The sequence below is a fragment of the Polyangium mundeleinium genome (genome assembly GCF_028369105.1).
GTDB lineage: Bacteria > Myxococcota_A > Polyangia > Polyangiales > Polyangiaceae > Polyangium > Polyangium mundeleinium.
This window is the reverse complement of the sequence record NZ_JAQNDO010000001.1, coordinates 3,812,501-4,043,186: the sequence shown is the minus strand read 5'-3', so window position 1 is coordinate 4,043,186 and position 230,686 is coordinate 3,812,501. Positions and strand designations below refer to the sequence as shown.

The 230,686-nt window shown below is 68.7% G+C and carries 175 protein-coding genes, 2 rRNA genes and 2 pseudogenes (2 of these 179 cut by a window edge); 86 read left to right on the top strand and 93 right to left on the bottom strand.

Annotated elements, in window-relative coordinates:
- Positions 1–1,263: the 5' portion of a flavin-containing monooxygenase gene (locus POL67_RS16210; protein WP_271918263.1), read on the bottom strand. Its footprint begins 219 nt before the window's first position; the window shows 1,263 of its 1,482 coding nt (coding positions 1–1,263); the start codon lies at positions 1,261–1,263; its stop codon lies beyond the left edge, outside the window.
- A 111-nt stretch (positions 1,264–1,374) separates the two neighbouring features.
- Between POL67_RS16210 and POL67_RS16205 the strand changes: the two genes are divergently transcribed.
- Positions 1,375–2,073, top strand: a complete 699-nt coding sequence (locus POL67_RS16205; protein ID WP_271918262.1) for a TetR/AcrR family transcriptional regulator — start codon at positions 1,375–1,377, stop codon at positions 2,071–2,073.
- Here the strand turns inward: POL67_RS16205 and POL67_RS16200 are convergent, their stop codons facing one another.
- The 4 genes from POL67_RS16200 to POL67_RS16185 all read right to left on the bottom strand — a co-directional run bounded on the left by POL67_RS16200 (position 2,074) and on the right by POL67_RS16185 (position 8,883).
- Entirely contained in the window at positions 2,074–5,916 is a 3,843-nt protein-coding gene (locus tag POL67_RS16200) for a serine/threonine-protein kinase (protein ID WP_271918261.1), read from the bottom strand. It abuts the gene before it with no gap.
- A 120-nt stretch (positions 5,917–6,036) separates the two neighbouring features.
- Positions 6,037–6,948 carry a hypothetical protein gene (locus POL67_RS16195; RefSeq protein ID WP_271918260.1) on the bottom strand — a complete coding sequence of 304 codons (912 nt, stop codon included), beginning with the start codon at positions 6,946–6,948 and terminating at the stop codon, positions 6,037–6,039.
- Positions 6,949–7,094: 146 nt separating this feature from the next.
- Positions 7,095–8,093, bottom strand: coding sequence for a lysylphosphatidylglycerol synthase domain-containing protein (locus POL67_RS16190; protein WP_271918259.1), 999 nt, complete (start codon positions 8,091–8,093; stop codon positions 7,095–7,097).
- A gap of 190 nt (positions 8,094–8,283) precedes the next feature.
- Positions 8,284–8,883 (bottom strand): hypothetical protein, encoded by a 600-nt coding sequence (locus tag POL67_RS16185; protein WP_271918258.1) that lies wholly within the window; start codon positions 8,881–8,883, stop codon positions 8,284–8,286.
- Between the two features lie 182 nt (positions 8,884–9,065).
- On the opposite strand from POL67_RS16185, the gene POL67_RS16180 reads away from it, so the two are divergent.
- Both POL67_RS16180 and POL67_RS16175 read left to right on the top strand, forming a co-directional pair.
- Positions 9,066–9,842 carry a YgaP-like transmembrane domain gene (locus tag POL67_RS16180; RefSeq protein WP_271918257.1) on the top strand — a complete coding sequence of 259 codons (777 nt, stop codon included), beginning with the start codon at positions 9,066–9,068 and terminating at the stop codon, positions 9,840–9,842.
- Positions 9,843–9,871: 29 nt separating this feature from the next.
- Entirely contained in the window at positions 9,872–11,053 is a 1,182-nt protein-coding gene (locus POL67_RS16175) for a zinc-dependent alcohol dehydrogenase (protein ID WP_276075708.1), read from the top strand.
- A gap of 13 nt (positions 11,054–11,066) precedes the next feature.
- On the opposite strand, the gene POL67_RS16170 is transcribed toward POL67_RS16175, so the two are convergent.
- Complete coding sequence (locus POL67_RS16170) at positions 11,067–11,645, bottom strand: hypothetical protein (RefSeq protein ID WP_271918256.1); 579 nt, start codon at positions 11,643–11,645, stop codon at positions 11,067–11,069.
- Between the two features lie 249 nt (positions 11,646–11,894).
- Between POL67_RS16170 and POL67_RS16165 the strand changes: the two genes are divergently transcribed.
- Positions 11,895–12,356: a SpoIIAA family protein gene (locus POL67_RS16165; RefSeq protein WP_271918255.1), complete on the top strand. Its 462-nt coding sequence runs from the start codon at positions 11,895–11,897 to the stop codon at positions 12,354–12,356.
- A gap of 36 nt (positions 12,357–12,392) precedes the next feature.
- Here POL67_RS16165 and POL67_RS16160 read toward each other — a convergent pair whose 3' ends face one another.
- Positions 12,393–14,087, bottom strand: a complete 1,695-nt coding sequence (locus POL67_RS16160; RefSeq protein WP_271918254.1) for a mechanosensitive ion channel family protein — start codon at positions 14,085–14,087, stop codon at positions 12,393–12,395.
- A gap of 107 nt (positions 14,088–14,194) precedes the next feature.
- Between POL67_RS16160 and POL67_RS16155 the strand changes: the two genes are divergently transcribed.
- Positions 14,195–14,881: a thioredoxin family protein gene (locus POL67_RS16155; protein ID WP_271918253.1), complete on the top strand. Its 687-nt coding sequence runs from the start codon at positions 14,195–14,197 to the stop codon at positions 14,879–14,881.
- A 77-nt stretch (positions 14,882–14,958) separates the two neighbouring features.
- A complete protein-coding gene (locus POL67_RS16150) occupies positions 14,959–16,836 on the top strand; it encodes a serine/threonine-protein kinase (protein WP_271918252.1) in 1,878 nt (625 codons plus the stop codon).
- 9 nt (positions 16,837–16,845) lie between these two features.
- On the opposite strand, the gene POL67_RS16145 is transcribed toward POL67_RS16150, so the two are convergent.
- Positions 16,846–18,489 (bottom strand): AMP-binding protein, encoded by a 1,644-nt coding sequence (locus tag POL67_RS16145; protein WP_271918251.1) that lies wholly within the window; start codon positions 18,487–18,489, stop codon positions 16,846–16,848.
- A 144-nt stretch (positions 18,490–18,633) separates the two neighbouring features.
- On the opposite strand from POL67_RS16145, the gene POL67_RS16140 reads away from it, so the two are divergent.
- Complete coding sequence (locus POL67_RS16140; protein ID WP_271918250.1) at positions 18,634–19,413, top strand: SDR family NAD(P)-dependent oxidoreductase; 780 nt, start codon at positions 18,634–18,636, stop codon at positions 19,411–19,413.
- Positions 19,414–19,429: 16 nt separating this feature from the next.
- Here the strand turns inward: POL67_RS16140 and POL67_RS16135 are convergent, their stop codons facing one another.
- Positions 19,430–20,875, bottom strand: coding sequence for a hypothetical protein (locus POL67_RS16135; RefSeq protein WP_271918249.1), 1,446 nt, complete (start codon positions 20,873–20,875; stop codon positions 19,430–19,432).
- A 77-nt stretch (positions 20,876–20,952) separates the two neighbouring features.
- Positions 20,953–21,555 carry an NUDIX hydrolase gene (locus POL67_RS16130; RefSeq protein WP_271918248.1) on the bottom strand — a complete coding sequence of 201 codons (603 nt, stop codon included), beginning with the start codon at positions 21,553–21,555 and terminating at the stop codon, positions 20,953–20,955.
- A gap of 88 nt (positions 21,556–21,643) precedes the next feature.
- On the opposite strand from POL67_RS16130, the gene POL67_RS16125 reads away from it, so the two are divergent.
- Complete coding sequence (locus POL67_RS16125; protein ID WP_271918247.1) at positions 21,644–23,134, top strand: DUF7305 domain-containing protein; 1,491 nt, start codon at positions 21,644–21,646, stop codon at positions 23,132–23,134.
- Between the two features lie 10 nt (positions 23,135–23,144).
- Here the strand turns inward: POL67_RS16125 and POL67_RS16120 are convergent, their stop codons facing one another.
- Complete coding sequence (locus POL67_RS16120) at positions 23,145–24,365, bottom strand: methyltransferase (protein WP_271918246.1); 1,221 nt, start codon at positions 24,363–24,365, stop codon at positions 23,145–23,147.
- A gap of 107 nt (positions 24,366–24,472) precedes the next feature.
- Here POL67_RS16120 and POL67_RS16115 point away from each other — a divergent pair, with 107 nt between their 5' ends.
- The 3 genes from POL67_RS16115 to POL67_RS16105 are packed head-to-tail and all read left to right on the top strand — an operon-like array spanning position 24,473 to position 30,202.
- Complete coding sequence (locus tag POL67_RS16115) at positions 24,473–26,122, top strand: serine/threonine-protein kinase (RefSeq protein ID WP_271918245.1); 1,650 nt, start codon at positions 24,473–24,475, stop codon at positions 26,120–26,122.
- 49 nt (positions 26,123–26,171) lie between these two features.
- Positions 26,172–28,970 carry an FG-GAP repeat domain-containing protein gene (locus POL67_RS16110; protein WP_271918244.1) on the top strand — a complete coding sequence of 933 codons (2,799 nt, stop codon included), beginning with the start codon at positions 26,172–26,174 and terminating at the stop codon, positions 28,968–28,970.
- Positions 28,967–30,202, top strand: coding sequence for a PEGA domain-containing protein (locus POL67_RS16105; RefSeq protein ID WP_271918243.1), 1,236 nt, complete (start codon positions 28,967–28,969; stop codon positions 30,200–30,202). The genes POL67_RS16110 and POL67_RS16105 overlap by 4 nt, the downstream gene beginning before the upstream one ends.
- Positions 30,203–30,211: 9 nt before the next feature.
- Here POL67_RS16105 and POL67_RS16100 read toward each other — a convergent pair whose 3' ends face one another.
- Together POL67_RS16100 and POL67_RS16095 are read right to left on the bottom strand one after the other, a co-directional pair.
- Positions 30,212–30,682 (bottom strand): hypothetical protein, encoded by a 471-nt coding sequence (locus POL67_RS16100; RefSeq protein WP_271918242.1) that lies wholly within the window; start codon positions 30,680–30,682, stop codon positions 30,212–30,214.
- Positions 30,664–30,888: a hypothetical protein gene (locus tag POL67_RS16095; protein ID WP_271918241.1), complete on the bottom strand. Its 225-nt coding sequence runs from the start codon at positions 30,886–30,888 to the stop codon at positions 30,664–30,666. Before POL67_RS16095 ends, POL67_RS16100 begins: the two co-directional genes overlap by 19 nt.
- 85 nt (positions 30,889–30,973) lie before the next feature.
- Here POL67_RS16095 and POL67_RS16090 point away from each other — a divergent pair, with 85 nt between their 5' ends.
- Positions 30,974–32,236, top strand: a complete 1,263-nt coding sequence (locus POL67_RS16090) for a hypothetical protein (RefSeq protein ID WP_271918240.1) — start codon at positions 30,974–30,976, stop codon at positions 32,234–32,236.
- Here the strand turns inward: POL67_RS16090 and POL67_RS16085 are convergent, their stop codons facing one another.
- Complete coding sequence (locus POL67_RS16085) at positions 32,237–32,866, bottom strand: phenylalanine--tRNA ligase beta subunit-related protein (protein ID WP_271918239.1); 630 nt, start codon at positions 32,864–32,866, stop codon at positions 32,237–32,239.
- An 89-nt stretch (positions 32,867–32,955) separates the two neighbouring features.
- Here POL67_RS16085 and POL67_RS16080 point away from each other — a divergent pair, with 89 nt between their 5' ends.
- The 3 genes from POL67_RS16080 to POL67_RS16070 all read left to right on the top strand — a co-directional run bounded on the left by POL67_RS16080 (position 32,956) and on the right by POL67_RS16070 (position 36,248).
- Entirely contained in the window at positions 32,956–34,419 is a 1,464-nt protein-coding gene (locus POL67_RS16080; protein ID WP_271918238.1) for a pyridoxal phosphate-dependent decarboxylase family protein, read from the top strand.
- A 96-nt stretch (positions 34,420–34,515) separates the two neighbouring features.
- Positions 34,516–35,265: an alpha/beta hydrolase gene (locus tag POL67_RS16075; RefSeq protein ID WP_271918237.1), complete on the top strand. Its 750-nt coding sequence runs from the start codon at positions 34,516–34,518 to the stop codon at positions 35,263–35,265.
- A 200-nt stretch (positions 35,266–35,465) separates the two neighbouring features.
- Complete coding sequence (locus tag POL67_RS16070) at positions 35,466–36,248, top strand: hypothetical protein (protein ID WP_271918236.1); 783 nt, start codon at positions 35,466–35,468, stop codon at positions 36,246–36,248.
- 6 nt (positions 36,249–36,254) lie between these two features.
- On the opposite strand, the gene POL67_RS16065 is transcribed toward POL67_RS16070, so the two are convergent.
- Positions 36,255–37,160 (bottom strand): hypothetical protein, encoded by a 906-nt coding sequence (locus POL67_RS16065; RefSeq protein WP_271918235.1) that lies wholly within the window; start codon positions 37,158–37,160, stop codon positions 36,255–36,257.
- Positions 37,161–37,774: 614 nt separating this feature from the next.
- On the opposite strand from POL67_RS16065, the gene POL67_RS16060 reads away from it, so the two are divergent.
- The gene (locus POL67_RS16060; protein WP_271918234.1) at positions 37,775–39,157 is read left to right on the top strand and encodes a hypothetical protein; all 1,383 of its coding nucleotides are present in this window, start codon (positions 37,775–37,777) and stop codon (positions 39,155–39,157) included.
- Between the two features lie 209 nt (positions 39,158–39,366).
- Positions 39,367–40,266, top strand: a complete 900-nt coding sequence (locus tag POL67_RS16055; RefSeq protein WP_271918233.1) for a hypothetical protein — start codon at positions 39,367–39,369, stop codon at positions 40,264–40,266.
- A 56-nt stretch (positions 40,267–40,322) separates the two neighbouring features.
- On the opposite strand, the gene POL67_RS16050 is transcribed toward POL67_RS16055, so the two are convergent.
- Together POL67_RS16050 and POL67_RS16045 are read right to left on the bottom strand one after the other, a co-directional pair.
- Positions 40,323–41,810, bottom strand: coding sequence for a serine protease (locus tag POL67_RS16050; RefSeq protein WP_271918232.1), 1,488 nt, complete (start codon positions 41,808–41,810; stop codon positions 40,323–40,325).
- A 273-nt stretch (positions 41,811–42,083) separates the two neighbouring features.
- Positions 42,084–43,046, bottom strand: a complete 963-nt coding sequence (locus POL67_RS16045; RefSeq protein WP_271918231.1) for an AraC family transcriptional regulator — start codon at positions 43,044–43,046, stop codon at positions 42,084–42,086.
- A gap of 34 nt (positions 43,047–43,080) precedes the next feature.
- Here POL67_RS16045 and POL67_RS16040 point away from each other — a divergent pair, with 34 nt between their 5' ends.
- Positions 43,081–44,061 carry an NmrA/HSCARG family protein gene (locus tag POL67_RS16040; protein WP_271918230.1) on the top strand — a complete coding sequence of 327 codons (981 nt, stop codon included), beginning with the start codon at positions 43,081–43,083 and terminating at the stop codon, positions 44,059–44,061.
- A gap of 24 nt (positions 44,062–44,085) precedes the next feature.
- On the opposite strand, the gene POL67_RS16035 is transcribed toward POL67_RS16040, so the two are convergent.
- From POL67_RS16035 to POL67_RS15955, 17 genes are all read right to left on the bottom strand, one after another.
- Entirely contained in the window at positions 44,086–45,123 is a 1,038-nt protein-coding gene (locus tag POL67_RS16035; protein WP_271918229.1) for a trypsin-like serine peptidase, read from the bottom strand.
- A gap of 263 nt (positions 45,124–45,386) precedes the next feature.
- Entirely contained in the window at positions 45,387–47,384 is a 1,998-nt protein-coding gene (locus tag POL67_RS16030; RefSeq protein ID WP_271918228.1) for a hypothetical protein, read from the bottom strand.
- 117 nt (positions 47,385–47,501) lie between these two features.
- On the bottom strand, positions 47,502–47,915 hold the full coding sequence (locus tag POL67_RS16025; protein ID WP_271918227.1) for a hypothetical protein: 414 nt from the start codon (positions 47,913–47,915) through the stop codon (positions 47,502–47,504).
- Positions 47,916–48,025: 110 nt separating this feature from the next.
- Complete coding sequence (locus POL67_RS16020) at positions 48,026–52,777, bottom strand: Lhr family helicase (RefSeq protein ID WP_271918226.1); 4,752 nt, start codon at positions 52,775–52,777, stop codon at positions 48,026–48,028.
- On the bottom strand, positions 52,774–53,625 hold the full coding sequence (locus POL67_RS16015; RefSeq protein WP_271918225.1) for an Fpg/Nei family DNA glycosylase: 852 nt from the start codon (positions 53,623–53,625) through the stop codon (positions 52,774–52,776). Before POL67_RS16015 ends, POL67_RS16020 begins: the two co-directional genes overlap by 4 nt.
- Positions 53,626–54,410: 785 nt before the next feature.
- Positions 54,411–56,261, bottom strand: a complete 1,851-nt coding sequence (locus POL67_RS53625; RefSeq protein WP_271918224.1) for a bifunctional acetyl-CoA hydrolase/transferase family protein/GNAT family N-acetyltransferase — start codon at positions 56,259–56,261, stop codon at positions 54,411–54,413.
- A gap of 18 nt (positions 56,262–56,279) precedes the next feature.
- Positions 56,280–57,341, bottom strand: coding sequence for a hydrogenase expression/formation protein HypE (gene hypE, locus POL67_RS16005; RefSeq protein WP_271918223.1), 1,062 nt, complete (start codon positions 57,339–57,341; stop codon positions 56,280–56,282).
- On the bottom strand, positions 57,338–58,429 hold the full coding sequence (hypD, locus tag POL67_RS16000; protein WP_271918222.1) for a hydrogenase formation protein HypD: 1,092 nt from the start codon (positions 58,427–58,429) through the stop codon (positions 57,338–57,340). The genes hypE and hypD overlap by 4 nt, the downstream gene beginning before the upstream one ends.
- A complete protein-coding gene (locus POL67_RS15995) occupies positions 58,426–58,686 on the bottom strand; it encodes a HypC/HybG/HupF family hydrogenase formation chaperone (protein WP_276076511.1) in 261 nt (86 codons plus the stop codon). Before POL67_RS15995 ends, hypD begins: the two co-directional genes overlap by 4 nt.
- A complete protein-coding gene (gene hypF / locus POL67_RS15990) occupies positions 58,686–60,983 on the bottom strand; it encodes a carbamoyltransferase HypF (protein ID WP_271918220.1) in 2,298 nt (765 codons plus the stop codon). The genes POL67_RS15995 and hypF overlap by 1 nt, the downstream gene beginning before the upstream one ends.
- Before the next feature lie 9 nt (positions 60,984–60,992).
- Positions 60,993–61,334 (bottom strand): hydrogenase maturation nickel metallochaperone HypA/HybF, encoded by a 342-nt coding sequence (locus POL67_RS15985; protein WP_271918219.1) that lies wholly within the window; start codon positions 61,332–61,334, stop codon positions 60,993–60,995.
- A gap of 16 nt (positions 61,335–61,350) precedes the next feature.
- The gene (locus POL67_RS15980; RefSeq protein WP_271918218.1) at positions 61,351–61,803 is read right to left on the bottom strand and encodes a hydrogenase maturation protease; all 453 of its coding nucleotides are present in this window, start codon (positions 61,801–61,803) and stop codon (positions 61,351–61,353) included.
- Between the two features lie 13 nt (positions 61,804–61,816).
- Complete coding sequence (locus POL67_RS15975; RefSeq protein WP_271918217.1) at positions 61,817–63,106, bottom strand: Ni/Fe hydrogenase subunit alpha; 1,290 nt, start codon at positions 63,104–63,106, stop codon at positions 61,817–61,819.
- Positions 63,099–63,911, bottom strand: a complete 813-nt coding sequence (locus POL67_RS15970; protein ID WP_271918216.1) for an NADH-quinone oxidoreductase subunit B family protein — start codon at positions 63,909–63,911, stop codon at positions 63,099–63,101. Before POL67_RS15970 ends, POL67_RS15975 begins: the two co-directional genes overlap by 8 nt.
- 1 nt (position 63,912) lies before the next feature.
- Positions 63,913–64,752, bottom strand: a complete 840-nt coding sequence (locus POL67_RS15965; protein WP_271918215.1) for an FAD/NAD(P)-binding protein — start codon at positions 64,750–64,752, stop codon at positions 63,913–63,915.
- Positions 64,749–65,216, bottom strand: a complete 468-nt coding sequence (locus POL67_RS15960; protein WP_271918214.1) for a cyclic nucleotide-binding domain-containing protein — start codon at positions 65,214–65,216, stop codon at positions 64,749–64,751. The genes POL67_RS15965 and POL67_RS15960 overlap by 4 nt, the downstream gene beginning before the upstream one ends.
- 9 nt (positions 65,217–65,225) lie before the next feature.
- Complete coding sequence (locus tag POL67_RS15955) at positions 65,226–66,338, bottom strand: 4Fe-4S dicluster domain-containing protein (protein WP_271918213.1); 1,113 nt, start codon at positions 66,336–66,338, stop codon at positions 65,226–65,228.
- A gap of 142 nt (positions 66,339–66,480) precedes the next feature.
- Between POL67_RS15955 and ppsA the strand changes: the two genes are divergently transcribed.
- Positions 66,481–68,793: a phosphoenolpyruvate synthase gene (ppsA, locus tag POL67_RS15950; protein WP_308789533.1), complete on the top strand. Its 2,313-nt coding sequence runs from the start codon at positions 66,481–66,483 to the stop codon at positions 68,791–68,793.
- Between the two features lie 13 nt (positions 68,794–68,806).
- On the opposite strand, the gene POL67_RS15945 is transcribed toward ppsA, so the two are convergent.
- From POL67_RS15945 to POL67_RS15930, 4 genes are all read right to left on the bottom strand, one after another.
- Positions 68,807–69,172 carry a hypothetical protein gene (locus tag POL67_RS15945; protein ID WP_271918212.1) on the bottom strand — a complete coding sequence of 122 codons (366 nt, stop codon included), beginning with the start codon at positions 69,170–69,172 and terminating at the stop codon, positions 68,807–68,809.
- A gap of 47 nt (positions 69,173–69,219) precedes the next feature.
- Positions 69,220–70,002, bottom strand: coding sequence for an amino acid ABC transporter ATP-binding protein (locus POL67_RS15940; protein WP_271918211.1), 783 nt, complete (start codon positions 70,000–70,002; stop codon positions 69,220–69,222).
- A complete protein-coding gene (locus POL67_RS15935) occupies positions 69,999–70,997 on the bottom strand; it encodes an amino acid ABC transporter permease (protein ID WP_271918210.1) in 999 nt (332 codons plus the stop codon). Before POL67_RS15935 ends, POL67_RS15940 begins: the two co-directional genes overlap by 4 nt.
- Positions 70,998–71,078: 81 nt before the next feature.
- Positions 71,079–71,957: a transporter substrate-binding domain-containing protein gene (locus POL67_RS15930; RefSeq protein WP_271918209.1), complete on the bottom strand. Its 879-nt coding sequence runs from the start codon at positions 71,955–71,957 to the stop codon at positions 71,079–71,081.
- A gap of 346 nt (positions 71,958–72,303) precedes the next feature.
- Between POL67_RS15930 and POL67_RS15925 the strand changes: the two genes are divergently transcribed.
- Positions 72,304–73,656: an APC family permease gene (locus tag POL67_RS15925; protein ID WP_271930823.1), complete on the top strand. Its 1,353-nt coding sequence runs from the start codon at positions 72,304–72,306 to the stop codon at positions 73,654–73,656.
- A 202-nt stretch (positions 73,657–73,858) separates the two neighbouring features.
- Positions 73,859–75,109, top strand: a complete 1,251-nt coding sequence (locus tag POL67_RS15920) for a cysteine desulfurase (protein WP_271918208.1) — start codon at positions 73,859–73,861, stop codon at positions 75,107–75,109.
- Between the two features lie 29 nt (positions 75,110–75,138).
- On the opposite strand, the gene POL67_RS15915 is transcribed toward POL67_RS15920, so the two are convergent.
- A complete protein-coding gene (locus tag POL67_RS15915) occupies positions 75,139–75,618 on the bottom strand; it encodes a hypothetical protein (protein WP_271918207.1) in 480 nt (159 codons plus the stop codon).
- A 4-nt stretch (positions 75,619–75,622) separates the two neighbouring features.
- Entirely contained in the window at positions 75,623–77,140 is a 1,518-nt protein-coding gene (locus POL67_RS15910; protein ID WP_506333367.1) for a sigma-54-dependent transcriptional regulator family protein, read from the bottom strand.
- Positions 77,141–77,358: 218 nt separating this feature from the next.
- On the opposite strand from POL67_RS15910, the gene POL67_RS15905 reads away from it, so the two are divergent.
- Positions 77,359–79,023 (top strand): sensor histidine kinase, encoded by a 1,665-nt coding sequence (locus POL67_RS15905; RefSeq protein WP_308789532.1) that lies wholly within the window; start codon positions 77,359–77,361, stop codon positions 79,021–79,023.
- A gap of 89 nt (positions 79,024–79,112) precedes the next feature.
- Here POL67_RS15905 and POL67_RS15900 read toward each other — a convergent pair whose 3' ends face one another.
- Positions 79,113–79,619, bottom strand: coding sequence for a hypothetical protein (locus POL67_RS15900; protein WP_271918205.1), 507 nt, complete (start codon positions 79,617–79,619; stop codon positions 79,113–79,115).
- A 43-nt stretch (positions 79,620–79,662) separates the two neighbouring features.
- Between POL67_RS15900 and POL67_RS53620 the strand changes: the two genes are divergently transcribed.
- Together POL67_RS53620 and POL67_RS15890 are read left to right on the top strand one after the other, a co-directional pair.
- Complete coding sequence (locus tag POL67_RS53620) at positions 79,663–81,192, top strand: multicopper oxidase family protein (protein ID WP_271918204.1); 1,530 nt, start codon at positions 79,663–79,665, stop codon at positions 81,190–81,192.
- A gap of 71 nt (positions 81,193–81,263) precedes the next feature.
- The gene (locus POL67_RS15890) at positions 81,264–83,363 is read left to right on the top strand and encodes a sensor histidine kinase (protein WP_271918203.1); all 2,100 of its coding nucleotides are present in this window, start codon (positions 81,264–81,266) and stop codon (positions 83,361–83,363) included.
- Between the two features lie 136 nt (positions 83,364–83,499).
- On the opposite strand, the gene POL67_RS15885 is transcribed toward POL67_RS15890, so the two are convergent.
- A complete protein-coding gene (locus tag POL67_RS15885; RefSeq protein WP_271930818.1) occupies positions 83,500–85,767 on the bottom strand; it encodes a heavy metal translocating P-type ATPase in 2,268 nt (755 codons plus the stop codon).
- A 69-nt stretch (positions 85,768–85,836) separates the two neighbouring features.
- Positions 85,837–87,681, bottom strand: coding sequence for a DUF885 domain-containing protein (locus POL67_RS15880; protein ID WP_271918202.1), 1,845 nt, complete (start codon positions 87,679–87,681; stop codon positions 85,837–85,839).
- A 354-nt stretch (positions 87,682–88,035) separates the two neighbouring features.
- On the opposite strand from POL67_RS15880, the gene POL67_RS15875 reads away from it, so the two are divergent.
- A complete protein-coding gene (locus POL67_RS15875) occupies positions 88,036–88,470 on the top strand; it encodes a hypothetical protein (protein WP_271918201.1) in 435 nt (144 codons plus the stop codon).
- 201 nt (positions 88,471–88,671) lie between these two features.
- Complete coding sequence (locus POL67_RS15870; RefSeq protein WP_271918200.1) at positions 88,672–89,703, top strand: hypothetical protein; 1,032 nt, start codon at positions 88,672–88,674, stop codon at positions 89,701–89,703.
- A 1-nt stretch (position 89,704) separates the two neighbouring features.
- Here the strand turns inward: POL67_RS15870 and POL67_RS15865 are convergent, their stop codons facing one another.
- A complete protein-coding gene (locus POL67_RS15865) occupies positions 89,705–90,478 on the bottom strand; it encodes a class I SAM-dependent methyltransferase (RefSeq protein WP_271918199.1) in 774 nt (257 codons plus the stop codon).
- Between the two features lie 98 nt (positions 90,479–90,576).
- Between POL67_RS15865 and POL67_RS15860 the strand changes: the two genes are divergently transcribed.
- Positions 90,577–91,452 carry a hypothetical protein gene (locus tag POL67_RS15860; protein ID WP_271918198.1) on the top strand — a complete coding sequence of 292 codons (876 nt, stop codon included), beginning with the start codon at positions 90,577–90,579 and terminating at the stop codon, positions 91,450–91,452.
- A gap of 64 nt (positions 91,453–91,516) precedes the next feature.
- Here the strand turns inward: POL67_RS15860 and POL67_RS15855 are convergent, their stop codons facing one another.
- Positions 91,517–91,813: a CsbD family protein gene (locus tag POL67_RS15855; protein ID WP_271918197.1), complete on the bottom strand. Its 297-nt coding sequence runs from the start codon at positions 91,811–91,813 to the stop codon at positions 91,517–91,519.
- Positions 91,814–91,971: 158 nt separating this feature from the next.
- Between POL67_RS15855 and POL67_RS15850 the strand changes: the two genes are divergently transcribed.
- Positions 91,972–92,943, top strand: coding sequence for a hypothetical protein (locus POL67_RS15850; RefSeq protein ID WP_271918196.1), 972 nt, complete (start codon positions 91,972–91,974; stop codon positions 92,941–92,943).
- Here the strand turns inward: POL67_RS15850 and POL67_RS15845 are convergent.
- Complete coding sequence (locus tag POL67_RS15845; protein ID WP_271918195.1) at positions 92,920–93,291, bottom strand: hypothetical protein; 372 nt, start codon at positions 93,289–93,291, stop codon at positions 92,920–92,922. The two genes, POL67_RS15850 and POL67_RS15845, sit on opposite strands and share 24 nt — an antisense overlap.
- Before the next feature lie 134 nt (positions 93,292–93,425).
- Here POL67_RS15845 and POL67_RS15840 point away from each other — a divergent pair, with 134 nt between their 5' ends.
- Positions 93,426–93,989, top strand: coding sequence for an RNA polymerase sigma factor (locus POL67_RS15840; RefSeq protein ID WP_271918194.1), 564 nt, complete (start codon positions 93,426–93,428; stop codon positions 93,987–93,989).
- Positions 93,990–93,997: 8 nt separating this feature from the next.
- Positions 93,998–94,258, top strand: coding sequence for a hypothetical protein (locus tag POL67_RS15835; RefSeq protein WP_271918193.1), 261 nt, complete (start codon positions 93,998–94,000; stop codon positions 94,256–94,258).
- Between the two features lie 3 nt (positions 94,259–94,261).
- Here POL67_RS15835 and POL67_RS15830 read toward each other — a convergent pair whose 3' ends face one another.
- On the bottom strand, positions 94,262–94,810 hold the full coding sequence (locus POL67_RS15830) for a DUF2452 domain-containing protein (RefSeq protein WP_271918192.1): 549 nt from the start codon (positions 94,808–94,810) through the stop codon (positions 94,262–94,264).
- A gap of 272 nt (positions 94,811–95,082) precedes the next feature.
- Here POL67_RS15830 and POL67_RS15825 point away from each other — a divergent pair, with 272 nt between their 5' ends.
- Together POL67_RS15825 and POL67_RS15820 are read left to right on the top strand one after the other, a co-directional pair.
- A complete protein-coding gene (locus POL67_RS15825; protein WP_271918191.1) occupies positions 95,083–95,229 on the top strand; it encodes a hypothetical protein in 147 nt (48 codons plus the stop codon).
- Positions 95,230–95,302: 73 nt separating this feature from the next.
- Positions 95,303–95,848 (top strand): EF-hand domain-containing protein, encoded by a 546-nt coding sequence (locus POL67_RS15820; RefSeq protein ID WP_271918190.1) that lies wholly within the window; start codon positions 95,303–95,305, stop codon positions 95,846–95,848.
- 106 nt (positions 95,849–95,954) lie between these two features.
- On the opposite strand, the gene POL67_RS15815 is transcribed toward POL67_RS15820, so the two are convergent.
- The 6 genes and pseudogenes from POL67_RS15815 to POL67_RS15795 form a co-directional block, all read right to left on the bottom strand.
- On the bottom strand, positions 95,955–96,500 hold the full coding sequence (locus POL67_RS15815; protein ID WP_271918189.1) for a hypothetical protein: 546 nt from the start codon (positions 96,498–96,500) through the stop codon (positions 95,955–95,957).
- A 47-nt stretch (positions 96,501–96,547) separates the two neighbouring features.
- Positions 96,548–96,856: a hypothetical protein gene (locus POL67_RS15810; protein ID WP_271918188.1), complete on the bottom strand. Its 309-nt coding sequence runs from the start codon at positions 96,854–96,856 to the stop codon at positions 96,548–96,550.
- Positions 96,840–97,193 (bottom strand): HNH endonuclease, encoded by a 354-nt coding sequence (locus POL67_RS54220; protein WP_373372409.1) that lies wholly within the window; start codon positions 97,191–97,193, stop codon positions 96,840–96,842. Before POL67_RS54220 ends, POL67_RS15810 begins: the two co-directional genes overlap by 17 nt.
- Complete coding sequence (locus tag POL67_RS15805; protein WP_271918187.1) at positions 97,190–97,828, bottom strand: hypothetical protein; 639 nt, start codon at positions 97,826–97,828, stop codon at positions 97,190–97,192. The genes POL67_RS54220 and POL67_RS15805 overlap by 4 nt, the downstream gene beginning before the upstream one ends.
- 776 nt (positions 97,829–98,604) lie before the next feature.
- A pseudogene (locus POL67_RS15800) lies at positions 98,605–98,796 on the bottom strand (IS1182-like element ISStau7 family transposase); the annotation flags it as partial.
- Between the two features lie 667 nt (positions 98,797–99,463).
- Complete coding sequence (locus POL67_RS15795; protein WP_271918186.1) at positions 99,464–100,135, bottom strand: hypothetical protein; 672 nt, start codon at positions 100,133–100,135, stop codon at positions 99,464–99,466.
- Between the two features lie 416 nt (positions 100,136–100,551).
- Between POL67_RS15795 and POL67_RS15790 the strand changes: the two genes are divergently transcribed.
- The 3 genes from POL67_RS15790 to POL67_RS53615 all read left to right on the top strand — a co-directional run bounded on the left by POL67_RS15790 (position 100,552) and on the right by POL67_RS53615 (position 104,079).
- Positions 100,552–100,710, top strand: a complete 159-nt coding sequence (locus POL67_RS15790; protein WP_271918185.1) for a hypothetical protein — start codon at positions 100,552–100,554, stop codon at positions 100,708–100,710.
- A gap of 76 nt (positions 100,711–100,786) precedes the next feature.
- Positions 100,787–102,565, top strand: a complete 1,779-nt coding sequence (locus POL67_RS15785; RefSeq protein ID WP_271918184.1) for a protein kinase domain-containing protein — start codon at positions 100,787–100,789, stop codon at positions 102,563–102,565.
- 71 nt (positions 102,566–102,636) lie between these two features.
- A complete protein-coding gene (locus POL67_RS53615) occupies positions 102,637–104,079 on the top strand; it encodes a sigma 54-interacting transcriptional regulator (RefSeq protein WP_308789590.1) in 1,443 nt (480 codons plus the stop codon).
- A gap of 330 nt (positions 104,080–104,409) precedes the next feature.
- Here the strand turns inward: POL67_RS53615 and POL67_RS15775 are convergent.
- The 4 genes and pseudogenes from POL67_RS15775 to POL67_RS15760 all read right to left on the bottom strand — a co-directional run.
- Positions 104,410–105,369 (bottom strand): annotated as a pseudogene (locus tag POL67_RS15775) (serine hydrolase domain-containing protein); the annotation flags it as partial.
- A gap of 470 nt (positions 105,370–105,839) precedes the next feature.
- Positions 105,840–106,889 carry a hypothetical protein gene (locus tag POL67_RS15770; protein ID WP_271918183.1) on the bottom strand — a complete coding sequence of 350 codons (1,050 nt, stop codon included), beginning with the start codon at positions 106,887–106,889 and terminating at the stop codon, positions 105,840–105,842.
- A 333-nt stretch (positions 106,890–107,222) separates the two neighbouring features.
- Positions 107,223–108,107, bottom strand: coding sequence for a hypothetical protein (locus POL67_RS15765; RefSeq protein ID WP_271918182.1), 885 nt, complete (start codon positions 108,105–108,107; stop codon positions 107,223–107,225).
- 248 nt (positions 108,108–108,355) lie between these two features.
- Positions 108,356–109,009, bottom strand: a complete 654-nt coding sequence (locus POL67_RS15760; RefSeq protein ID WP_271930813.1) for an AraC family transcriptional regulator — start codon at positions 109,007–109,009, stop codon at positions 108,356–108,358.
- Here POL67_RS15760 and POL67_RS15755 point away from each other — a divergent pair.
- A complete protein-coding gene (locus POL67_RS15755) occupies positions 109,000–109,329 on the top strand; it encodes an NmrA family NAD(P)-binding protein (RefSeq protein ID WP_271918181.1) in 330 nt (109 codons plus the stop codon). The two genes, POL67_RS15760 and POL67_RS15755, sit on opposite strands and share 10 nt — an antisense overlap.
- A gap of 39 nt (positions 109,330–109,368) precedes the next feature.
- Here the strand turns inward: POL67_RS15755 and POL67_RS15750 are convergent, their stop codons facing one another.
- From POL67_RS15750 to POL67_RS15735, 4 genes are read right to left on the bottom strand one after another with little or no spacing between them, the layout of a single operon-like run.
- Positions 109,369–110,844, bottom strand: coding sequence for a hypothetical protein (locus tag POL67_RS15750; protein WP_271918180.1), 1,476 nt, complete (start codon positions 110,842–110,844; stop codon positions 109,369–109,371).
- A gap of 19 nt (positions 110,845–110,863) precedes the next feature.
- Positions 110,864–113,449, bottom strand: coding sequence for an Hsp70 family protein (locus POL67_RS15745; RefSeq protein ID WP_271918179.1), 2,586 nt, complete (start codon positions 113,447–113,449; stop codon positions 110,864–110,866).
- A 3-nt stretch (positions 113,450–113,452) separates the two neighbouring features.
- Complete coding sequence (locus POL67_RS15740; RefSeq protein ID WP_271918178.1) at positions 113,453–113,968, bottom strand: hypothetical protein; 516 nt, start codon at positions 113,966–113,968, stop codon at positions 113,453–113,455.
- Positions 113,965–115,182, bottom strand: a complete 1,218-nt coding sequence (locus POL67_RS15735) for a hypothetical protein (protein WP_271918177.1) — start codon at positions 115,180–115,182, stop codon at positions 113,965–113,967. The genes POL67_RS15740 and POL67_RS15735 overlap by 4 nt, the downstream gene beginning before the upstream one ends.
- Before the next feature lie 209 nt (positions 115,183–115,391).
- On the opposite strand from POL67_RS15735, the gene POL67_RS15730 reads away from it, so the two are divergent.
- Positions 115,392–116,573 (top strand): RCC1 domain-containing protein, encoded by a 1,182-nt coding sequence (locus tag POL67_RS15730; protein WP_271918176.1) that lies wholly within the window; start codon positions 115,392–115,394, stop codon positions 116,571–116,573.
- 86 nt (positions 116,574–116,659) lie between these two features.
- On the opposite strand, the gene POL67_RS15725 is transcribed toward POL67_RS15730, so the two are convergent.
- The 3 genes from POL67_RS15725 to POL67_RS15715 form a co-directional block, all read right to left on the bottom strand.
- On the bottom strand, positions 116,660–118,246 hold the full coding sequence (locus POL67_RS15725; RefSeq protein WP_271918175.1) for a hypothetical protein: 1,587 nt from the start codon (positions 118,244–118,246) through the stop codon (positions 116,660–116,662).
- 135 nt (positions 118,247–118,381) lie between these two features.
- The gene (locus POL67_RS15720; RefSeq protein WP_271918174.1) at positions 118,382–118,987 is read right to left on the bottom strand and encodes a hypothetical protein; all 606 of its coding nucleotides are present in this window, start codon (positions 118,985–118,987) and stop codon (positions 118,382–118,384) included.
- Positions 118,988–119,027: 40 nt separating this feature from the next.
- Complete coding sequence (locus tag POL67_RS15715; RefSeq protein ID WP_271918173.1) at positions 119,028–120,788, bottom strand: TlpA family protein disulfide reductase; 1,761 nt, start codon at positions 120,786–120,788, stop codon at positions 119,028–119,030.
- Between the two features lie 217 nt (positions 120,789–121,005).
- Between POL67_RS15715 and POL67_RS15710 the strand changes: the two genes are divergently transcribed.
- A complete protein-coding gene (locus tag POL67_RS15710) occupies positions 121,006–121,749 on the top strand; it encodes an ABC transporter substrate-binding protein (protein WP_271918172.1) in 744 nt (247 codons plus the stop codon).
- A 52-nt stretch (positions 121,750–121,801) separates the two neighbouring features.
- On the opposite strand, the gene POL67_RS15705 is transcribed toward POL67_RS15710, so the two are convergent.
- The 5 genes from POL67_RS15705 to POL67_RS53610 all read right to left on the bottom strand — a co-directional run bounded on the left by POL67_RS15705 (position 121,802) and on the right by POL67_RS53610 (position 140,478).
- Positions 121,802–124,573, bottom strand: a complete 2,772-nt coding sequence (locus POL67_RS15705) for an AAA family ATPase (protein ID WP_271918171.1) — start codon at positions 124,571–124,573, stop codon at positions 121,802–121,804.
- 707 nt (positions 124,574–125,280) lie between these two features.
- A complete protein-coding gene (locus tag POL67_RS15700; RefSeq protein WP_271918170.1) occupies positions 125,281–133,245 on the bottom strand; it encodes an RHS repeat-associated core domain-containing protein in 7,965 nt (2,654 codons plus the stop codon).
- Positions 133,246–133,972: 727 nt separating this feature from the next.
- Positions 133,973–134,107, bottom strand: a complete 135-nt coding sequence (locus tag POL67_RS15695) for a tellurite resistance TerB family protein (protein ID WP_271918169.1) — start codon at positions 134,105–134,107, stop codon at positions 133,973–133,975.
- Positions 134,108–134,405: 298 nt separating this feature from the next.
- Positions 134,406–134,906, bottom strand: a complete 501-nt coding sequence (locus POL67_RS15690; protein WP_271918168.1) for a hypothetical protein — start codon at positions 134,904–134,906, stop codon at positions 134,406–134,408.
- A 106-nt stretch (positions 134,907–135,012) separates the two neighbouring features.
- Positions 135,013–140,478 carry an AAA family ATPase gene (locus POL67_RS53610; protein ID WP_271918167.1) on the bottom strand — a complete coding sequence of 1,822 codons (5,466 nt, stop codon included), beginning with the start codon at positions 140,476–140,478 and terminating at the stop codon, positions 135,013–135,015.
- A 554-nt stretch (positions 140,479–141,032) separates the two neighbouring features.
- Between POL67_RS53610 and POL67_RS15680 the strand changes: the two genes are divergently transcribed.
- The 5 genes from POL67_RS15680 to POL67_RS15660 all read left to right on the top strand — a co-directional run bounded on the left by POL67_RS15680 (position 141,033) and on the right by POL67_RS15660 (position 143,584).
- The gene (locus POL67_RS15680) at positions 141,033–141,425 is read left to right on the top strand and encodes a hypothetical protein (RefSeq protein WP_271918166.1); all 393 of its coding nucleotides are present in this window, start codon (positions 141,033–141,035) and stop codon (positions 141,423–141,425) included.
- 389 nt (positions 141,426–141,814) lie between these two features.
- Positions 141,815–142,153: a hypothetical protein gene (locus POL67_RS15675; RefSeq protein ID WP_271918165.1), complete on the top strand. Its 339-nt coding sequence runs from the start codon at positions 141,815–141,817 to the stop codon at positions 142,151–142,153.
- A 99-nt stretch (positions 142,154–142,252) separates the two neighbouring features.
- Entirely contained in the window at positions 142,253–142,627 is a 375-nt protein-coding gene (locus POL67_RS15670; protein ID WP_271918164.1) for a hypothetical protein, read from the top strand.
- Between the two features lie 231 nt (positions 142,628–142,858).
- Complete coding sequence (locus POL67_RS15665) at positions 142,859–143,194, top strand: hypothetical protein (protein ID WP_271918163.1); 336 nt, start codon at positions 142,859–142,861, stop codon at positions 143,192–143,194.
- A 24-nt stretch (positions 143,195–143,218) separates the two neighbouring features.
- Positions 143,219–143,584, top strand: a complete 366-nt coding sequence (locus POL67_RS15660; RefSeq protein WP_271918162.1) for a hypothetical protein — start codon at positions 143,219–143,221, stop codon at positions 143,582–143,584.
- Positions 143,585–143,611: 27 nt separating this feature from the next.
- Here POL67_RS15660 and POL67_RS15655 read toward each other — a convergent pair whose 3' ends face one another.
- Entirely contained in the window at positions 143,612–144,862 is a 1,251-nt protein-coding gene (locus POL67_RS15655; RefSeq protein ID WP_271918161.1) for a S1 family peptidase, read from the bottom strand.
- Between the two features lie 11 nt (positions 144,863–144,873).
- Positions 144,874–145,254, bottom strand: coding sequence for a hypothetical protein (locus POL67_RS15650; protein WP_271918160.1), 381 nt, complete (start codon positions 145,252–145,254; stop codon positions 144,874–144,876).
- 231 nt (positions 145,255–145,485) lie between these two features.
- On the opposite strand from POL67_RS15650, the gene POL67_RS15645 reads away from it, so the two are divergent.
- A complete protein-coding gene (locus tag POL67_RS15645; RefSeq protein ID WP_271918159.1) occupies positions 145,486–146,208 on the top strand; it encodes a class I SAM-dependent methyltransferase in 723 nt (240 codons plus the stop codon).
- 120 nt (positions 146,209–146,328) lie between these two features.
- Positions 146,329–146,697 (top strand): hypothetical protein, encoded by a 369-nt coding sequence (locus POL67_RS15640; protein WP_271918158.1) that lies wholly within the window; start codon positions 146,329–146,331, stop codon positions 146,695–146,697.
- A gap of 303 nt (positions 146,698–147,000) precedes the next feature.
- Here POL67_RS15640 and POL67_RS15635 read toward each other — a convergent pair whose 3' ends face one another.
- Entirely contained in the window at positions 147,001–148,197 is a 1,197-nt protein-coding gene (locus POL67_RS15635) for a hypothetical protein (RefSeq protein WP_271918157.1), read from the bottom strand.
- Between the two features lie 104 nt (positions 148,198–148,301).
- On the opposite strand from POL67_RS15635, the gene POL67_RS15630 reads away from it, so the two are divergent.
- Positions 148,302–149,012, top strand: coding sequence for a hypothetical protein (locus POL67_RS15630; protein ID WP_271918156.1), 711 nt, complete (start codon positions 148,302–148,304; stop codon positions 149,010–149,012).
- 7 nt (positions 149,013–149,019) lie between these two features.
- Here the strand turns inward: POL67_RS15630 and POL67_RS15625 are convergent, their stop codons facing one another.
- Complete coding sequence (locus POL67_RS15625) at positions 149,020–149,556, bottom strand: hypothetical protein (RefSeq protein ID WP_271918155.1); 537 nt, start codon at positions 149,554–149,556, stop codon at positions 149,020–149,022.
- Positions 149,557–149,620: 64 nt separating this feature from the next.
- On the opposite strand from POL67_RS15625, the gene POL67_RS15620 reads away from it, so the two are divergent.
- Positions 149,621–150,910, top strand: coding sequence for an ADP-ribosylglycohydrolase family protein (locus tag POL67_RS15620; RefSeq protein ID WP_271918154.1), 1,290 nt, complete (start codon positions 149,621–149,623; stop codon positions 150,908–150,910).
- A 3-nt stretch (positions 150,911–150,913) separates the two neighbouring features.
- Here POL67_RS15620 and POL67_RS15615 read toward each other — a convergent pair whose 3' ends face one another.
- On the bottom strand, positions 150,914–152,020 hold the full coding sequence (locus tag POL67_RS15615) for a DUF3089 domain-containing protein (RefSeq protein WP_271918153.1): 1,107 nt from the start codon (positions 152,018–152,020) through the stop codon (positions 150,914–150,916).
- 50 nt (positions 152,021–152,070) lie between these two features.
- Positions 152,071–152,847 carry an SAM-dependent methyltransferase gene (locus tag POL67_RS15610; protein ID WP_271918152.1) on the bottom strand — a complete coding sequence of 259 codons (777 nt, stop codon included), beginning with the start codon at positions 152,845–152,847 and terminating at the stop codon, positions 152,071–152,073.
- Positions 152,848–152,991: 144 nt separating this feature from the next.
- Between POL67_RS15610 and POL67_RS15605 the strand changes: the two genes are divergently transcribed.
- The 5 genes from POL67_RS15605 (at position 152,992) to POL67_RS15585 (ending at position 160,001) form a co-directional block, all read left to right on the top strand.
- On the top strand, positions 152,992–153,483 hold the full coding sequence (locus POL67_RS15605) for a cupin domain-containing protein (RefSeq protein WP_271918151.1): 492 nt from the start codon (positions 152,992–152,994) through the stop codon (positions 153,481–153,483).
- Positions 153,484–153,522: 39 nt separating this feature from the next.
- Positions 153,523–154,338 carry a YceI family protein gene (locus tag POL67_RS15600; protein ID WP_271918150.1) on the top strand — a complete coding sequence of 272 codons (816 nt, stop codon included), beginning with the start codon at positions 153,523–153,525 and terminating at the stop codon, positions 154,336–154,338.
- 133 nt (positions 154,339–154,471) lie between these two features.
- Positions 154,472–155,530: an N-acetylmuramidase domain-containing protein gene (locus POL67_RS15595; protein WP_271918149.1), complete on the top strand. Its 1,059-nt coding sequence runs from the start codon at positions 154,472–154,474 to the stop codon at positions 155,528–155,530.
- A 21-nt stretch (positions 155,531–155,551) separates the two neighbouring features.
- On the top strand, positions 155,552–157,837 hold the full coding sequence (locus POL67_RS15590; protein WP_271918148.1) for a DUF2169 family type VI secretion system accessory protein: 2,286 nt from the start codon (positions 155,552–155,554) through the stop codon (positions 157,835–157,837).
- Positions 157,838–157,949: 112 nt separating this feature from the next.
- The gene (locus POL67_RS15585; RefSeq protein WP_271918147.1) at positions 157,950–160,001 is read left to right on the top strand and encodes a serine/threonine-protein kinase; all 2,052 of its coding nucleotides are present in this window, start codon (positions 157,950–157,952) and stop codon (positions 159,999–160,001) included.
- Between the two features lie 73 nt (positions 160,002–160,074).
- Here POL67_RS15585 and POL67_RS15580 read toward each other — a convergent pair whose 3' ends face one another.
- Entirely contained in the window at positions 160,075–162,126 is a 2,052-nt protein-coding gene (locus POL67_RS15580) for a type VI secretion system Vgr family protein (RefSeq protein ID WP_271918146.1), read from the bottom strand.
- Between the two features lie 139 nt (positions 162,127–162,265).
- On the opposite strand from POL67_RS15580, the gene POL67_RS15575 reads away from it, so the two are divergent.
- The 7 genes from POL67_RS15575 (at position 162,266) to POL67_RS15545 (ending at position 171,683) form a co-directional block, all read left to right on the top strand.
- On the top strand, positions 162,266–163,738 hold the full coding sequence (locus POL67_RS15575) for a type VI secretion system Vgr family protein (RefSeq protein WP_271918145.1): 1,473 nt from the start codon (positions 162,266–162,268) through the stop codon (positions 163,736–163,738).
- Positions 163,735–164,346: a COMM domain-containing protein gene (locus POL67_RS15570; protein ID WP_271918144.1), complete on the top strand. Its 612-nt coding sequence runs from the start codon at positions 163,735–163,737 to the stop codon at positions 164,344–164,346. Before POL67_RS15575 ends, POL67_RS15570 begins: the two co-directional genes overlap by 4 nt.
- A 71-nt stretch (positions 164,347–164,417) precedes the next feature.
- On the top strand, positions 164,418–165,935 hold the full coding sequence (locus tag POL67_RS15565) for a hypothetical protein (protein WP_271918143.1): 1,518 nt from the start codon (positions 164,418–164,420) through the stop codon (positions 165,933–165,935).
- A 10-nt stretch (positions 165,936–165,945) separates the two neighbouring features.
- On the top strand, positions 165,946–168,378 hold the full coding sequence (locus POL67_RS15560; protein WP_271918142.1) for a DUF2169 family type VI secretion system accessory protein: 2,433 nt from the start codon (positions 165,946–165,948) through the stop codon (positions 168,376–168,378).
- Positions 168,375–170,054: a pentapeptide repeat-containing protein gene (locus POL67_RS15555; RefSeq protein WP_271918141.1), complete on the top strand. Its 1,680-nt coding sequence runs from the start codon at positions 168,375–168,377 to the stop codon at positions 170,052–170,054. Before POL67_RS15560 ends, POL67_RS15555 begins: the two co-directional genes overlap by 4 nt.
- A gap of 11 nt (positions 170,055–170,065) precedes the next feature.
- Positions 170,066–170,611 (top strand): DUF3540 domain-containing protein, encoded by a 546-nt coding sequence (locus POL67_RS15550; protein WP_271918140.1) that lies wholly within the window; start codon positions 170,066–170,068, stop codon positions 170,609–170,611.
- 13 nt (positions 170,612–170,624) lie between these two features.
- Positions 170,625–171,683, top strand: a complete 1,059-nt coding sequence (locus POL67_RS15545; RefSeq protein ID WP_271918139.1) for a S41 family peptidase — start codon at positions 170,625–170,627, stop codon at positions 171,681–171,683.
- On the opposite strand, the gene POL67_RS15540 is transcribed toward POL67_RS15545, so the two are convergent.
- The 3 genes from POL67_RS15540 to POL67_RS15530 are packed head-to-tail and all read right to left on the bottom strand — an operon-like array spanning position 171,684 to position 176,068.
- A complete protein-coding gene (locus POL67_RS15540; RefSeq protein ID WP_271918138.1) occupies positions 171,684–173,354 on the bottom strand; it encodes a DUF2169 family type VI secretion system accessory protein in 1,671 nt (556 codons plus the stop codon).
- Positions 173,355–173,405: 51 nt separating this feature from the next.
- Entirely contained in the window at positions 173,406–174,797 is a 1,392-nt protein-coding gene (locus POL67_RS15535) for an SGNH/GDSL hydrolase family protein (protein WP_271918137.1), read from the bottom strand.
- An 11-nt stretch (positions 174,798–174,808) separates the two neighbouring features.
- Positions 174,809–176,068, bottom strand: a complete 1,260-nt coding sequence (locus POL67_RS15530; protein WP_271918136.1) for a hypothetical protein — start codon at positions 176,066–176,068, stop codon at positions 174,809–174,811.
- A gap of 218 nt (positions 176,069–176,286) precedes the next feature.
- On the opposite strand from POL67_RS15530, the gene POL67_RS15525 reads away from it, so the two are divergent.
- Complete coding sequence (locus POL67_RS15525; RefSeq protein WP_271918135.1) at positions 176,287–177,486, top strand: hypothetical protein; 1,200 nt, start codon at positions 176,287–176,289, stop codon at positions 177,484–177,486.
- Here the strand turns inward: POL67_RS15525 and POL67_RS15520 are convergent.
- Complete coding sequence (locus tag POL67_RS15520; protein ID WP_271918134.1) at positions 177,479–178,813, bottom strand: ATP-binding protein; 1,335 nt, start codon at positions 178,811–178,813, stop codon at positions 177,479–177,481. The two genes, POL67_RS15525 and POL67_RS15520, sit on opposite strands and share 8 nt — an antisense overlap.
- A gap of 100 nt (positions 178,814–178,913) precedes the next feature.
- Here POL67_RS15520 and POL67_RS15515 point away from each other — a divergent pair, with 100 nt between their 5' ends.
- On the top strand, positions 178,914–179,465 hold the full coding sequence (locus POL67_RS15515; RefSeq protein WP_271918133.1) for a hypothetical protein: 552 nt from the start codon (positions 178,914–178,916) through the stop codon (positions 179,463–179,465).
- On the opposite strand, the gene POL67_RS15510 is transcribed toward POL67_RS15515, so the two are convergent.
- Entirely contained in the window at positions 179,456–179,764 is a 309-nt protein-coding gene (locus POL67_RS15510; protein ID WP_271918132.1) for a hypothetical protein, read from the bottom strand. The genes POL67_RS15515 and POL67_RS15510 overlap by 10 nt on opposite strands.
- A 282-nt stretch (positions 179,765–180,046) precedes the next feature.
- On the opposite strand from POL67_RS15510, the gene POL67_RS15505 reads away from it, so the two are divergent.
- From POL67_RS15505 to POL67_RS15475, 7 genes are all read left to right on the top strand, one after another.
- Positions 180,047–180,628 carry a hypothetical protein gene (locus tag POL67_RS15505; protein ID WP_271918131.1) on the top strand — a complete coding sequence of 194 codons (582 nt, stop codon included), beginning with the start codon at positions 180,047–180,049 and terminating at the stop codon, positions 180,626–180,628.
- Between the two features lie 992 nt (positions 180,629–181,620).
- Complete coding sequence (cysK, locus tag POL67_RS15500; RefSeq protein ID WP_271918130.1) at positions 181,621–182,604, top strand: cysteine synthase A; 984 nt, start codon at positions 181,621–181,623, stop codon at positions 182,602–182,604.
- A 55-nt stretch (positions 182,605–182,659) separates the two neighbouring features.
- The gene (locus POL67_RS15495; RefSeq protein ID WP_271918129.1) at positions 182,660–183,628 is read left to right on the top strand and encodes a serine O-acetyltransferase; all 969 of its coding nucleotides are present in this window, start codon (positions 182,660–182,662) and stop codon (positions 183,626–183,628) included.
- 73 nt (positions 183,629–183,701) lie between these two features.
- Positions 183,702–185,924 carry a molybdopterin-containing oxidoreductase family protein gene (locus POL67_RS15490; protein ID WP_271918128.1) on the top strand — a complete coding sequence of 741 codons (2,223 nt, stop codon included), beginning with the start codon at positions 183,702–183,704 and terminating at the stop codon, positions 185,922–185,924.
- Positions 185,921–186,817 (top strand): DUF1295 domain-containing protein, encoded by an 897-nt coding sequence (locus tag POL67_RS15485; RefSeq protein ID WP_271918127.1) that lies wholly within the window; start codon positions 185,921–185,923, stop codon positions 186,815–186,817. Before POL67_RS15490 ends, POL67_RS15485 begins: the two co-directional genes overlap by 4 nt.
- 8 nt (positions 186,818–186,825) lie before the next feature.
- Complete coding sequence (locus tag POL67_RS15480; protein WP_271918126.1) at positions 186,826–187,626, top strand: glucose 1-dehydrogenase; 801 nt, start codon at positions 186,826–186,828, stop codon at positions 187,624–187,626.
- Positions 187,627–187,808: 182 nt separating this feature from the next.
- Positions 187,809–188,975 carry a PAS domain S-box protein gene (locus tag POL67_RS15475; protein ID WP_271918125.1) on the top strand — a complete coding sequence of 389 codons (1,167 nt, stop codon included), beginning with the start codon at positions 187,809–187,811 and terminating at the stop codon, positions 188,973–188,975.
- Between the two features lie 4 nt (positions 188,976–188,979).
- On the opposite strand, the gene POL67_RS15470 is transcribed toward POL67_RS15475, so the two are convergent.
- The 3 genes from POL67_RS15470 to POL67_RS15460 all read right to left on the bottom strand — a co-directional run bounded on the left by POL67_RS15470 (position 188,980) and on the right by POL67_RS15460 (position 197,182).
- A complete protein-coding gene (locus POL67_RS15470) occupies positions 188,980–194,670 on the bottom strand; it encodes an ATP-binding sensor histidine kinase (protein WP_271918124.1) in 5,691 nt (1,896 codons plus the stop codon).
- Positions 194,671–194,945: 275 nt separating this feature from the next.
- Positions 194,946–196,538, bottom strand: a complete 1,593-nt coding sequence (locus POL67_RS15465; protein WP_271918123.1) for an SDR family oxidoreductase — start codon at positions 196,536–196,538, stop codon at positions 194,946–194,948.
- Positions 196,538–197,182 carry a hypothetical protein gene (locus POL67_RS15460; protein WP_271918122.1) on the bottom strand — a complete coding sequence of 215 codons (645 nt, stop codon included), beginning with the start codon at positions 197,180–197,182 and terminating at the stop codon, positions 196,538–196,540. The genes POL67_RS15465 and POL67_RS15460 overlap by 1 nt, the downstream gene beginning before the upstream one ends.
- Positions 197,183–197,342: 160 nt before the next feature.
- Here POL67_RS15460 and POL67_RS15455 point away from each other — a divergent pair, with 160 nt between their 5' ends.
- The 5 genes from POL67_RS15455 to ybaK are packed head-to-tail and all read left to right on the top strand — an operon-like array spanning position 197,343 to position 199,539.
- Positions 197,343–197,702, top strand: a complete 360-nt coding sequence (locus POL67_RS15455; RefSeq protein ID WP_271918121.1) for a DnaJ family domain-containing protein — start codon at positions 197,343–197,345, stop codon at positions 197,700–197,702.
- A gap of 53 nt (positions 197,703–197,755) precedes the next feature.
- Complete coding sequence (locus POL67_RS15450; protein ID WP_271918120.1) at positions 197,756–197,974, top strand: addiction module protein; 219 nt, start codon at positions 197,756–197,758, stop codon at positions 197,972–197,974.
- Positions 197,971–198,093, top strand: coding sequence for a hypothetical protein (locus POL67_RS15445; protein WP_271918119.1), 123 nt, complete (start codon positions 197,971–197,973; stop codon positions 198,091–198,093). The genes POL67_RS15450 and POL67_RS15445 overlap by 4 nt, the downstream gene beginning before the upstream one ends.
- 19 nt (positions 198,094–198,112) lie before the next feature.
- Positions 198,113–199,069 (top strand): PLP-dependent cysteine synthase family protein, encoded by a 957-nt coding sequence (locus POL67_RS15440; RefSeq protein WP_271918118.1) that lies wholly within the window; start codon positions 198,113–198,115, stop codon positions 199,067–199,069.
- Positions 199,066–199,539, top strand: a complete 474-nt coding sequence (gene ybaK, locus POL67_RS15435) for a Cys-tRNA(Pro) deacylase (protein WP_271918117.1) — start codon at positions 199,066–199,068, stop codon at positions 199,537–199,539. The genes POL67_RS15440 and ybaK overlap by 4 nt, the downstream gene beginning before the upstream one ends.
- 89 nt (positions 199,540–199,628) lie before the next feature.
- Here the strand turns inward: ybaK and POL67_RS15430 are convergent, their stop codons facing one another.
- Positions 199,629–201,236 carry a serine/threonine-protein kinase gene (locus POL67_RS15430; protein ID WP_271918116.1) on the bottom strand — a complete coding sequence of 536 codons (1,608 nt, stop codon included), beginning with the start codon at positions 201,234–201,236 and terminating at the stop codon, positions 199,629–199,631.
- A gap of 137 nt (positions 201,237–201,373) precedes the next feature.
- On the opposite strand from POL67_RS15430, the gene POL67_RS15425 reads away from it, so the two are divergent.
- The 6 genes from POL67_RS15425 (at position 201,374) to POL67_RS15400 (ending at position 207,963) form a co-directional block, all read left to right on the top strand.
- The gene (locus tag POL67_RS15425; RefSeq protein WP_271918115.1) at positions 201,374–202,174 is read left to right on the top strand and encodes a crotonase/enoyl-CoA hydratase family protein; all 801 of its coding nucleotides are present in this window, start codon (positions 201,374–201,376) and stop codon (positions 202,172–202,174) included.
- 139 nt (positions 202,175–202,313) lie between these two features.
- Complete coding sequence (locus POL67_RS15420) at positions 202,314–203,741, top strand: PAS domain-containing protein (RefSeq protein ID WP_271918114.1); 1,428 nt, start codon at positions 202,314–202,316, stop codon at positions 203,739–203,741.
- A gap of 69 nt (positions 203,742–203,810) precedes the next feature.
- The gene (locus POL67_RS15415) at positions 203,811–204,674 is read left to right on the top strand and encodes a Crp/Fnr family transcriptional regulator (RefSeq protein ID WP_271918113.1); all 864 of its coding nucleotides are present in this window, start codon (positions 203,811–203,813) and stop codon (positions 204,672–204,674) included.
- A 38-nt stretch (positions 204,675–204,712) separates the two neighbouring features.
- Positions 204,713–205,552: a 2-oxo acid dehydrogenase subunit E2 gene (locus tag POL67_RS15410; RefSeq protein ID WP_271918112.1), complete on the top strand. Its 840-nt coding sequence runs from the start codon at positions 204,713–204,715 to the stop codon at positions 205,550–205,552.
- 240 nt (positions 205,553–205,792) lie between these two features.
- A complete protein-coding gene (locus POL67_RS15405) occupies positions 205,793–207,823 on the top strand; it encodes an alpha-amylase family glycosyl hydrolase (protein ID WP_271918111.1) in 2,031 nt (676 codons plus the stop codon).
- Positions 207,820–207,963, top strand: coding sequence for a hypothetical protein (locus tag POL67_RS15400; RefSeq protein ID WP_271918110.1), 144 nt, complete (start codon positions 207,820–207,822; stop codon positions 207,961–207,963). The genes POL67_RS15405 and POL67_RS15400 overlap by 4 nt, the downstream gene beginning before the upstream one ends.
- 3 nt (positions 207,964–207,966) lie before the next feature.
- Here POL67_RS15400 and POL67_RS15395 read toward each other — a convergent pair whose 3' ends face one another.
- On the bottom strand, positions 207,967–208,917 hold the full coding sequence (locus tag POL67_RS15395) for a DUF72 domain-containing protein (RefSeq protein WP_271918109.1): 951 nt from the start codon (positions 208,915–208,917) through the stop codon (positions 207,967–207,969).
- A 64-nt stretch (positions 208,918–208,981) separates the two neighbouring features.
- On the opposite strand from POL67_RS15395, the gene POL67_RS15390 reads away from it, so the two are divergent.
- From POL67_RS15390 to POL67_RS15365, 6 genes are read left to right on the top strand one after another with little or no spacing between them, the layout of a single operon-like run.
- A complete protein-coding gene (locus tag POL67_RS15390; protein ID WP_271918108.1) occupies positions 208,982–211,189 on the top strand; it encodes a type VI secretion system Vgr family protein in 2,208 nt (735 codons plus the stop codon).
- Positions 211,186–213,306 carry a type VI secretion system Vgr family protein gene (locus POL67_RS15385; protein ID WP_271918107.1) on the top strand — a complete coding sequence of 707 codons (2,121 nt, stop codon included), beginning with the start codon at positions 211,186–211,188 and terminating at the stop codon, positions 213,304–213,306. Before POL67_RS15390 ends, POL67_RS15385 begins: the two co-directional genes overlap by 4 nt.
- Positions 213,299–213,784 carry a hypothetical protein gene (locus POL67_RS15380; RefSeq protein WP_271918106.1) on the top strand — a complete coding sequence of 162 codons (486 nt, stop codon included), beginning with the start codon at positions 213,299–213,301 and terminating at the stop codon, positions 213,782–213,784. The genes POL67_RS15385 and POL67_RS15380 overlap by 8 nt, the downstream gene beginning before the upstream one ends.
- Positions 213,781–216,321, top strand: a complete 2,541-nt coding sequence (locus tag POL67_RS15375) for a type VI secretion system Vgr family protein (RefSeq protein WP_271918105.1) — start codon at positions 213,781–213,783, stop codon at positions 216,319–216,321. The genes POL67_RS15380 and POL67_RS15375 overlap by 4 nt, the downstream gene beginning before the upstream one ends.
- Positions 216,318–218,711, top strand: coding sequence for a hypothetical protein (locus tag POL67_RS15370; protein WP_271918104.1), 2,394 nt, complete (start codon positions 216,318–216,320; stop codon positions 218,709–218,711). Before POL67_RS15375 ends, POL67_RS15370 begins: the two co-directional genes overlap by 4 nt.
- A 3-nt stretch (positions 218,712–218,714) precedes the next feature.
- On the top strand, positions 218,715–222,734 hold the full coding sequence (locus POL67_RS15365; protein WP_271918103.1) for a DUF6531 domain-containing protein: 4,020 nt from the start codon (positions 218,715–218,717) through the stop codon (positions 222,732–222,734).
- A 9-nt stretch (positions 222,735–222,743) separates the two neighbouring features.
- Here POL67_RS15365 and POL67_RS15360 read toward each other — a convergent pair whose 3' ends face one another.
- The 3 genes from POL67_RS15360 to POL67_RS15350 all read right to left on the bottom strand — a co-directional run bounded on the left by POL67_RS15360 (position 222,744) and on the right by POL67_RS15350 (position 225,302).
- Complete coding sequence (locus tag POL67_RS15360) at positions 222,744–223,868, bottom strand: hypothetical protein (protein ID WP_271918102.1); 1,125 nt, start codon at positions 223,866–223,868, stop codon at positions 222,744–222,746.
- Entirely contained in the window at positions 223,861–224,850 is a 990-nt protein-coding gene (locus tag POL67_RS15355; protein WP_271918101.1) for a DUF2169 family type VI secretion system accessory protein, read from the bottom strand. Before POL67_RS15355 ends, POL67_RS15360 begins: the two co-directional genes overlap by 8 nt.
- A 110-nt stretch (positions 224,851–224,960) precedes the next feature.
- Complete coding sequence (locus POL67_RS15350; protein ID WP_271918100.1) at positions 224,961–225,302, bottom strand: hypothetical protein; 342 nt, start codon at positions 225,300–225,302, stop codon at positions 224,961–224,963.
- 448 nt (positions 225,303–225,750) lie between these two features.
- Between POL67_RS15350 and POL67_RS15345 the strand changes: the two genes are divergently transcribed.
- A complete protein-coding gene (locus tag POL67_RS15345) occupies positions 225,751–225,939 on the top strand; it encodes a hypothetical protein (RefSeq protein ID WP_271918099.1) in 189 nt (62 codons plus the stop codon).
- Between the two features lie 25 nt (positions 225,940–225,964).
- On the opposite strand, the gene POL67_RS15340 is transcribed toward POL67_RS15345, so the two are convergent.
- From POL67_RS15340 to POL67_RS15325, 4 genes are all read right to left on the bottom strand, one after another.
- On the bottom strand, positions 225,965–226,732 hold the full coding sequence (locus POL67_RS15340; protein WP_271918098.1) for a peptidylprolyl isomerase: 768 nt from the start codon (positions 226,730–226,732) through the stop codon (positions 225,965–225,967).
- Between the two features lie 54 nt (positions 226,733–226,786).
- The gene (locus POL67_RS15335; protein ID WP_271918097.1) at positions 226,787–228,472 is read right to left on the bottom strand and encodes a DUF885 domain-containing protein; all 1,686 of its coding nucleotides are present in this window, start codon (positions 228,470–228,472) and stop codon (positions 226,787–226,789) included.
- Between the two features lie 67 nt (positions 228,473–228,539).
- A 5S ribosomal RNA gene (gene rrf, locus POL67_RS15330) occupies positions 228,540–228,656 on the bottom strand.
- 129 nt (positions 228,657–228,785) lie between these two features.
- Positions 228,786–230,686, bottom strand: a 23S ribosomal RNA gene (locus POL67_RS15325); it runs 1,105 nt beyond the window's last position.

Sequence of the window (230,686 nt, the reverse complement as noted above, 5' to 3'; positions counted from 1 at the left end):
ACGCGCCCGCATCGCCTCGATGCAGCTCATCACATAGGCCGCCTGCGACTCGATCATGAAGACCATCGAGCTGTGGCCGAGGCCGACGTTCGGCCCGACGATCAGGAAGAAATTGGGAAACCCCGCGATCGTCGTCCCGAGGTAGGCCTCGGGCCCGTCGCGCCACGCGTCGTTCAAATCACGCCCGCCCCGCCCGCGAATCTCGAACGGCGCGACGGCCTCCGCCGCCTGGAACCCGGTCGCGAGGATCAGCGTATCGACCTCTCGGACAACCCCGTCGCTCGTCCGCACGCCCTCCGCCTCGATCGCCTCGATGGAATCGGTGACGAGCTCGACGTTCGATCGGAGGAGCGCCGGGTAATAATCGTTCGAGAGCAGGACTCGCTTGCAGCCCATCGTATAACGCGGCGTGAGTTTTTCCCGCAATACCGGATCGGGCACGCTCTTCGCGAGGTACATCCGCGCGAGCCGCTCGGCGATCTTCATGATGCGCGGCTCGGCGACGAACCCGAGGGCGAAGAGCTCGTGCCACCAGTATTGCCGGAGGCGGGCCATCCGCTGGAGGAGCGGCACGCGGGCGAACCGGGCGCGCTCGTTCGGCGAGATCGCCCGGTCTTGTTTTGGCACGATCCACGGCGGCGTGCGCTGAAAGAGGTGGAGGCGCCCGACCTTCGGCGCGATGGCCGGCACGATCTGGATCGCGCTCGCCCCGGTGCCGATGACCGCCACCGTCTTGCCTTCGAGATCCGCGTGCTGGTCCCAGCGCGCCGAATGAAAGGTTTTCCCGCCGAACACGCCGAGGCCGGGGATGTCGGGGAGCGCGGGGCGGTTGAGGCCGCCGCAGGCCGAGACGAGCACGCGCGCCGTCGTCGTGCAGCCGTCGCTCGTCTCGACCCGCCAAACCCCTGACCGCTCGTCGAACGTGGCGCGTCGGACCTCGGTGTTCAGGCGAATGTGGGGGAGCAAGCCGTACTTGCGGGCGCAGGACTCGAGGTAGTCCAGGATCTCGGCCTGCGGCGCAAAGCTGCGCGTCCAGCGCGGGTTCGGCTCGAACGAGAACGAGTAGAGGTGCGATTCGACGTCGCACGCCGCGCCGGGGTAATGGTTGTCGCGCCAGGTGCCGCCGACACGCCCCGCCTGCTCGAAGAGGGTGAAGTCGTGGATGCCGGCCTGCTTGAGCCGGATCGCCATGGCCAGGCCCGCGAAGCCGCTGCCGACGATGACGATGGGGGCGACCGAGCCCGAAACGCGCGCGCGCTGCATGGCTGTTGACTCCGGTTCAGTAGTGCATCCGAGGATACCGCCTGTTGAACTGAAGTCAACAAGAAACCCGACGATTGAACATCCGAGGCGCCGGAGGTATAGGCTCGCCTCATGAAAAGCCGAGCAAGGCCGAGGCCGGCGGCGCGGCCCGCAGCGGATGCCGCACGAGGGCCCGCCCCGCGCGCGCGGCTCGAGGTCGACGAGCGCCGCGCCCAGCTCCTCGCGCTCGGCCTGTCGATCTTCAGCGAGCGCTCCTACGACGAGATCTCGATCGACGACATCGCGCGCGCCGCCGGCATCTCGAAGGGGCTGCTTTATCATTACTTCCCGACGAAGCGCGATTTTTACGTGGCAGCCCTGCGCGCGGCGTCGAAGGAGCTGCTCGACGAGACCCTCGGCACGGCGCCGGACGCGTCGCCCGAGGAGAAAGTCGAAGAGGGCGTCCGGACGTACCTCGCGTACGTGGAGCGCCGCGGCGCCGCGTACGTCGCCCTCATGCGGGGCGGAATCGGCTCGGATCCGGAGGTCGCCGCGGTGCTGGAGGAGACCCGCGCGACGTTCCTCGGCCGCATCGTCGCGGGTCTGCCCCCCGAAGCCACGGGCCCGCTCATCCACACGACGATGCGCGGGTGGATCGGCTTCGTGGAGGCCGCTTCGATCGACTGGGTGGCGCGGAGAGCCGTGCCGATCGAGCAGATCGTCGCGCTCGCGAAGGTGCTGCTCTTCGACGCGCTCCGCGCCGCGACGGCGTTTTCCCTGCCAAGCGAGCCCGCCCTGCCCAAGAAAAAGCGGCCTGCGAAGGCGCGCTGATCAGAGCCACGCGGTCGCGAGCGAGCGGGCGCGGACGTTCTCGGGCACGGCCTGGAGGTAATGCGAGCGCAGCGCCTCGTCCGGGATCTCCGCGGCGCGCGCCTCGATCCGGTGCACCACGTCGCGCAGGGCCCGCGAGGCTTCTTCCATCTCGCCCTCCTCGGCGCACGCCTCGGCCATGACGAGCCGCGCCTCGATCTCGACGTAACCACCGCCGTCCTTGCCGAGCGCCGCGCCGATCTCCCGGGCGAGCGCGCGCGCCTCGTCCGCCTTTCGCAAAAGGACGAGGCAACGCACGAGGAGCGTGGTGATCCAGAGCTTGCGCAGCGGGACCCGCTGGCAAAGGGCGAGGGCCACGCGCGCCTCGCGGGCAGCGTCCTCGTAAACGCCGCGGTGGAGCAGGATCTGCGCCCGGAGGCCACGCGCCCAGCCGCGATACCCGTCGCTCACACCCGCGGCCCCGAGCACACGCTCGGCGATGCTCTCCGCCTCGGCCCATTTCGCTGACTCGCCGAAGCCGACGAGCAGCGCCGCGAGGTGGAGCTCCGATTGCAGGAGCGCAAACGGTCCACGGATGCGGCGCGCATGCTCGACGGCGGCCCGCAGCGCGCGCTCGCCGGCCTCGCGCTCGCCGATCTCGCCGAGGGCCTGGCCGAGCCGGTTCAGCGCGGTGATGTGGTTGCGCGCGTCGCCGATGGCTTCAAACGCGGAGACGGCCCGACGCGTGAGCTCGAGCTGGCGGAACGGGGCGCGCTCGAAGGCGCGGAGCTCGTCGCTCTGCCCGATCGCCAAGGAGCCGGCGAGGTCGAGGTCGAGCGCGGGCATCGACGCGGCGAGCCGCTCGGCCCGGTCGAGCAAGGCGCGGCAGAGCTCGCGACGCCCGTACGACGTGAGCAAGGAGGCGGCGAGCGGGGCCCATAACAGGTAATCGCGGCGCGCGTCGGGCTCGGGATCGAAGTGGACGAAACGGCCGGCCATGCGGAGAAAATCCTCCTCCGCGCCGACGACGAGCGAGGCCCAGGTGCCGTGGAAGAGGAGCAAACACGCCCAGCGGCCGCCGCGCGCGACGAGCGGCAGCGCCGAGACGCTCGCCCGGTGCGCGGCGTCGAGCTCCGACCGCCAGCAATGCGCCATCGCGCAGAGCGTCTGCAAGTTGCCGAGGACCTCGCCCGAGGCGCCACACGCGATCCCGCGCTGCGCGCAGAGGAGCGCGCCGGAAAAATCGTCGCGGTCGAACGACTGGCCGCCGGCGCGGAGGTAATGGGCTGCGGCGTTCTCGGGGTCGCGGCCGCGCTGGAAATGCTCGGCGAGGACGAGCGCGTCGGGCTCGCCGGCGCGCTTCAACCACGCCCCGGCGAGCCTGTGGCCGAGGTGCCGGTCCTGATCGGTGAGCATGGCGTACGCGCCCTCGCGGATGATCGCGTGGCGGAACGTGTACTCCTCCTGTCCGGCGAACCTCGAATGCAGCCGCCGCGTGACGAGCTCGCGCGCGCAAAGCTCCGAGAGCGAACCGGCGAGCGGCTCGCCGTCGCCGAGCAGCTCGCGGAGGCCGTTCTCCCAGAACACCTCCCCAAAAATGCTCGCGGCCCGGAGCAGCCGCCGCGACTCGGGCGCGAGCGCGGAGAGGCGCGCCTCCACCATGCCGAGCACGGTGTCCGGCAGCTCTCCGCCCCGACCGTCCGCGACCGCGCGGATGAGCTCCTCCAGGAAAAACGCATTCCCTTCCGCGCGCTCCACGAGCGCCGCGCCGCGCTCCGCCGCGACGTCGCCGCCGAGCACGGCCGACACGAGCTCCGTCGCGGCGCGCCGCGGCAGCGGCCCGAGCCGGATCTCCTGCACGTTCCGGCCCGCCCACAGGCGCGGGAAGACCTCGTGCACCGCGGGCCGCGCGAACGCGAGCACGACGAACGGCACATCGGAGAGATCACGCAGCGCGGCGTCGAGGATCTTGAGCGACGGCGCGTCTCCCCAGTGCAGATCCTCGAGCACCACGAGGATCGGCCGCGTGGCCCCGACCGCCGCCGTGAGCGCGCGGTAGGCCGCCTCGATCTGGTCGGCCATGAGCTGCGGGTTCTGACGCGCCGCGCGCAGGCGCGGCCTGCCCTCGTCGGGGAACGGCGCGCCCGCGAGCTCGCCGAGGAACTCCATGATCGTGCGTCGCTCCGCCTCGTCGGCAAAGACCGACGTGAGGAGCTCGATCTTGCGACGCTGCGCCTCGATCGGTTCGCCCGCCGAGATCTGCAGGATGTCGCGCAGCGCGCCCGAGAGCAGCGAGAAGGCCGAGCCGGCGCCGATCGCATCCGGCCGCGCGATGGTGCAGGCGACGTTCGTGTGGCGCTCCTTGACCACCCGCAAGAGCTCCTGCCGGAGGCGCGATTTGCCCATCCCCGGCGGCGCCGTCACCAGCACGGCCGAGGGGCGCCGCTCGTCGAAGCTCTCGTCCACGAGGTCGACGACGTTCCGGAGCTCGCGGTCGCGGCCCACGAAGGGGCTCGGCCGGCCGAGCAACGTGCGGCTCTCCTGCCCCGTCCGGCGCTCGCCGCGCAGCGCGATCCGCCCCTCCTGCTCGACCAGATCGAAATGCGCGTCGAGCAGCGCGCGCGTGTTGTCGTCGATCCGGACGGGCGCGCCCTCCTGCTGCTCCGAGAGCGCCTCGTCGAGCAGCGCCGCTGCGCGTTCGAGCGCCTCGCCCACGGGCAGGCGGTTCGTCGACTCGCCGCGCCCCGTCACCAGGACGACGGCCGCCTCGGGCGCCGCGAGCTTCGTCCACGTCGCGCAACGCGCCGCGTTCGCCGCCTGATCCACGACGCTTCCCTCACCGAGCAGCACGGCCACGACCGCGCCGGAGGAAAGCTCCTCGACCCGCGCGCCGAGCGGGATCGCCACGCGCCGCACCGCCGCCACGAGGTCCCGCGGCGCTTCGCGATCGAGCGGCGGCGAGACCGCCACGATCGAGACGAGCCGCCGCTCCGTGCCCGTGAGGGATGCCCGCGAAGGCTCGCCGGTCGAGACGGGCAGCCTCGCGGTCGCGTCGATGCGGTCGAGGATCTCACGCACCGCCGCGCCGTCCTCGGGGCGCACCTCCGGATCCTTGGACAGCAAACGATGAACGAGCGCCGCGAGCGGCTCGGGCGCGTCGGGGCGCAGATCCCGGAGGCGCGGCGGCTCTTCGAGCAGGAGCTTCGCGAGCAGGGCCATCGGGTGCGCGCCCTGGAACGCGGGTTTCCCCGACAAACACTCGAACAGGACACACCCGAGGGCGAACACGTCGGCCCGCGCGTCGGCTTCGCGGTCGCCGCGCGCCTGCTCCGGGGCCATGTATCCCGGCGTCCCCAGGATCGAGCCCGTCCGGGTGAGCGCGTCCGTCCCGCCGCTCTGCGCGATGCCGAAATCGAGGATCTTCACGCGATCGGGCGCGCCGCCCACGAGGAACAGGTTGCTCGGCTTGACGTCCCGGTGGACGATCCGCCGCGCATGCGCCGCGCCGAGCGCATCGGCGACGTGGCGGGCGAGGGACAAACTCTCCTCGATGCCGAGCGCGCCCCGCTCGAGGCGCGCGAGCAGGCTCTCGCCTTCGAGCCATTCCATCGCGAGGTAAGGTTCGCCCGACGCGGCAATGCCATGGGCCACGTAACGCACGACGTGCGGGTGCTCGAACGTCGAGAGAATACGTGCCTCCTTCAGGAAACGCGGGCCCGACTCCCCCTCGGGGTCACGCAGGAGCTTGAGCGCCACGGGCTCGCCCGTGATCCGGTCGACGGCGCGCCACACCGTCCCCATCCCTCCAGATCCGGCCCGCCTCCCGAGCACGAACCGATCGTCCAGCACCTCACCGGATCGCATTGGGATTCAGGATACCCTGGAGAACCGGCGTATACAAGTTCGCTCGCGGAGCGGACGAACAAAGTATCGTTCACATTCGATTTGTTTTCCCGTCGGGAGGCGGCCGCGCGACCGGGACGTTTACAGCAGGCTTGCCATTTCAATCGGCTTGCGGCACGTGGCGAATCCGCCCGCGCAATGCCCCGACTGAAACATGGGGCCCCGCGGCGCGCTCGTGCCCGGCCAAAAACCTGCCGCGCCCCATCGTCCGTCGAAACGGAACGCCCGCCCCGCGAGCGCGCTCTCGGGCACGTCGTCGAGCCGTGAGAGCCCGCCGCCTTCCCACGTCCGCCACGGCCGATCGGCGCACGCAGCGAGATCATCGCACGACGAGGCGGCGGATTCGAACCACGCGAGGTCCGAGCGATCGGCATACGTCGCGTGGGTCCCGCGCGCGGACAGGACGACGGGATGCTCCCCTTCCTTGCGGAGCCGGGACCATGCGAAATAAGGCCCGGGATTGTTGTCCTCGTGCCGGGCGAGGTACGCGCCGAGCGGGCGGCCCGCCTCGTCGAGGCGCACGGTCATGTGCTCCCAGTCGCTCTCATGCTGGAAAATCAGCGGTCCTTCGTTGTAGGGGTAATAAAACCAGTATTCGACGTGAATCCCGCCGCTCGCCCGCGGGTAGACGTCGACGTAGGTCACCCAGTCCTCGGGGCGCTCGCTCCCTTTGCGCACGTCGTCGTCGAACGCCCTGCGCGCGCGGCGCACGCGCGCGGCGCCCTCCACGAAATCGGACCTTTCCATGACCCACGGCACCGACGCCGGGCGCGCGTGATCCTCGCGATCGAGGAGGACAATCGGGGCAAACGTACGGGCGAGCTCAGCCTCCCGCTCGTCCGAGAGCCCATCACCGTCACGATCGCCCGACGCGAGCGGCGCGGGCGGCGTGCCGACGGCCGCGTAGACCGGATCCATCCACGTCTCGCGCAAATCACGCGCGCGCCCGCTGCCGAGCTCGCAGCCGGCGAGGGCGAGAAAAAGGACGGACACGGCCGCGAGCCGGGGATGGCGGCGCGCCCTCCGGGGCGAGAAAACGAGCGGGACGAACGGCATGAGGCGGGCAACCTTTGCACGCACCTCCCCCTCGTCGCAAGACCGGCCTGGACGTTATCGCGAATGGATTGCACGTTTTGATTTCAATGCTCGGGCCGCTCGTCCGGCGGCGCGGGTGCTCTCCATAGAAGTGGCACGAGCGCGCCCACCGCCACGAAAAAGGCCTCGAGCGCGTGCCCGAGCAGCGCGATGGCGAGGGCCTGGGGCACCGTCGCTCCGAGCACGTCGGCGCTCCACGCGAACGCCCCCTCGCTCACGCCCACCTGCGCCGGGACGAACGCGCCCACGGCGAGCGCGACCATGCTCGCCCCCTCGGCCACGAGCGCGCGCGAAACGCCCGTCGCCGCGCCCACCGCGCGGGCCAGGATTGCATATTGCGCGACCTGGATCGCCCGTCCGAGGAGCGTCGCGGCGATCGGCCCGGGCGGCAGGAGGCTCGTCTCGCGAGACCGCGCCTGCATGGCATGGACATGCGCGCCCGCTCGCCGCGACAAACGCCCGGCGAGCGCGCCGAGCCACGGCGCGCGCATCGCCACCCGGATTCCCGTCCCAGCCGTCACGAGCAGCGCGGCGTGGAGGACGAGCGCCATCGTGATCGGCGAGGCCCCCGAAATCACGTAGGCCGCGGCCGCACAAGGCACCGAGAGGATCCCGCCGCTCACGAGGGTCACGGCTTGCCCCGTCGCGGCCGCTGCCGTCGCCGCCGCCGCGCCTGCCCACGGCGCGAGGAATGCCGCCTTCGTGGCCTCGGCCGCCGTCCGCCCAGCGGGCGCGATCGACGAGACGGCCCGCGCCACGAGCGCCGCGCGCGCGAGGACCCGAATGGGCAGGAGTTTCCCTGCGTCCGGGCCATAGGCCGCGTACGTCGCGAGCGCGTCCGTCCCGACGCGCGCCGCTTCGAGCACCACGACGAGCGGCAGCCACGGCGCCGCGTCGCGCAGAATCAGGCAGAGCGTCTCCGCGCCCACCTGCCGCACGAGCGCGACCACGATCCCGATCCCGAGGGCCGCGAACGCGAGGCGCACGCCCCAGCGGAGCGCGGAGAGCACCGCCGTCCGCTCCAGCCTTTCGTGTCGCTCCACGTTTCCCCCGCGAAACCAGGCGAGGCGCTCGCGCGGTCTCGTCCTTGGCTCTCGCCACGGACGTGCCAGCGCCGCGTGCGCTCGTCATCGCGGGGAAATGGGAAATGGCGCGACAAACGAAAACGGCGCGCAACGTGGAGTTCCGGGAGGCCCCACGCTGCGCGTCCATGGGATTCGATCCGCGACGGTCTCAGCGGCCCTGGCCGCCCTGCGTACCCTGCGGCTGGCCGCTCTTCGGTCCTGGCTGCTCGCCAATGAGGATCCGATTCGCGAGCAGATAGACCTGCCCGCCGCTCAGCTCATTGGCTTCCTGGGAGGACAACGCCCACTGCTGCTGCAAGAGCTGCACGTTCGGCGCCTGCCGGAGTTCGCCCACCAGCGCCACCTGATCCCCCTTTTGCAGCTTGTGCTGGCCCTGCTGCAGCGCGCTCCGGGCCTGGTCGTCCAGGTAGACCGGCACGATCCGCTCGGCGTTCGGGCCGATCCAGAAGACCCGATCGTTCGAAACGCGCTGCACCTGCGCCCCGACGAGGTCGAACTGCCGATTGAAGAGCGTCGGGCGGTCGGGCGTCACGAGCACGATCGTCAAATCACGAATGGGCTCCGGCGTGGGCTGCGCGAGCTGCTGCCCCCCGGGGGGAGGCGCCGCCGGCTGCTGGACCGCCGCGCCTTCGCCGCCCTTCCGTACCTCGGCCCCGGCCTGCCCGCCGCGGTCGCGCTCCTGGCATCCCGCCACGGCGAGCGCCGCGAAGAGGCCGGCCACGCTCACCAAACGAAAAGATCTGCGCATCGCGCTCCTCCCGTCGTTCATTGCAGAGCTCCTCTCGCCCTCGATTTTCCGCCGAGGACGCCGCCCCCATTTCGCTGCAAGTCCCGATCCCGAGGGTCCTCCGTTCGCCGAACACGCTCGACTGCGGGGAGGTCTCTTCCTTGCATTCTCCATCTTGGTCCCGACGCCCCAAAGGAGACCACATGCCCTCGAAAACACCCAGGCTCGACGACATCCACGGCATTCCCGCGCGCGCGCGCAGGATGAACCCGCTGAACGTGGGCCCGAGCGAGCGCGTCCTCTCCGCGGCGCTCGGCGGTGGCCTCGTCGCCTGGGGCCTCTGGCGCAGGGGCGCGCTCGGCCTCCTCGCGGGCGCGGTCGGCGGCGCGCTCGCCCATCGCGGCGTCCGTGGCCATTGCCCAGCCTATGCGGCCCTCGACATGAGCTCCCGCAACGCGCCAAAGCCCACGCCCATGCCCTTGCTCCAGGAAAAACTCACGCGCATCGAGCGCACCGTCACCGTCGCCCGCCCTGCAAACGAGGTCTACGCCTTTTTGCGGGATCCGTCCCACGTCCCCCATTTCGCGCCGCACGTCGAGCGCGTGGAGGACCTCGGCGAGGGACAGATCCGGGTATGGACGTCCGTCGATGGCGAGCGCTCTTCGTGGGAGGCCCATATCGATCTCGACCACGAGGCCCGTGCCATCGTGCTCGGCCACACGGAGGGGCCGCCGGAGCGGCTCGCCATTCTCCTCGGCAACGCCCCCGGCGGTCGCGGGACGGAGATCCGGCTCGTGCTCGAGCTCTCGAAGACGCGCGGCCTCTTGCTCCGTGCCCTCGCCGCCGTGGCGGGCGCGGATCCGGACGCATGGGCCCGCGCCGGCCTGCGCCGCCTCAAGATGCTGCTCGAAGCCGACGAAATCGTCACGACCGAGGGACAACCCTCCGGGCGGCTCATCCCCGGGATCCACGCGGCCTAGCGCCGGGACCCACGGACGACGAAGGAGACATGATCATGCAGGCGCTCTGTTATCAAGGCGTGAACCGCGTCGGGGTCGAGACCGTCCCCGATCCCGAGATCCTCGGCCCGCACGACGCCCTCCTGCGCGTCACCATGTCGAGCGTATGCGGCTCGGATCTGCACCTGCTCGATGGATACGTGCCCACGATGCGGCAAGGCGACATCATCGGCCACGAGTTCATCGGCGAGGTCGTCGAGGTCGCGACCGAAGTGAAAAAACTCCGCCCCGGCATGCGCGTCGTCGTCGACTCGATCATCGGCTGCGGCCATTGCTACTTCTGCCAGACCGAGCAGTACTCGCTCTGCGACAACACGAACCCGAAGCCCGAGTTCCTCGACAAACTCTATGGCTACCCGACCGCGGGCATCTATGGCTACTCGCACGCCTTCGGCGGCTTCGCAGGCAGCCACGCGACCTACGTGCGCGTGCCGTTCGCCGACACGAATGCATTCGAGGTGCCCGAGGGCCTGCCCGACGAGCGCGTCCTCTTCGCCTCGGACGCCCTGCCCACGGGGTACATGGGCGCCGACCTCTGCAACATCCAGCGCGGTGACGTCGTGGCCGTATGGGGCTGCGGCGGCGTCGGGCAAATGGCCATCCTCAGCGCCTACCTGCTCGGCGCCGAGCGCGTCATCGCGATCGACCGCTTCCCCGAGCGGCTGGCCATGGCCCGGGACCGTGCGGGCGCGGAGATCCTCGATTACGAGCAGGTCGACGTGCGCGAGGCCCTCCGCGAGATGACCGGCGGCCGCGGCCCCGACGCGTGCATCGATTGCGTCGGCATGGAGGCGCACGGGACGGGGATTGACTACGCCTACGACCGGGTCAAGCAGGCCGTTCGCCTGGAGACCGACCGGCCGACGGTCCTGCGCCAGGCCATCCTCGCGTGCCGCAAGGGCGGCACCGTCTCGATCATGGGCGTCTACGGCGGATTCGTGGACAAATTCCCCATGGGCGCCGCGATGAACAAGGGGCTCACGCTGAAGATGGGCCAGCAGCACGGCCAGCGGTACATCCCGCGCCTGCTCGAGCACATCCGAAAAGGCGAGATCGACCCGAGTTACCTCATCACCCACCGCGCCCGCCTCGCGGATGGGCAAGAGGCGTACGACACGTTCAAGAAAAAACGGGACGGTTGCATGCGCGTCGTCTTCACACCGGAAGCGTGAGCGCGCGCCGGGATCAGATATCGTTCGCGCATGCGGAGAACTCGTTGCCACAGCCGTTCACGTCGGTCGCGCAATTGAGGCACGACTGCCCGGGCTCGCTACCGACGCAGAGGTTTGCGCTGCAGGAGACGGCGCAGTTCCCGGCGCAGAGGCACCCAAAGAGCTCCTTGTACAAGAGCTGGGAATTGGGGCAAAGGACGAGGGAGGGAGCCGAGATGTACTCGGCGCAGCCCACGCAATTGCCATTGCAGAGCGCAGGGTCGTCCACGACGCCGTTGCAATCCTCGTCGAGGCCATTGCCGCAGAGCTCGGTGGACGGGAGCGTCTCACCCTGGCATGCGCCGAACGTGCCGGTCGCCGAGCAGATACGGATGCCGCTCTGGCAGACCCCCACGTCGATCACGCCCGCGGGACCCGAATAACACGACTCCACCTCGCCGGACGTGCACGTCGAGGGCCCCGAGCTCGACGAACTCCCGCCGCCGACGCCGCTGCCCCCGCCCTCGCCGGGTGTATCCACGACGACCTTCGCCCCACAGGCTGATCCGGCGAGACACAAAAAGATGACGCTCAACCCAAAGACCGTTCGCATGGAACGCATGTCTAAGCCGCCGCCCCCGCGCCTGTCATCCGATTTCCACCGTCCAGGACAACGCATCGCGTCATACCGAGAATTGCATCCTCGCAAGAGCGGCGGGGCCCCCTTTCCCCGGTGCAACGGCGCCCACGCGAAGGCCGACACCACAACTCCATGAAAGGATTCGATTCATCGCGGCTGAAGGGGGCTGGATCGGTCGTTGCAAAGGGGATCGCGGAGTCGGTCGAACCGGGGAGGCGCGTCATGAGCACATCGTCGTCATTCGAAGAGCGGTTCGGGCTGCACCGCTTGCGTTTCGAGGCCCCGAACCAGATCTGCACCGTGCTCGATGGCTCCCTCTCCGTCGAAGAGGCCCAGAGGATCATCGACCGGATCTACGACATCGGCCGCAGGCACGGCCCCCTGCTCTCGATGCTCGACGTCTCGCGGTACGCCACCTCGGGCGAGCGCGTGCGCCAGGTCTTCTTGCGGGGCTCCACCGAGCGTATTCCGGTCGTCGCCGGCGCCATTTTCGGCGCGTCGTTCCCGATCCGCATTGCGATGTCGATGGTCCTCACCGCCGGCACCCACATCCTGCCGAGCCGCTTCTCCTTCCCCGTGACGTTCGTCGCGACCGAGGCGGAGGCCCGCGCGTGGCTCGCCTCCCACCGCCCGGCGGACTCCGAGCGCACCGGCCCCGGCGAGCTCTTGCCCACCGGGACCTGAAACGGCGAGGCGCACGTGCTCGGCGCGGCCCGTTCGTCAGGGCGCGGGCGGCAGTGCCTCGAATTCGATCCCCGCGCGGCGCGGCTTTCCGGGCGCTCGACCGGCCTCGGCGGCGTCGTTCGTCAGCACGACGGCGATCTGCGCCGCGTTCGCGAGGTGGATTTGGCGCTCGTCAAACACCTCCTTGATGAACTTGCGCAGGATCCGGGGCATCGGATCCGGATCCCCGGGCGTGAGCTTGACGGCGACGCGAACCACGATGCCGTTCTGCGCGATCTGCGTCACGCCACGAACGACCAGCTTGTCGAGGACGCGATCGGGATGCGCCTCCCCGAGGCGCCTGCCGGCCTCCACCAGCGCTTCGAACACCTGGTTCAAATTCACGTGGAGATCCACGACCACGTCCACGACCGCGTGCACGTAGTCACGTGAAAAGTTGATGATCGTTCCGATGTCACCATTCCGGAACGTGAACATCCGGCCGAAGCCATCGCGGATCATCGTGACCCGGAGCTGAACCGAGTCGACCGTCCCCTCGCAGTCCCCGATGCGCACGTAATCGTCCTTGAGCAGGTGCCCCTCGAACAGAATGAAGAAGCCGCTCACCATGTCGTTGACGAGCTTCTGCGCGCCGAGCCCCACCGCCAGCCCCACGATGCCCGCGCCGGCCAGGAATGGCTTCGTGTCGATGCCGAGCTGATCCAGCATGATCAGCGCCGCGCCGAAATGAATGACGTACGTGACGATGCTTTGGAGGAGATAGACCAGCGTCACGCGGTGCTTCGAGGTCTCGTCCTCCGCGCGCTTCTCGCCGACGAATGCCTCGACCAGGACCACGCGCGCGAGCTCGACGAAGACGCGGGCCGCGAGGAAGGTCCCGAGGAGCCGGATGATGCGCGGACCATAAGGCGCGAAGGCCTCGAGCGTCTGGAACTGCCGCACGACGAGCGTCGCCGCCGCGAGGTGGGTGATCGCCTCCAGGATACGCTTGGCGAGCGGGAGCAGCTTGCGGATGCCGGTGTAGTAGATGTGCAGCGCCGATTTCTCGAGGCGGGCCGCGCCCACGTTGTCGATTCCTTCGAGGCTCAGGACGCCGATCCCCGAGACCGTCCGCGCCGCGCACACCACGAGGAGCACGTAGAGAATCGTGTCGAGCAGCCAGTGGACGCTCTGCGGCAGTCCCAGCGATTCGCTGCCGAGGCGGTGCAGCCCGTAGAGGAACGCGACGTTCCCCAGGCTCGCGGCCCGCTGCCGCAGGACCGGGATTTCCTCTTTCTGGCCCTCGAGCGCCGCGACGGAGAGCAGCTTCGCTTGGATGCGGTCGAGCAGCGACTTGAAGAAAATCCGCAGCGCGAGCCAGCCGACCGCGACCGCGACCACGATCGTCACGCCGTGGAGGAGATCCTGGCCCGTGCGGACGCTCGCGTACGCGACGAACCGGTTCGCCCACGGGTGAAGATCGATGTCCCGAATGATGGCAATGGCGAGCGTCGCGCAGCCTCCCACCACGACGAGCAGCGAAAGGACCGTCGCCACGAGGCGAAGCGACTTCTGGACCTGCTCGGCAGCACTCTCGACAGACTTCGAGCGAACCGACTGCGTCGCCTGGCGCACGACCCACCGCAAGAACGCGGTCAGGGCGAGCGGCGCGAGGAGCAGGATGGCAGTGGCCGCAGCGGTCAGCGCTACGTTGTTCGGTACTGGATCGGGAAAAAACCGGGGCAAGGGCATGTTGTCATCGTCACTGTACACCAGACCCCTGAAGAAATGGCGCTCTGCGGGAGCGAGATCGCCCGGACATCCTTGCCCCCCCGTCCGGGCGTGGAAAGATGGCCCGCATGACCCTACGTCACGTCCTGCTCCTTCCGCTCCTCCTCCTCGCCTGCAACAAGGAAGCCCCTGCCCCGGCGCCGGAGGCGAAGGCCCCCGAAGGAAAAACCTCCGCGGCGGCGGCGGCTGCCTCGGACAAACCGGCTGCGGCCGCCGAGATCGGCAAGCCCGCCCCCGATTTCACGCTCACCGACTACGAGGGCAAGACGCACCACCTCGCCGACTACCGCGGCAAGATCGTGGTCCTCGAGTGGTTCAACCCCGAGTGCCCGTTCGTCAAGGCCTCTCACACGAAGGGCTCGCTCAAGGGGTATTCAAAGCGCGCCGTCGAGAAGGGCGTCGTCTGGCTCGGGATCAACTCGGGCGCGCCCGGCAAGCAGGGGCACGGAGCGGAGCGCGTCGCCGAGGGGCGAAAGGCGTTTGGCATGGAAAACCCCGTGCTCGCCGACGAGACGGGCAAGGTCGGGCACCTGTATGGCGCGACGAACACCCCCCACATGTTCGTGATCGACGCGAAGGGCACGCTCGTCTACCGCGGCGCCATCGACAACTCGCCCGACGGCGAGGGTGAGTCGCCGAAGGACGGCAAGCTCGTGAACCACGTCGACGCGGCCCTCGAAGACCTCGCCGCCGGCAAGCCCGTGGCCACGCCCGACACCCGCGCCTACGGCTGCAGCGTCAAGTACGGATCCTGAAATCACTCCGGCGCCGTACGAATCCCGACCGCTTGCGTCCATTGTCCGGACCGCTCGACCTCGGGTAGTCTCGGCGCATGTCGAAATCCACGCCGCCGGACGGGCCGTCCCCTTCGGTCATCGACGACGCCGTCACCGTACCGCGCGCGCAGCCGGCGGCGGCCGCGGACGGCGAGCCGAGCGCCCTGCTGATCTCGAGCTCGGTGCTTGAGGAGCGGGGGCCAGGCTCGCTGCTCCAGGACGAGCTCGCGTCGCTCGTGGGAAAGCTCATCTCGGATCGGTACGTCGTGCACGAGCTCATCGGGCATGGCGGCATGGGGGCGGTCTACCGCGGCGAGCAGGTCCATCTGCGCAAGCGCGTGGCCATCAAGGTCCTCCGGCCGGACATGGCCCGCATGGTCGAGCTCTCGGTGCGGTTCGAGCGCGAGGCCATCGCGGGCGCGCACGTGAGCCACCCGAACGTCGTCGCCGCCACCGATTTCGGCAAGCTCGACGACGGCTCGCAGTTTCTGATCCTGGAGTTCGTCGAGGGGACGGCGCTGAAAGACATCATCGACGAGGGTCCGCTCGCCTTCGATCGTGCCCTCTCCATCAGCCGGCAGCTCGCCATGGCCCTCGGGGCCGTGCACGAAAAGAGCATCGTGCACCGCGACGTCAAGCCGCAGAACATCCTCGTCGACGCAAAAGGCACCGTCAAACTCCTCGATTTTGGCCTCGCCAAGGTGCGCGTCGAGCTGCTCTCGGATCAGGGGCGGAACGCGAAGCCGAGCCCGGCGCTGACGGGCGTGGGCATGGTCATGGGGACGTTCGCGTACATGGCGCCCGAGGCGGCGCGCGGCATGGAAGGCGTCGACGCGCGCTCGGATCTGTATGCGCTCGGCGTCGTGATGTACGAGATGTTCACGGGCAAACGCCCGTTCGAGGAGCACGATCCGGGGCTCCACCTGAAGAAGATCCGCAGCGAGGATCCGCCGCCGATGCGGGCGCGCGTGCCGGAGATCCAGGTGCCGCCGCGGATCGAGGCTGTCGTGATGCGGCTCCTCGCGCGGCAGCCGGATCAAAGGTTCGCCTCGGCGAACGAGGTGCTCGCGGCGCTCGACGAGGCGGCCGTGGCGCCCGAGAAGGCCCCGGAAAAGGCGCTCGGGAGCGAGCTCGACAAGGCGCCCGAGAAGGCCCCCGAGGCCACGCCCGCAAACGCCGCCGCCTCGCCTGCGCCCAAGCTCCCGAAGCGCTCGCTCATCTTGATCGCCTCGGGCCTCTCGGCGCTCGCGGTACTCCTGCTCGCCGTGGTCCTCCTCCGCGGGGGATCGTCCGAAACCAAAGAAACCCCGGGGCCCACGGCGAGCGCCGAGCCGACGTCGACCGCAGCAGCCCCGGCGAACGTGCCGACCGACATCGAAGGCGCGGACGCCACGGAATGGACCGAGCGGCTCCGGCGGGCGGCTTCCCGCAAGGAATGGCGGCCGGGGGCCAAGGCTTTTCTCGCGCTCGCGAAGCTCGATCCCTCGCGCCTCACCGGAAGCGAGCTCCGCGGCGACGTCGGCGCGGTCGTCGCCGGCATCGGCTTCGAGACGAGCTTCACCGAGTCGGATCAGGTCTTCGACGCGCTCGAAAATGAGCTTGGCAGCGGCGGCCTCGACGTCCTCTTCCACGTGGTGCGCACCCGCGGCGGCACGAAGGCGAGCCGCCGCGCCCAGGACATCCTCGGAAAGCCGGGCATCCTGGACCGCGCCACACCCGCGCTGCGCGTCGCGTACGAGCTGCGCAAGGCCGCTTGTCCCGACAAGCGCGCGCTCTTCGCCCGCGCGGTCGAGGAGGGCGACGGGCTTGCCCTCGATGAGCTCTTGATCGTGAAGGACGCCCCCTGCTCGGCCAAACGTGATCCGTGTTGTTATCGTGAGGACACGGAGCTCAAGGACGCGATCAGCAAGCTCCGGGCGAAGCTCGGCGGCTGATTCCGCGGCTCAGGCGGTCTCCATCCGCGACGCGAGTTCGAGCCCGAGCTCACCCACCGCCACCTCGCGCATCCGGAACTTTTGCACCTTCCCCGTCACCGTCATGGGGAATTCGTCCACGATCTTCCAGTAACGGGGGATCTTGAAGGTCGCGATCTTTCCTTTGCAAAACTCGACGAGCTCGGCCTCGGTCACCGCCTCACCCGGCTTCGGCCGGACCCAGGCCATGATCTCCTCGCCGTATTTCGCGCTCGGCACCCCGATCACCTGGGCCTCGCTCACGCGCGGGTGGAGGTGCAAATACTCCTCGATCTCGCGCGGATACACGTTCTCGCCGCCGCGGATGATCATGTCCTTGATGCGGCCGACGATGTTCACGTATCCCGCCGCGTCGATCGTCGCGAGATCCCCGGTATGCATCCACCGGCCCGCGTCGATCGACACGCGCGTGGCCTCCTCGTCGCCCCAGTAGCCGAGCATCACGCTGTAGCCGCGCGTGCAGAGTTCGCCGGCGGCGCCACGCGGCAGCACCGTGCCCGTCTTCGGGTCGACGATCTTGACCTCCACGTGCGGGTGCACGCGGCCCACAGTGCCGACGCGTTTGTCCTCGGGATCGACCATCGCGCTTTGCGTGGAGACGGGCGAGGTCTCGGTCATCCCGTAACAGATCGTCACCTCGCGCATGTGCATCTGCGAGACCACACGCCGCATGACCTCCACCGGGCACGGCGATCCCGCCATGATCCCGGTGCGGAGCGAGCGCAGGTCGAACTCCTTGAACCGCGGGTGATCGAGCTCCGCGATGAACATCGTCGGCACGCCGTAGAGCGACGTGCACTTCTCGGCCTCGACCGCCTCCAGTACGGCGAGCGGATCAAACGCCTCGCCCGGGATCACCATCGTCGACCCGTGCGACGTACACGCGAGGTTTCCCATCACCATGCCAAAGCAATGGTAAAACGGCACGGGAATGCAGACCCGATCGTCCGGGCCGTAGCCGAGGGCCTCGCCCACGAAAAACCCGTTGTTCAGCACGTTGTGGTGCGAGAGCGTCGCGCCCTTGGGAAAACCCGTCGTGCCCGACGTGTACTGGATGTTGATCGGGTCGTCGAACGAGAGCTCCGCCTCGCGCTCGGCGAGCGCGTCGTCGCTCACGTGCCCGCCTGCCTCCACGATCATCTTCCAGTCGTCGTCGAGGATCAGCACGAGCCTGAGCTCCGCGAGGCGCGGGCGGACCTCGGCGATCATCTCCACGTAACTCGTCGTCCGGAACCTGCGCGCTGCGAACAGCACCGACACGCCCGATTTCCGCAATGCGTATTCGAGCTCCGCCGTCTTGTATGCGGGATTGACGTTCACGAGAATGGCGCCGACGCGCGCCGCGGCGTACTGGAGGACCACCCATTCGAATCGGTTCGGCGACCAGAGCCCCACACGATCGCCCCGCTTCACGCCGAACGCGACGAGGCCCCGCGCGACCCGCGTCGTCGCCTCCCACAGCTCGGCGTACGTCCACCGCACGCCCTGCGAGCGGACGACGAGGGCCTCTCGGTCCGGGTACCGCGACGCCGTGCGGCGCAGGTTTTCCCCGATGGTCTCGCCGAGCAGCGGCGTCGCGCTCGTGCCGTGCGTGTAGGAGAGAACGGCGGTCATGACGCGGCATGGTGGCACGAGGCGGGCGCGCCCGGGAGATGAAACGCACGCACGAAACGTGCGTCCTGGGCGTCTCGCGAGGGTGCCCGGGGTGCTCGGCGGTTGACGAGACGCGCCCGGCCGCGGATGATGGCTCGGGGCACCATGGCAGGACGCATCGCAGGCAAGGTGGCGCTCGTGACGGGCGCGGGGTCGGGCATCGGGCAGGCGACGGCGGAGCTCTTCGCGGAGGAGGGCGCGCGGGTGGTCGTCACCGATATCGACGTCGCCGCGGCGGAGGCGGCGGCCACGCGCATCGCGACGCGCGGCGGCCAGGCGCTCGCGCTGGAGCTCGACGCGACAGACGAGGCGGATTGGGAGTCGGTCACGGACCGCGTGCTCGCGGGCTGGGGCAGGATCGATATCCTGGTGAACAACGCGGGCGTCGCGTCGAGCAGCACGCTCGCCGAGAGCACGCTCGCCGATTTCCGGCGCGTCGTCTCGGTGAACCTCGACAGCGTTTTCCTTGGCACGCAGCGGGGGATCCGCGTGATGCGCGGCGGCGGCGGCAGCATCGTCAATGTGGCGAGCGCCTCCGGCAAGAAGGCGAGCGCGGGCGCGGGCGCGTATTGCGCGAGCAAGGCCGCCGTGGTGATGCTGACGAAGGTGGCGGCGCTCGAAGGCGCGCCGCACCGGATCCGGGTGAACGCCGTGCTGCCCGCGGGCGTGGAGACGCCGATGTGGGAGAAGCAGCCGTTTTTCCAGGCGCTCGTGAAGGAGCTCGGCGACGTGCGGGACGCCTACGCGGCGCTCGCGAAGACCTCGCCGTTCGAGCGCTTCGCCACGGCGCGGGAGGTCGCGGCGGCCATTTTGATGTGCGCTTCGGACGAGAGCTCGTATGTGACGGGCGCCGAGATCGTGGTCGACGGCGGGTATACGGCCTGAGCGCCCAGCACTGGATTCAGGGCGTGTTCAGGATGCGCAGCACGCGCACCTTGATTCCTTTTTCGTCTTCGAGCCGCACGCCCACGGCGACGTCGGCCCCGAACGCGCGGATGTCGAGGAGCCGCACGTCCGTCCACAGGTCGGAGAAGAGGTCATAGGCCGCCGGCGCGTCGATCGGGAGCGTGAGCAAGGGATCAACGACAAGGTTTCCGGGCTCGTATCGCGCGATCACGAGCTCGTTTTTCGTCTTCACGTCCTCGGCCACACCGCTGCAGATGCACATGAATTCGCTGTCGAAGCATTGCTTCTGGTAGACGCGCATGTAATCGAGGTGACTCACGATCCAGGCGAGCCAGACCTTGCCATCCGCGGTCCGCGTGATCGCGAAGGCTCCGTTCTCGATGCCGGTCGCGGTCTCGTGGCAAGGAACCGGGCATGTCCCGTTTTGCGAATCGTACTCGGTCGTGGCGGGACAAACGTAAGGCGGGACGTTCGTGTCGGGAATCTCGATCTCGTCGGACGCCTGGCCCTCCGGCCACACCACGTGCAGGCCGACGTCGTGCTGGAGGACGGCGACGAACGGCTCGACGCTCGCGCCGAGCACGCTCGCCGGGGCCTGTGTCACGCGGTATTTCGTGATCCCCGAGGGCACGGAGACGCCGGTCAGGACCTCCGGCGGATCGCCGTACGCGAGGTCGTAAAAGGAGCCGTTGGGAATGAACCCGAGCGAGACGGGCGCGCCCGAGGCATCAATCGTGAATCGACTCCCCTCGCCGACGGTCTGCACGGGCGACGACGAAAAGCTCCCGTCCACCGTGCGCTTGGCGACCGAAACGCCGTTCGGCGGCTCGCTCGAATACCACACGTGCGCGACGCCCGCCGGATCGATCTCGAAATCGTGGACGGGCACGTATCGGTCGTCCCGGTCGGCGACCGTCTCTTTCACGAACCCGCTCCCCTCCGGGCGCACGAGCACGAGGCCGTTCGGGTATCCGACCGGTGAGGTGCTGCCGTCGATCGTCGTCTCGTCGCCGACCGCGTACACCTCGCCGGTCGGCCCCTGCGCGAGCACCATCGTGGTCGCGTCGAGCCGCATCGGGAATGCGTCGAACCGGCTGCCGCCCGTGGGCGTGATCTCGAAGAGATAGGTCCCGTCGTGGCTCGACGTGCCGAGGAACGTCCCCGTGGGCCCCGGCGCGACGCGCACCCCAGCCGCGCCGAATTCGCGTTCGGTGCAGCGCACCTCCACGTCGGCCGTGATGGGGCAGTTCGCGGCGGGGCAGCCCACGTCGTGCGAGGCCACCTCGAACGAACACGTGATGGGATCGCCGCCGGATCCGCCGCCTCCGCCCGCCCCTCCCCCGCCCGTGCCCGGCAGCTCGTCGGACCCGCCGCAGCCCGCCGCGACGTGCACGATCCCGACGAACATGGCCCCGACAAACGATCCCCGGAATGCCCTCATGACGCCTCCACCTCGCGCAAAAAGGAAGGCGAAGACACCATCAGAATGGCAGCCGCCTGTCAAGCCCCGTCGGGGGTTCAACGCTGGTGGAGGACCTCGAACAGCATTTCGAGCATGCGGTACGTCAATCCCCACACGATTCGTTGCTCGACGGCGAACGCCGGCATATCGAGCACGTTTCCCTCGTGGTCGTAAGCATACTTCGATGCGCTCTGGCCACGCGCCATCGGGCCGATCGGCGCCCATACCACCTCGGCCACCTCGGCGCTCAACGTGAACGGCGGCGGATCGGGATCGTCGAGGGCGAAGACGAACGGCGTGATGCTCATTCCGACGCGCCGCGCCCGGGCCACGGCGGGAAGATCCGCGAGCCGCGCCAGAAAGCGGCCGTGCTGGGCGAGATCGAGCCCGATCTCCTCCTCCGTCTCGCGCAAGGCCGTGTAATAGAGGCTCGGATCCGCGGGCTCCCGCCGCCCGCCCGGGAACGCCATCTGCCCGGACCACGGATCTCCCTGGCGCTCGGAGCGCCGGATCAAAAGAACCTCGGCCTCGTTCCCCTCCCGTGGTGTGCGCAGGATCGCGGCGACGGCCGCTTGTCGCTCCGTCGTGGCGGCCTCGGACACGAGATCGAGAATGGCGAGCCGGGCGGCGATGGCGGCGAGATCATACGATGTGGACACGGCGTTTCCCCCACAGGGCTAGCGGCGCGCGCGAGAAACGTCAAGGGAAGGGGCTTGACGTGCCGCGACCCCATCGTGGTATCCGGTCATGATGGGACACAAGCATCTTTTTTCTCTCCTCGTCCTGGTGGCATTGCCTACGGCCCTCGCTGCCGCTTGCGGATCGGGCGGATCGGAAGGCACGGGCGCGGGATCCGCGTCGGGCCCCGGAGGCTCGGGTGGGCAGGCCGGCGCGGGCGGCGTAGGCGGGCAGGCCGGCGCGGGCGTGGGCGGCGAATTCGTGGGCTCCGGCGGATCCGGCGGCGCGGGTGGGATGGGCGGCGCGGGCGGCGCGCCGTCATCGTCCTCCTCGGGCACGGGCGGAAACCCGCTCGACGCGGGGCTCGAGGATTTCTGCATGAGCAAGGGCGCGATCCCGATCCCGGGATCCGGGGAATGCACGGGCGACATCGGCAAGAAGACGTTCCTCTTCGCCGCCTGCTCCTGCACGGGCTTCGACGCGAACAACACCATCCTGACCGACTCGTTCTCCTCGATCGACCCGAACAAACCGCTCGCGGGCGGCTCGATCGGCGTCAATGGCAATTACAGCGCGCAGGCAGCGACGAGCATCAAGGGCGCGCTGCTCGTGAAAGGCTCGATGAGCACGACGAACCAGCACGACGTCGTGCAGGACATGCAATGCGGCGGCAATGCCACGATCTCGCATGTGGCCTCCGCCCAGAGCAATACGACGATCGGCGGCGTCGTGAACAGCAACAACAAGGAGCTCACGATCCAGGGCAAGCTCTTCACCCCGATCGCCGAGAACACGGCGAAGGTGAACGCGCTCGGCGGCTCCGTCGTCGGCCCGGTCGACATCGAGACGCCCTGCAACTGCGACGATCCCGTCGACATCGCCGGCATCGTCCAGGCGTTCGGCGGGACGAACGACAACGACGAGAATGGCGTCGCCCCGGACGTGCTCGTGTCGACCCCCAGCATGCCCACCGAAATCACCCTGCCCTGCGGCCGGTATTTCCTCACGGGCATCAAGTCCGACAGCACCGTCACCGTGCACCTCACGGGTCGCACGGTGCTCGCGATCGACGGCGACATCGCGGTCGCCGGCAAGCTCACGATCGACCTCGCCGACGCGGCCGAGCTCGATCTCTTCGTGAAAGGCAACGTGGCCCTGACGAACCAGGCGGCAATCGGCGCGATCACGCGCCCCGCGGCCACGCGTGTCTACATCGGCGGCACGCAGGTGGCGCTCGCCGGCTCGTTCGTGCTCGGGGCGAACCTCTACATGCCGAACGCGGCGCTCCAGGCGAGCAACGCGCTCGAGATCTTCGGCGCCGTCTTCGCGAAGAGCATCGCCACGGCCCACCAGTTCAAGGTCCATTACGACGAGACGATCATCACGATCGACGGCTGCCAGCCGCCGGGCAGCACATGCACCGATTGCCACGATTGCGCGAACCCGACCCCCGCCTGCGGGCCCGGCGGCCAATGCGGCCTGTGCAGCACGGACAAGGATTGTTGCCCGCCGCTCGTCTGCACCCCGAACGGGACGTGCGTGCTGCCTCCGCCCAAGTAAAACGTTTGTCCTACGGCCGCGGCGCCTCACCAAGAATGGCGAGGTTTCGCGGCGTCGCATCCGCCTCGAACACCTCCGCGACGCGCGCCGTATACCCTCGCTCTTCGAGCGCCGCCGCACGGTCCAGCACGACCGTGATCTCCAGCGGCCGCGCGAGCATCGCGCGCGGCAGCGTCCAGCGTCGAATCCGGGCAAACTCGATCGCCCCTTCCGCCTCGTGCTCCCGGATCTCCGCCGCGGTCGCCGGCGCGAGCCCGCGGAGCGCGAGCGCACGCGCCGCGAGCTCGCCGAGCCCTTCACGCGCCCGCCGCCGGTTGATGCCGCGCATCTCCTCGCCCGGCGCGATCGCAACACCCCGCGCCCGCAAGAGCCGCGCGAGCGCGTGCCGGTGTTTCCGCGCCGAAAGCATCTCCGCGAGGCTCGCCTCCACGCCCACGAGCCGCGACGTCAGGTTCGAAAGCCCGAGCGCCTCGCGCGGAAGCACGAGCCCCGCCGCCCGCGCCGCGGCCGAGAGCGGCTCGCGCAGCGGTCCGTCGATCTTCTGCAGGCAACACGAAACGAGCGCCACGTCGCACGGCGCCCTCGATGCTTCGAGCACCAACCGATCGCCGAGCGAGCCACACGCGTGCAGCCCGACCGCGAGATCGTCGGGCGAGAGCACGATCGGATCGCGGAACGCGTCGAGCACGACGAACCGCGCGCGCGTGCCCCGCCCGAGGATCGAAGCCGCCTCCACGCGCCGCGGCTCGCGCTCGATCCCCACTGCGTCGCGATCGAACATCTCGGCCGCGAGGCGCGTGAAGTGCCCTCGCCCCGCGCCCACGTCCACGATCTGCCGCGCCTTCCGCGCCATGGGCTCGACCGCGTCGAGCAGCGCTTCGAGCTGCCGCGTCTTGCGCTCCGAGACCGATCGCGGCCGATCGAGCCGCGTCCCCGGCGTCGCCGCGAGCCGCTCGGGCAGCGCCGACACCTCGCGCGCCACGCGCCCGAGCTCCACGAGCGACGGCGGCGCGCCCGCGAGCATCGGCAAACGCGAAGCGAGCCCCTCGGCCTCGCAACGAGCGAGCTCGTCGTCGGGAAGCGCGCGCAGGAAGGCCGCATAGCCGCGCGCCTCGCAAAAGTCGGGCGCCTCCTTGGAATCCGGCCGCTCGCGCAAGATGTCGAGCGCCGGCACGACGAGCGCGAGCGCCCGCGCGAGCCTCTCCGAGACGAACCGGGACGCGGCTTCCATCGCCGGCGAAGCGAACGACCCCACATGCCTCCTGTCAAGGTGTACGTTTCGTGCCTTCGGGCTTCTACTCGCGCCCCTGCGTGGTGTAGGCTGCCGCCGAGCGCCGCATGGCCACCTGTCCTACTTGCCTTGCCACCTACTCGGGCGACGTCGCCACCTGCCCCAGCGACGGCACGTCTCTCGTCCCGGACGACGCGATCCCGGCTGCAGCGCTCCAGCTCGAGCCCGGCCGGATCGTCGGGGAATACCGCATCGAACGCAAGATCGGCGAGGGCGGGTTCGGCGCGGTGTACGCCGCGGTCCACCCCGTCATCGGCAAATCCGCGGCGATCAAGATCCTGAACCCGCAATACTCGCACAACCCGGTGATGGTCTCGCGGTTCATCGCCGAGGCCCGCGCGGTCAATCAGATCCGCCACCGCGGCATCATCGACATCTTCTCGTTCGGCAAGCTCGACGACGGGCGGCAGTATTACATCATGGAGCTGCTCGAGGGCATGACCCTCGAAGCATACCTGCGCGAACGCGGCCGGCTCCGCCCCTCCGAGGCATTGCCCATCCTGCGGCAGATCGCCCGCGCCCTCGACGCGGCGCACGCCGCCGGCATCGCGCACCGTGATCTCAAGCCGGAAAACGTCTACCTGGTCTTCGACGAGGACCGCACGGTCTTCCCGAAGCTCCTCGATTTCGGCATCGCGAAGCTCCTCGGCGACTCGCAGAGCCACAAGACGCGCACCGGCACGCCCATGGGCACGCCGCTCTACATGTCGCCCGAGCAATGCCGCGGCAAGCAGGTCGATCACCGGACGGACATTTATTCGTTCGGCGTGATGACCCACGCGGTCCTCACGGGCCAGCCGCCGTTCCTGGGCGACGACGTGATGGACGTGCTCATGCAGCAGGTCCAGTCCCCCGCGCCGCCCTTGTCGTCGGTTTGTCCGGACCTCGGGACGATCCTCGACGCGCCCGTGCTCCGGATGCTCGCGAAGGATCCGGCCGAACGACCGGCCTCGGTGACGGGCGCGATCGACGCGGTCGTGGATGCTGCGCGCGCGGCGGGGATCGAAGTGCCCGCCGTCGCCACGCGCTCGAGCGAAAAACTCCCGCGCCTCGACGTACCGGCGGGCCTCACGCCCGCCGAGCAAGCCGTCTTCGGGCAAGCGACGACGATGATGCAGCCGGACGCGGCGCCGGCGACCACGAGCTCTTCCTCGTCCTCGGGGGAGCAGCCGAAGTCCACGCTGATGTCCACGCCGGACGCCACGCCGAGCCGCCGCTCCAATGTTCTCTTTGTGGCCCTCGGCGCGGCCCTCTTCGTCGCGGGGATCGTCGTGGCGACGCTTTATGCTTCGCGAGGCGGGCCGGACGCCGTGGCCGCGCACCCGCCGCCGCCTCCCCCGCCGCCGCCCACGCTCCCCGCGCTCCCCCCGGAGAAAACGGCCACGCCGGAGCCTACAGTCGTGCCGGACGTGCCGCTCGAAATCGAGCTCCGCGTGCAGGCGACCCCGGAGAACGTCGAAATCCACCTCGGCGAGCGCAAGCTCGGCGTCGCGCCCGGCCCCATCAAGATCCCGCGCGGCGATGCGCCGGTCGAGCTCACCTTCTCGGCGAAGGGCCATCAATCAAAAGCGGTCACCGTCGAGCCCAACCACAACCTCCTGATCCCGATCACGCTGGAGAAGGAGAAGGCGACCTCCCAGCCGCGGACGAGCGGAACGGCGAAGACGGTGAAGAATCGTGGGGACCTCGAGTACTAGCTTCCGGCGTCGCGCGGCGCTGAGCGGCCTCGCTGCATTCCTTGGGGCTGTGGCGGTCGCGAGCTGCGAGCCCCTCGACAACGTCGACAAGAACGTCTGTGGCAACCGCGTCTTCGAACCCGACACGGGCGAAGATTGTGATGGCAACCCGGAAACCGATCCCGTCGACACGGTTGACGCGGGGGACGCGGGGGACGCGGGGGACGCGGGGGACGCGGGGGCCACGGGCGCGAAGCGCAAGACCCGCTGCGGCTCGGCCTGCCGCTACGTCTGCAACCTCGCCGACGATCCGACCGTGGCGTGCCCGGCCGAGTTCGGCTGCGGGATTGACGGCACATGCCGCAAGCCCGGCGGGCTCTCCGCCTCTCCGCTTTCCATCGCAGGCGGCGGCGTGCGGCGCTTGCTTTCCGGCGATTTCGACGGCGACGGCCGGCAGGACGCCGTGGCGCTCGGCAACAGCTCGCTCGACATCCTGTTTTTTGAGACGAACGGCCTCATCGACCAATCGCTCAATGTGCCAAACGATCGACGTTTGCCTGGAATCGGCGATATCGACGGGGACGGCACCTCCGATCTCATCCTGAACCTCGGCGACGCGCTCGGCGTCCTGACGGGGCAGGACAACCGCACGCTCCTGCCGAGGAGTTATCCTTCGGGAGACGTGGACCTCGGCACGGTGCGGCTCTTGCCCCTCGGCCGGCTCGATAAGGACAATATGCTGCTCGCATTCATCACGAATGCGGGACAAACCACGCTCGAAGTGCGGGTCATCCGAGAAAGCGACGAAGCAGATTCCACGCCTCCCCCCAAGAAGGTCGGCTCCGCGATCTCGGGGACGCTCGCCGGCGACGTCGCCTTCGCCCCGGCGAAGACCCCCACCGCGTGCCCCCTCATCGCCTTCGCGCTCGCGGCCCCGACACCTGCGATGTACGTTCTCACGTGCCAGGCTCCGGAAAAGCTCGCCGAGGAGCCGACGTTCATCCCCATTTCGCTCCCCGCAGGCGCCTCCCTGTGGACCGGCGTCTTCTTCGCGGACGCCGACGGCGACGGCGACGACGATCTGCTCGTCGGGCTCGTGGATTCGACGAAGACCGAGGGCCTGCATCTCTACCGGAACGAGGGCAATGGTACGTTCCTCGCGCCCATGCCCGCGCCGACGTACCTCGAGCCGCTCAGCGTCTTCGATCCCGAGAGTTGCCTCGGGCGTACCCTCGGCGGCCCGCCCCTCGCCGTGGGTGACTTTGATGGCAATGGGGCGCTCGACGTGGTCGATGCTCGTGGAGTCCTCTACAACCCGTTCCAGCCCATTCCCGATGACACGTACACGCGGGATTGCATGAAGATCCCGGCAGGCGTGAAGTGGGGGCGCGCCGTGTTCGGAGACTTCAATGGCGACAAGCTTCCGGATCTCCTCGCGGCGCGCGAAAAGCAGACGCTCCTCGACGTGTGGAGTCGCGTCGAAGGGGGCGAACTCAAGACGTTCACGATTCCGGTGGAGGAGATCGTCGGCGAGTTCGCCGTTGGTGATTTCGACGGCGACTCCGTGGACGACGCCGTCCTCCGGCTCGTGCCGCCCGCCGCGCCGAATGGCCAGATGTTCTCGGGCCCGAGCGAACTCCTCATGCTCTTCGGCCGCCCGCTGGCCGTGCCCGAGGCCCCCCTCTCCCTCGGCGTCTTCGAGGGCCTCGAGCACATCGCCGCGGGCCGCGTGAAAGGGAAAAACGCCGTCGGTGCCCCCGATCAGCTCGACGATCTCGTGGTCCTCTCCGTGCGCACGTCGGACATGCCAGGCATGCCGGGCATGTCCTCGCCCACCAAGCATTTCACCATCGTCGAAGGAAACGTCGGCCGAAGGCTCCTCGCGCCGCTCACGATCAAGGGCACGTCGGTGCAGGAAATGGGGGATCCGGACATCGTCGATGCCGAGAAAGGACCGACGCAGATCGTGGTGTCGCGCTTCGGCGTCGAGGAATGCAAGGCGCCTACGCCGCCGGACGAGACCGAGGAGACCGTGACCCCATCGACGATCGTGGCGCGGACGGGAGACGAGGTCTGGATCGCGGGTTGCCGTCCGGATGGCTCGTCCCTGCGGATCCTCGAAGGCTTCAATACGGTGGACGACAGCATGCTGATCGCACCCCTGAATTACCACGAGGTCTACGACGCGGAGCACGACGCGCTCGCGCTCTTCATGCACGCCTCGGACGAAAGCCTGGGCCTCTGGGTCAACGATTACCGGGCCGGTCAGTTCGATAAGCTCCCGAACCCCATCCCCCCCGTAAAGCTCGACCTCGTCTTGCCGGACCCCGAGCCGTTCGACGTGCCGTCGCTCGTCGTCGACGTCGACGGCAATGGCCAGCGCGACGTTGTCGTCCTCGTGCAGAAGCGCGTGGCCCAGCCAAGCGGGAATCCGATCACGGTCCGGTCCACCGTCGCGATCTTCTGGAACGATGGCTCGGGCGCGGATCCCGTCAACGCGAATACAATGACCCTCGCCGCCGATCTGTCGGACGATTATTTCGGCCCCGACATGACGGCGAGCAACGAAGACACCGAGGGGCTGCGGGGGATCATCGACATCGCATTGCTGAACACCAATGCGACAGCGGACAGGGAGCTCGCGGTGCTCACGCGGAATGGACTCTACGTGTTCTCGTTCGACGCGAAGACCCGCAAGTTCGTCGTCCCCGCGAGATTGCCTGGACAACTGCCGCCGGCGCCGTTCTCCCGGCTCCTCGGCGGCCAAGCGCTGCTCGCGATCGACGCGAACAGCGACGGCGTCGACGATCTGCTGGTCGCCGAGGGCCAGAAGCTGCTCCTCTTCCTCGGCAAGGAGATCGCCCGATGAGGCGCCTCTTCGCGGCGCTCGTGGCGCTCGCGCTCGCGACCGGGGCGGGGCCTTCGCTCGCGGGCCCTGCGGACGTCGATTCCCCCGAGGCACGCGCCTACTTCGAAACCGGCGCGCGTGAATACGAGAAGGGCAATTACGCGAACGCCGTCCGCGCCTTCGAGCAGGCCTACGCGCTCACGACGCGCCCCGGCCTCCTCTTCTCCATCGCGCAGGCGTACCGCAAGCAATACGGCAACGACGGCAAGCCGCAGAACCTGCGCCAGGCCGTGGATTATTATCGCCGGTACCTGGCCACGGACACGACGGGCAAGCGCCGCGGCGAGGCCGACGCGGGCATCAAGGACATCGAGGAGATCCTCTCGCGTTTGCCCCCCGAGGTGCAGAGCACGCCCGCGCCCGAGGAGGCGCCCTCGACCCAGATCTCCATCACGACGCAGGTCGAGGACGCGACCATTTCGATCGACGGCGGCACGCCGCGGCCGCTCGAGGCGATCGACGTCACGCCGGGCAAACACAAGGTCCTGGTGCAGGCGCCCGGGTATTTCCCCGAGGAGCGCGAAGTGCCGGCCAAACAAGGCCAGATGACGGCGCTCGACGTGCCGCTGCGCGAGATGCCCGCGTTCGTCTCGGTCACGGGCCCGGCGGGCGCCTCGGTGACGGTGGACGGTTTGCCCAAGGGCGCCTTGCCGCTCCTCGCGCCGCTCCAGATCGAGGCGGGCGTCCGCACCCTCAGCGTGAGCCTGAACGGCTTCAACACGTTCACCACGGAGCTCGATCTCGGGCGCGGCAAATCGGAGGACGTGAAGGCCACGCTCGACCGCACGCGACAAAGGATTACCTCGTTCGTCCTCATCGGCGGTGCGGCGACCTCCGTCGCCGGGGGCATCGTCATGGCGTTCTTCGCGGCCGATGCGGGCTACGAGGCGAAGCTGCTCAACGACAAGCGCATCAAAGACACGATCTCCGATACGGAGCTCGACGAGTACCTGACCTATCGGGACGGGCAGACCGCACTTCGCAACGGCGCGACGGCGGCGCTGAACGTGGCCGCGGGCTTGGGGGCCCTCGCGTTCTTGTTGTATTACTTCGACGAACCCCGGCTCACCCCGCCGCGCAAAAAAGACGACAAGAAGCCCCAAGGCCCGAATCCCTCGCGTCTGCGCGAGATCGCGGTCGTGCCCGCCGTCGGCCCCGGCGTCGTGGGCCTCTCGTTCGGCGCGCGCTTCTGATTCGCCCGCCTACCGCCGTTTCCGCCGCATCACCGCCACCGCGACGAGCATCCCGATCACCGCGCCCATTCCTCCGAGGCTCCGGGCCGATCCCGGCGCCGCGGCGCACGTTCCGGGCTGGGTCACGTTTCCGTCCCCGCCCAGGTCCGGCACCGAGCCGGGCGGCTCGCTGCATTGCGAAAAGTCGAGCTTGCAATCCTCCGTGCAGGCGAGCTGCCCTTCCCCCGCGCCTGCCTCGGCGCAATCGTTCACCAGGAAAAGATCACCGTCGCACGTCTCGCCGGCTTCGAGCTTCCCGCTGCCGCAGACGGGCGGCGGATGGATGTCGGAGTCTCCCGGGTTGTACACGAACCCCTTCGGATTCGCGTCACCCTTCGTCCAGGTGCAATTCGGGTCGCCGAGCTCCTGCCCGTTCGTCCAGCCGTCCCGATCCGAATCGAGCGGGCAGAGCGCCGCCCAGTTCACGTTTTGCTCTTGCACGGGTACGGCGCCGACGAGATAAAGGCGTGCGTCACCGCCGAAATCCGTGTTGTAGTGGCCTTCGTGTCGCCGTGGCAGTTCAGGCAGCCGTATTTGGTGCCGTTCGGAATGTCGTTCACCCGGAATGGACGTGCCGATGCGGCCATGGCCGAGGTGAGCGAGGCGAGACCGAGGAGCAGACCCAAAGATCGCGAAGAGAACGTCATTCGCCGAGCCTAAGGACCGCAGCCCCGAGGCGTCAAGCACGCGGAGGTACGCAAGCTACGCCCGGAACGTGTTATAGCTACGCCCATGGTTCCCTGCCCTCGCCGCCCCGGTCTCGCGCGCTCGTCGGTCACCGCCGCCGTCCTCGCTGCGGCCTGCGTCACGCTCGGCCTTGCCGCCGCCTGCACCCCGACCGAGCCGCGAACGGGGCAATGGCAGCCAACCGATGGAACCTTCGGAGACACGCGGCCGGAGGGCACCACGAAGGCCACGTCGGAGCCCACGACGAAGCCGACCGCGAACAAGCCGCCGCCGCCTCCGCCTCCGCCCCCGCCGCCCCCGCCTCCGCCGCCTCCGCCGCCTCCGCCCCCGCCTCCGCCTCCGCCTCCGCCCCCGCCCCCGCCGCCCACCGCGACGATTGGCGTGACCGGTCCGAACTGCATCATCAAAGGCACGTCCCCGCTCGCGAAGGGCACGTTGCTTTACGACGCACCCGTGGGCGGCCGGATCCTTGCGAGCTTCCAGGGCGGCTACGTCCCCCTGTCGATGAGCGACATCCCGCCAGATCCGGCCATTCAGCGCTCGAAGATCACCACGCGCACGAACGAGCCTTCCTTCCGGCTCGAAGGGTACGTCGCGACGAATGTCATTCCGGTCTGGAGCGGCCGCGACATCCCGATCGTCTCGGGCAACGTGTGGATCGCGACCGCGCAGAAGCTCAAGATCACCGGGGCGAAGCTCGGGTTCGTCACGGTCGAGATGCCCATTGCCGGTACGAATGGCCAGAACGCCACCGTCAGCGCGCCTTGCGACGCGCTCGCCTTGCAACGCGGCACGCCCGTGCCCGTGGAGGTGCCCGGCAATGGCCGCGGCTACCTCGCCAAGGGCCAGGACATCGACATCCTCGACGGCCCCGCCGGCAACGTCGTCTACACGCTCCGCATGAACGTCGCCGACATCAAGCTCTTCTGGAGCACCGAGACGAGCGGAGCGTTCGTCCACGGAAAGCTCCGCTCCGATCTCGCGATCGACGGGTGGATGCGCGGATCGGATCTCACGGCCTTACCGAAGGGTGAGATGATGGATCAATACATTCCCCCCGAGACGAGCGTCGCGGGCGCGCAGCTCGTCATGGATCCGCCGCCCCGCGTCGCCCGGGCCTCGAAGGACATCCCGATTCGCTTCCGGCGCGACGAAAAAGAAAGGCCGATCGGCGTCATCGAGGCCGGCGCCGAGCTCCTCGTGCTGGAGACCATCGCCGGCTGGACGAACGTGCTGCCGAAATCGGTGTTTGCCCTGCCCGACGAGAGCGGCGGCTTCTGGATCCCGGCCAGCGAGACGCCGCGCTGATCACTCCGCCACGACCTCCACCGTCGCCCCGGCCTCCTCCAGCAATCGCCGATACCACGCCGCGGCCTCTCGTGCGCGGCCAGGCAACGCGCGCGTGCCCCACAGCACGCTCAACGTGCGCCGCGTCCCCGCGTGGGTCTTCGTGCGCTGCGCGTCCTTCACCCCGTTCGCCGACGGCCCCTCCGCGTCGAACAGGCAAAGCAGCCCGCCGAGATCGATCTCCTGCCCCGAGGCATTAAAAACATATTTCTCGCCCGGCTTCGCGATCCCGAGCCGGAACGGCGGCGTCGCGCGGTCGAGGTCGATCACGCTGATGGGCAGGCCGCTGTGCAGTGAGACCGCGTTGCACGTATCCACGGCCGTGTTGATCGATCCGAGCGTGCCCTCGGTCACCGCGCGGACGAGGTACTCGGACGAGGGCTTGCCCCGCCCCGTCGGCTTGTACCCGCCATGCCGCAAGAGATCCCGCACGGCCGCGCGGACCGCCTCGTCGGCCGCGAACGGCGCCGCGGCGCCCGGCATGAGCAGCGCGCGGACGCTCGCGGGGACGGCGATTTCGCCGAGCGGCGCGGGAAACGTGGTCGTGAAAGCGGCGGCCTCGAGCAGCGGGTGGGGATCGATCGTCAACATGGGAGGCGCATCCTAGCCCGGCGCGGCCCGCTTGACACGGGGGGGCCGCCGCGTGCCTCATGGCCCCTGAAAACGACCGAGGAGGCACGATGAAGATCCCCGCGAAGGGTCTCGGAACGGACGAGCTGTTCGGAAAACTCACCGCGTTCCGCGCCCACGACATGCCCTGGCGCGACGGACGCACCTTCGCGTACGTCTACGATGCCGGGCCCGAGGCCGAGGCCGTCATTCACCGTGCGTACACCCTGTACCTCGGGGAAAACGCGCTCGATCCGACGGTCTTTCCGAGCACGCTCGTGCTCGAAAACGACGTCGTCTCCATGGCCGCCGCGCACCTCGGCGGCGACGACGAGGTCGCGGGCTCGTTCACGAGCGGCGGCACCGAGAGCATCCTGCTCGCGGTGAAGACCGCGCGTGACCACGCCCGCGAGGCGCGCGGCATTCGCGAGCCCGAGATCATCGTCCCCGAGACGGCGCACGCCGCGTTTCACAAGGCCGCCCATTACCTCGACGTGAAGCTCGTCTCCGTGCCCGTCGATCGCTCGACCTTCAAGGCCGACGTCGCGGCCATGCGCGAGGCCATCGGCCCGAGCACGATCCTGCTCGTTGGATCGGCCGTCTCCTACGCCCACGGCGTCGTCGATCCGATAAACGAGCTCGGCGCGCTCGCGCTCGAAAAGAACCTCCTCCTCCACGTCGACGCGTGCATCGGCGGGTTTCTCCTGCCCTACTTCCGGCGGCTCGGCGCCCCTGTCGCCGATTTCGACTTCCGGGTCCCGGGCGTCACCAGCATCTCCATGGACTTCCACAAGTATGCCTTCGCCGCGAAGGGCGCGTCCGTGATCCTCCACAAGACGAAGGATCTCCGGCGCCACCAGTTTTATGCCTGCGCGGGCTGGTCGGGTTACACCGTGATCAACTCGACCGTGCAGAGCACGAAATCGGCCGGGCCGCTCGCCGCCTGCTGGGCCGTGCTCCACCACTTCGGCGACGCCGGCTACCTCGAAATCGCACACCGCATGCTGGCCGCGACGCGCAAGATCGTCGACGGGATCGCGGAGATCCCGGGCCTCCGGCTCCTCGCGCGGCCCGAGATGAACCTCGTCGCCTTCACGTCCGACGAGGTCAGCGTCTTTCACGTCATCGACGAGATGAAGGCCCGCGGCTGGTTCGTCCAGCCGCAGCTCGGCTTTGGTTCGTCGAAAGAGAACATTCACCTCTCGCTCAACCCGAAGGCGCTCGGGCTCGCCGACGAGCTGCTCCGGGATCTGCGCGCCTGCGTGGCGACCGCCCGGACGCTCCCGCCGCCCGGCGGGGATCTCTCGGCGCTCCGCGGCGCACTCGCCTCGCTCGACCTCACGAAGCTCGATCCGGCGGTGCTCGGCGGCATCCTGCGCGAGGCGATGGCGGCCACGGGCGTGGCCGGCGCGAACCTGCCCGATCGCATGGCCGCGGTGAGCGAGGTCCTGAACCACCTGCCGCCCCCGCTGCGCGAGCGGCTGCTCGTCGAATACATGAACGGCCTCTTCCAGACCCGCGTGGACGGCCCCTGATCCTTCGCCGCGCCTGGAAATCCCGAACAACGCCCCGCCGGTGAACCCCGTCGTTCCCCGATTGCGACGACCGAGCGCCTCCCCCACGAAGCGGGCATGCAGCAGATGCTCCGCCGCCTCGGCCTCCTCGCAGGGCTCGCCGCTGCCGCCTCGGGGTGCGGCCGGGACGAACAGGCCCTCGCCGCCCTCCGTCCCGTCGCCACGCAGAGGCGCCTCGCGCTCCCGATCGAAGTCTACACGCTGAACATCCCGGACGATTTGCCCGGATTCGCCGTGCCCGGCCCGAACGGCGCGAAGCCGAAAATGCTCTTTTTGCACGGAATGTGCTCGGCCGGCGTCGGGGACGTACAGGCCTTCCAGTTCGCGGCGAGCGAGCACGGGGGCATCCTCGCGGTCCGCGGCGACACGCCCTGCGACGGCGGCGGCCTCCTGCGCAAACATTCGCTCGACCTCGACAAACTCGACGCCCGCATCCGGGCCGCGTTCGAGGTGAGCGGCGGCGTGGCGAAGGATCTCGTGCTGGTCGGCCACTCGCAGGGCGCATTCCTCGGCGAGCGGCTCGCCGAGCAATGGCCCGAGCGGTATTCGCGGCTCATCTTGATCGGCGCGCCCACGGAGCCCTCCGCGGCGCGGCTCCGGCACGTGCGCGGCGCGGTCATGGTGAGCGGCCAGTACGACGTGACGACGCGCATGAAGCAGGCCGCCGCGGAACTCCAGGCTGCCGGGATTCCTTCCACGTACCTCGAAATGCCGGGCGCCAAGCACGGGCAGATGGGCGACGCCGAGCGGGTCTTCGGACAGGCGTTCGCCTGGCTCGAAAAGAACGCGCTTCCTCGCCGGCCCTAGAGCGCCGACCCGTTCGGCGCTCTGCGAGATCGCGAAGCGAGCTCGCCTCGGGGGGTGAATCGGCCGGGCTTTGCCCGGACGAGAGGGGGACGCGAGGCGTCCCCCTCGGGACGAAAGAAGCCTAGAACGTCGAGCGGTTGTCAAACCGCTCGATGTTCTAGGCGTAGATGAAACGCCGGGATCCGGGGTATCCTCGGGCCATGGCTTCGAAGAACCTGCTCGCCTTCGTGCTCGCTGCGTCCGGCGCCCTCCTCGCCCCTGCCTGTTACCTGACCTCGTCGTTCGACGGCCTGACCGGCGCTCCGGAGGGGGAAACGGCGAGCGCGTCGAGCGCCGGCAGCGGCATGGGCGGCGTCGGGGGCACGGGCGGCGACGGGGGCGCCGGGGGCACGGGCGGCGACGGGGGCGCGGGCGGCAGCGTCAACGCACCGGCGACGGGGATCCTCGACAAGTTTGACCGCGCCGACGGTGTGCCTGGAAGCTTGTGGAAGCTCCGGTACCCGGGGGCGTACACGATTGACGGCGAGCGGCTCCAGACGGTCGGGATGCATCCCGACGCGGCGTTATGGGATGAGGTCTTCGGTCCTCGCCAGGAGGCGTACGTCACGATCGAGTCGATGGACGGGGACGAGACGGAGATCGAGCTCGTCATGCGCAACCAGGGGGACCCGAGCGAATGCGAGTCGGTCGTCGTGAGCTGGAACCGCTTCAATGCATTTCCCGCGGTCCACGTCGCGTATTGCACGAACGGGGAGTGGACCACGGTGGACGAGCCGATCCCATCCGTGCTCGTGGAAGGCGACACGATATGGGCGCGTGGCTTCGAGGATGGCCACATCGAGGCGTACGTGAACGGTAAGCTCGTCGGGACGTGGGACGTCTCGGAGGCGCCGATGGGGAAATCGGGCGGCCGGATCGGCGTGTACACCTATGGCATTCCGGACAAGGTCCGCTTCGAGGATTTCGGCGGCGGCTCTTTCTGAGCGCGCTCAGAACGTGCCGACGAGCATCGCCGCGCCGCCGCCCGGCAGGGGCGCGACGACGGGGATCACGGCCGCGCGCGCGGCGGCCGCCGGCTTCTTTTCATCGCCGCCGCTCGTGAAAAACAGCGCCGTCGCCACGCCGAGCGAGACGACCCCCACGCCGAGCGACACGTCCGCGAGGAGCAGCTTGGTCTTCACGGCGTCGACGTCCGCCTCGGCGCAGCTCTGCGTCCGGCCACAGCCGTCCCGGAGCCCCGCGAGATCGGCCTTTCCCGTGATCCCGAGATAAGCAAACGCCCCGAGCGACACGACCCCGAGCCCGCCGAGCACGTACGAGGCCACGCGTTTCCCCGACGTGCCCGACGCCGCGGGTTTGTCCGGGCCCCCGTCCGGCGACGCTTGCTCCGCCGCGCCCTTCGCCTCCAGATCCACGGTGATCACGCGATTCTTCTCGCCGACGCGCACGACGACTTGCCGCTCGACCGGCGCGGCGTTCGGCGCGACGAACCGCAGCGTGTGCGGGCCGGGGTTCACCGCGATGGGCTGGCCGTCGAGCGTCTTCGTGAGGACGGTGCCGTCGAGCGTCACCTCGGCCGAAACGACGTCGTTGCCCTGCGCGTCGCGCAGGCCGGGCACGATCGTCGGCAGGCTCGACTCGACGCGCGGGAGCATGGTGGCGCATTCGTCGCGCACGACGGCGGGGCAGGCCTGATCGCTGCACGAGACGAATTTCCCGCGCGCCTCGACCAGGCGGCCGGCTTTTTCGAGCTCCTGCCCCTCCTCGAACGCGGCCGCGCACTGGGCCTTGCGCGCCGGATCGGGCGGGGCGGCGTGCGATGGCGGGGCGGAGAGCGCCGCGAGCGCGAAGAAGGCGGCGGGGAGGACGCGCGGTGCGGAGAGGGATCTCGACATGGGCATGGGCAAGGCGGGGGCGCAGAACGAAGGAACAACAGCTTGCGTGGGGCGTCAACCGCGGGCGGCATGCTCTGCGCCGCAGGATCGCTCGCACCACGCCGACGAGTTGCCTTGTCAGAAGCAAGCGACATCACATCGTGGCGCTGCGCGGACCTCGGATCGGACCTCGGAGGTTGCCTTGGAGCTCGGCGCGGACCTCGGAGCCGACCTCGGAGGTTGCCTTCACGCTCTGCGCAGACCTCGAGCCGACCTCGGCGGTTGCCTTCGAGCTCGGCGCGGACCTCGGAGCCCAGCCCGGAGGTTCCTTCGAGCTCGGCGCGGACCTCGACTCCTACCTCCGAGGTTGCCTTCGAGCTCGGCGCGGACCTCGGAGCCGACCTCGGAGTTGCCTTCACGCTCTGCGCAGACCTCGACTCCTACCTCCGAGGTTGCCTTGGAGCTCGGCGCGGCCTGTGCAACCGGAAGCAAGGCTCGCTTCCGATCTTTGCCAAGGTCCTTGCGTCACGCGGCGGCAGGGAGAATCGTTGGCCAGCTCGTAGTTTCGTGCAGAATGGACCTCCCGCGCCTGGGCGCGGAACGAGCCGTTCGTGAACGAACCGACGAGAGGACCGATGAATTCAACCGACGAGACGCCACGCACTCCGCTCGCGTGCATCGACGGCGAACCCTTCGTGTTTGCGGACGTTTCACCCATCCCCGGCCGCTCGCCGCGTCTCGGTCTCCCGCTGGCCAGCGAGGGCCCCGCGATCGATCAATACTCGTCGCAGCACGCGCCGCAGGGGCTCATCGCGTATCGTCTGCGTCGGGGGGACGTGGCGGTCCTCGAGGACGTGACGCGCGCCCTCTCGCGTGCGCCTGCAGCGGAAGGCAGCGATGCCGGCACGGTCTATGGGTATCGCGTGCGCGCTTTGTTTTGCGACGATTCGATCGGGCCGAAGGTCGTCTCTTGGCTGCAGAGCTGCCTTGCCGACGCGTCCATTCCCCGCGCGGCGCGCGCGGCGCTGGCTCGAACGATCGCCTCCGATCCGCGATGCGCTTCGCCCACGCTCGACGCACTCTTCGTGTCGGCCGTCGTCGACGACGAAGCACGAGAGATGTATGCTGCGCTGCGCAGTGCGGGGCAAGGCGCACGCACCGAGCCCTCCGAGCCGGAGCCCGACGATGCGCGGCGCGCGCTGCTCGCGAATCCGTTCCTCGCGGTGCGTGAGCTGAGGGATGGCGCGCGCGAGGTGCTCGCGGCTCACCCCGAGCTTCGCGGGGACGTGCTCGCCGCTCTCACGGTCGCGGTCACGGACGAGACCGAGCAGCACGACGTCCGCTTTCACGCGCTCGAGCAGCTCGCGGAGCTCGATCGCGCGTACGCGGTCGCCATCGCCGAGATGGTGGAGGACCCCGGAATGGCCCCGCTGGTCGCGCCGCTCGTGAAGTTTCCGGAGCCCGGCGCGCTTGCGCGCTACGCGCACGACGTCGGGCTTCTCCCCGAGCTCACCGACGGGGAGCTTCGTGCGGTCACGATCGCTAGCGTCCTCGGGTCGCGTACGGCCCTTTTCGCGAAGGAGACCGACGCGTACCCGAATCACTACGACGACGTGCTCACTCGCCTGGCGCGACTCGTGTCGCCGGTGCTCGACGACGTCCTCTTCGAGGAGGTGCCACACCATGAGTTCTTCGATGATGTGTCCGACAAGGACGAGGACGAGGACGAGGACGCGTATCGGCCGGTGAACGACTCCGATCAGTTGCGCGATGTGTACAGGCTGCGCGCGTTCTTGCCGGATTGCGCCTACGAGATCGTCGCCGGCGACACCACGGATTGGATCGCGGTGGAGCCGGTGCTGGCCCTCCTGAACACGCTGTGCGAGGCGCGCGGGTCGGACCTCCGCTTCGTCGAGCTTCCGACCGGCTCGCAAGACGCGTGCGTGCTCGCGGCGCCAGCGCGGGCCATTCAGACCGCCGTCGACGACGGCGTCCTCGTCGTGATATGGCCGAGCTAAGAGGGGAGAGGGGGACGAAGTTCGTGACGGCGCCGCGCGACGCAAGCGGTCCGCGCGACGAAGACCGGCCTGCCGCCGGGCGTGATCACCGTGCTGGAGAGATCGCCCGCGGGCGAGTGAACCTGTCGTTCCTCGCTCCCAGACATCCTCCACGACGAATTTCGACCCTCGCGCGTGCACGATTGGCGTTGCGGTGGAACATTCTCCGCGTGGCCACCTCAAAAGAAAAAATGCAGAGCTGGGCGATGCGAATGATCGAAGAGGCTCGCCCGCCGTCGCCGGCGATCACTGCCATCGACGACTTGCTCGCGTTACGCGGCTTCTTCGACGGGCACCGGACGCTCTTGTTCGGCATGAAGACGACGCCCGACGCGTTCGAAGAGCCGAGCGCGCTCGTCGAGGAGGCGCGCGACGCGCTTCGCGAATGGTTCGATCACTTCGCCGAGATTGGCGATGCGAAAGAGCAGGCACGGCTCTACCACCGACTCGAGCACCTGATCGACCTCCCCGAGCCCGAGCTCGTACGCCAAGAACGCGCGGCCAACGAGGCGCACGAATCCGCGAAGCGCGACGCATTGAGCGTGCTGCCACGACCGCTCGATGCGGTCGCCGCGGTCTCTCCGTCGCTCGCGGCCGCGCTGCAGAACCCCCAGGGCGTACGTTCCGAGGACTTCTTCGCCGGGTACGGGAAAGCGCTGACGCCCAAGGGCAACACGTCGCTCGACATGTCGAACTTCGATTGGCTGAGCGCCGATCCCGACTGGGACGATCTCGTCGGCTCCCGATTCGACGCGCCGTTTTTCCCCATCGCCGGATTGGATGGCGACTACGTCGGCGTGCTCGTCTTCCTCGAGGCTCCGGACGACGACGCCGTCGTCCTCTACTTCTCGCACGAAGAGGGTTTCTTCTTCATGGCCGAGAGCCTTCAGCACTGGAATGCGATGTGCGACGCGGCCTCGGTCGGCGGTCGTGGCGTGAAGAAGCAGGTCGACCGCGCTCGCGGCCGCGGACCGCGTTGGAAGATCGACGGCGCACTTCCGCCGAACGCCTACGGCGATGCGCTCGCGCGGGCAGAGGCGATCCTCGAACGCCTCCGCCGTGGCAGCTGAAGGCGCGAACGCTTGTACAAGGGGTCTTCCGTCTGCGGCTTCGACGTCGTCGATACTCAGGGCAGCTCGATGCCGAGCTTCTCCTCGAGGAAGGCGGAGAGCGCGGCCTGATCGGGCGCCGAGAGCGACGAGAACGTCGCGAGGTGGTTGCCGCTCGTGACGGTGAAACGGAGGTTGCCGCTCATCGCCGCCGGGGTGACGGCGCCGGCGGCCCACGGGTCCTGGTCGGAGTAGACGAAGGCGACGCCGTTGCCGAGGCGGGCAAACTCCTCGAGCGCGCTGTTCTCGGCGGCGTCGAACATCGGCGCGGTCACGCCCTCGGGCACGAGCCCGCGCTCCATGTCGACGAGGTCTTCGGGGATGAGGCCCTCCGCGACGAGCGCGGCGCGCGGCAGGGCGGGCCAGCCGCCGCTCTGCTGCACCTCGTAGAAATACGCGCCGAAGAACGACAGGTACCCGTCGGACATCGGGTAGGTGCCGAAGATGCTGGTGACGCCGAAGAACGCCGACGTCAGGTCCTCCGCCGTCGCCGTCGCCGGATCCGGCAGATCGGTGCAGTCGTCGGGGGTGCCGAAGTACTGCCAGAACAGCCACGGGTAGGAGAGCGCGGCGGCCTCGAAGGCGCGCGCGGGCTCGACGCGGGTAAAGGTGTCGCCGAGCTCGTCGGCGGCGAGCGCCTGCACCGCGGGCTCGACGGCCGGGCGTTGTGCGCCGAGCACGGCGCGCTGGATGGCCTCGAGGCGGTCCTGGCAGGTGGCGTCGACGGTGTCGAAGAACGAAAGGAAACGCGCGTCCTCGGGCCCCATGAACGGGGCGCCGAAGGCGACGGTGGCGTCGACGTCATCGGGGTAATGCCGGCGGAAGCTCACCATGTCGACGCCGCCGTTGCTGAAGCCCGAGCTGATCCACGCGCTCGTGTACAGGTCGTGCAGGCGCACCACGACGTCGTGGGCGTCGTCGGCGACCTGCTTGCGCGTGAAGTGGGAGAAGTCGTCGCCGTTGCCGTTGTGGAAGCGCTTGTCCAGAACGAGCTGATTGCCCTTGAGAAGCGTCGTCAACTCGTCCTGATCGAACCCGAGGTAATTGCTGTATCCCGTGGAGATCAGGTTCATCGGCAGGTCGAACCCGCGATGGATGAGCGTGAGGTACTGCTCGTGGGTGCCCGACGTCGCGTCCTCGTGATCATTCACCTGCAGGAGCGTGAGGTCGTAGAGCTCGGCGCCGTCGTCGGTGGTGCCGGCCGGTTTGACGAGGAAGCCGGCCGCCTCGAGCGCCGCGGTCACGCTGATGCACGACTGCGCTTTGCCGTCGGCGCCTACGCAGGCGTTGCAGGCGGGGTTGTCGACGCCGGTGCCCGGGTCGGCCGAGCCGGCGCCGTTGCAGTCCGGATCGGGCGCGCCGCAGCCGCAGTCGCAGCCGTCGGAGCCGTTGAAGCGCTGGGCGTCGCAGGTCCACTCCGGCGGCGGCGGCACGGGGGCGTCGTCGGGGCAGCCGGCAGCGAAGGGGAGAAGAAGCAGCGGAACAAGCCGTACAAGCGATTTCATGGGGATGTGTCCTTCGGTGGGGAGTAAGGAAACAAGGATCTCCACCCCGCGCGCACGCGGCGGGATGAGAGACGCAAGGAGGACAGCGACGGCAGGCAGCCCCGATCTCCAGGAGCCCTCAGAAAACGGGGCGCGAGGAGGTCTCATTCTTTTTCTGCCTGTCGTTCGCACCATGACGAAACGTTTTCGTCATTTGAATGGCGCAAACCGTACCCAACCCCAAAGCATGCGCGAGTAGCGTTTCCGCCAAGGGGACTCGCAAATCTGTGAAAGCTAGCCCTGGATGGCGCGGTGATGCGACGGGCTCCTGCCCTGCCAGCGCTTGAAGGCCTTGCTGAAGGACGGGACACTCTCGTAGCCGACGCGCTCGGCGATCTGAGCGATGGTGTCGTCGGTCTCGCGCAGGAGCTCGGCGGCGCGGGCCATCCGCCAGCGTGCGAGGTACTGGAGCGGCGGGTCGCCGACGACCTCCGTGAAGCGCTGGGCGAAGCCGGAGCGGGAGAGGCCGACGAGCGCGGCGAGCCTGGCGACGGTCCAGGGCTCGTTCACGCGGGTATGCATGAGGTTCAAGGCGTGGTGCACGGGGGGGTCGGAGAGGGCCTCGACCAGGCCGCTGCCCTTGTGGGTGGGGAGGTCCCGGAGCACCTGGACGAACAGGACGTCGGCGAGGCGCTGGAGGACGAGGGTGCTGGCGGGGCCGGGGGAGGCGATTTCGGCGAGCATGAGGTCGATGCTGGAGCGCCACGGCCGCGGCGCGCCGCCGGAGGTGGACACGACCACGGCCTGGGGGATGCGCGCGAGCAGGAGGGGCCTCACGCCGCCTGTGTAGGCGAAGAAGCCCGCGAGCAGGGTGGTGAGGGCACCGTCGCCGCCGATGCGGGCAGGACCGGTGCCCGCGCAGCTCGGGCCGTCGTGGACCGTGAACAGGTGACGGGCCGTTTCGTCGCGGAGGGTGTGCGCCGTGCCGTGCGGGATGAAGACGACGTCGCCGGTGGCGAGGGGGCGCGGAGGCTCGCCGTCGATTTCCAGGAGGGCGTGGCCACGTGCGATCAGGTAGAAGACGGCGCGGTCACGGGTCGGGACGCGCAGGCCCCAGGGGGAACGGGCTTCGATGCACTTGAAGAGGGCGTTCGGGAGCAGGGACACGCTCAGCACGTCGGCGAGGGCGTCGCCGCGGGGGTCCTGAAGGTCCAGCAGTTCTGGCGTCTTGGATATGACGTTTGGACGGCGAGGCATTGATCGTCCATACCGCGGGGCGTATGACTTTGCCATGACGAATGCAACGACATCCGATTCGATTCTCGCAATGGGTGTGAAGGCGTCCGATCCGATCCTCGTGACGGGCGCGACGGGCAGGCAGGGGGGCGCGGTCGCGCGGGCGCTGCTCGCGCGCGGGGCGCCGGTGCACGTGCTGGTGCGCGACGTGGAGGCGGCAGGGGCGCGGGCGCTCGGCGAGCTCGGCGCGACGCTGGTGCGCGGCGACTTCGACGATCCCGCATCGCTGCGGGCGGCCTGCGCCGGGGCCCGCGGGGTGTTCTCGGTGCAAATGCCGAACCTGAAGAACCTCGAAGGCGACGACGAGCAGCGGCAGGGGAAGAACCTCGTGGAGGCGGCACGGGCGGCGGGCGTGCCGCAGTTCGTGCATACGTCGGTCTCTGGCTCGGGGGAGTACCAGCGCCGGCAGCCGGGGTGGGGCTCGCCGGAGTCGAACGTCCACTACTGGGAGAGCAAGGAGTACATCGAGGATCTCGCGCGCGCCGGGGGCTTCCGCTCGTTCACCTTGCTGAAGCCGGCGTTCTTCATGGAGAACTTCGTGCGGCCGTCGTTCCTGTTCGCGAACTGGGTGGAGGACCGGCTCCTGACGATGCTCGCGCCGGACACGGTGCTCTCGCTGGTGGCGATGCAGGACATCGGGGCGGCGGCCGCGGCGGCCTTCACGGACCCGGTGGCGTGGAAGGGGGTCGAGCTGGAGCTTGCGGGAGACAGGCGGTCGATGCGGGAGATCGCGGCGGTCCTCTCGGAGGTGCTCCGCACGCCCATCGAGGCGCCCTCGCTCACCGCGGAGGAGGCGCTCGCCCAGGGGCTCTGGCCGGCCTTCGTCGTCTCGCAGCAGCGGATGAACGTCGTCGACAGCCCCGCCCGACCGGAGCACGCGCGCGCGCACGGACTCGCGACCACGGACTTCAGGACCTGGGCGAAGGCGCATCTGGGGCGCCGCGAGGCCACGAAAGCAGCGGGCGCGAACGCGTGAGCGTCCCGTCCTCGTCGCCGGGCGTCAGCAGCCGTCCTGATCGGCAGGCAGGATCTGCGTGCCGGTGAAGGCCTTGAACTTGCGCGAATAGGTCAGGCTGTCGGGGTCGACCTTCCAGGTGTCGATGCGGTCCACCGTCTTCGGCAGGATCCGCGCCGCCCAGCTCCGGCCGGCCTGGCACTCCGCGACCGGGCTGCCGATGAGGACGCCGGTGAGCTTGTGTTCGAGCGTGACCGCGCCCCCCGCCGAGATTTGCAGGTAATCGTAGAACACGGGGGATCCGCTCTGCCCTCCCTCGCCGTCGTTGTCGACGTAGAGCACGCCGCTCAGGTTCGCGTCGGTCGGGTTCAGCCAGCGCCCGAGGAAGCTCTTGCGGCCGGTGTCCCAGAGGGTCCCGGAGACCTTGTCGACGCCTGGATAGCCGATGGACTGCGACTCCTCGGTCTGGAGATAGCTCCAATCGGTGTACCCGTAGGGCATCGGCTCCGCGTCCACAGGCGCGGCGTTCAGGATCACCACCGCGTAATCCCAGGCCTTGTTGTCGACGGTGATGGACGTATTGTCGTACTCGCCCGGGACCGTCACGCTGCTGATGTACTGCGTTCCATAAGGTCTCCTGCACGTTTCCCCTGGCAACCCGATGCCCCCCCCTCCCGACGGCGGGACGCTGGTCTGCCCGAGCGAGAACGAGATGGGGCCTTGCCTGAAGTTGTTGGTCCCTGCGGTGAAGAAGCAATGCGCCGCCGAGAGCACCACGTTGCTGCCGATGAGCGTCCCGGTGCAACCATTGCCGAACCAGCCCACGTAGGACCAGGGCTTGACGCCCTCCGTCGACGCCGTGCGCTGGGTGCGATCGTCGCACCCGATGATCATGTGATTGGCGTCGCATTGGTTCAGGCAGAGCGTGTAATCGAGGGGCGAGGTCTCGAGGGGCGTCTCGAGTGTGGTCTCGTCCTCGCTCGTCACGACGTCCTGATCGTCGTCATCGACCGCGCCGGGATCTCCGCAGGCGGCGAGAAGGGCGGGCAGCAGGAGCGAGAAGAAGTGCGTTTTCGAAGCCATCGTGTCCTCCAGGGCGGTGCCGGTCACCCATAGCATCCCGTATGCCACGGCGTCCCTGCCGCGGAAGGGGCCTGGTTCGCGGGTCGGCGTATCGCCCCGGCGCGCCTGCGCTGTCACGCGCGTAGGACGGGTGTCATGCGCGTGTGACACGCGCGTATGCGCGGCGCGCGCGTTCCGTCATGGGAGCGTGACGATCGTGGCGCAGCCGAAGGTGCCGGTTCTGGGAGCGCCCCGCTGTTCACCGGCAGGTAGCGCCTCCTTCCTCAACGCGCCGGCAACAACGCCGCGAGCGCCCGCTCGATCTCCGTCAGCGATTCCCCCGGCCGCGCCTCCACGCGCAGCCATCCTGTCCCCGCGCGCTCTTCCGCCACCTGCGCGAGCCTCTCCCGGGAATCCGCCTCCAGATGCGCGAGCAGCGGCGCCCCGATCCACGTCGCTTCGTTCCCCACCGCGCGCAGCCAGCGCGAGGCCCAGCTCGGGTGCAGCGTGTCGCCGTGAAGACCGCACGCCGTCTCGTACTGCGTCGTGTCCAAGCTGTTCGACGGCGCGGTCCCCCAGCGCGCCAGAAACCCTTGCAGCGCGCCCAGCCGCTCCATGGCGCCCTCCACCACCTCGACGAGGTGCGCCCGTGCCGCGGAACCTTGCGCCTCGGCGAGCTCCGTGACGTTCACCCACAGGCTGAGCACCGCGGTCTCCGGCTTCTTTTGCGGCAGGATCGAGCCGCCGAACGAGACCCCGAGCCCTGGCATCGGCATCACGCCCGTGGCCATCGCCTGGGCCATGAGCGCGTGCATGTCCTCTTTTGCTTGGACAGTGACGACCTGCTCCGTGTGCATTCCCTCGACGAGCTTCCGCCAGCGCGCGCCCTCGAAAAACCCTTTGCCCGGCACCGATTTCGTGTCGGGACGGCGGCCCTCCTTGGCGAGGAACATGGCGGTATCGAAGGCCGACGCGGGCGCCACCAGCGTCGCGAGCTTCTCGAACGCCCGCGCCGCGTGCTGGGCGATGGCCTCGCTGCGGCCGGGGAAGACCACGAACGCCACCAAGAGCTGCCTCATCGAGAGCGGCAGGAGCACCTGCGAAGGCATCTCCGGCGCCGCGCGCAGCGGACGCCAGAGAGGCGCGTCCAGGGCAAGCTCGTAGGTGATCGACGTCTGCCCCTCGTGATGCGCGAGCGGCACCAATCCCACGTGGAGCGTCGCCGCGCCCGCGGAGACCACCCGGCCCACGACGTTCACGTGCACCTGCGCCCGTTGCATGGCCGTGAAGGCGCGCTGCCAGTCCCCGCCGGGTGCCATTGCATGAAAGCCGCCAGGCACGCCCGCAGGCAAGGCGGCCTCCTTCAGCTCGGCCACCGCCATTGTGCTGCCCTGGTGCTCGTGCACCGAGGGCGCCACCGTCTCGTGCCGCGCGCCCGCGCGCACATCGCCGACGAGCACCTCGAAGTGCTCGACCTTCACGAGACCCTTCGCGATTGCGTCGCCCCAGGCCGCCACCTGCAATCCCTGCGACGGCCCGCCGTGGTTGTGCGTGGTCAGCGATACGCGCAATTCGTCGCCCACCGAAAACCTCGCCGGCACGCGCGCCTCGACCGTCTGTGCCACGAGCACCGTCGACCCCGCGGCGGCGGCCTCGTACCCCGGCCGCTCGCGCAGCCGGAAGCGCAGTGCCGTCGCCTTCGCCCGGGTCTTCTCGTCCAGATAACGGTACCCCACGCCCATCTGCTCCGGCGGTGCCCCCAGGGCGCGCGCCGTCTCGGCCAGCGTGGCCTCGGCGAAGAGCTTCTTGCCGCTCCAGATGGCGCCGAGCTCCGCGGCCGAGATTCCCAGCGCGAAGCGCGTCACCCATCGCTCCGGGTGTCCCGAAAGATCCTCGGCGTCCTTTTCGTCGGCCTCCTCGCCGAAATAACTCGGATGGCTATTGTATCGGTCGACGCAGGCGCCCTCGGCGAAGAGGTCCATGCAAAGCACGTCGCTGTCGTGCACGAGCACGGTGATGGCGGGCGCCCCCAGCGCGCGCGAGGCCAGCGCGGCGAGTTCGTCGAGCCGCGCCTGGTCCTGGCCCTCGGTGCGCTCGTCGTAAATGGCCACCCAGCCATGCTTGTTCGGCCCGAGGATCAGCACCGTCCGGTCCGGCTCCGCGCCCTCGGCGCAGAGCTCCGCGCCCTCTTCCTCGGCGGCAGCGATCAGCGCGGCGCGGAGCGGCTCGAGCGAGGCCCCCTGGGGGAGGCGGACATGCACATTGGTGAAAAAGGCGCCCATGGGCGAGGCCTATGCCCCAGCGGACGGCCGTGAGCAACGGGGAAAGGGGGATGGAACCGTCCTCGGAGGTTCCCGTCGACCTCCGCGCCGACCTCGACGCCTACCTCGGAGGTTCCCTCATCGGGCGCGGCAGGCGTCGAGGAACGCCCGCGCTTCGGACTCGTGGGCGAAGAACTGCAAGGGGGGCAGCCAAGGCCGGAGGAGCGAGCCCGCCCGCGTGAGCATGTTCATGACCATGCGCTGCCGGAAAGTGCCGCCGTAGATGCCCGTCGCGGCGATGATGCCCGTGGGATCGAGCTCCGTGGAGAACTTGCGCCCCTCCGTGGAGAACTCGCCGAACTTCGCGATGTCGACGAGGAGGAAGATCGGCCGGCCGATCGTCGCGGCATGCGCCTCCTGGAGGTCGTACAGCGTTTCGATCGTGATCCCCTCCACGCTGCCCACGAACCTGACATGGAAGATATCGGTCGATTCGACACGATACCCGTGCGTACCGAGCTGGCGAAAGCTCGTGGGATCAGCACCGTTCATGTCGCGGAGGTCCTCAGGAGGGCTCGTGTGCATGGAAACCGGGGAAGTATCCCAGCCGTGGAGACGGAATCAACGCCCACGTGCGTGGCTTCCCTGCCCCGTCTTCGCCGTCACCCTTCGAAATCGTCGTCGAGGTCGAGGAGGTCACTGTCCTCGCTGTCGGGAGGCGGCGCGTGTTCGCTGCCTTGCGGTGTGGGCGTCGCCGAGGCGGGTTTGCTCGACCAAGGCCTTCCCCAGCCGCCGGGCGCGCCAAAGGGCCGCGAGGGGGGCGCCGCGGCCGCGGTTTGCCGCTTGAGGAAGCCCTGGCTCGTCGCGACGAAACCCGCCTCTTTCAGGGCGTCTGCGAGCGGCGAGCGGGCCGTCGGTTCGCCGTCGACCGTGGCAAGGAGGACGGTCCGCGCGCGGCCTTCGTCGACGAGGTCCGCGAGCGCGCGGGCGAGGGCGCGTCGTTCCGCGCTGCGCTCGGGCTCGTCGCGCGGCAGGAACGTGAGGAGCCCACGTTCGCTTTTGCCCATCCAGGCGAGCAATTTGCCATCATGGAGGAGGACACGCGCGCCGGCCGCTCGTTTTGGCCGCGCCGCGCCACGATTGCCGCCCTCCGGTTCGGCGTCGTCGCCCGGCCAGCGCACGGAGGCGCCAAAAGGATTCGCCGGGTCGGAGGCCGCGAGGACCAAGGTTCGCCCCTCGGCGGAGGGCTCGCGGAAGGAGCGGAGCCGATCGTCCGCGCCCGGGAGCGCGAATTGCGCGGCGCCGAGGCCCGCGACGAAATACCCCCGACGAACCCGCCCGGCCTCCTCCATGGCGCGGAGCACATCGTAGACGGCGGAAAAACCACCGATAAGGCCCTCGGCGTGCGCGGCTTCGCGCGTGAGGACGCCATGTCGATCGAGGAGGGTTCGCGCGAGCGCGGCGCGGCGCTCGGTTTCGCTGGGACCCTTTTCACCCAGGGGAGGCAAAAGCGACCAGCGGCCCTCGCTCCCGGGCGGCCCCGCGCGGCGCGCGCCAAAAAGACCGCCGCGGCTCGGGTGCCGCCGTCCGCCGCGTTTTTCCTCGCGGCCGAGGGAACGTAAAGGTGCAAGCGTGTCGTTCGTGACCTCGCCCGCCCAGACGAGCTCCCACAAGGCCGCGAGCACGTCGTGCCCGAAGCCGCCCGTCTCGCGCAGGAGATCACTGAAAAAGACGGCGCCCCGCCGCGCGAGCGTCTCGCGCACCCGCGCGGCCATCGCGCCCTCGGCCTTGCCGGGCGGCGGCGCGAGATAGGGATAGGCCTGCGAGAGATAAAGCGCGATGCGGCCCGAGGAATCGCCGACGGGCTCGACGCCGCGCCAGACGACCTCGCCGGCGGCGCAAAGCGCGTCGAGATCCCCGGGGCGATATCCTTGCACGCGGGCCGGGAGGATCTCGGCTTCGAGTGCGGAGGCGACGAGCGGCGCGCCCTGGAGAAGCTCGACGGCGTAAAGCAGGGCCTCCTGGCCGTGGCGCGGGCGCGTGAGGCCGTGCCATTCGACAAGGAAACGCGCGTATGCCTCCGGCGGGACGGGCTCGACCTCGGCGCGGAGGCGCGCGAGGGAGCGTTGCTTGAGCGAGCGGAGGACCTCGGTGTCGCAATACTCGCGGCCGGATCCGCCGGGCAAGAGCTCGCCCTCCGTGACACGGCGGCGCTCCACGAGCGTGGCGAGCGCGACCCGCACGGGGCCGACGCCGAGGCCATACCGGTGCGCGACGTCCTCGGCGCGGAACGGGCCGTGTGTCCGGGCATAACGAGAGACGATGTCGACGAGGGGGTTTGGGGGCGCAGCTCCGCTGGCCGGAGCGGAGCCCCCAAGCGTCGACCGATCGGTCGCGGGTTCGAGGAACGCCGCGGGCAACCCCGCCGGAGGCACGACGCCGAGCGCGTCCCGGAACCGCCCCGCGTCCTCGGCCGCGACGAAACGCCGCTCGCCCGCGATCGTGGCCTCGAAGATACGCCGCGTCCGCGTGAGCTCGTCCAGAAAACAGGAGACACGCGTCGCGCCGCCGCCCTCCTCGTCCGTGCCCGCGCGCGCAAGGATCTCGTCCCGCGAGAGATCGCCGAGCGAGAGCAGGAGATCGTGGACCTGATCGGCGTGCTTGGGCGGGCGTTTTCCGTCGAGGCGCTGGAGGGAGCGCGCGAGCACCTCGATCGAGGCCGGATCGAGCAATTCGCGCATCTCGGCCTCGCCGAGCAGCTCGCGCAGGCGCGCGTGGTCGATCGCGAGCATCTGCGCTTTGCGCTCGGCGAGCGGCAGATCCCCGTCGTACATGAAGTTGCCGACGTACCCGAAAAGGAGCGACGCGGCGAAAGGCGACGCCGCGCGGGTGTCGACCTCGTGCACGCGAACCTTGCGCGATTCAATTTTTTTCAGCAGATCAACGAGCGCGGGCAGATCAAAGACGTCGCGCAGGACCTCGCGGTACGTTTCGAGCAGGATGGGGAACGAGCCATACCGCGCGGCGACGGCGAGCAGGTCCGAGGCTCGTTTTCGCTGAGCCCATAACGGCGAGCGTTTGCCCGGGCGCTTGCGCGGCAGGAGCAGCGCACGGCCGGCGCATTCGCGAAAGCGCGCGGCGAAGAGGGCGGAGGCGCCGAGGCTCCGGACGACGAGATCCTCGACCTCGTCGGCATCGGGGAGCAAGAGGCGCGCGTCGGGCGGGCCCTGGGCCTCGGGGAAACGCAAGACAACGCCGTCGTCGGCCCATACAGCCTCGATTTCGAGGGCGAGCTCGGCGCGGCAGCGCTCCTCGATGGCGCTCGCGAGCGGAGCGTGCACGCGCCCGCCGAACGGCGAGAGGATGCAGACGCGGGTGTCGCCGACCTCGTCGACGAATCGTTCGAGCACGATCGTGGTGTCGCTCGGGACCTCGCCCGTCGCCGCGGCTTGCTCGCGGACGTAACGAAGAAGGTTTTTCGCGGCGCGCGTGTCGAGGTGGTGTTTTTCGCGGAGGAGGCGCTCGGCTCCGGCGTCGTCGGCCTTCGTGATCTCGCGGGCGACGCGGCCGATCTCGGCCCCGAGCTCGACGTTGCGGCCCACGCGATCGCCGCGCCAGAACGGCATCTTGCCGGGCTGGCCGGGCGCGGGCACGACGAGGACACGGTCGTGCGTGATCTCGGTGATGCGCCAGGACGACGCGCCGAGGACGAAGACCTCGCCTTCGCGCGCCTCGAAGACCATTTCTTCGTCGAGCTCGCCGACACGACGCCCGGGTTTGCCGGCAGCCTCCTCCGTCGCCAGGAAGACGCCATACAGGCCCCGATCGGGAATGGTTCCGGCATTGACGACCGCGAGCCGCTTTGCACCTTCCCGCGCGCGGATCGCGCCCGTCGTCCGGTCCCATACGATACGAGGGCGCAGCTCCGCGAACTCGTCCGAGGGGTAACGGCCGGAGAGCATGTCGAGCAGGCCCTCGAAGCTCGCGCGCGGGAGATCCGCGAAGGGCGCGGCGCGTCGGACGAGCGCGAAGAGGACGTCTTCGTGGATCGAATCCATCGCCGTGATCGCGATGATCTGCTGGGCGAGGACGTCGAGGGGGTTGCGCGGGTAAAACGTGGCCTCGACCTTGGCGTCGATCATGCGGCTCGTGGCGGCGGCGCACGCGAGCAGATCGCCGCGGTGCTTCGGGAACACCACGCCGCGCGAGGTGGCGCCGACGGCGTGGCCGGCGCGGCCGATGCGCTGGAGGCCGGCCGAGACGCTCGGCGGGGATTCGATCTGGACGACGAGGTCGACGGCGCCGAGGTCGAGGCCGAGCTCCAGCGAGGAGGTCGCTACGATACACGGGAGGCGTCCTTCTTTGAGCGCCTCCTCGATGCGCGTGCGTTCGTCCCGCGCGACCGAGCCATGGTGCGCGGCGGCGATCTCGGCACCCGCGGCCTCGTTGATCGCCGCTGCGAGCCGCTCGGAGAGCCTGCGGCTGTTGGCGAAGATCATGGTGGATCGATGCGCGCGGACGAGCTCGACGAGGCGTGGATGGATGCTCGGCCAGATCGAGCGCGCCGCCGGATCCGCGCCGGGCCCCTTCCCCGCGTCCTCGCCGGGTTCGCCCATGCGGGTCATGTCGTCAACGGGGACTTCAATGGAAAGCTCCAGCGATTTCGGCGCGCTCGCATCGACGATGGTGACGGGGCGCGGGACGAACTTCCCTTGTTCGTCCACCTCGCCCCCGCCGAGCAGGCGCGCGATTTCGTCGAGCGGGCGTTGCGTCGCGCTGAGGCCGATGCGCGTGGTCCGCGCCCCCTCGCCGCGCAGGGCTTCAAGCCGCTCCAGCGACGAAAAGAGGTGCACGCCGCGCTTCGTCGCAGCGAGGGAGTGGATTTCGTCGATGATGACCGTGTCGACCGAACGCAGGATCTCCCGCGCGTTCGAGGTGAGCAGGAGGAACAACGACTCCGGCGTGGTGATCAGGATGTCGGGCGGGCGTTTTCCGAGGCGCGCGCGTTCCTCGGGCGAGGTATCACCGGAGCGAATCGCGACCGTGGGAACACGGAAAGGAATCTCCAGACGCTCGGCTGTCTTGGTAAGGCCGGCGAGCGGGGCGCGCAGGTTCCGCTCGACGTCGGCGGCGAGGGCCTTGAGCGGCGAGACGTAAAGCACGCGACAGCGCGATTCTTTCGGTGGTTCGTCCGAAAAGACCAATCGATCGAGGGCGACGAGGAACGCGGCGAGCGTCTTGCCCGAGCCCGTGGGCGCGAGGAGGAGCGTCGATTGGCCGGCCTGGATCGGCGGCCAGCCTTTTTCCTGGGCCTCGGTGGGCCCGGGGAAGGCGCCCTGGAACCAGGTGCGCGTCGCCTCGTGGAAATGGGCGAGCGCGCCGCCCTTCGAGGTCTTCGCCCGGGGCCGCGTCACGCGTGCGCCTCCCGGACCGCCACGAGCCGAGGGGGTTGGCATCGAGGGCAAGAATAGGTGGAGCGTCGCGCCTCGCCCTGGCGGCGCATTTCGAGGAGGGCGCCGCAATCGTAGCAAGGTTCGCCGGCGCGGCGGTACACGGCGAGAGGCCCTTCGCCGGGACGCGCGCCCTCGCGGGTGGTCCGCGTGTGGCCATGATGCGCACCGGGCCCGCTCGCGTGTGGTTTCGCTGTCGCATTGGCGACCATGATGCGGCGGGCAAACGCGAGCAGGCGCGCGAGCTCCTCGTCGGAAAACGCCTCGACGGGGGCGAACGGATCGAGCCGCTCGTGGAAGAGAATCTCGCTTTTGTAGACGTTGCCGATCCCGGCGACGACCTGCTGATCCATGAGCGCGTCGCCGATCTCCTTGCCGGCCATGCGCCGGAGCCGAGCGAGCGCGGCGGCTTCGTCGAACGCGGGGGCGATGAGGTCCGGCCCGAGCCTGCCGATCGTGGCATCCCCGGCGAGCAAGCTTGCGCGGACGAGGCGCGCGACGGGCGCGCGGAAGCAGACGGCGACGACGCCGGGCACGGCGAGCACGACGGTGGCGAAGGCCGGAGACCGGCGCCAGCGCTCGTTCTCGCCATAAAGGTGCCAGGCGCCGCCCATGCGGAGGTGGGTGTGGAGGACGGTGCCCTCGTCGAAAAACACGAGCAGGTTCTTGCCCCGCGCCTCGACCTTGGTGACGAGGTGGCCGGCGAGCCGATCGATCGACTGGTGCCGGAGCACGAGCGCGCGCACGGGCTGTCCCACGAGCCGCGGGCCGAGCGCGCTGGCAATGCGGTGGAGGGTGTCGCCTTCGGGCACGGCTCCCTCGTAACAGCGGCGAGCCCGTCCGACAAGGGACCGGGCACGGCAAAGGCAAACTCTTTTTCTTTTCCGCAGGAAAACGCGACAATAGCGAGGTGGATCGAGGGCTCAGGATGCTCGTCGGGTGGATCGTCGCCGCGGCCGGCTGCGGCCCGCCCGCCCCCGCGCCGCCTCCCCACCGAGCAGCCGCGCCCGCTCCCGCTTCTGCCTCCGCTCGCGCTCCCGCTCCCGCTTCCGCTTCGGATTCCGTCACCCCTGACCCGGCGTAACCCGCGGGATCCGCATCCGTCGACGGATCGGCCCTGTTGGCGCGCGTTGGTGCCACTTGGGACCCCGTGGCCGCCCTTTGAGACATCCCCGGAGCGGACCCACGCAGGACCCTGCTGGCGGCGCTCGTGCAGGGCGAGGTCACCGCAGCGGCGGCGGGCGCGCGAGCGGGGCACTGTGCCGTCGGAAAGCTCCTCCGCCCGCAGCAATAGCCAATGTTCCCGCGGGGGCCTCGTGGGCCCCTCGCGGGAATCCTCTACTCCCCGCCGACAGCAACACAAATTCATAGACCTCCGAGTACCTGGCGCGAGGATGTGTACCTCGCCCAGTGGGAGGCCGGAGGGCACATCGAGTCCAGATTCCGCAGAAGGTGTACGGGCGCGAGCGGGAGATTGCCGCCCTAATCTCGGCCGTGGACCGCATGTTTGCTCTCGGAGCCTCCCGGGAGAGTGATCTGTTTGGTGTTTTGCTGCTTCGCACGAGCGCGGCCGAGTGGGAGGTGCTCGGATGCGCAATCATGGGAAGTCAATCTCGACATGATAAGCGCCATCTCGAAGATTGGCTTTCACGGGCAGCCCGCTTTTGTAGATGATCGCCATCATGGGCTTGTTGCTCACGAGCACGTCCGCGAAGAAGCCCATGACCCCGCGCGCCCGCGCCACCTCGGCCATGCGCCGCATGAGGAGCGTGCCAATCCCGCGCCCCTGCCATTCGTCGCGCACCACGAAAGCGATGTCCGCTCTCCGCGTCGCCGAGGCCACGTCGTAGCGGGCGAGGCCGATGATCTCCTCGCAGCCGTTGTCACTGTGAATCACCACGAGGCCCATGTTCTGCTCGTAATCGAGGCACACGAGTTGCAGCAGCTCCTCGTGCGGGTGAGAGCGTTTGAACTTCATGAAGCGCTGGTAGGTGCTCTCGTCGGAGAGGCGGTAGAAGAGGTCCTTCAGCGCGTCCTCGTCGGATATGCGTAGCGGGCGCACGAGCACCTCTTGCCCGCCTGGTAGCATCTCGCGCCGCACCTCCTCCCACGGGTACGCCGAGCGCGCGCAGGCCTGGTCGCCGAAGACGTAGCGGCGCTGCTTGGCCGCCGCGAGCAGGTCAGCGCGGTGATCGGGGTGCGCTATATCGATGAGCGCGAGCGCGCGCTGGCGGATGTTCTTGCCCCAGAGATCGGCGACGCCGTGCTCCGTGACCACATAGTGCACGTCGCCGCGGCTCGTGACGACGCCGGCGCCCTGCTCGAGGCCGGGCACGATGCGGCTCACTTGGCCCTCCTTGGCCGTCGAACGCAGCGCGATGATGGGCTTGCCGCCACGGCTGCGCGCCGAACCTCGAATGAAGTCGACCTGGCCCCCGATGCCCGAGAAGAAGCGTCCCATCAGCGTGTCGGCTGCCACCTGGCCGGTGAGATCGACGGCGAGGGCCGCGTTTATCGCAATCATCATGTCATTCTGGGCGATGATGAACGGGTCGTTCGTGAAGCCCGAGGGGCGCATCTCCACGGCGGGATTGTCGTGCACCCAGTCGTAGAGCGTCTGGCTGCCCATCACGAACGACGTGACGAGCTTGCCTGGCAGGAGCGTTTTTTTGCGACCGTTGATCACGTCGCGAAGCACAAGGCGCATCACACCGTCGGAAAACATCTCGGTATGCACGCCGAGGTCGTGGTGCTCCTCGAGCGCGGCGAGGGCAGCATCGGGGATCCTGCCAATGCCGGTCTGCAATGTGGCACCGTTCGGGACGAGGCTGGCGATATGGCGGCCGATGGCGCGATCGACCTCGTCGAGCGGCTCGGGGGCACGCGTCGGCAGGGGCGCGTCGACGGGCACGAGGTGCTGGATGCGATCGACGTTCAAGAACGAATCGCCATGCGTGCGGGGCATGCGTGGATTGACCTCGGCTAGAATGAGATCGGCGGCGTCGATTGCAGCCCGCACGATGTCCACGGAAACGCCGAGGCTCACGTAGCCGTGCGCGTCGGGCGGCGACACCTGGATGAGCGCGACGTCGATGCGTACGCGTCGCGAGCGGATGAGCTCGGGGATATCCGAGAGGAAGACCGGCATGAAGTCGGCACGCCCCTCGGCCACCGCGTCGCGCACGTTCGGCCCGATGAAGAACGCCGTGTGACGGAAACGGCATTCGAGCCCAGCTTTGACGTAGGGGGCGGGGCCCAGGGTGAGCAGGTGGACGATATCATTGCCTTCGAGGTGATGGCCATGCTCGACCATGGCCTCGACGAGCCGCGCAGGTTCGGCCGCACCCGAGCCGATGAGGATGCGGCGACCGCGCGGGATGGCGCGCGCTGCGCCTTCGGGAGTCGTGATCTTGTGGGAGAAGCGCTGTTGCCAGGATGTAGGATCCACGGGAAACCTCCGTCAGGCTCAGCAAATCCTCGGGAGCTGCTCGCCCGCAGGGATGTCGAGCAACCGGTTCGTGCCGAGACGGCTTCGGAGCGTGACCCGGCCGGCCCGACCAGGCGCCGCGTTGTCAAGGACTCTCCCGATCCGCACTGGCTCTGGGGCCGCCGGATGGGCGCGCATGACGTCGATAGCCGCCACCGCGTGCTCCTCCGGCACGAACGCGACGAGCCGGCCCTCGCACGCGACGTAGAGCGGATCAAGTCCGAAGAGCTCGCACGCGCCCGCCACCGTCTCGTTCACGGGAACCGCGTGCTCGTCGATTTCGATGTCGACGCCCGCGTCCAGGGCAATCTCATTGAGCGCCGACGCGAGCCCGCCGCGCGTCGGATCGCGAAGGCAATGCGGCACGACCCCCGCCGAGAGCAGCGCGGCGACGAGCCCGTCAAGCGGCGCGCAATCGCTCTCGAGCGCACCCGTGATCGTGAGCCCCTCGCGCATCGAGAGCACCGCGATTCCATGGCGCCCGAGGTCGCCGCTCACGAGAACCTCGTCGCCCGGCCGAACCGCGCGAGGCTCGATCGTGATCCCCTCCGGCACGACACCCACACCCGTCGTCGTGACAAATATCCCGTCTCCCTTGCCGCGATCCACGACTTTCGTGTCACCCGTGACGATCTCCATCCCCGACGCGCGGGCGGCGTCGCGCATCGAGGCGACCACACGGATGAGGTCGGCCATGGGAAGGCCCTCCTCCAGCACGAAGGCGACGGCGAGCCAGCGGGGCGCAGCACCGGTCATGGCGAGATCGTTGATCGTGCCGCAAACGGCGAGCTTGCCGATGTCTCCGCCCGGGAAGAACAGCGGCCGCACCACGTAGCCATCGGTGGTCATCGCGATGCGGCCCTTGGGAGCCTCCACGACCGCGCTGTCGTGCCGCGCAGAGAGCGCGGCGCCCCCGAACGCGGGCATGAAAATCTGCTCGACGAGCTCGCGTGAAAGACGCCCGCCGCCGCCGTGCGCGAGCTGCACCGTCCGGTGCCGGAGCGGCGCCGGGCATGCGAGCTCGAAATCGCGCGTGGTCACGACCCAGTCCTCCGGTAACGATAATAGGCCGCGCAGGCGCCCTCGGAGGACACCATCGTCGCTCCGAGCGGCGTCTCAGGCGTGCAGCGTGTGCCGAATGCCGGGCAGGCCGAGGGTTTCTCGATCCCTTGCAGCACCAGGCCGCTGATGCACACCGACGGCTCCTCGGTCGAGATCGTTCCCACGTTGAAAAGCGCCTCCGCGTCATGCTGCGCGTACTCGGGGCGGAGCCCGAGCCCACTCTCCGGGATATCGCCGATTCCACGCCATTTCCGCGGCACGACCCTGAACACCTCCGCGACGACGCGCATGGCCTCGCGGTTGCCCTCGGGGCGCGCCGATCGCGCATACTGGTTCTCGACCTCCGCCCGCCCCTCCTCGAGCTGCACGACGCACATGTGGATGCCCTGCAGAAGGTCCGCCGGCTCGAAGCCCGTGACCACGATGGGCGTGCGATGGCGTGCAGCGATGGGCCGGTACTCGTCCATGCCCATCACCGTGCACACGTGGCCCGCTGCGAGGAAGGCGTCGACCCGACAACGCGGCGAGGAGAGGATCGCGGAGAGCGCCGGGGGCACGAGCACGTGGGAGACGAGCATCGAGAAGTTGCATATGCCGCGCCGCCGCGCCTCGCGTACGGCCATGGCATTCGCTGGAGCCGTGGTTTCGAAGCCTACCCCGAAAAACACGACCTCCCTGCCCTGGTTCTGGCGGGCAATCTCCAGCGCATCGAGCGGCGAATAGACGATGCGCACGTCGGCTCCCTCGCTCTTCGCACAGAAGAGGTCCGAGCGCGTCCCCGGCACGCGCAGCATGTCGCCGAACGAACAGAAGATCACTCCGGGCTTGGCCGCAATGGCGAGGGCGCGGTCGATCATCTCCAGCGGCGTCACGCATACGGGACAGCCGGGACCGTGCAAGAGCTCGAGCCCCGGCGGGAGCAGCGCGTCGATGCCGAAGCGTACGATGGAGTGCGTCTGGCCGCCGCAGACCTCCATGATCCGCCACGCGCGCGTGGCCCTCGCGGTGATGGCGGCTGCGTAGCGGCGGCAGACATCGGCGTCGCGGTACTCATCCACGTACCTCATGCGGTCCTCCCATCCGGCCTGCGCCCGAGCTCGCCGAGGTCCCCGATCTCCTCCAGATAGGAGAAGACGCGAGCCGCCTCGGCCTCATCGATGCGGGAGATCGCAAATCCCACGTGCACGATCACCCAGTCTCCCTCGCCCGCCTCGGGTACGTATTCTAGGCATACATCCCGCACGACGCCGCCGAATGCGACGTGCCCATACCGGAGATCGCCCTCCCGCACATCCAGGATTCTCCCCGGCACCCCCAAACACATCACCGTCCTCCATTTCTACATTCGTGGCTCCTCGCGGCAATCGCCGCCTGGCCTACGGAGATCCCGCCGTCGTTCGTCGGGACGCGTGCCGGCAGGCGCACGTCGAACCCGTCCGCGCGCAGCCGCGAGGTAAGCGCACGAGTGAGCAGATCATTCTGGAAGCAGCCGCCCGCGAGCACCACGCGAGGCAGATTCACTCGCTCCGCAACACGAGCGCCGAGATCGACCAGGCCCGCGTGGAATCGAGCCGCAATCTCGGCGAGCGGCCGACCGGCGGCCCGATCCGTCAATACGGCCCGCACGAGTGGCCCCGTGTCGGCAACCGAGGGGGCCCCATCCGAAAGTGGCAGTGGGTAAGGCTCCGGGTGCGGATCGGGGTGCGTCGCGGCGCACCATTCGAGCTCCATGGCCGCCTGCCCCTCGAACGAGCATGTGTTCCCCAGGCCGAGAAGCGCCGCAACCGCGTCGAAGAGCCGCCCCACGCTGGTCGAGAGCGGTGCCGCAAACCCGCGGGCCATCGCTGCGAGCAGACAGGACACGGCAGGCTCGTCCCATAGCCCGCGCGCCGCCGCGAGGGTATCCGGGCCGAGCGTCGCGTAAAGCAGGCCGAGCGCGCTCCGACGTGGCTCGCGGGCAGCGCGATCGCCGCCCGGTAGGTGGAATGGCAAAAGGTGCGCGACGCGGCGGAAGCCGGAAACGCCCGCGACAAGCGCCTCGCCGCCCCACGCGCTGCCGTCTGCCCCGAGCCCCACACCATCCCACGCGAGGCCGAGCACCTCGCCTTCATCCAGGCCGTGCTCGGCCACCACGGACACTACGTGGGCGTGGTGGTGCTGCACGCGCACGAGCTCTGCGCCCCATTCGCGTGCAAGTCGCTCGGCGAGGAGGCTCGACGCGTAGTCCGGGTGCAGGTCGCATGCAATGACGGAGGGGCGCAGGTCGAAGAAGCGAGTCATGTCCCTTATCGTGCGCTCGAGCAGATCCACGGCGGCGGGCCCATCCAGATCGCCGAGATGCTGGCTCGTCAAAAGCTCGCCGCCCGCGGCGAAGGTGATCGTGCTCTTCAGGTGCGCGCCGACGCCGAGAACGGGTGCATCGGCGGCCCATCGTCCAATGGAGCTGGGCGCAAACCCTCGGGCGCGCCTGATCACGGAAATGCCGTCCGGGCCCGCACGCACCACGGAGTCGTCGATGGCCCGCACAATGGGGCGGTCATGAACGAGAAACAGATCGGCGATGCCCGCGAGACGTGTGAGGGCCTCCGGCACGTCCACGGCGAGCGGCTCCCCCGAGAGATTGCCGCTCGTGCAAACGAGCGGGCGGCCGGCGGCCTCGGCCATCAATCGGTGCAGCGGTGAGGCCGGCAGCATCGCGCCCACGAGCGGACTCCGCGGCGCCACCTCGGGGGCGACGATGGAGGGCACTCGGCGGCGCGCGAGCACGATGGGCGCCTCCGGGCCCACGAGCGCGCGCATCTCCTCGGCAGAGAGCACGGCCGCTGCGGCTGCAGCGTGCGCGTCCTCGAAGAGCACCGCGAAGGGCTTCTCATCGCGCCGCTTCCGGCGGCGGAGCACCCTCACCGCATCACTGTCGGTCGCGTCCACCAGGAGCTGGAATCCCCCCACGCCCCGCAGCGCGACGACGCGACCTGCGCGCAGCGCCGACGCGGCGGCTCGGAGCGCAAGCTCCGCCTCGGCGATCTCCTTACCCGCAGGCGACAGCAGGGAAAGGCGGGGACCACAGCGCGGGCAGGCGATCGTCTCGGCGTGGAAGCGACGGTTGCTCGGGTCCTCGTATTCGTGCCGGCAGTCGTCGCAAAGCGCGAAGGTCCGCATGGAAGTGCGGTGGCGATCGTACGGCAGCGATTCGATGATCGTGTAGCGCGGTCCGCAGCGGGCGCATGTGGTGAAGGGATAGCCGCGGCGCCGGCCCTCCGGGGCGAGGGTTTCGGCCATGCAATCGGCGCAGGTCGCGAGATCCGCGGGCACCAGCGGCGCGGGCCGCGCGCCCTCCTCGCTCGGCAGGATCGAGAACCCGGAAGGTGGCGCCGCGCCTGTGCGCGCGGGGAGCTCGCGGCGTTCGATTCGCGTGACGGCGCCCGGCTTGGGCAAGTCGAACTCGAGCGCGCGGACGAACGCCTCGATCTCCTCGGGAAACCCCTCGGCCTCGATTTCCACGGCGCTACATTCATTCTTGACCCAGCCCGACAAACCGAGCGCCATGGCCTTACAATAGACGAACGGCCGGAAGCCCACGCCCTGAACGATCCCCTCCACGTGCAAGGACACGCGCGCCATAGCGTCCTCCTAATCAACCACCATGCAATCGATACCGAGACCTGTTGGCCCGAGGAGCGTGGCCTCGGTGGAGCCACATCGAGGGCAAAGGAGCAGGTGCTGCTCGGGCCGGTAGGTCTTCCGGCAGGCGTGGCACTCGGCCTCGACCCGGAGGAGCACGAGATCGAGCCGCGCCCCCTCGGCCTTGGTTCCGCAGGCGTACGCGGCGAAATGAAACGCAATCGCCTGCGGGTCGAGCTGCTCCGTTTCGGCAACCCAGCCTCGCACCGCACGTACGTGTGCCGCACCCTCGTCGTTCGCTCGCGCGAGCGCCAAACGAAGAACCTCTTTGCCCAGCGAGGACTCGTGCATAAACGTCGGCTCCTCTTCAGCTCGCTCCCGCGACGAGGTTTCGCACGGCCTCGGTCGCGCGCGGGACGGCGGCGAGCGCCTCGGGCGACAGGCCATACGCAAGGCAAGCCGGACGCTCGACGGAGATCGCGACGATCGAGATGTCGCGACAGACCTTGTCTGGAGCGAGCGCGCGGGCGAGCCCGAGGACCTGCCCCACGGTCAGCCCGTGTGTCGAAATGGGTGCGATATCGCGCGCGTCGAGCGTCTCCTCCGCGAGCACGTGCACCGTGCCAGCGCCGCCGCCACCACCGAGGGCCGCGTCCACGAGGATCACGCGGTGCGCGCCCTCCAGAAGGGGCAGGAGCGCGGAAGGCTCGTCCACCTCGCAGAGGTCGACCCCCTCGCCTGCGCCCTGCGCCCGCAATGCGTCGAGCACGGCCGGCCCCACACCGTCATCGCCCGCCGCACGCTGGCCTATGGCAATCACGCGAACAACCACGTCAATCCTCCCGCTCGATTGCGAGGCGCAAAAAGTGGGTCGAGCAGGAGATGCAGGGATCGAAGTTGCGCACGGCCTGCTCGGCACGCCGCGTGGCCGCCGCGTGGGGCATCGCGGCGAGCGTCGGGGCGAGCTGCCAGAGATCCTGCTCGATGCATTTCTGGTTCTGGGAGGTGGGCGGGACGATGCGGGCGTCCTCGACGAGCCCAGTCTCGTCCAGCGTGTATTTGTGCCAGAGCATGCCGCGCGGCGCCTCCGTGCAGCCATGCCCTGTGGCCATGCGCGGGGTCACCGCGATCGCAGGCGCGTCGGGCGGCGCGTACCCGTGGATGATTCGGATCGCCTCGTCGAACGCTTGGATGATTTCGACCATGCGCGCGAGCAGGCTCTTGTATACGTTACGGCAGGGCGGGACGAACTCCACGCGCTCTGCGGCGTCACGGGCCCGTTCGCCGAGCCGATCGAAGTTCAGGTTGAACCGAGCGAGGGGCCCGCACTGATAGTCGCTTCGGCCGCGAACGACCGAGTGCAGCGCGGTCGAGTGAGGCACTTGCAGCTCGGCGAAGTGCTCCTCGTACGCGTGCAGGTCGATGTCGAGGCCCTTGTTCGAGACGATACGACCCTCGCAGAATGGGTACTCGTCCGCATGGCGCAGCGCGACGTACTCGTAATCACGCTCGAACGCCGGGAACTCGAACTGCGCCGCCCAGTCGAGGCACATCTCCGCATCACCGAGCGCAGTTTCCAGCGCGGGCAAGAGCACCGATAGCTCAGTCCGTGTCGGCACGCGGTAGAACCCGCCGACCTTGACGTTGATCGGATGGATCTCCCGTCCGCCGAGGGCGGCCACGATCGCATTCCCAGCCTTCTTGATGCCGAGGCCGCGCGTGACCCATTCGCGGTGGTCCTTCGCCATCGCGATCGCGTCCTCGTAGCCCAGGAAATCGGGCGCGTGCAGCATGAACACGTGCAGCCCGTGGCTCTCGATCCACTCACCGCAGTAAAGCAGACGCCGAAGCGCGCGGAGCGTGCCGTCCGTCCGTATGCCGAGCGCGTCCTCGATCGCGTGGCAGGCGCTCATCTGGTAAGCGACGGGACAGATGCCGCAGATGCGCGCGACGATATCCGGCACTTCCAGGTACGCCCTGCCGCGCAGGAACGCCTCGAAGAAGCGAGGCGGCTCGAAGATACGCAGCTCGACCGCCGAGGGTTTGTCTCCCTTGAACCGGATGGTGAGCGCCCCCTCGCCCTCGACGCGCGCGAGGTAATTGACCTTGATCGTCCTAGCCACGGCGCCCCTCCTTCGGCCGGATCTGCACGAGCTGCTCTTCCTGCGCCCTCCGGAACGGCGGCGCGGCCGCGTTGAACGTGGCGTAGGTGCGCGCGATGTCCTCGTGGCTCGCGCCTGCGGCGACGAGCGCCCATTCGAGCCCGCCCGTATTGGTCGTCTCGGCCGGGCCGAAGCAGCCATAACAACCGCGATGGTACGTCGGGCAGAGGGCGCCACAGCCCGCGTGCGTGACCGGGCCGAGGCAGGGCGTCCCGTGCGCGACCATGACACAGACGTTCCCGCGCAGCTTGCATTGCACGCACACCGAGTGGCTCGCGATCGACGGCTTTCGGTCGGAGAGCAGCGCCGAGAGCACCGCGAGGAGCTGGCGCTTGTCGATGGGGCAACCGCGGAGCTCGTAATCGACCTTCACGTGGTTTGCGATGGGCGTCGAGGTCGCGAGCGTGTCGATGTACTCCGGTCGCGCATAGACGATGCGCGCGAATTCCTTCACGTCACGGAAGTTGCGGAGCGCCTGGACGCCGCCCGCCGTGGCGCACGCGCCGATGGTGACGAGGACGCGCGACTGGGCGCGGACCTCGCGAATCCGCTCGGCGTCGTGCGGTGTGGTGATCGAGCCCTCGACCAGGCTGATGTCGTACGGGCCCCGAAGGACCCTGCTCGACGCCTCGGCGAAGCTCGCGATCCGAACGGCGTCGGCCAGGACGAGCAGCTCGTCCTCGCAATCGAGGAGGCTGAGCTGGCAGCCATCGCAGGAGGCGAACTTGAAGACGGCAAGCTTGGGTTTCTTCTTCCGTGTAGGCACGCTACACCTCCCTCACCAGGAGCAGGTCCTGCACCCGGTCGTAGCGGTACACGGGGCCGTCTTTGCACACGAAGGACGGGCCGAACTGGCAATGACCGCAAAGGCCGATGCCGCAGCGCATGTTGCGCTCCATGGTGATCCATATCCGGTCCAACGAAACGCCGAGTCGCTCGAGCTCGCGGGCGCAGAAGCGCATCATGATCTCAGGGCCGCAAATCATGGCGAACGCTCTTCCTGGATCGAATGCGGCCCGGCTGATGAGCTTGGTGACGACACCCGTATTTCCTCGCCAATCGCTCCCGGCCGTGTCGACCGTGACCTCGACCTCGACGTCGAGCCTGCCGCGCCAGCGCTCGATCTCCTTGCGGTAGAGGATGTCGTCGGGGGTGCGGGTGCCATAGAGCAAAGCGACCTTGCCGAACGCTTCGCGACGGCGGAGCGCGTGGTAGACGACGGGGCGCAGCGGGGCGAGGCCGATGCCACCGGCGATCACCATGAGATCTCTCCCCTCGGCCTCACGGACCGGCCAGGCGCTACCGAACGGCCCGCGCACGCCCACGACGTCACCACGACCGAGGCGCTCGAGGGCGCGCGTCACCGCGCCCACGGCGCGGATCGTGTGTTCGAGCCGATCCGGCCGGTGGGGATCGCCGCAGATCGAAATGGCCGATTCACCGGCGCCGAACGGGTACAGCATGTTGAATTGCCCCGGCAGGAACGGAAAACCGCCGCGGGCAGAGACGTCGAGCTCGAACGTGAAAACACCGTGCGTCTCCCGCTTCGCTCGCGCGATGCGGAGCGGCTCGGGGAGCATGGGGTCGGGGTCGGGGGAGACGCTCATGGCCGGGCCCGATAGACGTCGAGCGCCTGCAGCCGCGCCCGCTGCAGGCGGCTGTGGACCTCGTTCAAAAGCCGTCGGGTGAAGGCGTACCCGAAGTCGTGGTCGGCTTCGAGCTTGGCGCGCAAGCAGGCGCCATCGATTGCGAAGAGGTGTGCAAGATGGATTCCGCGCGCATCGAGCCCCCACCGATAGGGTGGAAAGAGCGTCGACCAGCCGAGCGCGTCGCCCCCGCCGACGGTCTCGGCCACGATGGTTCCACGGGCGCCGTCGTGGATCTCGAGGGCGATTTTTCCGGAGCGAATGAGATAAAGCTCATCGGCGCGCTCGCCCTCGCGGAAGAGGAACTGGCCCTCGTCGAGACGGACGTTCCTGACGCAGCCGCTCAGGAAGTCGACGTGCGCATCGGACATGCCGACGACGAGGGGATGCTGCGCGAGCGATCGGGCGAGGGATTCCTTCTCCATGCTCCTCGTTCAGCCGTCCTTTTCCGGCAGCCCGACGGCGGCAGCCTCTTCTGTGATGTCGATCCCCACGGGGCACCAGGTGATACAGCGTCCGCAGCCTACGCAGCCGGAAGATCCGAACTGGTCGTGCCAGCCGGCGAGCTTGTGGGTGAGCCATTGACGATAGCGAGCCTTGATCGAGCTGCGCACGGATCCGCCGTGAACATGGGAGAAAGCGAGCGCGAAGCACGACTCCCAGCGCTTCGTGCGCTCGGCGGTCTCGCCTGCGAGATCGGTCGTGTCCTCGAATTCGGTACAGAAGCAGGTGGGGCAGACCATCGTGCAATTGCCGCAGGCCAGGCAGCGCGTCGCGACATCGTCCCAGCGCGGATGCTCCAGGTTTTTTTGAAGACGCTCCTTGAGCCCGCTCGTGTCGAGACGGCGACCCATGGTCGCGGCGGTGCGCTCGGAGACCAAAACCGCCGCACCCTTCTCCTCTGGATCGGCCGGACGAACGGGCAACTCCGCGGCGACGGCGGCGCCCTCGTCGCTGCCTATTTCGACGAGAAAGCGGTGGTCGCCTGGCTCCATGAGCTCGGTGAGAGCGAGATCGAACCCCCGCTCGGCGCGCGGGCCGGTCCCCATGGATGCGCAGAAGCATGTGTTTCCCGCGCGCATGCAATTCACCGCGACCACGAAAACGTCGCTTCTGCGTGCGGCATAACGAGGATCGGGGTGCTCGCCGTGGATGAGGATCCGGTCCTGGATTTCGATCGCGTGGATCTCGCAGGCGCGGGCGCCGAGCAGGGCGACGCGCTGGCGCGGCGTCGCGTCCGGGATGACGGAGAACCCCTCCTTGTTCCGCCGAATCTGGAACAAGCGCTCGACCGGTACATGGAAGGTTTCCTTCCAGGAATGCGGACCGAGGGTGAACGCAAAAAAGGCGTCATGATCGCGGCGCTCGAGGCGATAGCGGCCAGGCCCCTGGACGTCTTCGAGGCCAATCGGCAGGTCCGTGGCGCGCCGCACATCGTCGATCACGATTGCGCCGTCACGCGCCACGGGCCCGAGGACGCGGTAGCCGCGCCCGGCGAGCGCCCGGACGAGAGCGTCCAGATCGGCTGCTGCGAGGACGACGGGCAAGCGTGCAGCAGATGCAGGTATCGCGCGGTCAGGCGCAAGTGGTGCGGGGGCGGCATGGGGCATTGGCATACGGTAGCCGTTTCAAAAGACGCAAAACCGACAGCGGCAAGGGGGATGCCTCGCGTTGCTGGACAGGCGAGGCGTGAATCTTGCCGGCACGCTGGCAAGCGCCGCGGGCCCCGGGGGGGAGGTGACCATGGTCGGGCACGTGATCTGGTTCGAAAAGCTGTCGCGCGCGGACATCGCGTCGGCCGGTGGAAAAGGGGCCAATCTGGGCGAGCTCACGCGCGCGGGGCTGCCCGTGCCCCCCGGCTTCGTCATTCCTGCGGATGCGTTCCTCTGCTCGATGGAGGCCGCGGGGATACGGCAGCAGCTTGCCGAGCGTTTGGCGGGGCTCGATCCGGACGACGCAGCCGCTATGCGCGCGACGAGCACCGAGATGAGGCGCCTCGTCCGCGCAGCAGCGATACCGGCCGAGATCGAGGCGGAGATTGTCGATGCCTACCAAAAGTTCGGCCCCTCCCCCGCTGTTGCGGTGCGCTCGTCCGCCACCGCGGAGGACACGGCCACGACCTCGTTTGCCGGGATGCACGAGACGTACACGCACGTCGTTGGGCAGCAGGCGCTGCTCGAGCGCGTGCGCGACTGCTGGGCGTCCGCGTACGGCGAGCGCGTGGTCGCATATCGGAAGAGCGAGGGCCTTCGAGACGAGCCCGCCTTGGCGGTCGTGGTGCAGCGAATGGTGAGCTCCGATCGCTCGGGCGTGATCTTCACCGCGGACCCGGCGACGGCGGATACCTCACGCATCGTCATCGAGGCGGCATTTGGGCTCGGAGAAGTCGTGGTCGGTGGTCAGGTCGAGCCGGATACGTACACCGTATCGAAGCGTGGCCCCCGGCTGCTCGAGGCGCGCGTAGGACACAAGGCGTTCAAGGTCATCCGTGGCCCCGACGGCGCAGAACGACGCGTGGAGCTGTCGGAGGAGGAGGGGGGGCGCAGAGTGCTCCGCGACGAGGAAATCCTCGCGCTGGTGCGCCTGGCATTACAGGTCGAGGAACATTACGGCGCTCCGCAGGACATCGAATGGGCCGAGGAAGGCGGCGCCTTCTATCTGGTCCAGAGCCGGCCCATCACGACGCTCGGTGCACCACCGGAGCGAGGAGCGGTGCTCGTCTCCGGCCTCGGCGCCTCGCCGGGCATTGCGTCGGGTCGGGTGCGCGTCCTGCGCTCGCCGGGCGAGGGGCAAAGGCTCGAGGCGGGCGAGGTGCTCGTGGCGCCGATGACGTCGCCGGACTGGGTACCTACGATCCGACGCGCGGCGGCGCTCGTGACCGACAGCGGCGGAATGACCTGCCATGCCGCGATCGTCAGCCGCGAGCTGCGTATCCCGTGCGTGGTCGGCGCGCGCTCGGCGACCCGCCTGCTCCGGGATGGCGAGCTCGTCACCATCGACGGGGCGCGCGGTCAGGTGCTCGCGGGCGCCGCCCCCGCGGTCGAAAAGCCCAGGACGGCCTCCCCAGGGCCTGGGCAATCGGGCGCGCCTTCGCCTGCCGTTCTCGGCACGCGCCTTTACGTCAACCTGGCGATTGCAGACCGCGCCGAAGAGGTCGCCGCGCTGCCGGTGGACGGTGTGGGGCTCCTCCGAGCCGAGTTCATGCTGCTCGACGCGCTCGCCGGGGTGCACCCGAAGGAGCTGCTCGCGTCCGGCGGCCGCGACGACTTCATCCAGCGCATGTCAACGTCCCTGCTCCGCATCACCCGCGCCTTTCACCCCCGACCGGTCATCTATCGGACCTACGATTTCCGGACCAACGAGTTCCGCGGGCTGAAAGGGGGCGAGCGGTTCGAGCCCATCGAGGAGAATCCGATGATCGGATATCGCGGCTGCTATCGCTATGTGCGAGAACCCGAGCTGTTCGCCCTCGAACTCGACGTGCTCGCCCGGGTCCGTGAGGAGACGCCGAACTTGCACCTGATGATCCCGTTCGTGCGGACGCGCTGGGAGCTCGAAGCGTGCCTCGAGATGGTCGAGCGAAGCGCGCTCGGCCGCCAGCGAGGTCTTTGGCGATGGGTCATGGCCGAGGTCCCCTCGGTGGCGTACTGGATCCCTACGTATGCGCGCATGGGCATCGACGGTGTCTCCATCGGTTCGAACGACCTGACCCAGCTCATGCTGGGCGTGGATCGCGACTCGGGGTTGTGCGCCGAGCTCTTCGACGAATCGGACGCAGCCGTGCTCGACGCGATCAAGCGGATCGTCCGCGCGTGCCGGAAGGCCGGAATCACCTCCTCGTTATGCGGCCAGGCTCCGTCGAATCGGCCCGAGTTCGCCGAGCACCTGGTGCGGCTCGGCATCACATCGATCTCGGTCAACCCCGACGCAGAGCCGGCTGCACGGCGGGCGATTGCCGCGGCCGAGCGGCGCCTGCTGCTCGAGGCGGCGCGGCGGCCTTGAGCCTCGAGCCTCGTCATGACACTCGGCGCTGGACCTTGGCCTCCGCGGCGTCGAGCTTCCTGTCGAGGTAACGGCCCAGTGCTTCGGTCATGGCCACGGCGGTGATCGCATTGGAGAAAATGCCGACACCCGGGACGAAGCCAAGGAGGAGATTCGCCACGAGGCGTGCGCCCGCACCGCCCCAGATGAGCCCCGAGAGCCGTCCCCACGGCGCCTTCCAGAGGCGAAGTCCACGTTTCCGCGTGAAGGCTGCCGCGTACCAGTAGTGAACGGGGATCACGAGGAGCTCGTCCGCCGCAGGGATTGGCTGCGTCACATGGCTGAGGACGCCGGAGAAGACATCGACTTGGGTCGTGAGGCGGCGTGTTTCGGGAGTCACGGAGCTCGAATGGGGTTGCCTTCCGCCGATCGACAGCCGTCGCGCCGTCAGAGCACCGAAGAGAGAAACCGCCGCGTCCGCTCGTCCTGGGGATTTTCGAAGACGGCTTTCGGCTCCCCCTGCTCCACGATGACGCCCTCGTCCATGAACACGAGGCGGGTCCCGACCTCCCGCGCGAACCCCATCTCGTGGGTCACCACGACCATGGTCGTCCCCTCCGATGCGAGCCGCTGCATCACGGCGAGCACCTCGGCCACCAGCTTCGGATCGAGCGCCGAGGTGACCTCGTCGAACAGAATCAGGTCCGGGCGCATGGCCAGGGCTCGTGCGATCGCCACCCGCTGCTGCTCGCCCCCGGAGAGCTGCCCTGGATGGCTCAGGGCCTTCTGGCCCAGCCCCACGTGCTCGAGCTCCGCCATGGCCCGCTCCCTGGCCTGATCCCTGGGCATGTGCAGCACCTTTTCCAGGGCAAGGGTGATGTTCCCCAGCGCCGTCTTGTGAGGAAAGAGGTTGAACGCCTGGAACACGATTCCCATGTGCGTTCGCACCTCGTTCAGGTTCACCCGAACGTCCGTGATGTCACGGCCCTTGAACCAGACATGCCCGGACGTCGGCTCTTCGAGCATGTCGATGCAGCGCAGGAGCGTGGATTTGCCCGAGCCAGAGGTGCCAATCACCACCAAGACGTGGCCGGACGCAAGGTCGAGGTCGATTCCCTTGAGCACATGCAGACTGCCACACCACTTGTGAATGGCCTCCAGCCGGATGAGCGGCGTGTCCGCCGGGACCGGCCCCGCCGGCCACACGAGCGCATTGGCCTCGCGGCTCATGCCACGGCCCCCACAAGACCGCTCCGCAGCCGCGTCTCGACCCAGGTCACCAGCCTGATCAGGGGCAGCGTGACGACGAGATAGCCGAGCCCGGAGGCGACATAAAATGTCGCGTTGAAGAACTGCGAGTAGCCCTGCGAGCCGACGGAGAAAAGGTCGCGCTGCGCGTACGTCAGCCCGAGAAAGGCGATGAGCGAGGTATCTTTGATCAAGATGACGAACTCGTTCATGAGGGGCGGGATGACCCGCCGCACGGCCTGGGGCACGATGACGTACCGCATCGATTGCATGTAGCCGAGCCCGAGCCCCCGGGCTGCTTCCATCTGGCCGCGCTCGATCGACTGGATACCAGCCCGGAACACCTCCGCGGAGTAGGCGCCGGTGTTGAGGGAGAAGGCCAGGATGGCGGCGGTGTAGGCGGACATGTTCACGCCGAGCCCGAGGGCCAGGCCGAAATAGATCAGAGATAGCTGGAGCAGGAGCGGCGTCCCTCGAAAGAGGTTGATGTACACGCGCACCGGAGCCCGTACGACCGCCCGTTTGGAAATCGTGAACACCGAGAGGACGAGGCCGAGGAGCACCCCGAAGAGCTCGCCCGTGCCGGCCAGGATGAGCGTATTTCTGGCTCCGTTCAGGAAGGCCTCGTATTGCGGTACGATCTGCTCGAAGCTCAGGAAGTTACGGGCGAACCTCTCCATGTCGCCCTGGATGAACCAGAGCAGGGCAAGGCCGGAGATCGAGGCCTGAAGGCCCAGCACCGCCCCGGCGATCGCCTCTTCCCGTGACACCCGGGTCGGCATGCGCCGGTAGGCCCCGAAGCCGAGCGCCATGGCGCCCGCGCCGAGCAGGCTCCCGGACACGAGGATCGTGAAAAGCTCGCTCGATTGCAGCGCCGCCGCGATCCGGTCCTCGCGCTGGATCCCGTATTCGGTCAGCACGGATGCCGTGCCCCCAAGCACGATCGCGAGGGCAAGCCCCCCGACGAGGGCGCTCACCACCCCGAGGGGCCGGCTCCCCTCGCGGAGCGCGGCGATCCCTCGAATTGGACGCGGCGCTGGTATCCGGTTCATACGCGCTCAACCGCTCGCCTTCACCGTGAGCGACTGCAGGGCTGAATAATAAGGCTTCGTGAACGACACGATTTTCTGCCGGGCCTTCACCGTGCCGTACGAGGGAGAGCCCTCCGGGGCGTACGCGGTCACGGCCGCGGCGACCACGTCAAACCTGCCCGCCGAGAGGCTCGTGAAAATGGTGTCGAAGTTCGAGTTGACCCACTTCGGGGTAAGGCATAGCTCCTTGGCGATGGCTTCGATGAGCTCGACATCGAATCCCGTCGGTTCGCCGCTCTCGGTGAAAAACTCGAAGGGCGGATAGGGGATGTCCGATCCGACCGTCAGCGTCCTCGGCTGGACCGTCGACAGCGAGGGGCAGCCAGAGAAGGGCACGGCCGTCGCCTCCTCCACATGAGACGGGAGCTGCTGCCTGGGGAAATACTTGGTGAAGATCGCCTTGTAGGTGCCGTCGGCGAACAGGTTCTCGAGCGCCTGGTCGATGCCCTGGAGGAGCGCGAGGTTTTCCTTGTGGACAGCGAATGCGTATTTTTCGCCATTGTCGATCCGCTGGACGATCTTCAGAACGGGCTTCCTCTCGACCACGTCCTCGGAGATCGGAAGGTCGTTGATGATGGCCTGGATCTGCCCCGCCTCGAGCGCGTTGTACATGTCCGGGGCCTTGATGAAGGTCACGATCTGGACGCCCCTCGGCGCAAGCGTGTCCTCCGCGTAGAACGCGCCGGTCGTGCCCCGCTGCACGCCAACCCTCGCCCCGGGCATGAGGTCGCTCACGCTCGTGATCGGGTGGGCGGGGAGCGAGGGCGGAGCCCTCTTGTCGCACGCCGCAGCGGCCCACACGGTCGCGGCGAGGAACGCGAGCGTCCAGGCGAATCGCTTCTGCATCCTTCTCCTCACGCAGCACGAACCGGGCACGAACCGGACCAGACGCCGGGCTCGCCCAACCCATCCATTCGTCGGGCTGGCGATCGAAGAGGCTGCACAGGTTGTCCAGGCGGGCGCAGGCTTCCTTGGCGCCGAGCCGGCAGAACACCCGGAGCGGGCTCCTCGCGTATCTGGAGGAAGGCTGCGCCCGGGACGCATGGGCGCGGTGTGGAGATGCGCACCGAGGCTCGTGCGACATGCTATCCCTGCGTCTGGACGAGCCGCGTTCTCCTCGTGCCACTGCGTGGGCGTACGGAGGGGAAAACCCGCGTGACGCTCACCGGCCCGGACACCCGAAGGAGCAGCTCTGACCACGTCACCCGACCAAGAACCGCAGGGGCTCAGGCGCGCGCTCGGGCTCGCCTCCATCACCATCTTCGGTATCGGTGATATCCTGGGCACCGGCGTTTACGGGCTCGTCGGCCGCATCGCCGGTATGACCGGCACCGCCGCCTGGGTGTCGTGCGTCATTGCTGGAATCACCGCGGGCCTCACCGGTCTCACCTACGCCGAGCTCACCTCGCGTTATCCCAAGGCCGGCGGCGCCGCCCATTTCTGTCACGTGATTCACCGCAATACGTTCGTGACATTTCTCGTGACCTTCTTCGTGGGGCTATCCGGGGTCTTTTCGATGGCGACTGGCGCCCGTATCATCGGCAACTATGCGCTGGCCCTGCTCCCCGGCGCGCCGGCCGTGGCGCGAGATCAGCTGGTGCCGCTCGCGTTCGTGCTCCTGCTCGGCGCCATCGCCATGCGCGGAATCGTGCTGTCATCCGCCGCCAATACCGTCTGCACCATCATCGAATTCTCTGGGCTTCTCTTCGTCATCTTCCTCGGCGCGCGGTTCCTCGGCTCCGTGAGCTACCTCGATTTCGCCGCGGCCGCAGCGCCACACCAGGGCACGCCCGCCGCGCTGCTCGCTGTGTCGGGGGCATCCTTGGCGTTCTACGCCTTCATCGGATTCGAGGATCTCGCCAACCTCAGCGAGGAAGTCATCCATCCCGAGCGCAACGTCCCCCTCGCCATCGGTCTTTCCGTCGCCGGCACGATTCTGATCTACTGTCTCGTCGCGCTGGTGGCCGTGTCCGTGATGGCACCGGCAGCCCTCGCCGAATCCCAGTCACCCCTGCTCGACGTCGTGCGCAAAGCCGCCCCTGGATTCCCGCTGTGGATTTACACCGTGGTTCCAGTGTTTGCCGCGTTCAACACCGCGCTCCTCAATCTCCTGATGACGTCGCGTCTCCTCTATGGTATGTCACGAAAAGGATCGGGGGTTTTGCCACCGCTCTTTTCGCACGTACATCCCACATGGCGCACGCCCATCGTCGGCGTGGGGGTCGCGGTCACGGTCGCCATCGTCTTGCTGCTGTGTTTCCGCGACATCAAGACCCTTGCATCCGGCACCTCGACATTCCTGCTCGTGGTGTTCCTTCTGTTGCACCTCGCGTTGATTCGCGTCAAACGCAACCCGACTGCTGCGCCCGCCGCCTTTCCCGTGCCGCTGGCCATTCCCGTACTCGGATTCTTGTCCTGCGCAGGCCTGCTCATGAGACAAGACACGACCGCCCTGCACGCCGCGGCCACGCTCGGGCTCGTTGCGCTCATCGTCTACGCCGTACAGCGCATCCGCGGCAAACTCGACGGAAAACCGGTGGACTGAACGAGGAGAGCTTTCCGGCGAGGACAGCCTGGGCGCGCATCGCCTGCGGAAATCGTACATCGGCGCACGATGCGTCCGTATGGTCCAGTGCGATTGCACGTGCCGTACCCAGCGAGGCCAAGCAGCGTTCCCTGGCACGGGGATCGCTTCAACATTTGCAGGCGGTTCGGTACCGAAACAACGCCGTCGCGGAGAAGAAGCAATGCGAGCGAACGAGGAGGGCGTACGGGAGAAGGCCGGTGCGCCGGCCTTCGAGGTCGAGCGCGTACGGCGGGACTTCCCGATCCTCCAGCGGCCGGTGAACGGGCGACCGCTCGTGTACCTCGATACCGCCGCGAGTGCGCAGAAGCCGCGGGCCGTCCTCGACGAGATGACACGCTTCATGAGCGAGGACTACGCCAACATCCATCGGGGCGTGTACGCCCTGAGCCAGCGATCGACGGCGCTCTACGACGCCGCGCGGCAGAAGGTGGCCCGCTTCATCCACGCCGGAGACGCGCGTGAGATTGTCTTCGTCCGCAATGCGACCGAAGGGATCAACCTCGTCGCCAGCAGCTACGGGCGGCATTTCCTCGAGAAAGGCGACGAGGTCCTGATCACCCACATGGAGCACCACGCCAACATCGTGCCGTGGCAACTCCTGCGGCAGGAAAAGGGCATCGCGCTCCGCGTCGCTCCGATCACGGATGAGGGCGAGCTCGATATGGATGCCTTCGAGCGAATGCTCACGGACCGCGTCAAGTTCGTCTCGGTCGTCCACGTCTCGAACTCGCTGGGGACCGTGAACCCGGTCAAAGAGCTCGTCCGCCTCGCGCACGCGCGCGGGCTCCCCGTACTCATCGATGGCAGCCAAGCGGCCCTGCACATGCCGGTCGACGTGCGCGACATCGACGCCGATTTCTACGTCTTCAGCGGTCACAAGGTATACGGGCCGACCGGGATCGGCGTCGTCTTCGCCAAGCTTCCGCACCTCGAGGCGATGCCGCCGTACCAGGGCGGCGGCCTCATGATCTCCTCGGTGACATTCGAAAGCACCGAGTTTTCGCCGCCGCCGCAGAAGTTCGAGGCGGGAACACCCAACATCGTCGGCGCGATCGGCCTCGGCGCTGCAATCGATTACGTGTCCTCGCTCGGCCTCGCGGATATCCACGCCCACGAATCGGCGTTGCTCGCCTACGGCACCGAATTGCTCCGGGAGATCCCGGGGCTCCGGTTGATCGGCACGGCCCGGGAGAAGTCGAGCATCCTGGCATTCGTCATCGATGGGACGGACCCGCAGGAGATCGGCGCCGCCCTTGGCAGGAACGGAATCGCGGTACGGGCGGGTCACCATTGCACGCAACCGTTGATGGGCCGCTTGGGGCTCCCCAGCACGACGCGCGCGTCGATAGGGCTTTACACCACGAGGGAGGAGCTCGATGCGCTCGCCAGCTGCCTGCGCGAGATGCCATAGCCTCCGGATGCCGGCCCGACGCGCCGGGATCAGGGCTCCGGGACCGGGTGGTTTTTCCGAACCTCCACGTGCCCGCGCTCCAGGAACGCGGTCACGACGTCCGCGTGCGCCTGGATCAACGCGACGACCTGCGGGTCCGTCGACGTCTCCACCACACGCACGCCCCTCGGCGTGGTCTCGATCGTCATCTTCACCTTCTCGGCATTCGCAAACGTTGCCGCGAAGAGCGGATCGCGCACGTGGATCGGCCGCTTCTCCTGCAGGCGCAGGTGCATCGCTTTCACGTGCTCGCGAATCCTCTGCGCTACGGCCGGATCGTCGGACTCCGTGACCGTGGCGACGCCGTCGGGCAGCCGGGTCACTTGCCGCTGAATGACTTCACGGTTCGCGAGCAGGAAGTGGAACACAGCTCGGTCGTCCGAAAGGGCCGCCCCCGCGGGCGAGCCATGCCCCTCGTGACTCGCCATGCCGCCGTGCCCGGGGCCGCCGTGTTCGCCGCCGCATTGCATGCCGCTACCCTGCATACCGCGTTCGCGGTGTTTGCCACTGCGCTGCATGCAAGCGCAGCCTCCCCCTTCGTGCGAGGCTGCCTGCGTGCTTGGAAGCGCTGCGCTCGCGCCGCACCCGAGCTGGGCCAAAATGGATGCTGCCCCGAGGACATGCCACCACATCATCGCTCCGCTCCCTTTGTCGCTTCGTCGGCTCGCCCGGCCGAGTGGTCTCCGCATTATTCAGCAAGCCCCGTACCAACACCTGGCGCGTTCCTTGCTGTGCTTCGACGACGCCACGTTCGATATAGAGCCGTTTTACGACCTCGCCACCTACACGCAGCCCTACGTCGTCTACGAGCGTCATGCCCACCACGAACCGCATTGGCGCCGGCTTCTCACGCGTCGTCCCCGCGCCAGGGGCCAGCACGACTTGCAACTCTGCGCGGTTGCCTGGCGTCCGGAGGAGCTTCACGTGGAGGGCGCCGCCGCGTGCAGCCTGGATGGCGCCGAGCAGGCAACGAAAGAGACCACGTGACAGGGTACGCGGGTCGGCCTCGACCTCGATGGGCTCGATATCGCGCAAGACGATCTCCACCCTGCGGACGCTCGCCTCGACCTCGAGCACCTCCAAAAGCTCGCGCACCATGACGTCGAGCTCCAATCGGCGCGGGGCGGACGGCTCGTCGTCCAGCGCGAGCCCTCTCCACAGCGCTGCGTGGCGCCTGAATCGCTCGAGCACCCGCGAGGCGAGCGCGAGTAGCTCGCGCGCGTGCGTGAGACGGCTCCGCGAGAGCTGCTCCGCGGCGAGCTCCAGCCGAACGCGCACGGCCGCCTGCGCTTCGAGGACGTCGCCGAGCAGCCGCTCGATCGCCTCGGGGGCCGGGCCCTGCGTGAGGACACGCCGCAGATCCCCTTCCAGCCGTGCAGCCAGGAGCTCCATCTCGATGGCGTGTCCGGCGCAGAGCATGATCTCCCGCAGGCGATGCCCGACCTCCGGCCTCCGCACGGACACGCTGAGCACGCCGGCGAACACACCGGTGCCGTCGCGTAGCGGCATACCTTGGCAGGTAAACGGGTGAAACCCTTCGATGAAATGCTCCGGTCCGACGAGCTCGACGTACTGACCGTCCGCGAGCGCCGTGCCAATCCCGTTCGCCCCGCAAGCCGCCTCATCGAGCAGCGCGCCAGGGCCGGGGACCCGCTCGGGGCCGTGGATGGTCTGCTCATCGCCGAGCACGTCGAGGACCACCGCCCGAGTGTCTCCCAGCATGGCTGCGTGGCGCTCGCCCCCCGAGGCGCGGGAGAGCGCCCGCATGTAGGGCTGCGCCGCGCGAATGAGCGCCTCGTGCCGCTCGCGCAGGCGCTCGGTGTCGAGCGAGCCCAGTGCTTCGGCCCTTGGACGTCTCGGGTCGGCCTTGCCGAGGTGCGAGCGCTCCCAGGATCTAAAAACATGAGGCCGCAAAAGCGAGCTAGAAACGGCCCCTGTCGACCGGTAGAGGCGCCCGGCCTCGAGCACTGCTTGTGGTGACGCCGTTGCCATGATCCCCCCTGATGCCGAGCGGCAGCTTCGACTCTATGCCCCGCCCTCGTTTTCAGTGTAGGCTGTGTGTGAGCGAAGAGAGTAGTGTAGAGGTGATCAGCGGGCGGTTGTCCATGAAATTTTCGAATTTCCGCGTTCGGTCCACATGAACGGTTGGTATGGTATAATCGTACGTAACATTATGCGAAGCAGACCGCAGCGGCCATAGGGGGGATGTCGTGGGGGGCGCCGAGGAAAGGGGCGTGGGTTTGGATGTGGACGAACGTCCCGGCGCGACGTTCGACCAGGCGGCTATCGGTATGGCCCACGTCTCTCTGGACGGCGAGTTGCTCCGGGCGAACCCCAGGCTCTGCGAGTCCCTCGGCCTTCGCCTCGATGAGCTCACGCGGCGCCCCGCGGGAGACGTGCGGCACCCGGACGACAGGGAGGCCGCTTTCCAGCACCTCCAGGCGATGCGCGACGGCGTCATCCAATCCTCCACGCACGAGGAGCGCTTGCTACGACGGGACGGCTCATCGCTCTGGGTCGCCGTCACGCGCTCGCTCGCCCGCGGGCGTTCCGGGGCGCCGCTTTACATCATCGAGATCATGACCGATATCGATCGCCACAAGCGCGCCGAAGAGGCGCGGGAGAGGGCCCTCGCCAGCGAACGTGCTGCGCGCATTCGGGTCGAGCTCGCCGAAGCGCGGATGGCACGCCTTCAGGTCATCACATCCGAGCTTTCGCGTGCCTTGACACCCACGCAGGTCGCGGACGTCGTGCTCACGCAAGGGTGCGCAGCGCTCTATGCCGATGCGGGGTACGTCGCGCTCCAAGGGGAGGACGGCATGGTCGACGTCCTCCTCGCCCCCGGATACCCACAGGAACTGATCGAGCCCATGCGTCGCTTTCCTATCTCCGCGCGCCTTCCATCTGCCGACTGCATCCGCACCGGACGGCTTCTGGTCTTCGAATCGCGTGAGGTGTTCCGCGATGCCTACCCAGATATACCCACGCAAAACTGGGCCAGGACCTGGGTGGCCGTTCCGATGATGGTCGGCGACCGGATTCTCGGAGCGCTTGGTATCACCTACCTCGAAACTTGCGAGATCACCAGCGAGGATCGGGAATACATGATGACGCTCGCCCAGCATTGCGCGCAGGCCCTCGAGCGCGCGCGCCTCTACGAGGCGGAGCAGCAGGCGCGGCTCGCGCGGGAGGAGGCGCTGGCCATCGCCGCGCACGATCTCAGGAACCCGCTTTCGGCGCTCTCGCTGGGCGCTGCGTCGCTTTCGCGGATGGCTCCCGAGGGCGACGCAGGGCAACGGATCCGCGAGAGAGCACAGAAGATGAAGGCCACCACGGAGTACGCGATACAGATGCTCCGAAACCTCCTCGACGCAGCGATCATCGAGGCAAATACCTTGACGCTCGAGATGGCCCCGTACGAGGTCGACGCGATCATCGCCGAGGTCGCGGAGGTCCACGCGCCGCTCGCAGAGCAGAAGGAACTACGGCTCCACACCCGCCCGCTGGGGTATTCCCTACCAATTCCGTGTGATCGCGGGCGCCTTGCCCAGGCGCTCTCGAACCTCATTGGCAATGCATTGAAGTTCACAGCCCATGGCGGAGAAATCACGCTCGCCGTCGCGCTCGACGATGTGTCCGTGCGATTCTCCGTCACCGATACCGGCGCTGGCATCAAGCCCGAGAATCTGCCACGACTCTTCGACCGCTACTGGCGGCCGCGGGCGGTGCGCGGCGCGGGCACGGGGCTCGGCCTGTACATCGTCAAAGGCATCGTGGAGGGGCACGGGGGGCAGATCTCCGTCGACAGCCACCTCGGCGTGGGAACGGCGTTCTCGTTCACCATCCCCATCGAGCGGCCGCGGGACCGTACATAGTCGCCACCAGGATGCTCGAGGCCGCGGCCTACGCAGCCTGAGGATCCGAACGGATCGTAGGAGGGGTCCGGGCTGGCCGTCCAAGCTCGTCATGACGCTCGGCGCTCGACCTTGGCCTCCGCGGCGTCGAGCTTCCTGTCGAGGTAACGGCCCAGTGCTTCGGTCATGACCACGGCGGTGATCGCATTGAAAAAAATGCCGACACCCGGGACGAAGCCAAGGAGGAGATTCGCCACGAGGCGCGCGCCCGCACCGCCCCAGATGAGCCCCGAGAGCCGTCCCCACGGCGCCTTCCAGAGGCGAAGTCCACGTTTCCGCGTGAAGGAGGCCGCGTACCAGTAGTGAACGGGGATCACGAGGAGCTCGTCCGCCGCAGGGATGGGCTGCGTCACATGGCTGAGGACGCCGGAGAAGACATCGACTTGGGTCGTGAGGCGGCGTGTTTCGGGAGTCACGGGGCTCGAATGGGGCTGCCCGTGCCGCATGTAAATGCCAACGGGCGCAACGCCCTTCGGGCCGTGCGTCGGCGCCCCGGCGAGCGCGTCGAGCAGCGGGCGGTAAAGCGAGGAGCCCGGCGGGAATGAGGGACGTGACACGCGGCCGCTCTTCGATTCCACACCCGGTCGGTACACCGGACCGGTGCCCATCGTCACCCACGTACACGGCGCGGTTGGCGTCGGCGACGAGAGCGACGGCTACGCCGAGGCATGGTACCTGCCGGCGGCCGGCAACATTCCGGCGAGCTACGCCACGGAAGGCACTTGGTACGACTTCTTCGCGAGCAAGGCCGCAGCGAAGTTCGGGGTCACGTGGGGTCCGGGATTCGCCACCTTCCAATACCCGAACGACCAGCGCGCGGCGACCGTTTGGTATCACGACCATGCGCTGGGCATGACCCGCCTGAACGTGTACGCGGGCCCGGCCGGCTTTTATATCATCCGCGGCGGGCCACATGGTGACGGTGCCGTGATCGACACCCGATCCGGCAATCCGGCCGTGCTGCCGGGGCCCGCCCCCAAGGAGAATGACAAGTTCCCGCCCAACAAGACCTATTACGAGATTCCCATCGCCATTCAGGACCGCTCGTTCAACGAGGACGCGTCGCTCTTCTACCCCGACACGCGGGCGTTTTTCGACGGCATCACCGGGCCCTACATCCCGGAGACCGACATCTCGCCGATCTGGAACCCAGAGTTTTTCGGCAACATGATGATGGTCAATGGGAACACCTGGCCCTTCCAGACCATCGAGCAGCGGCGCTACCGGTTCCGCTTCCTCAACGGCTGCCAGTCGCGCTTCTTGATCCTCGACTTCAACAACATCCCCGGCGTCGAGGTCTGGGCGATCGGCAATGAGGGCGGCTTCCTGGCAGCACCGGTGAACCTCACCACGACGAACGGAAACCTAATGCTCATAGGCCCGGCCGAGCGGGCCGACCTCATCGTCGACTTCACCAACGTTCCGGTCGGCAATCACGTGCTCGGCAACCTCGGTCCGGACGAGCCATTCGGCGGCGGCGTGCCGGGGGTCGATTTCCCGGTCGCGGACCCGGTGACCACGGGCCAGGTGATGCAATTCCGCGTCGTGCCGGCGGTCGCTCCCGATCCGACCACGCCCCCGCAATTCTTGCAGTTGCCGGCCATCACGCCGCTTCCAGCGGCGACGGTCACACGGCCGCTCGCGCTCCTCGAGAAGCTGTCGGAGTTCTTCCCCGACGCGCCTGCGGAAGCCTTGCTGGGCACCGTCGTCGCCGGCGATCCCAATACGGGCGTGGGCACCTTCACCGAGCTCCACTGGGACGACGCCGTCACCGAAAACCCTGCCGTCGGTGCAACGGAGGTGTGGGAGTTCTACAACGCGACCGCAGACGCCCACCCGATGCACGTGCACGAGGTTGCCTTCGAGGTGGTCGACAGACAGGCGATCCTCGTCAACGAGGACACCCAGCAAGTCCAGGTCGATACCACCACTCCACCAACCCCACCCGAGGCGTGGGAGACCGGCTTCAAGGACACCGTCATCGCCTATCCGGGCCAGGTCACCCGCATCCGGCTGCAGTTCAAAACGTCCGGGCAATTCGTCTGGCATTGCCATATCCTCGAACACGAGGACAACGAGATGATGCGGCCCTACCGGATCGGACCATTTCAGCCAGGCCAGCCGACGTAGGCGCAACCCAGCGGAGCCGCCGCTCGACCTCGCGTCATCGATCTCGTTGCGCCCAGTCGCTTGCAGCCGGGATGACCTCGACGGTTGCCCTCGGGCGTACCAATACCTTCTGCATGATCGTGGAGTCCTTGCTCCCCTGGCCAGTGATGAGGCTGACCAGCACGGGTGAGGTCCAGGCGAGCGCGTCCTTGAGCGAGCTCCTGGAGATGGAGTCACCGACCCCGGAACGGCTGTCGGAGCGCTTCGAGATATCCCGGCTCGGAACCCAGGCGGTCCTCGCCGAGAAAGAGTTACCGTGGCGTCGCGCCCTCCACGGCGAGTCCTTCTGCGACGAGGAGGTCTGGTACGATCGACAAACCGCTCGCCGCCTCCTGCTCCTGGTGCGCTGCCGCGCGTCGGCTGGCGAGGCGCTGCTCGCGTTCGAAAACGTCGCCGACGAGCCCTTCGCGGTCCGGCTCGCCGACCTCGTGGCCAGCATCGGCGCCGCGCTTCTCAGCGCGGACGAGCCCTCGACCCTGGCCCATGGGCTGCTCGACGAGGTGGCTGCCGCCGTTCGCGCCGACGCCGCGTTTCTCATCGCCACCGGGGGCTGTGAACGTCTCAGGCTGGTCGCCTCGGTCGGGGTTTCCGAGGCATTCGCGCAAGATTTGAATACGAATTTGGCGAACACCGTCGCGGCGCTGGCAGCCGAGACCGGGGACATCCAGGAGATCGCTCGCATCGAGGAGCTGCCGGAGGGCGCCTTCCGTGGCACCCTGCGCCTGCTCGAGCTGGGGCTCCACGCGGTGGTGGCGTTCCCCCTGAGCGTAGGGGGCGAGCTTGTCGGGGTGCTAGGGCTCGCGCGGCGGCAGCCGGGGACGCTCAGCCCGTTCGAGCGCCGCCTGCTCCGGGGCGTGGCGAGCGCCTGTGCTCTCGGGCTGCGGCAAGCCCGGCTGCGCGACGCCGAGCGCCGCGAGGCCCGAAGGCTGCGTTTGCTTCGCGACGTGGCCATGACCATCGAGGCCGCCATGCCCCTGCACGAGCTGCTGCGCCGCCTGGTGGAGCAGGCCTGCGAGCTGACCCGCGCCCGCTATGGCGCCCTGGGTGTGCTCGACGCCGAGGGCACCGGCCTTTCCGACTTCGTCTACGTGGGCGTCTCCGAAAAGGTCGCCCGCGACATCGGCCCCTTACCACAGGGCCGAGGGCTCTTGGGCGCGCTCATCCACGACCCGCAGCCCAGCCGGGTCGCGGACATTCACGCCGATCCGCGATCGGTCGGCTTCCCCGCGCACCACCCCGCGATGACCTCCTTCCTCGGCGTTCCGCTGCTCATCGGGCAGAAGCTATTCGGGAATTTCTACCTTTGCGACAAGGATGGTGGCGCCGAGTTCACGGAGGAGGACGAGCGTCTGGTCCGGCTCTTCGCCGCGCAATCAGCGCTGGCCATCGCCTACGCCCAGCAAGTCGAGAGCACGCAGGAGGCCCACCGCGAGATGGACCGCCTGCGAGACGAGTTCGCGGCCGTCATCGCTCACGATCTCCGCAATCCCGTCGCGGCTATGGCGTTGATTTTAAACAAGCTGCTCGCAAAACCCGAGGGTGATTCGGTCGTGGTGCCGGTGCAGCAACTCCAACGTTTGCGCCGAATCGGCTGCCGGCTCTCGCACATGACGCAGGACCTGCTCGAGGCCTCTCGCATCGAGGTCGGGCGGCTATCGCTCGATCGCCAGCCCGTGTCGCTGGAGGAGGAGACGCGCTCGTTGCTCGCTGAAATCGAGCCGACCCTCGGGCAGCACCCGGTGACCCTCGATGTGGAGGGCCGTGTGCCCGAGATCTTCGTCGATCCGGCCCGGCTGGCGCAGATCCTCACGAACCTGCTCGACAACGCCGCCAAGTATTCTGGCGCCGGCTTGCCGATCCGGGTGACCATCCGACCGGAGGCGGGAGGCGCGGCGCTGACGGTCGAGGACCGCGGCCCGGGCATCTCGGCGGCGGATCTGGGCAGGCTGTTCGATCGCTTCTTTCAGGCCCCGCGGGCGCGCGAGAAGAACACGGGGCTGGGCCTCGGCCTCTACATCGCCAAGGGGCTGATGGAGGCGCACGGCGGCACCATCGCCGTGGAGAGCACGCCGGGCCAGGGCTCGACCTTCCGGCTGTGGTTTCCGGCGGAGCAATCTGCGCAGGCGGCATAGGAGATGTCCCGAGGAGCGGGGTGCTCTGCCCTCGCCTCCGCACCATCGAGGCTGCCACGCAGGCTCGTGCTGGCACGCTCCGGGCGGCCTTGGCCATGAACCGCCCGCGCGACGTGGTCTCGGCACCGAAAGCTCATCAGCCTTCAAACAGGCTGTACAGCTCCTCCTCCTGAGCGAAGTGCAGCGTGAGGATGGCGTGGAGGCCGTAGAGCACACGGCGCAGGTCTCGGAGATCCTCCGGCCTGGGGCCCTCCGCAGGAAGCTGAGCGACCAGACGACCGAAGAGCCGCGTGAGCCGCCGGATCTCGTGATGCGTCTGGATCAACGGGCCGGTCGGGTCCTCCTCCTTCAGCAGTTTGCCGAGGAGTGGATAGGCCGTCTGCTGCTCCTCCCGCTCGTGGGGCAGCAGCTCCTTCTCGAACATGTCACGGATCCGCTCGAGCTGTGCGCGCGCCTCCCACGCTGGTAGCGAGTCGAGGCGCGCGGCCAGCGCGGCGAGCTCGCCGACGTGCGGACGCAGCGAGCCGTGCGCCGAGGCAAGCCCTTGTGCGAGATCCTTGGCGTCACCGCGCCTTGGCATGATGAGCAGGCCACCGCCGCCAAGCGCACGAAGCGCGTTCAAAATCACCAGGACGTCGATGCCCTCCTGGAGTACGGCTCCGGCGACCGGCGTGATGTATCCCGCGGCGGCGAACACCATTGCAACGAGCGAGAGCCCCATCCCCGCGAAGACGCTTTCCAGCGCGATGCGCCGAGTACGCTGCGCGATCCGCGTCGCGAGGAGAAGCCCTCCGAGCCGGTCCGCTGTGAGGACGACGTCCGCTGCTTCGGAGGCGGCCGTGGCGCCGCGCGCTCCCATCGCCACTCCAATGTCGGCGAGCGCGAGCGCCGGGGCGTCGTTGATGCCGTCGCCGACCATCACCGTGAAACCCTCGGCACGTACGAGCTTGATGACCTCGACCTTCTCCTCCGGCGTACGCTCCGCAAAGACGCGGTCCACGCCGAGGGCGTCGCCGACGAGCTCCGCGACATCGGGATGATCGCCAGTCACCATGTGAATGCGCCGAATGCCGGCGGCACGAAGCGCGCGGAGGACACGCGGCGCTTCCGGCCGGATCGGGTCCTGGAGGAGCAGCACGCCCGCGAGCGAGCCGTCAATCGAAACGTACACGCTCGACGAGCCCTCGACCGCGGTACGCAGCTCGATCGACCGAAGCTCCGGCGTGCGCGGTGCGCTCGGAGCCACGAAACCGAGCTGTCCCACGGCCACGCGTCGGCCGTCCACGTTTCCTCCGATTCCCGTGCCCATCTGCTCGCGCACGTCGACGGGGAAGCTCAGCTCGACGCTCCGGCTCCGCGCCTCCGCAAGAATCGCGGGCGCGTACGGATGTACCGAGACCTGCTCGATGGACGCGGCGTGCCTGACGACATCATCGGAGGAGATGGCGCCAAAGGTTTCCACCGCCACGACCTGCGGACGCGCCGAGGTCACGGTCCCGGTCTTGTCCAGCAGCAGCACCGTGGCACGTGCGAGCATCTCGAGCGGACCGCCGCCTTTGACGATGATGCCGTGCCTCGCCGCGCGCGACACGCCGGCGATGATGGCTGCCGGCGCGGCCAGGATGAGTGGGCACGGCGTTGCGACAACGAGCACGGCGAGTGCGCGGCTCGGGCTTCCCCCGGCGATCCACGCAAGGGCCGCGAGCGTAACGGTAAGGCCCAGGAAGGCGAGCGCGTATCGATCCGCGAGTCGCACGAACGGCGCCTTTGATTCCTCCGCTGCCCTGACCAGGCGAATGATGCCGGCATAGGTACTTTGGGCCGTGGGCGCAGTTACACGCAGCTCGAACGGGCTGCCCGCGTTCGTGCCGCCGCTGCGTACAGGGGACCCGGTGTCGAGCTGTACGGGCTTGGATTCACCGGTCAGCGCCGACTCGTCGAGAATCGCGGTTCCCAAGCTGACGATGCCGTCCGCCGGAACGACCTCACCTGGCTTGACGACGAGGACGTCGCCGAGCCCGACATCGTCGATGTCGACATCGACCGTGTCGGCACCCGCTCGGCGATGTGCTGTATGCGGAGCGCGCTCGAGCAGGGCGCTCAGCTCGCGTCGTGCGCGGGCGACTGCGAACCGCTCGAGTGCGGCGCCGCCTGTGAGCATGACCGCGATGATCACGCCCGCGAGGTGTTCGCCGAGGACGAGTGCGCCTGCCATCGCCAGGACGGCGATGAGATCGACTCCCGTTTCTCGTCGGAGCAATCCCCTCACGACGGAGGAGAACGTCCAGATGAGAACGATACTCGTGACGCCAGCCCATACCCACCGGTCCGCATCGCCGACCCTTGCGAGATGCAGAATGCTACCTGCAGCCAAGCCAACGAGGGCGAGCCCGAGGAGAGCCATCTGCCACTGCGACTGCACGTGCTTGCGCACGTGATCACCGCCCGCGCATGGCTTGCATGGATTCCCTCCCTAGATCCCGCCGCTGTTCATCCTGGCGCATATCGTGCGTGCACTTCCTGGACCAAGGCGAGCCATGGGCGAGCGTCGGCGGAACGCAGTGATTGGACTGCCAGGAATCGGCTCTGGGCGGCCGCACGAAGGGCATGGGGCCGCGCGCCTGCTATCCTTAGTTGCAATCGCCTCCATCTCCGCCAGCACCCGCTCACGCACGAGCGCGATCGGCGGCGCCCCGTGCGCGAGCAGCGTGTCGTGGAAATTCCGCAGGGAGAATCGCTTCCCCAGCCGCCTCTTGGCCTCCTCTCGCAATGCGAGGATCTGCAGCTTGCCCAGCGTGTACGCGAAATAGCCCGGGTCGAATGTACCACGCACCGCCTGCTCCCGCGCGGTGGCTGGGTCCTGGAAGCATTCTTTCTCGAATCGCTCCGCCGCCTGCTCGACCGTCATGCCTTTCGCATGGAGGCCCACCGCGACTACGTAGCGGCAATCACGCAGGAGCGCGTCCGCGAGCTGCCCCAGGCGCGCCTCCGGCTCGCTCGCGGCAAACCCCTCGTCGATCATCATCTGCTCGCCGTAGTGCGCCCATCCTTCCCTGAACGAGTAGCTGGTGAACATCTTCTGGACACGTGTCGGCGCTCGATTCTGCCAGAGACCTTGCAGGAAATGGCCCGGCCAAACCTCGTGCGTGGTGATCGAGATCAGCTGGCCTCGCTGGGGCAGGTAAGCCTCCTGCTCGGCCCTGGGCCACGAGGGATCGGGCATCGTGATGTAGAAGAAGGAGGGCCCCCGCGCGGTCTCGAAGGGCCCGGGCGCGTCTTGGAAGGCCGAATTCCACCGCATGAACGGCGGCGTCTCCTTCACCAGGATCGGCTCCTGCGAGGGTATCGTCACGATACCTTTTTCGACCACGAAGGCCCGCGCCGCGTCGACCAGCTTCGTCGCCTCGGCGAGGAGCTCTTCGGCTAGCGGGCGCGTCGGCGTCACCTTGCTGCGCAACGCCTCGTAGGCGCGCCGGTTGGCCTCGAGATCCGCCTCTCCGATGCGCAGAAACTCGTCGAGCGAAAGATGGATCCCCTCTTGTACCTCGAGGAGCTTCCTGAACCCCGCCTCGCCCAGCGCATAATCTTGATCCGCGGACGGCAGGTAATCGACGCGCAGGCGCTCGACCATCGCCTCCGCTTCGCGAGCGAGCTTCTCGTTGGTTTGCGTGACCTCCGCGAGCAGGGCGACATCCGTGAGCTTCTGGAGTTGCTTCGGGACGTCCTCGCGCAGGTAACGCACGTAGCCCTTGTAGATCTTGATCCCCGTCTCGAGGACCGGCCGCGGTACCGGGCGCGAGAGGTTGGCGATGGCATGGGCGACCTGCCCGAGCGCGGCTTTTTCGTGCTCGAGGAGCTTGCGCGCCCGCACCTCGAGCGGCGCATAATCGCGGTCCAGGTAATTGTTCACCGCGAACAGCTCCCCGTAGGTCTGCGGCGCCTTCTGGAAGACGTGCATCTCGTCCACCGCGAAAAGCTCCAGATCGAGCTCCTGCAACAGAAGCGCGCGGTCGAGCGAATCGTCGACCGAGAGGCCCGCGGGCGGCACCGCGGCGAGCTCCTCGCGCGCCTTGCGCGCGCGCGCGATCCGCGCATCGATAGCGGCTTTGCGGAAATCGGGCACCACCCCGTCGAACGCGTGCAGCCCGAGCTGGCGCGCGCTTTGCGGGTGATCGGCGAGCCACGCATCGACAACGCGATCGCGCAGCGCCGGGAAGCTCTCCGGCGCGCGCGCGGGTCCTTTCACCTGCGTGCCGGCGCTGCAGGCTGGCAGCGCGAGACAGAGCGAGAAGAGCGCCACGAACGAGCGCGCCTTCATGGGTGGGAAATTCCTGCTCGCCCTCACCATACAATCCCTCCAATCCAGCGCCGTGACAGAAGCAGCGCTCTCCGACCGGACGAGCAGCAATGCCCAGGCCGCCGAAGTGTGCGCCGCCAGTTTCCGGAGCGCCTCGCGAAGCTGATCGGGGTCATGTCACGGGCTTGCGCGCGACGGCGTGGAGGCGCTAGCGTCGTCGGCGCCGCGTGGCTCATGGATCGGCCGGAGGAGCGACCTGTGGAGAGTTGTCGGATGCGTGCCGGATGGCTCGGTATGGCGGTATTGCTGGCGGCTTCCGGATGCTCTCGTCCCGCCACGCGGCCCCCCGGGGATCCTGCACGCGCTTCCATCCGCGTGCCGAGCGACGTCGAGGGGATTGACGTCGTCGGCGATCGCGCGATCTCGCAATCAGGGTATTCGGCAGAGACCGCGTCGGGTGTTCCGCTGGATTCCCCGTACGCCCGCGAGCGCGAAGCCGACAAAGGCCTGGTCACGGTGATGCCCGGCGAGCAGCGCACGAGGGAATTTTTGGTCCCTCGAGAGCGCATCCTCTCTGCGCTCGAGATTCGATACGACAGGGGCGTTCACGATGAGATCGACTTCCTGCGGCTCACCGGAGGCGACGCGATCGTCGTCCATACGTATACGACGAATGCAGGAATCTTCACCGTCAGCGATGTCTGGCCACTGCCTGCGACCTCGAAGCTATCGTCGCTGCCGCGACCGCTTCACGAGCTCACCCAGCGTGCGCTCGATGCGTGCGGATCGCCGAGCGCAAAGGCTCCGTGATGGCAGGACGACCGGAGATCCCCGTCCCTTCAGGGCTGCGAGCCGAGCGCGCTGGCCATGCGGTGGAGGGTGTCGCCTTCGGGCACGGCTCCCTCGTAACAGCGGCGAGCCCGTCCGACAAGGGACCGGGCACGGCAAAGGCAAACCCTTTTCTTCTCCGCGGGAAACCGCGACAATAGCGAGGTGCGTCGAGGGCTCAGGATGCTCGTCGGGTGGATCGTCGCCGCGGCCGGCTGCGGCGCGCCCGCCCCCGCGCCACCTCCCCACCGAGCAGCCGCTCCCGCTTCTGCTTCCGCTCCCGCTCCCGCTCCCGCTTCCGCCTCCGCTTCCGCCTCCGCTCCCGCACCACCGCCGAAATCCGCGCGGGCCGAAGCAGCCGAGCGTGTCCTCTTCCTGGCGACCCACCTGCGCACGACCGAACTCCGCGAGGCTTGCCCCGAGACGCTCGCCGAGGCACCGCGCATACGCTGCTTGCTCTCGCTGCGCTACGCGGACAACGCGCCCTCGAAACAACTCGCGCTCGACCTCTACGAGGAAACGGGCTCCCTCGCGGGGCTCTTGCCCGAGGAGGAGACCGAGGATGGGCGCGGGCAAAAGGTGCGGCTCCGGCCCGCGCGGCCCGTGGGGCAGAACCGCGACCACCTCGTCTGGATCCTCTCGGCGATGCGCGGGTACGCGCGCTTCTTCGCGGCGCTCGAGGCCCGCACGGGCAAACGCGTGACGATGCGGGATCGCCCGCTCGATTTTCGATTTTTTTACACCGAGAAGGGCGGCGCGCCGAGCGCGTTCGCGGTGAACCAGAACATCGGGTACAACCTGTTCGGCGCGGTGAACGTCTCCGAGGAGGCCGTGCGCGATACGCTCTTCCACGAGATCTTCCACCTGAACGACGCGTGGCACGAGCAGTGGTCGACCCGCGCCCTCGGCGCGCTGCACGAGGGGATCGTGGCCCGCTGCAAGGACAACCGGCGTTGCCTCTTGCCCTACGCGCCGACGGACACGACGATGAACGGCAGGCTCTACGCGTTCCTGCCCCGCGGCGGCGTGCGCGAGTACGCGGCCGAGCTTGCGCTGCGTTTTTTCCGGGAGCAACGGCTCGTGCTGGAGAACAAACCCCTGCCCTCCCCGCCCTTCAAGTGCGGGCCGCCGGAGAACGCCGAGGCGATGCGGCTGCTCGCGGGCGAGTTCTTCGGCGGCGCGGATCTCGTGCCCGCGTGCGACGCCGCGCCCTGAATCAGCCGTCTTTTTCGGCGAAGAGGATCATGCGGTTGTGGGCGAGGCCGATCGGATCGCCGTCCCAGGTGCCGAAGGCCTCGGTCACGTGGAGGCCAACGCTGGCGAGCAGCGCGCGAAGCTCCGTGAAATGGTAGAGGCGCACGGAGAAGCGGGCCTCGCGGGTCCGGCCGTCGCGCACGAGGATGCGGTAATCGACGAGGCGACCCGAGAGCGGGTCGAAGACGTGCCGGTCGATCATGAGATCCGCGCCCTTTTGCAGGATCGTGACGGGCAGGAGCGCGCGCACCATCCAGTCGCGGTTGCGCACGTCGAGGCAGAGCTTGCCCCCGGGCCGGAGCGCGCGCGTGATACGGCGCAGGACGTCGAGGTTCTCGTCGTCGCGGTGCAAGCCGAAGACGTCGAAGAGGCAAAGGACACGGTCGAACGAGGCGTCCTCGTCGAGCGAGCGGAGGTCGGCGACGCGGTAGTCGATGGGGAGGCGGGCCGCCTCGGCTTCGCTGCGGGCGAGCTCGACGAAGCCCTCGGTGCGGTCGATGCCGACGACGTCGAAGCCGCGCCGCGCGAGCTCGAAGGCGTGCCGGCCGTGGCCACAGCCGAGGTCGAGCACGCGCATGCCGGGCATCATGCCGAGGTGCGAGACGAGGACGTCGACCTGATGGTCCGTGCGTTCGGCGCGCAGCGTGTCTTCGTAGAAGTGGAGGTAATCGTCGACGTCGAAGACGGCGTCCCAGTCGAAGACGTAAAACCTCTCGTCGTCCAGGTTCTGGCTCATGATGGTGGGTCCGGGCCGCATGCTAGCCGAGCCGCGCGGGCAGGGAAATGCGCGCGGAAGGCTCGCCTCTCCGGGCCTCTCGTGGTTAGGTGGGCGCGATGAGCGACGAACTCAACCCCTACGCGCCGCCGGAAGCCGGCCCGGGGGAGCGGGCGACGACGAAAAAGAAGAAGAAGCAGAAGCGCCCCGCGTCCGACGCGATCGCCGAGGCCCTCGCGCGGCTGAACCAGCACATCGACGACGCGGCGGCCGTCGCCGTGGACCAGAAGGAGGCCGGCGGCAGGCTGCGTGGCGTGACGATCGTGTTCGTCGTGATCGCCGCGGTCGCGATCGTGAGCATGGTCTTGGCGGTGCAAACGATCCCGTCGCGGGATCCCGCCTTCGCCCTCCTGATCATCTTCCCGATCGTCTTCGGCATCCTCGCGGTGGCGCTCTGCGCCGTGGACCTCACGATCGCGCCGCGGGGGACGCCCGCGCGCCCCGAGGCGACGCTGCGGAGTTTCCTCAAGGCGATGGCGATGGGCCGGCAGGGGTACGCCTGGGCGTGCCTCAGCCCCACGGCGCGCGCGCAGATCGTGGCTCCGCCGAGCCTCGGCGAGATCCCGATCGGCTCGGGGGCCTTCTCGCTCGCCACGCCGACGGGCCTCAAGGACTGGTCATCCACGTTCATCCGCATCGGGCACGGGCAGATCCGCAGCGCGCAGGTGAAGCGCGCCTCAATCGTGCGCGAGGACGGCGACGTGGCCGTGGTCGAGGTGCACGCGATCTTCCAGGCGTGGCCTCAATGGGCGAACATCGTGGCCGCGGTCGCGTTCGTCGTGATCCGCCTCCTCGGCGCGATCCTGTACCTCGTGCTCTTCCTCGCGCTGCGAAAGCGGCACGAGGTCACATTCCAAAAGACGCTTCTTCGCGGCAAGAATGGGCTCTGGTACGTGTACGCGGGGGATCTCTTCGAAGACGACGCCCCGAACTGAGCGCCGAACGAGGAAACGCCGCTCCCGCCCCGGCGCGCCGAGCGGGAGCGGCGCCCCAAACCGTTTACTTGTTGATCTTCTGGCGAACCTCGCCCTTCAGCTCCTCGAACTTCCCTTCGGCCTGCTTTCGCTCGTCGCCCGTGATCGCGCCCGCGGCGCCCTTCATGCGACCGCCGGCCTTCTCGAACGCGCCCTCGACCTGCTGGCCCGCCTTCTCGGCGTCCTGCCGGCCCTGTCCACGCCCCTGATCGGCGATGCCTTGGCGGCGCAGCCGTTCATCGTCGGTCAGGTTGCCGAGGGCCTCCTTGGCCTTGCCACCGAGCTCTTCCGCAGCGCCTTTGATCCGGCTTCCGATTCCCATGGTTTCCCTTCTCGGATCCCAACGGACCCGATTTGCTGGCTCGGGGGGCTGGGACGGCAATCGACGTGCCGGCGCGTCTGGCGCCCATCCTTCACATCCGGCCGAGCCCATCCGCGATGGTTTCCCCCGAACGGCCGAATGGAGTCATCATCCGCCGAATGCACCCCGATCCGCCGGCCGAATCTCCGTACGCCGCGCTGCACGAGGATCTCCGCGAGACGATCGTCCGCTCGTTCGTGGACCGGCAGGCCGGCGCGGCCGGCGCAGAGGACAACCTCATGTTCGGGTTCCGGGATCCCGCGCCGAAGACGGCCTGGGCCGCGCTCGACCACCTCGGGCCGATGGCCGTGAACCTGCTCGTGCGGCTGTTCCACCGCATCGAGGGCATCGATCGCACACGCGCGACCTTCCGGGAAATCCAGTGGATCCGCAACCAATGGTGGGGCGGGAGCGCCGGGATCAAGGTGGTCTACCGCAATCCGGCGGCGATGCGGCGGCGGCTCGACGATCTGCTCATGGGGCCGCACGGCAAACGCGTGGCGCGGGACGCCTACATGGGCGGGCTCGAACACCAGCTCCGCCCCGCGATCAAGCTCCTGCCGCGCGCCTTGTTCCGGGCGGCCCGCGCGGAGCTGCCCGACGCGGATACCTGGCGCGAGGTCGACGTGCCCTTGCAAGAGGGCACGCATTTCTGCGTCGGGAAGGGGGATCTGCGCGGGTTCGAGCAGCCGGAGGGGCGCCCTGCGGCGCTCGACGACATTCACCTCGATTGGACGTCGCCGGTGGAGGGCGTCGACGAGCCCACGGGCCGCTGCAAGTACCTCGAACCCTGGGAAGGGAGCGTGATGCACTGGGTCGAAGCGAAGCTCGGCCACGGCGCGCCGGTGTTCACGTTCGATGTGGCCCGCGAGGCGATCAAACGGGGGAACGAGCTCGCGCGAGCGTCGGCCCGCGGCGCGGGGCGTTCGCGGTTCCAGGACGTCGCCGCGCGCTGGGCCCGCGACGAGATGGCCTTCGCCGTGCGCGGGCGGGTCGGGTACGAGGCGTCGAAGGCGCGGCTCGACGAGATCGAGCGCGCCGTTCGATCGCTCGATCCGCGCGGATCCTCAGTCCGAGGCGCGCCCCCGTAGTGCGCCCACGCCGAGCAGGATCGGCACGAGCGTGAGGAAAATGCCGCCGAGCGCGCCGGGGCGGCTCGCTTCTTTCAAGCCGATGAAGAAGGTGCGCGTGATCTCCGCGTCGGGGACACGCTGCGGGTCTTCGAGGTACGAGCACACGGCGGCGACGTTCGTCCACGTCGCGTGCGCCGTGACGGTCACGAGGGTGAGCCACATCGCGCCCGTGAAGGCGAGGCGGCGGGGCTCGGGGCGGCGCGCGAACCACGCGGCGGCGCCGACGGCGAGGAGGCCGAAGAGGAGCGTGGACCACATCCCCCACCCGCCCTCGACGAAAAACGCCCACAAACTGAAGCCTTTCATGACCCTCGTTCTCCTTCGCTCGGCGCGGACGGGCGAGGCGCCGTCCCCATGCCGCGAAGAACTCCGGGCGGCGGCGAACGTGACAGATTTTTTTTCTGTCACGCCTGGGCTACTTCCGTGTTCGAGGGGACGACATGGACCGAGCCGAGGAAGCAGAGCTCGTCGCACGCCTGCGCAACGGAGACAAGGCCGCGCTGCGGGTCGTGTACACGTCGTTCTCGGACCGGCTCTTCGGCTTCCTCTTGCGGCTGTCGCGCCGGCGGGACGTGGCCGAGGATCTGCACCAGGAGACGTGGGTGTCCGTGGCCCGCCACGCCGAACGGCTCGCCGACGGCACGGATCTCCCGGCCTGGCTCTTCACGATCGCCCGAAACAAATTCCGGTCGTGGCGGCGCTGGGCCGCCCTCGACTTCACGCGGTTCGCGGTCGGCGCGGAGGACGCCGAGCCGGAGGGGCCTTCGGCGCGGCCGGACGCGGGGGACGAGATCGCCGCGCTCGAAAAGGCGCTCGAAGCGCTGCCCATGGCCCACCGCGAGGTGCTTTTGCTGGTGGGGGTCGAGGGGCTCGAACCAAAGCAGGCCGCCGAGGTGCTCGGGATCCAGCCGGAGGCCTTCCGGCAAAGGCTCTCGCGGGCACGCACAGCGCTCGCCGAAAAGCTCGAAGGACCGGCGCGCAAAGACGCCGCCGTGATAGGATGAGGTGCACGATGAACGGCCGTGACGACGATCCGCTCCTCGAAAAACTCCGCGGTTTGCCCGCGCAATCCCCCTCGCCCGCGCGTCGGGTGAAGGCGCTCGACGCAGCCGTCGCGGCGCTCGAAGGCAAACGTCGCCCGGGCTTTCGGTGGCCCGAGCTCGCGCTCGCGTCGGTGCTGGCGCTGGCGGGCGCGCTTTATACCGTCGAATCGTTTGCCCGGATCGGGCACATTTATGGGCGCGGCGTGGTCGCGTCGGCGGGCGGAATGTAGGAATCAGCCTTCCTGGAGGAGCTTCTGCACGAGCGCGCGGCCCTCGGGGGTCCGGTCGCGCTCCGCGTTCGTCCCCTGCCCGGGGGGTGTGGGGGCACAGCCCGGCTCGCCGGGCGGAGCCCCCACCATCAAACATGTCCAGCTCATGTCGACTTCGAGCCGGTAGGAGCCCTCGAAGGCGTGCGGGGGCGCGCCGCCCCATTCCGCGGGGGAGAGCATCGAGAAATAAAGGTCGTCCTCGCTGCGCCGATAGAGGTGATAGACGCGGCCGGGGATCTTGCGGAAGCTGCAGCGCGCGCGGTGCAATCGCGCCGAGATGCGCGCCTCGTCGAGCAGGCGCCGCGCCTCTTCCTGGAGCGCGCGCATCTGGTCGCGGATGACCTCGAGCTTCCCCCCGACGACCATGCCGAGCGCCTGATCGGCTTTTTCGATCTCCTGGGCCATGTCGACCAGGTCGATGCGCGCGGCGAGCCGGCTCGTGGGGTAAGGGACGGCGCGGGTCGTGGCGAGGTCGGCCGAGGGGGTGGCTTTCGGGTCTTGTTCGAGGGCCATGGTGCGAGGTCGGAGGCTCGTCTGCCTCTTCGAGGTGGTACCCTTGTCGGGGGCTCGATGCAACCTGTGCCGTCCGCTTCAGTCGACGAGCTGTCCTCCGGCGTCGACCCACGCCTGGGCATCCGCGCCGATGTACTCGACATCCTTCGCGTCACGCCGCTTCAACGATTTTTTGAGGGTCGTATGCATCAGCGAGCGGCGGCGATTCGTGCGGAGATCGAGCGGAGCGAGGGTCGAGGACGAGGGAGGGCGTACCCCGAGCCGTTGAATTCATGGACGTCCCGGCGACGCGGGCAGGCGGATCTTTCGTCGTGCAGCACCGCTCGGGATTACGCGTCGAGGGGCTCGACCTCGACGCGCTCGTCGCGGAGGGCATGCGCCGGGCGGTCGTCGTTTGCATCGTTACGGATGGCCATTGACCTGGGGCACGCTTGGTGAATAGACTACTTCTCTTTTGACAGAGACCCGATTCACATCAATGGAGGAACGAACGTGGCGATCTCGAACTTCGTGAAGCGCAAATTGGCCATGGCTTTCTACCGCTTCGACCGCAACAAGGATGGCGTCGTCGACGAATCCGACTTCGCCGTCCTCGGGGCAGCAGTGGCAGCGCTCCAGGGCGTGGAGGAGGGGTCGGAGCGGCATAGGAAAATCGTCGCCGCCCACCAGACCTGGTGGGAGGCCTACTTCAAAGGGAGCGACGCCAACGGCGACGGCACGGTAACCCTCGAGGAGTACTTCGCCCGTGTGGGTGCCTGGACGTCAGCCGATCCTGACGCCCTGGCCCACGCCGTGGCCGGCAACGAGCTGGTCTTCGACGCCATCGATGTCAACGACGACGGTGCGCTCAGCGCCGACGAGTTCTCATCCTACCTGCAAGCATACGGTCTGACCGACGCTGACGCTCGCACCGCTTTCGCCCGACTCCACCTCGACGGAGACGGCACCATGTCTCGCTCCGCGTTCGCCAAGAATATCAGCGAGTACTACATCTCCGAGTCGCGCGGCCCCAGCGAATGGTTCTTCGGGGGCCACTGACCCACCCCGCACCGCTCGGGATTACGCGTCGAGGGACTCGACCTCGACGCGCTCGCCGAGCTGCTTCGGAGGCTGTCGTGATTGACTCGACGCGGCAGGTCAGGGTCTACGCATATCGAGAGCCTGTCGACATGCGCAAATCGTTCGATACGCTCACGGCGCGATGGGTTGGCAGACCCGGCACGACGCTCGACGCGAGGAGGGCCTGGGCTCCGTCGACAGGCCGTCCGCTACCAGGTGACAGGCTGCCCGCCGGAGGTCTCTGGCCCACTTCCGGAACGCCTCGCTCTTCTCCACCCCCCCGGTCGGGCGTCCAGAACTTGTCGACGTAATACACGCGCCCCTCCCGCAATCGGTCCCCTTTGAAGGAGCAGCAACTGAACTCGACCACGGGCGAAGGGTCGCTCTCCAGCGTCCAATACCCTTGTGTCTTCACGTAGTCCATCACGATCGCGTCCAGGTCCTCGGGCCGTGCGAGGTACAGGCCGTACCATTGCTCCCCGTTCTCGTAGAAGTTGAGCGAGTCCACGATGCGCGGCGATGCAGATGGCGATTTCCAGAGGAGGATGGCCAAGTCCGTCCGCTCCCGAAGCCGCTGCTCGAGGTCCGCCGTGTCCTTCGGCGTCATGTAGATGGTTGACTGGTGCCCCATGGGTCTCCTCACTTGTTGGTCGGATGGAACATGGGCCGTTGGCCTATCTACACCTCGATTGCGTTATCCACCTCGATCTCCACATCGGGAAGACGGCTTGACAGATCGTCAGCGAGGCTCTCTCGCGTGATGTCCTTGCAAAGGACTTCGAACACGGGTTCGGTGAGTTCGACGCCGTTCCGCTCCAGAGTCCAACATGCCCAGCGTACAAGGACTTGGTCGCCAGAACTCGTGGTCTCCCACCGTGGTTCATCTGCCACGCTCACGCGTACCTTGCCGTCGAACGGCGCGCACGCGCTGATCGCCTCGCGAATTCTTCGAACGAGCGGCAATGTATCATCAGGTACATCTCTCATGATCTCTCATTGCTTGTTCGGGTGTCCACTCTGTGCCGAGCTCTTTGGGGCCTTTCGAACGATTGCACGTATGGCATGCTGCATCAAGATTCGAATCGGTCGTTTGCCCACCTTTGACGAACGCCTTCCTGTGGTCAATCTCGGCGGAATTCGGCTTGCCAGCCTGCCGATCGAGAGGTGTGTCGCAGTGGGTACATCGTTCGACTCCATCCGGACCCTTGGCTCGCGCAAGCGCAGCCTCCCGCTGCTCCTTGGTTGGTGTTCGTACGCGAGGTGAAGTGCTAGCCGCTGTCGCCGGCTGCGCACCCCCGGCCGCGTTACAACCTCGCCGGCTCAGCCGGCCGGACCCTCGCGGGCGCTCTCCGCGACGACGGGCTCCGTGCGGGTCCGCTTGACGAGGACCCTCGTGCAGGTACGTCCGCCCGTCCCGCCGCGCCTCCGCGCCTGCCCCGGCTCCGTGCACCGCTCGGGCGATCTCGCGATCGGCCGAGGCAGCAGCTTCGGCCGCTCGGCCTTCTTCGCCTCGGTCTTCTTGGTCGCCTCGTCCTGCTTGCCCTCGACCTTCGCCGCGACCACGCGGGGCTTCGGCGGCGCCGGGCATTCGAGCCGATGGTACGGAATCGGTAAGAGTCTCGCGCTCTCGCGAGGGGCTCCAATATCGAATACATAGACGGGGCTGCCTTCGCGTCTCGCGAGGTCCACCTCCCGCGCCCCGAAAGAGGGCAAGCCATCGGAGGTGAGCGCCCAGGAGCGCTGGTTCTCCGGCACGTTCGGCGGGCGCACGCAGACGTGAATGACGTTCGGCGCCTCGAAGATCCGGGCCATGGCGGCGTCTCGCGAGGAGGCGCACCCAGACAAAACGAGCGACAGCGCGACGAGCGCGGCGATGAACCAATGGATCAATGGATTGCGATGACGACGTGGCGCACCGCCGATCCGGCCGATCGGACGCGTCGAGGGAAGCCAGGCCATGGAAGGACCCTCCGTTCCCGCAGGCCACACCGAGTCACCCCCGTGGCGTGATGCGCGGGCCAGCGTTGTTCCTGACGATCCTTGTGCACGGCGAGGGCGGAGCCGCGCAAGAGAATCCGCAGGCTGATGGGACACGCAATGTCCGCGCGCGACGGGTCGATGATTCTCGACCTCCGGGGTGGCTACGTCGACAACGCCTCCCGCATCGTATTCGACCACCGACCCGCGCGCCTCCGACCTTCACGATCTGTGTCGACGGAGCCCCCGGCCCTTGCCGACAAGCCCGGCGAGCATGTCGACAAGGACCCCAGCCGTTGCCGACAAGCCCGGCGAGCATGTCGACAAGGACCCCAGCCGTTGCCGACAAGCCCGGCGAGCATGTCGACAAGGACCCCAGCCGTTGCCGACAAGCCCGGCGAGCATGTCGACAAGGACCCCAGCCGTTGCCGACGAGCCCGGCGAGCATGTCGACGAAGCCCCCAGCCGTTGCCGACAAGCCCGGCGAGCATGTCGACGAAGCCCCCAGCCGTTGCCGACAAGCCCGGCGAGCCTATCGACGAAGCCCCCGGCCGTTGCCGACAACCACAGCGAGCCTGTCGACGAAGCCCCCAGCCGTTGCCGACGGTCCTGACCCGCCCCATCCCGCCCGACGTCCAGGGCCGATGCGTCTTGGCCCCGGAGCCACCACAGCCGCAGGTTCGCGCGACGGATCGTCGTTAGGACACGTTCGTCCCCATGAGGGGACTCGAGCGCCAACCCGTTCGCTTCCCATGAAGTTACGTGGCGTTGTGCATGGCCAGGATGCCGCCGTGCCGGTGGATGCTCTCCAGGTTGAGCACGGCGTAGTGGCGCCTCAGGTCGAACAGGTTCTTGCGTAGACCAAGATAGCGGGCGCGAGGCCCTTGCTTATGGGAGAGATGAGCGAGTCGATGTTCGACGTGGACTCGCTGCCGGAGCGCTTCGCGTCCCTTCGATTTGCTCTTGCGCCCATGGCGCATCTGCAGATCCTCGATCGACGGCGCTCTCATGTCTTGCCGGAAGACATGAGGTGTCTTCCGGCAAGACACAAAACGTCTCGCCGGAAGACATGGGCTCTCCGGCATGCCCCCTGCGACCGAGCGGTCCCCCGCCGTCCTTGGATCGATCCTGCACCCAGCTCGAAGGATAGGCGCTGGTCCGGGTCTTGTTCGATGAACGTCGACTGGAAGGGGCAGCCGGAGAAAGGGCGTCTCGCGGATGACGGATCGGCCCCATTTGCAACTTCCCGGGCGCATGCCGCCCTTTGGGCCCGTCCCGGGGCGGATCCGCGGGCCGCTCTTCTGGCGGTACTCGTTCAGGGGAAAGTCACGGCCGCAGCCGCGGCTATGGCTGCGGGAGCACGCTCCGGCCGACGATCGCGGAGGGAGCGCGCACGCCCCGGGGAGCCCTCCCAAACGTCGAGGGCTCTCCGGGGCTTCACGCCTGGACGCTCACCGTGTTGACGGGGCGCCCGTACGGCGACGCGCTGAAGCGGGCCGCAGGGATGCTCCCGGTCGCGGATGTACTGGCCCAGGCAGGCCGTGCGTTATGGCACCTGGAAGCCGCCGCCGGTGAAGCGGGCGCCTTGCATGGCGCTGCCCCGTGGACGGGTGCTGGTCAGGGACAGTTTGCGATGTTCGGGGTTTTGTGGTCGATCTGGGTGTACAACTGGCCGGCCGTGCCGTCGCCGCCGATCCCGTACACCTCGAACTGCACGTAGTTCTCGTTCGACGCGAACTCGTACCGGTCGCAATCGCCCACCGCGAAGGTCACGCCGCAACCCAGGATGACGAGCTGGTTTGCCGCATTGAAGCCAACGCTGGGCGTCGCATAGAACTTCTTGCCGTAGCTGCCTGCCTCTTCGGAGTTGTCGGGTGTGGTGTCGGCCGCGCTCAACGTGCCGCTGCTCGAGGTGCTCGTGCGGACGGACACCGTGATGTAAGAATTGAGGCAACCGGTGATGTTGTCGGCGTTATACGGCCCCTCGAACTGGGAGAAGTCAGCGAAAGCGTAGAAGGTGGCCCACTTGGTCGCCGTGTTCTGCACCTTGTGGATGATGAGGACGTCGCTGGTCCAGCCGGACGACGAGGACCAGGAGGGGAACGCGGGCGGGGTGAACGTGGGCATGGTGTAGATCGGAGTGATGAGCGCCTCTTCCGCCTCGTCCACGCGCTCACCCGAGGCGAGCTCGTCCGAGGCGAGCTCGTCCGAGGCGTCCGCCGTGCAGCCTGCCACCCCGAGGGAGGTCGCCCCCAGGATCATCATCATCGTCATCGTCCAACGGTTCATGAAACGGTCCTTTCGACGCGTCAGAGGTATCGACCCTCTGGCGACATGGCCGAAGCGCAAGCATCCATGTCCTGCGCGTGGCTTCGAGGAGGCTTTTCAAGTTTGATGCCAACCGGGCGGGAGCGATTTCCCTGACGAAAATGGGTGGGCGTGGGCCCAGGCGCCGGGCCCGCCCCACGAGGTACGGGCTTCCGCCTGCAAGGGTCTGGGGTTCAGGCTCGGCCCCTTGTTGCTAGAACATCGATCGGTTTAACAACCGCTCGATGTTCTAGCTCTTTTGTCCCGAGGGGGACGCCTCGCGTCCCCCTCTCGCCCGGGCAAAGCCCGGTCGATTCACCCCCCGAGGCGAGTTCGCTTCGCGATCTCGCAGAGCGCCGAACCGTTCGGCGCTCTAGCGTTCACTCCGAGGCAACACGATGACGGAACCGTCGACTTCGCGCGGTGCGCGTATCGAACCATTGGCTGGCACCATTCCATTTAAGAATTGGCCGTTCCTCGTGCTTCTCGCCCTCATCGGGTTGCTCGTGGCGCTCGTCGTCGGGGGCGCCCGCCTCGTCGAGGGCCAGGCGCCCTGACGCCCGGCGGAAGCGGGGCTGGAATGCTGCTCCTTCGCGTCACTTCACCTACGTTCCGCGCTATACGAGGCAGCTTATGGATGCGGAAGCTCGCGTCGGGAGCATCATCTCTGGCAAGTACCGCGTCGAGCGCGTCCTCGGCCGCGGCGGCATGGGCGTTGTCGTCGCCGCGAGGCACCTCCACCTCGGCGAGCGCGTGGCCATCAAGTTCCCCATCGCGCGGATGATCCTGCGCAGCGACGTCGCGGCGCGCCTCGCGCGCGAGGGGCGCGCCGCCATGCGGATCCGCAGCGAGCACGTCGCCCGGGTCTTCGACGTCGGCGCGCTCGAGACCGGCGAGCCCTACCTGGTCATGGAGTACCTGGACGGCCAGGACCTCGGCGCGGCGCTCGCCAGGGGCGGACCGCTGCCCATCGACGCGGCCGTCGGGTACATCCTGCAGGCCGCGGAGGCGCTCGCCGAGGCGCACGCGCTCGGCCTGGTACACCGCGACATCAAGCCCGGGAACCTCTTCCTCGTCCGCCGCGCCGACGGCTCGCCCCTGGTGAAGGTCATCGACTTCGGCATCTCCAAGCGCGTCAGCGTCGCGGCCGACGGCGCGGACCTGCAGTTCACCGAATCGAACGCGATGGTGGGTTCGCCGCTGTACATGGCACCCGAGCAGATGCGCGCGTCGCGCACGATCGACGCGCGCGCCGACCTCTGGGCCCTCGGCGCCACCCTGTACACGCTGCTCACCGGCGCGCCGCCCTTCCCGGCGAGATCGATCCTCGAGATCCACGAGCTCATCCTCCGCGGGGCGCCGCCGCTCCGCGACGCGCTCCCGGGCGCGCCGCCCGCGCTCGAGGCGATCGTCCAGCGGTGCTTGCGGCCCGATCCCGTGGACCGCTACGCCGACGTGGCCGAGCTCGCCACGGCGCTGGCCGACGTCGCGCCGGAGCACGCGCGCACCTCCGCGCAACGCATCGCGCTCATCCTCGCCACACCCGCGGCCCCCGAGGACGCGCCGCTCGACGAAGCCGCGGCCGAGCCCTCTTCCTCGACCTTCGATGGCACGGCAGACCCCTCCGACACCGGCCGGGGGACCGCGCCCTCCGCCGAGCCGTCATGGGCCGACGCCAACCGGCAGGAGCGCAACAGCGCCGCATTGCCGGCCGCCGCCGAGCAGCAGGTGGCAAACTCGCCCGTGGCGGGCGCACCGTCAATCCCTCCGCGGCGCTCTGCGGCGTCGCGCGCGCTGGTGATCGCCGCCGTGGCCGCGGCCGCGGTCATCGGCGCCACGGTGGAGGCAAAGCTCGCCGCGGGTCACACCTCTGCGCCGACGGCGTCTGCAGCGCCGGACGCCGATCCCAGCGCCAATCCCGGCGCGGCCGCGAGCGCGACGAGGAGCATCCGATCCGCGCTGCCGATCGCGCGCGTGCGGACCGAGTGTGCGGGGATCGCGGCCGCCGACTGCCGGTACACCGAAGACTTCCCCACGGTCGCGGCCTTCGACGGCGATCACGGGACGTATTGGGCCGCGCCCTACGACGTGACAAGCTCGATACTCACCGTCACCCTGCGCGCGCCGAGCACGATCTCGGCCGCGGTGCTCTTCGAGCGCGGCCCGCTGCCAAAGCGGGCGATCTCCGACACGGTGGTGCAGCTCTTGTGGGAGGATCTCGAGTTCCGCGTGCGCGGCTGGGAGCTGTGGCTCTCCAACGGCACGAACGAGTGGCAGGTCGCGTCTGGAAAGGACATCGGTCCTCGACGGGAGATCCGGCTCGACCAGCGCTACCACGATATCCAGAGCGTGTGGCTCAAGATGGAGAGCACCGACGGACCGAGCCTCTACGAAGTTGAATTCGTGCCCTAGCCTGATGCCCGTGCCCCCGTGTCTTGCGGAGCCCACCTCCGTCGGATAGCGTGCGGGCGCATCCGCGCCGCATGCCGAGAGCCCCCGCCGGAACCCTCGATCACTCCACCCTCCCGCCCACGAGCCTCTCGGATCCTGGAGCCTCCCACGCCGGGCTCGAGATGGATGGGCTGGTCATCTTGTGGTCACGGCACGAGCCGGCCCGGATCGGGGAGGCGCTGCTGATCCCCACGGGCGACCCCGGCCGGTGGATCTTCGGGCGGGGCGATGACCGGCTCGGCGTGGCGGAGCGGCGCGTCTTCCTCGTGCGCCAGCGCCCAGGCGCGCTCGTGCCGACGGGGCCGCTCGTGTGTCCGCGGATCTCGCGGGCGCAGCTTCGCCTTGCATCGACTGCGAGCGGCGGGCTCGAGATCGAGAATGTGGGCTCGTGCCCGCTGGTGTACGGCAGGCGCGAGGTGACCCACGCCTCCGTCGCGCCGGGGGAGGTCATCGAGCTGCGCAACGAGCTGCTCCTGCTCTGCGTCCACCGCGCGCCCATCCGCCCCGCGCAGACCGAGGATCTCGACGCCCCGCTCCACGCCTTCGGCGAGGCGGACGCCTTCGGCATGGTCGGCGAGAGCCCGATCCTCTGGGACCTCCGCCACCGCATCGCCGCTGTCGCGCGTCACCACGCGCATGTGCTCATCCTGGGCGAGAGCGGCTCCGGCAAGGAGCTGGTGGCCGGCGCGATCCACGCGCGATCGGCGCGCGGCCGACGCCCTTTGGTCTCGCGCAACGCGGCCACCATCCCCGAGGGCCTGGCCGACGCCGAGCTCTTCGGCAACCAGCGCAACTACCCGAACGCGGGCGTGCCCGAACGCCATGGCCTGGTGGGCGAGGCGCACCAGTCGACGCTCGCGCCGCGCGTCTCGCCCGTCCTGATGTCGGCTTTCGTTCAACGTCGTTACACGACCCATGTGCGCGAGCTCGACGCCCTGCTCCTCCGCGCGGTGCTCGAGGGCCGCGGGCGCTACGTCGAGCTGCCTCCTGAGCTCAAGGGCGACGTCGGCCAGGCCGTGACGTCGAGCCCGCGCGGCGCGCCTGACGCGCTGACGCAGGAGGAGCGGGCGCGCCTCGCGCTCCTGCGCAAGCACCGCTTCAGCCCCACGGCGTGCGGCCGGGATCCTGCGTACCAGGGCAACCGGCAGCGCGCGGATCTGCACCTCCGGCAGCTCATCTGCCGGGCGCTGCGGATCGCCGCATGGGACATCGATCGCGCCGCGGCGCTCCTCGCGGGGAGCGAGGACAGTCGATCCGCGCCGCGGCGCGGCCTCGCGGGGAGCGGCGGCCTCGCGTCCTCGAGGCAAAGGTCCGCGCCCGGATCGCGGCGTTCGTGTCGAACCTGCGCGCGGCGCATCGAGGTTGAGCGGGATCTGGAGATTGGGCCCGATATGGTCACCGGACGCCGCGAGGTAGGTCGAGGTGCCGGTGGACACGTACAGGTCGAAATGCTGGACCCGGAACTCCTGCGCTGACGTCCCCGCCTTGGCGAACGGACCGGCCTCGTTGATCACCGCGCGCGAGACCGTGCTCGCCGCGGGCAGGGTCACGTTGAGGGTCGCGTCGGTGACGCCGGCCGGCGACGCCCAGCGCGTGCTGTAGTTGCCGTCGAAGGCCTTGGTCGCCTCGTAGCCCGCGCCGTAGACGGCCTGGTTTCCGTTCCCGTCCACCGCCGACGCCACCGTGGCCTGGTAGGTCGTCGCGCCGGTATTGGGGAACGTCTGTGTAATCACGTTGGGCCAGGCGATGGCGGCGTAGTCCGCGATCTGGTTGTACACCCACCCAGCCCCGGCCGCATTGAAATCGTGGGCGTAGTTGGTGAGCACCACGATGGCCATCTTGCGGTTTGGCCAGATGGCGATGATGGACCAGTTCGACCCATTCGAGCCAGTGTGCCAGAGCTCGAGCCCGCCGGCCCTGTTGTTCACGTCGACGGAGAAGCCGGGGCTGTAGTTGCTCCCCTTCACGGCCGTGCGGATCGCGTCCCGCGCGCTCGCCGAGTAGAAGTGCGTCGCGTCCTGCGGGCGCCACAGGGACATGTGGGCGAAGCGCGCCACGTCCTCGATCGAGGCGCTGACGCCGCCCACGGGGCTGCGCAGCCCCACGGTCGCGGAGCTATGCGGGACGGGGGCGCCGCTCCCGCTCCAGCTATGCTCGACGGCGTCGGGCGCCCACTTGGCGTAGGTCATTCCGAGTGGCGCGAAGAGCAGGGCCTGCATCAGGGTCTCGTACGAGTTGCCCGTCGCCCGCTCCATCATCGCGACGGCGAGGATATGGCTGCCATCGTAGCTGACCCCGGTCCCGGGGGAGAAGAGGGGGGTATCCAGGATCGCGTCGTGGGCGTAGTTGAGGCGGCGGGTGCTCAAGTTCGCCACGGAGACATAATCGTTGGCGGCGCCGCCGACGCCGTTCACGTGGGCCGAGGTATCGTACGGCGTGCCGCTCGTGTGCGCCGAGAGCTGGGCGGCGGTCACATGGAGGTAGGGGCTCGACGGCACGCCGAGGAAGATATCCGGCAGCGAGGTGAAGAGCGTCGTATTCCACGACAGGTTGCCGAGGTCGACCTCCTTCGCGAGCAGGGCGCCGGTCAGCGTCTTGGACACCGAGCCGAGCTGGAAGGCGTCTGTCTCCTGGAGCGGCGTCTGCAAGACACGATGCCGGACGCCACGCGCGGCAAGGTAGATGTCATTATCGATGATCACGGCCGCGGCGATGCCGGGGATCTCCGGGTAGGCGCTGCGCGCGTCGTTGAGCACCGAGGCCATTATCGCGTCGTTGTGATGAACGACCGGGCTCTCCGCGCGGCTCGGCGATGCGGCGAGCAGGCAGACGGTGGCCGCGCCGGCTGCAGCCACGGCCCGACAGGAAGAGCTGCGCTCGATCGAAATACGTTTCATGGTCGATCTCGTGTCAAAAAGGGGAGCCCTCGAGGGGGCGCTGGGCGGGAATGGTCGCTATGCGTCGCACAGGCGGCCGTGCTGGAGCGCATCGCAACGCGCATGCCAGCGCGGCCTGCGCGTTCCCCGGCCTATTCGTCGCGCGGCGCCGGCCAGCGCTGTCTCCCGGGAGACAGATTCTGTCTCCCCCCGAGGGAGACACGCACCTTCGTGGCGCTGCCCGTTCCATCCCGCCGCCGCGGTCTCACCATGCGGCAGAGGACGGTGGCTCGCATGGCAGTTCCTGTCGTTTCGTCGTGGCTCGCTCGGTCAGCTCGCCGAAATGAGGTGGACTGGCGCTACTCCGCAGCCAAGCCCTGACAGCAGAAGACCCTCGGATCGATGCCCTTCACCTCTCCCACGTGCTCCCCGCCCTTCGGTTCGCACGTCCCTGGCTCGTTCAGGGTCCACTTCGCCGACATCGACCCAAGCGCGTACGAGAACGGAGATCCGCTGTAGTCGATGCAGGTCGGCGTTGCGGGAACGTTCTCGAACAGGGACATCGGCAGACCCGTACATGCCGGATCCTGGTAAGCGGAGATCGCAGCGCTGCATTTGGCTCCCGTAGGCTCCCCGCATTCGCAAGGTGAGCACTCGACCTTCCCGGTCGTCCCCCGATAGGTCAGGACCCGCTCGGGGAACGCCTCGGGACATTGAGGCAGGTTCGCCTCGTCGACCGGCAGCGTGTACTGCACACACTGCCTGAACTCGGGCGGAGGTGGCTCGGTGCTCGGAAGGCACGTGTCGCTCGGGGACTCACAACGCCCTTCTGCCGTGCCATGGCAGGCTTTCGCGTACTTCCCCCAAGAGATGCCGTTCGCGAACGATTTAGGCCCTCCAGGCCCGCCAGGCGCGAAGCCCGGGGCCTTGGGGATGGGATCTCCGATCGGCTCGCATCCCGTCACAGTGGGGGCCGTCAGCTCGATCGACGAAAAGCTTCCCGAGGGGAGCACGGCGGGTGAGACGCACGACCCGTCCCATCCTGGAGGCGCCTGGTAGCTGGTCGCGTTGCCACCTTGGCAGAAGCTCGCGGAGTCGACGTTGATCGAGCCAGGCAGCGTGCAAGACGCGGGTCCGCACGAGCAAGCCGCGCATTGTACTTGCACCGACAGATCGGCGTAGCCCTGGTAGAACACGGTATCGGCTCGATCGGGGCAATCGGGAGCTTCTTCCTCTGCTCCCATCCACAGGAGGACGGCCTTCTCACGGAAGTCCGACGTTCCCATCGGCACGCACTGCCCGCCCGCAGCTTTGCAGGAGAGAGGCTCGATCGATCCGCCTCCATCGGGGAAGCAATAACCATGAATGTCGTCCTCAGGACTCGCATCGGGTTTACAGTAGACGTCCACGTATACGGGTTCCGAGGAGCACCCGTTCGCGCCGAGTGTTGCACCGACACCAAGTCCTGCGATGACAATTGAAACTAGAATTCCTGCCCGTTGCCTACCTGCAAGCATGACGTTCGCCTTTCTAGCGCCCGAACATGAGCGATGCGGAAACAGAAAATATGAACCTGTTGGTCTGCCACACGGGAACGACTTCGCCTCCAGGGGAAACCACACGAACGACCCAATCGCGAGTTAGCGCCGTTGCATCGGCGAACAGCCTAGCGGAAAGATTTCGATGGATTGGATACGTGACCCCGACGCCAAGCCCCAAAGCAGGGATTACGTTGGTGTCTGTCAGCATCTCATAGCGTTTGTTGGCGTCCATGGAATGAGCCCAGCGCATCGCACCCCTGAAAGCGCATCCGTCAATCCAACCCCATTGTACACACGGCCCCACAACCGCGGACGCCGAGAACACATCGATAGGCAGGCCGTGAATGTCGCCCAACGACCAGGCGCCGCGCACGGTTGCCACGGCTGAGAACTCCTGGCGTCGATAAAGCCGCTCGCTGATATCCCGACGGACACGGAGGGGGCAGCGCCCCAAACCATCACAGGGCCGATTCCACCGCCAAAACGAGACGACGGCGCTTCCACTTTGGGGGGCGAGGGCTCTCGCGCGGGAGGCGCCGTCCGGACAGCTTCGCGGACAACCACCCGTCGTTCCTTCGCCTCCTTCTCGAGGGTGATGACCTGCGGCGGAGCCTGGGCAGGGTTGGGAAACTCGAATTCGAGGAGCATCGACTTCCCGCCGACGCACTCTGCGGTCTTCTTCAGGTCTTCGCGGCCCGTGAGTGTAGCCGTGACGTTCGTCTTGCCAGGTGAAATGAAGGTCCAAAACGCCCCCTCGCTTCGACCCACGTCTCGACCGCCAATCAGGACGGTTGCGTCGACATCGCTGGTCATGACGTCGAGGCGACAGACACGCTTTCGGACGCGCTCGTACGCCTCGAAGAACTGCTTTCGCTCGGCGCTGGATGCGCCGGCGGCATCGCTCACGGCAGCATGAAGTGCGCGTGCAATGACGATGTCGTTCTCCGGCGTTTGCTGGAACATCGAGAGGACGAGCCCGAGCCGCCCGAGGAGACGTGCGTCCAGCTTGATGTTGAGAGCATCCTCGTAGGCATCCGCAGCGTCGTTCAGGCGACCAGCCGCGAGCGCACGGTCTCCGCTCTCCACGAGGGCCTTGAATCTCGCTTCATCCTGCTGGCCGAGGCGCGCATTTGCGCGAGCTGCGCGGGACGTCTTGGGCTCGGTCGTCTGCACGGCAGAGGTCGACGACGTGCCATTCTCGTCTTCTGCCGCCTCACAGGGTACGGACAGCGATACAACGAGCAGCGTCGCGAGGGCGGAAGATCTCGACACGGGACAAGCATCCTACACACGCGGACGAACCCTTGGGAAGAGGGGTTGTGTACGGACGAACCTCACGCTCTTGCCGACATCCTTCGGCGAAACACGCCCGGGGGGATGCCGACCTTGCGCCTGAACGCACGGCTGAGGGCGGTATCGGAGTCGTAGCCGACGCGCGTCGCAATCTCGGTGAGAGACTCGTTGCTCGACGACAGAAGCACCTTGGCTCGGTAGATGCGCCAGTTCGTGACGTAGTCGAGCGGCGACTCTCCGACGGCGGACGTGAACGCCACAGCAAAGCTCGAACGCGACATGCCGGCTTCGTGCGCCATCTGCGCGACGGTCCACGGCCGCGGGAGGTCCGCGTGCACGGCGCGGATGGCCTTCACCACGCGCCGGTCGGTGAGCGCCGTAGCCCACCCCGGCGCGAAGGAACACCCCTCGGAGAAGAGTGCGCGCATCGCCTGAACGAACAGCGCGTCGGTCAAGCGGTCGACGACGAACCTCGCTCCGGGACGATCCTGCGCCATCTCCTTTCCCATCAAGGCGAGCGTGGCCTGCACGAGGTCGGCGTGCGCCTTTTCGAGCGACACATGGACGAGCGGCGGCATCGGCGCCACGAGCGGCTCGGCGGCGACTGCGTCGAACGAGAAGCGGCCGATGAGCAGCTCCGTCGGCTCGCCCGTGCCGCCGTACTCGACGACATATCCGTCGTGCGTTGCAACCAGCGGACGTCGGCAAAGCGGCCGCCGCGGCGATCACCCATCCTGCCAGGTTCAACGGCGTGACGCTGCAGCTCGCCGGCGAGCTGCTCACGCTTCCTCAGATTGCCGAGATCCTCTCGCGCCTCGACGGCAAGAAGTACGTGGTGCAATCAGGTACGGTCGAGGAGGCCGTCGCCGCCGGAATGCATCCCGGCATCGCGCATGGCCTGGCGTACGTGAACGTTGCCCCGGTGCTCGCGCGGCCGGAGATCGCCCGCTCCTACGGCCTCTCGCCCATGAGCTTCGAGATGTGGGCGCGGCAGCAGCGCGAAAGGCGCGCGTGAGCTCGTCGCGATCAGGCGTGACGATTCGGGATCTGCACCTCAGCGTCCCCGCGCGCCGTCCTTGGCCGCCGCCGCGAGGTGCTCCTTGGCCTCGAGGAGCGCCGCGATCGAAAGCTCACGCTGGCCACGCGCCGCGAGCGCCCAGCCCTGTTCCCGCAGGATCGATCCGAGAAGCGCCCGCGCGGACACCTCCTTGCCCGCCGCCGCGTCCCGCGCCGCCCGCACCGCGAGATCCGGCCGCCCCGCCCGCGCGAGCGCCACCGCGAAGGCCGAATGCCCGCCCGGCGGCGCCGCCGCGGGCCCCTGCAGGAGGACCTCGCAGAGCTTCACGCCCGCCGCCCGCGCGAGCGGATCGGCGCTTTCGAGCGCGGCACGCGCGGCGGTCCATACAGGCGGAGGCACCCCCACGCCCCCCTTCGTGACGAGCTCGGTCGCCTCGTCGAGCGCCTCCGCTGCTTCCCGCGGCTGGCTCTTGCCGAGCGCCACGAAGGCCGCGAGCCCGAGCGACGCGAGGCGGAGCGACGGCGATGCCGGCTCCGTCGCGCGCGACGGGCGCGCAGCCTCGTCACCCTGTCCGCCGCCCGTCAGCGCGGCCCGCGCCCGACGCACCAGCACGGCGATCTCGGGCGCGAGCTCGCCCGCCCGCGTGATCGCCTCCGCCTGCGCCTCCCCTCGCGACGCGGCGATCGCCTGCGCCGCGGCCAGCCGCGCGAGGGCGTTTTCCCGCGCCGCATCGTCGGGCACGTGGCCGAGCGTGGCCGCCACGCGATCGGCCTCCAGCGGCGTGAGCGCGTCCCCGAGCGCATCGGCATGCTCGGCGGCGAGGCGGATCGCGTGCTGGCCGAGCGACGTGGTCGGGTCGCGGCCGAGCTCCTCCAGGAGCGAGAGGCCCGAGGCCCGCACGAACCGGCTCGGCGAGCGCAGGCGGCCGAGCGCGATCACGAGCTTGTGATCGGGCGGCGCGCCCGTGGGATCGGCCGACGCGGCATCGGCGACCGCGAGCGCGGCCGTGCTCCGATCGCCGAGAAGCCGCTGGACACGCCACGCGCGGGCCGCGACCGCGACGTCCGCCGCGCCTTTCTCCTCGTCGGCCCGCGTGGCGGCGTTGGCGAACACCATGAACGCCGCGTCCCCCTCGCCCATGAGCTCGAGGCAACGGCCGTACAGGTAGAGCGCGCGCGCCGTCGGTGCGCGCTCCGTCTCGGCCTGCGCGAGGGCGAGCGCCGCGCTCTTCCGCCCGACCCGCGCGAGCAGCCGGCACAAATCGAGGATGGCCGGGAAGTGCGGGCCGCTGCCGGAGAGCGTGCTCCAGTAGGCCGCGATGTCCCCGATGTCCCGCTCGTCGCTCCCGAGGCGCACCACGCACCGGAGGGCGCCGAGCGCGGCGCGCGCGGCGAACGAGGGTTCGGCCGTGCGCACGAGCAGCCGCCTGTACGCCGGGAGCGCGACGAAGGGCCCGACGGAGGATTCGAGCTTCTGCGCCGCGCTGAGGCCGATTTCGTCGACGAACTTCACGCGCCGAGGACCCTTTCGATCACGCGCCTCCCCGCTCCGTGACGAGGCCGAGCGAAGGCAGGCGCTCGCGCGCGCCATCGATCCGCGAGGTCTCCGCGTTGATCGCTTCGAGCTTGCGCCGAAGCGCCGCCGCGTCGGTCGTGTCCGCCGTCAGGTTCGCGAGCGGCGCGAGGACCTTCTCCTGAAGCTGCACGACGAGCTTGTCGCGCTCGGCGATCTGGAGCGATCCCACGTCGGAGGAGGACGGGACGAAGTCGACGAGCTGCCGCTCCACGCTCTGCGCGTAGTACCGCTCGTTCCGCAGCCTGCGCTCGAGGTACGCCGGATCGTCGAGGCGCATCTGCGCGAACTCCTCCTGCATCGCGGTCTCGTCGAGGGCCTGCACCTCGTTGAAGACGCGGCGCCAGGCCACGGCGTCGGAGGCCTCGTACGCCGCCATCGCGCGCGCCTCGATCTCGGCGAGCCGCTTCTCCCAGGCAGCCCGATCCATGCCGTAGAGGTTGCCCGAGGCGCGGTAGACGCGGCGGCGCAGCTCGTTGAGCTCGGCCTCGAAGCGCGCCATGGGCGGCGAGAGCGTCTCGTTCGGGTCGCCGCGGTACCAGTCGACGAGCAGGCGCAGTTTTTCGCAGAGCGCCTGCAGTTTGTCCGGATCCGTCGCGACGACCTCGCGGATGCCGGCGACGAGCATGTCCGCCTCGGCCCGGTAGCTCATCGCGGAAGACCCCCAGAGCGACTTGCTCGTCGCCTCGGCCTCTTCGAGCAGCGCCTCCACGGCGCCCGCGGGATCAAAGCGCGGCGCGGCGGGCGGCTCGACCTGCGCCCAGAGCTCCTGCCCCGCCACGACCGCGCGCGCCTCCATGCGCATCGCGTCGTCGCAGCGGAGCGTGAGATCCACGGGCGTGCCCACGGGCAGCTCGCGCGGCACCTGGAGCAGGAGCGTCTTGATCGGCATGCGGTTCTGCAGGAGCCGCAGCACCACGGCACCGCTCTGATCCGCGGTGAAGAAGCGGCTCTTCACCTCCGCGGGCAGGCCCGCGCCGCGCGCGATGAGCACGCGCCGCTCGCGCCGGCCCGCGCGAACGACCTCGATGGCGAGATCCTTGGCCACGACCGAGGGCCGCGAGAGCGCGCTCGCCCGCGGCCGGACGTCGCCGCGGTAGAGGGCAAACGGAAGCTCCGCGAGCACCTCGCGCTCGACCGAGCGCAGGGCCACCCGCGACGCGTGCTCGGGCTCCTCGCCGAGCGGGACGTCGAGCCGCACCACGGCCCCCGCCTCATCCGGGATCGCCGCCTTCGCGATCTCGTCGGCGCCGCTCATCCCGCGCAGGACCGCGATCTCCGCCGCGCCCTCCGGCGCCTGCTCGACGCGCACGCCGAGCCGGATCTTCGCGCCCTGGCTGACGAGCGGCGTCGTGAACGAGACCGTGATCTTCCGGTCGGGCTCGCCGATCCGCAGGCCCCCGAGCTGCGCCGCATGAATGGCCGCGCCGAGCGCGACGCACGTGTCCACCTCGTCCTGCAGCGGCTTGTCGGAGCGGCTCTTCTTGCAGATCGCCTCGGTCACGCGGCGGACGACCATCGGCACGCGGGTCGAGCCGCCGACGAGCACGACGTGATCGATCTGCCCGAGATCCACCGACGAGGTCTCCGCGCTCCGCGCGAGGGCCCGCTCGCAGCAGGTGATCGTGGTCTCGACGAGATCACCGACCGCCTTCTCGTAGTCGGCGCGCCCGATGTCGCCCTCGAACGAGACGTTCTCGCCGCTCTTGTCCTGCATGAAATCCTGCTTGGAGATGCTGACGACCTCGGAGGTCGAGAGCGACTCCTTGATCTCCTGCGCGAGGTGCACGAGGCGGCCGAAGAGCTGCCGATCCCCTTCGTCGCCGCGGACATCGAGATCGAGGGCGTAGCCGCGCGCGACCAGGATGCCGCGGAGCTTCTCGGCGAAGCGCCGATCGAAGTCGTCGCCGCCGAGGTAGTTGTCGCCGTCGATCGCGAGCACCTGGTACTCGCCGCCGAGGCAACGCAGGATCGAGACGTCGAACGTGCCGCCGCCGAGGTCGTAGACGAGGAAGTTGCCGTCGCCGAGGCGGCTCTTCCAGGTGTGGTAAATGGCCGCTGCCGTGGGCTCCTGGAGGATGCCGATGACGTCGAGCCCCGCCATCTCGCCGGCCTTGCGCGTGGCCTCGACCTGCGGCGCGTCGAAGTAGGCGGGCACCGTGATCACGGCCCGATCGACGCGCACCTCGATGCCCTCGGCCGCCTGTTTGCCGAGGTGCTCGCTCATGCGCGCGCGGAGCTCGGCGAGGATCTTGGCGCTCACGTCCTCGGGCGCGAGCGCGTGCGGGCCGACGTCGACCTTCGCGTTTTGCCCCATCTTGCGCTTGATCGACTCGATGGGCGGAGGCGTCTTGCCGCGGCGCTGGCGCGCGGCGTGGCCGACGAGGAAGGCCTCGCCCTTGGGATCCCAGGCGACCGCCGAGGGGACGGTGCGCCGCCCGAAGCGGTCGGCGTAGATGTGCAGATCGCGCTCGGACGGGTCGAGCATGGCGATCTCCGAGTTGGTCGTGCCGAGATCGATTCCAACGGGACGGTCGACGAACATGGTCTATCGCTTCCTCTCGGGGGACGTGGGGGCGAAGGCAGGATCGGAGCTCGGGGCGCCCGCGGCGAGCACGGGATCTTCATCGAGCGAGAGCACGCTCCGCGGGCTCCGCTCGGCTCCGCGGGAGACAAACGTCGCGAGCGCGAGCGCCACCGAAGGGCGCGGCGTGAGATCGGCGAGCCCGACGGGTTCGGCCCCGGGGGTCTTTCGTATCTTCGGCGGCGCCTGCGCCGGGCCCGAACGATCGAGCGCAGGGTGGCGCGGGCGGGCGCCGATCGCGGCGCGCAGGCGGCGCAGCGGGTGCAGGGTGAGCTCTTCCCACGCGGCGCGGATGACCGCGCGCTCGCTCTCGCCCGCGTCCTCGGCGAGCTCGCGCAGCCGCTCCGTGATGGCGCGCGGGCCCTCCTTCGGATCGAGGTCGAAGCGCTCGAAGGGGTTTGGGGCGCAGCTCGGCTCGTCCGAGCGTAGCCCCAAGCGTTGAACCGGATTCGAGGGGGGGTCGCTCCTTTGGTCGCTCATGGTGAGATCCTGAGGAGCTTCTTGGCCTCGCCGAGGCGTTTCTTGGCCTCCGGGAGCCGCGTGGCTCCGGGGTAGAGCTGCTCGGCGCGGTCGATGAGGGCCGCGGCCTTGTCGTGATCGTGGCGCGTGGGCGCGCGCGCGCCGGGCAGGAGGCGGAGCGCCTGATCGCAGAACGTGTTCGCCTTCATGAGGCGCGCGTTCCGGTGCGTCGGGCAGATCGCGATGGCCCGATCGAGCAGCTCCAGCGTCTCGCGCTCGGTGCGCACGACGTCCGAGCGGAACACGAGCATCTGCGCCGCGCGGGCCGCATACGCGAGCTTCGACGGATCGTCCTCGATGCGGCGCGCGAGCGAATCGACGAGCGGCGCGAGGGGGGCGATGACCTCCCGGAGCGCATCCCAGCGGCTCGCGCGGTAATGGGCCCAGGCGAGCGGCGTGGCCTGCTCGATCGCGGCATGCTCGACGCTCTCGTCCTCGCCGGACCAGCGCCACACCGCGACGAACCGCCCGAGCATCGCCGCGCCCTCCGCGGCGCTCGGCTCGCCCTGCGTCGTCGCCTCGGCGAACACGGCGAGCACGGGCGCGAGCGCCTCCTCGACGGCGACCGCCACGAGCGACGTGGCCCGGCGCGCCGCCCGCTCCGCGAGCGCCTCGGGGGCACGCGCGATCCGCGCGGCTTCCTCGACGCGCCCGAGCGCGGCGAGCGCCCGTTGCGCAGAGCCCGTGAGATCCCGCGCGCCCATGCGCGCCCGCTCGCCGAGGTCGTCGATGCACCAGAGGGGAGCGTCGGCGAGGGCGCGATCGAGGTCCTGCCGCGAGAGCGCGCTGCCGGTGACAGCCTCGCCGAGGTCACGGAGGTACGTCTCCTCGCGGCCGAGGGCGAGCCAGGCGGTGATCGATCGGACGAACGCGTCGGGCGAGTTCGTCGTGAGGTCGGCGAGGGAGGCGTGGTGCAGGGCGAGGTGGTGGAGGAGCTCCGGGGGCGGATCGATCTGGCGCGCGGGTTCGAGGTGCTCGCGGAGCGCGTCGGTTTTGTCAGAGCGCGCGGCCTCGACGGCCTCGCTCCCGCCGGGCAAACGCCGGAGGACGGCGCAGAGGCCGGCGCCGCGGGCCGGGGGGCGGACGTCCTGTCCGGCCTGGGCGCGGAAGAGACGCTCGAAGGCGATCTCGTCCGTGAGCCGCGCGAGCAGCGCCTCGTCCTCCTCTCGCCACACGGGAGGCATCATCCGCGGGAGGGGCGGATGCGGTCAAGACGGGCGCAAGCGGGGGCGCAAGCGGGGGCGGGGGCGGGAGCGCAAGCGGGAGCGCGCTCGGCGGCGGGCGGCCTTGCAAGGTTCTTCGCGTTGGCTAGCCTCCCGAGCCTGTGCCGTCCTTCACCTTCGTCCCGTTCGCTCGCTCCTGTGCGGCCGTTGCCTTCGTTCTCATGGCGTCCGCCGGATGCGGGCGCGCGCCCGAACATCCGGCGGCTCCTGCGCCCTCGCTGCCGCCGCCTCCGGCGCTCGTCGGCGTGCCGCCGCTTGGCTGCGCGGCGCCGCTCGCCGATCGGTCGGCGAAGGCCACGGCTCTCGTCGCGAGCGATCTCCACACGTGCGCGCTCCTCGACGGCGGTCGCGTGGCGTGTTGGGGGCGCGACGAGAAGCGCGGTCGGATGAATCTTTGCGAGGGCAAGCACGCGGCTCTGGCCGTCGAGCTACCGTTCGAACGCGGGGACCAGGTCGCGACCTCGATGGAAGGTACGTGCACGCTCTCGCGAGGCACCGTCCGCTGCACGGAAGGAATCTTCACCGCGCTCTGCGATCAGGCCTGCGGGAGCGGAGAGGTTCGGGCGCTCGCGGGCGCCTCACGAATTGCGGTCGGCGACAACCACATCTGCGCCATCGTTCGCGGTGAGGTCGTTTGCGTGGCCCCCGTATTTTCGCACGGCGTGCCGCCGGTGCTCGGGAATCTTGGCGGTCGCGAGGCAAAGCGGGCGCCGGCGGGTGCGGGCGGCGAATACGCGCGGAGCCAGGTGCCGATTCGCGGAGCAACGCTCGTGACGGCCGGCGTCGGGTTCTCGTGCGCGACCGATGCAGCAGGTGCGGTGTGGTGTTGGGGCGCAAATAACTTTGGCGTGCTCGGCGTGGCACGCGGCAAAGAGCAGGACGACGGCGTTCTGCACCGCGTGGCGGCCTTCGATGGCGTCGTCCACCTCGAGTCGAACCGCGTGACGACGTGCGCGATCACGCGCGCGGGCGATACGTATTGCTGGGGCGCCGATTTCGATGACGGTCCTGTCAAGATGCCGTTCGAGCGCGCGCGCGACGTCGCGATCGGAGACGGATTCGTCTGCGCGGTCGACGGCGCGAACCGCGTGACTTGCGCGGGAAAGTTCAGGGATGTGCTCGGCGGCGAGCCGCTGTCCTTCGCCGGCAAGCCGATCGAGATTGCGAGCGGCAGCGGGCGCCTGTGCGCGCGGCTCGAGAGCGGCGCGATCGCGTGTGCCGGAATCTCCGGGTACCTCGGCGACGGCGGCGGTTTGCCGACGCCCGTCAACGACGGCTCCGGCGCGATGGCCGTCACGCTCGTACACGAGCCGCGCTACGTCCTCGGCCCGCACGCCGAATGACGCGCGCCGTCGCGCGCGCCGCGCCGCCTCGACAGGATCAACCTCCTGTTCCTCAGGAGGCTCCTGGGCGGTTGATGAGATGACTTCTAGAGGTCCGGATAGGCTGTCCAGAGGCCCGCGCGTTCGGGCGTGCGCACGGCGTAGACGATGCCGGGCTCCGGCCAGATGAGCTCGGCGAATTCGGTGACGCCCGTATCGACGTCGATCTTCTGTCCGGTGACGGGGATCCAGGCCGTGAAGGTGCCTGCCCCGAGCGTGTCGTCCCAGTCGTGAACATAACCGAGCGCGGGCGCCTGCCGGGAAAACAACGGTGTCTGGTGGACGCGCGGGACCCGGAAAGCTTCGGTCAGCGTCTCCCTGTTGAACACGACGAGCGTCCCGACATCCTCCTGCGCGTCCGCGAGCACGGCCAAATAGCCGCGGGAGGGCCCTCTCGCTTCCCCCGCGTAGCCCTCGACGAGCGGAGAAAAGCCGCCCTGCAGCGTCCATGTCCCCAGCGTGCCGGTCGTGCCGTCGTGGTCGAGGACGAAGAAAAAGCCCTCCCCGTGCGACCTGATGCTAAATTCGAGCTTCGGATCAGTCCCGACCAGCACCGGCTCGTCGTCCTCCCGGACGGCCCACAGCTCGCGCTTTTTGCCTGGTTCCTCGCGCTCGAAGAAGAGCCAAAAGGCTCCCTGAAGCCCATACGAAAGCACGGACGTGACGCCGCCGGAATCGAAGACGCGCTTGTCCCCCGTCGTCCGATCCAGGACCGCGAGCACGCCGGCCGCGCAGTCTTCGCGGTAGGCGAGCTTCGGCGGAGTCCACGAGATGTAGTCGGGGTGGCACGGCGCGGCTTTCGTGGGAATCGCCATGGGCGCGTCTTCCCCCAGCTTCAGCACCCAGAGGCCATTTTCATCGACATAGGCCACTTCGGCCCCGAGCGGGCCCACCTCGAGCTCGGTGACGCCCGTGCCCGCGGTTTGCAAGGTCTTCCCGTCGCGATCACGCACGACGAGCCTCCCGTCCTCGATCAGCCAGAATTTATCGTCATAATACCTCCAAAAGCTCACGCCCTCGGCAATCGTGCGCGCCGCGCCGGCCCAGGGATCGATCCACACGACCTCACCGGCCGTCGTCCCCGCGGCGTAGGCTTCGAGGTTGAAGTTGCCGTCGTGGATCAAATAGATGGTCACCTTCGGCCACCTGGACGCCATGACCGAGGGCACGCGTAGACGCTCCGTGCAGGATGCGTCGAAGATGCGCAGATCCCCGCTCTCGGCCCCGAGCTCTCCCTCGAGCGTCAGGATGCGAGCCGGGCGAGCGTCGACGCGCGGCTCTCCGTCCGCGAACCCGAGGCTTGGCTCGCTCGTGGAGTAGGCGAATGCCTTGCCCAGCGAGCAGGTGCGCCGTTCGCCCTCCGCGAGCGAGACGAGGACCACCTCGTCATCCCCCGGCGCGCGCTCGCGTCGCGCCACGACGAACGCCCCGTCGGGCTCCGATCCTCCGACGACGAGCCTGCTATAGACGCCGTCCGCGAGCGTCGTGTCGCTCCGCTCGATATCGACCTGGCAACCGCTGCACGCTGGCAACATCGCCGCGGCAAAGGCGCCGAAGGCGGCGAGCGCGCCCCGCCCCCGCTTGCCACCCGACGCAGCAGACCCGAGCCATCGTGTCCTTCCGCTGTTCTCCAAGAAACACCTCCACGCGCATCGTGAGTTGCGCGGGAAGGCTGGTCATTCGAGCGTGCAGGTGACGTTTTCCTGCCTCCGTCAGCGGAGGCGGGAGCGGGAGCGGGAGCGGGCGAACCGCGGCGCGCCGCGCGGAGATCACGGGCTCGACCATCGAACGTCGGCCGGCAGCGCCACGCACGCCGTGCTCGGCGGCGACCCCTGGGGGGCCCCCGGCGCCGCCGTCTCGCCTGCATACGCCCTGCAGAGCACGTGTCGCTCCTTCCAGACCAGCGCGCACGAGCTCCTGCCCTTTCGCGCGCCGGTCTCGGGGGCGGGTTCGCCGCAACGGTACCGCGCGATCGACCGGTCGCCGTAGGAATCGAGGCGCGCGTCTTCGTAATAACGAACCTCGCACCCAGCCTTGTCGGCCCCCGGGGTGACGACCGCCGACCAGAAGAACGGTCCGCTATCGACGCCGTGGTACGAGCCATCCACGCGCGCGGGTCGGCAGGCGCGGAACGCACGGGCGAGGCAGCGCCGGGGCTCGCTGTCGTGCTGGACGAGCTCGTCGTACGAGCTCGCGACCTCCCCACAATCGAGCACCGGCGACGTTACCGCCCCGCCGAGATCCTCGGCCACGGTTTGGCGGAACGAGCGCAACGCCTGGTCCCGTCGCGACGGCGACGCCGCGCATGCTGTTGCCAGCGCGAGGGCGACGCCCGTGCTAGCGAGCAGGGTCGCCCTGCGAGGTCCGAATGCCATGACCACCTGTTCCTGAGAGGGCATTCGCCGTGACCTCCTCCTATTTCGCAGGCCCGAGCGTCTTCTCGATCGCGGCCGCGAGCTCGGCGTCGTTCTCGTGCACCACCCCACTCCGCACGAGGACGATCTTTCCTTGCGCGTCGATCAGGAACGTCGCCGGCAGGGTCTCCACACCAAACGCGCGTCGCGTATGAGCATGCCTATCGATCCACGTCCGATAGGGCACCTTCCTCCGCGCGACGAAGGCCTTGATTTCAGAGATGCTCTTTCCCTGATCCATCGAGATGCCCACGACCTCGAGCCCACGCGGCCCGTAGGTCCGATGGAGCCTCGCGAGGGTCGGGAGTTCTCGCTTGCAGGGCTCGCAATCCGTCGCCCACAGGTTGACGAGCACGGGTTTTCCTTTCAATCCGGCGAGGAGCGTGTGCTTCTCCTCGAGCGTCATGAGCTCGAAGCTCGGCACGATGTCCCCCACCCTGGCGAGCTTTTCGTCCGCCCCGGGCGCGGCCTTGTCCGCCTGGCTCTGGGCCGGAGGCGCGGGCACGGCGGCGACGGGCAGGCGGGCCGCGCGCAGCCGCGGCGACGACCCCTCGGAGAAGGCGAACAGCAATGTATCGCCGAGACGCACCATTTTCGGAAATCCGCTCGTCCGGTCCGCGCGCATCGACGCGAGCACGAGCGGCGCCCCGACCGCGCCCTTGCGTGACACCCTCCGCACGACGAGGTGCGCCTCTTCGGCCTTCGCGACGACGTACCCGACGATCGCGTCCCCGTCCGGCAAGAGGACGACGCTCACGCGCCCGATCGGGGCCTCCGCGCCCTGGCGCCCTGCGATCTCGATCGGCCGATCGAAGGACATGCCTCCATTGTCGGAGAACGCGACCTTCACGCGCGCGATCGCGTCCGCATAGGTGAACCAGGCGAGCGCCGCGCGTTCGCCGTCGGCCACGAGGGCCGGGCCATTGACCGGGCATCCTTCGATACGAAACCCGTCCGGCCGGACGCGCATCGGATCGGGGAAGGTCTCGTGCCCGAGGATCACGACGTTGATGTCGCGGACCTCGTCCTCGCTCCGATCCCGATAGGCGACCATCGGCCCCCACGTCCTGCTCGCCGCCGCGATGCCGCAACAATCGCAGACGCGACCATCGAGGAGGGTCTCGTTCGAGGGCTGGCTCCCCACGAACGTCGTATAAAGGGCCATCGATCCCGGCGTCGTCTCCGGTCCGCCCGCCGTCGCGCGGCCGTCGAGCCAAAACGCGCGCACGCCTTCGCCGTGCGGGATCAGAGAGACGAATCCATGATCGGTCTCGGATCGGTCGGTGTGCATAGGGCCGATCCGCTTCCACGTCTTGCCGTCATCACCGGAGGCCGTGAGGACAGCGAAATATCCCTCCTGGCCCGCGCGCTCGGGGAACGCGGCGACGATGTTGCCTCCGCCCTCCGCCGCCACCGGCACGTCGGCCCAGTTGACGAGCAGCCGCTCGCTCGTGACCACCGTCGTCGCTTCCCCCCACGCGCCCCCGGCGAACCTCGCGAGGCGCACGCGCCCGCCCTTCTTCGGGCCTTCCGCCGCCGGTTCGATCCACGTGAAGAGCGCGCCGTCTCCCGCGGGAACGAGATTCGGCGACGTCGCGCCCTTCTCCACGGGTGGATCGACGTACGTCAGGACAGACGCAGACGCAGACGCGGACGCGGGTGCGGACGCGGACGCGGACGCGGCTGCCGTGTCTTGCGGCTCCGTCGTGGAGCGGCAAGCCGCGAGCGTGAGCCCTGCGAGGAGGAGCAACGGAGCGCGCATCGGTGCAAGGACAGGGGTACCAGCGTCGCCTACCGGTGTGAAGTCGCACGCGTGGCTCTCGCTCCCGCCGCCGCTCCCGCCGGTCCCCTGCCCCGATGGCCTCCTCGGACGCCCTCACGCTCAATCCCGGGCCTTCGCTGCGTCGAGCAGCGGAGCAAGAAAGGCTGGGAGGTTGCCGATTGTGCCGATGGCAGCGCTTGATTAGTCTCCGGCCATCATGGCAGACGCGATTCCGTCCCACGTCGTTCAAGCCCTGGCGCCGACCGGACGGCTCCGCGCGGCGATCAACTTCGGCAATACCGTCTTGGCGCAGAGAGACCCCGTCACCGGCGAGCCGCGCGGGGTCTCCGGCGAGCTCGCGCGTGAATTCGCCAAACGACTCGGCATCCCGAGCGCGTTCGTCACCTTCGACGCCGCCGGCAAGGTATTCGAGGCTTTGAAGCGCGGCGAATGGGACATCGCCTTCCTGGCGATCGATCCGGTGCGCGCGGCCGAGATCGACTTCACGGGGCCTTATGTGCTGATCGAGGGCGCCTACGTCGTGCCAAAGGACTCGCCCATCAAGACCACCGACGAGGTGGACCGCGACGACATCCGTGTCGCCGCCGCCAAGGGCAGCGCGTATGAACTTCATCTGACGCGGACACTCGAGCGCGCCAAAGTCGTCACACAGCCGACCGGCTCCGAGGCCTGCGAGATGTTCCTGCGCGACAAGCTGGAGGTCGCCGCCGGCGTGAAGCAGCCGATGACCAAGTTCGCCGAGGAGCATCCCGAGACGCGCCTGCTCCCCGGCCGCTTCATGGCAATCGAGCAGGCGATGGGCATGCCGAAGGGCCGCGACGCAGGCGTGCGCGCGCTCCGCGCGTTCGTCGAGGAAATGAAGGCGTCCGGCTTCGTCGCGAGGGCACTCGAGCGCAGCGGCCAGAACGAGGCGGTCGTCGCGCCGCCGACGCCGATTTGATCCGCGCAGTCACCGTCGAGGAAGCGGCAGCGGCAGCGGAAGCGGCAGCGGATCAGTGCTTACGGACGACAAGGGCGGGATCCAGCAGGTAGCCGCCGTCGCGGGTGATCAGCACGCCTCGCAGCCCGAGGCCGCGGAGCACGGCCACCGCGTTGTGCAAGCGGTTCGCGGCGGCGCCCGGCAGGATGCGCTCCCCCGGCCAGCCTGCCTCGACGAGCTCGGACACGGGCAACGGGTCCCCTGGCGCTGCCGCGTGACGCTCGGAGAGCCGCGCGAGGATCGCGGCCAGCACGTGGCGTCGATGAAGGCTCACCTTCTCGCCTTTCCCGAGGCGGAACCAGCGGCCGTTCGAATCGAGCTCGAGGGCCGGCTCGGGCGGAGGCGCCGAGATCGACCCTTCGTCGGGCGCGGGCAGGCTGGGCGGGAAGGCGCCGGCCTCGCAGGCGGCGAGGGCGCGCTCGAGGGCAGGCGCGATGCCCAGCGCGGTGAGGCGGATCGGCCCCGTGGACAGATCGCCGAAGGAGGTGAGGCGACGGCGCGCGTCGTCGAGGCGAGCCCGCATCTCCTCCCAGCGTCCCTCCGCTGCGGCGCGTCGCGCGCGCGCGATGTCCAGGCACCCTTCGAGGAGGTGAACCTTGACCGCGACGACCGGGAGCGCGCTGTTCGCGCGTGCTTCGGCGAAATGGGCTTCGGCGCGTTCGAGGCGCCCATCCTCGGCCTCGAGGACGCCGAGATAGGCGGCGATCACCTGCGTGGTCGACGGATACCTGCTCGAGGCCCGTTCGCGGATCATCCGGTCGACGATCGCCCGCAGGTCGGCGAGCCGTCCCTGGCAGTGGAAGTAGTCCATCAAGTGCAGGAGCGAGACCTGATACGGGAAGCCGCCGCCCTGCGCGCGAAGCTGCTCGCTCACCTGCTCGAGCCGGCTCGCGTCCTTCGCCCGTCCGAGGAGGAGCTCCAGCCCGCGGGCGTGCGAATTCGCCACCGCTTCGAGTATGGGCGCGCCTGCCTTCGTCGCGGCGGCGCGCGTCAGCTCGGCGGCCTCGAGCGCCCCCTCGAGCTCGCCCGAGACCATCCTCCGGATGATGAGGCTCCCCAGCGCGACGGTCCTCTCGCGTAGGTCTTCCAGCTCCTTGACGAGCGCAAGGATCTCGGCGGGGCCGAGCACCTCGTCGTCGGGCCCGCAGAGCACCATGGCCAGAGCTGCGCGGTCGCCGTGGAGGCGCGCCGCCGCCACGGCTTGCCGGTAGTAATGCCCGCCCGCCTGGGGCTCGGTCTGGTAGATCGAGGCGGCCGCCAGCGCGACGAGGATGGCCACCTCGGCGCGCCGGTCGCCCTCCTGCCGCGCGAGCGACAGGGCGCGCTTCAGATCCGGGCGCGTGTCCGTCCACGGGTAGCTCATCCAGTGGGCCTCGGCGCGCATGCGCAAGTACCGGATCCGCAGCTCGGGCGTCGCGGCCTGCTCGCACATGGATACGTCTTCGAGCAGGTCGACCCGCGCCTGCAGCGGCCCCACCCGCGCGAACAGCGCGTCGAGGGCGAGCGCGGCGCGGAGCGCGAGCGCGTCCTCCTTCACACGCCGGCGCACGACCTGGATGATGTTGCTCGATTCCAGGGCGAGCAGCTCCAGCCCGAGCGCGAAGCCCGCCCCCGAGGTCACGGCCCAGGCCTCGGCCGCCTCGACGAAATGGCGGCTGTGTCTTGCTTCGGCCCGCGCGCGGCTCGCCTCGTCGAGCTTGCCTGCCGCATAGACCCGCAGGCTCTCGAACATGCCGAAGCGCGTACGGTTCGATGGGCCCGGCAACACGTAGCGACGGAGCAGCGATTTGTGGCAAAGGGCCGCGAGCACGTCGAGCACCGGGGGCGCTTCGGGGTGAGGGGTCAGGTCGAGCACCGCTTCTGCGGCTTGGAGGGAAAAACCGCCGCGAAACACGGAGCACTGGGCGAAGGCTGCCTTTTCCCAGGGCATGAGCAGATCGAAGGACCCGTCGATCGCCCGCTCCAGGGTCTGGTGGCGCTCGGGAGCGCCCCTCCGGGCCGTCCGCAGGAGCCCGAAGGGGGATCCGAGCCGCGTGTCGATTTCGGACGGGAGCAGGATCGCCGTCCGCGCGGCGGCGAGCTCGATGGCCAGCGGGATCCCCTCGAGATGCTCGACGATCCGGAGCACGGCGTCCCGCTCCTCGCCCGTGATCGCGAGGCCGGGGCGCACGAGGCGCGCGCGGTCCTCGAAGAGCCGCACCCCTTCTTCCAGCGTGAGCGGCTGGATCTCGAAGGAGACCTCTTCCTCGAGCCGGAGCGCCTCGCGGGAGGTCACGATCAGGGTGGCGAACGGCGCCATCACCAGCCAGCGGCCGATGGTGGTCTCGGCGTGCTCGACGACCTGCTCGAAGTTATCGAGCAGGAGGACCATGGGCCCGCGCGCCGCGAGCGCATGCCCGATCTGGGCGACGGTTTCGTCGACGTCCCCGTCGCGCACCTGCGACAAGCCGAGCTGCCGGGAGACGATCGCGATCACGCTGCCCCGGGTCGTGGCCGTGGTGAGATCGAAGAAGTGAACGCGCGCGCCCTCGTCTGCGAGCATGCCGCCGAGGCGCCGGAGCAGGCGTGTCTTGCCGAGCCCCGGCGCGCCGAGGAGGGTCACGAGGCGCGCACCCTCGTCGAGGTAGGCCTTGAGCTGACGGATGGAGTCCGCGCGGCCCACGAAGCTCGAGCGCTCGACGCGCCAGCTCGGCGCCACCGCGCTGGACAGCTTCCTCCACATATCCGGGGGGCTTGGTGCGCCCATCACGTCGAACGCGTCTTCGAAAGCTTTGCTGTGCATCATGAGGCCGCGAGCTCGGGCGAGCCCGAACCGCCCGCGCGAAGACCGGAGGCTTGCAGTCCACTTCCATCGTTTGCAAGGCCGAGCACGTCGCCGTCGCGTCGCCCACCCCCCTACCGTGGCGGTCCATCCGATCGAGCATCTTGCCGACGACCTCGAGCCTCGGATCGAGCTCGTGGGCACATCCGCGAGAGAGGCGGCAACCCCTCGCGGCCCGCCCCATGGTCTTCACGAAGCCCCCGCGTGCGTGGCGACCTCTGGGCGACGTGGTGCGCGTGCCCTCGACCGACGAAATGCTCGTCGCGCTCTCCGCGCTGGAGCCCAGGCTCGATGCGCGCCTGCGCGCGCTACGGCTTTCGCGGCGCGGGCTTCCTCCGCCCCGGCGACCGCGTCGAGGCCCTTCGTGCTCGCCGAGTTCGAGCAGCGGCACGTCGTAGCGGGTCACCCGTCGATGACGGTACGGCCCGGGCGTCGAGCGCCGAGGCCACCTCGTCGATCGTCATCGTCGGGCGCAGAAACCAGCTGGTGAAATGGAGACTCGTGAAGTCGGCGACGCCCTTGTCGACCTCGAAACTGCACCAGCCGGCGCGCCTCGAAGGAGAGATGGACCGAGCCGTGAACGCCTCGACCGGCCGTCCTGCGAGCGCTGCGCCTTGCCGGAGGGCGTCCTCGAGCGAGGCGACGCCCTCCGGCAGGGTATCGGACAGGGATCAGTAGTTGTGCTTGGTCAGCACCTCGACGAGCCTGATGGACCCGTCCTTGAGGTATTCGTAGATGATACGACCGGCTCCGCGCCCCGCGCCCGTGCCCCGAATATCCATGGCCCACTGCCCTGCTCGGTTACCTCCCAGCGCGTGCTGATTCAGCCCGGGCTTGTCGAAGGCGAGCATCTCGAGCGCATCATCAACGCCTTGGCGCACCTCTGGACGGAGCTTGTCGAGCGCCTTGGAAACCGCAGGCTCCTCGATGAGCTGGCGTCCGGAGGGCGTCCACTGGCGTGGTACGCCATTAGGTTTCGGCGTGTACATCTGGGTCACTCCGGGCTTGGGCGCGCAGTCGTTGTGCACCAGCTCGCAGCTGGACGCCGCGCCGTCACACACGAAGTACGTGTGCGTCCCCTCGACCTCGAAGTTGAAGACCTCGTCCGAAGTCGCTCGCGGCTGCACCGCGACGACCTCGACCAGCTGGCCACCCTCACCGAGCAGGGCCATCCCCGGCTGTAGCTCGGTCATGGCGAGGAAGGCGCGGCGCGCCGGCACGTAGAACGGGTGCTCCGCCGTGCCCACCTGCCGGTGCTCGCCCCGCGAGGTCCGCACGGTCAGCTCGACCAGGCGCGTGGCACCGTGTCGCATGGTCTGCCGGATGCGCTGCAGCGTCTCGCCCGTCGCCCGGATCTCCAGGCCCTTGCCGCTGCGCCGCGTCTCGTAGACACGTCCTTGGAAGGCCACCCGCGCGCCGGCGCGAACCTCCCGCAGGACCACGTGTGACGCCCGGTGCCCTTCATGCGCAAGCACCCAGACGACGTCGTCGAAGCTCGGCGTACGCGCCTCGCCATCGAAGGGTCGGTCGGCGGCGTCGCTCCGGCGCGCTTCGCTGAGGATCGCGACCGCCGAGGGGGACTGCCACTCTCCCGGAGGTGTCTCGGTATCCCGCGAGACGATGATCTCGCCCGCTTGGAGGCTCTCGATGGCGCGGGCACCGTCCGGCGTCAGGATGGGCGTCCCGGCGACGAAGCAGTTGATCAAATCCGCGCATTTTCCGCCCTTGCACGTCGAGAGCAACCCCTCTGACGCGCCCTTTGCTGCATTCTTGAGGAGGTTGTTGAGCCCCCCGGCCGTCATGAGCGTGGAAGCGGTATCGAAGTAGGTGTCCCGCGTCCAGAGCGAGGCAAAGAGCCCACCGGTCCAGCCGACGACGAGATCGCCGACCGTGGCGTCGGGATCGGTCGTCAGGTTGGCATAATACATGGCCGCGTCCTCGCCGAAGCCGGTGCCGACGTAGTGGCCGTCCTTGAACTTTTGCCACCCGGACCGAGGGTCGCCGCCATTGGACTGCCCGCCCCGCGTGGGCTCGGCATCCTCGGTCGCCATGCCGCCGTTCTCGTCGGCGCGTTGAGGCGAGCGACCGCCTCGGCTGGGGCCATTCGAGCCACCACCCGAGCCGACGTCGAGCGACACCGTGATCACGATGACCCCGAAGGGGGTGGGGATGGGGATGCCGATCGTGGGATCGCTGCCGCCAGAGTCCGTGGGACACGAGGGGTAGCAAAGGTCGCCGCCGTGCGTCGGATCGCCGGCGAAGCCGGTGGGATCGGTGACCGAGAGCGGGTTGTAGCCGACGTAGGCGTAGCGGTTGTACGACCACGGGCTGAAGGGCGACTGCACCATCGGATCGCGGCTGAGGAAGTGGCCACTCTTCGGGTCGTAGATACGCCCCTTCATGTTGATGAGGCCGAGCTCGTCCTCCATCTCGTGCCCGGTGAAGCCCTGGCGCACGTCACCGCTGGCGACCGCGCCTGCGGGCAGCGCGGGATTGTCGACGTCGGCGCGCGCGCCGAATGGGTCGAAGCGCAGGTACTCCTTGACCGCGCCCGATTCGTCGGTGATCGCTGCTGGCGAGCCCAGGTGATCGTCGTGCAGGTAGTTGACCTCCTCGTCGAGGATGCTGCCGCCCTGCTCCTTCCAGACCACCTCGGCCACGGTGCGGCCGCCCGCCAGCACGTGGAAGACGTGCGCGACCGCGTCGGTCCGATACCGCCGCTCGTAGAGGTCCTCGATGTACGTCGTCACCTCGCCGCTGCTCGCGTTCTTCAGCAGGCGCTTGTTCCCGGGACCGTAGTGATAACGGGTGGTCGTGGTCCAGGTGCTGATCTGCCGGGGCAGGCCAAACGCGGTGTAGTCTACGTGGCGCTGCGGCCCCTCGATCTGGTTGCCGTTGCCGTCATAGTCGTAGCTGCCGAGGTTGGAGCTGATCGGCGCATAGGGGTTGTGCGCGCCGGAGCCGTCGTAGTCGATCGTCAGCGCCTTGGCCGGGTCGCCCAAGAGCACCTCGCGGGCGTAGAGTCGGCCCAGCCCGTCGTAGTGGAAGTTGTGCGTCGCGAAGGGGCTCTCCGGCGCCTGCAGCGGCGCCACCGACCAGCTCTCGAGCCGATTGAGGGATGGGTTGTACCCGAAGCTCTCGTGCAGCTGGGCCACGCCGTCCGTGCGCAGCGTCAGGTTGCCATTCGCGTCGAAGTCGAAGCCGAGCTGCTGCACAGCCTCGTTCGCACTGTTCTGCGTGTTGATCTGACGCAGCACGTGTCGGAGCGGGTCGAAGACGCGATGCGAGGTCACGTCATTGCCGAATCGCTCGTCGGTGAGCTGGCCGCGGGCGTTGATCCCCTCGGCGCGCCAGAACAGCTGGCCACTGCCGTCGGTCACCTCCTTCAGGTGGCCGAAGTCGGTGTAGCCGTAGCGTGCGAAGAAGCGCGCGTGGTTCGGCACCTCGGGGTACTCGACCTCTGCCAGGCGGCCGAGCCCGTCGTAGGAATAATGGACCACGTGCGTGTTGCGCGCGCCGGAGACGAGCGGATCGGCCACATCCCAGGACGACTGGCTCAGGTGACCGAACGCGTCGTAGCTGTAGTCCACCCGCACGCCCTCGTCGAAGCTGAGGTACGTGGCGAGGCGGCCGATACCCGCGCCGGGCGCGTTATCCCAGGTGTAGTCGACGTCGAAGTCGGGGCTGTCCTTGTGCACGATGCGCCCGAGCGCGTCGAAGTCGGAAATCGTCTCCCCCTCGGCGTTGATGTCGCGCACACGCCGACCGAGGCCGTCCTCGTACACCGACTGCTCGCGGTAGCCCGCGGTGGCGCTGGCGCCATAATACTCCTCGAGGAGCGTGCGGCGGCCGAGGATGTCGTACCCCAGTTTGCTCGTCTGGCGCACCTCCGCGCCCTCGAATATCTGGACCTGCTTCGGCAGGTTGAAGGGAGCGTAGACATAACGGGTCCGCAAGGTCGCGCTTCCAAAGGCTCCTTCCGCGCTCTCCACCACGCGGCCTGCGGCGTCGTAGAGCACATAGGAGACGGCATTCCGTGCGTCGATCGTGTCCGTGCGATCGATGGAGTACACGTGCTCGACCTTGGTGCCATCCGGATGCGTTTCGAGAAGCAGGCGCCCGAGCTTGTCATAAGCGAAGCTCGTCAACTGCTCGGGCTCGTCGCTCCTGCGTGGCACGGAGACAGCCGTGCGCCGGCCGAGGGCATCGTAGACCTTGCGCTGGATCACCGGCTGACCATCGAAGCCGGTCGTGCGGGTCTCCACCTCGCGGCCGAGCTTATCGAGGCGCAGCAGGCTGCTGCTGCCGTCGGCATGCTGCGTGAGGATCTCGGCGAGGCCATCGCTGCCCCAGCCGTAATGCAGCGTGGTGTCCGCCTCGTCAGGGCTGTCGGCGACGCGTAGCCGGCCGAAGCCGTCGTACTGCGACTTGGTGCGAAGCCCGTTGGGCGAGGTCTCTGCCGTCACCACGCCGAGGCCCGGGTGGTACTCGGTCAATGTCGTGTGCCCGAGCGTGTTGGTGACCGTGGTCGGGAACATCTGCTCCAGGCTGTCGTAGCCAATGGAGTCGGCACGGCTCTGGCCCCTGAAATTGGTGGCCGTCACCTGCATGGGCAGGCCGAAGGCATTGCGCTGGTACTCCGTCCGCAGGTACGCGTCCAGATGGCCCCAGGGCTCCACCGTCTCCGTCTTCAGCAGGCCCGTAGGATAGTAGTCGAAGCCGACCGTGCGCGTCGCGGCCGTGCTCGCGTCCATGCGATGGGTGGTGTAGCGCATCTCCGGCAGGCCGATGAGCCAGTTCGCCGCGTCCCTCGGCTTGAAGGTCGTCGTGATCTGCTGCTCCTCGCCGGTATACTGCCCGCCGTACATGCCCTTGGTGAGCTTCGAGGTGAGGTTGCCGTCGGCGTCGTAGACCTGCTCCACGTCGGCTCCGGTGGTGATTACGGCGCCTGCGATGAAGGGGGGCGGGATCCTCCCGGGCAGCCAGCTGTACGATGGATGAAGACTAAAGTAGTTTGGCACAGAGAGCGTCTGCCCTGGCGGCAGCTGCACGTCGACGCGCGTGATGTGTTGTGGCCAGGCGAAAAAGACGTGACCGTTCGCTTCCTGGGTCACCTCGTAATGCGTCGAGGTCTCCGTGACCTGCGTCCAGCCCGTCTCTAGCTTCACCCAGCTGCGCGAATACACGGGCTTGCCAGCCAGAGGGTATGCGGTGCCCACGCGCGCCGAGCTGGAGAGGTCGTATACGGTATAGACGATGGCGCCCGTCTGCTCGTCCGTCACGGTGTGAGTGACGTAGCCAAGGAAACCGCGCAGGCGGTCGATGCGCCCGCCGCTGTACCTGTAAGTATAGCGGTTGAGGCCGCCCTTTCCGTCATCCAGGCGCAGCTCGTTTACCACCGACGTCGAGGTTGGAGCCGGTGCCTGCTGCCTCACCGTCCACCCCGAGTCGGCGGTGACGTCAAAACCTGTCTGCTGCCGTGTCTGGTGGCTGTACTCGGCGCGCGCGCCGTTGCCGTCCCGCACCGCCGTGAGCACGTCGGGCCGCGGCCCCTTCCGCAGGTACTTCACCACGCGGCGAGAGCCGTTCACCGTCTCGGACTGGAGGATGTCCGTGAGCCCATCGTTGTTGAAATCTCCGAGCGTGACGAACTTGGCCGTATTCATGGCGAGGAAGGGCAGACCGATGGCGCCGAGCGGCACGTCCAGGAGAATGCGCCCCTCGAAGCCGTAGCGCGTCGACTGCATCATCACCCAGTGATCGCGCGACTGGCCGTCGGGCCGGTACTTCTGTGCGATCAGCACGTCCTGCTTCCCGTCGAAATTGAGATCTGCCGTGTAGATGCCCGGCGGATCCTGCTTCTGCCACGGGTAGAAGCGGCCCGCCTGGTAGCCAACCGCGATGTAGTGCGACTCGCCGGCGCGGAAGCCGTTGCCGGTGTTGATGTGCACCACGGGCGCGCCGCCCTCCGGCGTGAAGCGCAGCGCGTCGGCGAGCCCGTCGCCATTGATGTCGGCGAACCAGTAGCGCGGCTTGGGCTGGCCCTCGGTGAAGGCCTCGAGCGTCGTGGGATGCTGCCACAGGTTACCGCCTCGCAGCTCCAGCGCAGTCAGGTAGTTCTTGCCGTCGGCAAAGGCGTCCTTCTCGGCGACCAGCAGCGACGTGCGGCTCGAGCCTTCGATGTGCGCCGAATACGCCTGCGCGAACCCGTCGTTGGCCCAGGGAGCGCGGAGGCTCGGCAGCTGGAAGTACTCGCCCAGCGTGCCTTGGGTGTTGGGTCGGAATGCCCAGATGAACGCCTCGGGCGTCTTGACGATGCGCAGCGCCTCCGGCAGCCCATCGCCCTCGAGATCCGCGAAGTACAAGGGCGGGTCATAGGGCTCGGTGAAGGACTGCCACATGGTGGACGACTCCCCGTCCATGCCGTCCCACCCCATCTGACCATTGAAAATATTGAAACGCATCCAGCGTTTGGCGCCGCCGCCCCCGGGGACAGCGACCTTGAACATCTCGGCCCCGCCGCTCGCGTCGGTGTCCACGAAGCGCGGCGACACGTCGGAGATGTTGGGGTCCTCATCCTGGAACACGGAGCTGGCGACCTCCCATCGCCCATCGTTCCGGTGGAGGATCAGCTGGTCTCCCCTGAGCGGGTCGGTTTTCGCGGCGAAGAGCTCCACGTAGGAGACCTCGGTGGAGCCGATGGTGAAGGGGTCGAGCGAGATCGTCGTCTCCTCCCGCTCGAAGTCCCAGCTTCCCTGCGTCCACTCGAACGTGGTGGGGCGCTTGCAGGCACCGGTGCCATCGCACTCCTTCACCTGCGTCAGCTGGCTGAGGCCGGAGATGGACGTGTTGGCGTATGCGAAGTCGTAGGAGCGCAGGAGCGCGGGCTGGTTGGGACTCGGGCCCCACATCTCCAGGCGCTTGAGGCGCCGCGGCGAGCGGATCTTCAGCCCGTTGACGTAATTCTCCTGGATGTCGGGGCGCTCCTCGTAGACGAAGCGCACCGAACGCTGCGGCGCGAGTCCTGCGCCGGTGTTGCCCGTCCAGCGGATCTGCGTCGGCCACAGCTCGGCGCCGTTGACCACCGAAGTGGCGTAGTCGTAGTCGATGTAGTTGCCCGCGCGGTCCTCCATGCGCGCCACGGGCCAGGCGTAATGCTCGCCTTCGACCGACTCGACCGGCCCGCTGCTGCTGCGCGCGACGGTCACGCGCAGGCCGCCGAGGTACTTGCCCGAGCCGCCGAAGGTGAGAATGTTCCCGTCCTTCAGATAGGCGCGGAACATCTCCGGCCCGACGCCGCCGAAGGAGCCGACGCCGACGATCTTGGTGAAAGGATTGTTCTCCAGGCGGTACTCGGTGCCGTCGGCCCCGTAGGGGCCATGGACTGCGACCAGCCGCTGGCCATCGAGGCAGAAACGGTCGTCGGAGCTGAACTGTACGTCCTGCGCCTCGCCGTCCTGCGCCATGGTCTTGGGACAGAGCGTGATTTGCGAAAGGCCCGAGAGCGAGAAGCCCACGCCGAGCAGGCCATTGCCGCCCTGGCTGGAGTAGGAAAGCTCGAGCTCGGGCGCGAGCCCGGCGCGCCCTTCGGGCACCCAGAGCGGTATCGAGTACTGCGCTGCGCCGGTGGGCGAGACGCTGGCCGCACCTTCGATGGCGCCCGGCGTCTCGCCGTTCTGCCGATCCGTGGGCAGCGTGCCCAGGTCGCTCGGGCAGAAGGGCTCGGTGCTCAGGGGGACGGGCCCAACGCCGCCCAGCACCTCCCAGGCGCTCTGCGCCTCCTGCTTCGCCTGTGCGAGGGTGGAGCCTGGAGCGCTCCTTCGCAGCTCCGTCCCGCACTCGGACGAGGGCGCCAGCGGGTGGTTCGCATGGCGGCAGGACGCATGGACGGGCCGCGCGAGGGAGAGCCATCCGTCATAGGTGATGTCGCAGCTGGCCGAGGGCTTCGTGGGGTAATGCTCGAGGATGGGCCCCTGATTCGCGGTGTATGTCACCATCGCCGCGTCGCCGTACGAGAGCCGCGCGATCTCGCTCTCGGCGTGCGCGGCGCACGACGTGTGCAGGAAGGCCTGCGGCTCCCAGTCGCACACCGGCGGTCCGCCCCCTTCGTCCGGCGTGCAGACCTTGACCTGCTTGTAATAACCCGTGAGCGTCAGGTGCTCCTGGCGCTGCCCGTACGACGCGATGGAGCATTCCGGATCGTAGTCGCTCTCGTAGGGCGAGCACGGCGCCGTGCCCGCCTGGGGGCAGACGTTGGTCGGCTGCATGGAGTGGCACGCAAAGCTGTAGGCGAAGCCGGATGCACAGGTCCGCGTATCCTCCGTGGCCTCCAAGGCCGCCGTGTCGGTGGACGTCACGCCCTCTTCGCTGGGAGCGACCGCCTGGCCGGACGCGTCACCCGTATCGGCCAGGCACCCTACGAGCCCAAGCGCCAGGATCGCCCCGAACCAGCATGTCGAGCGCGCCTGCCCCGGCAAACCTCCCCTCGTCGAAGGGGATACGCAGCGGCTCGCGCTCGCCTGTTCCAGGCGAGCGGCGCGATGCCGAGATGCACTAGAAAACAACATTCCCGAACCTTTCCTGGGGCGCGTGCCGCGCCCTTGCCGAATTGCACGAAGAAGAGGCCGTCGAGGCATGTGCTCCACGTGCTCCGGGCGGGTGAGCAGGTAGAGGGGGCGCCGGCGCCGCGTTCAGCCGGACGACGCGCGTCGGGGCCTCGCTCGCGAGCGCGTCGAGCAGGCGCAAGGGATCGCGGATGAGCTGCGGGAGGACCCCGACCCATGGATGAGCGCGGAATGCTGCGCGGGGGCCACTCGACAGGAGCGAGAACATGTTGCCGAGGAGCGCGCTGGGTTGCATGGCGTATCTCGTGGAAGCCCGACAAGCATGGAGTGTCCGCGCTATGGGGGCCGATTAAATTGCCCTTAAGACATCCTCCGCAACAGCACCTATGTGCTGTCCTACGGGTGGGTCGGGCCTTACGAGGCGACAGGGCGACTGCGCGTGGAGGAGTCGAGCGCGCGAGAAATTTCAGCGAACGCTAAGGCGCCCCTCGGCCCATCCCCATAGGCGGTATCCCTTTGGCGTCGTGCCCCGGGTGCCGGGGATGCGCTGCTCTTCGAGGCTTTCCCAGGCTGGGCTCGTTTGCATCCGCTGAGACATGGGCCCCGCCGGTACGCTTAGAACTCTTAAGGCCCCGACCAACGAGCATGGCAGCCTACATGTGCTACCGCCCCCTGGCGGGTCGATTCGGCCAGACTCGCTTTGCATGGATCGAGGGTCGGCTTGCATCCGGCAACATTTTCGCCGTCAGCCTCTGAGCGGCCCAAGTTCAGGACGCGGGGGGCCCGAGCCGCCCGCCGCCTACAGGGGCGCCCCCTCCGGATACACCAGCTTCAGCCGCTTCTCCCGCAGCCGGGCTTCCTCGATGCAGACCTCTTCGATCTGCCGGACCAGGTCCTCGGAAACCCCGAGCTTCGCTGCCATCCGGATCACCATGGCCCTCTCCGCGTCACTGTATTGTCCATCGGCGCTGCAGGCCTGGATCGCGTCGTATGATGAGGAAGCGTCGTGAAGCGTTCGTTGCCGGCGTGATGGAGATGAACTTCTCGATGTCTTCGTCGGCCTTGTAGGACTTGAGCATGGGCAGGCCCCAAGCCCGGGCTCCGGCGGCCGGCAAGGGCTTTGGGGAGGCCCCAAAGGCAAGCCCGAGCGGCCCGCAGGGGGGCGACTCCTATCGGCCGAGGCGTCCCACCACCTTCTCCCCTCCATCCCGCCGCTCCCTGCGCGCCTCGAATCAATCGAGGAACGCCGGCGCGCTCACCTCGACATCCTCGATCGGAATCCCGCGGGCCCCGAGCTCGCGCTGGAGCTCGTCGAGGCCGGTCGCCGATTCGGGCAGCCGCTCGATCTCCCGCCCCTTCGCCGTGAAGAGCCCGAGCGCGTCCTCCAGCATCTTGGATTCGGTCCAGTTGTCGTTTCGCGCAAACCGTGCCCGCGCGACGAGGTCCAGCACATGGCTCGTGCGTTTGTCCCCTCGCTGGACGTGAAGCCCCCCTTCCGAGAGCGACACCACGCAAGGAACGTCGCTCCGTGGGGCAAGGCCACGAGACCGCGCGATGAAATGCCAGGGGAGGAGGACCAGAAAGGGCAGCACCGGGGCCACAATGATCAAAATGCCGATGCTCGCGCGGAGCCACGTGGGGAACCGGTCATCCAGGAAGATGAACAGCAAGACGGCGCCTATCGCCAAGCTGACGGCGGTCTCCTTCCACGACGACGGGAGTCCTCTTGCCATGCGCATCCATGCCGGGGCCCGCAAAGCCCTCCTCCCCGGATGTTGGGGAGACCTTCGCCCCCAAGCAAGCCCCCCCATCCTCATCCATCCCGCGCGAAGGGAGCGGCTACCCGCCCGGCAACTCCACCGTAAACGTCGCCCCGTGCCCAGGCTCGCTGTGCACGCGGATCGTGCCGCCGTGGGCCTCCACGATCTGCCGGGCGATGTAGAGCCCGAGGCCGAGGCCGCCGAAGCTGCGGCTCGACACGGCGCGCTCGAAACGCTCGAAGATCCGGGCCTGATCGTCCTTGGGAATGCCCATGCCGCGGTCCTCGACCCAGAACTCGGCCCGCGGCCCCACGCGGCGCGCGCCGACGGTGATGGGCTTGCCCATGCCGTACTTGATGGCGTTCGTCAGCAAGTTGATGAAGACCTGCTCGATCCGGAACCGATCCCACCGGCCGACGACGGGCTCGGAGGCGACGAGCTCGACCGTGCAGCCCGCGACGGTGACCTGATGCTGGAGGCCGTCGATGGCCTCGCGCGCCAGCGTGGCGAGATCCACGTCCTCGAGCGCCAGCGAGAGCTTGCCGGCGCCGATGCGCACGACGTCGAGCAGCTCGCCGACGAGCTTTTCGAGCCGCTCGACGCTGTGGTTCGCGATCTCCAGCAGGCGCGGCAAGCCCTGGAGCTTGGGGTTCGCGGCGAGCGCGGGATCCTCCAGGCGCCGGCGCAGGAGCTGCACCTGCAGGCGCAGCGGGGTGAGCGGCGTGTTCAGCTCGTGCGAGGCAATGTTGAGGAACTCGTCGCGGATCCGGAGCGCCTCCTGGGCCTCGCGGAGCAGGCGCTCGCGCTCCTTCTCCGCCTCGGCGCGCTGGGTGATGTCCGTGGAGACCCCGCACACGCCATACGTGGCGCCCGTGGCGTCGCGCAGGGGCACCTTCATGGAGAGATGGGTGTGCAGGCCGTCCGGGAGAGGCACGTGCTCTTCCACCTCCAGCGGCGCCATCGATTCGAGGACCTTCCGATCGTTCTTGCTCAGGCTCTCGGCGAGGTCCGCGGGGAAGAGCTCCTCGTTGGTGCGGCCGATGGCGTCGTCGCGGCCCAGCACCTCCGCGAGCCGCCGGTTGACGAGGAGGTGCCGGCCCTCGAGGTCCTTCACGGAAATGAGCGCCGTCGTGTTGTCGACGATGGCGCGGAGCTGCGCCTCGCTGCGGTGGAGCGCGTCGAACAGGATGGCGTTTTGCAGGGAGATCGCGGCCTGCGAGGCCAATAACTCGACGACCATGAGGCGCTCGCGGGTGAAGGCGCCGGGGGCGAGATCGTTCTCCAGGTAGAGCACGCCGATGACGTGGGCCTGTTGCACGATGGGCAGGCACAAGAGCGACCTCGGGCCGTGGGATGCGAGGTAGGGATCGCGCGAGAAGAGGCTCGGCTGCGCGGCGTCGTCGAGGATCACCGTCTCCCGGCTCCGGCGTACGTAGGTGACGATCGACGCGGGGACGGCCGACGCCGTCGGGCTCCGGGCGGCGACGTTCACGCGGACCCCCGCCGGGCCGGAGGACGCCTCGGCCTCGATGCGGAGCTCGTCGTCGCGGACGAGGAGGAGGAGCCCGCGCTGCGCTCCCGCCCGCTGCACGAGCGCGCGCATCAAGGTCTCGAGGAGGCGAGCGAGGTCGATCTCCGTGGAGATGGCCTGCGAGGTCCGGAGGACGGCCATGAGGTCGAGCTCTTCGGGCCGGGCCACGATGGCGGCGGCAAGCGGCGCGGGGCCGTCGTCGAACGCGCACGGATGGCGGCGCTCGAGCTCGGCGACCTTGGCGTGGGCGCCCCACTCGGCGTACCCATTCCTGGCCTCGCGCAGGTACGCGCCCCCGCTCGTCTCGAATCCGCGGTTCAGGTAGAAACGAGCCGCGAGCTCGTTGGCGAGGGCCTCGTTCTGGATGTAGCCGTGGCGCCGGGCGGCGCGCGCCGCGTCGTCGTAGGCGCGCATGGCGTCGAGCGGGCGATCCTCGAGACGCGCGCGCTCGGCCACGCAGAGCGCGTGCTTGTGGCCGAAGTTCTCGGGGCAGGCCTCGGCCCACGCGGCGAGCTTGCGCTCGTGCTCGCGGAGGGTGGCGAGGATCGCCGGGCGATCGGCGGCGGTGGCGTCGTCGTGGTGGCCGGCGAGCGCGAGCGCGCCGTAAAACCAGAACTCGGGCTCCTGGACGTGGGCCACGGTCGACCAGAGCAGCGCTCGGGCGCGGGTGGCGGCGTCGACGGCGCCGCGAAAATCCCCCGCGAAGACGCGCGCGGCGAGTTGCATGATGTAGTGCCAGCAGGTGACGACCGCCCAGGGATACTGATCCATGACGGCGTCGCGGTCGGCCTCGTCGGGGGCGCCCCCGTTCGGCGTCGCGCGCCCGCGCAGAGAGTCGACGAGGTGCTGGATGTCGAGGATGACCTGCGTCGAGGCGTCGAAATGCGCCCGCCGGGTGAACGACAAGCGGCGCTCGGCCTCCTCGAAGACCTGATCGAGCGGGTGGCCGAGGAGGAGCCGGTCGACGACGATGCGGTTGCAGCAATAACAGGCGAACGTGACGTCGCCGGTCTCGAGCGCGGCGCAAAAGGCGGTGTCCAGGTACGGGAGGCACGCCTCCAGGTGGTGCGTCCAGAAGAGCGTGTTGTCGCCGAAGATCGCGCTGATCTTGGCCTTGTACGCCGTGCTCCGCCGCCTCTCCATGAGATCATAACCGAGCTTGCCGAAGCGATACCCCTCGCGGTACCGCCCGAACGCCGGGCCAAGGCTCATCCCGAAATAGGCATACGCCAGCGCGGAGGCGTCGGAGTTGCCGTGGCGCAAGCTCTGGTGGACCATCGAGCCGTAGACCAGGAGCGATAGATTGGGGTCGGTGTTCAGGGCCGGCGCGAAGAGGACGGCGAGGATGTCCTGCGCCGCGGCGATCTCGGGATCGGTCATCTCCGGGAGGTCGATGAGGCCCTCGATGGGCCGATCGCCGAGCAGGGAGAAGACGCGCTCGTGCTCGTGCTCCACCTCCGCGCGCGTGGGGTGCGCCGGGATGACGATCCCGAAGAGCGCGAGCCCGCAGAGCCCGCGGGCGACGGCCTCGTCGAGATCGTCCAGGCTCGTGTAGAGGTCGACCTCCAGGCGCCGGATCGCCGCCTCTTCCCGCCGGTTCGTGGCGTGGGGCGCGAGCGCGGAGAGCTGCTCGGCCGCGCCGGTGAGGTCGCCGCGGAGGAACGTGCAGGTGGCGAGCTCGAAATGGAGATCGTAGGCCAGCGCGTGCGGAGCCCCGAAGGGATCGGGGCCGAGCATCCGCACACCGGTGGCGAGGTAACCCGCGGCAGACTCGTACGCGGTCGAGGTCCGGGCCCGCCGGCCCGCCAGGAGGTCGAGGCGGGCGAGGCGCGCGCGCTCCTCCGGATCGTCGAGGAGGGCGCCGCCGAAGTTGTATTGGTGGACGATCTCGAAGACCCGCGCTTCGACCTCCTCGGGCGGCGTCGCATCGAAGAGCGTGCGGCCGATCGCGAGGTGCGTCGCAGGCCGCTGGTCCTCGGGGATCAGGAGATACGCCGCCTCCCGTACCCGGTCGTGGAGGAAACGATAGGTGTCGCCCACGCGGCTCATGAGGCCGCCGTGGAGCGCGCCCCATAAAGCCCCGTCGAGGTCGCTCATGGACCTTCGGGTCGCGGCGGCGAGCGTGCCCATGTCCACCTCGCAGCCGAGGCAGGCGGCCTGGACCACGAGGGCGCGGGTCTCGGGCAGGAGCCGCTCGACCTTGGCGGCCATGAGGTCGACGACGTTGTCGGTGAACGGCGCGGCTCGGATGGAGGCGAGGTTCCAGGTCCACGCGCGCGCCTCGCGATCGAAGGAGAGCAGCCCGCGCTCGTGGAGCGCGGCGAGGAACTGCAGGACGAAAAAGGGATTGTTGCCGGTCTTCGCTTCCACGAGGGCCCCGAGCGGCCGCGCCCGCGCGACGTCGCACTGGAGCGTGTCGGCGACGATCCGGTGCACGTCCTCGGAGGTGAGCGGGGCGAGGACGATGGGGTGCACACGCGCGCCGGCCGCGCGGATCGCCGAGATCACGAGGGAGAGCGGGTGCGCCGGCGTGACCTCGTTGTCGCGATACGCGCCGATCAGGAGCAGGTGCTTCGTGTCGGGGTGGGTGAGGATCTCCTGGATCAACGCGAGGCTGCCGGCGTCGGCCCATTGCAGATCGTCGAGGAAAAGGAGCAGGGGCCGCCCTTCGGCCGTGAAGGTCGAGAGGAAGCGGCGAAAGACCATGTAGAAGCGGCTCTTCTCCTCGGTGAAGGGCAACGCCGCGACGGCGGGCTGCTCGCCGAGGACGAGCTCGAGCTCCGGGATCAGGTCGACGAGGATCTGCGCGTTCGGCCCGAGGGCCGCGGAGAGCCGCGCGCGCCACGAGGCAATCTTCTCCTCGCTCTCCGTGAGGACCCGCCGGATGAGCTGGACGAAGGCCCGAACGACGGTGGCATACGGGACGTCGCGCTGGGTCTCCTCGAATTTGCCGGCGAGGAAGCTGCCGCGGGCCGTGGCGACGGGCATGTCGAGCTCGCGGACCAGCGAGCTCTTGCCGATGCCCGAATACCCGGAGACGAGCACGAGCTCGGGCTCGCCGGCCTCTACGACCTGCTCGAAGCGCGCGAGGAGCGTCCGGATCTCGTGGTCACGGCCATAAAGCTTTTGCGGAAGGTGAAACTGCTCCGAGACGTCCGCGCGGCCGCGCGGGAAAGGGAGAATGGCGCCGGTCGCGTCCCATCGCGCGAGGCAGATCGCGAGGTCGTGGGCGAGCCCGCGGGCGGTCTGATAACGATCCTCGGCGACCTTGGAGAGGAGCGTTTGCACGAGGGCCGAGAGCGGTTCGGGGATCCGGGGGACGATTTCGTGCGGCGGCCTTGGAGAAAAGGCGATGTGGCAATGGACCCATTCGAGCAGATCGGCGGCGTGAAAGGGCAGATGGCCCGTGAGCATCTCGTAGAAGGTGATCCCGAGGGAGTAGAGATCGGTCCGGTGGTCGATGGCCCGGTTCATGCGCCCGGTCTGCTCCGGCGACAGGTACGGGAGCGAGCCCTCGATGGAGCTCACCCGATCGGCCTCCTGGTACTCGCGCGGGAGGAGCGAGGCGATTCCGAGATCGGTGAGCCTGACCTGGCCTGTCTCGACGTCGACGAGGATGTTGTCGGGCCGGATGTCCTTGTGGATGACGTGGTGCTCGTGCAACCCGGCGAGCGCCTCCGCGGTCTTGACGGCGATCCGGAGGAAGCGGCCGACATCCATGGGCACGCCGAGGAGGCGGCGGAGGGGGACGCCGCGGAAGTCCTCGAAGACGAGGACCGTGCGATCGGCCCAGCGCGCGAGCGCGAGCGGGTGGAGGACGAGGCCCGAATCGAGGTCGCGGGCGACAGCGCGCTCGTGCTCGAGCTGCCGGAGGGTCTCGGGCGAAGGGTGCTTGGACGCGGGGTACTTGAGGAGGACCGGCCGATTCCCCTCCTCCTGCGTGGCGCGCTGAAGGATGAACCGGTCGCTCACGCGGACGGTGTCGATGACTGTATATCCGCCGAGGACCTCCACTTGGATCTTCTACCGCGATCGGGAGCAAACGCACACGGTTGTGTCGCGCGCCGGCGCCCGCGCGGGCAGGACCGGAGCGCGCGGCTCGGGCGAGCGTGGAGGCGCGGGTCGTCGTGCTCGTCCGGACGGAAGGCCGCGGGACGGTGAATGGGTCGTCGGGGAGGGGTCCAAAGCGTTGTCCTACGAAACGCAATGCGACAAATCACTCGCGCTCGCACCGGTCCGCCTGGATTTCGTCCCGCCCGTCATGGTTCGCCGCAGGCGCGCGGCGCACCCCGGGCATCACGATTGCACCCTGGCCATCGTGTCGTTCCATCGGCTGCATCGCGCCGGCATAGGCCCCATCGAGCGGAGGAGAAGAACAGGCGTCATCTCCCACGGTGCACGTCGCGCCCCGCGGGCTGCTCTTCGGGGCGCGACGCTTTCCATGCTCGTGCTTGCTCCGGGGCACACGCATTGCAAATCAGACGGGGTTCGACGGGGCTCGTCGGCGCTGCACGGGCGCGCCGGCTCTCGATGAAAGAATGGAGGCAAGCATGTGCAATCATCTTTCCGTGGACCACGCTCTCCGGAGCGGGTTTGGTATGGCGCTCCTGGCGGCGCTCGCCCTCGCGAACGGCTGTGCGCCGGTGGAAGGCGCCCTGGAAGGCGAGGGGGAAGAATCCGTCGAGCCCCCCAGCGAGGAGGCCGCGGATGAACTGCAAACCCGGGCTTCGGTGCGCGCCTTCCAATGTACCCTCAGCGAGGGGTTGATACCCGCGTCCATGGTGGTCTACCCCGACCCGCAGGGGAAATCGACGTGCACCATCGTCGCGCCGAGGCTCGCGCGTTCCTCGAAGATTTACTGCACCGGCACGGGCGTCTTCACGACCTGTCCGGATTGCCAGGCCCTCCGGGTCGACCTTTCGTGCCCCTACCGTGCGCGGACCCGAGCGCGGAGCCGATGAGCTCGAAGAGGAAGGCCATCCTGAGCCATCTTCATCGAGCTTGCTCATGCATTCACTGCCCGAAGGTCGCCCACGCGCTTTCGTGCTGCAGGATCGAATAGCACGGATCTGCAGAAAGCGGCTCCTCCTCCATTCCAGTCTCCTCCACGCCCGCGTCGTCGCTCGTGGTGGACGCCCGTCTCCTCGTCGTCGCTCGATCGTGCGCGGAATGCCCTCGCCCAGCCCATGGCCCCGCGGGCACGCCGGGTGGCGCTGCATCCCGCTGTGCCGCTGGATGACGGATGCCCATGGCATCTCGATTGCAGTCTGGGCGATCGAGGTTCTCCGGCGCTATCCCAGCGTGTTGGGCCTCGATTGAAAGGAAGGCGATTATGAATACTCTGCATCCGATGGGTCGCGCTCTCCGTCTCGGCTTCGGCCTCTCGCTGGTGGCGGCGTTCGCGCTCGTGAATGGCTGCGCGTCGGGGGACGTCGACGACGCGTCGGATCCATCCGTTGACCCGTCGCGCGGGGAAGCCACCGAAAACCTGGTGGCCAGGCCCCCGGTGGGCCAATGGGCGTGCACCACCGGAGGGGGATTGCTCGAAGGCGTGCTGGTGGCCTACGCCGGTGGCCGATGCGATATCTTCACCGGCGATGGAGGGGATACGACGTACTGCGTGGGCAGAGACTTCAGAACCTGCCCGGATTGCATGACACTCGCGCGGAACTGGAATTGCTTGTTTTAACCGTGGCGCGGTCGGACGAACCTAGACCATGCCGGCGGGCCGGCTCGTGAGAAACGAGGTCCACCGCCGGTCCCGCCTCGATCGACAAAGGAGCAAACCATGAACGACCGCCGCGACATGTGTCGCGCTCTTCCGAGCCGCCTCGGGCTCTTGCTTCTGGTCGTGGTCGCCTTCGTGAATGGCTGTGCGTCGGGGGATGCCGCGGAGCAACCCGTTGACGCATCGAGCGACGCCACCGACGACCTCCAGAGCCGCGACGCCCGCCTCGTCTATTCATGCACCCTCGCACAGGGGCTGATCCTCGCGGCGCTGGAGGTCTTCACCTCCGACGGCGATACCCCGACCTGCAGGATACTCGCCTCGGAGCCGCCCAACGCGTCGAGGGGCTTCTGCTTCCCCGCGCCTCCATTGCCCGGCACCTGCCCTGACTGTCTGGCTCTCAAGGAGACGCTCGGATGCGCAATCATGCCGTGAGCGGCCAGGCTTGATGCGGGACGAGGAGGGGGCCGGACCTCCTCGTCCCTCGCGTCGAAGGGAGTGATCGTTTTCGACGCGGCGGCGCCGGGGCATCCGCATTGCAACCATGCGTTCGGGGTTCGTCGGCGCTGCGCAGGCATGCCGGCGCACGATGAACACATGGAGGCAAGCATGCATCATTCTCGTCCCGTGGATCACGCTCTCCGGAGTGGGCTCGGGAGGGCGCTCATGGCTGCGCTCGCCCTCGTGCACGGCTGCGCGCCGGTGTATGCCGACGAAAGCGAGGGAGAACATTCCGTCGAACCATCCAGCGCGGAGGCCGTGGAGGAGCTGGAAACCCGGGCTCCGGTGGGCATGTTCAGCTGCACCCTCAGCGGGGGCTTGCACTACGGGACGATGGTGGCCTACCCCGGCCCGTGGGGGAACTCGACCTGCACGATCTTCGCCCCGCCGCTCCAGGGTTCTTCGGAGCGCTTCTGCAGCATCCGTAACAACTTCATCACTTGCCCGGATTGCCAGGCACTGCGGATCCGCCTGGCATGCCCCTTCCGTGATCCGCTCTGATGAGTTCAAAAAAGGGAGGCCCTCATGAAAACGTGTCATCGAGCTGGTCGCGCCATTCTGACTGGATTCGGGCTTGCGCTGGTCGCCACGCTCGCCTTCGTGAACGGCTGCACGTGGGAGGACGACGACGACGTGTTCGGGCCACCTGCCGAGCCGTCGAACGTGGCGGCGGCGGCGGATGCCATGCACAACTCGGCGCCCGTGGGCATCTGGACATGCCACCGGCGCTTGCAGCCGCGGTCGATCGTGGTCACGCCCGGACCGCTCGGGAACAATACCTGCTCGGTCACCGCCAGGGTGTTGCCCGGCTCGTCCGATATGTACTGCAGCGAGGATGGCTGCCTGCCGTGCAAGCACCTCCAGGACCTTTGGAACTGCCCCACGACGTAGCCCGCGCGGATGCGCGGCTCGCGGATTCTACGGCGCGAGCTGCGCCTCTTCCCCCACCACCACGACGCCACGCGCCTCGAGCCGTCGCGCCTGCTCCGGGTCGTCCACGCCGTTTGCGGTGACGTCCACCCATTGCAGGTCCGGCAGGCGCTCGAGGGGTGCGAGGGACCGTAACCAGTTGCCGCGCAGCGAGACGCGACGCAGCCCGGCGAGCCCGGCGAGCGGCGAAAGGTCCGTCAGCGCGAGATCCTCGAGCGAGAGCGCCTCCGTCGCGGCGAGGCGTTCCCCGAGGCGCTGGCAATCGGGCGAGCCCGCCGCGGAGGCCGGCTCTCCCAGCGCGGCGGCCATGGCCCGCAACGTGCGCCGCGGACCGGGGCCCATGTTCTTCAGCGCCTCGCATCGCGCTGGAAAGGATTCCCTGTCCAGCGTCTCTTGCGAAGAGCGCGACGGGAGCGCGCAATCCAGGTCCCCGAGGGCGAGATCGACGCCCGATTCCTCCTGGATCCAGCACGCCGTCTCACGCAGGACGCTCCATTTGCCAGGCCTCCCGTCGTCGGCGCAGGGGACGGGCCCGCGCGACGCGAGGCCCACGAGCCGGAAAGAGCCGCCTTCCAGGCGCACGAGAGCCGGGCCGCCGCTATCGCCGGTGCAAGCATCGGCCGCCGCGCCCCCGGCCCTGAGCTCGGCGCGGCCGACGGCGGCGACGCGGGTCCACGCGGCGTATTTGCGTCCATATCGGGCGACGTCCTCCTCGCGGTCCCGGAAACCATACCCGATGAGGAGGAGCTCCCGGCCCGGCACGAGGGCCTCCCGGGTCTCGGCGACGTCCGTCAAGAGCGGCACCGTGGCAAGGGCCGGAAGGGGCTCGGCGAGAATCACGAGGCCCACGTCGTATCGCCCGAAGAGGGCTTCGGGGCTGGCCTTCTTGTACAGCGGGTGCATGACCGCCCGCGCAAGGGCCACCGTGGGCCGCGCGGCGCCCCCTTCCGCGCCCGGCCCGACATACACGCCGGCCTCCTGCAAGGCCTCCGGCTCGTCGAGGCCACGCACGCAATGCGCAGCCGTCACCACGAGGCGCGGGTGCACGAGCGTGCCCGAGCAAGTGATCAGCCCACCGCGGGTGATGGCGACGGCGGTCTCCCATTGCCCGGCCGGCACGGGCATACCACCGACGAGCGGCAGCGCCAGCGCCAGCGGCTCCTCGGCGGGCGCCCCACAGGCGGCGCCCGAAAGGCAGGCCAGGACCACCATCACGAGGGACCGGGAACGCGCGCCCATTTCGCGGGAGCTCAGTCGTGGCAGGGCCCGAGGAGGAGATCGTGCCCCCTCACGGTCGGGTCGATCGTGAGATCACAATGACGACGCGTTTCGGTCACGACCTCCAAATAAACCGCGCTCTCGCAGCGAGCCATGATCTCCGTCCGCCCCACGCTGGACCTCGGCGAGGTGGCGAGGATGCCGCTGTTGCCGAAGGGGCCGATGGTCGCCCGCAACGACCCGTTGACCCATATCTCGCAGGTGCGGTCGAGTTTGCTGATGACCCTCAGGGTATTGAGGCCGCGCTCCACGTCCGCGGCGTCCTCGCGCGCGGCGTCGTCCGCCGCGAGGGCCGTGAAGCTGGCGGATGCGAGGCCGAGGAGCAGCATGGCGGCGATGGCGAATCGAATCATCGGGAAACTCCTTCCAATCCTTGGAGGAGGAGCATGGCGGACCCACGTTCCTGCACGAAGCATGGGGGTTCGCATGCACGTCGCAAGCGGGCCACGGCGGCGGCCTCGCGCTCCCGCCTCGAAAGATCCGCCGATCGGATCCAAAACCCCGCCCTGTCGTGCCTCCGCGGGAGAGCGCTACGTTCTCGCTCGCTGGCGGTCCGAGGACCGTCGTTCCAAGGAGAGCATGTGATGAAAACGGACGAGCACGAGAAACATGCGGTGAGCTTCGGGCGCGAGCGTGCATTGAAATACGACAGCCAGGTGCGCCTCTCGATCGAGGGCTACGAAGCCATGCTCCAGGTCGCCTCGGAGGTGCTCGTCGCGGCGCTCTCGGGCCAGAAGGCTGCGTCGCTTTTGATGGTCGGCATCGGGACCGGGAGCGAGGTGAAGCCGTTCGCGCGCCACGCAGGATTCGATTTTCATTTCACGGGCGTCGATCCCTCCTCGGAGATGCTCGCCATTGCCAGGGAAAAGCTCGCGGCGGCAGGCCTGCTCGAACGGACGAGCTTGCATGCCTGCGAGCTCCGTGATCTCCCGCGCGGGCCTTCGTTCGACGGCGCGCAGATGATCGGCGTCCTGCACCATCTCCAGGACGATGACGCGCGTATCGCGCTCCTGCGGGAGATCGCCGGAAGGCTCGTGCCGGGGGCGCCCTTCGTGATCGGTTGTCGGACTGGAAACGAGCCGCTGCTCCGGGCCGTCGAGGAGCAACGGCTCGTCCGGAATGGCTCGCCGCCCGAGGCGATGGAGCACCGACGGAATGCGATGGCGTCGATGCGGGTCCCGGCCTCGGAGGCCGAGGTCTTCGCGCTCCTGGCCCAGGCAGGCTTCGCGGCGCCTCGTTTCATCTTCGGCGAGCTCCATTTCAGGGTGTGGGTGACGCGCTACGAGCCATCCACGATCGGCGCGTGACGTGCATGGGGAGCGCGCATCGCTTGACAACCCGCGGACCCTTCTTGCAGAGTCCGCGGGGATGCGGAAACCACGCTCGGGGCGGGAATTGCATGGGGTCATCGCGTGAGATCCGTGACGATGCGCGCATTCTCATCGCTCGTATTGCTCCTCTTCGTCGCGGCGAGCGCTGCATGTGGAAGCCGCCAGGAGCAGGAGCTTCGCGCCGAACGAAAGAATGACGCGCCGGCCTCGTGGACCGGGCTCACGGTGGGCGAAGTCCTTGCCCAGTGTGGCACGCCCGAGAGCGAGCTCCGCATGCACGACGAACCCCCCGGGAAGCTTCGTAGCGTCGAGTTCGACTGCCATCAGAGCGAGCCCGCGCGGCGCGTGATCCTGGAGTTCGCGTATCACACCGGATTGTTCTCCGAGGAGCGAGCCTGGGGCAGCGAGCTCGTGAAGGCGCAACGGGTGATTCGCGTGCTCGAATCGACACTCGCGATGCCGTGAAGGGCCCAAGGTGCTCCAAAATGGAGCGCTGAGGACCCGAAACGAGGTCCGGGCCGTCGGGATCGGTCATGGGGACGCCCCCTCACGCGGTCCAGGCGGCCGGGATCTGTCACGGGGAAGCCCCCACGTGAGGTCTGGGCCGTCGGGATGCTCCATGGGGAGGCCCCAACGGGAAATCCCGGCCGTCGGGGTGGGGCATGGGGGCGCCCCCTCGTGAGGTCCCGCCGGTCGGGATGCTCCATGGGGAGGCCCCAAAGGTCACGATGAGCGGCCCGCAGGCTCTTTGGGGAGGCCCCAAAGCGATCAGTGCGTGCTCGGAGGGCGCTCCGCCTGGGTTTTGCACCCGTCGAGCGCGGAGGCGGGCACGCGGAAGGTCGCGCCCTCGGCGGCGATGGTCTCCGGGGGCGGGGCCCCGAAGCCGTGGTCCGGGCCGCGCGGCGCGGCGATACGCGCGTAAGGAGCGGCGCGATCCATCATGCCGACCCGCGTGCCTTTCCGCACGTGGCCCACGGTCACGCGCTCGCCCGCGACCTCGGCGACGAGAGGCACATCCTCGCTGCAAAGGAAGGACGCCACGGGCTCCTCGTTCGGAGGCCGGTCGATCCCCTGGAGGCCTTGCGCGCGGTGATGTTTGGGCGGCTCCTCGAGGGCCGAGGAAGCGACCCAGCCAAAGACGGTCCCTTCATCGAGCGACCACGCAATCCGCGTCGCCTTGCCTTTCGTTTCGACCACGCGGACGGACGTGGACAAGCTTGCCGGGTGAAGGCGCGCGACGGCCGGCCCTGCGGGCTCCACGGCGAGGTCGATGGGATTCCCTCCCCGGAGGAGCAGGTACGTGTCCTTCTTCGAGGACGGGAGCACGGAGGGGTCGACGTCGAGCACGGCGGCGTCGAGGGAGAGCTCCGCGCAGGTCAAGCGCTGCGCCGGGAGGCTCCCGAGGACCTCGACCTCCTTGCCGAAGCGCGGCGCGACCTCGACGCCGGCCGACGAGGCGCTCACGACGCGGAAGCGCGTGGGAACGAGGAAGCCGCCGAGGGCGCGCGCGCGGACCGGGTGGAGCACGAGCTCGGCGGCGTCGAGGAAGCCACGCAGCACGAGGTCCGGGTTCTTGATGCGGATGCCGACGCTCTTGGCAGGCCCGTCGAGCAGCACGACGTCCGCCGAGCGGTCCTGGCCGGCCGTGCCGAAGAGGCCAGCCATGCCGCCGACATGTTTCTCCCCGACAATCGCGAACGCGGGGCCCTCCGGCGCGAGCCGAAGCGTGAGCCCCGCGCCGCGGAATCCCTCGTAGGAGATCCGACAAACGCCCTCGGGGAGCTCCAGGGTGCGGGGCGCTTGCGCCTGCGAGGAAGCAGCCGGCGCGGCGGCCGAGGCGCTCGCGCTTGACGGAGCCGACGTGGAGGACGTGGGCGTGTTGTTGCAGCCGAGCGCGGGGAGGAGGAGTGCGGCGAGCGAAACGGCGAAGGTGCGGAAAAGAGGCGGGGCCGCAAGGAGGGTCATGGAGACGACTCTAAAGGGGGTCCTACCGAAGATCGAATCTTCTTGAGGGTCGCGTCGACGAGGTGAAGGCTCTCGGGAGAGGTAGGAAGCTCGAGGAGGGCAAGATGTCACATCAAAAGAATGTCTGCGCCGCGGCGGGGATCGCCGTCATGGTCGCTGGGCTCCTGGCGGCCGGATGCGAAGCGGAGCAGCGCTCCTACGAAAACACGGGCGGGGCGGGCGGCGGCGGCGCCGGGGGCGGCTCGCAGAGCAGCACGGGGAGCGGCGGCGCGGGCTCCGGCGGAATGGGCGGCATGGGCGGCATGGGCGGGGGCGGTACGGGCGGCGGGGGCGGCACGTGCGCGCCGGCGCTCGACCCGATGATCTATTCCATCGCGAACCCGGAATGCGGCGCGTTGCCCCTGGCCACCGAGGCCGACGCGATCCCCTTCCTCGTGTTCGGCGGGAACGCCACGTATACGGGCGGCGTGATCCTGCCGGGCCAGTACGAGCAGGTGAAAGCGGAGGTCTCCTATGCCGAGGCTCCTTCGAAGACGCAGCGTGTCCTCGTGTTCGACGACTCGGGCCACACGACGTTGAACTTCAAGGACTACGACATCCCCGCGCTCGACGGCGCCGACCTGCAAGGGTGGGGGCAAGGGACCTACGTGACGGACGGCGCCACGCTCATGTCGACCTACTCCGTCTGCAAGAGCACGCACCAGCCGGAGGTGTGGACGACGTTGTTCACCACGTACACCGAAGGTTGTGACGACTTCCTCGTCGTCGGCAGCAAGGACCACCGCATGACGTTGAAACGACGTCGCGCCCCCTGAAGGCCCCTCATCGCGGCGCCGCGCCGACGGCATAACCGAGGTTCACCGTCCAGAACCCCTCGTGGGGCTGCGAGGTGAAGCGCAGGTCGTATTCGATCCGCGTCCCGAGGGTGAGCATGCCCGGCGCGCTCACGGGAATGCCGTTCTTCTTTTTGGCCGCGAACCCGATGACCATCCCGGCCTCGGCGACGGGGGAGAACATGCCGAACGAAAAAGCCCCATCCGCGCTGCCGAGCTGCAAGAAGTTCGTGCCGCCGAGGAGATAAAAACCGACGGGATCGGGGTTGTGGAGGTGGAGGGCGCCGAGGAAGAGCGTGCCGTCCCCTGCACCCTCCGTCACCTTGCCGCGGATCGCGACGTCGAAGGCCAGGGGGAGGTCGCGATCGCCGAGGGCGGCTTCGAGGCCCAAGGAACCACCTCGCCGGTCCTTCGCGAGGGTCGTCGAGGTGGTGAATCCACCTTCGGCCCGGAGCCATCCGCTGCAGCCAGGCGTGAACAGAAGGAGACCCACGAGAGCCGCGACCCGAGAACAATCCTGGTTCATGGGCACAGCGTACATGCTTCTCGACCAGGTCCCTCGCTTGCAAGGCGCCGACGGGGTGCATTCCATGCGCACACGTCGTGCCTTCGTCTCCCTCGTCCTGTCGGCGATCGCCGGCCTCGCAGGTTACGGCAGCCGCGAGCAAGGCCACGCGCGGGCCGAACCCACGGAGCACCGGGAATCCCTGGCAACGCCCGGCGCGACGTCGTTCCATCTCGATCGCAGCGCGTACACCGAGCGCCTCCGGGCCATGTGGATCGGCGGCTGCCTCGCGAACTGGACAGGGCTCCGGACCGAAGGCGTGCGCATCACGCGCCCCTTTTTCACGGATGACGACTGGGGAAAACCCCTCGGCCGCGACGGGGCGCCGATCGATTTCGTATTCCAGGATCCCTGGCAGGCGGACGACGACACCGACATCGAATACGTCTACCTGCACCTCTTGACCGAGGCGCGGACGCTCCACCTCTGGCCCGCGCAAATCCGCGACGGCTGGCGCGCGCACGTGAACGATTTCATCTGGGTGTCGAACCGGAGGGCGCGGGACCTCATGGAGCGCGGGATCCTGCCCCCCGAGACCAGCCATCCCGCGCGAAACCCCGACGGCTTGCAGATCGACGCGCAGCTCACCACCGAAATCTTCGGCGCGCTCGCGCCCGGCATGCCCGAGCTGGCCCTGCGAATCGCGCATCTCCCGATCCGCACCACCGCCCGCGGCCACGCAGCGCACGCGGCGGAGTTCCACGTTCTCTTGTTCTCCCTCGCCGCCACCGTCGATCCCAACAAGCCACGGCGCGAGGAGATCGTGCGGATCGTCCGCGAAGCCAAGGCTTTCCTGCCAAGCACCTCGAAGGCCGTCGATGTCATCGATTTCGTGCTGTCCGCGTACCTCGCGGCGAACGACAAGAACAACTGGGAGGCCACACGCGACGCCATCGCGCGGCGGTACCAGGAAGAGGCCCTGGTGCGCGGTTTCGTATATCGAGGCTTCACGGAGTCCGCGATCAACCTGGCCACAGGGCTGATGGCCCTCCTGTTCGGCGAGGGAAACTTCGCGCGCACCGTGCAAATCGGCACGCTGTCCGGCTGGGACTCCGACAACGGCACGGCGACCATGGGCGGTCTCGTGGCGCTCCTCGGAGGCCTGTCCGAGCTACGCGCGGCGTTCCCGAACGAACGATTGTCCGACCGGTACCATATCCACCGCACCCGCCCCACCCTCCCCGACCGTCTGCCCAACGATCCCGACGCCGAGGATACCTTCACGGAGATCGCGTGGCGGTTGGCCGATCTGGTGGACCTGGCCGTGAAGGAGGCGGGGGGCGAGGTGACGGCGAGCGGGTGGAAGATCCCGTGAAGCTCAGGGCGAAGCGTGCGCCGCCTGGAACGCCTCGACGCGCCGGACGGCATTTTTCCGAAGGTTCACGTAGAAGAGCTGGTACTCGATGGGGTGGTAATTGTCGGGGCCCATCGTCCAGAGGAGGATTCCGCTCGCGAGTCCGCGCGCTGGCAGGCTCCCCATCTGCGAGATCCAGAGGTTTCCATCCGCCTGGCAGGCCGCGTCGGCGAACGCCGGGAGGACTGCGGGGGACGCTGCGTCGAAGAACAGCGCGCCCTGGTTCTGCGATGCGGGCGCCGCCGCCCCGTCGATCTTCCAGGTGAGCGGATTGACGCAGATGCGCGCGCCGGGCGCGGGGGCGTCCTTGAACTCGTATTCGTTGCGCTCGTAACGAGGGCCTCGCGCGTTCCAGCCGACGACGCACCCCCATTGATCCTCGGATGCGCAGATCGGGATGTCCTCGCCGATCGTCGAGGGGTGGATCGGGCCGCCGACCAGGTACGCCGCGACGAGGTGTTTGCCGGCGGGTTTGCCCCAGATCTTTTCGCGGAGCAGACGCGCGGCGAGCACGGTGCCCTGGCTGTGGGACGCGAGGAGGAACGGGCGCCCCTCGCCGCGCCGTTCGAGGAACGACGTGAATGCGGCCTCGATGTCGCTGTAGGCGAGATCCACGGCGCGGTCGCCGTCCGGGCTCGGGTGCACGAAGGCCTTGCCGCTCGCCTGACGATACCGCGGCGCATACACGGCGCAGCACGCATTGAAGGCGCTCGCCTGGATGAGCGTCGCGCCGCGGGCTGTCGCCTGCACGACCGCGGGGTCGTCGATCGGCGTGTTCCACCGCTTCGCCATGGAGGTCGTCGGGTGGACGAAAAAGACGTCGGCCTTGGCGGCGCCGGGCGCCTGGGGCGGGAGCTCCGGCAAGGAGACGTCGGCGTCGTCCTCGAGGGTGGGGAGCGCGGCCCAGGCGGCGGGCTCGGCGTAGTTCGGCGCGGGCGGCGCGGCGCTCGGATCGAACTTGCCGGGGTCCAGGGCGGCGTAGAGCCATCGATCGAGCGTGAGGAACGAGATGACGAGGGAAACGATGCCGAGGAGCGCCACGATCAAAAGGACCTTTTGCCAGCGTCGCATGCGTGCCCTCCGGCGCGTTGAAACCAAAGAACGCCCCGGGTATTCCCGATTCACGGCGCGGGCGAGGCCGGCTTCAGCAGCGTGTAGAAGCCGAACCCCAGCGTGTCGCGGCCCCAGGTGACGTAGGCGTCGTGCCAGGCGCGGATGCGGGCGGCCATCGCGGGCGCGGCCGGGTCGGCCGGGTTCGCGTCGACGTACCGCTCGATCGCGGCGCAGTAGCGGCCCTCGTACTCGTCCCACTCGTCGTCGCTCGCGCACGCGGTCGAGAGCACGCGGAAGCCCGCCTCCCGCGCGACGCGGGTGTTTCCGGCGTGGGTGGTCATCTCGTCCTCGGTCGCCCCGCCGAGCGCTTCGAGGTAACCGGGGTCCGGCCGGCGCCGCCAGAAGCCGTCTCCAAACAGCGCCACCCCGCCCGGGACGAGATGCGCGTGGGCCCAGCGGAGCGCTTCGGCGAACGTGCCGATCGCCTGGCTCGATCCCATGCAGACGATCGCGTCGAACGACGCCGTGTCGCCCACCCCGTCGGCGAGGGGTCGATCCACGAAACGCACGCGCGCATCGACGCCACGTAGCAAAGCCTCCGCCCGCGCCGCGGCGATGAACGCCCCATTGAGATCGACGCCGAGCCCGGACACGGGCGCACGATCGACGAGATCGATCAAAAACCCCGCGCGACCGCAGCCGATGTCGAGCACCTCCGCGCCGTCGCGGAGGGCGAGCCCGTCGATCAGCCGCGCGGCTTTCTCGGGCGAGAGCGGGGAGAGGTACCGATGCGTCGCGTGGGCGATCGTCGTGAACCTGAGCCGATCGGGGGCGGGGTTGGTCATGGGCTTCTTCTGCGGCCTGCCTGCGCCGCCGCGCGCTCGCCTGTCAAGCGTCTAGCACGCCGCCGCCTCTTCCCGATGCGGCTTGCGCTCCTCGTCGTCGGGGCCGACAATCGCGCCGCTCACGCCTTTCGCCTCGGAGGCACCATGACGACGAAGCCCGACACCAAGGACAAGGTCTATCAATCCGCCGACTTCGACAAGACGCCGCCACGCCCGCGTGTCGTCATGCCGGACAAGCTGGTCCACCGTCAGGTCGAGGGCGACGGGCAACGGGATGCGTACTCCAAGGAGCGCAAGCACCCGGTCTTCTTCGTCGATCTGCCCTCGAAGTGCATCAGCATGACGATCGGCCACCTCGACCCGGGGCAGTCCTCGAACCGGCACCGCCACACCTACGAGACGATCCTCTACGTGCTCGAAGGCGAGGGCTACTCGGTGGTCCACGACCAGAAGATCGAGTGGAAGGCGGGCGACGCCGTCTACATCCCGGTCTGGACCTGGCACAACCACGTCAACACGAGCACGACCGGTCTCGCCCGTTACCTCGCGTGCGAGAACGCGCCCATCCTCCAGAACCTCGGCGGCGTCGCGCTCCGCGAAGAGCTGCCCGAGAAGGGCATGAAGGATCCCCCGTGAACCTTCCCGACGCCCAGGGGCGCGTAGTACGCTGATCGGATGTCCCGCGCCCACCCTGCCCTGCTCCGCGCCCTGCCCTTCGCCGCGTTCGTGGCGCTCGCCGCCTCCGGGTGCTCCAAGGACGAGCCAAACCCGAACGCCGCCCCCGTCTCCTCGTCGCTCGCCCCCGCGCAGCCGAAGACCGAGGCGGGCAAGCCCTACGCGGTCGAAGCGCAAGGCGCGAAGGTGAGCTTCACGATGGATGCGCCGATCGAGAAGATCTTCGGCGAGGCGGACGGCTCGGCCTCCGGCGAGCTCTTCGTCGATCCGGAGGACGTGACGCGCTCGACGGGGCTCTTGAAGATCGACCTCGACAAGCTCGTGATCTACCAGCAGAAGCGCGCCGACGAGAAAGCGGAGTTCGGCGAGCGCACGAAGAGCGACCTGCAGAACGAGCACGCGCGCGACTGGCTCGGGATCGGCAAGGACGTCGCCGAGGCGGAGCGGCAGAAGCGCCGCTCCATCGAGTTCAAGCTCTCGAAGATCGAGACGGCAGGGCCGAAGAGCGTCGCGGGCCTCACGGGCGCCGAGCGCACGATGAAGCTCGACGTGACGGGGGACCTCCGCCTGAACGAGCGCACGGTGCCGAAGAAGGCGGAGCTCGAGGTCACGTTCGTGATGGAGGGCGACAAGGTGGCGGCCCTCCGCGTGAAGTCGACGAAGCCCGTCGCCGTGAACCTCGACGAGCACGACGTGCGCCCGCGCAATGCCCTCGGCGTGATCCTGCAGAAGACCGCCGACGAGCTCACGACGCTCGGCAAGAAGGTCTCGAAGGACGCGATGGTGTCGCTCGACTTCCAGGCCAAGCCGAAGTGACGTGATGGGCGCGCCGGGGCGCGAAGCGGTTGGTTCGCGCGCGGGGCTGTGATATCCGTCTTTCCACGTCCGGGCGAAGGCTTCTTTCCTCTCCTGCGAGAGCGTGCTCCCTCGGCGGACGAACAGGGTCGCGATGAGCTACGTCGTCAAATCGGGGGATACGCTCGGTGCGATCGCCAGCCGCAACGGCACGACGGTGCAGGCGATCATGGCGCAGAACCCCCAGATCGCGAATCCAAACGCGATCTCGGTGGGCCAGAAGATCACGCTCCCCGGAAGCGGGGGCGGCGGCGCCATCCCGTCCCCCGCGGCGGCTCCGAGCACGTACACCGTACGCTCGGGCGACACGCTGGGCGCGATCGCGAGCCGGAACGGCACGACGGTCGACGAGATGATGCGGGCAAACCCGCAGCTCCGGAACCCGAACCAGATCTCGCCGGGCCAGCAGCTCAACCTGCCGGGGCGCTCGAACGGAGGCGGAACGCCGCAGCCGCAGCCGCAGCAGCCGCAGCAGCCGCAGCAGCCGCAGCCCCAACAGCCGCAGGCGCCCGCGGAAGGCGGGAGCTCGCTCGGCACGCCGCCCGCGACGGGTCCGTGGGAGCTGCCCGTGCGTGGCCCTGCGCGCAGGCTCGCGGCCGGCGACTTCGATGCCGCCGCGCGCGAGCTTCAGTGCGAGTCCGCCGCGGTGCGCGCCGTGGCCGAGGTCGAGTCCGGCGGACGAACTGGCTTCGACGATCAGAAGCGCCCGAAGATCCTCTTCGAGATCCACCACTTCAAGCGGCTGACGGGAGGCCGCTACGATCGCAGCCACCCGCACCTCTCGGCGCCGTACAAGAGCCCGCTCCGGCGCGCGAGTTACAAGAAGGATCAGTGGGTCGTGATCCGCGAGGCGTTCGCGCTCGATCCGGACGCGGCGGTGAAGAGCGCCTCCTGGGGCATGTTCCAGGTGATGGGCTTCAACCACGAGCTCGTCGGCTGGAAGAGCGTCCGGCAGTTCGTCTACGACATGTACGAGTCGGAGGCGCAGCACATGCGCTCGTTCCTCGGCTTCTGCCGCGGCAACAACCTCGTTCGCCACATTCGCAGCAAGAACTGGGCTTCGTTCGCGCGTGGCTACAACGGCGAGGACTACGCGTCGAACAACTACCACACGAAGATGGCGAACGCGTACGCGCGCTACAGCCGGGGCTAGTCGAGAGCGTCACGTCCCCCCATGGACATCGTCTCGTATTGTCCGCTCCGCGTCGCCGCGCGGTCCTTCCTCACGGCGGAGCGCAGGCACGCGCTGCTCGTCGTCTGCAAAGCGACGTACCTGCTCACGCCGGGCTCGTCGGTGCTGCACGAGTCCCAGGAGGACGTCAACGAGGAGGACAACTTCTGGGACGACGATCCGCGGCGCAGCGTGTACTCGCCCGGGGATCTCGTGCCCCACAAGCGGGGCGCCGACGTGGTGCTCGTCGGAGATGCGTTCGCGCCAAACGACGTGCCCGTGCGATCGATCCTCACGCGCCTCTGCGTGGGCGAGATCGACAAGGCGATCGAGGTCTTCGGCGATCGGCACGTGACGCCGATGGGCGAGCTGCGGGAAGGCCCGCGCGTGACGCGGGTTCGCCTGCGCTACGAGCGCGCGGCAGGCGGGCCCGGGACGACGAACCCCGTGGGCATGCGGCTCGATCAGAAGGACACGTTCGGCGCGATCAAGCTGCCGAACGTGCAGCCGCCGGGGCGGCACGTGACGGGCCCTTCGGATCTCATGGAGCCCATCGGCTACGGGCCAATCGCGGCGACGTGGCCTGCCCGCGAGGCGCGCCTCGGCCCCTTCGCGGGGCGGTTTTCCCTCACGCACTGGCACGAGACGCCGCTGCCCGAGGGGCTCGATCCGCTGTTCTTCAACGTCGCGCCGCACGATCAAGAGATCCCGGAGATCCGCCCGGACGAACGGATCGTGCTCGAAGGGTTGCACCCCGAGCACGCGCGGCTCGTGACGAACCTGCCGGGGCTGCGGCCCGAGGTCGTGATGGAGCGGGCGTCGGGTCGCAGCGAGGAGATCACGCTGACGGCCGACACGTTGTGGTTCGACACGACGCGCGGGATCTGCACGCTGGTCTGGCGCGGGCGCGCGGCGCTCGTGCATCCGGCCGAGGCCGGTCGCGTGGTCGTGACGATGGTGGTCCCCGGCTGGGCGAACGCACGCGCAGCGCTCGTGTCCCCGGATCTGCACGCGATCGCGATCTCGCCCGACGATCCCGATGGATCGGTCACGAGCGTGGCGTCCGCGCCGTCGCGGCCGCATCCGATCATGCCCTTCATGACGAACGCGGCGTCCGCGCCGCCGCCGCGCGAGTCGGGCGTGTTCCCGATGGCGCCGGAGTTCGATGACGAGGTGACGTTCGTCGGTCTGGATGGGCCGTCCGCCGATCCGCTGCCGTTCGCGCGTCCGCGAACGCAAGCGCCGCCCGCGCCCGCGGCCCCGCCGCCGCTGCCGTTCGCGCCGGTTTCCCACGGTGGGGGGCTCCGGTCGGCCCACGACGTGGGCCTTCCTCTGCCCCCCACACCCCCCGTGCCTCCTCCGCCCATGCCTTTCCAGGCGAGGGATCTGCCGTTCCTGTCGCCGATCGCGCCTCCGCCGGTGCCGCCAGGCCCGCCGCCGGAACCAGCGCGGGTGCGGCCTCCCTCGCGGCACGATCTGCCGTTTGTCGCGCCACCCCAGGGTGGAGGGCTGCGGTCGGCCCATGAGGTGGGCGTTCCTCTGCCCCCGACCGCCCCCGCCGCGCCTCCTCCGCCGGTGCAACCCCCCACGCCGCCGCCCATCGTGCCGCGGCTCGGCATCGCGCCGCTGGGAACACCTCCGCCCTTCGCGTCGCCCGCGCCCGTCGCGCCGCCTGCGCCCGTCGCGAAGCCGGTCGACCTGGACGAACCGGAGACCGTCGACGCACCCGCGATGATCGGCCCGCTGGCGACAGCCGAGATGGCCGCGCGCATGGCCCCGCCGCCGCTCCCTCCGCCGCCCGAGCCTCTGCCTCCGGACGCGCCCGCGGCGGAGGCCCCGAAAGCGCCGCCCGCGCCCGCGCTCCCGCTCGACGACTACCCGATCGAGCGATGCGCGAAGATCACCGCGTCGATCGCGCGCCGCCGTGACGAGCGCGCCGAGATCCTGGAAGCCGAGGAGCTCGATCTCGCTCGCTTCGCGGACCTCGAGCGTCACTGGGCCGACTCCATCCGCGCCGAGTCCGAGCGCGGCAAGACACGCCTGCTCAAGGCCTTCGACGCCGCGTACGTCGCGCGCCTCGAAGAAGAGCGGGGCCCCATTACCCCGGCCGAGTACGCGCGCCTGGTCGTCGCCGGCGAGCGTGGGCACGCCGAGCGCACGCTCGCCGAGCTCGGCCTGCCGCGCGCCTCCATGCTGCGTATCGAGCGCGAGATGCTCGCGCGCACGGCCGCGGATCCGTCCCTCGGCGAACGAATCCGCCACGCGATCGAAGCCGAGCGGGCCGACTGAGGTCCCGCCCTCGGGCTCGCGGCGCACTCCGTTCGTCGAGGTCTCGCCCATCCGCGGCGATCCGGTGTACGCTTGCCTCGCGAGCTCGTTCGTCGGCTCGTGGATCGGCCGCATGCCCGCACCTCCCAGGCCCAGCTCCCCGGCGGTCGTCCCCGCCGCTCCGGCAGCGCCTCCGCGCGCTCCGAGCAGCGGGGCGCCCGCGCCCGCCGAGCCTGCGGCTGCGCCTGAGGCCGAGTGGGATGTCGAGCTCGGCGCGACGCTCGCAGGTGGATTCAACGCGCCGCCCATCCCGGAGCCGCCGCCCGCGCCTGCTGCCGTTCCCGCTCCTCTTCCCACTCCCCTTCCTGCTCCCCTTCCCGCCTCCGCGCCTCCCGCGCCGCTGCCGAACCCGGGCCGCACGTCGGCCCCGCCGCTCCCGTTCATGGCGCCTCCGCCGCCACCTTCGCCTGCGGCCGTCTCGGCCGGGCGGGGCTCGGCGCCGGGCATGATGGTGCCAAGCATGAACGGGGAGCTGCGTCGCTCGTCGTCGCCGAGTTTTCCCGGGGCGCCGCCGCAAGGCGCCGAGGCGCTGCGCCGCTCTGGTTCGAGTTTGCCCGCGGTCGTCCCGCCGGGACAAGACCCGCTGCGCCGCTCCTCTTCGGCCCTCGCCGCCGTCACGCCGAGCATGCTCGAAGCGCAGCGCCGCTCCTCGCCGGGCGTGGCCTCGCAAGGCGACGGCGCGTTCGGCGATCCCGAGCGAGCCGGCGCGGCGGCGGGCTCCGTCGCGTACGCCCCCGGCGACATCATCGGCGGCAAGTACCAGCTCCAGCGCGTGCTTGGTCAGGGCGGCATGGGCGCCGTGTGGGTCGCGCGGAACTTGAGCCTCGACGCCGACATCGCGCTCAAGCTCATCCGCCGCGATCGCGCCACCGAGGAGGCCTCCGCGCGCCTGCTCACGGAGGCGCGCGCGGCCGCGAAGCTCGGCCATCCAGGCATCGTGCGTGTCTTCGACTTCGGACAAACCGAGGTCGGCGATCCCTACCTCGTGATGGAGCTGCTCACGGGCGAGTCGCTCTCCGCCATCCTCGCGCGGAAGAAGCGGCTCGCGCCGAGCGTCGCGCTCCAGACGCTCTTGCCCGTCGCAGCGGCGCTCGCGGCTGCGCACCTGAAGGGCATCGTCCATCGGGATCTCAAGCCTGACAACGTCATGCTCACGACGGACGAGTCGGGGAAGATCGTGCCCAAGCTGCTCGACTTCGGCATTGCGCGCGTGCTGCGCGACGACGTCGAGCGGCACGTCACGATCGCTGGCGAGGTCCTCGGCAGCCCCGACTACATGTCCCCCGAGCAGGCCCGCGGCGAGGCGGACATCGATCACCGCACCGACGTCTGGACCTACTCGGTCTTGCTCTACGAGACGATCACGGGCCGCCGCCCGTTCGACGCGCCGAACTACAACGCGCTCATCGCGGCCATCGTGGCGAACACGCCGATGCCCACGCATGCCTTCGGCACGGGTGACGCCGCGCTTTGGGCGATCCTCGAGCGCGGTCTCGCCAAGGATCGGAGCGCGCGGTGGCAATCGCTGCGCGACATGGGCGTCGCGCTCGCGGGCTGGGCGCTCGAGCGCGGGATCCAGCAGGACATCTCGGGGTTGTCTCTCCAGAGCGAGTGGCTCGCGCCGAAGATGCGCCGCCTGCTCACGGTGCAGCCGATGGACGTCTCGGGCCTGGCCGCTGCGCGTGCCGCGGCGATCGCTGCCGCGGCGCCGGTTGCGCCGCCGGTCGCGCTGCCTGTCACGCCTTCCGCGCCGGGCCTCGTGCTGCCGGGCGTCGTGCGCGATGCGAACGATGCGGCCGAGAGGAAGAACCTGCGCGGCGGTTCGAAACGGAAAGTGGTGGTTGTCGTCGGCACGGCGATCGTGCTCGTCGCGTCGTTCTTCGTGGTGCGCGCGCTCCTCTCCGATCCTGCTGCACCTGCGGGCGTGCCTGCTGCGCAGACCGAGGCGCATCCCGCGCCGCCTGCGCCCGTGCCCGCGCCGACGCCCTCGGCCACGCCCACCACGACAGCCGAGCCTCAGGCGCCGCCGACCGCGACAGCGACCGCGACGACGAAGACGACGCCTGCGCCCGTGCGAACTACCCAGAAGAAAGCGCCGCCCGTCCCCAAGAACATCCAGTTCTGAGAGGGTGCATGGAACGCCGAGGCGGCCGCGGACGGGTTCGTCCGGGCCGCCTCTCGGTTGGAACGCGCGCCTCTCAGGTGTTGATCTTGACCATCGGGCCGCCCTTGATGATCACGTCGCCGCCCGAGGACGTCACGCTCACGACGCCGGAGCCTGCGACTTCGATCGTCGTTGCGGTGATCGTCACCTTGTTTCCTTCGAGCGTGATGCTTGCGCCGCCGGGCGTGCCCAGCGTGATCTTGTCGTGCTCCATCACGTGTGCGGTTGTTGCGCCGCCGCCGCCTTCGCCGGGGGGTGCGATCTGGACCGAGTGTGTCCCGCCGACCATCGTCGAATCGATCCCGCCGACTTGCGTCGAGCGGTTCACGCCGACCACGACGCTGCGGTTCACGCCTGTCACCTCGCGCTCGCTTGCTTGAACCGTCTTCATCAGGTTCTTGCCGATGGTGACGGTCTCGTTGGCCTTCACCGTCTTTGTCCGATCGTTGCCGATCGTCACGTTCTCGTCGCGCTGGATGACCTTGGTCCGGTCGTTGCCGACGGTCGTGTTTTCGTCGCGCTTGACCAGCTTGTTGTAGTCGCGTTCGGCCTGGAAACGGACGAGCTCCTTGCCGACCGCGTCTTCGAACATCATCTCGTTGTAGCCGCCGCTCCCGCCGGTCGAGTTCGAGCGCAGACCGCTCTGCGTCTTGTTGTCCGGCAGCTTCCACGGCACCTTTTGCAGGTTCGTGAACACGCGGCCCACGATCACTGGCCGATCGGGATCGCCGCCGAGGAAGTCGACGAGCACTTCTTGCCCGATGCGCGGCAGGTTCATCCCGCCGTAACCTGCGCCGCCCCAGGGCTGGCTCACGGGGATCCAGCAGGAGCTGTTGTCGTCCATCTTGGACTCGCGATCCCAGTGGAAGTGCACGCGCACGCGGCCGAACTCGTCGCAGTGGATCTCCTCGCCGGCGGGGCCCACGACGGTCGCGCTCTCCACGCCGTTCACCTTCGGCCGCTGCATCACGGCCTTCGGGCGGTGCGGGGACTTCGTGCTCTTTGCTTCGCAATGGTGCGACCACTCGCCTGTCGACGTGCCTGCCATGTGCGACGCGACGATGAGCAGCTTCTTGTCGGACGCGAGGTCTGCGCGCGGGTGATCGAGGAAGCTCGTCACCACGCCGGGCGCGAGGTCGATGACATTCGTCGAGAACGAGATCGCCGTGCCGCTGCCGCGCTTTGCTTCCAGGCGCTTCTGCGCGAGCTTCGCGCCCTCGGACTCGTCCGTGCGGGCTTTGCCCTTGTCGTCGGCGCTCGGCGTGTCGTCGCCCTTCTCTGCGCCGAAGAGGAACGCGCCCGGCGTGTAGTGGAAACGCTCGAGCTTGTCTTCGAGCGGGATCTCGGCGCCGGAGGCCGTGGCCGCGAGGTTGTACGAGGGCGGCCTGCGGTAATCGACGTCGCGCATCGTGTACTTGCCGGGCCGCACCTTGCGCGCCATGCGCACCACGGTCACGTGCTCGCGATCGGCTGCGGTGGGGTTGTCCCGGAACGCGATGGCCTTGCGCGGCGCGTTCGACTGCGGCGCGTCCGAGAGCACGAGCTTCGAGCCTTCCTCGGACGGCTCGAAGTAGAAGCTGATCCCCGCGTCCTCCAGCATGCGGCAGATGAACGCGTAGTCGGTCTCTGCGTACTGCACGCGGTACTTGCGCTTCTTGTAGGCGCCCTTGTCGATCTTGAGCACGGGCTCGATGCCCCACTCGGAGAGCATCTTCACGACGACGTCCGGCTCCGAGAGCTGCTGGAACATGCGGTGGTTCCGGCGCTGCGTCGCGAGCCAGAACGTGGGCACGATCGAGACGTTGTACGACGAGAGGCCCGTCTCCTCGGCGCCGAGCTGCTCGAGCTCGTTGCAGATGCCGGTCCAGACCCGCGGGGCTGCGCCCTCGCCGTGCCCGCCGTGCATCACGAAGCGCGCTGGCTGGCCGACGATGGCCTCGAAATCGACGTTGGGGTTGTCGCTGAGGGCGACGAGGCGCACCTCGAAGAGCTGCGAGATCTTCTCGCTCACCGAGAACTCGCGCACATCGAAGCCGTCGCCCGACGCGAGCTCGACCGAGAGGTTATTGGATTTTGAGGCGCTCATCTCGTCGTCCTGCGCGAAAGGCCCCGGGATCGGGGCGGCACGAGAGGCTAACACGACTGCCTCGCCGTCGGGGAGAGACATCTGAAAGCCCCACCGTTCTTGTCTTGACGGTCACCTCGCCATTTGGTGTCCTCTCTCCATGCCCGACGACCTCGTCCACCTCCGGATCGAGTCCGATGATTTCCCCTGCGACGATTTGCAGGTTTTCGAGCTTTCGGGCCGCGAATCGCTCGGAAAGCTCTTCTCCTTCTCCATCGGCGTTGCCAGCACGAAGCCTCCGGGCCTCGACCTCGCCCTCGTCGAGGGCGCGACGGCGACGCTCGTATTCGAAACACAGGGCCAGGACGTACGACGCATCCACGGCATGATCGCCGAGATCCGCGATCGTATCGACACCGAGCCCGAGACCCGTTCGTACTACCTAGAGCTCGTCCCGCGCGCGCATCGCCTCTCGCTCGTGCGCACGCAGGAGATCTTCATGGAGCTCTCGGTCCCCGAGATCATCCAGAAGAAACTCGAGCTCGTGGGGCTCGGCGGGGACGACGTGGAGATGCGGCTCACCGCGACGTACCCGAAGCGCGAGTTCGTCGTGCAGTACAAGGAGACCGACCTCGCGTTCGTCTCGCGCCTCGCCGAGCACGAGGGCATCACGTTTTTCTTCGAGCACGAGGGCGACCGCGACAAGATCGTCTTCACGGACGACAACCAGGGTTTTCCCATGGCGCCGGGGCACGAGCACGCGGCGTTCCGGGCGCGCGGCGAGCGCCGCGACATCTTCCACATCGAGGCGACGACCCGCCTCGTGCCCCGGGCCCACGTGGTGCACGATTACAACTATCGTATACCGCTCGTCGATCCCACGGGCAGCGCCGACGCGCCGTCCGGGCTCGGGGGTGGCCTCGTCGAGTACGGCGCGCATTGCAAGACGCCCGTCGAGGCCGTGCGGCTCGCGAAGATCCGCGCCGAGGAGACCGAGGCGACGCATCGCGTCTTTGGCCTGGAGAGTGATCTCGGCTGGGTCCGCGCGGCCGGGCGCTTCACGCTCGAAGGGCACCCCAAGCTTGGCGACGCGAGTTTCCTCGTCACGGAAATCGAGCACACGGCGCGCCAGCCGGTGGCCCTCTTCGGCGGCAAGCAAGAAGTCCCGTACACGAACACCTTCCGCGCCATCGAGGGAACCATTCCGTTCCGGCCCGCGCGCGTCACGCCGAAGCCTCAAATCCACGGCGTTGTCAATGGCGTTATCGCGCATGAGATGGAAGGCACCGAGAGCCTCTTTGCGCGCCTCGATGACGAGGGCCGTTACCTCGTCCGCATGATGTTCGACACGTCGCAAACGGGCGACCGACAATTCGTCTCACGCCGCATTCGTATGGCGCAGCCGCACTCCGGCCAGAACTACGGGCATCATCATCCCTTGAAGCCTGGGACCGAGGTCCTCATCGGCTTCGTCGACGGGGATCCCGATCGGCCCATCATCTTGCATACCGTTCCGAACCCGATCACGCCCTCGCCTGTTGCGGCGAATTGCGCGCCTGCGCACCGCATCAAGACGGCGACGGGCATTCTGATCGAGATGAAGGATGCGTTCATCGTGAGCGGCGGCGGATGACGCTTCCTTTGTTTTGCCTCGGCGGCAAGCCTGCGCCGGAGGCGATCGTGGACGATCTCAAGACCCTCGCGCGGCTGCCCGAGCGGGCCCGCGCCCGATTTTGGGATGCGCTCGGCCCGGCGTTACCCGATCCTTTGCCCGCCTCGGTCGAGGCCACGCTCGATACCTTCGCGCGGGCCTTCGAGGCGCCGCCGGACGATCTCGCGCGCGCGCTCAAGGCCTCGCGTTTCCTCGTGCGCGAGGCGTGCGCGCGAGGCCTCGATCGCGCGCGATTCGAAGAGGACGTGGTGCGCCTCGCGGGCGGCCCGCTCTCGCCGGAGGCCGCGGTGATCGCGCCGATTTTGCTCTCGCGGTATGACGCGGTGCGCGTGAGCCTCGGGGCGGCTGCGTTCCGGGATACGCTCACCGATCACGGCGTGGTCCTCGAATCGATCGAATGGCGGCTCGACGCGGTCCTCGCTTCGAGCCGCGGCGATGCGGGGGCCGCGAAGATCGCGGTCCTCACCCTCGGCTACCGCGACGGGGATCAAAAAGATCGCATCACGCTGCATCTTTCGCCCGAGAAGCTCGACGAGCTCCGGCGCGCGTGCGAGCGCATGTCGAGCTGAACGTTCGACTTCATAGCTTTACAGCCCTATGCGCGCTCTGTTAGCGTTTCCCCCGCAGGAGGCGCGAGCACATGGCGGACGAGGTTTCGGCGGCGGGCAAGTATCTTCTGATTTCGGTGCCCGATTTCGCAACCGATCCGGTCGGGCAGCCGGCCAGCATGGTGCCTGAGGATCCGGCGGATAAAGAATCAGAGCTGATTCCCGCCGGCGATCGCCGGGGCCAGACGATGAGCTCGTTCCTGCGGCTCGGCGCCTTCCACGAGCAACCGGAGAAGGATCCGGCGGCGAAACGCGCGAACGAGCTTGCCCGGGTGGCGCTCGCCGTATCGGCGAGCCAGGGCGGCCCCTTCACGTTGCCGGATGGGACCGAGGTCGTCACGAGCAATGCCGGCGTCGGGACCTACGAGGTCACGGATGACGACGGCAACGTCGTGTCCACGGAAGACCGAGGCGTTTTCCTCGACGATCAGCGCATCGGCGACCCTCCGACAGGCCCGGACGACCGCGACAATCAATCGCGCCACAAGGCCGACCGCATGGAGCAGAGCAAGGCGCTGCTCACGCGCGGCGGCTGGTGGGATCATACCGACGGCAATCGCATCACCACGACCTACGGTGACAAGGTCGAGGTGATCCGCGGCAACTACAAGATGGTCGTCATGAGCCGCCAGGACGACCCCGAGGGCGCGGGCGGATGGGATCTCTCGGGCGGCCACGTCCAGGACCTCGGCCCCGCCTCGATGCCCGGCGCGAGCGTGCGCGTGGAGTTCCGGCCCGGCATGTTCGGGCAACGTGGCACCTGGCACCTCGAAAACACCACGAACAATTTCAACCAGACCAGCGATTACGCCGGCGACTTCTACGAGCACTGGTACGGAAACCACAAGGAGTGCGTCGTGGGCTCCGAGCACCCCGTGGAATGGCACGAGACGCTCGAAAAACCCTACGGCAACCCCGCGATCGTGGAGCGGACCTGGGCCAGCAAGATCGAGAGCTACACGGGCAGCTCGGCCAAGCGGGTCCCCTCGATTACCGAGGAGACGTACGCGGACACGACAAGCTCGCTGACGGACGTCACGGGCAACATCAGCGAGACCACGTATTGCGACGCCATCATCACCTCCAAGACCGGCAAAATCGACCGTCCCGTGCCGGCCATGCACGAGGAGACGTACGCGGTGGCGTCGAACAGCATCACGAACATCGTCACTTCGAACGCGATGACGAACGTCGGCGCGCAGATGGAGACCACGATCGCAGGCGCGCTCGGCAGCGTCACGCTCGTCGGGGCGCAAGCCGACATCACCATCGCCGGGGCGCAGGAAGAACTCCTGATCAGCGCGCACCACGGGAGCCTCGAGCTCTCGCTGCACAATACCGATATCTTCCTCGGCACCAAGCTCACGTTCCAGATCGGCCCGGAGTGGGAGTACAAGTATCCCGATACGAAGACGCTCAAGCTCAAGGGCCTGACGACGGCGCTCGACAACCTCGTGACGACGGTGAAGACCGTCCACGCGGCGATCAAGCTGACGCACATGGCGCTGACGCACCAGTACATCGGCGCGGCGATCTTCTTCGGGATGTAGGCGCCTGCGCATGCTCCGGAAAAACCTCACCCCCTTCCTCGTCGGGACGAAGCTCACCTCGCGGCGCCCGCCGCAGCCGGAGATGACCGTCGTCGTCCGCGCGACGTACGCCGTGGGGCCCGGCGGCGCGCTCACGGTCGTCGAGGAGACGATCGATCAGCGGTTTCTCTCGGGAGAGACGTTCGTCGATGGTGACGACGACCGCACGGGAGAAAGCCTCTTCCCCAGCGACTTCGCCGATTACAAGCTGAACGCCGAGGTCTTCTTCAAGGGCCATTGCCACGCAGCCGGCGGCGTCCCGCTCACCGAATGCCTCGTCCGGTTCGCCGTCGGCGCCTGGTCGAAGACGTTGCGCGTCGTCGGGCGGCGCGCCTGGTCCGACAAACTCCCCGGCGCCGTCCCCTCGGCCCCGCTCGGCTTCACGAAGATGCCGCTCACCTGGGCGAACGCGTTCGGCGGTTCTGGTTTTCCGGACAACCCCGTCGGCAAGGGGCTCGGCGACGAGCTGCCGAGCGTCGAATACCCCGATGTACCGGTCCGGAACCGCGGGGATCGCCCGATTCCGGCAGGGTTCGGCCCGGTGAGCCCCTTCTGGCCCGCCCGCGCGGGCAAGCTCGGCAAGGACTACGGAAAAACCTGGCAGGACAAACGATCGCCGTTTTACGCAGAGGATCTCGACTGGACGCACTTCCACGCCGCGCCCCCGGATCAGCAGCTCCCCGGGTATCTGCGCGGCGACGAGGAGCTCCTCTTCCAGAACCTCTCCGCCACGGAGCCCACGCTGCGCATGCGCCTGCCCGGCACGCGCGTCCGCGCCTTCGTGCACGACGACGCCGGCCGCTTCCGCGAGGTGCCGATGTCGCTCGACACCTTGCTCGCCGACCTCGATCGCAACGTCCTCGAATTGACGTTCCGCGGCATCGTCGAGGTGCGCGAGCACGATTTCGAGGACGTACGCACGATGCTCGTCGCCCAGGAGCAGCTCGGCACGAAGCCTTTGCCCGAGGCCCATTACCGAGACATCCTCCTCGCCTTCGAGAAGGACCCGGTCGGGCTCGCTGCAGTCATGCCGCCCGATTTCGCCGACGTCATCGCCCGCGCGGAGGCCGAGCGACGCGGCGAGCTGCCCCCGTTGCGCGCGGACCTCGACCCCGTCTCGGCGAAGCTCGATCAGAAGCTCGGCGCGTTCGGCGCGGGCATGGTCGCGGAGGTTGGCAAGAGCATCGCGGGGGCGCGCGAGAAGACCAAGGAGCACCGCGATATCGAGCCCGAGCTCGCGAAGGCGGCGCAATCGCTCGACGACGCGCCGCCCTCCATGACGATCCGGAAGCCCGGCGTCCTGCCGCCGCTCGGCTTGCGCAAGAGCATGCGTGGCATGCTCGAAGAGGCCACGCGCATCCGGAAGAGCCTCTCGGACAAGGACATCTCCGCAGACGAACGCGCGAAGATCGAAAAGAAGATCGTCGAGCTCGAGGCCGTCCCGCACGACCCGCGCTGGAAGGAGATGGATCCCGCCTACAGCCCGCCCACGGGCCCCGTCTCGACGGACGAACCCGGGCCGGGGCGCGATCTCTCCGAGCAGGACCTCACGGGGCGGGATCTGCGGGGCCTCGATTTGCGCGGCGTGAACCTCGAAGGCGCGATCCTCACGCGCGCCGACCTCTCCGGCGCCGACCTCTCGGGGGCGAACCTGCGTGACGCCGTGCTTTTCAAGACAAACCTCGAAGGGGCGCGCCTCGTTTCGGCGGACCTCCGGCGCGCGAACCTCGCGCGTGTCCGCGCCAAGCATGCCGATTTCACCCGCGCCTCCCTGGAAACGGCCTTTTTCGAGGACGGCGACCTCGAGGGCGCCATGCTCGCGCACGCGAGCGGCCCGTATGTGGTGTTCACCCGGACAAACCTCGTGGGCGCCCGCGCTGAAGGGGCCGATTTCGAGCGCGCTGATTTCACGGAGGCGATCCTCGATGGCGCCTCCTTCGAGCGCGCCTCGCTCGTCTCCGCGCTCTTGTCGCGCGTCCGCGGCCGGAAGGCGCGGCTCACGGGCGCGCGTATTGGAGGCGCGAGCTTCCACGACGCGCACCTCGTGCTCGCCTCGCTCGCGGACACCTCCGGCGAGAAGGTCCTCCTCGAAGGCGCGAACCTCGAAGACGCCGACCTCTCCCACGCCGATCTCCCCGGCTCCCACTTCACCCGCGTCTCCGCCACCGCGGCCTCGTTCGTCCGGGCGAACCTCCCGGGGGCTCGGTTTTACAAGGCGAAATTCGACGGCGTGGACGCGACGCAGGCCAATTTCTTTCAGGCTGACTTTTCGAGGGCGCTCGTGAGCCGAACGAAGTTCGTGAAGGCAAACCTCTACGAGTCGAATTTCACCGCTGCGCAAGGCAAGGACGCCGATTTCAACGGCGCAAACTTGAAACAATCCACCCTGGAGCGTGGCGCGTGAGCCCGGCCGAGCTTGCTGCGCGCCTCCGATCGGGCGAGAGCTTCGAGGGCAAGACCCTCGACGGCGTGGATCTGCGCGGCCAGGACCTCGGCGCCGCGAAGCTCGCGAAGGCCAAGCTCCGGGGCGTGCGGCTCGACGGCGCTTCCCTGCGTGGCGCAAACCTCGAAGAGGCCGAGGTCATCGACACCTCGCTCGAAAGTGCGAATCTCGAAGGCGCGCTCCTCAAAGACGCCAAATTCCTTCGCGTGAGCTTCGCGGGCGCGAGCCTCGCCATGGCCGACCTGCGCCGCGCCGTCCTGCCGCGGGCGAACCTCACGCGGGCGCGGCTCTGGAAGACGGATTTCTCGGAGGCCGTGCTCGAAGGCGTGAACCTCGCGGGCGCGGATCTCGAAGGCGCCGTCTTCCACCGCACGGTGTTGCTCGGGGCAAACCTCACGGACGCGAACCTGCACGGCGTTCGCATGGTGGAGACCGTCCTCGCGCGCGCGCGGCTCGTCCGGGCAAACCTCGACGGCGCGACGCTCGACGTGGTGCTCTTCCACGATGCCGATCTGCGGGGCGCGACATTGCCCAAGGTCCTCGGCAAATGCCAGCTCGACCGAGCGATCCTGAGCAAGCTCGATCGGAATCGCGAGGATGGAACCGTGCTCCCGGCCGAGGCGGGTGAGGCCGATCGCGCGGATCTCGCAGGCAAGGACCTCTTCTTCGCCTCGCTGCGGGGCATCTGCTTGCGCGACGCGCGCCTCGCGGGGGCGAACCTCGAAATGGCGGACCTGTCGGGCGGCGATCTCACCGGCGCGGATCTCACCGGCGCGAATTTGAAGCGCGCGATCCTCCCGGGCGCCAAGCTCGGCCTCGTCAACCTCGCGGGGCAGGACCTCGAAATGACGACGCTCACCGACGCCGATCTCTCGGGCGCGAGCCTCGAAGGCGCGCGGCTCGTGATGACCCAGCTCGATCGGGCCATCCTCGCGGGGACGGTCCTCTCGCACGCATTCTTGTGGGGCGCGAGCGTCCGCGAGGCGAGCCTCGAAGGCGCGAAGCTCGAGCGGACCACGTTCAAGACCGTCGATTTCGGCGAGATGGACCTCCGGAACCTGCGCCTCGCCGGCCTCTCCATGCACCGCTGCTCGTTTCTCAAGTCGAACCTCCGCGGCATGAACCTCGCCGGCTGCGATTTTACGCACGCCGATTTCACGGACGCGGATCTGACGGGCGCGAAGCTCACGAACGCCACGGCCACGCAGGCCTGTTTTTCGCGCACGCGGCTCGAAACAGCCGACCTCACGGGATTGCAAGCAAAGGGCGCGTTTTTCGGGGACGCCGCGGCCGCGGGGGCGCGCTTCACCGGCGGGCGGCTCCGGCACGCGACATTCACGGGCGCAGAAGCCGGCTTCGCCCATTTTGGCGGCGCGGATCTGCGCGAGACGCTCTGGGTGCGCTCGAAGGCAAAAGGTGCGATCTTCGGCGGCGCGAAGCTCACCCACGCGGATCTCTCCCACGCCGACGTGCGCGAGGCCGATTTCTCGACGGCGAACCTCTCCCACGCCAACCTGCACAACGTCCGGGACTCGGGCGCGCTCTTCGGCGGCGCCAACGTTCTCGGCGTCCGCCGCACCGATCTCGATAGGCTCGAAGCGGAGGCCTACAGGCCCCCGCCGCGCGAAGGAACCTGAAGGAGACCCCGATGTCGAACGTGGCGCGATTGCGTATCGAAGAAACCGCGGACAAGGGCCTCTACCTCGGCCCAGCGACGGTCGCGGCCGTTCGCCCCGCTGAAATCGAGGTCGACCTCCCGAAGGGCGGCAAGGTCCACGCGCGCCTCGCCCTCGCGTATGCGTACGAGCCCATCCCCGGCGACGAGGTGCTCGTCATTGGGAACGCCGAGGGGCACTGGATCATCGGCGTCGTACACGCCCGGGGCCCCGCGGTCCTGCATTTCCCCGCCGACGCAGAGCTCCGCGCCGGAGGGACGCTCCGGATCGCCGCGGATCGCGGGGTCGAGATCGCCTCGCCCGAGCTCTCCGTGACGTCGAAGAAGATTCGCACGATCGCCTCCGAGGTCGTCCAGGCGTTCACCACGGTGCGCCAGCGCGTCACAGAGCTCCTCAGTGTGCAAGCAGGACAAACGCACACGGTCGTCGAGGGCTCGATGCATTCGCAGGCAAAGAGCGCGACGATTCTCACCGAGGAAAAAGTCTCGATCAACGGCAAGGAAGTCCACCTGGGCTAGGAGGCGCTCTGCCATGCTCCCTGCATCGAACCGCGGCGTCGGGATGAATTTCGGGTTTCCGGACGTGTGCCTCACGCCCACCCCGGTCGGCCCCGTCCCCATTCCGTACCCGAACATCGCGATGAACGCGCAGGCCTCGGTGTTCTCGCCGATCGTCAAGGTCTCGGGCGTCCACGCGCTGAACCTCGGGTCGATCATCGCGATGACCTCCGGTGATGAACCCGGCACGGCGCACTGGACCGTCAAGGGCCCGGGCAAATACATCATGGGCAATCCGGTCGTGTTCGTCGACAGGATGCCCGCGATCAACCTGACCTGTCCGACGATGGGGAACACCGGGAACAACGCCCTCGGCGCGGTCGTCGTCCCGAGCGCCGTGAACGTGTTTTACACGTACGCACATTCGCCCGCCGCGGCTTCGCCGGACAGCGTCTCGGCCGCGCGCGCCGCAGCCCTCGGCGATGCCATCCTCGGCCGCGCAGGCACCACGCCGCTCACGGCCGCGATGCTCGACGACGGGATCGGATACGTGCGGGTCGCAGTCGTCACGACGGACATCACGAGCCGCTTTCACATGGCAGCGCGCAAGCTCGCATTGGAAGGCGCGCAGGCGCTCGTCCTCGATCTCGCGGGCTGTCCGGGCGGGGACCTCGACGCGCTCATCGCGTGGGCGGCGACGTTCCTCGACGAAGGCGCGGAGATCGTCCGGATCGAGGACGCCGAAGGGGACGAGCTCGTCCACCGTGCCCACTTGCCTGCATCGTACACGATGCCCCTCGTCGTGCTCGTCGACGGCGGGACCGGCTCCGCAGCGGAGATCCTCGCCGCAGCCCTGAAGGCGCATGGTCGCGCGCTCGTCGTCGGCCAGCGGACGCACGGAAAAGGCAGCGCGCAGCGCCTCGTCCCCGGGGAAGAGGATTCGTTCGCCTATCGCACGGCCGCGCATTGCACCGGGCCGGGCGGGATTGCGATCGACGGCGTCGGCGTCGAGCCGGATATCGTGCTCGAAGGCGACTTCGGCCCCGCATGGCTCGCGGCCGCGTGCGACGCGGCCCGCGCCCGCCTGTCCTGACTAACTCTTTTTCTTGGGGGGTCCAAACCCACCATACAGCGACTTGTTGACCGCTGGCTTTGGCGGGATCCGCGGCGGCGGGGGCTTCGGGATTTCGACCTTCGGCTCCTTCGGCGACTCCGCCCACGGATCGGTCCGCGCCGGGCGCGGCGGCAACGGCGGAGGCGCCGCAGCGGCCGGAGGCATCGCGGCGGCCGGAGGCGCTTTGGGCGCGGCCGGCTCGGGGCTCGGCGTGCGCGCGCTCGGCGGCGGGGGCGGCGGCTCGGCAGCCGCCTCCGAAAAATCGAGATTCGCCAGATCGGCCGTAAAGGAGAGGGCCCGCGTCGCCTCCTCGACGATCGGCATCGGGGCGACCTCGACGGGAACCTTGGACCAGGGTGCGCCTGGAATGGGAGCGCCCTGGCCCGCATACGAAGCGGCCTGGGGCCCCCCGGCAAACGGAATGGCGGGCTTTTGCTGCGCGGCAACGGCCGCGTCCCCGTCGAGGGCATACGTCCCTTCCATCGGGTTTTCCTGGCGTCTCTGCGCGAATGGCATGGCATTCGACGGACCCGTGATCACGTCTTCGAGCACCATCGTCGATTCGTCGCCGCCGCGCGACCACGTACCGCTGCGGGCCGTGGTCGTGGCCAGGTCGTCGACCGTGGCGACCAGGGATGACCCCTTTTTTTCCGGCAGCGGCGGCGGGGTCAAGAGGTGCGCGAGCGGGCGGCCCTCGGTCTCGACGCCGGCCGCGACCCGCAATGTGCCGAGGGCCCGCTCGTCGTCGAGCGGCACCACGACGCGACAAACGAGCGAACAGCGCAGCGTATCGGCGTCGATGCGCAGAATGTCCGGCCGCATCGCGACCGTACGCGCGGCCTCGGGGGCGCTCGACGACAGACCAAAGAGCGTCACGAGGCCCCGCGCAGTGGGCAGGCGCGACGAGATCCGCGGATGCTCCGGGTGCAGCCCTTCGAGCACGACCCATTCGTTGCCCACGAGGGATTCGATCTGCTGATCGGGGGGCGCGGCCTGGAAATAGGTCCAATCGAATTCGGCCGGGATCTCCGGCACGGGCTGCTCGAGCGCCAGGGGCGAAAGCGAGCCGAGGAGCGATTTGCGTTGCGCGAGCGCGCGCGAGATCGGCCCGAAGCCCGCGACGAGGCTCCCGTCCGTCGGGTACACGATGTTCGGCGGGGCGGATCCAGGCGCTTTGCCCGTGCCGTGCGGGTTCGGCCGGAAGCCGATGCCGCCGAGGGCGCGCTCGTACACGAGGGGGATCTTGTCGAAGGGCGTGATCTCGGCGCCCTTGCGATCGCCGTAGACGTGCAGCGTCTTGTCGAACAGCGCACGGCCGTGGAAGACGGCGAGGCGCGCGACCTGCCGGGTCACGGTGGTCCCCGCGGGCGCGCAGGCGTGCCCGGAAAGCACGATATCGACGCGCGGCAGGTGCGGCACGACATCACTCGTCGCGCGAATGCTGCGGGTCGGGTTGTCGCGGTGGTGCATCTCGGCGCGGAACAGCTCCTCCGGGGCGATGGGCTGCATCGGCTCGTTGGGGACGAGCTTGAACGTGGCCTTGAGCACGCACGTTATATGCAGTTTTCCAGCGTGACGGAAGACGGCCGTGCCCCCCTTCGAGGGTCCGACGGTCGTGATGGGGACGGGCCAGTGGGCGACGGGGGCCATTGGCGCGGAGCGTATCACGAGCTTGGCCGATGGGGCCGGGGATTCGCCCGTTCAGTCGACCGCGACCACGGTGAGCAGGTAGGGCCCAGGCAAAGACCCGGACGCGCTCACGTAGGAATCGGCGGAGATCCAGTACGTGCCCGGGCCCGCGCTCACGTCGAGCACTTTGTCGGCGCGCGCGACGCAAAGCTCGGCCCCGCCCGGGTCCTCCATGAAGTGCACGTCGATATCGACGCCCGCGGCGTCGAACACACGAATGCGCAGCTTCGTCGGCTCCTTCAGCACGAGCCGGTAGACGACCTCGGCTCCGCCCTCGTCGACGGGGCTGCACGAATACTGGTTCGCGACCGAGGTCGTGCTCGCCGTGGTGTCGCGATCGTCCACGAAAGGCAGCGCGTCGATCTCGAAGGGGCTCGCCCACGACCCCTCGCCCGCGAGGTCCTTGGGCCGTGGCTCGGGCGCCTCGCCTTCGAGCAAGAAGCGCCGGGCGCGATCGAGGGCCTCAATCGTGAGCAGGTTTCGCCGGTTCATCCCCTCGCCGAGGCCCGCGGCGTCGAACCAGCAAGCGTGCACGCCGCCCTGGGCGAACGATTGCAGGTGAATGCCGTCGCCGACGAGACCAAAATCGGGCAGCTCGGCGAGCGCGCCGAAGAGATCCATGAGCGGCGCTTGCCGGGCCTGGGCCACGGCGCGGACGACGGCGTTCATCTCGGGGACGAGCGCGCGGGCCTCGTCGGTATCGTCGCGCTGGGGCAAGGTGGTGAGCAGCGGGACGACGCCGGCCGCGGCGAGCTCGTCGACGACCCGGAGGAGGTTTCCCGCGAAAGGCTCGACGCCTTGTGGATAGGTATCGTTCGTGCCGAGCAGGACAACGGCGAAGGCCGGCTTGATCGCGGCAATCTCCTGGTCGATCGGCGAGGGATCCCCGGCGAGCACGGCCCCCGAGGACCAGCCGACCTTTGCGGCCAGGGTCGTCCGTTCGAACGAGGTCTTCGCCCCGTCGGCGAGGTCTTTCCCGAAAAACGCGCGCGTGGGTTCGAGCGCGGCGCTCGCGCCCCACTGGATGTCATTGCCGCCAAAGCACGTCAAAAATCCGGTATTGACGGTATTCGAATCGCCGACCTTGGCAAACACGGACGTCCGCCCTGGGCTCGTGTCGAGAATGCCTTTCCATCGCTCGACGACGGTCTTCGCGAGGGGCGAATGCCGCAGGCCGTGCGGATATCGAATCGGTCCGGACGGCTCGGGCGTGCTGCCGCCTCCTCCGCCGCCTCCGCCGCCTCCGCCTCCGCCGCCGCCGCCGCCGGTCCCGCTTCCGCTCTCGCCTCCGCCCCCGCTTCCGCTCGCGCTTCCGTCGGTCGGCGACGCATTCGGTCCGTCCGGGGAACAGGCCAAGACGAGCAGGACGAACGGCAGGGCGAGGGCCGGACGTTTCGCGATCATGACCGGAGAGATTACTTCTTCGCGCGATGCCGCGCGAGCCACAACCGCGCGATCTCCGACAGCTCCTCCTCGTCCGCGAGCGCCGCATCGTCTTCGAGCAGCGCGAGGATCTGCGTCGCCGTGAGCCGATTGTACTCGTCGAGCGTGGCGTCCTTCGCCCAGGCCGCGAGCCGCGCCGCGATCGGCGCCGCGCGCCCCGACTCCTTGATCGATCGCACGAGCCGGTATCCGCCGAGCTCCCCCTCGCGGGAGACGCCGCCGAACCGGATCACGAGGCCGAGCAGGAACGTATCCACGTCGAGCCCGGTCTCGGTGAGCCGCTCGGCCTCGGTCGCGTGCGCGGCCTCGCCATAACTCGAATATGCGACCCGGTCGAACTGATCCCCCATGATCCGGAGCTGGAGCTGGAGGAAACAGCCGAGCTTTCCCATGTCGTAACAAAGCTCGGCGTACTCGCGCGCGACCTGCGCGGGCCGAGAATCCATCGAACAGCGCCCCATCGGGCGCCAGATCCGATAAAACGAGAGCGCCTTTTCCTTGTCGCCCGCGGCCCGCGCGGCCGCGAGCTTCGCCCCCGCCTCCTCCTCGTCCGTGGCGCGCTCGTCGTCGTACACCGGCGGATCCGTCGCGAGCAGCGCGGCCACGTACGACCAGGCGTCGAGCGCCTCCATCGAAATGCGGCCCGCAGGCGAGACATACGCCGGCTCGATCCGGATCCGCGACGTCCCTTTCTCGAAGACGAGCGGCACGCCCGCCGCAGCCCGCTCCATCGGGCCCGTCGCGAGCGTCCATCCAGAACGGCTCCCGAGGCGCGCCTGGCTGTAGGCGTCGTCCGTCGCCGCGAATTCGACACGCAGCGCGTACGTCTCGCCCTCGGCCTCGCGCTCGACGGAGAGCACGACGTCGTCGACCTCCGCGTGGCCACCGCCGACGTCCTTGACGATACGGCCGTAGACCAGGCGAATGGGTTTGGCCTGGCGATCCGCCTGATCGTAGGCGGACTGGAACTGCGCCATGCCCGGCCAGGACCAGCGCGGGTTCGCGTTCGGGCTCCGCGGGAACCGCGGGCGCTCTTCGGCCGTGATGAGCGGCGCGTCCGGCTTCTTCGAGGACGAGCTCCGCGAGGGCGTGCACTCGAGGCTCGCCACGACCGAGAGCGCCGCCCCGAGGACGAGCGCGAACCGCGTGACGCCGGCCCTGCCGCGTGCCTTCCGGGCCTCGCCCGCCGGCCCCTCGCCCTGCCCCCTGCCCTCGCGCGTCGAAGCGTCCATGCCCGAAACCTCCGTCCGATCCGCCCAGCGGCAGCCGGGCCGAAGACCTCTGACGTTCGAGGAGGCGCGCGGGTTCCGGAAAAATGAGCCTTTCCAGCCCGCCGTCCACCGGAGCGGCGATGGCAGAATCGTACCCGCCGCGCTTGTGCCCTGCCAAGCCCATCCGCTAAGCTCCGCGCCCGCCGGCAGGACGCCGGTAAAACCACCTGGAAGAAGCCATGATCCACCTCCGCAAAGCTCTACCGCTCCTCGCCCTCGGCCTCGGGCTCGGGTGTGGTGGCGCATCGCAGACCGGCGAGGCCAAGGGCCCGACGGGCCCGGTCTCCACGCAGCAGCGCATCGTGAACATCAACCCCGTCGATCTCGGCGTTTGTTTCCAGCAAGCGCCCGCCCTGCCGGAGAAGATCAACGGCGAGGTGCTCACCGGCGTGCTCGTCGCGGCCCGGCCGTTCGTCATGGAATGCCTCGTCGACCCGAAGAACCGCGGCCCCGCGGACGAGACGAGCCTCGCCCTCAAGACCACCCTCTCGGGCGGCAAGCTCGCGCACGCCATCACCGGCCAGAACGTCACGCCCGCCGGCGAGCAATGCATCAAGGCCGCCGTCGACAAGTTCGCCGCCACGGCCCCCGCGTGGGAGGCCAAAGCCGCGGCCGCGAACAGCGTGACGGCCGAGGTGCAATACAAACACATCGCCAGCGTGATGCCCACGGTCAAGATGGGCGTCAGCGAGGCCTCCGACGTGGCCGGCACGATCCGGCTCGCGCAGGGCAGCTTCTGCGATTGTTATGCGCCCTGGAAGAGCGCGGATCCGGTCCTCCTGAAGGCCCAGGTCAAGCTCACGCAGACCGCCGCGCCGGCCGTGACGATCGAGCCGCCGACGGACCCGAACGGGACGCAGGTCGCCGCGTGCCTGCAGCCGAAGGTCGCCGCGCTCCCGCTGAAGACGACGTCGACCGAGCTCACGGCGCCCTACACGTTCATGTTCCTGAGCTCCGCGCGCGAGGGCCTGTTCCAGGGCGCCCCGCCCCCGATCGCGTTCGCGCAGTACGAGCTCGTGCGCAACCAGCGCCTCGCCGCGGGCGTCCTCGCCATGGGCGCGCGCACGCAGGCGGCCGAGGCGTACGACGCGCTCGTGAACAAGTACAAGAAGGACCCGGCCAGCGTGACGCTGGAGCAGCTCAAGAACGGCTGCGGGGCGCTCACGCAGGCCGACGACGGCTACATCGCCGCGCTCCAGAAGCAGCTCGAGCTCGAGCAGAGCGCCGTCGCGATGCTCACCGATTTCGCCGCGAAGGACGCGGCCTGGGCGACCGTCAAGGACGCCACGCAGGGCAACGTGGACGAGACGAAAAAGGAGATCGAGAACGGCAAGAAGTTCAAAGAGTCCGATCTCCAGGCCTGCCCGAAGGTCAAGTAGCCCCGCCTCCTCCCGACCATCGGAATTTCAACCGAAACGCCGTGGCGTACGTCTCCACCGGAGGCGGCGTCACGCTCGCGTTCGTCGCGATGATCTGCGAGGCCCACATCCGCTCGGCCACGCCGCACCCATCCTCGAGCTCACGCCCCGATCGACCCTCGGCCTTTTCCGCGAGCGAACGAAGCTCCTCCGGGCCGAGGTGCTTTGCATAATAGGCGAGGATGGCCGCCCGCTCCTCCGCGTCCGGGAGCGGGAAATGGACGAAAAGGTTGAAGCGGCTGAGGAGCGCCGGATCCAGGTCGTCCTTGCGGTTCGTCGCGCCAATCACCACCACGTTGCTCGTATCGACGAGCCCCTGCATCTGGCGGAGCAGCACCGAGAGGATACGCCGCGTCCCCTCGTGCATCGCCCGATCGCGTGAGCCGGCGAAAGCGTCGATCTCGTCGAGGAACACAATACTCCGCGGGAGCGCGCCCGCCCGGTCGAAGATCTGGTCGAGCCGTTTCTCCGATTCGCCGAACCATTTGCTCATGATCGACTCGACGGGCACGTAGACGAGCGGGATCCCGCTCTGGCTCGCGATGACACGCGCCATCGTGGTCTTGCCCGTGCCCGGCGGCCCTTCGAAAAGCACGGCGCGCGGCACGCTCGCGCCCGGCCGCGTGCGGGCCATTTCGCCGACGGCCATGAAGATCTCGGGGTGGAGGAGCGGCAGGACGATGGTCTCGCGCACCTCGCGCTTCGTGCGCTCGTAGCCGGCGATGCGATCCTCCGAGAAGGCGGGGCTCGCCTCGAAGACCACGGCGCCGAGCTCGGCGAGCTTCTGCTTCGGCGAGCTCGCGTTCGCCGCGTCGCCCGTGTGAAAGGCATATCGGCGCAGGACGTCGAGGATACAATTGATCTCCTCTTGCAGGAGGAGCGCCTCTTTTTCGAAGGAAACCGCGCCGTGCCCCTTCGGGTCGAACCGGAACGTCACCTTCATCGGCGGCGGGAGCTCGAGCGCCTCGCCCGGTTTTTTCCGGTCGAACATCCGGCGTTCAAAGGGGCTGTGATGATCCGCGACGACCACGACCCCGAAATAGCTGCGGCGAAACTCCGTGAAGTACCGGAAGTACTGCGCGAGCACGTCCACGATGGGGAAAAACGCCTCCTTGGGTAGGCTCTGGAACGAGAGCTCGATCGTGATCGTGGACTTCTTGTAGGAGATCGCAGGAAGCTGCGCGTTGACGCTCTCCGGGCTCGCGGACGCGAGGCAAGCGACGGCGCCGGCGTCGAGCTGCTGCTTGATCTGGTCGTACGGGAGGAGCTGTGAGGCGGGATCGGGCATCTTCGTGTTTCCAGCGGCGGCATGAAAGCGCCGGCGCGCCTGCCTGTCAAACGGTAAGGAGCGGACGGAACCGGCATGGAAATTGGTATGCGCAGGGGACATGTACGAACATGGAACATCATTCGCCGCGGCCGCCGCTCTGCTCGTCTCGCTCGGCTCGCAGGCCCTGCCATCACACGACGCGGAGGCTCCGGGCGACGGCTGTTTCACGAGCCTCGTCGTCCGCTTCGACGCGCTCGTCTCGATTCCCGGCGGCGAACATCCCCCTCACATCGAACTTTTCCTCGACGGCAAACCCTGCATCGAGATCACGCCCGAGGACCAGACCTGTGAGATGCGAGCACCGCGGGACGCGGTGTGTGACGTCATTGCCCCGCTCTCGCTCGCCGAGGGATGGTGCCGCCTCGCCGAGGACGGCGCGTGGAGCGCCCATTTCCAGGTCCTTTCGAGCCGCCTGCTCGCCGACGACGTGCCCCACGCGCTGACGGCATACGTCACGACGCCCGAGGGGACCACGGTGCGCGAGGCGCCCGTCGACGTGTCGCGTTACCATCCGTGGGACCCGAATGGGTCCTCGGTCACGTGTTTTCAGGGGAATGCCACGTTCGTGCGCGCGGCCCCCGCTCCCGAAAAAAGCCCCCCTCAGGGCTGAACCGCGCGCGTCGGCACCTCTCCGTCGGGGCCGACCCACCGCTCGGGCCTGCACAGGAGCACCGCGCAGAGCGTCTCGCAGTTGAACGGCCACCATCGATAATCGCCGCGCAGGCACCCGCGCATGCAACGCGCGCACAGGGTCGGCTCGGCGGCGAGAGCGCCTCTCGCCTCCGAGGTCCCCGCGCGCGCCTCGCTCCCCGGCGCCCCGCGCGCCTCCGCGCGCGCCGAGGCCCCCGCGAGCGCGCACGCCGCTCCGATCATGCAGGCCAGCATCGTCCCCCCCATGCGCTTTCCCATGGTTCACCTCGATCGTTTCCTTGGGTGACGGAATGCCGTGTCAATGGAAGCGCCCTCGAATCGGCTCTCCCCTATCGCCCGATTTGCCAACCGTGTCGAGTCCGCGCTGTGCCATTCCTGAACACGCGGGCGCCGAATGCACGCCAGAGGAACGGTACACGTCGTGCTCGATCGAGGAAAGGGGGGGGATTCATTCGTCTTCCCGCGCTGCCCCCGAGGGGGTTTGGGGGCGTCGCTCGGCATGGCCGAGGGTCGCCCCCGCTCGTGAAAGGGAGGGACCGTATGTGGACCAAGGGATTTGCGCTGCTCGGGCTCGCGCTCGGCGCCACGATCATGGGAAGCGCCTGCGTGGCCGGCGAACCGACGGGCGACGAGCTCGAGGCGGGCCTCCCCGTCACGGCCGCGGAAGAAGGGGACCTCGAAGCGGCGGAGGACGCGCTCTCCGTCCAGGATCTCGCGAGGCTCCCGCGTTGCGGCGGATTCGCGGGTCTCCGGTGTCCCGGCAACCTGCGGTGCATCGATCTGCCGGGGGACGATTGTAATCCGGCCCGAGGCGGCGCGGATTGCATCGGCGTGTGTGTTCCGCGACAACCGTCAGGGGCCCGCTGCGCGAACCCACGACGACGTTACATCTCCCGAGACCTGGACCGATGCGCGGTCATTCTGTTCCGCTGTGAGCCGGGGTCCCGGCCCTTCTCCGACGAATGCGGCTGCGGCTGCCTGAGGACCGCCTGGGGCCGCCCGGAGCCGGGCGGCGTGCGCTGCAGGGAGAACATTTGCGGCCCCGGCGAGTATTGCTGCAACGAGAGCTGCGGAATCTGCGCGCCGATCGGCGGCGTGTGCACGCAGGAGTTCTGCCAGTAGAACGATTCCCTCCCCCCGTCCTCTCCTGAGCATGGGTCTCATCTGGGTAGCGCCGCGCCCGGGGCTCCGCCCCAGACCCCGCGGGGGGCTGTCCGCCCCCTCGACCCCGGACCAGCGAGGCGCTGGACCCAGGGTTGAAAACCTGCGCGGTGCGCAGTTTTTCAAACAGGCCGACGAAGAGGCGGGGGTGCCAGCAGGACCCGGAGCGCGGCTGTCTTGAGCGGCAACGGTGCTGACCGGTCCGTGCAACGGGAGCGCGGGACGTGTGGACGCGCTTTGCGGGAGGGACAATGCCCCCGGAAACGGTGAAACGCTCGTTCCCCTTTGTCGGAACGCGCCCCAGCCCGCGGCGGGACGTGTTCCCGGAATCGGGAACGTCCCCGGAAGCGGATCCAGACGCATTGCACGATGTGGGAAGGACCTCGGGGGCGGCGTCGACCTGCGTTCCAAAAAAGGGGAACGCTCCCGGAAACGAGGCGGAGGGCGTTCCGAAAAAGGGGAACGACCTGGGAGACGGCTCTGCGCGTGTTGCCGGAAACGCGGAATCGACCTCGGCGCAGAGGCGAGGGGCGTTCCGACAAAGGGGAATCGGGCGGGAAGCGCTTCCGGGCGCATTGCGAGGAGGTGGAGGCGGGTTCGAGGCGTCGCGGGCCTCGCGTGAATGAGGGCGGAGGCGGTCTCAGGCCGCGCACTTGAAGAGCACAACCGGGCGCAAAGGCTCGCCGGACGAGCGCCGGAGCCCGGGTCAAGACCGGCAACGACCCTGCCGACCAAGACAGCCGCGCTCCGGGTTCTGCTGGCACCCCCGCCTCTTCGTCGGCCTGTTTGAAAAACTGCGCACCGCGCAGGTTTTCAACCCTGGGTCCAGCGCCTCGCTGGTCCGGGTGCAGGGGCGGACAGCCCCTGCTGGGGTCTGGGGCAAAGCCCCAGCGAGGCGGCTTCCCAAGGAGAGAACTCCCGGATCGCGCCGCGCGTGGTAGAGTCCGCGCCCCATGGCGCGTATCTACGAAGACAACTCACGCAGCATCGGGCGCACGCCCCTCGTCCGGATCAACCGCCTCACGGCGGGCGCCCGCGCGACCGTGCTGGCCAAGGTCGAAGGCCGCAACCCCGCCTACTCGGTCAAATGCCGCATCGGCGCCGCGATGGTGTGGGACGCCGAGGAGCGCGGCGCCCTCCGCCCGGGCATGTCGATCGTCGAGGCCACGAGCGGCAACACGGGCATCGCGCTCGCGTTCGCCGCGGCGTCGCGCGGGTATACGTGCGTGCTGACGATGCCCGAGACGATGAGCATGGAGCGGCGCAAGGTGCTGGTCGCGCTCGGCGCGCAGATCATCCTGACGCCCGGCCCGCTCGGCATGAAGGGCGCCATCGCCCGCGCCGAGGAGCTCGCCGCGACGCAGCCCGACAAGTACGTGCTGATGAAGCAGTTCGAGAACCCGGCGAACCCCGCCATCCACGAGACGACCACGGGCCCCGAGATCTGGGAGGACACCGACGGCGAGGTCGACGTCCTCGTCAGCGGCGTCGGCACGGGCGGCACGATCACCGGCGTCTCGCGATACATCAAGCAAACGAAGGGCAAGAAGATCGTCACCGTCGCGGTCGAGCCCTCGCACTCGCCCGTCATCACGCAGACGCTCGCCGGGCAAGAGGTCAAGCCCTCGCCGCACAAGATCCAGGGGATCGGCGCGGGGTTCGTCCCGCGAAACCTCGATCTCTCGCTCGTGGATCGGGTGGAGACCGTGACGAACGACGACTCGATCGCCATGGCGCGGCGGCTCGCGCGCGAGGAGGGCATCCTCGCCGGTATCTCGTGCGGGGCGGCGATGGTCGCGGCGCTCCGGCTCGCGAATGATCCCGCGTTCGAGGGCAAGACGATCGTCGCCGTGCTGCCGGACGCCGGCGAGCGGTACCTCTCGACCGTGCTCTTCGAGGGCATGTTCGAGGCCGTGGAAAAGGCGACGGCCACGTGAAAGAGAGGGTTCGGGGACGTAGCTCGGTTCGCCGAGCAGAGCCCCCGAGCGTTGCATGATGGGCGATCCGGACAACGGTCTCGGCAAGGTTGTGGACGGGCTGATCGCGAGCTACGGGCGCGATCGCCGCGGCCACTACATCGGCAAGAAGTTCCTGCCCTCCCGCGAGGAGATCTTCGAGATCATCGAGCTCCTCTTCCAGGTCTTCTACCCCGGGTATTACGGGCGTCAGGACCTGACGGAGGGCAACCTTCGTTATCACGTCGTCACGCTCGTCTCGACGCTGCGCGAGAAGCTCGCGACGCAAATCGAGAAATGCCTCTGCTGGGCCGGCGAGTCGGAGCGCGACCCCGCGGAGGAAAAAGAGGCCGGGGGCTGCGCCGAGTACGGCCGGCACATCGCGTGCCGGCTGCTCAGCCGCCTGCCCGAAATCCGCGACACGCTCCTGCTCGACGTGCAAGCGGCGTACGACGGAGACCCGGCGGCGGGCAGCCTGGACGAGGTCATCCTTTCGTACCCGGGCCTGCTCGCGATCACGGTGCACCGCGTGGCGCACGAGCTTTACGTGCTCGGCGTGCCGCTCATGCCGCGCATCATGAGCGAGTGGGCCCATTCTCGCAGCGGCGCGGACATCCACCCCGGCGCGACCGTCGGCGAGAGCTTCTTCATCGATCACGCCACCGGCGTCGTCATCGGCGAGACGAGCCACATCGGCGGTCACGTAAAGGTCTACCAGGGCGTGACGCTCGGCGCGATGTCGCACCCGAAGGACGAGCGGGGCCGCGTCATTCGCGACACGAAGCGCCACCCGACCGTCGAGGACGCCGTCACGCTCTACGCGAACGCGACGGTGCTCGGCGGCCAGACCGTGGTGGGGCAAGGCAGCGTCGTCGGCGGCTCGGTGTTTTTGACGCGGGGCATCCCGAAACGCTCGCGTGTCGCTGTCAAACCCCCGGAGACCCGCGTCATCGCCGCGGGCAGCCAGCCCGGGGACGACGAGTATCCGGCCGATTTCGAGATCTGAAGCCTGCTGACCTCTGGTCCCTTGCCAGCGGTCTCGCTATATGGGGCCGCCCGGCTCGCCCGGGCGTATACCCATGGCCGATACACACCCTACCTTTTGCCGCATCTGCGAGGCCCTCTGCGGCCTCGAGGCCGACGTCGAGGGCGGGCGCGTCATCGCGCTCCGGCCCGACGCGCGGCACGTCGCCACCGAGGGCTTTGCTTGCCCCAAGGGCCTCAAACAGCACCGCATGTACGCCTCGCCCGACCGCGTGCGGCGCCCCCTCGCGCGCCGCGGCGAGCGCTTCGAGCCTGCCTCCTGGGACGCGGCCCTCGCCGACATCGGCGCGCGCGTGCGCCGGATCCACGACGAACACGGCCCCGATTCCATCGCCATGTACGTCGGCACGGCCGCGGGGTTTTCCGTGCTGCACCCCGTCTTCGCCCAGGGCTTCATGCAGGGGCTCGGCTCGCGCAGCATGTACGCCTCGGCGACGCAGGACTGCAGCAATAAGTTCGCGGTGTCGCGCGAGATGTACGGCTTCCCGTTCACGCTCTCGTTCCCCGACCTCGATCGGACGCGGTGCCTCATCGTCGTGGGGGCGAACCCGGTCGTGTCGAAATGGAGCTTCCTCCAGGTCCCGAACCCGGCGCGGGCGCTCAAGGACATCGAGGCGCGCGGCGGAAAGCTCTTCGTCGTCGACCCGCGCCGCACCGAAAGCGCCAAGGTCGCGGGCGAGCACGTCTTCATCCGGCCCGACACGGATGTCTGGTTTTTCCTCTCGTTTTTGCGCGAGCTCGCGCATACGGGCGGCATCGATCGTGCGCGCGCGGCGCGCTTCATGAAAGGGCTCGACGAAGTCCTCGCCGTCGCCGAGCCGTGGACACCCGAGCGCACCACGCGCGTGACGGGAATCACCCCGGACGTCCTTCGCGCGATGGTCCGCGCCTACCGGGACGCGGGACGCGCGGCGATCTACGTATCGACCGGCGTCAACATGGGCCGCAATGGCTCGCTCGCGTTCTGGCTCGCCGAGTGCATCAACGCCGCCTCGGGCAACCTCGATCGCGAGGGCGGGACGCTCGTCGGCCGCGGGATCTTCGATTTCGCCGCGTTCGGCCGGCGCACGGGCACGCTGCTGCGCGAGGATCGATCCCGCATCGGCGATTTCCGCTCCGTGAACGACGCATTCCCGGGCGGCTTGCTCGCCGACGAGATTCTCACCGAGGGGCCCGGCAAGATCCGCGCGCTCTTCGTGACCGGGGGAAACCCGCTCATCACGATGCCGGGCTCGGGGAGGCTGCGGCGCGCCTTCGAACAACTCGATCTGCTCGTCACGGTGGATCTCTTCGTGAACGAGACGGGCTCGCTCGCGCACTGGGTCCTGCCCGCGACGTCGCCGCTCGAACGGGCCGATCTGCCCTTCATTTTCCCGCTCCTGCTCGGCCTCCAGCGCCGGCCCTACCTCCAGGCGACCCGGCCCGTCGTGAAGCAGGACGGCGATCAACGCGACGAGGCCACGATCTACCTCGACCTCTGCCGCGCCGCGGGCAAACCGATCTTCGGCTCCTCCATCGCCCAGCGCGCCCTGGAGATGCTCACCGCGGCGCGGGGATGGTTCCATCCGGACGAACCCCGCTCGCTCCCGCAGGAGCTCTTGCTCTCCGCGATGTTGCTCGCGACGGGAAATGGGACGTTCGGCCGCCTCGCGGAGCAAATACACGGGCGGCTTCGCCCGCCCCACCGTGCTGACGATTTCCTCGGCAAGCGTGTCATCACGAAGGACGGCAAGGTGAATCTCGCGCCGGACGTGCTGCTCTCCGCCGCGAAAAAGCTCGATGCCGATTACGAGGCAGAGATCACCCGCGCGGGCAAGCTGAAGCTCGTCACGCGGCGGCGGGTCACGACGCACAATTCGTGGACCCACAACCTCGAAGATTTCGCCGAGCCGGACGGCGGGACGAACCACCTCTACGTGCACCCCGAGGACGCGAAGAGAATCGGCCTTTCCGACGGCGATTTCGCGGATGTCTCGACGGACGTGGCCACGGTGCGCGTGCCCGTGCGCCTGCTCGCCGACCTCATGCCGGGGACCGTGGCTTTGCCGCACGGCTGGGGTCATCAGCACGCAGTAGGCCTCTCCGTCGCACGAACGACGCGGGGCGTGAACGTCAACCTGCTCGCGGCCGACGGGCCCGAGCGGCTCGAGCGGGTCTCCGGCATGGCGCACCTCACGGGGTTCGTCGTGGACGTGGTCCCCGCGCGCGGGCCCAAAAACGACCGGAGCTGGTCGGGTTTGCCGGAGGAAGCGACATGAGCAAAGCCGGGAATCGTGCCCGGGATTTCGGGATCGTCACGCTCGCCTACGTCGCGGGTACCATCGTGGGATGGCTGGTCTATCGCGCGGTCGCGCCGGGGCATTCGTCGATCGTGGCGTTCGCCGCGGCCGACGCGGCGGCGACGGTCGTGGTTTTCGTGGTGAGCGTGTTGTGCAACAATTCGAGCGTGTACGATCCGTACTGGAGCGTCGCGCCCATGGTGATCGCGCCGGCGATTGCGATGTCGCCGGAGGCGGCGGGCGCGCCGATGTCGCGGCGAATCTTGGTCACCGCGCTCGTGCTCGCGTGGGGCGCGCGGCTCACGTGGAACTGGGCGCGCGGCTGGCACGGGCTCGGCCATGAGGATTTTCGGTACGTGGATCTACGCCGCTCGATGGGGCGGGCGTACTGGCTCGTGAGCTTCCTCGGCCTCCACTTCATGCCGACGGTCTGCGTGTTCCTCGGCTGCTTGTCCCTCTTCCCGGCCCTCGCCGCGGGGACGCAGCCGCTCTCGTGGCTCGACGCGGCGGCCTTCGTGGTGACGACCGGCGCGATCGTACTGGAGACGCGCGCCGACGCGGAGCTCCGCGCGTTTCGGCTCCGGAACGACGTGCCGGGGAGAATCCTCGATACGGGCGTGTGGGCGTATTGCCGCCACCCGAACTACCTCGGCGAAATCACGTTCTGGTGGGGGCTTTTCCTCTTCGCCCTCGCCTCCGATCCGGGCATTCGTTACCCGCTCATCGGGCCCGCCTGGATCACCTGCCTGTTCGTGTTCGTCAGCATTCCATTGATGGACAAACGATCCGTGGCGCGCAGGCCCGGATACGCCGATCACATGAACCGCGTGCCGGCGCTCTTCCCGCGCCTGCCGGGGAAGGCCAAGGGGTAGACGAGACCATGATCCTCGATGTTTTCCGGATGAACGACAAGGTCGCGATCGTCACGGGTGCGAGCCGTGGGATCGGACGCGGCGCCGCGATTGCGCTGGCCGAGGCGGGGGCCGACGTGGTGCTCGCCGCGCGACGCGCGGACGTGCTGGAGGAGGCTGCGCGGGAGGTCCGCGCGCGCGGGCGGCGCGCGCTCGTGGTGCCGACGGACGTGACGGTGGACGTGGATCTCGACCGGCTGCTCGCCCGCGCGCTCGAGGAGTTCGGCCGGCTCGACGTGCTCGTCAACAACGCGGGCGGGTATCCGCCGAGGATCGCAATCGCGCTGTCGAACGAGGAGATGCTCGCGTCGTACCAATTCAACGTCGTCTCGGCGCTGCACCTCTCCCGGATCGCCGCGCCACACCTCGCGCGGACGCGCGGCGCAATCGTGAATATCTCGTCCGCGATGAGCCACTGCGTGGACACGGGCTTCGTCGCCTACGGGGCCGCGAAGGCTGCGCTGAACCACATGACGCGTCTGCTCGCCCACGAATGGGCGCCGCGGGTACGCGTCAACGCGCTGGCCGTGGGCGCGACGATGACGGACGCGCTCGAAGCATTCGTCGGGGCCGGCGACCTGCTGGACAAGATGACGGCGAAAACGCCCATGGGCCGCCTCGCTACGCCCGAAGACATCGCGGCCTCGGTTCTTTTCCTGGCCTCGCCCGCGTCCTCATGGATCACGGGGAAAATCCTGGAGGTCGACGGCGGCGCGCCCGCGAGCACGTGGCCTTACCCGATGCCGGGTGGGCTCGAAGACATCCCGTAACGAAGGCGAGCGAGCAGGCGGCCGCGGCGGCCAACATCGAAATGCGTCAATGAAACAACGCGTGTTCCGCGATACGAATGCCGTGTCGCGGGGGCGGCGACGAGCCTTGCGTGGCAGGAAGCGCTCGGGTAACGTACCCTGGCCGCCTGTCCTCGTGTAACGCGGGCGGCGCACGAACCACCATGCCGGACGCCGCGGAACCCCTGCTTGCGAACGAGATCCTGGATACCTCCCCGACATTCGTTGTCGGAATCGATGCAAGTGGCCGCACGGTGTACATGAATGGCACGATGCTCGGCGCGCTCGGGTATACGCGCGACGAGGTCATCGGCCAGGATTACGCGACGATGTTCGTCCCGGTGCGTGATCACGAGGTGCTCCGGAGGATCTTTGGGGAGCTCGTATCGGCGCGCGGGACGACGTACAATGAAAACCGCGTCATCACCCGGAGCGGCCGCGAGCTGCTCGTCGAGTGGCATGGAAGGCCGGTCTACGACGACGACGGCGGGTTCAAGTATTTCTATGGCGTCGGTATCGACGTCACGGGGCAAAAGCGCATTCGCGAGGCGCTCTACCGCTCGCAGCAGCGGCTCGCGCTCCACTTTCATCAAGCGCCGCTCGGCATGATCGAGTGGGACACCGATTTCCGCGTCGCGGACTGGAATCCGGCGGCGGAGTCGATCTTCGGCTGGCACCGCGAGGAGGCCATAGGCCGTTACGGCCAGGATCTCATGGTGCCCCCGGAGATCCGCCCCTACGTGGCCGAGGTCTGGGAGCAGATCAAGCAGGCCAAGGGGCCGGTGCGCGCCCGCAATGAGAACATCACGAAGGACGGGCGGCTCATCACCTGCGAATGGACGAATACGTCGCTCGTCGACGAGGAAGGCCAGGTCGTGGGTGTCGCCTCGCTCGTCAGCGACGTGACCGAGCGCGTGAAGGAGGAGGAGGAGATGCGCGAGCGCGCGCGCGAGCAGGCCGCCACCATCGAGGAGCTCTCGGCGCCGGTCCTCGATCTGTGGGACGGCGTGCTCGCGATGCCGGTCGTCGGCGGAATCGACGCCAGGCGCGCGACCCGCATGACGGAGAGCCTGCTCGACGCGATCGTGCGGAGCAGCGCGCGCTTCGCGATCCTCGATTTGACGGGCGCGTCGACGATGGACGCCTCGATTGCCTCGCACCTCGGCGATATGGTCCGCGCGACCGGCCTCATCGGCAGCGAATGCCTGGTCTCGGGCCTCGGGCCTGGAATGGCGCGCACGCTCGTCGAACTCGGCGTGCCGCTCTCCGTCAAGACGTTCGGCTCGCTCCGCGCCGCGCTCCGCCACGCGATCCGAGCAGCGCGGGTGTAGCGAGTTACGCCGGCGCCCCGCGCTCTTCGTTATTCCGCGGCGCAGGGCGGCCGACACGAGGAAGCTCGAGGGTGAACGACGCTCCGACCCCCGGCTGGCTCTGGACCTGGAGCGTGCCCCCGTGCGCTTCCGCGATCCGACGGCTGAGGTACAGACCGAGCCCCAGCCCGCCGTAATTCTCGGAGGCGGCGCGCTCGAAGCACTCGAAGATGCGCTCCTGCCGCGCCGGGTCGATGCCGATCCCGTGATCCTCGACCACGATCCGCGCGAGCCCGCCCTCCTCGCCCCAGAAAACCTCGATGGGCTTGCCGGCCCCGAACTTGATCGCATTCGAGAGGAGGTTCGTCAGGATCTGCTCGATGCGGTCCGGATCCCAATGGCCGACGACCTGGGGGCCGTCCTGGATGTGGACCGAGCACCGCGCTTGCGAGAGCTCCGGCTTGAGCTGGTCGAGCGCATGGCGGAGGAGGGTCGCGAGGTCGACGTTCTCGGGCTCGAGCGGGAGCCGGCCCCCGTGGAGCTGCGAGACATCCACGAGGGCCTTGTTCAGCCTGGCCAGGCGCGTCCCCTGACGCAGGGCCCGCTCGACCAGCTTGGCCATCGCCTGCATCTCGCCCGACCGGCTTCCCCGGATGGACCGGTCCAGCGATTGCAGCGTGAGCCGGAGCGACGTCACCGGCGTATTCAGCTCGTGCGAGGCCACGGTGAGAAACTCGTCCCGCACGCGGATGGCGTCCCGGGCCTTGCAATAGAGCCGCGCGTTGTCGATCGCCATCGCGGCCCGGTGCGCGACCTCCTCGACCAGCGCGAGATCGGCGCGCACGTAGCGCCGCTCCAGCGTGGCCGAGACGACGCTCAGCACCCCGAGCGTTTGTCCGTGCGCCACGAGCGGCACGATCATGGAGCTCCGCGCCCCGAGAGCGAGGCTGACCTTCAGGTGCTCTTCGTCGACGACCAAGCCTCGTATGACATCGTCGGAGAGCTCGGGCACGAGGAGCGGCGCTCCCGTCCGCAGGACCCTCGACGCCCCGTGGGGTGAATCCCAGCAAGGGGGATACCGCCGCTGGAGCTCCTCGAGCAGCGACGCCTTCGTGGGGTCCTTGTGTGCGCCGGCGATACGTCGGATCTCTCCGCCTTCCACGATGTCGATCACGCACCAGTCGGAAATCGATTGCACGCACAGCCCCGCGAGGCGCGCGAGCGTCTCCTGGTAATCGAGCGACTCCGACAGGACCGCCCCGGCCTCGGCGAGGAACATGGCGCGGCGCTCCGCCGCCTCGGCCGCCGCCCGCGCCGCCTGCTCCTTCCGGAGGAGCTGCGCCTTCTCCAGGGAAATCGCTGCCTGCGTGGCGAGGAGCGAGAGGGCCACGAGCCGATCGGGCGTGAACGCGCCGGCGAGGAGGTTGTTCTCCAGATAGAGCAGACCCACCACCTCGGTCTGCTGGAGGATGGGCAAGCAGAGGAGCGACCTCGGCTTCACGCGCGCGAGGTAGGGATCCGAGGCGTATTTCCCGGCCTCGGCCGCGTCCTCCAGGATCACGCGCTCCTTCGTCCGCAGGGCGTAATTGACGATCGAGACGGGCACCAGCGACGACGAGAGCCGCTGCGATTCCAGGAGCTTCGTCGCCACGTCTCTCCCCTCGAACGACGCCTCCGCCTCGATCGAAGCCCCCTCCTCCAGGCACAGGATCAGACAGCCGCGTTGCGCGCCGCCCTGCTCGAGCACCACCGTGAGCAGCGTGCGCAGAAGCTTGTCGAGGACGATCTCGCCCGAGAGGGTCTGCGAGGCCTTGGTCACCGAGAGCAGGTCGAGCAGCTCCGGCCGAAGCGCCAAGGTGGCAGCCGGCGAAAGGGGCCTCGATGGGAGCAGACGAGGATGCATCTGGTCGATCTGCTCGACTTTGCGTTCGGCGCCCCAGCAAGCATAACAAGCGCGGGCGTCGCGGAGGTACATGTCGGCGATCCTGCCGAATCCTCGTGCTCGGTAAAACCGCGACGCCAGCTCGTGGGCGAGCCCTTCATTGTGGACGAAGCCCTGGTCGTGGGCCGAGCGGATGGCGTCCTCGTAGAGGCGCTCGGCGTCGAGGTCGCGGCCCTCGATACGAGCAACCTCGGCCGACACGAGAGCGTAGCGGTTCAGATAGTTCTCGGGGCAGTTGTCCGCCCAGAGCTTGAGCTTCTGCAGCCCCCGTTCGAGGGTGCACGCGAACTCCCGCTGCTGCGGGGCAGGCGCCTGCGGGTAGAGCGCGGTCAAAGTGAGCGCATGGTAGAAGTGATGCGTGGCCTCGATGGGCTGCGCCATGACCGCCCCCAGCATTGTCGCCGCTCGGGCCGCAGAATCGAGGGCCTCGCGATACCGTCCGTCGATAAAAGCGGCGACGTGCTTCATGACATGGTAGAAGGCAATCCCGCAGCCGAACGTCGCCCCTGTGATCAAGGCCAGACTTTCAGCTTCGTCGCAAGCTCGATCGTCGAGGTTTGCCGGCTCCAGCGTCGGTCCTTGCAGGCTCGCCACGAACTGCCGTTCGAGCTGGATCGTGTGGAATACCGCATCGTTGTGGCTCTCTCTGGCGAATGCGAGGTATTTCTGTGCCACTCTGAGGACTTCGTCGAGCGGGCTGCCGGTCTCCAGAACCAGCCATACCGTCAAAACGGTCACGAGGCCGGCAAAAACGAGATCGCCGACCTCCAAGCAGGCCAGGAAAGCCTGCTCCATGATCGGAACGCTGGTCGCGATGGGCCTCCGCCAGGAGTGGATGTGGCCGCCATGCATGAATAGCAGCCTGCCCTTGAGCTTGGCGTCGTTGAACTTCTCGTTCAGCCGCAGCGACATCTCGGAGAACTCGTAGGCGGACGGAATGTCGCCGAAGACCGACGCCAACATGATGCCGTAGGCGCAGTAGGCGAAGCAGGTCTCCTCGGCGTTCCCATACCGCAGGGAGAAGCTCAGCGCTTTGACGACGTGCAGAGCGAACATCTCCGGTCGCGCGTTGTACGCGCAGGGGATCGAGTCGACGAGCAGGCCGATGATCACCCTCCCATCGGGGTCGCTCACCACCGGCGCGTCGAGGAGGTCGGCGATCCGGAGGCCGCGCAGGCTGGCCGAAATGCCCCGGTTCTCGGCTTCGACTGCGGCCTGGATCTCCTCGTCCGACTCGGGCAATGTCACGCAGAAGAGCCGCAGGGCTTCCAGTGCGACCGTCACCCCGTCGGCATATCGCCCCGAGACCTGGTACAGCCTGATGCGCAGCCGGTAGACCCTGGCTCGGTCGGGATTGGAGCGCGCGTTCTGGAATATCAGGTCGAATAGCTCATCGGCCCGCTGGAAGTTGCCGACGAGGTACTCGCATTCGGACCGCTCCATGTAGAGGGCGAACGTTTCTTCGTACTGCGTGCGCCAGGCGTCCGCGGCCAAGAGCGGCGTCGCTTGGGCCAGATAGCTCTGCGCCGACGCGTACGCAATCGAGGCCTTCGCCCTTCTTCCAGCCTGAAAGTCGAGCCGGCAGAGCGTCTCCTTTTCGCGTGGATCGGTCATGAGCGCGACGCCATGGTTGAGCTGGTTCGCGACGTCGAAGACCCGCTCCGCGATCACCTCTTCTGGCAACTTCGCCAAAAGGAGCCGGCCGATCCGCAGGTGCACCTCGGCCCGCTGCTCCTCGGGGATGAGCGAATAGGCCGCCTCCTGAACGCGATCGTGGAGAAAACTGTACGCCCCGTCCATCCAGAGGACGAGCCCCACACGGACGGCCTCCCAGAGATCCTCGTGTGATGCCTGCTCCGAGCGGCCGCTCACCGCCGAGAGGACGGCGACGTCGGTCGTGCTCCCGAGACACGCGAGCTGTTTCAGCGCTTCCTGGGTGCGCGCAGGGAGCCGCGCGAGCTTGCCAACCATCAGCTCGACCACGTTGTCGGTGAAGCCCTTGGCTCGGATCTTCGCGACGTCCCATCGCCACGCGCTCGCGCGTTCGTCGAACTCGATCAGGCGCTCGTCATGCAGCGCGGTGAGGAACTGGATCGTGAAAAAGGGGTTGCCCGCCGTCTTCTCGTGGACGAGGTCCGAAAGCGGCGCGGCTTCCTCGGGGCGGCAGTGGAGCATGTCGCTGACGAGCGCGGCGAGGTGCACCCAGGAGAGCGGGCCGAGCACGATCTCCGAGACGCGCGCTCCCGCATTCCGCACGTTGCGGAGCGTCAGCACGAGCGGGTGCAAGGGGGTCACCTCGTTGTCACGGTATGCGCCGATCACGAGGAGATGGCCCGTTTCGGCGTGGGTCACCAGATCCTCGAGGAGCGCGAGGCTCGCCGGATCGGCCCACTGGAGATCGTCGAGGAAGAGCGCAAGGGGGTGCTCTTTGCGGGCAAACACCCCGATGAAATGCCGGAACACGATACGGAACCGGTTCTGCGCCTCGAGCGGCGGAAGCTCGGCGACCGGCGGTTGCCTGCCGATGACGAGCTCGACCTGCGGGATCACGTCCACGATGAGCTGTGCGTTGATCCCGAGGGCGCCCATGAGCCGCTCACGGAAAGGAGCGATCTGTTCCTCGCTTTCGGCGAGGATCTCGAGCACGAGCTCCCGGACGACCTGTACGATCGTGGAATAGGGGATGTCGCGCTTGTACGGGTCGAACTTTCCTGAAACGAAGAAGCCCCGCTCGCGAACGATCGGCTTGCAGAGCTCCCGGACCAGCGCCGATTTTCCGATGCCGGAGTAACCCGAGACCAGGACGAGCTCGGGGGAGCCCGTGCCGACCACACGCTCGAACTCACGCAGCAGCGCGGCGATCTCCTCCCCGCGGCCATAGAGCTTCTGGGGGATCTCGAAGCGGCCGGAGACGTCGTGCTCGGCCAGGACAAACGGCTCGAGCCTACCTTTGGCGCGCCATTCGGAAAGGCACCGCTCGAGGTCGTGCGCGAGGCCGCGGGCGGTCTGGTAGCGATCGTCCGCCATCTTGGCCAGGAGCTTCATGACGAGCGCGGAGAGGGCCTCGGGCAGCTCCGGGACCCACGTTCCGGGAGGCTGCGGGATACGGGCGATATGGCAATGCACCCATTCGAGCGGGTCCGCGGCCTCGAAGGGCAGGCGCCCGGTGAGCATTTCGTAGAATGTCACGCCCAGGGCATAGAGGTCGGCGCGGCTGTCGATCGCCCGGTTCATCCGCCCCGTTTGCTCCGGCGCGAGGTACGGCAGGGAGCCCTCGATGAGGCTCGGGCTCCGGGCCGCCTGGCGCTCGCGGGATGAGCATACCGCGAGCCCAAAATCGGCGAGCTTGAGCTGGCCGGTGGACGCGTTGACGAGGATGTTCTGGGGTTTCAGATCTTTATGGATGATGCCACGCCGGTGGAGCGCCCCGACGGCCGCCGCGATACGAACCGCGAGGTCGAGGAACCGCTCGATGGGCAAGGGCGCGCCGAGGAAGTGGTCGAGCGATTGCCCCCCGAAATCCTCCAGCACGAGCGCCGGCATTCCCTCGTGCGTCTCGAGCGCGAGCGGCCTGACGATGGTCGGCAGATCGAGCTGCCTGCCTATCTCGTACTCCCGCTTCAAGCGCTCGAGATCACGCGGGCGGCTGCGCCTCGGGTCGAGCACCTTCAGGATCACGGGGAGGTCATCGGCCGTCCGGACCCCGCGGAGCACGAGGGTGCCCCTGCCCTCGTGAAGGGTCTCGGTGATCTCGAACGGGGACGCGTCCTTCATGGGAAAGCTCGCTGCCCGGAGCGGGCGCCAGGCAAGGGGCGCGCAGGGAATGGGCCCACCCATGACTTGCGATCGGCAGCCCCCTGAATCCCCATAGCATGGAACGTGCGCTCCTGGCGCGCCCTCGTGGCGAAGGACGGCTCCACACGCGGCCGGTCGTGTCACACCCAACGCCAGGGCGGGCCACGACGTAGGACCTCGCTCACCCGCCAGAACGCCCCGCCTCTCCGCGAGGCCGGGCGGTCGGCGCGCGGCGGATCAACGGCCGGGCGCCGTCACCAGGGCGTCGGTTTGTAGTCCTTGAAGAATTGCCCGTAGGCGTGGCTTCCCGTGGCAAACCCCTCGAAGATCGGGTCCACGATCCGGGCCGCCCCGTCGACGATGTCGAGCGGCGGGTGGAAGCCGTGGATCGATTGCTTGCGCGCCGCGATCTCCGCGGGGTCCTCGTCCGTCACCCAGCCCGTATCCACGCTGTTGATGTGGATGCCGTCCTTCACGTAATCCTGCGCCGAGGTGCGCGTGAGCATGTTCAGCGCCGCCTTGGCCATGTTCGTGTGCGGGTGTTTGTCGGTCTTGTGCTCGCGGTAGAATTGCCCCTCCATCGCCGAGACGTTGACGATGTGTTTGTCGCGCGAGGGGTGCCGCGTCATGAGGCCCTTCAGCTTGCTGCTCAGCACGAACGGGGCAATGGCATTGACGAGGTGCACTTCGAGCAGCTCGATCGTGGGCACCTCCGCGAGCGCGAGGCGCCAGCTATTCTTGTCGCGCAGATCGATCTGCTGGAGATCCGCGTCGAGCGCGCCGCGGGGGAAGAGATCGACCCGGCCGCGCAGCGCGTGATCCTCGGCCGTGAGCGGGATCTGTGAGAGCGCGGCGGAATCCTCGAAGAGCGCGAGCGAGCCCGCGCGCGGGGCGAGCGCGACCTCGTTGGCCTGGGCGAGCGCTCGTTGCGCGGCGCGCTCGGCCTCGTGGCTCGCGACGAGGCGGGCCGCCTCGGGGGGCAATCGATCGGGGGATTGCAGCTCGGTGCCGAGGAGGTGCTCGTAAAAGCCCGGCGGCCTGCGCACGGTCTGGCAGGCATTGTGGATGATGAAATCGAGCCGAGGCAGGTGACCTTCGAGGAACCGCGCGAACCGCTCGACGCTCGGGGTCAGGCGCAGGTCGAGGCCGTGAATCTCGAGCCGTTCGGCCCAGGCCTCGTAGTCGCTCTCGCGGGCGTACCGGAGCGCGGCGTCGTGGGGGAAACGCGTCGTCACGACGACACGCGCGCCGGCGCGGAGGAGGAGGATCGCGGCCTGGTACCCGATCTTCACGCGCGCGCCGGTCACGACCGCGACGCGGCCCCGCAGATCGGCCGTCTGCGTGCGTTTCGTATAATTGAGCTCGGCGCAGGGCGGGCAGAGCTGATCGTAGAAGAAATGGATCTTCCGGAACTCGGCTTTGCAGACGTAACACTTGCGCGCGTCGCTGAGCTCGGCGGGGGGCGGCGGCGCCTCCGCGGGGCCCGGCAAGGCGCCGAAGCTCGGCGGCGGCGTCTGGAAGACCGTCGCGCGGCGGCCCGCGCGAATGCCGGTCGCGTCGAGCAACGCCGCGTCCTCCGCCTTCACGGCGAGGCGATCCTTTCGGCGGAGCGCCTTCGCGAGGCGGCGCTGCTCGGCGCGATCGGGCCGCGAGACCCTCCCTGCCGCTTCGAGCAGCCGCACGCGCGCCTCGCGTGGCACGTGCGCGAGGACGGCCCGGTCGCGGACCACGGCTTCGAGCACGTCGAGGGCGACGCGGAGATCGTCTTCGGAAAAAGGAGCCTGCTCGGGGGCTTTGGGCTCGTGGTCTTCCTGTTCGTCCTGTTCGTCCGCGATATCGTCGTTCATCAATGAAATGCGAGCCCGAAGAGCTGGCCGTCGAGGGGGATGGGCGCCTTGATGGCGCAGATGAGCCCGAGATCCAGGCCGTACGGCGTCCCCTCGGAGAAGGCGCTGACGGGGACGCCGATCCGGAAGGCCGCGGAGAAGAAGCCAATGGAGACGAAAGGCGAGGCGTGGAGGCCGATCGTGGTGGCGCGGTTTCCGTAGCCTTCCTCGAGGTACGCGCCGATCTCGGCGCCGAACATCATGAAGTTGATCTGCGGGCCGAACGCCCAGCGGCCGTGCGTGAACCCGACGGACTGCGCCTGCGCGAACGCGCCGAGGCCAAACGCGAACGCCTCGACGGGGTAACGCACGTACGAGAGCTCGAAGCCGAGGGCGCCGGAGATGGTTCCGTCGGTGTGGCCCGTGATGCCGAAGAGCGGCCCGAGGCCGACGAAGTTCTTGGCCTGGCGCAGGTTCCCCCGGCTTGCGGTGGGCGCGGGCTCGGGCGCGGGCGCCGCCGTGGGAGGTTCCTCGGCCAAGGCCGCCACGCTCGTGGTGACGCCGAGGGCGAGCGCGGCGAACGAGCAAACGAGCCGGACGAGGCAAGGTGGCCCGAGCCGCCTGCCCGAGGATGGACGAGGAGCGTCCCCAGCGCTGTGGCGCATCGCGGCGGAGCATACATGGATCACGGACGCTGACCAGCCGGTTCAGAAGGCTTTGCTTCAGCTCGTCCGGCAGACGCGTCCAGAACGGCCGCGGGGGCTTGACCCGCGCGCGAGCGCCCCCACGACGTGCTCGAAGGGTGGCCGAGCAAGGAGACGAGGCGTGCGTTCCAGGGATTTTCATGTGCTCGTGGAGGCGCGGATCCGGGAGGCGGAGGCGCGGGGGTCGTTCGAGGACCTGCCCGGCAAGGGCAAACCGATGCCCGCGGACGACCTCGCCGGCCTGCCCGCGGAGGACCGCATGGCCGCGCGGATCCAGCGCATCGCGGGGAGCGCGCCGGAGGAAGTGGAGCTCTTGCGGGACATCGCGGCGCTGCGCGAGCGGCTCGCGGCGTGCAAACACGAGAAAGAACGGGCAAAGCTGACGGAGGCGCTCGGCGCGAAGACGACGCGGCTCGCGATCCTGTTCGAGGCGTCGGGCCGGAACGTGCTCGTGCACAGCAAGTTGACGGAGCCGCGGTGAGGCCTGGTTTGCCGGGGCTCCCCACGCGCTGTCCGTGGGGGTAGAGTCTTCGCATGAACCTGACCGAGCTGGAGATCGAAGCGCTGAAGCTCGACCCCGCGGACCGGGCGCGCCTCGCCGAGAAGCTCCTCGAGAGCCTGGAGATGCTCTCCGAGCAGGAGAACCAGGAGGCGTGGGCCGAAGAGGCGGCGCGGCGCGACGCGGACTTCGATCCCGCGAAGGGTCGCTCCGCCGAGGACGTGCTCCGGGACGTGCGGTCACGCTTCGCATGACGTTCCCCGTCGTCTTTCACGCGCTCGCGGAGCTTTACAGACCTCGCGAGGACCACATCCGCATCCTGGCCATCGCGGCCCACAAGCGACGGCCGACCTACTGGCACGGACGTAGCTGATCGAGCTAGCCTTCGCCCCATGGTCCGACGCTCGATGAAGGCCTGGCTCGCGCGGCTCGCGGCGGGCACGCCCACGGTCCCGCTCCGGGACGAGGAGACGGGGTGTACCCTCTGGATCAAGCTCGAGTACATGCTCCCGAGCGGATCCACGAAGGACCGCATCGCGAGCTTCATCCTCGGCTGCGCCGTCGAGCGCGGGGCGCTGCGGGACGACAGCATCGTCGTCGAGGCGTCGAGCGGCTCGACGTCGATCTCCTTCGCCATGGCCTGCGCCATGATCGGCGTACGATTCCGCGCGGTCATGCCCGAGGGCGTGAGCGGCGAGCGCTTGCTCATCATCCGTCGTTATGGCGGTGAGGTCGTGCTCACGCCGCAGAAGCTCGGCGTGCTCGGCGCGATCGAGGAGACACGCCGCATGGCCGAAGAGGACACGCGGGTCTTCTGGCCGCGCCAATTCGAGAATCCTCAGAATGCCCTCGCCCACCAGCGGACCACGGGCCCCGAGCTCATCGCCCAGGTCGGCACCACGATCCACGGCTTCGTCGCCGGCGTCGGGACCGGCGGGACGCTCATGGGGATCGCGCGGGCGCTCCTCGAGTCGGGGCAAAAGGCGGTCATCGGCAGGCCTCGGCCCGAGCGGGGCGTGTGTTTCGAGGGGCAGCCGGAGATCTGCGGCGGGATCCCGGGCGTGGTGGACGGGCTCTCGCAGATCCTCGACGAGGAGGACGTGGGCGGCGTGGTCTCACTCCCGGTCCCCGACGCGGAGGCCATTCGCGCGGCGCGGGATCTCGTGGCGCGAGGGTTCCCGGTGGGCCCGTCGAGCGGGCTCAACCTGGCCGGGGCGCGCATGCTCGCGCGCAGGCTCGGGCCGGGGCACGACATCGCGACCGTGCTCTGCGACCGGATGGAGCGTTATTTCTCGACCGATATGTTCCGGGACCTGTCGGGGGACGAGGCCGTAAAAAGCGTGCGATGAAAACAAATGCGGTGAGGTTGCTCGATACGCTCGGCATTGCCTACGAGCTCCGCGCGTACGAGGTCGATCCCGAAGATCTGCGGGCCGGGACGGTGGCCGAGAAGATCGGCTTGCCCGTGGAGCAGGTCTGGAAGACCCTCGTTTGTCGCGGAGATCGCACGGGCGTGCTCATGGCCGTGCTCGCCGGGAACGAGGAGCTCGATCTGAAGGCGCTCGCGCGGGCCACGGGCGATCGCAAGGTGGATACGGTGTCGCTGAAGGAGGTCCAGCCACTCACGGGTTACGTGCGCGGCGGCGTGACGGCGATCGGCGGCAAAAAGGACTTTTCTGTTGTCGTCGACGAGACGATCGAGCTCCACGACGTGGTGTCCGTCTCGGCAGGCGTGCGGGGGCTGCAGATCCTGCTCGCGCCGACCGATTACGTGCGGGTGGTGAAAGGCACGCTCGCGCCGATCGCCCGGAGCGTGTAGGACACCGACCCCCGCCTCCAGGACACCGACCTCCGCGTCCAGGACACCGACCCCCGCCTCCAGGACACCGACCCCCGCCTCCAGGACACCTACCGGGTCAAATGGCGCAGCAGGCGCGCGAGGGCGAGCAGCGCCCCGGCGCCGATGAGGATCGCGGCGACGTAGGACAAGCGGAGCGGCCCGAGCCCCACGCGCTCGCCCCCGAGCCAGAGCCATCCCGCGATCTGGTCGAGCACGCGGATGATCACGCCCGCGCCGGCCAGCGCGACCGGGCCGCCGAGCATGCTGCGGACGTCGGGCGCAGGCTCGTTCGAGACGCTCGGGAGGGGCTCGCGCGGGGGAGGCTCGCGCGGGAGGGGCTCGCGCGGGGCCGCCGACACGCGCGGCTTCGGGACCGAGGAGACGCGTGAGCTCGGCGGCGACGCCGGCGAATCGAGGCGCACGGCCGGCATCGACGCGCTCGATCGGCGCTGCGGCGCGCTCGGGCCGCTCGCGCCCCAGTCGACGTCGATCGCAGCGGCGTCCCGGGCGCGGGCCGACGGCGCAGGCGGCTCGGGGAACCGCGAGATGCGGCCCCCGCCCTCGGACGGGGCGTCGGCGAGCACCGTGGAGGCGACGTCGAGGCTCGCAGGCGGCACGGAGACGGCGCGCATCGAGCCCGAGGGGCGGCGCGACTCGCCTTGGGGCGCTTCGATCGCCGGCGCCCGCATGATCCCGGACCGATGTCCCGCGGGCGCGGAGAGGCGCGGCCCGAGGCCGAGGGCTTGCTCCACCTCGTCCCAAAACGCGCCGGCGCTCCCGGGGCGCTCGCGCGGATCCACGGCGAGCGCGCGGCGGAAGACGGCTTCGAGCGCGTCGGGCACGGCGATGCCCTCGTTCCGCGGCGTGGGCCTTCGTTTCTCGTCGAGCACGGTCCCCATGATCGCCACCGCGTCGCCGTCGATCACCACGCGGCCGGCGATGGTCTCCAGGAACGCGAGCGCGAGGCCCCACACGTCGGTCCACGGGCCGGTCGTGCCGAACCGCTTCGGCGCCCATTGCTCCGGCGCGCCGTAGCGCGGCGTGAAGGCGAGCGGCGTGGCTGTGTCCGCCTGCGTCATCTCGCCGGCCATCACGGAGGCCGCGTCGCGGGCGCGGGCGATGCCGAAATCGAGGATCTTCACGTACTCGGTGCCGTGGACCTCGGCGAGGAAGATGTTCGCGGGCTTGATGTCGCGGTGGACGACGCAGAGCGCGCCCTGGGCCCCCCCGGGAAAGTTGTGGGCGACGTCGAGGGCGCGGGCGACGGGCGTGAGCAGGCGCGCGGCTTCGACGTAGCCGAGCGGCGGCAGGCCGTCCGTGGCGCGCTGCTCGATGAGCGACCAGAGCGTGCGCCCCTCCAGCCACTCGAGCGCGATGAACGGGACGATGAGGCCGCTGTCGAGCGTGATGACGTCGTAATGCAGCGGCCGCACGACCTCCGAGATCGTGGCCGAGAGCCGGAAGAGCATCTCGGCCTCCTCGCGGAATCGTTCGAGGAAGCCGGCGCGCAGGTCCTCCGGGATCGTGGGGATCTTGAGGCACTTCAGCGCGACGGGCGCGCGGAACGCTCCGTGGAGCGCGCGGTAGACGACGCCGAACCCCCCTTCGGCCACCGCCTCTTCGATGGTGAAGGGGCCCTGCGTCGTGCCGGCGATCCCGAAGACGTCCTGGGCCATCACGCCCGAGCATACGACGTCAGGGGCAGGGCGGTGAAGTGGGAGGCGCACGCGGAAATTTTGGCGATGGATCGCTCGTGGCTCGGGCCGTGGATCGTGGCTGACGTACAGACGACCTCCTCTGCTAGCTTCGCCGCATGAGTGAGTTCGTCTCCCTTGAGATTTCCGAAGCGATCGCCACCGTCACGCTCCTCCGGCCCACGATGCCGCCCGCGCTCTTCGTCGAGCTCGAGGCGCTCTTCGGGCGCCTCGCGGCCGAGAAGGGGCTGCGCGCCGTCGTCGTGCAGTCGACCGCGAAGGCGTTCTCGTTCGGGCTCGATCTGCGCGCGGCGATGGCCGATCTCGGCCCGCACCTCGGGGGCGGGGGCGCGGCGGATCGGATGGAGCTGCTCGGGCTCATCCAGCGCTACCAGCGCGGCTTCGACGCCGTCGCGGCTTGCCCCGTGCCCGTCATCGCGGCCATCCAGGGGCCTTGCATCGGCGGGGGGCTCGATCTCGCGGCGGCGTGTGACATCCGCCTCTCGACGCGCGACGCGTACTTCTCGGTGCGCGAGACGAAGATCGCGATCGTGGCGGATCTCGGGAGCCTGCAGCGGCTGCCGCGGCTGCTCGGCCAGGGGCTCGTGCGGGAGCTCGCGTTCACGGGCAAGGATCTCTCGGCCGAGCGCGCGCTCTCGATCGGCCTCGTGAACGAGCTCTTCGACGACGCGGCGGCGCTGCAAGCGGGGGCGCGCAAGCTCGCGCTGGAGATCGCCGCCAACCCGCCGCTCACGGTGCGCGGCGTCAAAGCGGTGCTCGATCACGGCGAGGGCAAGTCGGTCGCCGACGGGCTCGCCTACGTCGCGGCCTGGAACGCGGCGTTCCTCGCGTCCGAGGACCTCGGCGAGGCGATGGCGTCGTTCATGGAGAAGCGCACGCCGCGCTTCGCGGGGAAGTAAAGAGGGCACGAAAACCGCTCGATTCTTCATTGCGAGCGGACGAGCAGGGCAGGCACCATGGCCTATGGAGGGGGCCATGCGCATCGCACCGGCTCGAGGTGCCGCGTCATGCGTCCCGGAAGGTGGACGCTTGATGCGCATGGATTTCCCCCGTGCAGAGACGCTCCTTCACGGCTGCCCGACACCCCTCGCGCTCGTGTCGCTCACCGGCGAGACACTCGCGACGAACGCCGCGTGGAAAACACGCGTGGGCAGCGGCTCGCTCGACGCTCGTGTACACGAACAGGATCACGCCGCGCTCGCGGAGGCGGAGCGCGCGGCCTTCGGCGCGGAGGCGACGATCTCGCTCGACGTGCGTCTCGCGCGGGAGGGTGAGCGCGCGAGGCTCTCGTTCTGGCGGGCGGACGAGCGGTCGTTGTGGGCCGCGGCGGAGGTGACGCGCGACGAGGCGGAGGAGCACAAGGCGCGCATTCTCCTCGATTGTTTCCGTGTGATGGATGCGATCGTCTGGTCGTGCGACGCGGAGGGCAAGGTCCTCGTGTCGGACGGCAAGGGGCTCGCGCTGCTCGGCCTCGTCCCTGGCGCGGCCGTGGGGAAAAGCGTGTTCGAGCTCTACCCGCCGGACTCGAAGGTGCATGAGATCGTCACGCGCGCGCTCGCCGGCGAGACCTTGCTCCAGGAGGACGTCACCGAGAAGGCGCACTGGCGGAACGTCTACACGCCGTTCGTCGACGCGAGCGGCACCGTGAAGGGGGTCCACTCGCTCGCGGTGCACGACGGCGAGGACCTTCAGCTCTCCAAGAAATCCAAGGCCATCACGGAGTGCGTCGATCGCCTGCCGATCTGCATCTGGGCGTTCGACAAGAAGGGAACGTGCACCCTCTTCGAGGGGGCGCTCGGGAAGCAGATGGGCCGCACGGCGGCGGAGCTCGTCGGCAAGAACTTGTTCGAGCTCTACCGCGACCGGCCGGACCTCGTCGGCGACATGCGGCGCGCGCTCGCGGGCGAGGCGTACGTCGTCGAGCGCCCCATGCGCGACGCCCAGCTCCGCATGCGGTTCGCGCCGCTGCGGGATCCGTTCGGCGAGGTGATCGGCGCGTGCGCGTCGACCGAGGACGCGACCGAAGAGCTCCGGTTCGAGGCGCAGCTCCAGGCGCAGCTCGAGCTCATCGCGTCGCAGAAACAGGCGATCGCCGAGCTCGGCACGCCGATCCTCGAGGTCTGGCAGGACGTGCTCGCGGTGCCCGTCGTGGGCACGCTCGACGCGGCGCGGGCCGAGCAGATGCTCGGGGCGCTGCTCGAAGCCGTCGTCGACAAGCAGGCGCGCTTCGCGCTGCTCGATCTCACGGGCGTGGAGGCGGTGGACACAGCGACGGCGGAGCACCTCGTCCGTGTGGCCTCTGCCGTGCGCCTCCTCGGCTGTGAGGGGATCATCACCGGGATCCGCCCCTCGGTCGCCAAGACGCTCGTCGGGATCGACGTGAATCTCGCGCAGATCCGCACGCTCCAGAGCTTCAAGGACGCGCTGCGCTACTGTGCAGGGCTCGGTCCGCGCGGCAAGCGCTGACGCCCCTCGCGCGGACGGCACATCCATGCGAGGATGCGCCCCCCCGCGCCGCGGCGACAAGGACCTGCCATGACGATGCGACCCGCCGATCTCCACGCGATTCCCCTCTTCGAGGGCATCACCGAGGCCCACCTCGCCGAGCTCATCGAGGGCCTCGAGCGCGTGACACTCGCGCCCGGCGACGTGCTCTTCGAGGCCGGCACCGAGCCGAAGCACCTGTGGCTCCTGGCCGCGGGCGAGATCGCCCTGGAGCAGGCCGGCGAGGTCCGCTTCCGGCTCGCGCCCATCGCGCCCATCGGCGAGCTCGGGGCGCTGACCGGGCTCTACCGCAACACGCGCGCGGTCGCGACCGAGGCGTCCGAGCTCTACCGCATCGGCGTCGTCGCGCTCATGCGGTTCTTCGAGAACCACGGCGACGTCGCGTTCCCCTTTTATCACAACCTGCTCAAGATCGTGGCGCAGAAGGTCCACCGCGATGCGATGCGGCAGGGCGAGATGCGCGCGAACATCATCCGCACGCAGAAGGCCATGAAGGAGCTGCGCGACCGCGTGCTCGAGGCCGAGGAGACGCCGATCAGCCGCGCGGTCTGCGAGACGCTCGACACGCTCATCGAGCACAACCGCCGCGTCCACTACATGGTCACGCCGGCCTACGCGCTCTCGACCTCGGTCCGCCTCGACGCGGGCGTGCTCATCCCCGTGAGCGCGATGTCGGACCGGTATCTCGAGCTCGTCTCCTTGCCCGACGCGAAGCCGGGCGACGAGGTGAGCTTCGTGCTCGTGATTCCGAACGGCGAGATCCCGGTGAGCGGCAAGGTGCGGCAGGCGGGCGAGGGCGCGGTGCTCGTCGAGCTCGACCTGCTCATCGACGAGTACGCGAAGAAGCTCGGCGAGCATTTGACGCGTGTGCAGATGCTCGATTTCGTGGTGTAATCGAAGACGGACAGGAACCCACTTCCCCGGGGGACGAGATGAACTCGACGAGGCGCAAGCTCGCCATTGCCACATGGTCCTCGCCGCGCGAGGGCAACATCTACGGCAAGCTGGTCATGGACGCGGGCGAGGCGGTCGCCTACGTCGAGCACCTGCGAAAGACCACCGGGGAGAAGGTCACGATCGGCCACATCGTCGGCAAAGCCGCGGCGATGGCCATGAAGGCCGCGCCGGGGCTGAACGGCCGCATCGTCCTCGGCAAATACGTGCCGCACGAGACCGTGGACGTCACGTTCCTCGTCGCGCTGGAGGACGGGCGGGACCTCGCGAAGACGAAGATCCCGAGCGCCGACGAGAAATCGGTCGCCGACATCGCGAAGGCGCTGGCCGAGGGCGCGGGCAAGCTCCGCGGCGGCAAGGACGCCGATTTCGAGAAGAGCAAGGGCATCGTGCGGGCGCTGCCCTCGTGGCTGCTCAAGCCCGTCCTCTGGACGACGGGGTTCTTGACGGGCTCGCTCGGGCTCTCGGCGTTCGGGCTCGAGCCCTTCCCGTTCGGCTCGTGTGTCATCACGAACGTCGGCGCGTTCGGCGTGGACGAGGGGTATGCCCCGCCGACGCCGTTCGCGCGGGTGCCGGTGCTCATCCTCGTCGGCGCGGTGCGTGATCAGCCTGCGGTCGTCGCGGGCAAGGTCGTCCCGCGGCCGCTCGTGACCATCACGGCGACGGTGGATCACCGGTTCATCGACGGCGCGCAGCTCGGCCAGCTCGCGAAGGTGCTGCGGAAGGGGTTTGAAGAACCCTGGACGCTCGACGGGCTCGCGAAGGCCCCGTGGGCCACGCGCGACGCGCCCGAGGCGCACGCGACGAACGGCGGGTGACGCCGGGCCGGCCGGGCTCTACTCTGCGCCCATGTGGCGCGGTACCCCTTCCTCCCTTTTCGCACTCCTGACCCTTCCTTTCGCGTTCGTCGCGTGCAGCGACGGGAGCGAGCTCGGCTCGGGGGGCTCCTCGGGCACGATAGGCATCGGCAGCACGGGCCCCGGTAGCACCGGCCCCGGGGCGCCGGCGGCGCGGGCGCAGGCGGCAGCGGCGGCGGCGGCGCGGGCGGCAGCGGCGGCGTGGGCGGCAGCGGCGCGGGCGGCAGCGGCGGCGGCGACGCGCTTTGCCCGACGACCTTCACGTTCGTCCCGCCTGCCGGCGCCAGTGCGCCGCGTGTGCCCGGCGAATGGCAAGGCTTCGACCTCGCCACGGCGCCCGTGATGAGCGGCCCCGACGCGGGCGGCGTGTACAAGGCCACGGTCCTGCTCCCGCCGGGGCTCCACGGGTACAAGCTCGTGTACCAGGACGCGGGCGGCGGCACGCAATGGATCCTCGACCCGGCGCAGGGCCGCCGCAAATACCTCGGCGGCATCGAGAACAGCGCCGTCAAGGTGCGGGATTGCAACCTGCCCACGCTGTCCGTGAAGACCACGAAGGCCAGCCGCACGGCGCCGGGCCAGGGCGCGTTCACGGCCGATCTCGGGTATGTCGACGGCGCCGACGCGAGCGGGGCCGACGCCGCGGGCTTCGAGGTGACGCTGCTCGAAGACGGCACGAAACAACCCCTCGCGGCGCCCCTGGTCACGGTCTCGCCCGAGGGCAACGTGCAGCTCGCGCTCGCGGGCCTCGCCGACGGCAAGTACCGCGTCACGCTCCGGCCGCGCAGCAAGAGCGGGCGCGTGGGCGAGCCCGTGCACCTGCCCTTCTGGATCGAGGCCGAGCCGTTCTCCTGGAACGACGCGGTCGTTTACATGGTCCTCACGGATCGTTATCGCGACGGCGACCCCTCGAACAATGCCCCGCCGACGCCCGGCGCCGACGCGCGCGGCGACTGGAAAGGCGGCGACCTCGTGGGCCTGCGGCAATCGATCGAGGAGGGCGAGCTCGACAAGCTCGGCATTCGCGCCATCTGGCTCACGCCGTTCCAGACGAACCCCGTGGACGCGTACCTCGCGGCCGACGGCGTGCACAAGGTCACGGGCTATCACGGTTACTGGCCGATCAAGGCGCGCGAGGTCGATCCGCGCCTCGGCGGCCCGGATGCGCTGCGGGCGCTCGTGAAGGCCGCGCATGCCCATGGGATCCGCATCTTGCAGGATTACGTGGTCAACCACGTGCACAGCGAGCACGAATATTTCAAGTCGCACCCCGCGTGGTTCCGCACGGGCTGCGTCTGCGGCACGGCGAACTGTGACTGGACGGCGAAGGCGCTCGAATGCCTCTTCGCGGATTACATGCCCGACATCAACCACTCGGTCCCCGAGGCGAACGCGCAGTTCGTCGACGACGCCGTGTGGTGGCTCGACGAGTTTGATCTCGACGGGCTGCGGGTCGACGCGGTCAAGCACGTCGAGGAGCTCGCGACACGGAACCTCTCCGTCGAGGTGCGCGAGACGTTCGAGAAGGCGGGGACCCATTACTTCATGATGGGCGAGACGGCGATGGGGTGGAACGACTGCGGCGACCCCTGCAACGACGAGAACTATGGCACGATCGCCCGGTACATCGGGCCCTTTGGCCTCGATGGGCAGTTCGATTTCGTGCTCTACCACGGCGTCTCGTACCGGACGTTCGCGTACGGCGACAAGGGCATGCTGCACGCCGATTACTGGACCCAGCACGGGCTCCAAAAATGGCCGAAGAACGCGGTCATGACGCCGTACATCGGCAGCCACGATACGCCGCGCTTCGTGTCGCTCGCCGATTACGCGGACGGCGACCGCGGAATCCCGGGCAACCAGTGGGACAACACGGCGCTCGCGCCGTCGGATGCCGTTCCTTACGAGCGGATGCGCGTGGCGATGGCGTGGCTGCTCGCGCTGCCGGGCGCGCCGCTCATGTATTACGGCGACGAATATGGCCAGTGGGGCGGCGCGGATCCGAACAACCGGCTCATGTGGCGACCGGAGAACGGGCTCTCGGCCGAGGAGAAGGCGACGCTCACGTTCGTGCGCAAGCTCGGCACGGCGCGGCAGGCGATTCCGGCGCTCCGGCGCGGGGAGTACGTCTCGCTCGCGCGACGGAGGACACGCTCGTCATCGGGCGAAAGCTCGCGGGCGCGACGGGGGCGATCGTCGCGCTCACGCGGTCGGGCGCGCCGGCGCCGATGACAGTGGACGCCGCCACGCTCGGATTCGCGGCCGGGACCGTCTTGAAGGACGCGATGGGCGGCCCGAACGTCACCGTCCCAGCGGGCGGCATGCTGACGCTCACGGTGCCCGCGAAATCGGCGATCGTCCTCTCCCCGTGACGATCACGCGGCGAGCGGCGCCCGCGGCTCGGCAATGCGGGCGCCTGCCCTCCGGAGCATCTCCGTCAGATCCACCGCGCTCCGCACCGACCAGTCTCGATAACAGTTGTTCATGATGACGTGGACCTCCCGCGTCCGTCGGGACATCCCCACGATCTTCGGCACCCAGCTCGCGAGCTCGGCCTTCTCGTATTCATAGGCGAAGCGCTCGCCGGCGCTGGCCGATTTCTTCTCCCACGTCTCGACGTTGCGGCCGTGGAAACGGACGAGCGCGAGGTCGGTCGTCGCCTCCGCGATCGGCGGGACCGACGAGGCGAAGCCTTGGGGCTCGTCCACGCACGTATAAACGAGCCCTTGCTCCCGGAGAAATGCGAGCGTCTCGTCCCGATGACGCTCGCCGAGCCAGCCAGCGTTTCGGAACTCGATCGCGAGGCGGTGGCCGCGGAAGAGCGCGTGTGTTCGTTCGAGGCGCCGGAGCGAGGCCGACGAGAACGTGAACCACACCGGATACTGGACCAGCACGAGCCCGAGCTTGCCGCTCGTTTTCAGGGGCCGGAGGGCCGAGACGAACCGCGCCGCGAGCTCGTCCAGAAATACGTCGCCGAGGTCCTGCGGGTAGATGCGTCGTTTCTCGCGGACCTCCCGCGGCAGGGCGTCGCGCATGTCCCGCGGCAGCCCGCGCGGATCGATGTAATGCTCGCTGAGTGGGGCCACGACCTTGACGTTCATCGTGAACCCCTCGGGGGTACGCTCGCTCCAGAGCTCGGCGTTTTTCTCGGCGAGCAACGCGTAATGCGTGGCGTCGACCTCGACGATGGGGAACGACGACGCGTAATGGCGCAGCCTCGCCTCGGCCGTCCGGGCCCCGGGCGGATAAAACCCCGAGGACACGAGCGTCCGCTCGGTCCACGCGGAAATGCCGATCTTCACGAGCGCAGGCACGCGGGGGAGCATGCAGAACCCGAGCCAGCACGGTGGCACTTGTGGTCGTACGCACGCTCCTGTAGCTTTGCACGTCGTGACGACCCAGGACGTCGCCTTCGCCTGCGAGCCGCTCGGCGAGACCGTGGTCCTCTCGCTCGACGGGCGCGAAATCATGGACGACCTCTCGTCGTTCGAGATCGTCGTCCATGCCGCGAGCGAGGTCGATCTCGAGGCCCTCGTCCGTGCGCCGTGTGTCGTCGTGCTCTCCGACCCCGAGGAGGGCACGGCGCGCGCGATCCAGCTCGTGGTGATGGAGGTGGCCGAGGAGGCGGGCCGGGGCCGCGATCGAGCCCTCTCCCTCCGCCTCGCGGATCCGCTCGCGCCGCTCGCGCTCCGAGAGGGAGTTCGCGTTTTTCAGGACAAGACCTCGGAGGAGGTCGTCACGGAGGTCCTCGCGGGCGCGGGCGTGCCGCGCGACGGGATCGTGGCGAGGCTCTCCGGGGAATACCCGCTGTATCCGCTCTGCACGCAGCACGGCGAGGCCGAGTGGGATTTCGTGCGCCGCTCGCTCGCGCGCGAGGGCATCTCGTTCTGGACCGAGACGTCCGAGGACGGCGCGTGGCGCGTGCTCTTCGGCGACGGGACGGCCTCGCACGAGGGGATCGACGGCGATCCGCGCCTCCCCTTCGCCGGGCCGGGCGCCACGCGCGCGAGGGGCGTGCGCGCGCTCCTCTCGCTCGCGTGGGAGGCGGGGTTGTCCCACGATCGGGTGTTCGTTCGGGATTTCGACGTGGATCACCCGGACGTCTACCTCGACGGCGAGGCCGGCGAGGGCGCGCTCGAATGGTTCGAACATCCGGCCCTCGTGCCCGACGCGCGTGCGGCCGCGGCGCGGGCGAAGCGCAGGCTCGAACAGCTCCGCCGGGACGAGGTGAAGGTCACGGCGACGAGCGATTGCATGCGCCTGCGGCCGGGTCGGCTGGTCGAGGTTGTGGGCGGCGGCGTGGACCTTTTTGATCAACGGTTTCTCGTTTCGGAGGTGCGTCACACGTTCGCGCGGCCGCTCCGCGACGGCGGGAAAGGGTCGCCTTATCGCAATGAGGTCGTCCTCCGGCCCACACGCGGCGAGGGCGGCGAGGAGCGCCCGCCGCATCGACCTGCGATCCGGAAGGAGCCGCGCATCCACCACGTGGAAAGCGCGGTCGTCACGGGGCCGCCGGGCGAGGAGATCCACACGGATCCGCTCGGTCGCGTAAAAATCCGGTTTTTATGGGATCGATCGGGCATCACCGACGATCGGTCGTCCTCGTGGGTCCGCGCGATGCAATGGCCGCTCGGCGGCGCGATGATGATCCCGCGCGTCGGATTCGAGGTCGCGGTCTCGTTCCTCGACGGCCTCGCCGATCGACCCTTCGTGCTCGGCCGCCTCTACAATGCGACGGCGGTGCATCCGTACGTCCTGCCCTCGGCGCGCGCGGTCACGGCCTTGCAATCGTGGACGAGCCCCGGGGACGGCACGACGCAGGAGATCCGCTTCGGGGACGAAGCGGGTGCGGAGGCGTTTTTCGTGCACGCGAGCCGCGATCTCAGCGTGCGCGTGGGCGGCGACTATCGACAGACGACGGACGGCGACGAGGCCCACGTGGTCGGGCTCGGCCTCGCGGCGCACGTGGCCGGCGCGGAGGACGTGACGATCGGCGGGAGCCAGCGTCTGGACGTGGGCAAGCCCGTTCACGTCGCCGTGGACGGCGCGAATGCGGAGTCGATGGCGGCCGAGATCGTCGCGGTGACGGGGAACCGGGTGGTGCTCGCCGGCGGTGGATACGAAGAGTCCGTCGGCGGCGCGTACGTGCTGCAATGCAACCAGTCGAACACGAAGACGACGGGCACGTTTTCGCGGATCGTGGGCGGCTCGAAGTTCGTCTCCGCCGGGCTCTCGGTGACGGAGAGCGTGGCGGGGGCGCGGACGTATGTTTGTCGGGGCGCGCGCGTGGTCACCTGCGCCGGGGCGTATTCGGAGTCGGTGAAGGGCGGCAAGCGCAGCACGGCGGGCGTGGTGACGGAGAATGCCGCGGCCGATCATGGGATTGCGGGGCCCACGGGCAAACTCGCGTCGGGTGAGGTCGCGCTCCGGGCGGGCGGCACATTCAGCATTGCAGCGTCGCAGATCACGATCAACGTGTCCGGCGCGCTCGCGGCCGGAGCCCTTTCAATCACGGGCGGCGCGCTCCGGGCGACGAGCGGCACGACGTCGATCGAGGGAACGGTCAAGCGGGACCAGGGCGGCGAGGTGGGCGGATGAAGCAGCGTCCGTGGATTGAGCTCGGCGTGCAGGGGATTTCCTCGCGGATCGTCGGCCTCTCGTGCACCCTCGACGAGCGGGTGGGGGCGCCGTTCGTCGCGCGCATTCATTGCGATGTTTTTGAGCACGGCGAGCCGGTCTCCGCGGCGCACCTCGATGTCCTCGGGGAGCATGCTTGGCTCGTGCTCGGCGTCGCCGGCGTGGAGCGGCGCTTCGAGGGGATCGTCGATCGCATCGAGGATCACGAGGGGCACAGCGAAATCGTGATCGTGGCGCGCGTGGCGGAGGCCGGCGACGGCTGTGACGAGCGCGTGTTCCCGGCCGCGAGCGCCGTCGAGGTCGCGCGGACGATCCTCGAAGCGCATGGGCTCCGCGTCGAGAACCACGCGCGGCGCGCGCCGCCCCGGCGGGCGCAATGGATCCAGTCGTTCGAGAGTGATCTCGCCTTCGCGGCGCGGATCCTCGCGGAGGAGGGGTTGTCGTGGTATCCGTCGACGGCGGAGCGCGACGTCGTGCGAATCGCCGACGAGCCGGCCACGTTCGACGATTTCGGGGTGGTGCTGCGTTACCGCGAGGACGCGGGGCTCGAAGGAGGCCCCTCGCTCTGCGCCGCTCGCCTCGTGCGCCGCGCGGCGAGCGACGTGACGCGCCTGCGCGGCTACGATTTCGAGCGGCCCGAGCTCGATATCGAGGGCGAGAGCGGCGAGGGCTCGCTCGAAGGGTACGAGGTGTCGCGGGACGCGCGTTCGCCTGCGGAGGCGCGTGCGCTCGCGGCGATCCGGCTCGGCGAGAGGCGGGCCGAGGCCGCCGTGCTCGAAGGCGAGGCGACGGCGCCAACGGTCGCGGCCGGATCGATCGTGACCGTCGAAGGATGCCCCGCCGCGGGGCAGGACGGGCGTCATCTCGTGCTCGCCGTGACGCACGAGGTGGGCGACGGTTATCTCGCGCGCTTCCGCGCCGTGCCCACCTCTTTGACGCACCGCCCTGCCCGCGCTCGTATTCGTCCACGCGGAGGCGTGGGCACCGCGATTGCGACGGGCCCGTCGGGGCAGGAAATCGAGGTGGACGCGTACGGACGCACCTCGTTGCACCTTCGCTGGGCCCAGGAGGCGTCCGCGCCGGCCCGTGTCGTCGCGCCGGCCCTCGCGGGCGCGGCATTTCATCCACGAATCGGCTGGGAGCAGGTCGTCGCATTCTCCGACGCCGCGTGCGAGTCGCCCCTCGTGCTCGGCCGCCTCTACAACGGCGCCGAGCCGCCGCCGCTGCATCTCCCCGCGCAGAAGGTGGAGACGCACCTCGGGACGAAGAGCACGCCGGCCGGCGAGCGTGGCCATTTCCTCCGCATCAGCGACGCCGCGGGAACGGAACGACTCTCGCTTCAGTCGTCCGGCGATTATCAGGAGCTCTCCGAGAAGGACAAGGTCTCGGTGGTGCAGGGCGATCTCGGGCGCGTGGTGGGTGGGTCGCGGGAGCTGTTCGTCAAGGAGAACCTGCATACGGCCGTGGACGGCGCGCATTCGCTCTCGGTCGGCGCCGAGCGCGCCCTCACGACGGACGCGGATCTCGGCGTGTGGGCGAGCGCGGAGAGCATTTCGGTGGCTGGAGCGCGCCTCTTTTCGATCGGCGGCGATTCCGTCACGAAGGCGCCGCGGCTCGTGCGGATCGTGGGCGGGGCGAAGACCGAAGCGCCGCTCGAACACCAGAGCGTGCACACGGAGGGCGCCGGGACGCTCGTCGTCGGCGGCTCGATGAACACGACCGCGGGGATTTCCGAGGCGATCGCCGTGGGCGGGGCGGCCGTCGTGAAGGTCAGCGGCCCGATGACGGTGACCGCGAATGGGTATGGGCTCGACGTGCTCGGCGTGTATGCGGAGAGCTACACGTCGCGCCATGTGAAGGCGGGCGGCACCGTGGCCGAGGCATTTGGGACACTCACGCACACGGTGAAAGGAAATGCGTCGATCGCGGGCGCCGAGATCGCGATCGAGGCCAAGGCAAAGCTCGTCCTCCAGGCGGGCGGAATGACGATCAGGATGACCCCGGGCACGATCGAGATTCAGGGCGATTTCCAGGGCGCGGTCGCGAGCGTCGAGGAGGGAGTGTCTCGTTATGGCTGAAGGAAAAAGCGCGCGGCGCGGGCGCAGCAAGGCGAGCGCCCTCCTCGGCCCGGGGCTCCATCCCGGCCGCATCGAAATGGCCATGGCGGCGTCCACGGACGGCGACGAGCGTGTGTACCGCGTCCGCCTCACCTCGGGCCGTCATCTCACGGCGCGGCTCGACGGGGCCGTCGCGCCCGATTTCGCCGAGGAGTGCTTGCGAGGCGGGCGCACGGTCGTGCTCGTCGATGGACCGGACGGGCCCCGGATCGCGGGCGCGCTCCAGGTCGCGAGCGCCGTCGAAAAGGACGCGCGGGGCACGCTCGCACTCGAAGCAAAACACCTGCGCATGCGGGCCGATCAATCGATCGTGATCGAGGTCCCCGGCGGATCGCTCGCGTTCGAGCCGGGCGGCGCGCTTCGCCTGGAGGGGGACAAGCTCGTCATCGACATGGCCGCGCTGGTCCGCATTTTCGCGGCGCGCGTGGAGCTCCCGTGACGAACGTCTCCGCCGCGCTCCCCGGGGATCCGCCGCTCCGCCTCGTGCGTGTCGCGGGGAAGGAGCGCCTCGGCGAAATCGGGAGGTACGAGCTCGATTTCTCGGGTCCCCCCTCCCCCGTCGTGTTGCCCTCGCACGTGCTGCGCGGGCCGTGCGTGCTCCGGTTCGAGGCCGAGGCGGGAGAGCGGCGGTTTGCAGGGATCGTGACGCGGGTCGTCCTCGTCGCCACCGATCATGGGAGCGAACGCATCTATCGCGCCACCGTGCGCCCGCGCCTCGCGTTGCTGGAGCTGCGGCGGTTTCCGCGGGTGATCCGTGATCGCAGCGCGCCCGACATCATCGCCGATCTCGCACGCGCTGCGGGATACGAGCGGATCGAGGTGCGGCTCGCGGAGACGTATCCGCCGCTCGACTGGGCGATTCAATACGACGAGACGGACGCGACGTTCGTGCGCCGCCTCTGCGAGGAGCACGGACTTTTCTTTCGATTCGAGGAGAAAGACGGCGCCGAGGTGCTCGTCATCGAGGACGATTCGACACACGCCGGTGACGTGTATCCCGATCCGATTGCCGTCATCACGCGGGCGACGGCGAGCGAGCCGCGCCCGTTCGTCACGCCCGTCCTCGCCGCGCGGCAGCGTCGCCCGGGAAAGGTCACGTTGCGCGAGTACGATCCGGAGCGGCCTGCGGTCCGGCTCGAAGGCGTGGCCACGGCCGGATCGAGCGTCGAGCAACGGACGAGCATTTACGAGGCGCCGGGCGGGTTCCGCTCGACGGAGGCCGGGGAGCGGGCCTCGCAGCGGCGGCTCGAATCCCTGCGCGCGGACACCTCGACGCTCGTGCTTCGAACGAACGCGCTCGCGCTCGTGCCTGGCCGCGCGGTCACGCTCGTTGAATCGGATCGCGCCTTCGGTCGGGCACGCGTCGCGGGCGCGTGGTTCGTCGTGGCAACCTCGATCACGTGGAGCGCCGACGAACCCGTCCTCGAAGCCACAGTGGAGGCCATTCCGAAGGGTGTCCCCTTCCGATTGCCGCGCATCACGCCAAAGCCGCGCATCGACGGCGTGCAATCGGCGATCGTCACGGGCGCGCCGGGCCAGGAGATCGACACCGACGCGCTCGGCCGCGTCCACCTCGCATTCCCTTGGGATGTGCGTGGCCCGAAAGATCACCGGAGCAGCGTGCCCGTACGCGTGACGCAGCCCGAGGCACCGGCGGGATTCGTCCTGCCGCGTGTGGGCTGGGAGGTCTTCGTCGCCTTCGAGGACGGCGATCCCGAGCGTCCGCTCGTCCTCGGTCGCTCGTACAATGGCAAGCAGCTCCCGCCGCTGCCGCTGCCCGCGAACAAGACGGCGAGCGTGATTGCGACCGACAGCTCCCCGGGCGCCGCCGCGCGCACGTCGATCCAGCTCGACGACGCCGCCGGCAGGCAGCACATGCTTTTCTCGGCGCCGTTTGGCCGGGACGACCACGTGTATGGCGATTCTCGCACGGAGACCCGCAAAAACGAAAATGCCGAGGTCCTGGGGAGCATGACGTCTTCGATCGGCGCGGACGAGACGGTAAGCGTGCACCTCGGGTGGGCTGCGTCGTACGGATCGCGCACGGTGACAGTGGGCGCGACGCAAAAGCAGACCGCGGGCGGGAGCTTCGTCACGCAGGTCAAAGGGATGGAAGCCGTCTCCGTGGGGGGCCTGCTCGCCGAGCAAGTGGGCAGCCCCGTGAAGGGCGCCGCGAATCTGTTGTTTTCCACGGCGCTCGCGGGCGTGGGCTCACGCGGCACCGCGGGTGCCATCGTGGCGGCAGGGCTCGGCGTGGGTCGCGCTGCGATCGAAGGATTTTCCGCGGGCGGTGAGAAAGGCGCGGCGGCGGCGGCGGGAATGGGGTTGGCCGGGATGGCCGCCTCGATGGTGCCGGGCGGCGAGGCGATTCTCGCGAGCGTGACCGGATCGTCGAAGCCCATGCCCTGGGATCACGGTCGTCCGCCCGAGGGCGAGGTCGCGGCGGGCGGAGGCGCGGCGGGCGTGAGCGGACCGAGCGGCAAGGCGGGGCCCGGGCCGGGGCACCGAGCGACGCTCGTCGAGGGACCTTATTCGGAAATGGTCGGCGGCGTGTATGCGGTGATGACGCCGGGCGCCGTCTCGTGGGTGACGCTCGGCCCCGCGACGATGCTCGTCAATGGCAGCCACACGACGGAGACGACGAAGGCCGGCATGCAGGTCGCGGGGGCCATGAACGAATCGCTCGGATCGCTGGTGATCACGAGCTCGAAAAACATCGCCCGCAAGGTGAAGGGCCTCGTCCAGAGTGACGTGAGCGGGGCGCGGGAGGTAAGCGCGGGCGGGGCGTATCGCATGACGGCGCAGGCGTCGCTCACGCTCTCGGTCGGAGGGAATTTGACGCTCTCGGGTGGGACCGTGACGTTCAAGTGCGGCGGGGCCGAGATCTCGGCGTCCGGCGGCGGGGTCACGATCAAGGCGCCGAGCATTCGAATCACGGGACCATCGCGTGAAGCGGGGAAATTGACGCACAAGTGACGCTCTCGGTCGTTGGCCTCGGTCTCTGCTCTCCGGCGGGTGTGCTCGTCCGGGATCACGTGTTTTTCCCACGGGCAAATGCGCCGCCGCCTGCGCCCGCGCCGTTCGTGCTCGCGAACGGACGGCCTTTTCAGGTCGGCTACGCGCGGTTCGTCCCGCCAGACCTCGATCTTCCGGACCGGCTCGTCGCGCTCGGACGCATCGCGCTGGAGGAGGCTCGGCCTGCGCCGGGGATGCCGCTGGTCGTTTGCCTGCCTGCTCCGTGCGAGGGCCTGCCTGCGGCCGTGCTCGACGACGTAGCGAGCCGTCTCGCCGCCGTGGCGGCGTCGTCGCGGGTGGAACGTTTCACAGGCGCGGCGGGCGTGTTCGACGCGCTCGCGCGGATCGACGCGCATGGGTGGCCCGACGCGGCGATCGTCGGCGTCGATTCGTTTTTCCACGCGGATCGGGCGGCGGCGCTCGTCGCGCGGCCTCCCGGCCCCTTCGAGCCTGCGCGGCTCTGGCCGGCGGAAGGCGCGGGGGCGCTCGTTGTCGTGCGCGGCACGCGGAAAGACGCTCCGACGATCTTAATGAGCAAGACCGCGCTCGGTCGAGGCACCGACGACGACGACGAGCCCGTGGACGCCGCCGCGCTGACGAGCCTCCTCGGCGAGCTTCCCGAGGGCGCCCCCATTCAGGTGGTCTTCGGCCAGGATCGTGTCGACGCGCTCCGATCGCGGGAATGGGAATGGAGCACCGCCCGGCAGGCTTCGAGGTTCCACGCGGAGGCCTTTGGTGTTTGTCTCGAAGCTGAAATCGGACAGGTCGGCGCGGCGGCCGGCGTGATGGCCCTCGTGGTTGCGTTTGCCTCGGTCCGGCACGGGGTTTGTCCACCTGACAGCCGCCTGCTCGCCTGGGCCCTTTCACGCGACGGCACACGTGGGCTTGCGCTCGGCGTGGGAGGAGATTCGGCTCCAGGGGACGCGCTGCACCCGCTCGAGGAGCGGGCACGCGCGCGGGCCGTGCCTTTGGATTCCGTTTCACCGGACGAACCATCGCCCGCGGAAGACGTCGCATCGGCCTTCGACGAGGCAACCTTCGACCCCGACGCGGCCCTCGCGCCGGCAAACGACATCCTGCCCCTCGAACGACCTTTGCCGGAGTCGATCACGAAGTCGCCCCTCGTGAGGCTCGATCCCGAGCGGCTCCGCCCCGTCTCGCGGGAGGCGCTTTATGCAGAAATCGTGTCGCACTGCGCGGAGACGCTCGCCGGGATGGGCAAGGCGCGCGAACGTTCGCCCTTGCGCGGCGTGCGCGACATTGAGCAACGAATGCTCCATCAGGTCGACGCGATCGTCGCCTCGGGCAGGCGCGCCCTCATCCATCTCGCGACGGACTGGGCCGAGCACCAGGAAGACCCTTGGCGATGGTTTGGCGGGACGACCGCGGCCATGGCCTTCGAGGGCGACGAGGCGAGGCGACTCGTGTCGCGAAAGATCGACGCGCTCCCCGACGAGGCCGATGCGCACGCGCGGCGCGTGGCCGAGGCGCTCGCGCTCTCCGAGCACGCGGAGCTTTTTTCGCTCGGACGGGCCCTCCATGCGTCCGCACGGCCGATCGCCCGCGCCATCGGCCTCTCTTTCCTCGCAGCCCGCGGCGCGCTCGCGGACGAGGAGGTCCAGCGCGCGTTCTCGGACGTGTCTCCGCTCGTGCGCGCGGCGGCCCTCGACGCCTGCGCGGCGCGGTCCCCTGCCTCGCAACGAGCGTTCGTCCCTGCGCTCCGGAGCGCACTCCTCGTGGAGGATCGAGCGAATGCATTTCGCGTGGCCCGGCAGCTCGCGATTCTCGGCGACGTCGAGGCGCGGCGCGCGTTCGAGGATCCCGCCGTCGCGGCCCGGCTCGGCGCGTACGTGGGCGACCTTTACGTGCTCGCAGGTCGGCCAGAGGATGCCGCAGCGGCGGACAATTTCTTTGGCCGACAAACCACGACGCCAGTCTTGCTCTTGGCTGCGGGGCGATGGGGCTCCCCGGCGATCCTGCCGCGCTTGTTGCAATGCCTCGTGGACGAGGATCTTTCCTTCGCCGCGGCAGAGGCGCTCACCGTCATGCTCGGGCCGGCGCTTCCTCCCGAGGAGATGCGTGACGCCGGGGCCTGGCGGAGCGTGATTGCGTCGACGCGCCTCGATGCGTCCAAGCGTCTTCGCCGCGGCCTTCCCTTCTCGCCCACCGTGGTGGCCGATGAATGCGCATCCGGAGATCTTGCCCGCGGCGATCTCATGCAGCGCGTGGACGAGCTTCGTGCTCGCCTCGGGCGCCTCGAACCCGTGCCCGTCTGGGGGTATGCGACCGACGTGGAGGCGAGCCTCGCCCCGCTGCTCCGGGCCGCGCGCGAAATGAAAGGAAAGGGGTAGGCCATGGCGTCGATCGATGGGAAGAAGATCGCGACGACGGGCAGCGGGCATTTCTGCCCCGGGCCGACGCCTGCCATGAGCCTCGTCCCGCCGACCCCGCCTGCAGGGCCCGTCACGGCGCCCTTCGCGTACATGTCGCATTCGTCGACGGCGCAGAAGGTATCGAATCATCTGCTCGTCGCCTACAAGCCGGTCCTCACGCAGGGCAGCGTGATGGCGATTGACAAACCGGGCAATCTCCCGGGCCAGCCCACCGGCGGCGACGTCGTCACGCACATGACGTCCGCGTATAGCCAGATCATTTTCGCGAATCAGGCCAAGGTCCACGCGGGCGGCAAGCCGGTCGCGTGCACGGGCGTCAAGGTCCAGATGAACGTGCCCTACCAGGGGGCGTTCATCGCGCAGACGATCGGACAGCTCATCACGATGGATACCGTGCTGTGGGCTCAAAACGTGGCAGCGCTCGCCGCTGGCTCGCAGGTGATCCTCGACCCGATCTCCGTGGTCTCCGGCGCGGTGGTGGACACGGACGTCGACGTCTCGCTCCCAGGGCCGATTGCAGTCACGTGGACGCGGCTTTACGACAGCACACGCGCATCCGAGCACGGGCCGCTCGGCCACGGCGGGTGGACCCACGCGTACGATCAATGGATTGAGGTGGAGGGCGACGAGCTCCGACTCCGGGACGAGGATGGATCCACGCGCGTCCTGCGAAACGTGTCGGCAGGAAAAACGGTCGTTCACAAGGCCAAGCGAATCGAGATCACGCGGGATGCGCGCGGCGGCGGAGCATCGGTGGTCTCGCTCGCGACGGGTATTCGCCGCCTGTTTCGTCCCCAGGGAGGTACGCGGGCCCGGCTCGTGGAGCTCACGAATCTTTCGGGGCAGCGAATCCAGCTCGAATACGAGGGCGAAAAGCTCACGCAGCTCGTGGACACGGCCGGCAGGCGGATCCGACTCACGCACGACGAGAACGGTCACATCACGCGGCTCACGGTCTTCGCGTCGGGGGACGAGCGGACGCCGCTCCAGACCGTCTCGTTTGGCTACGATGTCGGCGGTGAGCTCGTCCGCGTCACGGATCCGCTCGGGAACGACGTCACCTACAGCTATGACGAGCGGCGGCGGCTCGTGAAAAAGACGCTGCCGACGGGCCTGTCGTTCCATTACGTTTACGATCCCGAGACCGGCCGTTGCGTCCGGTCCTTCGGCGATGGGGGCATTCACGCGGGCGACATCACGTACGACGAACAGCAGGGGACGACGAGGCTCTCGGGCACGCTCTCGCCGCGCGTTTTCTCGTGGCGGTCGCGGGATGGCGCGCTCCTCGGGATCACGACGAACGACGGGTCGGCCGCGCGGACGTGGGAGATCGACGATGACGGGCTCGTGGTCGCAGAGAAAGACGCCGCGGGGAACACGAGCCGTTTCGAATACGATGCGCGGGGCAACCTTGTAAAGATCACGGATCCGCTCGGGCGCGTGACCGAGCTCGTGCACGTGGACGATCGCGTGGTGCGGCGCGTGGCAGGTGGGCGCGTGACGGAGTATGGGTACGATGCGCGCGGACAGCTCACGTCGGTGAAATACCCGGGCGGCGTGTGGCTCACGCTCGCGTACGACGAGCACGGGCGGCTCGTGACGATCGCGGATGCCGCGGGGATCCGGGCGCGGTTCGTATGGGACGACCGGCACCAATGCATCGAGGAGCGCCTCGCGGGCGGGCTCGGGCGAAAATGGCAGCACGACGGGCTCGGGCGGCCCATCGCTTGCGTGGATTCGTACGGCCATACGACGCGGCGCGAGCTCGACGCGCTCGGGCGCGTGCTCGTGCACGAGCATCCCGACGGGACTTGCGTGCGTTTCGAATACGACGCGCTCGGGCGCAAGACGCGCCGCATCGACGAGCTCGGACGCGTGGCGACGTTCCGGCACGCGGGTGCGGGCTCCGTGGTCGAGGTCCGGAACGAGGACGGCAAGGCCTGGACCGTGTGCCACGACTTGCTCGAAAGGCCTCAGCGGATCCAGAACCCGAAGGCGGAGCTTTACGATTTCCGCTACGATCGTCTGGGCCGGGTGACGGAGATGCGCACGTTCGACGGGCGTATCCTGCGTGCGGCCTATGGTCGGAATGGCCTCGTCTCGCGCCTGTCGTTGCCTGACGGGACGTGGCGCGCCTATCGATACAACGAGGTCGACGAGCTCGTGGAGGAGGATACGCCGCACGGTGCAGGTAGGGTCGGGCGGGACGAGGTCGCGCGCAAGGTGACGTACGAGCTCGATGATCCGGCCGGAATCGTATCGGTCGAGATGCACTGGGACGAGGCCTCGCGGATCGTGTCGACGACGCAAAAGGCCGGGACGATCCGCTACGAATACGACGCCCACAATCGCAGGACCGCCGTGCACCTGCCGAGCGGGAAGGTCACGCGGTACGTGTACGACGAGGCGGGGCACGTGGCGGTGATCGAGCACGGCGGCGAGCGCGTGGCGTTCGCGCGGGACGCGGCGGGGGCCATGATCGGCTTTCGATTCGCGCGCTCCGGCGTCGAAGCGCGGTTCGCCTTCGACGCGCGCGGGCGCATCACGCAGGAATGGGCGGGCACGGACGGCCACGCGCTCGTGTCGCGCGTGTACACGTGGGACGTGTCGTCGAGGCTCACGGGCAAACGGGATGCACGCTGGGGCGAGGTCCGCTATCGGCACGACGAAATCGGGCAGCTCGTCGAAGCGGGCGAGGAGCGCTTCGAATACGACGCCGCCGGCTCGGTCGAGCCCACGGGCGCCGGCTGGGACGTGGGGCCGGGGAACGTGCTCCGGAGGGCCTCGAACGCGGCGTACTCGTACGACGAGGCGAACCGGCGTATCCGCAAGAAGCGAATCGATACGGGCGAGGTGCTCGAGTATTTTTGGGATTGCCGGGGCAATCTGCGCGAGGTCGTGCGGGGCGACGGGACGCGGATCCTGATGACGTACGATCTTTTCGGCAGGCGCGTGAAAAAAGAGGTCGTCGGTCCGGTTCGATCCGTCTCGCGCGAGGAGCTTCCTCCCCTGCCCTCGCGCCGCACCGTGGAGTATCTTTGGGACGGCGACCTCCTGCTCGCCGAAATCGACTCCGAGCGAGGCGAACGCACGATCGTCTATCACCCGGACACGATGGTGCCGCTGCTCCAGGGGGAAGGTGACGCCGTCTTCGGCGTGCTCGCGGACCACGTCGGCGCCGCGACGGAGCTCGTCGACGGAACGGGCGCGCTCGCTTTTTCGGGGTGTTATTCGGCGTGGGGCGCGCTCGCGCGGAGCGAAGCCCAAGCCGGGCCCTCGGGGCGGCCGGTGGCGCCGCTCTTGCGCAGGCTCGGACATCACCACGACGAGGACGTGGGGCTCTCCTATGTGCGGTATCGCTGGTTCGATCCGGAGGTGATGCGTTTCCTGAGCCCGGATCCGCTGGGGCTCGAGGGCGGGCCGAACCTCTTCGCGTGGAACGGGAGCCCGGTGATGCACGTGGATCCGCTGGGGCTCGCGTGTGTCTTCCTTGGAAATCCCACGGTCGACAAATTCATCTACGAATGTATGACGGGCGGGCGACGTGATGGCAGTTCGTATCAGGTGTACGTGCACGGAACCGTGGACGCGGTCCATGTGCAACATGCGGACGGGTCCTGGACGCAGATGTCGCCGCGAGAGCTCGGCGAGCGCTTGATGATGGCGGGCAACTGGGACAGGAACGTGCCGCTCAAGCTTTTCTCCTGCAATACCGGGCGCAGGCCCGATGCCATCGCGGCGCAGCTCGCCTCGCAGTATCAGGTGAGTGTCTTTGCGCCGAGCGAGATCGTCTGGGGGCCGGGATTGCACATTGCTCCGCCCATCGGCGTTCAGGATTCGAGCCGGTTGATCCCCCAGCCGGGTGTCACCTATTACCCGGATACGTCGCGCCCCGGGAAATGGAATAGCTGGGGCGCCGGAGGATACCCGAACCCCTACAACCATTACCCCGACGCTCCGCCCCGCCCGCCGCCTCCCTGAACGAGCCGCCTACCGGCCCGCGCGCATCCGCGCCCCCGCCTCGATCGAGAGGCGCTCCCACGTGGCGCGCTCCGCGGGCGCCGCCGCGAAACGCGCCTGCCACGCGGCGTCCTCGGACCGCTTCGCCTCCGGCGAGAGGCCATACCGCGCGATGATCCGGAGCGCGCCCGGCGGGTCGAGCCATATCTCGGCGCACATCGTGGCATAGGCCTCGATCGAGAGGCGCGTGGCGGGCCCGCTCGGGGTTGGCTTGACGAACGGAAGCACGGCAGAGAGGTTGATCGGGAGCGCGAGCGAGGTCTCCGCGAGCATGCTCGGCGGCGGGCGAGGCGCCGGAGAGGCAACGACGGGAGGTTTGTCCGGGGTCGGGAAAGGCAATGCGGGTTTGGCCGAGACGAACGCCGGCGCCGTGTCGCCGAGCGGGCGCGGCGCCGGAGAAGGCTCGGGCCCGAACGGCAAGATCCGAGGGTTCACTTTGAAGGTGAGGGCGGTCTGCGCGAGCGCCTTGGCGGCGAAGGGCAAGGCCGGCTTGTAGAGATGCACGGCCGGCCTCGTCTCGCCGAGCGAAGCAGGTGCGGGCCCTTGGAGCGGTCGCGGTGGGACGGCTTCCGGCGCGGTGACGGCCGGCTTTTTCGCGAAAGGCAAAACCGGTTTGTCGACATGGAACGCCATCTTCGTCTCGCCGAGGCCCTTCGGCGCCGGGCGGGGCGGGCTCGGAGGGAGCGCAGGCGGCGGCGACTTCTCCGGCGGCGCGACGAAAGGCAAGGCCGGACGATCGATGACGAAGCCGAGCGAGGTTGCCACGAAGGGTGCCTTCGCCGGCGCCGACGCATCTCGCGGCGCCTGGACGGGGAGGGTCGGGCCCGCTTGCACATCGGGGATATCGCCTGTCGGCCGGGCCAGCAGACCGAGCGCGTCTTTGCGCAGGGCGCGATCGGTCGACATGCGCGCCTGCCACAAGGCGAGCAAATGAAACATGTCGCCCTCGGCGAGGCCTCGAACAGCGAGGAACGAGAGGGGATCGGGGGCCTCGGAGAACGCGCCGAAGAAGGCGAAGAAGGCGCGCAGGTCCGTGTCGAGGGGGGGGACGGCTCGCACGACGTTCTCTGCGGGGGTCGGCGCCTCGTCACGCATCGGCCCGCACCTCGATCGCGTGGAGCACGCGCCGCGTGCGGCCGGCCGCAAACGCGACGCGGCCCGAGACCTCCAAGCGGCGCTCCGTCGGCAGGACGATCACTGTGTCGATCGGGATGGGCCGCTCTTCGCGCTCGCCGCCGTCGAACCGGGCAAACACGTGCGCGGCGATCCGAGGGAGTTCGAGCGCAAGCGGCACGAGCGACATGCCGAGGACACGGATCGGATCCCCTGGCGCGAGCCTCTCCTCGAAACGCAGGGACGGATGCGCCACGCAAGCGAAGCGCGGATCGTAATCCGCGGGCAGCATCGGCATACGTGTCTGCTGCCAGGACGAGCCGCACGTGCCGATGAGTTCGCGGCGCGGCGACCAGTGCGGCGGGATCGCGCCGTATCCCATCGGCGGGTGCCGATCCGAAGCCGATGTATGAGGCCGCTCGGGATGCTCGATCTGCGGCGCGCGCTTGCCGATCAGATCAGCGGCGCGACGCGCGACGCCAACACCCGCGGGGTTTTCGAGCTCGACGACCGCGAGATCCTCGGAGGCGCCGCCGTACGCGTTCTCGTAGATGATGGGCACGCGCTCGAACGGCGCCGCGGGGCCAACGGCGATGCCGAGCACGCCGTCGTAGTACACGCGCGGTCCATGCACGCAGAGCGGCGCGAGGCGCTGCTTCACCTGCACCACGACATCCATCACCTTCACGGGACGCGGCGCGACGGCGTCGCCCACGACCACGACGTCGGTGCCCGGCTTTTCGAGGCCGAGATCGCTCGGGAAGAGCAGGCTCGATCGTGGATCGTCGGGATCACGCGCCACGTCGCTCGTGCGCACCGGGCTCGGATTTTCGGCGGGTCGGAGATCTCCACGATCGTCCACGACAAAGGTGGCCTTCACGATCGTGACGACCACGTCGCGCCCCTCGGGATCAACGAGAGGCACGGGCAGCGCGGCGTATCGGGTCTCGTTGACGAAGCTCATCGCGAGGGCCCAGCGAGCATCCTACATGAGCACGTCCGCGCCTGGCGCCGACTTTACGGTCCGGAGGGAGAGAAGGTAGACCTTGTCGCCGCGAATACGGACCTCCCGATTCACGCCGTGAGGCCTGAGAAGCGCTGCGGCCCGTGGACCTCGCGCAGTTCGAGGCCTTCGGCGCCGCGAGAACGGCGCTCTTTTGCCTGCTCGCGATCCACCCGAGCGGCCACGTGCGGCAAGCGAGCATCGAGCGGCTCGCGAACGTGCGCGACGGGGTGGAGGTGCCGTTCCTGCTGGCGCGGCTGAACGACTGGGTGCGGCCCGTGCGCGCAGCGGCCAAAGCCGCAGTGATGGCGCGGATTGCGGAGGCACAAAAGGGAGACCTCGCGCGAGGTCGCGAGCTGCTCGCGAACCTCCCGCTCTTCGATCGCCTGCGAGTGCTCGGTCGGGACGACCACGCTCCGATCCGCAAGGCCTTCGATGCGCTGCTCGTGAGCATGCGCTGCTGGATGCGAGCGCTTCGGTCCGATGGATGGCGCGTCACTACCTCGCCGAGCACTGGAAGATTGACGCAAGGCCGCACTATCTCCAGGCCCTCGCCGAGCAGAAGCCGTCGAAGGTCGCGGCTGCGATCGCGGGGCTCGCCGAGTGGGGCGACCATCCGGACGACGCAGCGCGAGTCCTCGTGCTCCGCACTCACTCGTCGGCTGCCGTGCGCAAAGCAGCGCTCGTCGCGTTTGCCCGATGGGCTGGGGACAAGCACGTCGAGGAGCTTTTCGCGGCGCTCGGGGACGAGCGTGCAAGCGTCGCACGCGAAGCCACTTGGTATCTGAAGGAGCGGATCGGTCGCCTGGATCCAGCCCGGATCCAGCGCCTGATCCTCGAAGTGCCGCACGCGCACACACGATGCTGCTCGAAGCGTTGCTCGATGCGGAGCAGGCCGTGCGCGGGGAGGCGCGGAGAAGCCTCACGCCATGGGTGTGGCGGGCCGGCTGCGAGAGGACGTTCTTTGCTCCCGAAGAGCGGGAGCGCCTCCAGTCGGCGATCGAAGCGACGCGGCACGTGCTCGAACCATCCATCGCCGACAGGCGCTGAGCAACTTCGTACGAAGGCCGCCGCGCTAGGGGACGATCTTCGCTTCCTTGATCGCGTCGAGCTTGGGGAAGTTGTCGTCGAGGTAGCCGTACCCTTCCCGCTGGATCTTGCTCGCGTTCGGCCCTTTGCCCTTCGGCGCGAGCTCGCCGTAGCCCTTGTAGAACGAGTCGACGACCTTCATCCCCTCGACGACCTGGCCGAACGGCGCGAAGCCCTGCGTATCGAGCCGCGCCTGCTTGTCGACGTAGCTGATGAAGATCTGCGTGGTGCGCGTGTCCTTGCCCGCGTGCGCGAACGTGACGAAGCCGCGACGGTTGCTCTTCACCACGGGATCATCGGGAAAATACGCGCGGTACCAGGCGCCGTTCACCGCGGGCTCGGGGTGGATGCCGAACTGGACCATGAAGTCGTCGATCGCGCGGTGGAAACGGACGCCGTCGTAAAAGCCGAGCTTTACGAGGTTGTAGAAACGGTCCGCCCCGTTCGGCGCCCAGGCGCGCGTCACCTGCACGACGAAGTCGCCCTTCGTGGTGGAGAATTTCACCTTGAAGACATCGGGCGCCTTTTCGATCGCTTTTTCGGGATGGAAAAGGGGATCGTTGCCATCGCGTCCGCCTGCCGTGGGCGCGGTCGCAGATGTCGCCGGCGCCGCAGAGGGAGCGGCGGACGCGGCACTCGCGGCGGCTGTGGCGGATGGAGAGGCGTGGGGTGCGGGGGCTTCGTCCCGGGAGCAAGCGGCGAGGACGGCGAAGCTCGCGGCGAGGGAAAGGCGGCCGAGGAGGGACCGGCTCATGAGGGGCTAGCTTAACGAAAGCCCCGCGGCGCCGTCACGCGCGCCGGAGAACGCTCAGGAAAGAAGGAGCTCGCGCAGCGTCCCGAGGCCGACGGAGCCCACGCCAAGCAGGTCGGCGTGGAACGTTTTGAGGTCGAACGAACTGCCGCGGCGCGCGCGGAGCTCGTCGCGTAGGCCGAGGACCACGCGCTCGCCCACCTTGTAGGCAATCGCCTGCCCGGGCCAGCCGAGGTAACGCGTCATTTCGGAGGTAGCGTGATCCGCCGGGATGCGGCCGACGCGCGTGAGCATCTCGACGCCGTAGTCGTAGTCGATCCGCGCGCCGGGCCGGACCGGCGCGTCCATCGGCGCCTGCAAGCCGAGGTGCGCGCCGATGTCGAGGACGACACGGCACGCGCGCATCATCTGGCAAACGAGCTGACCGAGGACGAACTCCGGCTTGCTCAGGAAGCCGAGCTCGTCCATCAGGCGCTCGGCGTAGAGCGCCCATCCTTCGGCATACCCCGTCTGGTAATCGCTCATGACGACGCGATGCAGTCGCGAGAGCCGATGCTGCAACGAGACCTGCACGCTGAGCTGCAGGTGATGCCCGGGGAATCCCTCGTGATAAGCCCTGCTGAGCTCCATGTAGAGCGGGATCTGCTCGCGCTCGCCGGGGGAGTACCAGATGGTGCCGGGCCTGGAGAAATCGTCGGAAGGCGGCAGGTAATAGGCGCCGAGCGTGCTGCCGGCCGGCGCGAGCTTCACGTCGACCCGACGCGCGGGGGGCGAGATGTCGAAGTGCACACCGGCGAGCGCATCCACCGCGCGTGCCTGCCACTCGGCGACGATGCGGACGAGATCGTCCGGGCCGCGAGCGCATCGAGCCGGATCGGTCTCGAGCAAGCGGATGACGTCGTCGATCGAGGCGCCGGGCAGGATCTGAGCAGCGACTTCGCGCATGCGAGTGTCGATCTCGCGGATTTGCGCGAAACCCCAGGCAAACGTCTCGCGTAGATCGATCGAGATACCGAGGAAGCCTCGCGCCTTGCGCGAATAAACCTCCTCGCCAACGCCGTCCTCGACGCGCGCGGCGGGACGATAGGTCTTCTCGATCCACTCGGTCAGCTCGCCATAGGCGCGGCGTGCGTGCTCGATCCCGCGCTCGAGCGATTCGGCAAGGGCTGGATCGAACGCGCTGCTCTGCACGAACGCCGGCCCGAGCGTGCGGAAGAAGGAGCCCTCTCCCGCGTGCACCCGTCCCTGGGCGAGGACAGCGTCGACCTGGCGTAGGGCAGCGGTCTTCCCGCGGCGAAGGCCCTCCTCGAGGGCTCTGTGATAGGACGAGGTCGCGCGATCGATTGTCGACAGACGCGTGATCATGCTCTCCCAGCCGGCACGCGAGCTCGTGTCCATGACGTCGAGCACCATGCGGATATGCTGGAAGGGGGAGGCGATGTTGTTGAGGTCGACGAAATGATCGCCCTGGACGATGCGGTCGAGCTCGACGTCCAGGAAGTCGCGCATGACGCGCGCGGCGATCCGGTCCTCGGTTCGCTCGGGCGCGGGGAGCGCATCGAGCTGCCGGCGATAACTCGATAGCATCGCCGCCGTGGACTCCGCGCCTTCGGGGCCAAAATCGTCCCAGGCGTGGTCATGCCCCCGGACGCCCCAAAACGTGGCCGAGGTAGGACGATGTGTAGCGATGTCTTCGAGCAGAGCGTCGCTGAGCGCGAACACGGGACCAGAGCTGTTGTGCATGCCGGATGAAAAACCAGATGATGAAAAAAAAAGCCTGCAAGCGAATGCTTGCAGGCTTTAGAAAAAGACCCGGCGGCGTCCTACTCTCCCACTGAGTCGCCCCAGCAGTACCATCGGCTCCAAGGAGCTTAACTTCCGAGTTCGGGATGGGATCGGGTGTGGCCTCCTCGATATCACCACCGGAAAATTTGGGTGTCCACGAAGGCCCCGTGGCGGTGGGGTTCTCTTCATGGTCGCGTCCTATCGCAGCTCAGAGCTGCGCGGATTCGGTCACCCGAACTCCGCGCGCGAGCTTCAATGTTGCCTTAGAGGTATGGTCAAGCCGCACGACCGATTAGTACCGGTTAGCTCCGCGGATTACTCCGCTTCCACACCCGGCCTATCAACCTCGTGGTCTACGAGGGGTCTTTAGGAGCCTTGCGGCTCGGGACACCTAGTCTTGAGGCCGGCTTCCCGCTTAGATGCTTTCAGCGGTTATCCGTTCCGTACATGGCTACCCGGCTATGCCCTTGGCAGAACAACCGGAACACCAGAGGTACGTCCACTCAGGTCCTCTCGTACTATGAGCAGCTCCTCTCAAGTGTCCTACGCCCACGGCAGATAGGGACCAAACTGTCTCACGACGTTTTAAACCCAGCTCGCGTACCGCTTTAATCGGCGAACAGCCGAACCCTTGGGACCTGCTCCAGCCCCAGGATGCGATGGGCCGACATCGAGGTGCCAAACCGCGCCGCCGATGTGAACTCTCAGGCGCGATCAGCCTGTTATCCCCAGAGTACCTTTTATCCGATGAGCGATGGCCCTTCCATGCAGAACCACCGGATCACTAACGCCTGCTTTCGCACCTGTTCGACCTGTCGGTCTCACAGTTAAGCTCCCTTGTGCGTTTGCACTCTACGCCTGGTTTCCAATCAGGCTGAGGGAACCTTCGCACGCCTCCGTTACTTTTTAGGAGGCGACCGCCCCAGTCAAACTGCCCACCAGGCAGTGTCCCCGACCCAGGTCATGGGTCCAGGTTAGATTTCCAGAATATCCAGGGTGGTATTTCAACGTTGGCTCCGCCGAACCCAGAAGCCCGGCCTCAATGCCTCCCACCTATCCTACGCAGAATATCCCGAAAATCACTGCCAAGTTGCAGTAAAGGTTCATGGGGTCTTTCCGTCTTGCCGCGGGTAGAGGGTATCTTCACCCCCGATACAATTTCGCTGAGTCCCTGGTCGAGACAGCGGGGATGTTGTTATGCCATTCGTGCAGGTCGGAACTTACCCGACAAGGAATTTCGCTACCTTAGGACCGTTATAGTTACGGCCGCCGTTTACTGGGGCTTCGGTTCGGAGCTTCGCTTGCGCTGACTCGTCCCCTTAACCTTCCAGCACCGGGCAGGCATCAGACCCTATACGTCGTCTTACGACTTCGCAGAGTCCTGTGTTTTTAGTAAACAGTCACAACCCCCGTTTCTCTGCAACCACCCCACGCTCCGGTCGCGAGGACCTTCACGCAGAGCGGCACACCTTCTCCCGAAGTTACGGTGTCATTTTGCCGAGTTCCTTAACCAGGGTTCTCTCACGCGCCTTGGGATACTCACCCCGCCCACCTGAGTCGGTTTGCGGTACGGACACCAAAGGGGCTCTGTACGCGGCTTTTCTTGGAAGTCTGGGATCACCGAGTGTCTCGGACTAGGTCCGAACCTCATCACCTCTCGGATACACGAGCTGCCGTTTGTCCCTATCGGGTCCTGGCAACTCATCCTACGGGCTTGAACACGGCAAACCATCCGCCGTGCCCGGCCTACCCTACTCCGTCCCCGCTTACTTCAACGCCATCCTTGGTGGTGCAGGAATATTAACCTGCTTCCCATCACCTACGCCTCTCGGCCTCGGCTTAGGATCCGACTAACCCATGGGAGGATTATCCTTCCCCAGGAAACCTTGGGCTTACGGCGACCGAGTTTCTCACTCGGTTTATCGCTACTCATGCCTGCATAAGCTCTTCTCAGGTCCGTTACCGGTCGTCACCGTCCGGCGTGTATCTACCTGAGAATACTCCCCTACCGCTCTCTTTCGAGAACCCGTAGCTTCGGTGCCGAGCTTAGCCCCGTTATATTTTCGGCGCAGGTTCGCTTGACCAGTGAGCTATTACGCTTTCTTTAAAGGATGGCTGCTTCTAAGCCAACCTCCTGGTTGTCTGTGCGCTCCCACATCCTTTGACACTTAG

What these genes read in the sequence shown, in the direction of transcription:
- POL67_RS16205 (WP_271918262.1), top strand. Translation starts at nt 1,375, where the DNA reads ATGAAAAGCCGAGCAAGGCCGAGGCCGGCGGCGCGGCCCGCAGCGGAT.
- POL67_RS16200 (WP_271918261.1), bottom strand. Translation starts at nt 5,916, where the DNA reads ATGCGATCCGGTGAGGTGCTGGACGATCGGTTCGTGCTCGGGAGGCGG.
- POL67_RS16185 (WP_271918258.1), bottom strand. Translation starts at nt 8,883, where the DNA reads ATGCGCAGATCTTTTCGTTTGGTGAGCGTGGCCGGCCTCTTCGCGGCG.
- POL67_RS16180 (WP_271918257.1), top strand. Translation starts at nt 9,066, where the DNA reads ATGCCCTCGAAAACACCCAGGCTCGACGACATCCACGGCATTCCCGCG.
- POL67_RS16175 (WP_276075708.1), top strand. Translation starts at nt 9,872, where the DNA reads ATGATCATGCAGGCGCTCTGTTATCAAGGCGTGAACCGCGTCGGGGTC.
- POL67_RS16170 (WP_271918256.1), bottom strand. Translation starts at nt 11,645, where the DNA reads ATGCGAACGGTCTTTGGGTTGAGCGTCATCTTTTTGTGTCTCGCCGGA.
- POL67_RS16165 (WP_271918255.1), top strand. Translation starts at nt 11,895, where the DNA reads ATGAGCACATCGTCGTCATTCGAAGAGCGGTTCGGGCTGCACCGCTTG.
- POL67_RS16160 (WP_271918254.1), bottom strand. Translation starts at nt 14,087, where the DNA reads ATGCCCTTGCCCCGGTTTTTTCCCGATCCAGTACCGAACAACGTAGCG.
- POL67_RS16155 (WP_271918253.1), top strand. Translation starts at nt 14,195, where the DNA reads ATGACCCTACGTCACGTCCTGCTCCTTCCGCTCCTCCTCCTCGCCTGC.
- POL67_RS16150 (WP_271918252.1), top strand. Translation starts at nt 14,959, where the DNA reads ATGTCGAAATCCACGCCGCCGGACGGGCCGTCCCCTTCGGTCATCGAC.
- POL67_RS16145 (WP_271918251.1), bottom strand. Translation starts at nt 18,489, where the DNA reads ATGACCGCCGTTCTCTCCTACACGCACGGCACGAGCGCGACGCCGCTG.
- POL67_RS16140 (WP_271918250.1), top strand. Translation starts at nt 18,634, where the DNA reads ATGGCAGGACGCATCGCAGGCAAGGTGGCGCTCGTGACGGGCGCGGGG.
- POL67_RS16135 (WP_271918249.1), bottom strand. Translation starts at nt 20,875, where the DNA reads ATGAGGGCATTCCGGGGATCGTTTGTCGGGGCCATGTTCGTCGGGATC.
- POL67_RS16125 (WP_271918247.1), top strand. Translation starts at nt 21,644, where the DNA reads ATGATGGGACACAAGCATCTTTTTTCTCTCCTCGTCCTGGTGGCATTG.
- POL67_RS16120 (WP_271918246.1), bottom strand. Translation starts at nt 24,365, where the DNA reads ATGGAAGCCGCGTCCCGGTTCGTCTCGGAGAGGCTCGCGCGGGCGCTC.
- POL67_RS16115 (WP_271918245.1), top strand. Translation starts at nt 24,473, where the DNA reads ATGGCCACCTGTCCTACTTGCCTTGCCACCTACTCGGGCGACGTCGCC.
- POL67_RS16105 (WP_271918243.1), top strand. Translation starts at nt 28,967, where the DNA reads ATGAGGCGCCTCTTCGCGGCGCTCGTGGCGCTCGCGCTCGCGACCGGG.
- POL67_RS16095 (WP_271918241.1), bottom strand. Translation starts at nt 30,888, where the DNA reads ATGACGTTCTCTTCGCGATCTTTGGGTCTGCTCCTCGGTCTCGCCTCG.
- POL67_RS16090 (WP_271918240.1), top strand. Translation starts at nt 30,974, where the DNA reads ATGGTTCCCTGCCCTCGCCGCCCCGGTCTCGCGCGCTCGTCGGTCACC.
- POL67_RS16085 (WP_271918239.1), bottom strand. Translation starts at nt 32,866, where the DNA reads ATGTTGACGATCGATCCCCACCCGCTGCTCGAGGCCGCCGCTTTCACG.
- POL67_RS16080 (WP_271918238.1), top strand. Translation starts at nt 32,956, where the DNA reads ATGAAGATCCCCGCGAAGGGTCTCGGAACGGACGAGCTGTTCGGAAAA.
- POL67_RS16075 (WP_271918237.1), top strand. Translation starts at nt 34,516, where the DNA reads ATGCAGCAGATGCTCCGCCGCCTCGGCCTCCTCGCAGGGCTCGCCGCT.
- POL67_RS16070 (WP_271918236.1), top strand. Translation starts at nt 35,466, where the DNA reads ATGGCTTCGAAGAACCTGCTCGCCTTCGTGCTCGCTGCGTCCGGCGCC.
- POL67_RS16065 (WP_271918235.1), bottom strand. Translation starts at nt 37,160, where the DNA reads ATGTCGAGATCCCTCTCCGCACCGCGCGTCCTCCCCGCCGCCTTCTTC.
- POL67_RS16060 (WP_271918234.1), top strand. Translation starts at nt 37,775, where the DNA reads ATGAATTCAACCGACGAGACGCCACGCACTCCGCTCGCGTGCATCGAC.
- POL67_RS16050 (WP_271918232.1), bottom strand. Translation starts at nt 41,810, where the DNA reads ATGAAATCGCTTGTACGGCTTGTTCCGCTGCTTCTTCTCCCCTTCGCT.
- POL67_RS16045 (WP_271918231.1), bottom strand. Translation starts at nt 43,046, where the DNA reads ATGCCTCGCCGTCCAAACGTCATATCCAAGACGCCAGAACTGCTGGAC.
- POL67_RS16040 (WP_271918230.1), top strand. Translation starts at nt 43,081, where the DNA reads ATGACGAATGCAACGACATCCGATTCGATTCTCGCAATGGGTGTGAAG.
- POL67_RS16035 (WP_271918229.1), bottom strand. Translation starts at nt 45,123, where the DNA reads ATGGCTTCGAAAACGCACTTCTTCTCGCTCCTGCTGCCCGCCCTTCTC.
- POL67_RS16030 (WP_271918228.1), bottom strand. Translation starts at nt 47,384, where the DNA reads ATGGGCGCCTTTTTCACCAATGTGCATGTCCGCCTCCCCCAGGGGGCC.
- POL67_RS16025 (WP_271918227.1), bottom strand. Translation starts at nt 47,915, where the DNA reads ATGAACGGTGCTGATCCCACGAGCTTTCGCCAGCTCGGTACGCACGGG.
- hypD (WP_271918222.1), bottom strand. Translation starts at nt 58,429, where the DNA reads ATGAGGTACGTGGATGAGTACCGCGACGCCGATGTCTGCCGCCGCTAC.
- POL67_RS15995 (WP_276076511.1), bottom strand. Translation starts at nt 58,686, where the DNA reads ATGTGTTTGGGGGTGCCGGGGAGAATCCTGGATGTGCGGGAGGGCGAT.
- hypF (WP_271918220.1), bottom strand. Translation starts at nt 60,983, where the DNA reads ATGGCGCGCGTGTCCTTGCACGTGGAGGGGATCGTTCAGGGCGTGGGC.
- POL67_RS15985 (WP_271918219.1), bottom strand. Translation starts at nt 61,334, where the DNA reads ATGCACGAGTCCTCGCTGGGCAAAGAGGTTCTTCGTTTGGCGCTCGCG.
- POL67_RS15965 (WP_271918215.1), bottom strand. Translation starts at nt 64,752, where the DNA reads ATGAGCGTCTCCCCCGACCCCGACCCCATGCTCCCCGAGCCGCTCCGC.
- POL67_RS15960 (WP_271918214.1), bottom strand. Translation starts at nt 65,216, where the DNA reads ATGGAGAAGGAATCCCTCGCCCGATCGCTCGCGCAGCATCCCCTCGTC.
- POL67_RS15940 (WP_271918211.1), bottom strand. Translation starts at nt 70,002, where the DNA reads ATGAGCCGCGAGGCCAATGCGCTCGTGTGGCCGGCGGGGCCGGTCCCG.
- POL67_RS15930 (WP_271918209.1), bottom strand. Translation starts at nt 71,957, where the DNA reads ATGCAGAAGCGATTCGCCTGGACGCTCGCGTTCCTCGCCGCGACCGTG.
- POL67_RS15920 (WP_271918208.1), top strand. Translation starts at nt 73,859, where the DNA reads ATGCGAGCGAACGAGGAGGGCGTACGGGAGAAGGCCGGTGCGCCGGCC.
- POL67_RS15915 (WP_271918207.1), bottom strand. Translation starts at nt 75,618, where the DNA reads ATGCAATGCGGCGGCGAACACGGCGGCCCCGGGCACGGCGGCATGGCG.
- POL67_RS15910 (WP_506333367.1), bottom strand. Translation starts at nt 77,140, where the DNA reads ATGGCAACGGCGTCACCACAAGCAGTGCTCGAGGCCGGGCGCCTCTAC.
- POL67_RS15890 (WP_271918203.1), top strand. Translation starts at nt 81,264, where the DNA reads ATGACCTCGACGGTTGCCCTCGGGCGTACCAATACCTTCTGCATGATC.
- POL67_RS15885 (WP_271930818.1), bottom strand. Translation starts at nt 85,767, where the DNA reads ATGGCTCTCCTCGGGCTCGCCCTCGTTGGCTTGGCTGCAGGTAGCATT.
- POL67_RS15880 (WP_271918202.1), bottom strand. Translation starts at nt 87,681, where the DNA reads ATGAAGGCGCGCTCGTTCGTGGCGCTCTTCTCGCTCTGTCTCGCGCTG.
- POL67_RS15870 (WP_271918200.1), top strand. Translation starts at nt 88,672, where the DNA reads ATGCTCGTCGGGTGGATCGTCGCCGCGGCCGGCTGCGGCGCGCCCGCC.
- POL67_RS15865 (WP_271918199.1), bottom strand. Translation starts at nt 90,478, where the DNA reads ATGAGCCAGAACCTGGACGACGAGAGGTTTTACGTCTTCGACTGGGAC.
- POL67_RS15860 (WP_271918198.1), top strand. Translation starts at nt 90,577, where the DNA reads ATGAGCGACGAACTCAACCCCTACGCGCCGCCGGAAGCCGGCCCGGGG.
- POL67_RS15855 (WP_271918197.1), bottom strand. Translation starts at nt 91,813, where the DNA reads ATGGGAATCGGAAGCCGGATCAAAGGCGCTGCGGAAGAGCTCGGTGGC.
- POL67_RS15850 (WP_271918196.1), top strand. Translation starts at nt 91,972, where the DNA reads ATGCACCCCGATCCGCCGGCCGAATCTCCGTACGCCGCGCTGCACGAG.
- POL67_RS15845 (WP_271918195.1), bottom strand. Translation starts at nt 93,291, where the DNA reads ATGAAAGGCTTCAGTTTGTGGGCGTTTTTCGTCGAGGGCGGGTGGGGG.
- POL67_RS15840 (WP_271918194.1), top strand. Translation starts at nt 93,426, where the DNA reads ATGGACCGAGCCGAGGAAGCAGAGCTCGTCGCACGCCTGCGCAACGGA.
- POL67_RS15835 (WP_271918193.1), top strand. Translation starts at nt 93,998, where the DNA reads ATGAACGGCCGTGACGACGATCCGCTCCTCGAAAAACTCCGCGGTTTG.
- POL67_RS15830 (WP_271918192.1), bottom strand. Translation starts at nt 94,810, where the DNA reads ATGGCCCTCGAACAAGACCCGAAAGCCACCCCCTCGGCCGACCTCGCC.
- POL67_RS15825 (WP_271918191.1), top strand. Translation starts at nt 95,083, where the DNA reads ATGGACGTCCCGGCGACGCGGGCAGGCGGATCTTTCGTCGTGCAGCAC.
- POL67_RS15815 (WP_271918189.1), bottom strand. Translation starts at nt 96,500, where the DNA reads ATGGGGCACCAGTCAACCATCTACATGACGCCGAAGGACACGGCGGAC.
- POL67_RS15810 (WP_271918188.1), bottom strand. Translation starts at nt 96,856, where the DNA reads ATGAGAGATGTACCTGATGATACATTGCCGCTCGTTCGAAGAATTCGC.
- POL67_RS15805 (WP_271918187.1), bottom strand. Translation starts at nt 97,828, where the DNA reads ATGGCCTGGCTTCCCTCGACGCGTCCGATCGGCCGGATCGGCGGTGCG.
- POL67_RS15795 (WP_271918186.1), bottom strand. Translation starts at nt 100,135, where the DNA reads ATGAACCGTTGGACGATGACGATGATGATGATCCTGGGGGCGACCTCC.
- POL67_RS15790 (WP_271918185.1), top strand. Translation starts at nt 100,552, where the DNA reads ATGACGGAACCGTCGACTTCGCGCGGTGCGCGTATCGAACCATTGGCT.
- POL67_RS15785 (WP_271918184.1), top strand. Translation starts at nt 100,787, where the DNA reads ATGGATGCGGAAGCTCGCGTCGGGAGCATCATCTCTGGCAAGTACCGC.
- POL67_RS53615 (WP_308789590.1), top strand. Translation starts at nt 102,637, where the DNA reads ATGCCGAGAGCCCCCGCCGGAACCCTCGATCACTCCACCCTCCCGCCC.
- POL67_RS15745 (WP_271918179.1), bottom strand. Translation starts at nt 113,449, where the DNA reads ATGTTCGTCGACCGTCCCGTTGGAATCGATCTCGGCACGACCAACTCG.
- POL67_RS15740 (WP_271918178.1), bottom strand. Translation starts at nt 113,968, where the DNA reads ATGAGCGACCAAAGGAGCGACCCCCCCTCGAATCCGGTTCAACGCTTG.
- POL67_RS15730 (WP_271918176.1), top strand. Translation starts at nt 115,392, where the DNA reads ATGGCGTCCGCCGGATGCGGGCGCGCGCCCGAACATCCGGCGGCTCCT.
- POL67_RS15720 (WP_271918174.1), bottom strand. Translation starts at nt 118,987, where the DNA reads ATGGCATTCGGACCTCGCAGGGCGACCCTGCTCGCTAGCACGGGCGTC.
- POL67_RS15715 (WP_271918173.1), bottom strand. Translation starts at nt 120,788, where the DNA reads ATGCGCGCTCCGTTGCTCCTCCTCGCAGGGCTCACGCTCGCGGCTTGC.
- POL67_RS15710 (WP_271918172.1), top strand. Translation starts at nt 121,006, where the DNA reads ATGGCAGACGCGATTCCGTCCCACGTCGTTCAAGCCCTGGCGCCGACC.
- POL67_RS15705 (WP_271918171.1), bottom strand. Translation starts at nt 124,573, where the DNA reads ATGATGCACAGCAAAGCTTTCGAAGACGCGTTCGACGTGATGGGCGCA.
- POL67_RS15700 (WP_271918170.1), bottom strand. Translation starts at nt 133,245, where the DNA reads ATGCCTCGACGGCCTCTTCTTCGTGCAATTCGGCAAGGGCGCGGCACG.
- POL67_RS15695 (WP_271918169.1), bottom strand. Translation starts at nt 134,107, where the DNA reads ATGGTGATCCGGATGGCAGCGAAGCTCGGGGTTTCCGAGGACCTGGTC.
- POL67_RS15690 (WP_271918168.1), bottom strand. Translation starts at nt 134,906, where the DNA reads ATGGCAAGAGGACTCCCGTCGTCGTGGAAGGAGACCGCCGTCAGCTTG.
- POL67_RS15675 (WP_271918165.1), top strand. Translation starts at nt 141,815, where the DNA reads ATGGGTCGCGCTCTCCGTCTCGGCTTCGGCCTCTCGCTGGTGGCGGCG.
- POL67_RS15670 (WP_271918164.1), top strand. Translation starts at nt 142,253, where the DNA reads ATGAACGACCGCCGCGACATGTGTCGCGCTCTTCCGAGCCGCCTCGGG.
- POL67_RS15665 (WP_271918163.1), top strand. Translation starts at nt 142,859, where the DNA reads ATGGCTGCGCTCGCCCTCGTGCACGGCTGCGCGCCGGTGTATGCCGAC.
- POL67_RS15660 (WP_271918162.1), top strand. Translation starts at nt 143,219, where the DNA reads ATGAAAACGTGTCATCGAGCTGGTCGCGCCATTCTGACTGGATTCGGG.
- POL67_RS15655 (WP_271918161.1), bottom strand. Translation starts at nt 144,862, where the DNA reads ATGGGCGCGCGTTCCCGGTCCCTCGTGATGGTGGTCCTGGCCTGCCTT.
- POL67_RS15650 (WP_271918160.1), bottom strand. Translation starts at nt 145,254, where the DNA reads ATGATTCGATTCGCCATCGCCGCCATGCTGCTCCTCGGCCTCGCATCC.
- POL67_RS15645 (WP_271918159.1), top strand. Translation starts at nt 145,486, where the DNA reads ATGAAAACGGACGAGCACGAGAAACATGCGGTGAGCTTCGGGCGCGAG.
- POL67_RS15640 (WP_271918158.1), top strand. Translation starts at nt 146,329, where the DNA reads ATGCGCGCATTCTCATCGCTCGTATTGCTCCTCTTCGTCGCGGCGAGC.
- POL67_RS15635 (WP_271918157.1), bottom strand. Translation starts at nt 148,197, where the DNA reads ATGACCCTCCTTGCGGCCCCGCCTCTTTTCCGCACCTTCGCCGTTTCG.
- POL67_RS15630 (WP_271918156.1), top strand. Translation starts at nt 148,302, where the DNA reads ATGTCACATCAAAAGAATGTCTGCGCCGCGGCGGGGATCGCCGTCATG.
- POL67_RS15625 (WP_271918155.1), bottom strand. Translation starts at nt 149,556, where the DNA reads ATGAACCAGGATTGTTCTCGGGTCGCGGCTCTCGTGGGTCTCCTTCTG.
- POL67_RS15620 (WP_271918154.1), top strand. Translation starts at nt 149,621, where the DNA reads ATGCGCACACGTCGTGCCTTCGTCTCCCTCGTCCTGTCGGCGATCGCC.
- POL67_RS15615 (WP_271918153.1), bottom strand. Translation starts at nt 152,020, where the DNA reads ATGCGACGCTGGCAAAAGGTCCTTTTGATCGTGGCGCTCCTCGGCATC.
- POL67_RS15610 (WP_271918152.1), bottom strand. Translation starts at nt 152,847, where the DNA reads ATGACCAACCCCGCCCCCGATCGGCTCAGGTTCACGACGATCGCCCAC.
- POL67_RS15605 (WP_271918151.1), top strand. Translation starts at nt 152,992, where the DNA reads ATGACGACGAAGCCCGACACCAAGGACAAGGTCTATCAATCCGCCGAC.
- POL67_RS15600 (WP_271918150.1), top strand. Translation starts at nt 153,523, where the DNA reads ATGTCCCGCGCCCACCCTGCCCTGCTCCGCGCCCTGCCCTTCGCCGCG.
- POL67_RS15595 (WP_271918149.1), top strand. Translation starts at nt 154,472, where the DNA reads ATGAGCTACGTCGTCAAATCGGGGGATACGCTCGGTGCGATCGCCAGC.
- POL67_RS15590 (WP_271918148.1), top strand. Translation starts at nt 155,552, where the DNA reads ATGGACATCGTCTCGTATTGTCCGCTCCGCGTCGCCGCGCGGTCCTTC.
- POL67_RS15585 (WP_271918147.1), top strand. Translation starts at nt 157,950, where the DNA reads ATGCCCGCACCTCCCAGGCCCAGCTCCCCGGCGGTCGTCCCCGCCGCT.
- POL67_RS15580 (WP_271918146.1), bottom strand. Translation starts at nt 162,126, where the DNA reads ATGAGCGCCTCAAAATCCAATAACCTCTCGGTCGAGCTCGCGTCGGGC.
- POL67_RS15575 (WP_271918145.1), top strand. Translation starts at nt 162,266, where the DNA reads ATGCCCGACGACCTCGTCCACCTCCGGATCGAGTCCGATGATTTCCCC.
- POL67_RS15570 (WP_271918144.1), top strand. Translation starts at nt 163,735, where the DNA reads ATGACGCTTCCTTTGTTTTGCCTCGGCGGCAAGCCTGCGCCGGAGGCG.
- POL67_RS15565 (WP_271918143.1), top strand. Translation starts at nt 164,418, where the DNA reads ATGGCGGACGAGGTTTCGGCGGCGGGCAAGTATCTTCTGATTTCGGTG.
- POL67_RS15560 (WP_271918142.1), top strand. Translation starts at nt 165,946, where the DNA reads ATGCTCCGGAAAAACCTCACCCCCTTCCTCGTCGGGACGAAGCTCACC.
- POL67_RS15550 (WP_271918140.1), top strand. Translation starts at nt 170,066, where the DNA reads ATGTCGAACGTGGCGCGATTGCGTATCGAAGAAACCGCGGACAAGGGC.
- POL67_RS15545 (WP_271918139.1), top strand. Translation starts at nt 170,625, where the DNA reads ATGCTCCCTGCATCGAACCGCGGCGTCGGGATGAATTTCGGGTTTCCG.
- POL67_RS15540 (WP_271918138.1), bottom strand. Translation starts at nt 173,354, where the DNA reads ATGGCCCCCGTCGCCCACTGGCCCGTCCCCATCACGACCGTCGGACCC.
- POL67_RS15535 (WP_271918137.1), bottom strand. Translation starts at nt 174,797, where the DNA reads ATGATCGCGAAACGTCCGGCCCTCGCCCTGCCGTTCGTCCTGCTCGTC.
- POL67_RS15530 (WP_271918136.1), bottom strand. Translation starts at nt 176,068, where the DNA reads ATGGACGCTTCGACGCGCGAGGGCAGGGGGCAGGGCGAGGGGCCGGCG.
- POL67_RS15525 (WP_271918135.1), top strand. Translation starts at nt 176,287, where the DNA reads ATGATCCACCTCCGCAAAGCTCTACCGCTCCTCGCCCTCGGCCTCGGG.
- POL67_RS15520 (WP_271918134.1), bottom strand. Translation starts at nt 178,813, where the DNA reads ATGCCCGATCCCGCCTCACAGCTCCTCCCGTACGACCAGATCAAGCAG.
- POL67_RS15515 (WP_271918133.1), top strand. Translation starts at nt 178,914, where the DNA reads ATGTACGAACATGGAACATCATTCGCCGCGGCCGCCGCTCTGCTCGTC.
- POL67_RS15510 (WP_271918132.1), bottom strand. Translation starts at nt 179,764, where the DNA reads ATGGGAAAGCGCATGGGGGGGACGATGCTGGCCTGCATGATCGGAGCG.
- POL67_RS15505 (WP_271918131.1), top strand. Translation starts at nt 180,047, where the DNA reads ATGTGGACCAAGGGATTTGCGCTGCTCGGGCTCGCGCTCGGCGCCACG.
- cysK (WP_271918130.1), top strand. Translation starts at nt 181,621, where the DNA reads ATGGCGCGTATCTACGAAGACAACTCACGCAGCATCGGGCGCACGCCC.
- POL67_RS15495 (WP_271918129.1), top strand. Translation starts at nt 182,660, where the DNA reads ATGATGGGCGATCCGGACAACGGTCTCGGCAAGGTTGTGGACGGGCTG.
- POL67_RS15490 (WP_271918128.1), top strand. Translation starts at nt 183,702, where the DNA reads ATGGCCGATACACACCCTACCTTTTGCCGCATCTGCGAGGCCCTCTGC.
- POL67_RS15485 (WP_271918127.1), top strand. Translation starts at nt 185,921, where the DNA reads ATGAGCAAAGCCGGGAATCGTGCCCGGGATTTCGGGATCGTCACGCTC.
- POL67_RS15480 (WP_271918126.1), top strand. Translation starts at nt 186,826, where the DNA reads ATGATCCTCGATGTTTTCCGGATGAACGACAAGGTCGCGATCGTCACG.
- POL67_RS15475 (WP_271918125.1), top strand. Translation starts at nt 187,809, where the DNA reads ATGCCGGACGCCGCGGAACCCCTGCTTGCGAACGAGATCCTGGATACC.
- POL67_RS15470 (WP_271918124.1), bottom strand. Translation starts at nt 194,670, where the DNA reads ATGAAGGACGCGTCCCCGTTCGAGATCACCGAGACCCTTCACGAGGGC.
- POL67_RS15465 (WP_271918123.1), bottom strand. Translation starts at nt 196,538, where the DNA reads ATGAACGACGATATCGCGGACGAACAGGACGAACAGGAAGACCACGAG.
- POL67_RS15460 (WP_271918122.1), bottom strand. Translation starts at nt 197,182, where the DNA reads ATGCGCCACAGCGCTGGGGACGCTCCTCGTCCATCCTCGGGCAGGCGG.
- POL67_RS15450 (WP_271918120.1), top strand. Translation starts at nt 197,756, where the DNA reads ATGAACCTGACCGAGCTGGAGATCGAAGCGCTGAAGCTCGACCCCGCG.
- POL67_RS15445 (WP_271918119.1), top strand. Translation starts at nt 197,971, where the DNA reads ATGACGTTCCCCGTCGTCTTTCACGCGCTCGCGGAGCTTTACAGACCT.
- POL67_RS15440 (WP_271918118.1), top strand. Translation starts at nt 198,113, where the DNA reads ATGGTCCGACGCTCGATGAAGGCCTGGCTCGCGCGGCTCGCGGCGGGC.
- ybaK (WP_271918117.1), top strand. Translation starts at nt 199,066, where the DNA reads ATGAAAACAAATGCGGTGAGGTTGCTCGATACGCTCGGCATTGCCTAC.
- POL67_RS15430 (WP_271918116.1), bottom strand. Translation starts at nt 201,236, where the DNA reads ATGGCCCAGGACGTCTTCGGGATCGCCGGCACGACGCAGGGCCCCTTC.
- POL67_RS15425 (WP_271918115.1), top strand. Translation starts at nt 201,374, where the DNA reads ATGAGTGAGTTCGTCTCCCTTGAGATTTCCGAAGCGATCGCCACCGTC.
- POL67_RS15420 (WP_271918114.1), top strand. Translation starts at nt 202,314, where the DNA reads ATGGATTTCCCCCGTGCAGAGACGCTCCTTCACGGCTGCCCGACACCC.
- POL67_RS15415 (WP_271918113.1), top strand. Translation starts at nt 203,811, where the DNA reads ATGACGATGCGACCCGCCGATCTCCACGCGATTCCCCTCTTCGAGGGC.
- POL67_RS15410 (WP_271918112.1), top strand. Translation starts at nt 204,713, where the DNA reads ATGAACTCGACGAGGCGCAAGCTCGCCATTGCCACATGGTCCTCGCCG.
- POL67_RS15400 (WP_271918110.1), top strand. Translation starts at nt 207,820, where the DNA reads ATGACAGTGGACGCCGCCACGCTCGGATTCGCGGCCGGGACCGTCTTG.
- POL67_RS15395 (WP_271918109.1), bottom strand. Translation starts at nt 208,917, where the DNA reads ATGCTCCCCCGCGTGCCTGCGCTCGTGAAGATCGGCATTTCCGCGTGG.
- POL67_RS15385 (WP_271918107.1), top strand. Translation starts at nt 211,186, where the DNA reads ATGAAGCAGCGTCCGTGGATTGAGCTCGGCGTGCAGGGGATTTCCTCG.
- POL67_RS15380 (WP_271918106.1), top strand. Translation starts at nt 213,299, where the DNA reads ATGGCTGAAGGAAAAAGCGCGCGGCGCGGGCGCAGCAAGGCGAGCGCC.
- POL67_RS15365 (WP_271918103.1), top strand. Translation starts at nt 218,715, where the DNA reads ATGGCGTCGATCGATGGGAAGAAGATCGCGACGACGGGCAGCGGGCAT.
- POL67_RS15360 (WP_271918102.1), bottom strand. Translation starts at nt 223,868, where the DNA reads ATGCGTGACGAGGCGCCGACCCCCGCAGAGAACGTCGTGCGAGCCGTC.
- POL67_RS15355 (WP_271918101.1), bottom strand. Translation starts at nt 224,850, where the DNA reads ATGAGCTTCGTCAACGAGACCCGATACGCCGCGCTGCCCGTGCCTCTC.
- POL67_RS15345 (WP_271918099.1), top strand. Translation starts at nt 225,751, where the DNA reads ATGCTGCTCGAAGCGTTGCTCGATGCGGAGCAGGCCGTGCGCGGGGAG.
- POL67_RS15340 (WP_271918098.1), bottom strand. Translation starts at nt 226,732, where the DNA reads ATGAGCCGGTCCCTCCTCGGCCGCCTTTCCCTCGCCGCGAGCTTCGCC.
- POL67_RS15335 (WP_271918097.1), bottom strand. Translation starts at nt 228,472, where the DNA reads ATGCACAACAGCTCTGGTCCCGTGTTCGCGCTCAGCGACGCTCTGCTC.